At 63.3% G+C, this 176,600-nt stretch carries 201 protein-coding genes, 2 tRNA genes and 4 pseudogenes (1 of these 207 cut by a window edge); 87 read left to right on the forward strand and 120 right to left on the reverse strand.

Annotated elements, in window-relative coordinates:
* The 17 genes from infB to H6935_14585 form a co-directional block, all read right to left on the reverse strand.
* Positions 1-2,215: the 5' portion of a translation initiation factor IF-2 gene (gene infB, locus H6935_14505; protein MCP5279546.1), read on the reverse strand. 428 nt of this gene lie to the left of the window's left edge; the window shows 2,215 of its 2,643 coding nt (coding positions 1-2,215); its start codon is at positions 2,213-2,215; its stop codon lies beyond the left edge, outside the window.
* A gap of 13 nt (positions 2,216-2,228) precedes the next feature.
* Positions 2,229-3,713, reverse strand: coding sequence for a transcription termination/antitermination protein NusA (gene nusA, locus H6935_14510; GenBank protein MCP5279547.1), 1,485 nt, complete (start codon positions 3,711-3,713; stop codon positions 2,229-2,231).
* Positions 3,710-4,159 carry a ribosome maturation factor RimP gene (gene rimP, locus H6935_14515; GenBank protein MCP5279548.1) on the reverse strand — a complete coding sequence of 150 codons (450 nt, stop codon included), beginning with the start codon at positions 4,157-4,159 and terminating at the stop codon, positions 3,710-3,712. Before rimP ends, nusA begins: the two co-directional genes overlap by 4 nt.
* 88 nt (positions 4,160-4,247) lie before the next feature.
* Positions 4,248-5,024, reverse strand: coding sequence for a FixH family protein (locus H6935_14520; protein MCP5279549.1), 777 nt, complete (start codon positions 5,022-5,024; stop codon positions 4,248-4,250).
* Positions 5,025-5,032: 8 nt separating this feature from the next.
* The gene (gene ccoG / locus H6935_14525; GenBank protein ID MCP5279550.1) at positions 5,033-6,391 is read right to left on the reverse strand and encodes a cytochrome c oxidase accessory protein CcoG; all 1,359 of its coding nucleotides are present in this window, start codon (positions 6,389-6,391) and stop codon (positions 5,033-5,035) included.
* 134 nt (positions 6,392-6,525) lie between these two features.
* Positions 6,526-7,455 (reverse strand): cytochrome-c oxidase, cbb3-type subunit III, encoded by a 930-nt coding sequence (gene ccoP, locus H6935_14530; protein ID MCP5279551.1) that lies wholly within the window; start codon positions 7,453-7,455, stop codon positions 6,526-6,528.
* Positions 7,448-7,630, reverse strand: a complete 183-nt coding sequence (locus H6935_14535; GenBank protein MCP5279552.1) for a cbb3-type cytochrome c oxidase subunit 3 — start codon at positions 7,628-7,630, stop codon at positions 7,448-7,450. Before H6935_14535 ends, ccoP begins: the two co-directional genes overlap by 8 nt.
* On the reverse strand, positions 7,630-8,376 hold the full coding sequence (gene ccoO, locus H6935_14540; GenBank protein MCP5279553.1) for a cytochrome-c oxidase, cbb3-type subunit II: 747 nt from the start codon (positions 8,374-8,376) through the stop codon (positions 7,630-7,632). Before ccoO ends, H6935_14535 begins: the two co-directional genes overlap by 1 nt.
* A 20-nt stretch (positions 8,377-8,396) precedes the next feature.
* Complete coding sequence (ccoN, locus tag H6935_14545; protein MCP5279554.1) at positions 8,397-9,842, reverse strand: cytochrome-c oxidase, cbb3-type subunit I; 1,446 nt, start codon at positions 9,840-9,842, stop codon at positions 8,397-8,399.
* Between the two features lie 131 nt (positions 9,843-9,973).
* Positions 9,974-10,573, reverse strand: a complete 600-nt coding sequence (locus tag H6935_14550) for an SCO family protein (GenBank protein ID MCP5279555.1) — start codon at positions 10,571-10,573, stop codon at positions 9,974-9,976.
* Between the two features lie 3 nt (positions 10,574-10,576).
* Positions 10,577-11,035, reverse strand: coding sequence for an Rrf2 family transcriptional regulator (locus H6935_14555; protein MCP5279556.1), 459 nt, complete (start codon positions 11,033-11,035; stop codon positions 10,577-10,579).
* Between the two features lie 115 nt (positions 11,036-11,150).
* A complete protein-coding gene (bioD, locus tag H6935_14560; protein MCP5279557.1) occupies positions 11,151-11,843 on the reverse strand; it encodes a dethiobiotin synthase in 693 nt (230 codons plus the stop codon).
* A 69-nt stretch (positions 11,844-11,912) separates the two neighbouring features.
* Entirely contained in the window at positions 11,913-12,809 is an 897-nt protein-coding gene (gene bioC, locus H6935_14565) for a malonyl-ACP O-methyltransferase BioC (GenBank protein ID MCP5279558.1), read from the reverse strand.
* Entirely contained in the window at positions 12,802-13,548 is a 747-nt protein-coding gene (gene bioH / locus H6935_14570; GenBank protein MCP5279559.1) for a pimeloyl-ACP methyl ester esterase BioH, read from the reverse strand. Before bioH ends, bioC begins: the two co-directional genes overlap by 8 nt.
* The gene (bioF, locus tag H6935_14575) at positions 13,545-14,708 is read right to left on the reverse strand and encodes an 8-amino-7-oxononanoate synthase (protein MCP5279560.1); all 1,164 of its coding nucleotides are present in this window, start codon (positions 14,706-14,708) and stop codon (positions 13,545-13,547) included. The genes bioH and bioF overlap by 4 nt, the downstream gene beginning before the upstream one ends.
* Positions 14,709-14,803: 95 nt before the next feature.
* Positions 14,804-15,799, reverse strand: a complete 996-nt coding sequence (bioB, locus tag H6935_14580; protein ID MCP5279561.1) for a biotin synthase BioB — start codon at positions 15,797-15,799, stop codon at positions 14,804-14,806.
* Complete coding sequence (locus tag H6935_14585; GenBank protein MCP5279562.1) at positions 15,796-16,257, reverse strand: hypothetical protein; 462 nt, start codon at positions 16,255-16,257, stop codon at positions 15,796-15,798. Before H6935_14585 ends, bioB begins: the two co-directional genes overlap by 4 nt.
* Before the next feature lie 105 nt (positions 16,258-16,362).
* On the opposite strand from H6935_14585, the gene H6935_14590 reads away from it, so the two are divergent.
* On the forward strand, positions 16,363-17,046 hold the full coding sequence (locus tag H6935_14590) for a ComF family protein (GenBank protein MCP5279563.1): 684 nt from the start codon (positions 16,363-16,365) through the stop codon (positions 17,044-17,046).
* Positions 17,047-17,048: 2 nt separating this feature from the next.
* Here H6935_14590 and nudB read toward each other — a convergent pair whose 3' ends face one another.
* The 4 genes and pseudogenes from nudB to H6935_14610 all read right to left on the reverse strand — a co-directional run bounded on the left by nudB (position 17,049) and on the right by H6935_14610 (position 20,282).
* Positions 17,049-17,483: a dihydroneopterin triphosphate diphosphatase gene (gene nudB / locus H6935_14595; GenBank protein ID MCP5279564.1), complete on the reverse strand. Its 435-nt coding sequence runs from the start codon at positions 17,481-17,483 to the stop codon at positions 17,049-17,051.
* Positions 17,484-17,539: 56 nt separating this feature from the next.
* Positions 17,540-18,118, reverse strand: coding sequence for a hypothetical protein (locus H6935_14600; protein MCP5279565.1), 579 nt, complete (start codon positions 18,116-18,118; stop codon positions 17,540-17,542).
* Positions 18,119-18,171: 53 nt separating this feature from the next.
* Entirely contained in the window at positions 18,172-19,008 is an 837-nt protein-coding gene (locus tag H6935_14605) for a type IV pili methyl-accepting chemotaxis transducer N-terminal domain-containing protein (GenBank protein ID MCP5279566.1), read from the reverse strand.
* Between the two features lie 155 nt (positions 19,009-19,163).
* A pseudogene (locus H6935_14610) lies at positions 19,164-20,282 on the reverse strand (Fic family protein).
* A 276-nt stretch (positions 20,283-20,558) separates the two neighbouring features.
* Here H6935_14610 and mutS point away from each other — a divergent pair.
* Genes mutS through H6935_14625 form a run of 3 tightly spaced genes read left to right on the forward strand, consistent with a single transcriptional unit; the run spans position 20,559 to position 23,897 of the window.
* On the forward strand, positions 20,559-23,102 hold the full coding sequence (mutS, locus tag H6935_14615) for a DNA mismatch repair protein MutS (GenBank protein ID MCP5279567.1): 2,544 nt from the start codon (positions 20,559-20,561) through the stop codon (positions 23,100-23,102).
* A 43-nt stretch (positions 23,103-23,145) separates the two neighbouring features.
* On the forward strand, positions 23,146-23,490 hold the full coding sequence (locus tag H6935_14620) for an AF1514 family protein (protein MCP5279568.1): 345 nt from the start codon (positions 23,146-23,148) through the stop codon (positions 23,488-23,490).
* An 8-nt stretch (positions 23,491-23,498) separates the two neighbouring features.
* Positions 23,499-23,897 carry a hypothetical protein gene (locus H6935_14625; GenBank protein MCP5279569.1) on the forward strand — a complete coding sequence of 133 codons (399 nt, stop codon included), beginning with the start codon at positions 23,499-23,501 and terminating at the stop codon, positions 23,895-23,897.
* Positions 23,898-23,919: 22 nt separating this feature from the next.
* Here the strand turns inward: H6935_14625 and H6935_14630 are convergent, their stop codons facing one another.
* From H6935_14630 to H6935_14720, 19 genes are all read right to left on the reverse strand, one after another.
* Positions 23,920-24,246 (reverse strand): DUF3301 domain-containing protein, encoded by a 327-nt coding sequence (locus H6935_14630; protein MCP5279570.1) that lies wholly within the window; start codon positions 24,244-24,246, stop codon positions 23,920-23,922.
* Positions 24,243-25,586 (reverse strand): DEAD/DEAH box helicase, encoded by a 1,344-nt coding sequence (locus H6935_14635; GenBank protein ID MCP5279571.1) that lies wholly within the window; start codon positions 25,584-25,586, stop codon positions 24,243-24,245. The genes H6935_14630 and H6935_14635 overlap by 4 nt, the downstream gene beginning before the upstream one ends.
* 11 nt (positions 25,587-25,597) lie before the next feature.
* Positions 25,598-26,362: an MBL fold metallo-hydrolase gene (locus H6935_14640; protein ID MCP5279572.1), complete on the reverse strand. Its 765-nt coding sequence runs from the start codon at positions 26,360-26,362 to the stop codon at positions 25,598-25,600.
* Positions 26,362-27,486, reverse strand: a complete 1,125-nt coding sequence (bamC, locus tag H6935_14645; protein ID MCP5279573.1) for an outer membrane protein assembly factor BamC — start codon at positions 27,484-27,486, stop codon at positions 26,362-26,364. Before bamC ends, H6935_14640 begins: the two co-directional genes overlap by 1 nt.
* Positions 27,487-27,515: 29 nt before the next feature.
* The gene (locus H6935_14650) at positions 27,516-28,391 is read right to left on the reverse strand and encodes a 4-hydroxy-tetrahydrodipicolinate synthase (GenBank protein ID MCP5279574.1); all 876 of its coding nucleotides are present in this window, start codon (positions 28,389-28,391) and stop codon (positions 27,516-27,518) included.
* Positions 28,392-28,473: 82 nt separating this feature from the next.
* On the reverse strand, positions 28,474-28,977 hold the full coding sequence (locus H6935_14655; protein ID MCP5279575.1) for a class I SAM-dependent methyltransferase: 504 nt from the start codon (positions 28,975-28,977) through the stop codon (positions 28,474-28,476).
* A gap of 1 nt (position 28,978) precedes the next feature.
* Positions 28,979-29,764, reverse strand: coding sequence for a flagellar biosynthetic protein FliR (fliR, locus tag H6935_14660; GenBank protein ID MCP5279576.1), 786 nt, complete (start codon positions 29,762-29,764; stop codon positions 28,979-28,981).
* The gene (gene fliQ, locus H6935_14665; GenBank protein ID MCP5279577.1) at positions 29,764-30,033 is read right to left on the reverse strand and encodes a flagellar biosynthesis protein FliQ; all 270 of its coding nucleotides are present in this window, start codon (positions 30,031-30,033) and stop codon (positions 29,764-29,766) included. The genes fliR and fliQ overlap by 1 nt, the downstream gene beginning before the upstream one ends.
* Positions 30,030-30,773, reverse strand: coding sequence for a flagellar type III secretion system pore protein FliP (fliP, locus tag H6935_14670; GenBank protein MCP5279578.1), 744 nt, complete (start codon positions 30,771-30,773; stop codon positions 30,030-30,032). Before fliP ends, fliQ begins: the two co-directional genes overlap by 4 nt.
* A gap of 2 nt (positions 30,774-30,775) precedes the next feature.
* Positions 30,776-31,222: a flagellar biosynthetic protein FliO gene (gene fliO, locus H6935_14675; GenBank protein ID MCP5279579.1), complete on the reverse strand. Its 447-nt coding sequence runs from the start codon at positions 31,220-31,222 to the stop codon at positions 30,776-30,778.
* Complete coding sequence (fliN, locus tag H6935_14680) at positions 31,219-31,701, reverse strand: flagellar motor switch protein FliN (protein MCP5279580.1); 483 nt, start codon at positions 31,699-31,701, stop codon at positions 31,219-31,221. Before fliN ends, fliO begins: the two co-directional genes overlap by 4 nt.
* Positions 31,698-32,696 (reverse strand): flagellar motor switch protein FliM, encoded by a 999-nt coding sequence (fliM, locus tag H6935_14685; protein ID MCP5279581.1) that lies wholly within the window; start codon positions 32,694-32,696, stop codon positions 31,698-31,700. Before fliM ends, fliN begins: the two co-directional genes overlap by 4 nt.
* 21 nt (positions 32,697-32,717) lie before the next feature.
* Positions 32,718-33,239 carry a flagellar basal body-associated FliL family protein gene (locus H6935_14690; protein MCP5279582.1) on the reverse strand — a complete coding sequence of 174 codons (522 nt, stop codon included), beginning with the start codon at positions 33,237-33,239 and terminating at the stop codon, positions 32,718-32,720.
* Between the two features lie 166 nt (positions 33,240-33,405).
* Positions 33,406-34,620, reverse strand: coding sequence for a flagellar hook-length control protein FliK (locus tag H6935_14695; protein MCP5279583.1), 1,215 nt, complete (start codon positions 34,618-34,620; stop codon positions 33,406-33,408).
* A 53-nt stretch (positions 34,621-34,673) separates the two neighbouring features.
* Positions 34,674-35,129: a flagellar export protein FliJ gene (gene fliJ / locus H6935_14700; protein ID MCP5279584.1), complete on the reverse strand. Its 456-nt coding sequence runs from the start codon at positions 35,127-35,129 to the stop codon at positions 34,674-34,676.
* Between the two features lie 19 nt (positions 35,130-35,148).
* The gene (locus H6935_14705; GenBank protein MCP5279585.1) at positions 35,149-35,331 is read right to left on the reverse strand and encodes a Trm112 family protein; all 183 of its coding nucleotides are present in this window, start codon (positions 35,329-35,331) and stop codon (positions 35,149-35,151) included.
* Positions 35,312-36,313: a tetraacyldisaccharide 4'-kinase gene (locus H6935_14710; GenBank protein ID MCP5279586.1), complete on the reverse strand. Its 1,002-nt coding sequence runs from the start codon at positions 36,311-36,313 to the stop codon at positions 35,312-35,314. Before H6935_14710 ends, H6935_14705 begins: the two co-directional genes overlap by 20 nt.
* Positions 36,314-36,446: 133 nt before the next feature.
* Positions 36,447-36,869 carry a biopolymer transporter ExbD gene (locus tag H6935_14715; GenBank protein MCP5279587.1) on the reverse strand — a complete coding sequence of 141 codons (423 nt, stop codon included), beginning with the start codon at positions 36,867-36,869 and terminating at the stop codon, positions 36,447-36,449.
* A 12-nt stretch (positions 36,870-36,881) separates the two neighbouring features.
* Positions 36,882-37,487 carry a MotA/TolQ/ExbB proton channel family protein gene (locus H6935_14720; protein MCP5279588.1) on the reverse strand — a complete coding sequence of 202 codons (606 nt, stop codon included), beginning with the start codon at positions 37,485-37,487 and terminating at the stop codon, positions 36,882-36,884.
* A 124-nt stretch (positions 37,488-37,611) separates the two neighbouring features.
* On the opposite strand from H6935_14720, the gene pcnB reads away from it, so the two are divergent.
* The 6 genes from pcnB to H6935_14750 are packed head-to-tail and all read left to right on the forward strand — an operon-like array spanning position 37,612 to position 42,213.
* Entirely contained in the window at positions 37,612-38,991 is a 1,380-nt protein-coding gene (gene pcnB, locus H6935_14725; protein MCP5279589.1) for a polynucleotide adenylyltransferase PcnB, read from the forward strand.
* Complete coding sequence (gene folK / locus H6935_14730; GenBank protein ID MCP5279590.1) at positions 38,966-39,502, forward strand: 2-amino-4-hydroxy-6-hydroxymethyldihydropteridine diphosphokinase; 537 nt, start codon at positions 38,966-38,968, stop codon at positions 39,500-39,502. Before pcnB ends, folK begins: the two co-directional genes overlap by 26 nt.
* Positions 39,499-40,140, forward strand: a complete 642-nt coding sequence (locus H6935_14735; GenBank protein MCP5279591.1) for a deoxynucleoside kinase — start codon at positions 39,499-39,501, stop codon at positions 40,138-40,140. Before folK ends, H6935_14735 begins: the two co-directional genes overlap by 4 nt.
* Before the next feature lie 24 nt (positions 40,141-40,164).
* A complete protein-coding gene (gene panB / locus H6935_14740; GenBank protein ID MCP5279592.1) occupies positions 40,165-40,950 on the forward strand; it encodes a 3-methyl-2-oxobutanoate hydroxymethyltransferase in 786 nt (261 codons plus the stop codon).
* Positions 40,947-41,783, forward strand: a complete 837-nt coding sequence (locus H6935_14745; GenBank protein ID MCP5279593.1) for a pantoate--beta-alanine ligase — start codon at positions 40,947-40,949, stop codon at positions 41,781-41,783. The genes panB and H6935_14745 overlap by 4 nt, the downstream gene beginning before the upstream one ends.
* A 49-nt stretch (positions 41,784-41,832) precedes the next feature.
* Positions 41,833-42,213: an aspartate 1-decarboxylase gene (locus H6935_14750; GenBank protein MCP5279594.1), complete on the forward strand. Its 381-nt coding sequence runs from the start codon at positions 41,833-41,835 to the stop codon at positions 42,211-42,213.
* 27 nt (positions 42,214-42,240) lie between these two features.
* On the opposite strand, the gene ampD is transcribed toward H6935_14750, so the two are convergent.
* Together ampD and H6935_14760 are read right to left on the reverse strand one after the other, a co-directional pair.
* The gene (gene ampD / locus H6935_14755; protein ID MCP5279595.1) at positions 42,241-42,786 is read right to left on the reverse strand and encodes a 1,6-anhydro-N-acetylmuramyl-L-alanine amidase AmpD; all 546 of its coding nucleotides are present in this window, start codon (positions 42,784-42,786) and stop codon (positions 42,241-42,243) included.
* 3 nt (positions 42,787-42,789) lie between these two features.
* A complete protein-coding gene (locus tag H6935_14760) occupies positions 42,790-43,128 on the reverse strand; it encodes a thioredoxin family protein (GenBank protein MCP5279596.1) in 339 nt (112 codons plus the stop codon).
* 86 nt (positions 43,129-43,214) lie between these two features.
* Between H6935_14760 and H6935_14765 the strand changes: the two genes are divergently transcribed.
* The 3 genes from H6935_14765 (at position 43,215) to H6935_14775 (ending at position 46,434) form a co-directional block, all read left to right on the forward strand.
* Positions 43,215-44,216 carry a sodium:calcium antiporter gene (locus tag H6935_14765; GenBank protein ID MCP5279597.1) on the forward strand — a complete coding sequence of 334 codons (1,002 nt, stop codon included), beginning with the start codon at positions 43,215-43,217 and terminating at the stop codon, positions 44,214-44,216.
* A 100-nt stretch (positions 44,217-44,316) separates the two neighbouring features.
* Positions 44,317-44,838 carry a PAS domain-containing protein gene (locus H6935_14770; GenBank protein MCP5279598.1) on the forward strand — a complete coding sequence of 174 codons (522 nt, stop codon included), beginning with the start codon at positions 44,317-44,319 and terminating at the stop codon, positions 44,836-44,838.
* Between the two features lie 9 nt (positions 44,839-44,847).
* Positions 44,848-46,434, forward strand: a complete 1,587-nt coding sequence (locus tag H6935_14775) for a CZB domain-containing protein (GenBank protein MCP5279599.1) — start codon at positions 44,848-44,850, stop codon at positions 46,432-46,434.
* An 18-nt stretch (positions 46,435-46,452) separates the two neighbouring features.
* On the opposite strand, the gene H6935_14780 is transcribed toward H6935_14775, so the two are convergent.
* The 13 genes from H6935_14780 to H6935_14840 all read right to left on the reverse strand — a co-directional run bounded on the left by H6935_14780 (position 46,453) and on the right by H6935_14840 (position 61,142).
* Positions 46,453-47,799 (reverse strand): sigma-54-dependent Fis family transcriptional regulator, encoded by a 1,347-nt coding sequence (locus tag H6935_14780; protein MCP5279600.1) that lies wholly within the window; start codon positions 47,797-47,799, stop codon positions 46,453-46,455.
* On the reverse strand, positions 47,778-49,394 hold the full coding sequence (locus tag H6935_14785; protein ID MCP5279601.1) for a HAMP domain-containing histidine kinase: 1,617 nt from the start codon (positions 49,392-49,394) through the stop codon (positions 47,778-47,780). Before H6935_14785 ends, H6935_14780 begins: the two co-directional genes overlap by 22 nt.
* The gene (locus tag H6935_14790; GenBank protein MCP5279602.1) at positions 49,369-49,593 is read right to left on the reverse strand and encodes a hypothetical protein; all 225 of its coding nucleotides are present in this window, start codon (positions 49,591-49,593) and stop codon (positions 49,369-49,371) included. Before H6935_14790 ends, H6935_14785 begins: the two co-directional genes overlap by 26 nt.
* Positions 49,586-49,894: a hypothetical protein gene (locus H6935_14795; GenBank protein MCP5279603.1), complete on the reverse strand. Its 309-nt coding sequence runs from the start codon at positions 49,892-49,894 to the stop codon at positions 49,586-49,588. The genes H6935_14790 and H6935_14795 overlap by 8 nt, the downstream gene beginning before the upstream one ends.
* A gap of 83 nt (positions 49,895-49,977) precedes the next feature.
* Positions 49,978-50,874: a CoB--CoM heterodisulfide reductase iron-sulfur subunit B family protein gene (locus tag H6935_14800; protein MCP5279604.1), complete on the reverse strand. Its 897-nt coding sequence runs from the start codon at positions 50,872-50,874 to the stop codon at positions 49,978-49,980.
* A 24-nt stretch (positions 50,875-50,898) separates the two neighbouring features.
* Complete coding sequence (locus tag H6935_14805; GenBank protein MCP5279605.1) at positions 50,899-51,531, reverse strand: 4Fe-4S dicluster domain-containing protein; 633 nt, start codon at positions 51,529-51,531, stop codon at positions 50,899-50,901.
* Between the two features lie 10 nt (positions 51,532-51,541).
* The gene (locus H6935_14810) at positions 51,542-53,797 is read right to left on the reverse strand and encodes a hydrogenase iron-sulfur subunit (protein ID MCP5279606.1); all 2,256 of its coding nucleotides are present in this window, start codon (positions 53,795-53,797) and stop codon (positions 51,542-51,544) included.
* Between the two features lie 3 nt (positions 53,798-53,800).
* Positions 53,801-55,084: a CoB--CoM heterodisulfide reductase iron-sulfur subunit A family protein gene (locus tag H6935_14815; protein ID MCP5279607.1), complete on the reverse strand. Its 1,284-nt coding sequence runs from the start codon at positions 55,082-55,084 to the stop codon at positions 53,801-53,803.
* Between the two features lie 297 nt (positions 55,085-55,381).
* On the reverse strand, positions 55,382-55,723 hold the full coding sequence (locus H6935_14820) for a YegP family protein (protein ID MCP5279608.1): 342 nt from the start codon (positions 55,721-55,723) through the stop codon (positions 55,382-55,384).
* A gap of 290 nt (positions 55,724-56,013) precedes the next feature.
* Positions 56,014-57,039: an IS110 family transposase gene (locus H6935_14825; GenBank protein ID MCP5279609.1), complete on the reverse strand. Its 1,026-nt coding sequence runs from the start codon at positions 57,037-57,039 to the stop codon at positions 56,014-56,016.
* A 356-nt stretch (positions 57,040-57,395) separates the two neighbouring features.
* Entirely contained in the window at positions 57,396-60,134 is a 2,739-nt protein-coding gene (locus tag H6935_14830) for a valine--tRNA ligase (protein MCP5279610.1), read from the reverse strand.
* A gap of 70 nt (positions 60,135-60,204) precedes the next feature.
* Positions 60,205-60,705 (reverse strand): hypothetical protein, encoded by a 501-nt coding sequence (locus H6935_14835; GenBank protein ID MCP5279611.1) that lies wholly within the window; start codon positions 60,703-60,705, stop codon positions 60,205-60,207.
* Between the two features lie 8 nt (positions 60,706-60,713).
* Positions 60,714-61,142 (reverse strand): DNA polymerase III subunit chi, encoded by a 429-nt coding sequence (locus tag H6935_14840; protein MCP5279612.1) that lies wholly within the window; start codon positions 61,140-61,142, stop codon positions 60,714-60,716.
* 107 nt (positions 61,143-61,249) lie between these two features.
* Between H6935_14840 and H6935_14845 the strand changes: the two genes are divergently transcribed.
* A complete protein-coding gene (locus H6935_14845; protein MCP5279613.1) occupies positions 61,250-62,074 on the forward strand; it encodes a YceI family protein in 825 nt (274 codons plus the stop codon).
* 33 nt (positions 62,075-62,107) lie between these two features.
* On the opposite strand, the gene sucD is transcribed toward H6935_14845, so the two are convergent.
* Together sucD and sucC are read right to left on the reverse strand one after the other, a co-directional pair.
* Entirely contained in the window at positions 62,108-62,986 is an 879-nt protein-coding gene (sucD, locus tag H6935_14850; protein ID MCP5279614.1) for a succinate--CoA ligase subunit alpha, read from the reverse strand.
* Positions 62,983-64,143 (reverse strand): ADP-forming succinate--CoA ligase subunit beta, encoded by a 1,161-nt coding sequence (gene sucC, locus H6935_14855; protein MCP5279615.1) that lies wholly within the window; start codon positions 64,141-64,143, stop codon positions 62,983-62,985. Before sucC ends, sucD begins: the two co-directional genes overlap by 4 nt.
* A 119-nt stretch (positions 64,144-64,262) precedes the next feature.
* Between sucC and wrbA the strand changes: the two genes are divergently transcribed.
* From wrbA to H6935_14875, 4 genes are all read left to right on the forward strand, one after another.
* On the forward strand, positions 64,263-64,853 hold the full coding sequence (wrbA, locus tag H6935_14860; protein ID MCP5279616.1) for an NAD(P)H:quinone oxidoreductase: 591 nt from the start codon (positions 64,263-64,265) through the stop codon (positions 64,851-64,853).
* Entirely contained in the window at positions 64,850-65,578 is a 729-nt protein-coding gene (locus H6935_14865; protein ID MCP5279617.1) for a DUF2470 domain-containing protein, read from the forward strand. Before wrbA ends, H6935_14865 begins: the two co-directional genes overlap by 4 nt.
* Positions 65,575-65,916, forward strand: coding sequence for a DUF2069 domain-containing protein (locus H6935_14870; protein MCP5279618.1), 342 nt, complete (start codon positions 65,575-65,577; stop codon positions 65,914-65,916). Before H6935_14865 ends, H6935_14870 begins: the two co-directional genes overlap by 4 nt.
* A 108-nt stretch (positions 65,917-66,024) precedes the next feature.
* Positions 66,025-66,801, forward strand: coding sequence for a hypothetical protein (locus tag H6935_14875; GenBank protein MCP5279619.1), 777 nt, complete (start codon positions 66,025-66,027; stop codon positions 66,799-66,801).
* A gap of 66 nt (positions 66,802-66,867) precedes the next feature.
* Here H6935_14875 and H6935_14880 read toward each other — a convergent pair whose 3' ends face one another.
* From H6935_14880 to H6935_15010, 27 genes are all read right to left on the reverse strand, one after another.
* Positions 66,868-68,403 carry a 2-isopropylmalate synthase gene (locus tag H6935_14880; protein MCP5279620.1) on the reverse strand — a complete coding sequence of 512 codons (1,536 nt, stop codon included), beginning with the start codon at positions 68,401-68,403 and terminating at the stop codon, positions 66,868-66,870.
* Between the two features lie 240 nt (positions 68,404-68,643).
* Positions 68,644-69,447 (reverse strand): CDP-diacylglycerol--serine O-phosphatidyltransferase, encoded by an 804-nt coding sequence (gene pssA / locus H6935_14885; protein ID MCP5279621.1) that lies wholly within the window; start codon positions 69,445-69,447, stop codon positions 68,644-68,646.
* 3 nt (positions 69,448-69,450) lie between these two features.
* Entirely contained in the window at positions 69,451-70,119 is a 669-nt protein-coding gene (locus tag H6935_14890; protein ID MCP5279622.1) for a phosphatidylserine decarboxylase, read from the reverse strand.
* A gap of 78 nt (positions 70,120-70,197) precedes the next feature.
* The gene (gene ilvC / locus H6935_14895; GenBank protein MCP5279623.1) at positions 70,198-71,214 is read right to left on the reverse strand and encodes a ketol-acid reductoisomerase; all 1,017 of its coding nucleotides are present in this window, start codon (positions 71,212-71,214) and stop codon (positions 70,198-70,200) included.
* Between the two features lie 19 nt (positions 71,215-71,233).
* Complete coding sequence (gene ilvN, locus H6935_14900; protein MCP5279624.1) at positions 71,234-71,728, reverse strand: acetolactate synthase small subunit; 495 nt, start codon at positions 71,726-71,728, stop codon at positions 71,234-71,236.
* 87 nt (positions 71,729-71,815) lie between these two features.
* The gene (locus tag H6935_14905) at positions 71,816-73,525 is read right to left on the reverse strand and encodes an acetolactate synthase 3 catalytic subunit (GenBank protein ID MCP5279625.1); all 1,710 of its coding nucleotides are present in this window, start codon (positions 73,523-73,525) and stop codon (positions 71,816-71,818) included.
* A 134-nt stretch (positions 73,526-73,659) separates the two neighbouring features.
* Positions 73,660-73,735 (reverse strand) — tRNA-Lys (locus tag H6935_14910).
* Positions 73,736-73,782: 47 nt separating this feature from the next.
* Complete coding sequence (locus H6935_14915; GenBank protein MCP5279626.1) at positions 73,783-74,415, reverse strand: TlpA family protein disulfide reductase; 633 nt, start codon at positions 74,413-74,415, stop codon at positions 73,783-73,785.
* A gap of 154 nt (positions 74,416-74,569) precedes the next feature.
* Complete coding sequence (locus tag H6935_14920; GenBank protein MCP5279627.1) at positions 74,570-75,664, reverse strand: YeeE/YedE family protein; 1,095 nt, start codon at positions 75,662-75,664, stop codon at positions 74,570-74,572.
* Between the two features lie 70 nt (positions 75,665-75,734).
* Complete coding sequence (gene queC / locus H6935_14925) at positions 75,735-76,409, reverse strand: 7-cyano-7-deazaguanine synthase QueC (protein ID MCP5279628.1); 675 nt, start codon at positions 76,407-76,409, stop codon at positions 75,735-75,737.
* On the reverse strand, positions 76,406-77,065 hold the full coding sequence (gene queE / locus H6935_14930; GenBank protein ID MCP5279629.1) for a 7-carboxy-7-deazaguanine synthase QueE: 660 nt from the start codon (positions 77,063-77,065) through the stop codon (positions 76,406-76,408). Before queE ends, queC begins: the two co-directional genes overlap by 4 nt.
* Before the next feature lie 2 nt (positions 77,066-77,067).
* The gene (gene ybgF / locus H6935_14935; GenBank protein ID MCP5279630.1) at positions 77,068-77,868 is read right to left on the reverse strand and encodes a tol-pal system protein YbgF; all 801 of its coding nucleotides are present in this window, start codon (positions 77,866-77,868) and stop codon (positions 77,068-77,070) included.
* Complete coding sequence (gene pal, locus H6935_14940) at positions 77,865-78,440, reverse strand: peptidoglycan-associated lipoprotein Pal (GenBank protein MCP5279631.1); 576 nt, start codon at positions 78,438-78,440, stop codon at positions 77,865-77,867. Before pal ends, ybgF begins: the two co-directional genes overlap by 4 nt.
* Before the next feature lie 191 nt (positions 78,441-78,631).
* Positions 78,632-79,894 carry a Tol-Pal system protein TolB gene (gene tolB / locus H6935_14945; GenBank protein ID MCP5279632.1) on the reverse strand — a complete coding sequence of 421 codons (1,263 nt, stop codon included), beginning with the start codon at positions 79,892-79,894 and terminating at the stop codon, positions 78,632-78,634.
* 50 nt (positions 79,895-79,944) lie between these two features.
* Complete coding sequence (locus H6935_14950; GenBank protein MCP5279633.1) at positions 79,945-80,799, reverse strand: TonB family protein; 855 nt, start codon at positions 80,797-80,799, stop codon at positions 79,945-79,947.
* A complete protein-coding gene (gene tolR / locus H6935_14955; protein ID MCP5279634.1) occupies positions 80,796-81,215 on the reverse strand; it encodes a protein TolR in 420 nt (139 codons plus the stop codon). Before tolR ends, H6935_14950 begins: the two co-directional genes overlap by 4 nt.
* Positions 81,212-81,886, reverse strand: coding sequence for a protein TolQ (gene tolQ, locus H6935_14960; GenBank protein MCP5279635.1), 675 nt, complete (start codon positions 81,884-81,886; stop codon positions 81,212-81,214). Before tolQ ends, tolR begins: the two co-directional genes overlap by 4 nt.
* A gap of 15 nt (positions 81,887-81,901) precedes the next feature.
* Positions 81,902-82,309: a tol-pal system-associated acyl-CoA thioesterase gene (ybgC, locus tag H6935_14965; protein ID MCP5279636.1), complete on the reverse strand. Its 408-nt coding sequence runs from the start codon at positions 82,307-82,309 to the stop codon at positions 81,902-81,904.
* 63 nt (positions 82,310-82,372) lie between these two features.
* On the reverse strand, positions 82,373-83,416 hold the full coding sequence (gene ruvB / locus H6935_14970; protein ID MCP5279637.1) for a Holliday junction branch migration DNA helicase RuvB: 1,044 nt from the start codon (positions 83,414-83,416) through the stop codon (positions 82,373-82,375).
* Between the two features lie 9 nt (positions 83,417-83,425).
* Complete coding sequence (gene ruvA / locus H6935_14975) at positions 83,426-84,010, reverse strand: Holliday junction branch migration protein RuvA (GenBank protein MCP5279638.1); 585 nt, start codon at positions 84,008-84,010, stop codon at positions 83,426-83,428.
* On the reverse strand, positions 84,007-84,954 hold the full coding sequence (locus tag H6935_14980; GenBank protein ID MCP5279639.1) for a prenyltransferase: 948 nt from the start codon (positions 84,952-84,954) through the stop codon (positions 84,007-84,009). The genes ruvA and H6935_14980 overlap by 4 nt, the downstream gene beginning before the upstream one ends.
* A gap of 5 nt (positions 84,955-84,959) precedes the next feature.
* Positions 84,960-85,529, reverse strand: coding sequence for a crossover junction endodeoxyribonuclease RuvC (gene ruvC, locus H6935_14985; protein MCP5279640.1), 570 nt, complete (start codon positions 85,527-85,529; stop codon positions 84,960-84,962).
* Positions 85,486-86,214, reverse strand: coding sequence for a YebC/PmpR family DNA-binding transcriptional regulator (locus tag H6935_14990; protein ID MCP5279641.1), 729 nt, complete (start codon positions 86,212-86,214; stop codon positions 85,486-85,488). Before H6935_14990 ends, ruvC begins: the two co-directional genes overlap by 44 nt.
* A gap of 78 nt (positions 86,215-86,292) precedes the next feature.
* Positions 86,293-87,723, reverse strand: coding sequence for an RtcB family protein (locus H6935_14995; protein MCP5279642.1), 1,431 nt, complete (start codon positions 87,721-87,723; stop codon positions 86,293-86,295).
* Between the two features lie 12 nt (positions 87,724-87,735).
* Entirely contained in the window at positions 87,736-88,152 is a 417-nt protein-coding gene (locus H6935_15000) for an archease (protein ID MCP5279643.1), read from the reverse strand.
* A 12-nt stretch (positions 88,153-88,164) separates the two neighbouring features.
* Positions 88,165-88,542 (reverse strand): ribosome-associated translation inhibitor RaiA, encoded by a 378-nt coding sequence (locus H6935_15005; GenBank protein MCP5279644.1) that lies wholly within the window; start codon positions 88,540-88,542, stop codon positions 88,165-88,167.
* Between the two features lie 35 nt (positions 88,543-88,577).
* Complete coding sequence (locus H6935_15010; GenBank protein MCP5279645.1) at positions 88,578-89,252, reverse strand: protein-L-isoaspartate(D-aspartate) O-methyltransferase; 675 nt, start codon at positions 89,250-89,252, stop codon at positions 88,578-88,580.
* Positions 89,253-89,331: 79 nt separating this feature from the next.
* Between H6935_15010 and H6935_15015 the strand changes: the two genes are divergently transcribed.
* The 8 genes and pseudogenes from H6935_15015 to H6935_15050 all read left to right on the forward strand — a co-directional run bounded on the left by H6935_15015 (position 89,332) and on the right by H6935_15050 (position 97,011).
* Positions 89,332-90,858 (forward strand): DUF853 family protein, encoded by a 1,527-nt coding sequence (locus H6935_15015; GenBank protein ID MCP5279646.1) that lies wholly within the window; start codon positions 89,332-89,334, stop codon positions 90,856-90,858.
* Positions 90,855-91,499: a class I SAM-dependent methyltransferase gene (locus H6935_15020; GenBank protein MCP5279647.1), complete on the forward strand. Its 645-nt coding sequence runs from the start codon at positions 90,855-90,857 to the stop codon at positions 91,497-91,499. The genes H6935_15015 and H6935_15020 overlap by 4 nt, the downstream gene beginning before the upstream one ends.
* 88 nt (positions 91,500-91,587) lie before the next feature.
* On the forward strand, positions 91,588-92,766 hold the full coding sequence (locus H6935_15025; protein ID MCP5279648.1) for a hypothetical protein: 1,179 nt from the start codon (positions 91,588-91,590) through the stop codon (positions 92,764-92,766).
* Between the two features lie 138 nt (positions 92,767-92,904).
* Entirely contained in the window at positions 92,905-94,206 is a 1,302-nt protein-coding gene (locus H6935_15030; protein ID MCP5279649.1) for a DUF3466 family protein, read from the forward strand.
* Positions 94,207-94,784: 578 nt separating this feature from the next.
* A pseudogene (locus H6935_15035) lies at positions 94,785-94,886 on the forward strand (PEP-CTERM sorting domain-containing protein).
* Positions 94,887-95,474: 588 nt separating this feature from the next.
* Positions 95,475-95,561: pseudogene (locus H6935_15040) on the forward strand (PEPxxWA-CTERM sorting domain-containing protein).
* 230 nt (positions 95,562-95,791) lie between these two features.
* A complete protein-coding gene (locus H6935_15045; protein ID MCP5279650.1) occupies positions 95,792-96,295 on the forward strand; it encodes a PEP-CTERM sorting domain-containing protein in 504 nt (167 codons plus the stop codon).
* A 608-nt stretch (positions 96,296-96,903) separates the two neighbouring features.
* A pseudogene (locus tag H6935_15050) lies at positions 96,904-97,011 on the forward strand (PEP-CTERM sorting domain-containing protein).
* Between the two features lie 197 nt (positions 97,012-97,208).
* Here the strand turns inward: H6935_15050 and H6935_15055 are convergent.
* The 3 genes from H6935_15055 to H6935_15065 form a co-directional block, all read right to left on the reverse strand.
* The gene (locus H6935_15055) at positions 97,209-97,496 is read right to left on the reverse strand and encodes a type II toxin-antitoxin system RelE/ParE family toxin (protein MCP5279651.1); all 288 of its coding nucleotides are present in this window, start codon (positions 97,494-97,496) and stop codon (positions 97,209-97,211) included.
* Complete coding sequence (locus H6935_15060; protein ID MCP5279652.1) at positions 97,484-97,753, reverse strand: toxin-antitoxin system; 270 nt, start codon at positions 97,751-97,753, stop codon at positions 97,484-97,486. The genes H6935_15055 and H6935_15060 overlap by 13 nt, the downstream gene beginning before the upstream one ends.
* Positions 97,754-97,899: 146 nt before the next feature.
* Entirely contained in the window at positions 97,900-98,256 is a 357-nt protein-coding gene (locus H6935_15065) for a dihydroneopterin aldolase (protein MCP5279653.1), read from the reverse strand.
* Positions 98,257-98,299: 43 nt separating this feature from the next.
* Here H6935_15065 and plsY point away from each other — a divergent pair, with 43 nt between their 5' ends.
* A complete protein-coding gene (plsY, locus tag H6935_15070) occupies positions 98,300-98,926 on the forward strand; it encodes a glycerol-3-phosphate 1-O-acyltransferase PlsY (protein MCP5279654.1) in 627 nt (208 codons plus the stop codon).
* 83 nt (positions 98,927-99,009) lie between these two features.
* On the forward strand, positions 99,010-99,726 hold the full coding sequence (locus H6935_15075; GenBank protein ID MCP5279655.1) for a hypothetical protein: 717 nt from the start codon (positions 99,010-99,012) through the stop codon (positions 99,724-99,726).
* 16 nt (positions 99,727-99,742) lie between these two features.
* On the opposite strand, the gene tsaD is transcribed toward H6935_15075, so the two are convergent.
* Positions 99,743-100,750 carry a tRNA (adenosine(37)-N6)-threonylcarbamoyltransferase complex transferase subunit TsaD gene (gene tsaD, locus H6935_15080; GenBank protein MCP5279656.1) on the reverse strand — a complete coding sequence of 336 codons (1,008 nt, stop codon included), beginning with the start codon at positions 100,748-100,750 and terminating at the stop codon, positions 99,743-99,745.
* Between the two features lie 113 nt (positions 100,751-100,863).
* Between tsaD and H6935_15085 the strand changes: the two genes are divergently transcribed.
* From H6935_15085 to H6935_15110, 6 genes are all read left to right on the forward strand, one after another.
* The gene (locus H6935_15085; protein ID MCP5279657.1) at positions 100,864-101,076 is read left to right on the forward strand and encodes a 30S ribosomal protein S21; all 213 of its coding nucleotides are present in this window, start codon (positions 100,864-100,866) and stop codon (positions 101,074-101,076) included.
* 69 nt (positions 101,077-101,145) lie between these two features.
* On the forward strand, positions 101,146-101,589 hold the full coding sequence (locus H6935_15090) for a GatB/YqeY domain-containing protein (GenBank protein ID MCP5279658.1): 444 nt from the start codon (positions 101,146-101,148) through the stop codon (positions 101,587-101,589).
* Between the two features lie 18 nt (positions 101,590-101,607).
* Entirely contained in the window at positions 101,608-103,335 is a 1,728-nt protein-coding gene (locus H6935_15095; GenBank protein MCP5279659.1) for a DNA primase, read from the forward strand.
* Positions 103,336-103,440: 105 nt separating this feature from the next.
* Positions 103,441-105,426, forward strand: a complete 1,986-nt coding sequence (rpoD, locus tag H6935_15100) for an RNA polymerase sigma factor RpoD (protein ID MCP5279660.1) — start codon at positions 103,441-103,443, stop codon at positions 105,424-105,426.
* A 17-nt stretch (positions 105,427-105,443) separates the two neighbouring features.
* Positions 105,444-105,522, forward strand: a tRNA-Ile gene (locus H6935_15105).
* Positions 105,523-105,747: 225 nt separating this feature from the next.
* Positions 105,748-105,999: a DUF1640 domain-containing protein gene (locus H6935_15110; protein ID MCP5279661.1), complete on the forward strand. Its 252-nt coding sequence runs from the start codon at positions 105,748-105,750 to the stop codon at positions 105,997-105,999.
* Here H6935_15110 and H6935_15115 read toward each other — a convergent pair.
* The 3 genes from H6935_15115 to H6935_15125 are packed head-to-tail and all read right to left on the reverse strand — an operon-like array spanning position 105,986 to position 107,826.
* Positions 105,986-106,996 carry a tyrosine-type recombinase/integrase gene (locus H6935_15115; GenBank protein ID MCP5279662.1) on the reverse strand — a complete coding sequence of 337 codons (1,011 nt, stop codon included), beginning with the start codon at positions 106,994-106,996 and terminating at the stop codon, positions 105,986-105,988. The two genes, H6935_15110 and H6935_15115, sit on opposite strands and share 14 nt — an antisense overlap.
* Positions 106,993-107,511 (reverse strand): hypothetical protein, encoded by a 519-nt coding sequence (locus tag H6935_15120; GenBank protein ID MCP5279663.1) that lies wholly within the window; start codon positions 107,509-107,511, stop codon positions 106,993-106,995. The genes H6935_15115 and H6935_15120 overlap by 4 nt, the downstream gene beginning before the upstream one ends.
* Before the next feature lie 51 nt (positions 107,512-107,562).
* The gene (locus H6935_15125) at positions 107,563-107,826 is read right to left on the reverse strand and encodes a DNA-binding protein (protein MCP5279664.1); all 264 of its coding nucleotides are present in this window, start codon (positions 107,824-107,826) and stop codon (positions 107,563-107,565) included.
* A 91-nt stretch (positions 107,827-107,917) separates the two neighbouring features.
* On the opposite strand from H6935_15125, the gene H6935_15130 reads away from it, so the two are divergent.
* The 10 genes from H6935_15130 to H6935_15175 all read left to right on the forward strand — a co-directional run bounded on the left by H6935_15130 (position 107,918) and on the right by H6935_15175 (position 115,053).
* The gene (locus tag H6935_15130) at positions 107,918-108,142 is read left to right on the forward strand and encodes a hypothetical protein (protein ID MCP5279665.1); all 225 of its coding nucleotides are present in this window, start codon (positions 107,918-107,920) and stop codon (positions 108,140-108,142) included.
* Positions 108,139-108,351 (forward strand): hypothetical protein, encoded by a 213-nt coding sequence (locus H6935_15135; protein ID MCP5279666.1) that lies wholly within the window; start codon positions 108,139-108,141, stop codon positions 108,349-108,351. Before H6935_15130 ends, H6935_15135 begins: the two co-directional genes overlap by 4 nt.
* A 427-nt stretch (positions 108,352-108,778) precedes the next feature.
* A complete protein-coding gene (locus tag H6935_15140; GenBank protein ID MCP5279667.1) occupies positions 108,779-109,045 on the forward strand; it encodes a hypothetical protein in 267 nt (88 codons plus the stop codon).
* Position 109,046: 1 nt separating this feature from the next.
* Positions 109,047-110,270, forward strand: a complete 1,224-nt coding sequence (locus H6935_15145) for a replication protein (GenBank protein MCP5279668.1) — start codon at positions 109,047-109,049, stop codon at positions 110,268-110,270.
* 11 nt (positions 110,271-110,281) lie between these two features.
* Positions 110,282-110,665 carry a hypothetical protein gene (locus tag H6935_15150; protein ID MCP5279669.1) on the forward strand — a complete coding sequence of 128 codons (384 nt, stop codon included), beginning with the start codon at positions 110,282-110,284 and terminating at the stop codon, positions 110,663-110,665.
* Positions 110,666-111,526: 861 nt separating this feature from the next.
* Positions 111,527-111,718, forward strand: a complete 192-nt coding sequence (locus H6935_15155) for a hypothetical protein (protein MCP5279670.1) — start codon at positions 111,527-111,529, stop codon at positions 111,716-111,718.
* Positions 111,719-111,785: 67 nt separating this feature from the next.
* On the forward strand, positions 111,786-112,028 hold the full coding sequence (locus tag H6935_15160) for a hypothetical protein (GenBank protein ID MCP5279671.1): 243 nt from the start codon (positions 111,786-111,788) through the stop codon (positions 112,026-112,028).
* Between the two features lie 600 nt (positions 112,029-112,628).
* Positions 112,629-113,708, forward strand: a complete 1,080-nt coding sequence (locus H6935_15165; protein ID MCP5279672.1) for a hypothetical protein — start codon at positions 112,629-112,631, stop codon at positions 113,706-113,708.
* A complete protein-coding gene (locus tag H6935_15170) occupies positions 113,705-113,974 on the forward strand; it encodes a DUF2523 domain-containing protein (GenBank protein ID MCP5279673.1) in 270 nt (89 codons plus the stop codon). The genes H6935_15165 and H6935_15170 overlap by 4 nt, the downstream gene beginning before the upstream one ends.
* Positions 113,971-115,053 carry a zonular occludens toxin gene (locus H6935_15175; GenBank protein ID MCP5279674.1) on the forward strand — a complete coding sequence of 361 codons (1,083 nt, stop codon included), beginning with the start codon at positions 113,971-113,973 and terminating at the stop codon, positions 115,051-115,053. Before H6935_15170 ends, H6935_15175 begins: the two co-directional genes overlap by 4 nt.
* Positions 115,054-115,085: 32 nt before the next feature.
* Here H6935_15175 and H6935_15180 read toward each other — a convergent pair whose 3' ends face one another.
* The gene (locus H6935_15180) at positions 115,086-116,321 is read right to left on the reverse strand and encodes a ParB/RepB/Spo0J family partition protein (GenBank protein ID MCP5279675.1); all 1,236 of its coding nucleotides are present in this window, start codon (positions 116,319-116,321) and stop codon (positions 115,086-115,088) included.
* Positions 116,318-116,539 (reverse strand): hypothetical protein, encoded by a 222-nt coding sequence (locus tag H6935_15185; GenBank protein MCP5279676.1) that lies wholly within the window; start codon positions 116,537-116,539, stop codon positions 116,318-116,320. The genes H6935_15180 and H6935_15185 overlap by 4 nt, the downstream gene beginning before the upstream one ends.
* 511 nt (positions 116,540-117,050) lie before the next feature.
* Here H6935_15185 and H6935_15190 point away from each other — a divergent pair.
* From H6935_15190 to H6935_15260, 15 genes are all read left to right on the forward strand, one after another.
* A complete protein-coding gene (locus tag H6935_15190) occupies positions 117,051-117,305 on the forward strand; it encodes an exodeoxyribonuclease VII small subunit (GenBank protein ID MCP5279677.1) in 255 nt (84 codons plus the stop codon).
* Positions 117,298-118,188, forward strand: coding sequence for a polyprenyl synthetase family protein (locus tag H6935_15195; protein ID MCP5279678.1), 891 nt, complete (start codon positions 117,298-117,300; stop codon positions 118,186-118,188). The genes H6935_15190 and H6935_15195 overlap by 8 nt, the downstream gene beginning before the upstream one ends.
* Before the next feature lie 83 nt (positions 118,189-118,271).
* Positions 118,272-120,137 carry a 1-deoxy-D-xylulose-5-phosphate synthase gene (dxs, locus tag H6935_15200; GenBank protein MCP5279679.1) on the forward strand — a complete coding sequence of 622 codons (1,866 nt, stop codon included), beginning with the start codon at positions 118,272-118,274 and terminating at the stop codon, positions 120,135-120,137.
* A 68-nt stretch (positions 120,138-120,205) separates the two neighbouring features.
* Positions 120,206-121,054 carry a GTP cyclohydrolase I FolE2 gene (locus tag H6935_15205; GenBank protein ID MCP5279680.1) on the forward strand — a complete coding sequence of 283 codons (849 nt, stop codon included), beginning with the start codon at positions 120,206-120,208 and terminating at the stop codon, positions 121,052-121,054.
* Between the two features lie 175 nt (positions 121,055-121,229).
* Positions 121,230-121,934: a type 1 glutamine amidotransferase gene (locus H6935_15210; protein MCP5279681.1), complete on the forward strand. Its 705-nt coding sequence runs from the start codon at positions 121,230-121,232 to the stop codon at positions 121,932-121,934.
* Between the two features lie 6 nt (positions 121,935-121,940).
* The gene (locus H6935_15215) at positions 121,941-122,201 is read left to right on the forward strand and encodes a hypothetical protein (GenBank protein ID MCP5279682.1); all 261 of its coding nucleotides are present in this window, start codon (positions 121,941-121,943) and stop codon (positions 122,199-122,201) included.
* A gap of 58 nt (positions 122,202-122,259) precedes the next feature.
* The gene (locus tag H6935_15220) at positions 122,260-123,813 is read left to right on the forward strand and encodes a diguanylate cyclase (protein ID MCP5279683.1); all 1,554 of its coding nucleotides are present in this window, start codon (positions 122,260-122,262) and stop codon (positions 123,811-123,813) included.
* Positions 123,814-123,836: 23 nt separating this feature from the next.
* Complete coding sequence (locus H6935_15225) at positions 123,837-124,325, forward strand: DoxX family protein (GenBank protein MCP5279684.1); 489 nt, start codon at positions 123,837-123,839, stop codon at positions 124,323-124,325.
* Positions 124,322-125,314 carry a glucokinase gene (gene glk / locus H6935_15230; GenBank protein ID MCP5279685.1) on the forward strand — a complete coding sequence of 331 codons (993 nt, stop codon included), beginning with the start codon at positions 124,322-124,324 and terminating at the stop codon, positions 125,312-125,314. Before H6935_15225 ends, glk begins: the two co-directional genes overlap by 4 nt.
* Before the next feature lie 463 nt (positions 125,315-125,777).
* Positions 125,778-126,455 (forward strand): hypothetical protein, encoded by a 678-nt coding sequence (locus H6935_15235; protein MCP5279686.1) that lies wholly within the window; start codon positions 125,778-125,780, stop codon positions 126,453-126,455.
* Between the two features lie 182 nt (positions 126,456-126,637).
* The gene (locus tag H6935_15240; protein ID MCP5279687.1) at positions 126,638-128,848 is read left to right on the forward strand and encodes a hypothetical protein; all 2,211 of its coding nucleotides are present in this window, start codon (positions 126,638-126,640) and stop codon (positions 128,846-128,848) included.
* A gap of 82 nt (positions 128,849-128,930) precedes the next feature.
* Positions 128,931-129,251 (forward strand): hypothetical protein, encoded by a 321-nt coding sequence (locus H6935_15245; GenBank protein ID MCP5279688.1) that lies wholly within the window; start codon positions 128,931-128,933, stop codon positions 129,249-129,251.
* A gap of 86 nt (positions 129,252-129,337) precedes the next feature.
* On the forward strand, positions 129,338-129,670 hold the full coding sequence (locus tag H6935_15250) for a hypothetical protein (GenBank protein MCP5279689.1): 333 nt from the start codon (positions 129,338-129,340) through the stop codon (positions 129,668-129,670).
* Between the two features lie 22 nt (positions 129,671-129,692).
* Positions 129,693-130,538: a tetratricopeptide repeat protein gene (locus tag H6935_15255; GenBank protein ID MCP5279690.1), complete on the forward strand. Its 846-nt coding sequence runs from the start codon at positions 129,693-129,695 to the stop codon at positions 130,536-130,538.
* Positions 130,539-131,508: 970 nt separating this feature from the next.
* Positions 131,509-132,768 carry a site-specific integrase gene (locus H6935_15260; GenBank protein MCP5279691.1) on the forward strand — a complete coding sequence of 420 codons (1,260 nt, stop codon included), beginning with the start codon at positions 131,509-131,511 and terminating at the stop codon, positions 132,766-132,768.
* A 94-nt stretch (positions 132,769-132,862) separates the two neighbouring features.
* Here the strand turns inward: H6935_15260 and H6935_15265 are convergent, their stop codons facing one another.
* A complete protein-coding gene (locus H6935_15265) occupies positions 132,863-133,051 on the reverse strand; it encodes a hypothetical protein (protein MCP5279692.1) in 189 nt (62 codons plus the stop codon).
* A gap of 107 nt (positions 133,052-133,158) precedes the next feature.
* Here H6935_15265 and H6935_15270 point away from each other — a divergent pair, with 107 nt between their 5' ends.
* The 11 genes from H6935_15270 (at position 133,159) to H6935_15320 (ending at position 141,884) form a co-directional block, all read left to right on the forward strand.
* A complete protein-coding gene (locus H6935_15270; GenBank protein ID MCP5279693.1) occupies positions 133,159-133,458 on the forward strand; it encodes an HU family DNA-binding protein in 300 nt (99 codons plus the stop codon).
* A 147-nt stretch (positions 133,459-133,605) separates the two neighbouring features.
* Positions 133,606-134,181, forward strand: coding sequence for a hypothetical protein (locus tag H6935_15275; GenBank protein MCP5279694.1), 576 nt, complete (start codon positions 133,606-133,608; stop codon positions 134,179-134,181).
* Between the two features lie 375 nt (positions 134,182-134,556).
* Positions 134,557-134,748, forward strand: coding sequence for a helix-turn-helix domain-containing protein (locus H6935_15280; protein MCP5279695.1), 192 nt, complete (start codon positions 134,557-134,559; stop codon positions 134,746-134,748).
* Between the two features lie 84 nt (positions 134,749-134,832).
* Positions 134,833-135,720: a ParA family protein gene (locus H6935_15285; GenBank protein ID MCP5279696.1), complete on the forward strand. Its 888-nt coding sequence runs from the start codon at positions 134,833-134,835 to the stop codon at positions 135,718-135,720.
* Between the two features lie 31 nt (positions 135,721-135,751).
* Entirely contained in the window at positions 135,752-137,290 is a 1,539-nt protein-coding gene (locus tag H6935_15290; GenBank protein MCP5279697.1) for a ParB N-terminal domain-containing protein, read from the forward strand.
* Positions 137,287-137,838 carry a DUF2857 family protein gene (locus tag H6935_15295; GenBank protein MCP5279698.1) on the forward strand — a complete coding sequence of 184 codons (552 nt, stop codon included), beginning with the start codon at positions 137,287-137,289 and terminating at the stop codon, positions 137,836-137,838. The genes H6935_15290 and H6935_15295 overlap by 4 nt, the downstream gene beginning before the upstream one ends.
* Positions 137,839-137,846: 8 nt before the next feature.
* The gene (locus H6935_15300) at positions 137,847-138,242 is read left to right on the forward strand and encodes a hypothetical protein (GenBank protein MCP5279699.1); all 396 of its coding nucleotides are present in this window, start codon (positions 137,847-137,849) and stop codon (positions 138,240-138,242) included.
* Entirely contained in the window at positions 138,235-139,719 is a 1,485-nt protein-coding gene (locus H6935_15305) for a hypothetical protein (GenBank protein ID MCP5279700.1), read from the forward strand. Before H6935_15300 ends, H6935_15305 begins: the two co-directional genes overlap by 8 nt.
* A gap of 166 nt (positions 139,720-139,885) precedes the next feature.
* Positions 139,886-140,920 (forward strand): TIGR03761 family integrating conjugative element protein, encoded by a 1,035-nt coding sequence (locus H6935_15310; protein MCP5279701.1) that lies wholly within the window; start codon positions 139,886-139,888, stop codon positions 140,918-140,920.
* 131 nt (positions 140,921-141,051) lie between these two features.
* Positions 141,052-141,378 carry a hypothetical protein gene (locus H6935_15315; protein ID MCP5279702.1) on the forward strand — a complete coding sequence of 109 codons (327 nt, stop codon included), beginning with the start codon at positions 141,052-141,054 and terminating at the stop codon, positions 141,376-141,378.
* A 110-nt stretch (positions 141,379-141,488) separates the two neighbouring features.
* Positions 141,489-141,884 (forward strand): single-stranded DNA-binding protein, encoded by a 396-nt coding sequence (locus tag H6935_15320; protein MCP5279703.1) that lies wholly within the window; start codon positions 141,489-141,491, stop codon positions 141,882-141,884.
* A 295-nt stretch (positions 141,885-142,179) separates the two neighbouring features.
* Here H6935_15320 and H6935_15325 read toward each other — a convergent pair whose 3' ends face one another.
* The 5 genes from H6935_15325 to H6935_15345 all read right to left on the reverse strand — a co-directional run bounded on the left by H6935_15325 (position 142,180) and on the right by H6935_15345 (position 146,013).
* Positions 142,180-144,492, reverse strand: coding sequence for a heavy metal translocating P-type ATPase (locus tag H6935_15325; GenBank protein ID MCP5279704.1), 2,313 nt, complete (start codon positions 144,490-144,492; stop codon positions 142,180-142,182).
* A 6-nt stretch (positions 144,493-144,498) separates the two neighbouring features.
* Positions 144,499-144,645 (reverse strand): hypothetical protein, encoded by a 147-nt coding sequence (locus tag H6935_15330; protein ID MCP5279705.1) that lies wholly within the window; start codon positions 144,643-144,645, stop codon positions 144,499-144,501.
* 40 nt (positions 144,646-144,685) lie between these two features.
* Positions 144,686-145,081, reverse strand: coding sequence for a hypothetical protein (locus tag H6935_15335; GenBank protein MCP5279706.1), 396 nt, complete (start codon positions 145,079-145,081; stop codon positions 144,686-144,688).
* 289 nt (positions 145,082-145,370) lie between these two features.
* Positions 145,371-145,649 (reverse strand): hypothetical protein, encoded by a 279-nt coding sequence (locus tag H6935_15340; GenBank protein ID MCP5279707.1) that lies wholly within the window; start codon positions 145,647-145,649, stop codon positions 145,371-145,373.
* Positions 145,650-145,725: 76 nt separating this feature from the next.
* Positions 145,726-146,013 carry a hypothetical protein gene (locus H6935_15345; protein ID MCP5279708.1) on the reverse strand — a complete coding sequence of 96 codons (288 nt, stop codon included), beginning with the start codon at positions 146,011-146,013 and terminating at the stop codon, positions 145,726-145,728.
* A gap of 230 nt (positions 146,014-146,243) precedes the next feature.
* On the opposite strand from H6935_15345, the gene H6935_15350 reads away from it, so the two are divergent.
* Complete coding sequence (locus tag H6935_15350) at positions 146,244-147,173, forward strand: trypsin-like peptidase domain-containing protein (protein MCP5279709.1); 930 nt, start codon at positions 146,244-146,246, stop codon at positions 147,171-147,173.
* 6 nt (positions 147,174-147,179) lie between these two features.
* Here H6935_15350 and H6935_15355 read toward each other — a convergent pair whose 3' ends face one another.
* From H6935_15355 to H6935_15450, 20 genes are all read right to left on the reverse strand, one after another.
* Positions 147,180-147,686, reverse strand: a complete 507-nt coding sequence (locus H6935_15355; GenBank protein MCP5279710.1) for a c-type cytochrome — start codon at positions 147,684-147,686, stop codon at positions 147,180-147,182.
* 76 nt (positions 147,687-147,762) lie between these two features.
* Positions 147,763-148,728 carry a DUF1566 domain-containing protein gene (locus H6935_15360; protein MCP5279711.1) on the reverse strand — a complete coding sequence of 322 codons (966 nt, stop codon included), beginning with the start codon at positions 148,726-148,728 and terminating at the stop codon, positions 147,763-147,765.
* Positions 148,729-148,836: 108 nt separating this feature from the next.
* Entirely contained in the window at positions 148,837-149,313 is a 477-nt protein-coding gene (locus H6935_15365) for a hypothetical protein (GenBank protein ID MCP5279712.1), read from the reverse strand.
* Positions 149,314-149,349: 36 nt separating this feature from the next.
* On the reverse strand, positions 149,350-150,108 hold the full coding sequence (locus H6935_15370; GenBank protein ID MCP5279713.1) for an HD domain-containing protein: 759 nt from the start codon (positions 150,106-150,108) through the stop codon (positions 149,350-149,352).
* An 11-nt stretch (positions 150,109-150,119) separates the two neighbouring features.
* Positions 150,120-151,307 (reverse strand): MFS transporter, encoded by a 1,188-nt coding sequence (locus H6935_15375; protein ID MCP5279714.1) that lies wholly within the window; start codon positions 151,305-151,307, stop codon positions 150,120-150,122.
* A gap of 25 nt (positions 151,308-151,332) precedes the next feature.
* A complete protein-coding gene (gene nhaA, locus H6935_15380) occupies positions 151,333-152,484 on the reverse strand; it encodes a Na+/H+ antiporter NhaA (protein ID MCP5279715.1) in 1,152 nt (383 codons plus the stop codon).
* 74 nt (positions 152,485-152,558) lie between these two features.
* Positions 152,559-152,837, reverse strand: coding sequence for a hypothetical protein (locus tag H6935_15385; protein MCP5279716.1), 279 nt, complete (start codon positions 152,835-152,837; stop codon positions 152,559-152,561).
* Positions 152,834-153,163, reverse strand: a complete 330-nt coding sequence (locus tag H6935_15390) for a YHS domain-containing protein (GenBank protein ID MCP5279717.1) — start codon at positions 153,161-153,163, stop codon at positions 152,834-152,836. Before H6935_15390 ends, H6935_15385 begins: the two co-directional genes overlap by 4 nt.
* A gap of 65 nt (positions 153,164-153,228) precedes the next feature.
* Complete coding sequence (locus tag H6935_15395; protein MCP5279718.1) at positions 153,229-153,879, reverse strand: isoprenylcysteine carboxylmethyltransferase family protein; 651 nt, start codon at positions 153,877-153,879, stop codon at positions 153,229-153,231.
* On the reverse strand, positions 153,876-154,091 hold the full coding sequence (locus H6935_15400; protein MCP5279719.1) for a DUF2933 domain-containing protein: 216 nt from the start codon (positions 154,089-154,091) through the stop codon (positions 153,876-153,878). Before H6935_15400 ends, H6935_15395 begins: the two co-directional genes overlap by 4 nt.
* Before the next feature lie 30 nt (positions 154,092-154,121).
* Complete coding sequence (locus tag H6935_15405) at positions 154,122-154,508, reverse strand: DUF302 domain-containing protein (protein MCP5279720.1); 387 nt, start codon at positions 154,506-154,508, stop codon at positions 154,122-154,124.
* A 19-nt stretch (positions 154,509-154,527) separates the two neighbouring features.
* Positions 154,528-155,022 (reverse strand): YHS domain-containing protein, encoded by a 495-nt coding sequence (locus tag H6935_15410; protein MCP5279721.1) that lies wholly within the window; start codon positions 155,020-155,022, stop codon positions 154,528-154,530.
* A gap of 3 nt (positions 155,023-155,025) precedes the next feature.
* A complete protein-coding gene (locus H6935_15415) occupies positions 155,026-155,250 on the reverse strand; it encodes an SHOCT domain-containing protein (GenBank protein MCP5279722.1) in 225 nt (74 codons plus the stop codon).
* A 42-nt stretch (positions 155,251-155,292) separates the two neighbouring features.
* On the reverse strand, positions 155,293-155,961 hold the full coding sequence (locus tag H6935_15420; protein ID MCP5279723.1) for a hypothetical protein: 669 nt from the start codon (positions 155,959-155,961) through the stop codon (positions 155,293-155,295).
* Positions 155,962-155,990: 29 nt separating this feature from the next.
* Entirely contained in the window at positions 155,991-156,332 is a 342-nt protein-coding gene (locus tag H6935_15425; protein MCP5279724.1) for a copper-binding protein, read from the reverse strand.
* 33 nt (positions 156,333-156,365) lie between these two features.
* A complete protein-coding gene (locus tag H6935_15430; GenBank protein MCP5279725.1) occupies positions 156,366-156,794 on the reverse strand; it encodes a DUF411 domain-containing protein in 429 nt (142 codons plus the stop codon).
* A 107-nt stretch (positions 156,795-156,901) separates the two neighbouring features.
* Positions 156,902-157,519, reverse strand: a complete 618-nt coding sequence (locus H6935_15435) for a cytochrome c (protein ID MCP5279726.1) — start codon at positions 157,517-157,519, stop codon at positions 156,902-156,904.
* A gap of 10 nt (positions 157,520-157,529) precedes the next feature.
* Positions 157,530-158,894, reverse strand: coding sequence for a copper oxidase (locus H6935_15440; GenBank protein ID MCP5279727.1), 1,365 nt, complete (start codon positions 158,892-158,894; stop codon positions 157,530-157,532).
* Positions 158,895-158,914: 20 nt separating this feature from the next.
* Positions 158,915-160,318, reverse strand: coding sequence for a TolC family protein (locus tag H6935_15445; protein ID MCP5279728.1), 1,404 nt, complete (start codon positions 160,316-160,318; stop codon positions 158,915-158,917).
* 32 nt (positions 160,319-160,350) lie between these two features.
* Positions 160,351-160,644 carry a hypothetical protein gene (locus H6935_15450; GenBank protein ID MCP5279729.1) on the reverse strand — a complete coding sequence of 98 codons (294 nt, stop codon included), beginning with the start codon at positions 160,642-160,644 and terminating at the stop codon, positions 160,351-160,353.
* Positions 160,645-160,802: 158 nt separating this feature from the next.
* Between H6935_15450 and H6935_15455 the strand changes: the two genes are divergently transcribed.
* The 7 genes from H6935_15455 to H6935_15485 all read left to right on the forward strand — a co-directional run bounded on the left by H6935_15455 (position 160,803) and on the right by H6935_15485 (position 166,817).
* On the forward strand, positions 160,803-161,483 hold the full coding sequence (locus tag H6935_15455) for a heavy metal response regulator transcription factor (protein ID MCP5279730.1): 681 nt from the start codon (positions 160,803-160,805) through the stop codon (positions 161,481-161,483).
* A gap of 248 nt (positions 161,484-161,731) precedes the next feature.
* On the forward strand, positions 161,732-163,123 hold the full coding sequence (locus H6935_15460) for a heavy metal sensor histidine kinase (GenBank protein MCP5279731.1): 1,392 nt from the start codon (positions 161,732-161,734) through the stop codon (positions 163,121-163,123).
* 132 nt (positions 163,124-163,255) lie between these two features.
* Positions 163,256-163,924, forward strand: coding sequence for a metalloregulator ArsR/SmtB family transcription factor (locus H6935_15465; GenBank protein MCP5279732.1), 669 nt, complete (start codon positions 163,256-163,258; stop codon positions 163,922-163,924).
* Entirely contained in the window at positions 163,924-164,274 is a 351-nt protein-coding gene (locus H6935_15470; protein MCP5279733.1) for a DsrE family protein, read from the forward strand. Before H6935_15465 ends, H6935_15470 begins: the two co-directional genes overlap by 1 nt.
* Before the next feature lie 24 nt (positions 164,275-164,298).
* Positions 164,299-165,030 (forward strand): MBL fold metallo-hydrolase, encoded by a 732-nt coding sequence (locus H6935_15475; protein ID MCP5279734.1) that lies wholly within the window; start codon positions 164,299-164,301, stop codon positions 165,028-165,030.
* A 1-nt stretch (position 165,031) separates the two neighbouring features.
* A complete protein-coding gene (locus tag H6935_15480) occupies positions 165,032-166,339 on the forward strand; it encodes an MFS transporter (protein MCP5279735.1) in 1,308 nt (435 codons plus the stop codon).
* Between the two features lie 22 nt (positions 166,340-166,361).
* Positions 166,362-166,817 carry a rhodanese-like domain-containing protein gene (locus H6935_15485; GenBank protein MCP5279736.1) on the forward strand — a complete coding sequence of 152 codons (456 nt, stop codon included), beginning with the start codon at positions 166,362-166,364 and terminating at the stop codon, positions 166,815-166,817.
* Between the two features lie 201 nt (positions 166,818-167,018).
* Here the strand turns inward: H6935_15485 and cadR are convergent, their stop codons facing one another.
* Positions 167,019-167,444, reverse strand: coding sequence for a Cd(II)/Pb(II)-responsive transcriptional regulator (cadR, locus tag H6935_15490; GenBank protein ID MCP5279737.1), 426 nt, complete (start codon positions 167,442-167,444; stop codon positions 167,019-167,021).
* Positions 167,445-167,542: 98 nt separating this feature from the next.
* On the opposite strand from cadR, the gene H6935_15495 reads away from it, so the two are divergent.
* The 9 genes from H6935_15495 (at position 167,543) to H6935_15535 (ending at position 176,488) form a co-directional block, all read left to right on the forward strand.
* Positions 167,543-168,178 (forward strand): cation transporter, encoded by a 636-nt coding sequence (locus tag H6935_15495; protein MCP5279738.1) that lies wholly within the window; start codon positions 167,543-167,545, stop codon positions 168,176-168,178.
* A complete protein-coding gene (locus H6935_15500; GenBank protein MCP5279739.1) occupies positions 168,163-168,513 on the forward strand; it encodes a hypothetical protein in 351 nt (116 codons plus the stop codon). Before H6935_15495 ends, H6935_15500 begins: the two co-directional genes overlap by 16 nt.
* Positions 168,514-168,686: 173 nt before the next feature.
* On the forward strand, positions 168,687-169,892 hold the full coding sequence (locus tag H6935_15505) for a TolC family protein (protein ID MCP5279740.1): 1,206 nt from the start codon (positions 168,687-168,689) through the stop codon (positions 169,890-169,892).
* Positions 169,893-169,907: 15 nt separating this feature from the next.
* Positions 169,908-170,444 carry a hypothetical protein gene (locus tag H6935_15510; GenBank protein MCP5279741.1) on the forward strand — a complete coding sequence of 179 codons (537 nt, stop codon included), beginning with the start codon at positions 169,908-169,910 and terminating at the stop codon, positions 170,442-170,444.
* Positions 170,441-171,541 carry an HlyD family efflux transporter periplasmic adaptor subunit gene (locus tag H6935_15515; protein MCP5279742.1) on the forward strand — a complete coding sequence of 367 codons (1,101 nt, stop codon included), beginning with the start codon at positions 170,441-170,443 and terminating at the stop codon, positions 171,539-171,541. The genes H6935_15510 and H6935_15515 overlap by 4 nt, the downstream gene beginning before the upstream one ends.
* A gap of 10 nt (positions 171,542-171,551) precedes the next feature.
* Positions 171,552-174,671, forward strand: a complete 3,120-nt coding sequence (locus H6935_15520; protein MCP5279743.1) for an efflux RND transporter permease subunit — start codon at positions 171,552-171,554, stop codon at positions 174,669-174,671.
* Between the two features lie 41 nt (positions 174,672-174,712).
* Positions 174,713-175,108 carry a hypothetical protein gene (locus tag H6935_15525; protein MCP5279744.1) on the forward strand — a complete coding sequence of 132 codons (396 nt, stop codon included), beginning with the start codon at positions 174,713-174,715 and terminating at the stop codon, positions 175,106-175,108.
* 658 nt (positions 175,109-175,766) lie between these two features.
* On the forward strand, positions 175,767-176,231 hold the full coding sequence (locus tag H6935_15530; GenBank protein ID MCP5279745.1) for a DUF3577 domain-containing protein: 465 nt from the start codon (positions 175,767-175,769) through the stop codon (positions 176,229-176,231).
* Between the two features lie 92 nt (positions 176,232-176,323).
* Complete coding sequence (locus H6935_15535) at positions 176,324-176,488, forward strand: hypothetical protein (protein MCP5279746.1); 165 nt, start codon at positions 176,324-176,326, stop codon at positions 176,486-176,488.
* Positions 176,489-176,600: the final 112 nt, after the last annotated feature.

Here is a 176,600-nt window from a genome sequence, read left to right on the forward strand (position 1 = left end):
CGTTGAAGCCGATCAGGGCAGCACCGGAGGCCAGGGCCAGGTTGACGTCGGACTCGGAGATGGCACCCACGGCGGCGTGGATGATGTTGACCTTCACTTCGTTGGTGGACAACTTGGTAAGGGCATGGGACAGACCCTCGTAGGAACCCTGCACATCCGCCTTGAGGATCAGGGGCAGGCTCTGCACCTCGCCTTCGGCCATGTTCTCGAACATGTTCTCCAGCTTGGCGGCCTGCTGCTTGGCCAGTTTCACGTCGCGGAACTTGCCCTGGCGGAACAGGGCAATCTCCCGTGCCTTGCGCTCGTCCGGCAGCACCATGACGTCCTCGCCGGCGGCAGGAACTTCCGACAGGCCCTGGATCTCGACGGGGATCGACGGACCAGCCTCGTCCACAGGCTTGCCGTTCTCGTCCAGCATGGCGCGAACCTTGCCGAAGGCTGTGCCGGCCAGGAGCATGTCGCCCCGCTTCAGGGTGCCGGACTGGACCAGGATGGTAGCCACGGAACCGCGGCCCTTGTCCAGGCGGGACTCAATCACCACGCCCTTGGCCAGGGCATCCACGGGGGCCTGGAGTTCCAACACCTCGGCTTGAAGCAATAAGGCGTCCAGCAGGGCATCAATGCCCTGGCCAGTCTTGGCGGATACGTCCACGAACTGGGCATCGCCGCCCCACTCTTCCGGCACCACGCCCTCGTTGGACACTTCCTGGCGTATCTTTTCCGGGTTGCTGCCAGGCTTGTCCACCTTGGTCACCGCCACGACGATGGGCACGTTGCCGGCCTTGGCGTGGTGGATGGCTTCCCGGGTCTGGGGCATGACGCCGTCGTCCGCCGCCACCACCAGGATGACGATGTCCGTGGCCTTGGCGCCCCGGGCACGCATGGCGGTGAAGGCCTCGTGGCCGGGAGTATCGAGGAAGGTCACCATGCCCTTGGGGGTTTCCACATGGTAGGCGCCGATGTGCTGGGTGATGCCCCCGGCTTCGCCCGCCGCCACCTTGGCGCGACGGATGTAGTCCAGCAGGGATGTCTTGCCGTGGTCCACGTGGCCCATGACAGTAACCACGGGTGCGCGGGACTGGAGTTCCACCTCCTTGTGCTCACCGGCGTCTTCCAGATAGGCCTCCGGGTTATCCGTGGGCGCGGGCTTGCCCACATGGCCCATCTCTTCCACCACGATCATGGCGGTATCCTGGTCCAGGACCTGGTTGATGGTGACCATGGAGCCCATCTTCATCAGGGCCTTGATGACCTCGGCAGCCTTCACGGCCATCTTGTGGGCCAGATCGGCCACGGAGATGGTCTCGGGTATCAGCACCTCCCGCACCACCGGCTCGGCGGGAGGGGAGAAGGCAGCATCGTGCTCGGCCTTGTGGTGGCGTGCCTTCTTGGTGCGCCAGCCGTCTCCGCCGTCCACGGCGCCTCGTGTCTTGAGTCCGGGACGCTTTCCGCCACCTTCCATTTCCCGCTGGCCCTTCTTGGCGCCGGCCTTCTCCACACCTTTCTCGGTCTTGACCTTTACAGATGGCTTTACCGCAGGCTTCACCTCCGGCTTGGGCGCCTCGGCAGCCTTGAGCTTGGCGGCTTCCTCGGCGGCCCGGCGGGATGCCTCACGTTCCTGCTTGGCCTTGAGCTCGGCCTCCTGGATGGCGCGCAACTTGGCTTGGCGCTTCGCCTCCTGCTCCCGCTGCTTGCGCTCCTCCTCGGTAAGGATGGACACAGGAGCCGCTGCTTCGGCGGGGGCTTCCGTGACAACTTCCGCCAGAGAGGCTTCTTCCACGACGGCGGGTGCCTCCTCGGGCAAGATCTCTTCAACTGAGGGAGGCTCAACCACCCGGACTTCCTCCACCTCAGGTGTGACGACGGGTTCGGGGGTGGCCGCGGTCTCCTCGGCATGGGCTTCGGCGGCGGCCTCAGTGTGGGAACCCTCGCGCTTCACCAGCACCCGCTTCTTGCGCACCTCAACCTGTACGGTACGGGTACGGCCGCTGCTGTCGGCAGTCTTGATCTCGCCCGTCTGCTTGCGGGTCAGAGTGATCTTCTTCTTCGGTTCCGCAGAACCGTGCTTGCCGCGCAGATAGTCCAGCAGCATGGCCTTGTCCTGATCGGACAGGGCGTCACCGGCCCCCTTCACGGCCACGCCTGCCGCCTGCAATTGTTTCACCAGCAGGGCGGGCTCGACCTTGAGCTCGAGTGCAAATTGTTCAACGTTCATGCTTTCTCCCCGTTCAGCTTCCCGCCAGCAGCGGCGCACGCGCCGTCATGATGAGCTGCTTGGCGCGCTCCTCATCCATCCCGGTGAGTTCGACCAGTTCGTCCACGGCCAGGTCGGCCAGGTCCTCCGCGTTGTTCACCCCCTTGGAAGTGAGCAGGGCGGCGGTTTCATCGTCCATGCCTTCCACGCTCAGGAGATCGGCGGCAGCGCTCTCTACCGCTTCCTCCCGCACGATGGCATCGGTCAGCAGCGCATCCCTGGCACGGGAGCGCAACTCGTTGACCGTATCCTCGTCGAAAGCCTCGATCTCCAGCATCTCGGAGAGGGGCACATAGGCCACTTCCTCCAGACTGGTGAAGCCCTCCTCCACCAGCACCTGGGCCACGTCCTCGTCCACGTCCAGCTTGACCATGAACATCTTGATGAGACCCTCGGACTCCTGCTGATGCTTCTGCTCCGCCTCGTCCACGGACAGGATGTTGATGTCCCAACCGCTCAGTTCGGCAGCCAGACGCACGTTCTGGCCGTAGCGTCCAATGGCAACTTCCACCTGCTCCGGCTCCACCACTACGTCCATGGCGTGTTTCTCCTCATCCACCACGATGCTGGTGACTTCGGCGGGAGACAGGGCATTGATGACGAACTGGGCCGGATCGGGAGACCACAGCACGATGTCCACCCGCTCGCCGTTCAGTTCGTTGGTGACGGCGGTGACGCGGGTACCGCGTACGCCGATGCAGGTACCCTGGGGGTCGACCCTGGGATCGTTGGACTTCACCGCGATCTTGGCACGCATGCCCGGGTCCCGGGCCGCCGCCTTGATCTCCACGATGCCCTCTTCCACCTCGGGCACTTCCAGGCGGAACAGTTCCTTGATGAACTCCGGCGAGGTGCGGGAAAGCACCAGCTGGGGGCCGCGCCCGCCCCGTTCAGCCCGCACCAGATAGGCCCGCACCCGGTCACCCACGCGCAGGTTTTCCTTGGGGATCATCTGATCCTTTTCCAGGCGGCCTTCTATGCGGCCGGACTCGATGACGGCGCTGCCCCGCTCCATGCGCTTGACGGTACCGGACACCAGGCTCTCTTCCCGGGCCAGGAAGTCATTCAGTACCTGCTCCCGTTCGGCATCCCGGATCTTCTGCAGGATGACCTGCTTGGCGGCCTGGGCGCCGATGCGGCCGAAATCCACGGCCTCCACCGATTCCTCGATGAATTCGCCCACCTGGACCTCGGGATCGAGTTCCAGCGCCTCGAAATGGAGGTACTGGCGGTCGGGGAATTCCAGGCCGGCCTCGTCGGGCAGCACTTCCCAGCGGCGAAAGGCCTGGTACTCGCCGGTCTTGCGGTCGATCTCCACACGGATATCCACATCCTCGTCGAGGTAGCGTTTCTTGGTGGCATGGGCAAGAGCGGACTCGATCGCCCCAAACACCACTTCCGGTTCCACGTTCTTCTCGCGGGCCAACGCATCGGCCAACAACAAAATTTCCCGACTCATCGCTTCCTCCGGGTCATGCCCTCTATCTCCGGCGCCAGCCGGGCGGACTCCACCTCGATGAGGGGGATGTCCACCAGGACGCCATCCATTTCCAGTTTCAATACGTCGTTTTCCAGGGACCGCAGCAGGCCGATGAATCGCTTGCGCCCCTCCATGGGCGCATGCAGTTTCACCTGGGCCCGCTGGCCGGCAAAGCGGACGAAATCCGCAGGCTTCACCAAGGGACGGTCCAGCCCCGGGGACGAAACCTCCAGACGGTCGTAATCCACGTTTTCCACCATGAACAACCGCGTCAACTGATTGCTTACCCGGACACAGTCGTCCAGGGTAATGCCCGCCGGCTGGTCGATATACAGTCGCAGCAGGCCACGTCCAACCCGTTCCAGGGCCACCATTTCGTAGCCCATGCCGGTCAGCGTCGGTTCAATCAGTGCTTGCAGGTCCATCAGCCCCACTCGGAACGCCAGAAATAAAAAATGGGCTCAAGGCCCATCCAGAAAACTTTTGGATTATACCTGGCCGGGCGAGGTAGCGCTACTCTCCACCCACGATGCGCTGGAGCTCCACGCGCTCGCCCTGGCTTTCCAGGGTGATGGCCGCCAGCCACGCACCGTCCCCTGGCAGGCCGGCCAGACCACGGTAGCCTGCCCCAGCTGACGACTCCAATACGACCACTTCACGGGCCTTCTGTCCGGGACGCCCCAGGGACAATTGCACCGTTACGCCGGGCACCAGGGAACCCTTGCCGTTCCTGATCAACACCTGGACTTCGTTGGCGTGGTCGGGACGCAGGGTGTCCAGGCCGACCACTTCCACGCGCCAGCCCAGGCGGACCAATTTCTCCTCCATGTTGCGATGGTGGGCGATGCTCTTGGCCGCGTCCTCGCCATGGGCCACCACACCGGCAAATCCCGTATGAACCCGGTTTTGAGAGGCGTTGGGCAACAGCAGGGCAGCCACATCGGGCGGTAACCCCTGGCGGGCCACATAGACGAATCCACCATACAGGACAGTGATTGCCACGAAAAACCCGATCAGCAGCCTGGGCACCCAATGGGTACCATCGCTCCGGGATGCCTTTTCCCCATACAGCAGGTACAGCATCACCGCCACGGTGGGGTAGGCGACGACATGCATGGTGATGGTATCCAGGCCCGGGCCGGTAACCACGGCATAGGCCAGATAGGCAAAGGTGGGTATCCCCGTAGCCACCACGGCGGACCAGAAATTGGACAGGCGCAGGCCCCTACCCAGGGCATACAGGGCGACAGTGAGCATCATGCCGCCGAAGATGGTGATGAGCAGACTCATGGCCGACCTCAGTGTTGGGTGAAGAACCGGGCCGGATCCACCACCTCGCCTGCCTGGCCTGCGCGGATGACGAACTCGAAGTCCGTGGTATTGCGGGCCACCTGGGGAGGCAGGCTGACGCTGGCCTGGATGATGACGCTTTTACCGTTCTTGATCTTCACGCTCTGGAAGTTGCCCAGGTCCAGGGCACCTGCGGGGAGGCCCCGGGCGCTGATGGCGAAGGTTTCCTCCGCACCAGAAATGTTGGTGAGACGGATCTGGTAACGATTGCGGATGGTGCCGTCAGACAGGGTCACGAACAGGGGCTGCCGTATCTGCTGGATGCTGTGCTCGAAACTGGAGCGATGGCCCATGTCATAGACCAGATAGGCCAGCATGAGCACCAGGGTTACGCCATAGCCGATGACCTTCAGGCTCTTCCAGTGCAGCTTCACAGGTCCCGGCTGGGGCTTGGCCAGGTTGGTCTCGGAGTCATAGCGAACCAGGCCATGGGGCCAACCCATCTTGTCCATGATGGTGTCGCAGGCGTCCACGCACAGGCCACATGAAATGCAGGTGTACTGCAGGCCATTGCGGATATCGATGCCCACGGGGCAGACCTGGACGCACAGGCCACAGTCCACGCAGTCGCCATGGCCCGATGCCACCCTCTCCTCCCGGGTGCGCAGCCCGGTGCGGGCGGCCTTGCGGCCCGCCTTGCCTTCGCCCCGCTTATGGTCGTAATGGACCGTCAGGGTTTCCGGGTCATACATGGCGCTCTGGAAGCGGCCATAGGGGCAGATGAAGGTGCAGACGTGTTCACGCAGCATGCCCGCCGCCAGATAGGTGGTGATTGTCAGCACCAGGGTGGTGATGTAGGCCGCTGCCGGTGCCTGGCCTGTGGCCATGTCGGCCAGCAGCGTGGGGGCATGGCCGAAATAGAGCACGAAGGTCAGGGCGGTCCAGAAGGAAAACAGGCCCCAGGCCAGACGGGTGCCCCCCACCTTGAGCAACTTCTCGCGGCTGCTCCAGGGCTCCCGAAACAATCGCATGCGGGCGGGACGCTCCCCTTGAAACAGCTTCTCAAGCCAGATGAAGGCGTCGGTCCACAGGGTCTGGAAGCAGAAGTAGCCGCAGAAGGCGCGGCCCACCAGTGTCGTCATGAAGAAGAGGAACACCGCCGCGATGAACAGCAGCAGGGCCAGCCAGAATATGTCCTGGGGATAGACCGTCAGGTCGAATATCAGGTAGCGACGGCCCGGGATGTCAAACATGACAGCCTGGGATGGTGCATCGGCGCGATTCCAGGGCAGCCAGGGCAGCAGGAAATACACGGCGAAGCCAAGCCACAGCACAGCGGTCTTGAAGCGGCGAAACCCCCCCCGGATGGAACGGGGCACCACGGGGATGCGTTTGAAGTAAAGCTCTTTTGTTTCCACGCTTGGACCTGCTGCGATATCGAAAAGAAAAACCCCGGCAGGCCGGGGTTTTCGCGGACTGGCGCTAGTAAAACCTGGTCAGGTTACTTGCCGCCGCCCAACTCGTGGACATAGACGGTGAGCAACTTGATTTGTTCCGGCTTGAGGCGCCCTTCCCAGGCAGGCATCACGCCCTTGTTCAAACCGGCAGAGATCACACGCCTGACCGCGGCCAGCCTGGCGGCATCATCCGACGCACCGGGCACGTCGGCCCAGAGCCAGACCTTGTCGGTCAGGTTGGCGGAGCCGATATCCTGACGACCCTTGGCGTTGTCGCCATGGCAATAGAAGCAGGCGGCGGCATGGGAGTGGAACAACCTCTCCCCCGTGGCGGCCTTGGCGGCATCGGCCTGGTTGCCGGACAGGGACAGCACGTAGTTGGCCAGGGCATCGATCTGCTCAGCGTTCAGGGCCTCGGCGAAAGGAGGCATGTAGCCACGGCGACCATTGCTGATGGTCTCGTGGACCTTGTCGAAGGTGCCGCCATACAGCCAGTCATCATCGGACAGGTTGGGGAAGAAGCCCACCTTGCCGCCGCCGCCGCTCTGGTGGCAGCCCGCGCAGTTATCGGCGAAGGCGGTCTTGCCGGCGGAGATCACGAAGCTGGACAGCTCCGGGTCCTTGGTGATATCGCCATAGGACATGGACATGAGCTTGTCGTAGTAGGGCTTCTGGGCGGCATAGCCCTCCTGCATCTCCTTCAAGAGCTTGGCACGTGTGTTCCAGTGCCAAGACTCTTCCTGGCCCTCGGCGTTGACGTAGGTCACCTTGTTCATTCCAGGCAGGAAGCTCTTGCCCACGGGCCAGGAGGGATAGATCACCCAGTAGACCAGGGCGAAGACCATGGTCACGTAAAGGCCCCAGATCCACCACAGGGGCAAGGGGTTGTTGTATTCCTGAAGGTCGCCGTCCCAAACGTGGCCGGTGGTCTGCACACCTGAGGTAGAGGCTTGGCTATGGGTATTGTCAGCCATTGGACTTGTCCTTCACTTCGTCGTCGTCATCTAGAAAGGGGATGTGCTTGTGCTCTTCCAGCCGATTGCCTCGCTTCTTGCTGCCGTAGACCCAGAGCACGATGAGGCAGAAGGTCACGAAAAAGATCAAGAGCCCCAGGGGCTTGGTATTGGCCGGATCGGCAAACCACTCCATCAGCGATACTTCACCAGGTCTTCAGGTTTGATCTTGCTGAAGTCCACCATGGTGCCCAGCACCTGTAGATAGGCCACCAGGGCATCCATCTCGGAGACGCTGGATCGGTCGCCGTCAAAGTTTCCTTCCTGGGCCTGGGCCACCAGGTTCTTCTGGGCATCCGGAATATGCAGGGTCTTGGCCACCTGCTCGCCGAACTTTTCCACGTTGCGCTGGTACTCCTCCTGGTTGGCGGAATAGGGCACGCCGGTGGTGCGCTGGGCCCGAAGACGGGCAGCCACGTCGGAGGCGTCCAGCTGGGTGGTCATTAGCCAGGGGTAGTTGGGCATGACCGACTCGGGCACCACGGAGGTGGGCTTGATCAGGTGCTGCACATGCCACTCGTTGGAGTACTTGCCCCCCACCCGGGCCAGATCGGGGCCGGTACGCTTGGAGCCCCACTGGAAGGGGTGGTCATACTTGGACTCGGCGGCCAGGGAGTAATGGCCATAGCGCAGTTGCTCGTCCCGGAAGGGTCGGATCATCTGGGAATGGCAGGTGTAACAACCCTCGCGGATGTAGATGTCACGACCGCGGGACTCCAGGGGAGTGTAGGGACGCACGCCCGGCACATCCTCCATGGTGTCCTTGATGAAAAACAGGGGGGCGATCTCCACCAGGCCGCCCACGCTGACGGCGAGCATGGTCAGCACCAGCAACCAGCCGGCGTTGGTCTCGATTTTTTCATGCTTGAAGTTCTTGAACATTTTCTAACCTCGGGCTTGCATCAGGCGGCGACGGTGGCGGCACGGGTTCCAGCAGCCTCGGCGGCCACACCCTGGCGGATGGTCATGAAGACGTTGTAGGCCATCAGGCACATGCCGGTGAGATAGAACATGCCGCCGATGGCGCGCATGGCGTAGAAGGGATGCATGGCGGAAACCGACTCCACGAAGGAGTACTGCAGGTTGCCGAAGTCATCGAATGCACGCCACATCAGGCCCTGGGAGATGCCGGAGATCCACATGGCCGTGATGTACAGCAGGACGCCGATGGTGGCCAGCCAGAAGTGGGCATTGATCAGCTTGACGCTGTACATCTCGGTTTTCCACAGGCGGGGGATCATGTGGTACAGGGAGCCGAAGGCGATCATGGCCACCCAGCCCAGGGCGCCGGAGTGCACGTGGCCTACGGTCCAGTCGGTGTAATGGGACAGGGCGTTCACGTCCTTCAGGGACATGAGGGGACCTTCGAAGGTGGACATGCCGTAGAAGGACAGTGCCACGATCATGAAGCGCATGATGGGGTCGGTGCGCAACTTATCCCAGGCGCCGGAGAGGGTCATGATGCCGTTGATCATGCCGCCCCAGGACGGCAGCAGCAGCATGATGGAGAAGGTGGCGCCCAGGGTAGAAGCCCAATCGGGCAGCGCGGTCCAGTGCAGGTGGTGGGTGCCCACCCACATGTACATGAAGGACAGGGCCCAGAAGTGGACGATGGACAGGCGATAGGAATAGACGGGACGGCCGGCGTGCTTGGGCACGAAGTAATACATCATGCCCAGGAAAGCCGCGGTGAGGAAGAAGCCCACGGCGTTGTGGCCGTACCACCACTGGGTCATGGCGTCCTGGGCGCCGGAGAACAGGCTGTAGGACTTCATCGTGAACAGATCCACGGGCACGGCGATATTGTTGAAGGTGTGCAGCAGGGCGGTCACCAGGATGAAGGACAGGTAGAACCAGTTGGCCACGTAGATGTGGGGCTGCTTGCGCTGCATCAGGGTGCCGACGTAGACGGCCAGGTAGGCCACCCAGACCACCTCGATAAGCAGGTCGATGGGCCATTCCATCTCGGCGTATTCGCGACCCTGGCTGTAGCCAAGCACGTAGGAGGCAGCGGCGAGGACGATGATGGCCTGCCAGCCCCAGAAGGTGAAGGTGGCCAGGCCGGGGGCGAACAGGCGGGTCTGGCAGGTGCGCTGCACCACGTAGTAGGAAGTGGCGAACAGGGCGGAACCGCCGAAGCCGAAGATCACCGCGCCGGTGTGCACGGGACGGAAGCGGCCGAAGGAGAAGTACGGGCTGTCGAAGTTTAGAAAGGGCCATGCCAGCTCGGAGGCGATGTACACCCCCACGAACATGCCCACCACGGCCCACACGATGGCCATGACGGAAAACTTCTTGATGATGTCGTAGTCGTACTGCTCGTTGGCAGCCGCACCGCTTGCAGACATAACGCCTCCTAGATTACCGCCCGCCCTGATCATTCAATTCAGGGCACCTCAAAGATGCCGGATACCGGATGCCGGAAAACCGAATAAAAAAGCTTCGGGAGTATAGTTCCCCAACCGGGCCGCGGGCAAGTTCACCCTGAGTGCAAAAGGGTGTTCAAGTCCTGGGCAATATCCTGGGGGGGATGGGCAAATGGCAGGTACAGGCGGAGGCGTCCCTGGCCATCAAGAACGTAGCTTCCGGCGGAATGGTCCACCAGATAGCCAGTGGCCCCCGGTTCCACGTGCTTGCGGTACATGACCTTGAACTCGTTGGCCGCCGTGGCCACCTCCTCCGGTGTGCCGTAGAGGCCCAGGAACGACTCATGGAAATAGGGCACGTAGGCCTTGAGTATCTCCGGCGCATCCCGTTCAGGGTCCACCGATGCGAACAGCACCTGGACCTTGTCCGCCGCATCCGGCCCCATAAGCTGGAAGGCCTGGGCCATGTCGGACAAGGTGGTGGGACACACATCCGGGCAATGGGTGTAGCCGAAGAACAGCACCACCAGCTTGCCGCGGAAGGTTTCCAGGGTCACCCGGCGGCCGTTGTGGTCCGTCAGGCTCAGGCTACGGCCGAATTCCGCGCTTGTGATGTCAGTACCCTTGAAGCGGGGAGGTTCTACCTGGCCACCGCAGCCCACCATGAGCAGAGCGGACAGGACCAGACCAATGCAAGCGCGGCGCCCGTCCATGGGTCAGGTCGCGGGCATGGCTGCGGCGGGAAGATCGGCCAGCCTGTATTTGCCAGTCAGAACGGCCTTGGCAAGTTCTTCCAGATTCATCTCGTTCAACAGGGCCAGTATCTTCTTCTTCACCGGCAACCACTTGAAGTGCATGGGGCAGGCGGTGGCGTCGGAGCAATCCTTCAGGCCCAGGATGCAACTTTTGGTGAAGTCCGGCCCTTCTGTCAGAAGCAGCACCTGCATCAGGGAAGTACGGTGCATGCCCTCGCGCAGGCAGAACCCGCCAAGGCGACCCCGAAACGAATCCAGCAGACCATGCTTGCAAAGGTTCTGCAGGATCTTTGCCAGATAGGCGGCCGGAACGTTCAGGCGCTCGGCGATATCCCTGTTCAGCACCGGTTCCCCGGCGGGCTGGGTCGCGATGTAGATCAGGGCCTGGACCGCGTACTGGCTGGTGCGGGAGAGGACCATAAACTCACTCCTTAGGGATTTTTTTGTCCTGAATTATAGCGGGAGGGATTTTCCTGCATATAGGGATTTTGAGACAGGCAGGTATTGATACCATGCCCACAAAAGGGTCTTGGTTTCAGCCCTGGCTCAACAAAGCTTCCAGGCGCTTGGGCGCGAACAGGTCCGCCGCCAACCCCATGTCCCGCCCTGGCTGATAGGGCAATTCCGCCAGCAAGGGTGCGGCCAGCCGCTGGGCCAGGGTCGCCAGGTTTTCATCATGGGCCTGCATGGCAGGGTCTATGCGGTTGGCCACCCAGCCCGCCAGGTTCAGGCCCCGGGCGGCAATGGCCTCTCGTGTCAGCAGGGCATGGTTCAGGCACCCCAGTCGCATGCCCACCACCATGATCACCGGGAGGTTCAGGACAACGGCCAGGTCCGCCATGTCCCCATTTCGGGACAAGGGCACCAGGAAGCCCCCCGCTCCTTCCACCACCACCACGTCCGCCAGGCCGGTCAGCGCCTCATAGGCGACACGGATGCGGGGCAGCTGGATGATCACGCCCTTGTGGTCGGCGGCGATGTGGGGAGCGATGGCCTCGCGGAAGAGATAGGGGTTGACCTGGGCCAGGGGCCCTTCCACGTTGGACGCCGCCTGCAGCTGCAGCACGTCCTCGTTCACCCAGGCACCATTCTGCCACTCGGTTCCCGCCGCCACGGGCTTCATGCCCACGCAGCGGTAGCCCAGGCGACCATAGGCCCTCAGCAAGGCAGCCGCCACCCGGGTCTTGCCCACCCCCGTGTCGGTGCCGGTGATGAAAAAACCATTCATGGGGGATGGGGGATGGGGGATGGGGGATGGGGGATGGGGGATGGCACAGTGTAGCGGTTTTCCCACTTCCTACTCCCCACCTCTCCATCGCTTGTGGAATTCAATCACCCGCCGTCCATCAGCCAATTTGTCCTGTCGCCCGGCCCAGGCATGGCCATACACCACCTCGTAAGTGGCGGGCAGACTGCCGTCGCGGCGGAAGGCCTCGTAATTCCTCGTCAGGGCTGCCCAGGCCGCCTTGCCCATGAGACCGCCGCGCCGGCCTTCCAGCACTGTCTGGCCGCCGATACCCTTGATGTCCCCCAGCACCCCACGCAGATCAGCGTAGGTCAGGGTTATGCGTTCCATCTCCATGACCGGGTTGGCGAAACCCGCCTGCATCAGGGCGTCCCCCACGTCATGCATATCGGTGAAGCGATTCACGTGGGCGTGACGGTCCAGGCCCGCGCTGGAGGCCCGCAATTCCTGGAGGGTGTCCGGTCCCAGGGTGGCGAAGAGGAACAGCCCGCCCGGCTTCAGCACCCGGTTCACTTCCGCGAAGGCCCGGGGCAGGTCCACCCACTGCAGGGTCAGGCTGGACCACACCATGTCCAGGCTGTCCCGCCGCAAGGGCAACTGTTCAAGGTCGGCGCATAGGGGGGTGAGGGCAGAGCGGGAAGCGGTGAGGGGCGCAAGCAATTTGCGCCAGCCACTGGGCCTGCCATGGTGCCGCCGTGCCTGGTCGGCCATGCCGTGGGCCAGGTCCGCGGCCAGAATTCCAGCCTCGGGATACCGGGCCCGCAGGAGGGGCACGCCGAAGCCCGTGCCGCAGCCGGCATCCAGGATGAGGGATGGCCGGATCTTGATCTCCTCCAGGTGCTCAGCCAGGCGGCGGGCCACCTCCTGCTGCAGGAAGGCGGAACGGTCATAGGTGGCGGCGGCCCTTTCGAAGGCACGCCGCACGGATTGCTTGCTTCCCTCAGCCATGCAAAAACTCCGCCACGGCCTTGGCGAACCAGTCCGGATGGGAAATGAAGGGGGCATGGGAAGCGCCTTCATGTCGGGCCAGCCTGGCCTGGGGGAGGTGCTCCGCCAGCCACCGACCCGCATCCACCGGACACAGGTTGTCATGGGCGCCATGGACCACCAGGGTGGGACAGCTCACATCCCTGGCCACGGCGCGCAAGTCCACCGTGCGCAACAGTTCAAGCCCGGCCTCCAGCACAACAGGCAGGGGTTCCCCCCGGGCAAACACGGTCTCCCGCAGGCGGGCCACCACGTTCCGTGCCCCGTCCCCACCCCGTGCCTGGAGAGCCAGGAAGCGCAACAGCGTGGCACGGTAGTCCTGCGCCAGATCAGCGGCGAAACTGTCCAGCACTTCAGGCGCCAGGCCCAACGTCCAGCCGGGCCGGTTCAGGAAGGCGGGACTGGTGCCCACCAGTACCAGTTTCGCCACCTTGCCCGGATGCCGGACTGCCAGGGCCAGGGCCACCATGCCCCCCAGGGACCAGCCCACCAGATTGACGGGGGCTTCCAAGCCAGATGCCACGGCGTCCGCCAGGGACTCGGCGGAATAAGGAGATACCGGGGGCATTACGCCATATCCCGGGAGATCAGGCGCCCGCCCCGGCAAGACGGCCTGGGCCTCGGCCCAGATGCCGCCATGGAGGCCCCAGCCGTGAAGGTAAACCAAAGGATGGGGGATGGAGGATAGGGAATGGGTCATGGGGCCAATTCCCGGAGGGCGGCAACCAAGGTGTCCACGTCGGCCAATTCATGGGTGGCGGACAGGGAGATACGTAGGCGGGCCGTGCCCTGGGGCACGGTGGGGGGGCGTATGGCGGGGATGAGGATGCCCCGTTCCCTAAGCCCTTCCGCCAACCGCAAGGCCTCGGCATTGCCACCCACCACCAGGGGCTGGATGGGGGTCTCCGAGGCCATGAGCGGCCAGGGCAACCCAGACACGCCAGCCTTGAGGCGGGAGATGAGCCGCCCCAGACGTTCCCGCCGCCAGGTCTCGCCGGCAATGAGTTTCAGGCTGGCGGAAACGCCTGCCGCCAGCAGGGGCGGCTGGGCAGTAGTGTAGATGTAGGTGCGGGCCCGGTTCACCAGCCATTCGATGAGGTCGGCGCTGCCTGCCACGAAAGCCCCCGCCACGCCGGCAGCCTTGCCCAGGGTGGCCAGGTAGATCAAGCGTGAAGGGGGAACAGAAGAGGGGTAAGGGTGCGACAGCACACCCTGTCCGTCCTTGCCCAGCACACCGAAGCCGTGGGCATCGTCCAGGTAGAGCCAGGCGTCGTGGCGCTCCGCCAGGGCCAGCAACTCGGGCACGGGCGCCAGGTCGCCGTCCATGCTGAACACCGTATCGCTGGCGATGAGTTTCACCCTGGCCGTGCTGGAGGCAAGCTGCCGATCCAGGGTACCCAAATCCAGGTGGGGGTGGCGCGTGAGCTTGGCCCGGGAAAGCACCGCGGCGTCCACCAGGGAAGCATGGTTGAGCCGGTCCTCGAACACCTCGCCGTGGCGGTCCAGCAGCGCGGGCACCACCCCCAGGCTGGCCATGTAGCCGGTGGAAAACAGCAGGGCCCCGGGCAACCCCACGAAGTCGGCCAGCTCCGTTTCCAGTTCATGGTGCAGGCGATGGTGCCCCGTGAGCAGGTGGGCGGCACCCGCCCCCACCCCGGCGGATTCGACGGCCTCGCGCACGGCCGCCCCGATGGCCGGGTGATTGGCCAGGCCCAGATAGTCGTTGCTGGAGAAGGACAGGTAGTCCCGGCCATCCACCTGCACCCGGACCCCCTGGGGCGTATCCAGCACCCGACGGCGCCGACGCAAACCCTGGGCATCCAGGTCGACCAGGGCGGAGGGAAGTTGTTCCGGCAGCATGGGTCGGCTAAGTAACCGCTGTTGTATTAGTCACCCCGGCACACGCCGGGTTCCAGGAGCCCTGGATGCCGGCCTTCGCCGGCATGACCCTCTTCTCAATGGGCGCAGCGCCGCCCCTGGACCGGCTCCGTCTTCAGGCCCAGCCTGACGAACAGGGCCTCGTCGGCGCTCACGTCCGGGTTGCCCGTGGTGAGCAGCTTGTCGCCGTAGAAGATGGAATTGGCTCCGGCCTGGAAGCACAGGGCCTGGCCCAGGTCCCCCAGTTCCTGGCGGCCGGCGGACAGGCGTACGTGGGAGGCGGGCATGGTGATGCGGGCCACGGCGATGGTGCGCACGAATTCCAGGGGGTCCAGTTCCGCAGTCCTGCCTTCGTCGCACAAAGGCGTGCCGGGCACCTTCACCAGCATGTTGATGGGCACGGATTCAGGCTGGGGGTTGAGGTTGGCCAGCTCCATCACCAGGCCCGCGCGTACCCGGCGGGACTCCCCCATGCCGATGATGCCGCCGCAGCAGACGTGGATGCCCGCCTCCCGCACCCGGGCCAGGGTGTTCATGCGGTCATCGTGGGTGTGGGTGGTGATGACCTGGCCGTAGAACTCGCTGGCGGTGTCCAGGTTGTGGTTGTAGTAGTCCAGGCCTGCCGCCTTCAGGCGCTCCGCCTGGCCAGGTTTCAACATGCCCAGGGTGACGCAGGTCTCCAGGCCCAGGGCCTTCACCTCCCGCACCATGTCTTCCACCGGGCCCAGGTCCTGGTCCTTGGGCCCGCGCCAGGCGGCGCCCATGCAGAAACGGGTGGCCCCCGCCTGCCTGGCCGCCCGGGCGGCATCCACTACCTGGCCCACATCCATCAGTTTCTCCCGTTCCACGCCGGTGTCGTGGCGGGCGGACTGGGAACAATAGCCGCAGTCCTCGGAACAGCCCCCGGTCTTGATGGACAGCAGGGTGGAAAGCTGCACGGCATTGGGGTCGAAGTGCTGGCGGTGCACCGTTTGTGCCTGGAACAACAGGTCATTCAGGGGCAGGGCGAAAAGGGCCTCCACCTCCGCCAGGGTCCAGGTTTTCTTGCTAAGGGGGTTGGACAGGTCAGTCATGCGTGGGCTCCCACTTTCTTCACATCCTCCACTTCCAGGTCCTGCCAATCTTCCCTGCCCGCCCGCCAGACGTCATAAAGGGCCCAGGGCACCAGGACCAGCACCAGCACGATCGCCATGGCGGCCCAGCCGCCGGGAATGTAATCACCGAAGAGCGGAACGATGGGCACCGTGCCCACCACGCCGTAATAGCGATACCCCGCCCACTTGTTGAAATGCCGCACCAGGTGATGGGGATGGTGGGCAATGGAGGCATAGACGAAGATGGAGGCGGCCAGCCAGATCGCCAAGGGCGGCATGGACATGGCCAGCGGCAGGAAGGCCATCTTCTTGTCGGCCACGAACAGGCCCAGGGTGAACAGGCCTACAGCCAGCAGGGTGGTGCCCACTGCCAGCAGGTTGAACAGGCGGGCACTGCGCAGGCTGGAAGCCGCAGGGATCAGGTGCTTGTCGGACACGACGGGCGAATCTCCGGCAAAATCCGGGCAAACGACCGGATAAATACAAAAGGCACCGCATGGTGCGTGGGGGAGTGGCACTTGTCAAATCGCGCGATTCAGTTATTGAACGACTGTCTATTATTTGTTCAGTCCCGTCTTTCCCAACCCTGCCTGCTTTGCGGCGCCACGGTACAGGGCGACCACCTCTGCCCGGGCTGCCGCGACGATCTGCCCCGACTGCCCGAGGGCCGCTGCCCCCAATGCGCCCTGCCTTCCCACGGCGGCGCCGTATGCGGCAACTGCCTGCGCCATGCCCCCGACTTCGACCATACCGAGGCCGTGTATGCCTACGACTTCCCCCTGGATGCCCTCGTCAAGCATTGCAAGTACCAGGGAGCGCTGGAGGTGACGGCATTCTTTGCCCGGGAAATGGCCGCGCAAGTCGCAAAGCGGGACAGGGCCGACGTGATCATCCCCATGCCCCTGCATCCGGACCGGCTGGGGGAAAGGGGATTCAACCAGGCCGCGGAGATCGCCCGCCGCCTGTCAAGGCAGGTTCGGATACCCTGGCTTCCCCAATTTTGCCGAAGGGTGCGTGACACGCCATCCCAGGCAGGTCTGGACCTGAAGGCGCGGCGGCGCAACTTGCGAGGCGCCTTCCTGTGCGACGGGGACCTGACTGGCAAGCGCGTGGCCCTGGTGGACGATGTCATGACCAGCGGCACCAGCCTGAATGAACTGGCCGGATCGGTGAAGAAGGCTGGTGCCGCCAGCGTCACCGCCTGGGTGGTGGCCCGGACCCTGTAGCGTCAGAGCCTCTCTGGCAGGCGTCGGATGGCGTCGGCATTGGTCCAGGAAAAGCACTTGTCCGCCGCCTCCTGCCAGGGCAACCAGCAGTAGTCCAGGTGCTCACGGGGCGAGAGCCGGATCTCAAGAGGCTCCGGCACCACCAGACCAAACACGTGCTCCGTGTTGTGGGTCACCCCTGGGGCATAGCGATGACGCCAGCGCTCGAAGATCTCGAACTCGTACTGGCGCTGCCAGTCCATCAGTTCATGACGCGCTGCCTCCAGGCCCGTCTCCTCCCGCACCTCCCGCACGGCGGTCTGAGCCCAGGACTCGCCAGGTTCCTGGCTGCCGGTCACCGACTGCCAGTAGCCAGGGGCGTCGGCCCGCTCCAGCAACAGCACCCGCAGATCACGGGTATGGATTACCACCAGAACGGAGACAGGAAACTTGTACATGACAGGTACATGGGACGCATGGAATTCACCCTCGCCGCCTGCGCGTGCAAAGAAGGTCAGAACAGTTCCACGTCCGAAGCGTCGCTGCTCAGCTTGTCGGCTTGCTCCTGCTTGGAGTGGACGTACTGCTCCAGGGCGGCCTTCACGTCTCCTGTCTCCAGCAGCTTGTCGAACATGAGCTTTTCATCCTCCATGGAGTATTTGGCCCGAATCTTCTGCTGCAGGCCATGCCAGGCGAAGGGGTTGTACAACTTTGCGGGATCCCTCACCAAGGTGTTCAGGTCCTCCAGACTTCTGCAAACGTGGGACAGGCGCTGGCCCAAGCGGTCGTAGAACTGGAAGGCCACGATGGCCTGCTGCATCTGCCCCGTCACCCCGGCGCCATCCTCCAGCATGTCCTGCTTCACAGGAGAGTCCGGCAGGCTGTGCACCTTTTCCACCAGGGACATGAGATTGCCGTACATGCTGGTGAAGGTGTTGGTCAGCACCTCGACCGAACCGCTGGAATCCTTCATTGCCAACTCGATCTGGGCCACCGCCAGGTTGAGCATGAGGATGGTCTCCCGAACCTGGCTCCAGTCCAGGTCCGGCCTGGCGGAGGAGGAAGGAAATATGGGCGGGCTGTCGTCGTGCATGGTGGCTGGCTTCCTTTCCGATTTGGGTGCCATCTGGGCAACAGGGCAACAGGTCAGCGGCGCTTCCGCGAAGGCGCATCCGGGACCGAGGACTGCCGGGCATAAAGGTTGGTTACGCGGTCCATCACCTCGAGGATGCGTTCGCTGGTAGTGGCCACGTTGGCGGCATACTCGGGCCTGGCCGCCCCTGCCGCTTCCTGCCGCAGGGCCTGGTCGAAGAAAACCCACTGCATGCGGGCCATTTCCAGTTCGCGTTTGATCTGTTCAGTGTTCTCCGGCGCCCGCTCCAGGGCATCCATGGCGCTCAGGAACTCCCGCTTGGCGAGCTGGGCCTCGCTGTCCATGGCGGCACTGCCGATACGCCACTGACGGAACATGTAGAACTTGGCCAGCCGCTGGGACAACATGCGTTGCCGGCCGGCGATGTTCACCAGGCGTCCCAGGCTGGATGTGGACAGCAATTCGAGCTGCGTCGTGCCCAAGTGCGCCACCCGCAGCACTTCCTCGTTGACCTGGGCGATGAGCCGCGCGTTTTCGAGGCCTGGCGTACCAGCCAGCAGTTGGCGGTAGCGTCGCCAGATGCCCTCGAGTTCGGCATAGGTGGACTGGATGTCCGCGGAGGGTGCATAGGCCTTGAGTTCCGCCAGGTGTTCCTGGAAAAGCTTCATGGACGCGTCCAGAATGCGCTGCGACTGGCTGGGCAGGACACTCAGCCCCAACTGACAGTAGGCCTTGGCCATGCGCTGTGACAACATGCGCATGCGGCCGGCCTTGTTGATGGCCTCGTTGAGGGTGGTTATGGCAGCGATGGCAGGCTTGCTCTGCACGACGAGCGCCGCCAACAACCCCGCCCCCCAAGTAAGCCACTGCCTGCGTGTGATGGTCTGCATATTTATCTATTCCGTGTCCTGGTAGGCCCGCCGCGAAAAATACTCCATTTGCTACGTGCAGGACCAGTTGCACGCTGGGAGATATTGCTCCCCGGTCGAATTCACGGGTTTCAGGAAAAGCCTCCTGCCCTTGTCCACCCACCTCTCCCAGCACATCAGGCATAGAGGGGGAATTCGTTGCTGTCTCGGGTCAGCAACTGCATGAGTTTGGGGTGGATGAATAGCTTTTCCTTGCCTACCTTGATTTCCCTGAGCACGCCCAGGCCGACCAGATGCTTCAGGTAGCGGGAGGCGGCCTGGCGCTGGGCGATGTCCTTTTCCACCAGGTTGGCGATGCGGCAATAGGGCTGCTCGAAGATGACATCCACCAGTTCACGGCTGCAGATCTTGCTGGCGCGTTCCCGGACGAAGGTCGTGGTGTGATCCGCCAGCGCGCGGAGGGCGGCGATCTTGGCGGTGGTCCAGCGGGGAGGCTCCTCCACCGCTTCCAGCATGTAGAGCAGCCAGGGCTCCCAGCCCTCTTCACGGGTCACGCCCAGCAGCAGTCGATAGTAGTCGGGCTTGTGGGCGATGAGGTGGCGGCTCAGGTACAGAATGGGCAGGGTAAGCAGGTCTTCCTGGATCAGATAAAGGATATTGATGACCCGGCCGGTGCGGCCGTTGCCGTCGGTGAAAGGGTGAATGGCTTCGAACTGGTAATGGCAAACGGCCATGCGAACCAAGGGATCGATATCGGTCGCCTTGTGCAGGAAGCCTTGCCAGTTGGCGAGCAGGTCGCGCAACCGTCATTCGCCTTACGGCGGGGTATAGATGATTTCACCGGTGCGGTCGTTGGCCAGTTGCGTACCTGGCGTGCGGCGGATATCCATCTCCACGCCCTTGATGGTCCGGCAGATTTCCACGGCCGTGGCCGTGCACAGCGGGCGTTCGGCCAGGTGCGGATAGCCCCGGTGCAAGGCGGAGCGGTAACGCAGTACCTCCTTGGTAGCGGCATCGGCCTGGCCATCGCCATGGGCATGCTGGAACAGTTTGTCCGTGGTGGTGACAATGTTCTCGATCTCGGAACTGTCCTTGGCTTCCAGAAGGGGGATGAGGTTGATCAGTACCGCCTGGTTGGGGATCAGCTCCGCCGCCTGTTTGAGCTCCGCCAAGGGGGCGCGCGCCGTGATGCAGCGCTTCAACACCGTCTTGGTTTCCAGCTCCCGAGCCGGCGGCAAAGCCGGCAGATCGTTATTGGGTTTTTCGGCATGCCAGGGCCTATCGGCTGCGGTCATGATGACGAATTTCGCTTTTGTCGACAGGTAAGACGCTTATGTCGCCGGCAACGACAGCTCAACGGAACACGTCGATATATTTTGATCTCTGCGACACGTTTTGAACTTGTATCGCCCACGGCAACATGACAGATGAAAACGCTGAAACTTCCTGACATGTGGAGAGGCCAGCCAGCACCTTACTTTGCTACCCGCCCATCCTTCCCGGCACAGTAAAATGCCTCTCCCCACGCCAGACACTGCACTGTGACCGCCGATCTCGCCCAGCACACCCCCATGATGCAGCAATACCTGCGCATCAAGGCCGATCACCCGGACATGCTGGTGTTCTACCGCATGGGGGATTTCTACGAGCTGTTCCACGATGACGCGGAGAAGGCGGCCCGGTTGCTGGACATCACCCTCACCACCCGGGGGGCGTCGGCGGGGCAGCCCATCCGCATGGCCGGGGTGCCGTTCCACGCGGCGGAGCAATACCTGGCCCGTCTGGCCCGGCTGGGGGAGTCCGTGGCCATCTGCGAGCAGATCGGCGACCCGAAGACCAGCAAGGGGCCGGTGGAGCGGCAGGTGGTGCGCATCGTCACCCCGGGCACGGTAACCGACGAGGCCCTGCTGGAGGACAAGACCGATCCCCTCATGCTGGCCATCGCCCCCGGGCGGTTGGAGGGCAAGGCCATCCTGGGCCTGGCCTGGCTGACCCTGACCAGCGGCCGTTTCGCCGCCAAGACCGTGGCCCCGGACCGCCTGGGGGCCGAACTGGTGCGTCTGAACCCCAGCGAGATTCTCTTGCCGGAGGGGTTTGCCGACCTCGCCCTGGACGCCCTGAAAGCCGCCCTCACCCGCCGGGCGGACTGGCAGTTCGACGGAGAGCGGGGCCACCGCCTGCTGTGCGAGCACTTCGGCACGGCGGACCTGACCGCCTTCGGCCTGGAGGACTCCCCCCTGCTCCAGGCCGCCGCCGGGCTGCTGCTGGACTACGCCCGTCACACCCAGCGCACCGCCCTACCCCATGTGACCGGCTGCCAGGTGGAACAGGACAGCGAATACGTGCTGCTGGACGCCGCCGCCCGCCGCACCCTGGAAATCTCCGAAACCCTGCGGGGGGAAGCGGCCCCCACCCTGTTTTCCGAGCTGGATGCCTGCCGCACCGCCATGGGCAGCCGGCTCTTGCGCCACTGGCTGCATCACCCCCTGCGGGACCGGGCCCGGCTGGCCCGCCGCCAGGGGGTACTGGCGGCCCTCATGGACGCGCCCTCCTGCTGCGACGCCACCCGGGAAGTGCTTAAGGGCACGGCGGACCTGGAACGCATCGCCGCCCGGGTTGCCCTGAAAAGCGCCCGCCCCCGGGATCTGGCAGGCCTGCGGGACGGCCTTGCCCGGCTACCGGCCCTGGCTGCCGCCCTGGCTCCGGCGGGCCCGGCCCTGACCACACTGACGGACCGGTTCGCTTTTCCCGCCCTCCCCCTGGACCACCTCACCCGGGCCCTGAAGCCGGAACCGGGCCTGGTGCTGCGGGAAGGGGGCGTCATCGCCGATGGCTTCGATGCCGAACTGGACCAGTTGCGCCAGCTGCAATCCGGCTGCGGCGAATTCCTCATGCAAATGGAGCAGCGGGAGCGGGAACGCACGGGCATTGCCAACCTGCGGGTGGAATACAACAAGGTATCCGGCTTCTTCATCGAAGTGAGCCGGGCCCAGGCGGACAAGGTGCCGGCGGACTACCACCGGCGCCAGACCCTGAAGAACGTGGAACGCTATCTCACCCCGGAGCTGAAGGCCTTCGAGAACGACTACCTGTCTGCCGCCGAGCGGGCCCTGGCCCGGGAAAAGCTGCTCTATGAAGCCCTGCTGGAAGACCTGGCCGGCCACATGAACGCCTTGCAGCGGGTGGCCCGGGCGGTGGCGGAAGCCGACCTGCTCACCGGCCACGCCCAACTGGCACGGGAACGGCGCCACGTCATCCCGGCCTTCAGCGACACCTGGGGGATCAGTATCCAGCGGGGCCGCCATCCGGTGGTGGAACCCCGGGTGGAAGCCTTCATCCCCAACGACCTGGACCTCAACCCCACCCGCCGCATGCTGCTCATCACCGGCCCCAACATGGGCGGCAAGTCCACCTACATGCGCCAGGTGGCCCACATCGTCCTGCTGGCCTGCTGCGGGTTGTGCGTGCCGGCGGAGTCGGCGGTGATCGGCCCCGTGGACCAGATATTCACCCGGGTGGGCTCCTCCGACGACCTGGCCGGCGGCCGTTCCACCTTCATGGTGGAGATGACCGAGACCGCCGGCATCCTCCACGGCGCCACGGAACACAGCCTCATCCTCATGGACGAGATCGGCCGCGGCACCTCCACCTTCGACGGCATCAGCATCGCCTGGGCCGTGGCCCGCCACATGGCGGAAAAGACCCGGGCCTACACCCTGTTCGCCACCCATTATTTCGAGCTGACCCAGCTCACCCAGGAATTCCGCACCCTGGCCAACGTGCACCTGGACGCGGTGGAAACCCCCTCTGGCCTCACCTTCCTGCACGCGGTGGAGGAAGGCCCTGCCTCCCAGAGCTACGGCCTGCAGGTGGCCAGGCTGGCGGGCGTACCCGGCATCGTCATCACCGCCGCCCGGCGCAAGCTGGTGCTGCTGGAGAACATGCAGGTGAGCCAGGCAGGCCAGGGTGACCTGTTCGCCCCGCTGCCGGCCCCGGTACCCGTGGCCTCGCCCCTGGAGGACAGACTTGCAGGCATCAGCCCGGATGGCCTGTCCCCCCGGGAGGCCCTGGAAATCCTCTATGAACTCAAGGACATGGCTGATTCGTCGTCATGATCCCTGCTGGAACAGATCCAAAATAGAGCATTAGGAGCGAGACATGTCCGACAACGACACCTCAGGCGCCGCCTGCATCCCCCGGCGGCCACCGGATTACAGCCATGTCCAGGTCATCGACCTGCAACCGGACCCCATGCCGGACGATTACCGCGCCGCCATGAAGCTGGCCGCTGAAACCGCCGAGCAAACCATCGGCGAGCACATGCTGATTTCCTGGTACGACCGTGACCGGGACTTCGAATCCCCCCAGCACAGCAGCGAATGCCACCAGGACAGCGCCGTGCCGGGCTACGTGGACTATGGCCTGAACCACGGTGCCCGCCTCAAGGTGGACATCGGCGCAGGGCGCTTCGTGTTCTTCTTCATGCCCCTGGATATGGAGTAAACCCTGGAATGAGCCGAACCACCTACGAGGAACTGGTGTGGCAACTCTCCCGGCTGCCTGGCGGCATGGAGGCAGCGATACCCGATTTCTTCGGCCAATTGCTGGCCAAACCGCCCGAGTCCACAAAGGAAGGCGAAATATGGCACCTGCAGGACGGCGCGATGCTGGAATTGAGGCAAGGTGCTTTCGGCGTGCACTTGCCGGCCGGACACACCGCCATCGCCCCCCTGCCCCAGGCCTTGCTGGACGAGGCTGCCAAGGCCGGCGTATCGCCCCTGCTCCTGGGCCTTCTGGCGCTGGCCACCGGGGACGTGGACGGGGTCCGCCTGTTGAAGCGGCTGCTGCCCAGGGTGGATGGGGCGGCCAAGGATCTGATGCTGATGACGGTGTGCCGCCTGTGCGGCTGAAAGCCACCCGATAAGGGGATGTCTAGCGCCAGGGGAACACGTTGGCACCCGCCTGGATCAGGCTTGCGGACAATACCCGGGCGCCCAGCATGTAGACCCGTCCCACCTGACGGTCATCGCCGGAAGCGGAATACTCGAAGGCGAACTCCCTATAGAACCGGGCGCGCTGGTTCTCGTCGCGACGCAGGCTCATCTTTCGAAGGGAAACCGAGGCGTCCAGAAACTGGACCCCGGCCTGGGCGCAAGCCCTCTGGGCGGCCACCAGGGCCAATTCCCTTTTCTGCAGGCCATCCCACCAGTGCCAGGCCAATATGGCCAGCATGGCGAACAGACCCAGTTCCAGGGTCATGGCTGGGGCGGCAACTCGGAACGGACAGGGGGGCGCAGCAGGGCACACACGGGTTCCTGGCGGCGCCGACCGAACGGAGTGCCGACGGCCTTGGGACCCATGCTTGCCGGGGAACAGGCTGATGCAGCAGCCATCACGGGCGCCTTCGCCATGGGAGGCGGCGCGATCTCGGGCAGGGCGATGGCATTCAGGTCCCGCTTGATGAAGCGTTCGATGCCCGCCAGCAGCTTGTCCTCCTCCGGCGCAACCAGGGACACGGCCAGGCCGGAAGCACCGGCCCGGCCGGTACGGCCGATGCGGTGCACGTAGTCCTCGGGGGAATAGGGCAGCTCGAAATTGAACACGCAGGGCAGCTCGACGATGTCGATGCCCCGGGCGGCGATGTCCGTGGCCACCAGCAGTTGCACCTTGCCCTGCTTGAAGCCGTCCAGGGCCGCCAGGCGCTCCACCTGAGCCTTGTCGCCGTGGATGATGCCGGTGGACACGCCCCGCTTCTGCAGGCGCCGGCCCAGCTTGTCGGCGGCGATCTTGGTGCGGGTGAACACCAGGGCCTGGCTGATCTCCCGGGCCTTCACCACCCGCACCAGGGCCTCCAGCTTGTCGTCCTCCTTCACCTTGTGCACCACCTGCTCCACGGTCTCGGCGGCGGTGTTCTTGCGCGCCACCTCCACCTTGAGGGGGTTCTGCAGGAAGCTTTTGGCCAGGCCCACGATGCTGTCGTCGAAGGTGGCGGAGAAGAGCAGGGTCTGGCGCTGCTTGGGCAGCAGGTCCAGGATGCGCTTCAGGTCCGGCAGGAAGCCCATGTCGAGCATGCGGTCCGCCTCGTCCAGCACCAGGAACTGGACCTGGGAAAGCTGCACCGACTTGCTGCCTGCATGGTCCAGCAGGCGACCGGGGGTGGCCACCAAGACCTCCAGGCCAGCCTTCAGGGCAGCTTCCTGGGGTTTCATGTCCACGCCGCCGAACACCACGGTGCCGCGCAGGGGCAGGTGCTTGCTGTAGGCCACCACGGATTCATGCACCTGGAGGGCCAGTTCCCGGGTGGGGGCCAGCACCAGGGCCCGTACCGGGTGGCGGGCGGGGGAAGCGCTGTTGTTGGCGTGGGGCAGCATCTTCTGCAGCAGGGGCAAGGCGAAAGCGGCAGTCTTGCCGGTGCCCGTCTGGGCTTGAGCCATGAGGTCCCGCCCGGCCACCACCAACGGGATGGCCTGCTTCTGGATGGGCGTGGGAATCTTGTAGCCCATCTCGTCCAGGGCCTTCAGGATGGGAGGGGCCAGACCCAAATCGGCGAAAGTGGTGGCCACTTCCAGGGCTGGTGCGTTGTCCGCGTCTATCTCCATTGCTTGATCCGTCAAATTTCCCGCCAATCTAATCCGTCATCCTGGTCCGCCACGGCGATCCAGTCCGGGGTACATCCCATCACACCGGCCAAGGCGTTGCGCGCCAGGTCGGGACTATTGTTTTCCTGGGACAGGTGGGCTGCAACCACATGCCTCAGTCGCGCGCCCTGGACCTTGCCCAGCAGCGCGGCGGCGGCCTCGTTGTCCAGGTGCCCATAACGCCCCAGGATGCGGCGCTTCAAGCTTGTAGGATAGGACCCTGCCTCCAGCAAGGCCACATCATGGTTGCATTCCAGGGCCAGGGCGTCGCATTGCATCAGCACCGCCTCCATGTGGGGCGTGACATGTCCCGCGTCCGTCAGCAGCCCGAATTTCACAGCTCCGTCCGAAAACAGGAACTGCAGGGGTTCCCTGGCGTCATGGGGGACGGGATAGGGCGTGACCTCCAGGTCCCCCAGGGCAAAGGCCGAATGATCCAGGATGACTTCCACGTTATCCGGACCCTCGCCCATGGCATCCAGCATGACCTGGCTGCCATGGCTGAGCCACACCGGGCATGCCGCCTTGCCGGCCAGCTTGGCGGCACCCCGACCGTGGTCGCTGTGTTCGTGGGTCACCAGGATGGCATCCACCTCCTCCACGCCCACGCCCAGGCGGGCCAGCCGCTTGACCGCCTCCCGGGGTCCGAAGCCGCAGTCCACCATGAGGCGGGTCTGGCCCGCCTGGACCAGCCAGGCATTGCCCTTGCTGCCACTGCCCAGGCAGGCGAACCGCACTATTTCAACTGCTCATAGAGCAGGGTGGCGATGCGGGCGCCAGTTTCGTTCCTGGCCGGCTTGCCGTCATCCATGTACACCTCGGCCTGGGACCGGGCGTCGTCGCCCTTCACCCGAATCTGATAGCGCAGGGCCTGGGCCTTCTTGTCGTCGCTGCTCCAGAAGGCCAGCTTGGAAAGGAAGCCTTTCTCCTTCCTGGTGTTGGCCTCGGGATCGGCGTAGCGCACGTAATACACGCCGGCGGCCCGGTCCCGGTCCTCCACGGTGAAGCCGATGCGGTCGAGGGCCAGGCCTATGCGGCGCCAGGCACGATCGAAGGGCTCGGGCACCGTGATGCCAGGCACCGCATCCCCCCCCTTGACCAGGGAAGACTGGGGCGGCGATCCCTTCTCGGCCAGGAGCGTCTGGGCCCGGGCCTCTTCCACGCCGAAGCGCACCATGAGGCGGCGCAGCATTTCCGCCTCCAACTCCGGGTCTGCCGGGCGGGGCTGCCATACGGTGCGCCCCTGTCCCTGGTCACCGCCGGACTGGGTACCCTCAAATACCTCAATCATGCCCCGGTGGCTGATGTAGATCTCTGTGATGCCCTCTGACGTGGTCTCCAGGCGGGTGCGGAACTTGTCCCGCTCAGCGGTGGAATAGACGGAGTCCATCACCTTGCCCAGCCAGTTGCGGATCGTGTCCTGGGGGATGTTGGCCCGGTTCTCGGCCCAGTCTGTCTCCATGACACCAGCCTCGGGAGACTCCAGGGCAATGATGAAACCCAGTTCCTGCCAGAACTCCTTCACCAATGGCCAGACATCCCTGGCGGGCAGTTGCACCGTCATCCAGCGCTGGCTCCCGGCCCGCTGGATACTGACTTTATCCACCTGGGGCAGCAGGCCCTGGCTGCCCTGCTGGGGCTTGGCGCCCCGTTCCTTGTCGTAGGCCGAGAAGGTGGCGGAGCCCTTGGGATTGATGTCCGGGACGGCGAAGCGGTTGTCGCCGGCGGGCATCACCAGGTCGGGCGGCGCTTCAAGGGGAGGCAGGCTGCCGGCGGACTTGTAATCGATCTTCTTGCCCTCCAATACCGAGCAACCGGCCAGGGACAAGGACAGGACAACCAGCGGGGCAATGGAACGCATGACGGGGAACCTCACGGTGAATCAGTCTCCTAGAGTGAACCGGCTTCCCGGAGCGCGGCGCGCAGGGTGCCGTGATGGGCGGCGGAGAGCGGGACCAGGGGCAGACGGATGCCGCCCTCCATGCGTCCCATCTCGGACAGGGCCCATTTCACGGGAATGGGATTGGCTTCCACGAAGAGCTTCTGGTGCAGGCCCAACAGCCTGAAATTGATCTCCCGCGCGGTGGCCAGGTCGCCGGACAGGGCGGCGGCGCACATCCGGTGCATCAGGGCCGGCGCCACGTTGGCGGTGACGGAGATGACGCCCTTGCCCCCCAGCAGCATGAGCACCATGCCACTGGCGTCGTCACCGCTGTAGACCGCAAAGCTGGCCGGGGCCCGCTTGATCAGGTCCGAGCCCCGCTCGATGTTGCCCGTGGCGTCCTTGATGCCGATGATCCCCGGCACCTGGGCCAGGCGCAGGGCCGTATCGTTGCCGATATCGGCAACGGTGCGCCCCGGCACGTTGTAAAGCATGAGGGGCAGGTCCACAGCTTCGGCGATGGTCTTGAAGTGCTGGTAGAGCCCTTCCTGGGTGGGCTTGTTGTAGTAGGGCGCCACGGACAGTCCCGCCGCCGCACCGGCCTTCCTGGCGCAGCGGGTCAACTCGATGGCCTCGGCGGTGGAATTGGCGCCAGTGCCGGCAATGACGGGGACACGGCCAGCGGCCTGCTCCACCGCGGCGGCGATGAGGCGGCAGTGCTCTTCCATGTCCACTGTGGGGGATTCACCCGTGGTTCCAACGATAACCAGGCCATCGGTCCCCTGCTCCACGTGCCAATCGACGAGGGCCCGGAAGCGGGGCATGTCCAGGCTGCCATCCGGCTGCATGGGGGTTACAAGGGCGACGAGACTGCCAGTAAACATAGAGGACCACGTAATTCGCAAAGTGCTGATTTTAACCGAAAGTCCTTACGAAAACGGGGTACTGTCAGGGCGGGTACCAGATTCAGAGACGCCGGGCACAGATGCGCTGCACGCACCGGCGCTGATCGGGTTCCTCCACGTCCTCGTAGGCCAACACCCGCAGCCGCCCCCTCACCAGTTCCAGAAGCTCTCCCGGCAGGAGCAGATGGGACGGGTTACGGGGCCGTCCATACCTGGCCTGGCCCATGGAAAAGGTCTCATAGAGCAGCACGCCGCCTGGGGTAATGGCTTCCAGCAAGGGCCCGAAGAGGGGACGGTGCAGGTAATTGGTCACCACCACGGCCGCGAAGCACTCTCCCGGCAAGGGCCAGGCGGCGCCCTCCAGGTCGGCCCGTAGCCATGACACGCCCGGCTTGCCCTGGTGGGGCAGGGAAAGGGACAGGTCGATGTCCACGGCGGTCACGGCATGCCCCTGGTCCGCCAGATAGATGGCGTGGCGCCCCGTGCCGCAGGCAAGATCCAGCACGGCGCCACCGGGCTGGATCAGTCCGGCCCAGCGGGCCACCCAGGGGGAGACGTTCAGCATCTCACTGGCCCGCCACTCCACCCATGGCCTTGATGCCCGTGGACAGGGCGCGCCCCCAGAGCTGCTCCAGACTGGCGGGCAGGTAGACCATGGTGAAGTAGAGCACCAGGAAGCCCGCCCCCAGGGTGAGGGGGAAGCCCACGGCGAAGATGTTCAACTGGGGCGCGGCCCGGGTCATCATGCCGATGGTCAGGTTGGTGGCCAGCAGGGCGGCCGTCACCGGCAGGGCGATGTGCAAGCCGGTCATGAACAGGGTGCCGCCCCACTGGGCGATGCCGGCGAAGCCCGCGGCCCCCAGGGATGCGCCGATGGGCACGTCCACGAAGCTTTGGGCCAGGGCGCCGATCACCACGTGATGACCGTTGGAGGCGAACAGCATCAGGGCCGAGGTCAGGACCAGGAACTGGGAGACCACCGGGGTCTGGGCACCGTTGATGGGATCGAACAGGGTGGCGAAGGACAGGCCCATCTGCAGCCCCATGATCTGGCCAGCGAACTCCACCGCCGCGAACACGATGCGCAGGCAGAATCCCAGGGCCGCGCCGATGGCGATCTGCTGCAGGAGCACCAGCAGGCCGTCGCCGGACATGAGGGATATCTGCTGGGCATTGGGCAGAATGGGCGCCACCGCCACCGTCAGCACCAGGGCAGCGGCCAGGCGCGTGCTCATGGGGGCGGCCCGGTTGCCCAACAGGGGGTCGAAGAACAACCAGGCGGCGATGCGCGTGAAGGGAAACAGGAACAGCGCCAGCATCCCATCCAGATCCGCGCTGTTCAGGGTAAACATCAGCCGATCAGGGTGGGTATGCTGCCGATCAGCCGGACCACGTAATCCACCAGCAACTGCAAGGTCCAGGGGCCGATCAGCACCAGCACCACGAACATCACCACCAGCTTGGGGATGAAGGTCAGGGTCATTTCGTTGATCTGGGTGGCGGCCTGGAACACCGAGACCAGCAAGCCCATGAGGAGGGAGGCCAGCAGCAGGGGGCCGGCGGCAATCATGGCCAGTTCCAGGGCCTGGCGGACGATGGCGACGACGGTATCGGGCGTCATGCCTGGAAGGTCGCCACCAGGGAGGCGATGAGGAGGTTCCAGCCGTCCGCCAGCACGAACAGCATGATCTTGAAGGGCAGGGACACCAGCACGGGCGAGAGCATCATCATGCCCATGGACATGAGCACGCTGGCCACCACCATGTCGATGATGAGGAAGGGGATGAAGACGATGAAGCCGATGGTGAAGGCCGTCTTGATCTCGCTGATGACGTAGGCGGGCACCAGCACCTTCAGGGGTGTCTCTTCCGGGCTGTTCAGGGCGGGGATCTTGGCCAGGCGCACGAACAGGGCCAGGTCCTCCTGGCGGGTCTGCTTGAGCATGAAGTCCTTGAAAGGCTGGGCGCCCCGGTCCGCGGCCTCCACCAGGCTGATCTGATTGTCGGCATAGGGCCGCCAGGCGGTTTCGTAGACCTTGTCGAACACCGGGGCCATGATGAAGAAGGTGAGAAAAAGTGACAGGCCGACGATGACCTGGTTGGGAGGGGCAGTCATGGTGCCCATGGCCTGGCGCAGCAGGGAAAGCACGATGACGATGCGGGTGAAGGCGGTCATCATCAGCAGTGCCGCCGGCAGGAACGTCAGGGACGTCAGCAGCAGCAGGGCTTCCAGGCTGAAGGTGTAGTTGGTGGTGCCGCCCGGTCCGGGACTGCTGGAGAAGGCGGGTATGCCAGGGGCGGCCCAGGCAAGGGCTGGCAGGGCCATGCCCATCAACAGCGACAGCCAGCGCAACTTAGCCATGCTCAGCCCGGCCGTCGGGGCAGGAAGTCTTTGAGCTTGTCGGCGAATCCCTGCACACCCCCCGTCAGGTCGCCGGAGGCGGGGGGAACGTAGCCGGCAGGGCGGGGCATGTCGTGCAAACGGGTCACCTGGCCTCCGCCCACGCCCAGCAGCAGCCAGGTGTCTCCCACCTCCACCACCACCAGGCGTTCCCGGGGGCCCAGCATCACGCCCCCCACCACCTTGACCACCCCCTGGGCACCCGTCTGGCCGGGGGAGAAGCGGCGCAGGAACCAGAAGAACCCCACCAGGGTCGCCAGCACGATGGCCAGGCCCAGCAACCCCTGGAACAGGGCACCGAAGGTCGAGGTGGCAGCCACCGCCGGCAGTTCACCGGCAGCGTGGGCAACATGGCTGGCGCAGGCCAGCGCCGCGCAAAGGGCGGCGGCGGCACGGTAAAAGAAGGTCATTTGTTGATGCGGCGGAGTCGTTCGGCGGGGCTGATGATATCCGTTAACCGGATGCCGAATTTGTCGTTTACCACCACCACCTCACCCTGGGCGATCAGGCAGCCATTCACCAGCACGTCCATGGGTTCGCCCGCCAGACCGTCCAGCTCCACCACGGAGCCCTGGGCCAGTTGCAGCAGGTTGCGGATGGCGATCTTGGTGCGTCCCAGTTCCACCGTGAGCTGCACCGGAATATCCAGGATCAGGTCCAGGTTGTTGGCGGCGGGGGGAACGTTGTCGGAGGTGAGGTTCTGGAATATCTGGGCCTGCTGGGGGGCGGGCGAGGCCGCCTGGGCGTCATGAGACTCCTGCTCCGCCAAGGCGGCGGCCCAGTCATCAGCGCCGCCATCGGCGGACTGTTCGCTTGTTTCCTGTTCGGCCAGAGCGGCCGCCCAGTCGTCAGCGGAGACGTCGTCCTGTTTCTGCGCTTCCTCGCTCATACCTTGCTCCCGGCGCAGGCGATCCGGTCATCCCCCTCCAGCACCTTGGAGACCTTCAGGGCCAATTGACCATTCTTCTGCCCGTAATGGCAACGGAACAACGGGATGCCATCCACCTGGGCCACCACCGCCTCCGGCACATCCAGGGAAATCACGTCCCCCAGTTTGAGATCCATGATCTGGCGCAGGCTGACGGCGGTGTATCCCAGGTTTGCCACCAACTCCACTTCCGCGTCCTGGACCTGGAGCGTCATCTGGTGCACCCAGCGCTCGTCCGCCTCGGCCCTGTCCGCCTGCATGGTACTGGTCATCTGGTCCCGTATGGGTTCAATCATACTGTAGGGCATGCAGACGTGGAAATCGCCGCCGCCAGAGCCCAGCTCGATATTGAAGGTGGTGACCACCACCACTTCCGTGGGCGTGGCGATGTTGGCGAACTGGGTGTTCATCTCCGAACGCACGTATTCGAACTTCACCGGATAGATACTGGCCCAGGCCTTCTCCATTTCCTCGAAAACCACTTCCAGCAGTTTCTTGATGATGCGCTGCTCCGTGGCCGTGAAGTCTCGCCCTTCCACGCGCATGTGGTAACGGCCGTCACCGCCAAACAGGTTGTCCACCACCAGGAAGACGAAATTGGGGTCCATCACGAACAAGGCCGTGCCCCGCAGGGGCTGCACATGGACCATGTTGAGGTTCGTGGGGACGATGAGGTTGCGCACGAACTCGCTGTACTTGATGACCGTCACCGGTCCCACCGAGATTTCCGCCGTGCGCCGGATCAGGTTGAAAAGGCCGAGGCGGAAATTTCTGGCAAAACGCTCGTTGATGATCTCCAGCGTGGGCATGCGCCCCCGCACGATGCGTTCCTGCCTGCCGATATCGTAGGCACGAACCCCCGCTCCTCCCGCATCGGACTCGGCTTCCTCCGTCTCGCCGGTCACGCCCCTCAGGAGGGCATCAACTTCTTCTTGGGAGAGGATATCGTCCGCCACATGCCTCCAGCCCGTTCGGGCTTACTGGATGATCAAAGCCCCAAACAACACCTTCTTCACTCCCTGGGATTCCTTCTTGATACCCAGGAGATGATTCATTTGCTGTTGAATCTCGGCTGCCAGCTTGTCCTTGCCATCAGGCTGATTCAACTCTTCCGCGGTCTTGCTGGACAACAGGCGGATCATGGCATCCCGCACCTCGGGCATGCGCGCCTTGATTTTTTCCTGAACCTTGGCATCGGCCACCATCAACTGTATTTCAGTTTGCAGGTAGCTTTCCTGGTCAGCCAGGTTGACGGTGAACTGCTCCAGCTTTTCATAGACGGGGGGATGCTCGTCTTCATGGGCCTCTTCCTCGCCACCCTCTTCTTCCCCATGGGCGCCGGCCTGCTTGGACTTGTCCGGGGCGGTCATCAACAACCACGCGGCAATGCCACCACCCGCCAAAACGATGACGCCCACCACAATCAGGATGATGAGCAGCAGCTTGCCTTTCTTTTTTTGGGGCGCTTCGCCTTCCGCCGGGGTCTCTTCCTTGGCCATCTATCTCTCTGCGAAATACGTTTGTGCGGAAAATATCACACAAAAACAGGATGTTTCAGAAAACAGCTTAAGTTTTTTATTACGACATCAGAGGGCATTAAGCAAGTATTCACCCCCCATGCGGCAGCGAATACCCTGACATGCACATGGGAAAACGGGCAGATCGTCAGATATAAAGGTCCACCATGCCCAGGCCCATGCGGTTGACAGGAACGCCCTGGATGTTCCCTCCAGCAACCTGAAGCCCATCCTCCAACGTCTGGCCCGAATCCCGACGATCGCCACCCTGGGCCAGGGACTCCTGGCGGTGGAAGGACTCATCTCGTACCTGGGCCTGGCCCAGGGTCACACCCGCCTCCGCCAGCAGCTCGCGCAACTTGGGCAGGGCGGCTTCGATGGCGTCCCGCACCTGGGGATGGGGCGAGAAGAACTGGGCACCCGCCTCGCCCCCGGACAAAGTCAGCTTCACCTCCAGAGGGCCCAGGTGAGGTGGGTTCAGGGCAATATCCGCGACCTGGCCCTGGCGGGATGACAGCCAGACGATGCGTTCCCCCAGTTCCTGGCTGAACATGGGGCTGCGCAAAGGCGCTTCGATGGCCATGTTCACGGGAACACTCGCACCGGCACGGCCGAGGGGTTCGCCGAGGACGCCCATGCCGTGGGCCATCCCTGCAGCGCCCTGGGCCGGGCTTACCGATGTGCCCAGCAAGGTGTCCGGTGTCAAGGCCTGGGCCTGGCTCGCAAGACCCTGGGTCACCGTCAATGGCTGGTAAGGGCCGGTTACCTGGGCCAGGTCGGCCCGCTTTGCCCCGACCTCCACGCTTACCTCTCCACGCCCACGGTCTTGTGGCAACAATTGCCCCGAGGCGGCGGTTTTTGCCGCATTTTTCCTGGCACCTGACGTTGTAGTGGTGGCTACATCGGCAGGAGAAAGCCTGTCGGACAACGCCTGCTTGCCTGTCATGTCTCCCGCCAAGGCCAATCCCGGCTCCGTGCCGGCGCCGGGAACTGGGCGACCGCCCGCCGCCGGGTTGCCCGGGGACATCAGCTGCAAGCCCATGGCCACAAGGACAGCCCCATCCACGGATGGCTGCTGGGCCTGCAACAAAGCAATTTCAAGAGGCTTCAAAGGCAGGCTTGTGCCCGCTTCCGCCATGGCACCCACGTCCCCCGCCCCGGATGACACGGCTGCAGGGAGTTCGTCTCCGGCCTGTCCCTGGATGCCTTGCATACGCTCGACAAGCACCGCCATGAACAGGTCCTCGCTGCCCGCCTTGGAATGGACCTTCCTGCCGTCGCCGGAGCCTCCCTCAAGAGCCAGCATGGCCTGGGATTCCCCCTTGCCACCCACGCCGATCAGAACAGCCAGCATGTCGCTCATTCGTTGTCCCTCTATAGTGTTGGCAACGATAAGCAAACTACATGCCCATAAAATCAGGTCAGGTTTCGGCCTCCCAGGGGGTGGTACTTGTGGGCGGCCGCCTCATCGGTGGCGCGCTGATCCCGCTTCTCTTCCTGGCGCCTGGCTTCCTGGTGATGGCGCTGGGCCAGGACCTCGTAAGCCTTGACCTGGCGGCGCTGTTCCAGCCACTTTTCATGGGCCGCGGCCCAGTTCGCCCGGGCCTTGTCCACCTCGCCCTCCTGATGGGAGATGGCCTGGTCCACCTTCAGCAGAAAGGCGTAGTACTCCCTCAGCCGGTGAATCTCGAGCCCCTGCTGGCCAGCCCCCGTCATGCGTTGCTGGTACTCCTGCTTGTACCCCTGGATTTCTTCCAGGCGCTGGCGTGCCGCCTCTTCCTTGCGCCCCAGCATGCGCAACAACCGCTCTGCCGCCTCCATCCGGTGGATGGAATGCTCCAGCAGTATCTGCAGGGAAAAGGCGCGGGCCATGCCGGAATGACCGGAAGCCTCAGGCGATATCCTCGGCTTCCTCGAGACGCCGGGCCTCTTCCTCCAGCATCACGGGAATGCCATCGCGGATGGGGAAGGCAAGGCGATCCGCCTTGCAGACCAACTCCTGGCGGTCCTTGAGCAATGTCAGGGGGCCCTTGCATAGGGGGCAAACGAGAATTTCAAGCAGTTTGGGGTCCATGGTTCCTTACTCGGCACTGGCTCAGTCGATTCAACAAGAGTTCTTTTAGTCCCTGCCCCAGTTCGGCGTCAACCTCCAGGACCCAGCAATCTTCCAGTCCCATCTGGCGGGCCAGGGGAGCGATTTTCACCGCGTCCTTTTCCGTCATCACGAAGCGCCCCGCGGGCAAGTCTTCCGCCTTGAAGTCATGATGATCCGGAAAGGCATGGGGGATCACCGCCAGCCCCAGGCCGGCCAGGTGCTCGAAGAAACGCTGGGGGTGGCCGATACCGGCGATGGCATGCACCGGGGTATCGGCCATTTCGGCGGCTGCAGCCAGACGGGTGGGTTCCACCAGGTTGTAGAGGCGCTGCCCCGCCAGGCGCATGCCGAACACGGGGGCAGCCAGCGCCAGGCGCCCGCATGAGCCGCCGTTGCAAACCACGGCAGTCACCCTGTCCAGCCGCTTCTCAGGCTCACGCAAAGGACCGGCGGGCAGGAGCCAGCCGTTGCCGAAGCCCCGCTGCCCATCCACCACGGCCACCTCCATGTCCCGGTCCAAGGCGTAGTGCTGCAGGCCGTCGTCAGCCACCACCACGTCCACTTCGGGATGGAAATCCAGCAACCGGCTTCCCGCCTCGCCCCGCCGGGCGCCAATCCAGACGGGGCAGCCCCCGCGCCTGGCGAGCAGCACGGGCTCATCGCCCACCAGGCGGGGGTCACTGTCAGCCCTGACAGGCATGGCCAGCCTTGCACTGCCGCCGTAACCGCGGCTGACGATGCCCGGCTTGTAGCCAGCGTCCTTGAGCCAAGCCACCAAGGCCAGGGTCAATGGGGTTTTGCCGGCACCGCCGGCGGTGATGTTGCCCACCACCAGCACCGGCACCGGCAGGCGGGTGGACCGCTTCCACCCCCTGGCATAGGCCATGCTCCTGAGGGCCGCGAGGAAACGGAACAGTAGGCTGAATGGCCCCAGAAGCATGCGCATGACCAGGCAGCCCATACCCCGGCCGTACCAGCAGTTATTGAAGAAGGATTCGACCAGAGCCCCCCCTTTCAGGAAAACAATGGGCCGCCCAGAGTTGTCTTGCCCCCCGCAACTTCAGACTGGGCAGAGCCCAGGCCTGGAAAGCCTGTCAGGGCGAGGCCCCGCTCTGGGTAACAAAGGTGACGCGGGGAAACCCGGCGCGGCGGGCCGCGTCCATGACCCGCACCACAGACTGGTGGGTGGCGCGGGCATCAGCGGAGATCACCACCACAGGATCCTTCTCGGGGCCGGCGGCGGCCTGGAGGGCACGCACGATGCCTTCCACTCCCATATTCCCCAACACGGCCTGGTTGACCTCATAGCGCCCCTGTTCGCTGACGTTGACCGTGATCTGGACTGGCTCCTCCTTGGAGGTGTCCCCCTGGGCCTCGGGCAGGTTGATCTGGAGTTCGGAAAAGCGGGCATAGGTGGTGGTGACCATGAGGAAGATCAGGATCACCAACAGCACGTCGATGAGGGGGATCAGGTTGATCTCCGGGTCGTCCCGACGACTGCCGCGCTGGAAATTCATGGACAGGGGGCCTTACTTCCGCTCGCCGTGGACGATTTCCACCAACCGCAAGGCCTCCTGCTCCATCTCCACCAGGAAGGCGTCCACACGGCCCCGGAAGAAGCGGTGGAAAATGAGGCTGGGGATGGCGACGATGAGGCCGAAGGCAGTGTTGTAAAGGGCCACGGAAATGCCGTGGGCCAGAACTGCCGGGTTGCCGCCGCTGGGGGACTGGGAGCCGAAGATTTCCACCATGCCCACCACGGTGCCCAGCAGGCCCATGAGGGGCGCCACGGCGGCGATGGTGCCCAGGGTGGTGAGATAACGCTCCAGGTCGTGGGCAACGGCACGCCCAGCCTCCTCCAGGGATTCCTTCATCATTTCCCGGCTCATGTTCACGTTGCGAACGCCCACGGCGAACACGCGCCCCAAGGGAGAACCCTCGGCCAGGGCCCGCATGATGTCCGGATTGGCTCCGTGCTTGCGCAGGTTCTCCAGGGTCTGTTCCAGCAGCCCCGGGGGAACAACCTGGGGGCGACGCAGGGTGTAGAAGCGCTCGAAAATGATGGCCAGGGCCAGGATGGATGCGAGGATCAAGGGCCAGATTGGCCAGCCGGCGGCTTCGATGAGGGCTAACAATGCCGTATTCCAAGAGGGGACAAAACGCATGCAACTGTAGCCCGCACCCGGCTCTTGGGCAAGCCGACTGCTATACTGCCGCCGCCATGGCAAAGACACCTCCCACCCACCCCATTTCCCCCCGATGATCCGCCGCCTGATCAACAAGGTCTTCGGCAAGAAGGCTCCCGCCGGCCCCCTCATCCTGCCCCTGGAACAGCACGGCATCCGCCGCGAACAGTTGCACCATTGCGCCCTCAAGGTCACCCGCAGCCTGCGGGAGGCCGGCCATGACGCCTTCGTGGTGGGGGGCGCGGTGCGTGACCTGCTGCTGGGCCGCGACCCCAAGGATTTCGACGTGGCCACCAATGCCACGCCGGAAGAGGTGCGGCGGGTGTTCCGCCGCTCCCGCCTCATCGGCCGGCGCTTCCAGATCGTGCACGTCTATTGCGGCCCCGACGTCATCGAGGTCACCACCTTCCGCGCCGCCACGCCGCCACCGGAGGACTTGGACAACGAAGAGGGAGAAGGGAACGTCGTCCGGACCCGGGTCACCGCCGACGACGGCATGCTCCTGCGGGACAACGTGTTCGGCAACCAGGAAGAGGATGCCGCCCGCCGCGACTTCACCGTCAACGCCCTCTACTACGACCCAGACAAGCAGGAAGTCTGGGACTGGCACGGCGGCGTGGCCGATGCGAAAAAGAAGGTGCTGCGCATGATCGGCGACCCGGAGCAGCGATTCCGCGAGGACCCGGTGCGCATGCTCAGGGCCGCCCGCTTCGCCGCCAAGCTGGATTTCCACATCGACCCCACAACCCGGGCCCCCATCGCCCGGCTGGCACCCATGCTGGCCCGCATTCCGCCGTCCCGGCTGTTCGACGAGATGATGAAGCTGCTGCTCTCGGGCCATGCCGAGCGGGGCGTGCGCCAACTGCGGGCCGAAGGCCTGCACCACGGCATTCTGCCCATGCTGGACGCCATCCTGGACGACCCGGGCCGGCAGAAATTCCTCCACGCCGCCCTGCATGACACGGACGAGCGGGTGCGCAAGGGCCATTCCGCCTCACCCGCCTTCATGCTGGCCTGCCTGCTCTGGTACGACTACCAGGAGGAACTGGCTGCCAACAAGCAGGCGGGCAAGCACGACCAGCCTGCCCAGTTCGACGCCATGGACACGGTGCTGGAGCGCCAGCGCAGCGCCCTGGCCGTCCCCCGCCGCCTGGATGGCACGATCAAGGAGATCTGGGTGCTGCAGGGCCGCCTGACCCAGCGCAGCGGCGGCAAGCCCTTCCGCCTTCTGGCCCACCCCCGCTTCCGGGCCGGCTACGACTTCCTGCTGATCCGGGCCCGGGGGGACGACGCCGAGACTGAACTGGCGGACTGGTGGACTCGCTTCCAGGAAGCCGGCGAGGACGAACGCGCCGGCATGCTCATCACATCCTCAGGCGGCGAAGGCAAACGCAAGCGCCGCCACCGTCCCCGGCACAAGCCCGGCGATGCCGTGGAGGTCACCCTTGGCTGACATCGAGGCCTACGTGGCCCTGGGCGCCAACCTGGGGGACCCCGCCGCCCAGCTGCGCCGCGCCATGGCGGAACTGGCCCGCCTGCCGGAAAGCCGTCTGGCCGCCTGTTCCAGCCTGTACCTGTCCAAGCCCGTGGGCTTCCTGGATCAGCCGGACTACGTCAACGCCGTCGCCGCCCTGGGCACCAAGCTCACGCCCCGGGCCCTGCTGGATGCCCTGCTGGACATCGAGGCTCGCCACGGCCGCAGCCGGGCCTTCAAGAACGCCCCACGCACCCTGGACCTGGACCTACTGCTTTATGACGGCCTGGTCATGCATGAGCCCGGGCTGACCCTGCCCCATCCCCGCATGCTGGAACGGGCCTTCGTCCTGGCCCCCCTGGCGGAAATCGCCCCGGATTGCGTCATCCCCGGCCAGGGCACCGCCGCTTTCAACCTGGCGAAGCTGGACTGCACCGCCCTGGCCCGACTGCCCGACCCCGCACCCCAGGCCCGCTCGGCCCATCCCTGATGTTCGGCCGCTTTCGTCACATCGTCGTGGAGGGGCCCATCGGCGTGGGCAAGACCAGTCTGGCGCGCAAACTGGCCACCCTGCTGGAAGCGGAACTCATCCTGGAAAACGTGGATGAAAACCCCTTCCTCGGTCGCTTCTACGAGGACCGCCGCCGCTACGCCCTGCCCACCCAGCTGTTCTTCCTGGTCTCCCGGGTGGAACAGGCCCAGCGCCTCATCCAGGGGGAGCTCTTCACCCCCGCCACGGTGGCGGACTTCATGCTGGCCAAGGACATGCTCTTCGCCCGCCTGACCCTGGACGAGGCGGAGTTCAAGCTCTACCGCCAGCTCCACGAAGGCCTCAGGCCCCAGGCCGGCGCCCCGGACCTGGTGATCTACCTCCAGGCCAGGACCGCCACCCTGGCCGAGCGGGTACGCAAGCGGGGTCGCCAGGCGGAACGCAACCTGAACGAGGCCTACCTGGCCGACCTGTCCACCGCCTACAGCGAGTTCTTCTACCATTACGACGAAGCACCGCTGCTCACCGTCAACAGCGAGCACCTGAACTTCGTCGACAAGGACGAGGACTTCAACCTGCTGGTACAGCGCATCAAGGACATGCGTGGGCGGCGGGAGTTCTTCAACATGGGGGCATGATCCCTAACGAAACAGGCTCCATACATGTATCTACCTCAGTTGCTGAAACGAGCCGAGCAAGGCGAAAAACTGGTGGCCCTCACCTGCTATGACGCCGGCTTTGCCCGCGTCCTGGCCCACAGCGGCGTGGACATCCTGCTGGTGGGGGATTCCCTGGGCATGACCGTCCAGGGCCATGCCACCACCCTGCCCGTGACCCTGGAGCACATGGCCTACCACACCGAGGCGGTGGCCCGGGGTGCCGACGGCCGGGCCTTCGTCATGGCCGACCTGCCCTTCGGCAGCTACCAGGCCAGCCCCCAACAGGCTTTCTCCAGCGCCGCCCGGCTGATGGCGGCCGGTGCCAACATGGTGAAGCTGGAAGGCGGCGCCGTCATGGTGGACACGGTGGAATACCTGAGCCAGCGTGGCATCCCCGTGTGCGCCCACCTGGGCCTGCTGCCCCAGTCGGTGAACCAGACGGGGTATCGCGCCCAGGCCAAGGAACGCAAGGCCGCCGATCAGCTCATCAAGGACGCCACGTCCCTGGAGGCGGCCGGGGCCGGGATGCTGGTGCTGGAATCCATCCCCGCCATGCTGGCTGCGGAAGTGACCAACTGCCTGGCCCTGCCCACCATCGGCATCGGTGCCGGCACCGACTGCGACGGCCAGGTGCTGGTGCTCCAGGACCTGCTGGGCATGACCCCCCGGCCCCCCCGCTTCGCCAAGGACTTCATGGCCGGCGCCACCAGCATCGCGGATGCGGTGGGGCGCTATGTCCAGGCGGTGCGGGACGGTAGTTTCCCCGGGCCGGAACACCAGTTCCCATGAAGCTGGTCCACAGCGTGGCGGAACTGCGCCAGGCCCTGGCGGGCGCCGGGCAGTCGGCCTTCGTGCCCACCATGGGCAACCTCCATGCCGGCCACATCTCCCTCGTCGAACTCGCGAAACGGCATGGCCGGCCCGTGGTGGCCAGCATCTTCGTCAATCCCCTGCAATTCGGCGCCGGCGAGGATTTCGAACGCTATCCCCGTACCCTGGAGGCGGATTGCGCCCAACTTGAAGCCGCCGGATGCGACCTGGTGTTCGCCCCGGATGTGGGGGAGATGTACGCGGAACCCCAGAAATACACGGTCATTCCGCCCCTGGCGGAAGAACTCTGCGGCGCCTGCCGGCCCGGCCATTTCGCCGGCGTGTGTACCGTGGTGCTGAAGCTGTTCAACATGGTCCAGCCCCGCTTCGCCGCCTTCGGCAAGAAGGACTACCAGCAGTTGTTCATCCTCAAGGGCATGGTGCGCCAGTTCAATCTGCCAATCACCCTCCTGGAAGGGGAGACCGGCCGCGCCCAGGACGGCCTGGCCCTGTCCTCCCGCAACGGTTACCTCTCCATCGAGGAAAGGGCCGAGGCCCCCCGGCTTTTCATGACCCTCAATAACCTGGCGAACCGCATGCAGGCCGGTGAACGAGACGCCGCCCAGCTGGAGCGGGAAGCCGCCGACCACCTGGCCGACCATGGTTGGCGCGTGGACTACGTGGCCCTTCGCAGCCAGGAGACCCTGCTGACCCCCTCACCGGGCGAAGGTCGACTGGTCGCCCTGGCGGCAGCCCATCTGGGGCGTACCCGCCTCATCGACAACCTGGAAATCGACCTGTCTGTTTGGTAGGCAACCTAATCGGTATAATGGCTGCCCTTTTTCAGATTTCCTGCCCGCCATGCAACGCACCCTGCTGAAATCCAAGCTGCACCGCGTGCGCGTCACGGCCTCCGAACTGGAGTACGAAGGCTCCTGCGCCATCGACGAACTCCTGCTGGAGGCGGCGGACATCCGCGAGTACGAGCAGATCGACATCTACAACGTCAACAACGGCGAGCGTTTCACCACCTACGCCATCTGCGGCCAGCGGGGCTCGGGCATGATTTCGGTGAACGGCGCCGCCGCGCGCAAGGCAGCCGTGGGCGACGTGCTCATCATCGCCAGCTTCGCCGTCTACTCGGAGATGGAAGCGGCCCAGTTCGAGCCCAAGCTCATCTACGTGGACGAGAAGAACCGCATCAAGCGCGTCGGCGCCACCATTCCCGCCCAGGCGGCCTGAGTTGCCTTAGGGTGGCTTGAGGTTGGCCTAAACCCGCTTCACCCTGGCCCAGTCGAAGCAGGGCCCCGGGTCAGTTTTGCGACCCGGCGCGATGTCCGAGTGACCCGCCACCCCCTGGATGGGATAGACCGCCTGCAATAGCCGCAGCAACTCGTTGAGTACCTGATACTGGATTTCGGTGAAGGGCTGTTCATCCGTACCCTCCAGTTCGATGCCGATGGAATAGTCGTTGCATCGCTCCCGCCCCCGCCATGATGAAGTGCCCGCATGCCAGGCCCGCGCCCCGCAGGGCACGAACTGGACCAATTCCCCGTCGCGGCGGATGAAGAAATGGGCCGAGACTCGCAGGCCATGGATGCCCGCGTAATAGGGGTGCTCGGCGGCGTCCAGCCGGTTGGTAAAAAGCTGCTCCACCCCGGGGCCGCCGAACTTTCCTGGTGGCAGGCTGATGTTGTGGACCACCACCAGACTGATGGCCTCCCCGTCCGGCCGCGGGTCCTGGTTGGGTGACGGCGAACGCCGCGCGCCCGCCAGCCAGCCCTCGTCATCCAGCCGCCACGCCTCTTGCCTCATGTTCTAGGGCTCCTCCTGGGCCGGCGCCGCCAGGGCATCCGCCATGGCCGCCGCCAGGGCGGGTGGGCTGACCTCGCACTCCAGGCGGGCATGGAACTCGCCGTTCCTGTAAAGCAGCAGGGTGGGCAGATGAAAGACGTCGTGGGCCCGGGCCAGGGCCGGACTGAGCTGGACATCCACCTTGAAGAGCCGCGTCCCGGGACCCGCCGCCAGGGGCAGGCGTCCCTCCACCACCCGGCAGGTGCCGCAGGTGGTACTGCCGAACAGCACCAGGGCGATACCCCCTGCCTCGCGCAGACGGTGGTGGTAACGGAATTCGTCCAGAGGTTCCAGGGCAGCCATGGCGGGATGTTAGCGCAGCCACGGCCGCCCATCCTTTTCATGCCCCGGCCACATTACAATCCCGCGTCCTTTAAGCGGAGCTATTCATGCTTGCCCTTGAGTTGTTTTTCTTCCTCATCCTCATCCTCATCGCCGCCGAGGTGTTCGTAAACGCCCTGGAGCACCTGGGGGAAAGGCTGGGCATCTCGGAGGGAGTCACGGGTTCCATCTTTGCCGCCGTGGGCACGGCCCTGCCGGAAACCATCGTGCCCCTGCTGGCCATCTTCGCCGGCACCCAGAACCAGCAACTGAACGAGGAGATCGGTGTGGGCGCCATCCTGGGCGCCCCCCTCATGCTCTCTACCCTGTCCCTGTTCCTCATGGCCCTGGCCGTTTGGAAACACCGGGGGGCGCAAGGCCACCTGACCCCTGAACGGACCGGCCTGACCCGGGATCTGGATTTTTTCCTCGCGGCCTTCACCCTGGCGGCCGTGGCCCTGTTCGTGCCCCATGACAACCCGGCCATCCGCGCCATCCTGGGTGTGGTGATGGTGCTGATCTACTTCTTCTACGTCATGCTCACCATCAAGGCCTCCGCCGCCCTGGTGAAGGATGGCCATGCCACCGAGGCGGAAGACCCCATGTTCCTGGCCAGGTTGGGCCTGCCTACCAACTGGGCCACCATCCTCATCCAACTGGCGGCCGGCCTGGCCCTGCTGGTGACGGGGGCCAAGGGTTTCATCCATGGCATCGAGGCGGCCGCGCCCATGCTGGGCATCTCCGCCCTGATGCTGTCCCTGATGATCGTGCCCATCGCCACGGAACTTCCAGAGAAGGTGAATTCCATCCTCTGGATCCGCAAGCACAAGGACACCCTGGCCTTTGGCAACATCACCGGCGCCATGGTGTTCCAGGGCACGCTCCTGCCCGCCATCGGCATCCTGCTCACCCCCTGGGCACCCCAGAAGGAAGTGCTGGCCGGCGTGGTGGTCACCCTGGTGGCCGCCGGCTGGCTGCGCTTCATGCTGCGGCGGGGCCAGTTGCGGGTTTGGATGCTGGGGGTGAACGGCGCCCTCTATGCCACTTACCTGACCATTGCACTTACCTGAGCCGGGCCGCCGCGATATCCCTAAATATTTGTCGGGCATGGCCGATATCTATATCGTTCGGCATAAAGAACAGACAATTGTCTGAACGTATGGAGCGCCCATGAAGAACCCAAACATCACCCCCACCTCGGTGGAAAAAGTGATGCGGGAAGACGATTTCATCGTCTCCAAGACCGACCTGACGGGTCGCATTACCTACGGCAATCGCATCTTCGTGGAGTTTTCCGGTTACTCCGAAGAGGAACTCCTGGGCAGCCAGCACAACATCATCCGCCACCCGGACATGCCCCGGGGGGTGTTCAAGTTCCTATGGGACACCATTCAGGACAAGAACGAGTGCAATGCCTACGTAAAGAACATGGCCAAGGACGGCAGCTTCTACTGGGTGTTCGCCAACGTCGTCCCGGATTTCAGTTCCAATGGCGAAATCACCGGTTTCACCTCGGTACGCCGCAAGCCTCGCACGGAGGTCGTGAAGCTCATGAGTGGCGTCTACCAAACCATGCTCGAAATAGAACAGAAGGCGGGCCCCAAGGATGCCTGCGCCGCCTCCTTGAGATTCCTGACCGGCCTGCTGGCCGAGAAGCAGTTGAGCTACGGCGAGTTCATCCTCTCCCTCTAAGGTACTGCCATGACCGATCTATCGTTGCGTACCCGATGCATCCTGTTCGCCACGGCCTTCAGCGTGCTGCTGGCAGTCAACATCGTCGTGCACATCGTGATGCATGGTTTCGAATGGCTGCCCATCGGCCTCCTGGCCATCGGTTTCTTCATCGCGGGGCTCCTGCAGCACAAGTCGCGCAAGTGGCTCTCGCCCCTGGCCGACCTCAGCGAGGTACTGCAGGAAGTAAGCGCCGGCCGATTCAGGCGCCGCATCACCCACATCGACGGCAGCACGGAAATCGGTCGCCTGTGCTGGCACATGAACGACATGCTGGATCAACTGGAAACCTTCAACCGGGAACAGGCCACCACCTTCCGCCACCACGTGGACGGCAAGTTCTACCGCAAGGCCATGCCCGCCGGCCTGCACGGCGGCTTCGCCAAGGGTCTCGAAAACCAGAACACGCTGCTGGAAGGCATGGCCACGCACACCCTGGGCCAGATGAAGAACCTGCTGCTGTCCATGGTGCAAAGCCTGAACAGCGGCAACCTCTTGAAAAACCTGGCTTCCACCCAGCAGGACCTGACCCGCATCACCGAGCACATGAAGATCGTCGCCAGCGAGGCCACCCGCACCAACAGTGATGCCGAGGCCAGCCATGCCGTGGTCTCCTCCGTGGTGCAAAGTCTTTCGGAGATTTCCACCCTCATCGACCACGCCAGCGTAGCCATCACCCAACTCAACGCGCGGGGTGCGGAAATCCAGCAGGCGGTGAGCCTGATCAACGGTATCGCCGACCAGACCAACCTGCTGGCCCTGAACGCCGCCATCGAAGCTGCCCGGGCCGGAGAGGCGGGGCGCGGATTCGCTGTGGTGGCAGACGAGGTGCGCAAGCTGGCGGAAAACACCAAGAACGCCTCCATCTCCATCGGTCGGGTCATGGAAGACCTCATGCGGGAGGCGGAATCCATGCTCAAGGATTCCGTCACCATGCGCGAGATGGCCAACAGTTCCCGGGGCGTCGTCGGCGACGTGTCCGCCCGTTTCAACCAGTTCGCGACCTCCGCCAAGACCACCCTGGAAAAGACCTATCACGCGCTGGACATGAGCTTTGCATCCCTCATCAAGGTGGACCACATCATCTACAAGCAACGGGCCTACATGGCCCTGGGCACCGGCGGAGAGGAGCAATACGTCAGCGCGGTGAGCGTGGACTGCCATGGTTGCCGCCTGGGCAAGTGGTATTACGAGGGCGACGGCAAGGAGCGGTTCATCGATACACGCGCCTACAAGACCATGGAATCCCCCCATCACCAGGTGCACCACAGCGCCCATGAAATGATGTCCTACATCGACAAGGGCTGGGAACATGACGTGGAGATGCAAAACACCATCTACGGCCAGTTGGAGAAGATGGAGAGCGCGAGCCAGGCAGTCATGGAGACCATCGGCCACATGGTGGCGGAAAAACACAATGACACCTTCGCCGCACCCGCTGCGGGCAGCCCCTCCACCCCTACTCAGCCATCCCCCTCTGCTCCCATTCCGGTGGCCCGGAAAGCGGTCAAGGCCAGCCCCAAGAAGGAAGGATCCGGATCCATCGAGCTGTTTTGATCGGCCACCTGGCGCGTCCTAGTCGATGCCCAGCCGCTCCAGGCGATAACGCAGGCTGCGGAAGGTTACGCCCAGCAGCCGGGCCGCGGCGGTCTTGTTGTTTCCCGTCTTGAGCAGGGCGGCCTGGATGGCCTTCTTCTCCACGGCATCCAGATAGTCCTGCAGGCCCGTACCCACGCCCTCAGCCCCGGGGACATCCGCCCCCGCGTCCTCCCCATTCGGGGTGATATGCAGGTCGTCCGGTGTGATTTCCTCTCCCTCGGACAGGGCCAGGGCCCGCTCCAGCATATTTTCCAGTTCCCGCACATTGCCCGGAAAGTCATAACGCTGCAGCGCCTCCAGGGCTGCAGTGCTGAGCCGGGCACCGCGATGCCCCGTCAGGCGCTCCAGGATGAACCTGGCCAGGTCGGCCACGTCCTCCCGGCGCTCCCGCAGGGCAGGCATGTGGATGCCGATCACGTTGAGGCGATAGAACAGGTCATGGCGGAACCGTCCGGCGGAGACTGCCGCCTGCAGGTCCTGGTGGGAGGCGCTGATGAGGCGCACGTCCACGGGTTCCTCCGTCACCCCCCCCACCCGGCGCACCCGCTTCTCCTGGATGGCACGCAACAACTTAACCTGCATGTTGAGGGGCAGGTCCACCACCTCGTCCAGGAACAGGGTGCCGCCGTGGGCAGCCTGGAAAAACCCGTCCCGGTCCGCATCCGCCCCGGTGAAGGCCCCCTTGCGGTAGCCGAAGAACTCGCTCTCCATGAGATTTTCCGGGATGGCGCCGCAGTTCACTGCCACGAAGGGGGCTTCCGCCCGGGCGCCCTCGGCATGGATCAAACGAGCCGCCACTTCCTTGCCCGTGCCCGTGGCCCCGGAAATGAACACCGGCGCCTGGCTGCGGGCCACCTTATCGATGAGGGCACACACCTGGCGCATGGGGCCCGAGTCACCCACCAGGCGGTAGGTTCCGGGCGCCTTGGCAGGCATTTCCGGCAGTTTGAGTGCCGAGCGCACCAGGGCACGGATGTTCTCCGGGCTCACCGGCTTTTCCACGTAGTCGAAGGCCCCGGCCTTGAGGGCCACCACGGCATTTTCCGCTGAACCAAAGGCCGTTATGACCGCCACGGGCGTGCGGGGAGCATGTTCGGCGATGTGGCGCACCACCTCCAGCCCGTCCCCGTCGGGCAGGCGCATGTCGGTCAGGCAGAGATCAAACCCCTGCCTGTCCAGCAGGCTCCGGGCCTGGGCCACGCTGCCCGCCCGCTCGCTGTCCAGGCCCATGCGCACCATGTCCAGTTCCAGCAGGTCCAGGAGATCTGGTTCGTCATCCACCAACAGGACACGGGGTCGTTTCACTTTCCGCTCTCCTTGCATGGCGCCCATTGTCCGCTCAGCCGGAACAGGGTGCCATCGGCAATCTCCATATAACTCAGGCTGCCGCCGTTGGCCTCTGCCAGGTCCCGGGCAATGTACAAGCCCAGTCCGGTGCCTTGCTTCGACGTGGTGTAGAAGGGCTCGAAGAGGCGGGTCTTGGTCTCGGCGGGGATGGCCGGGCCATCGTTGATGATGTCGATGTCCACCCGGTCCGCCAGGCCGGACATGCGGATGCGGATGCTTCCGGGCTGCCGGGTGCAGTAGCGCCAGGCATTGCGCAGCAGGTTCCACAGGATCTGTTCCAGATGGTTGCCGTCCATGCACAGGCGCAGGTCGCCGCTCTGATGGATCTGGATCACGTTCTCTGGCACCTGTTCCCGCTGGGCGAAATTCGTGACGAAGCTGGGCACCACCTCGGAAAGCACCTGATCCTGCTTCTGCATCCGGTCCCGGCGGTTCAGGGCCAGGACATCCTCCACCAGCCCGTTCAGTCGTTCGGCATTGTCGCCGATGATGCGGGTCAGGCGGCCGGTGACCTCGGCGGTATTTTCTTCCCGCAGCAACCCGGCGGCATGGCGTATGGCCGAGAGCGGGTTCCTGATCTCGTGGGCGAGGTTGGCGGTGAGCATGCCCAGGGATGCCAGTTTCATGCGCTGGGCCTGGGCTTCCAGGTCCGTCATGTCCTCCAGCACCACCACGGCGCCCTGGCGCCGCGTGGGCTCCAGCTCGATGAACCGAGGAATCAGGCGGCGGCCATCCCGGCCCGCCTGGAAGGGATGGGGCGGGATGGCCTGGTTGTTGCGCCAGCGGGACCAGAGTTCCGCCAGCGGGGGGGAACACTGGCGCAGGTTGCAACGGGAGAAGAAGCGGGTGCCCAGCAAGTCCTCCACCCGGGCATTGAACTGCACCACGTCCCCCTCCCCGTCCACGGCCATGACCGCATAGGGCAGTTCCCGGATCATGCGCGCGTTGATGCGCGCCATATTTTCCGCCTGCTGCCCCTTCTCCCTGGCCATCTGGGATGCCATCAGCACACCCGTGGTCTGCACGTGGGCCAGCAAGGCCACGCCGAAGAAACTGGCGGCCAGGACCCCGCCCCGGGCCAGGGTATCCAGGCCCGATCCGCCGGTCAGCACCAGCCAGAATTGCTGGGACAGCACCACCAGGGAGGCCAGCGAGGCCCAGAAGAAGATGTTTCGCTTCTGGCGCAGCATACCCACCGCCGCCATGGACACGATGAGCAGCAGGCCGGGGCCTGCCGGCCCGCTTCCGCTCACATACAGGAGGCCGCCGATGCAGACTATGTCGACGATGACATGGCGTACCAGCTGGGTTTCAAAGGCCGGCATCCGGTGCTGCATGGGCAGCATGAACACCCAGGCCACCAGGAAGTAGACGGCGCAGATGCCGGCGAACCATTGGGGACTGCGCAAGTCCAGGAAGCTGGCCTCCATGGCCAGACCCACCACGGCCAGGCTGAAGGCCACGAACAGACGGAAATGATTGAGTTGGGTAAGGGCGCGCCAGAAACTGTCAGGCGCCTCCTCCCCGTTGGCTGTGGCTGGGTAGCTACTGGCCGGTTCGGCGGTGTTCATCGCAACAATAGAACTGGCCCTTACTCATGAGGGCCTCGGAGCGGGGCATGTTCACCCCGCACACCTTGCAGCGCACCATGTCCTCGGCCTGCTTCGGCGCCGGGGGCTTCCCTGCCCTGCCTCCCCGCTGTTTGCCCATGTGCTTGAACCAGAGCACCAGCAGCAGCGTGACCAGGATGATGAACAGGATCTTACCCACGGGACAGGCCGTTCTTGTGGGTTTCGTTTATCACGGCCAGCAGTTGCTTGAAGGGGATCTCCCGACCCCACCGGTTCACGAACTGCATGTAGGGCAGATCCCGTCCGGTTGGAAACTGGTAGGTATCCGCCACCATCTCGTCGTACATCTTGCGCAGCACACCGTCCAGGTGGTCCAGCATGGTGGACCACCGCTCGGCATTCTCCGGGTCATACTCGATGCCGGCGCGCATCTCGTCGATCTCGTACACCGCGTTGTGCACCAGGTCCACGTATTCGTCGTAGGTCTTTGGGCCTTTCATTTTTCCTCGCTCACTCCAAACAGAAACAGGGGCCGAAGCCCCTGTCATTGTGCCACTTAGACGCACCGATTACTTGCCGGCGCTCACTTGCCGGCAAACTCTTCCAGCTTGCGGGCCCGCACCACGTTGCCGTTCAGGCCGGCGTCCTTGGCGGAGCCGCCATAGGCCAGGGTCATCAACTGGGAGTAGTAAAGCACCGGGATGTCGAACTTGGTGCCGTAGCGCTTGTTGATCTGGCCCTGGTAGACCTCCACGTTGGCCTGGCACAGGGGGCAGGGGGTGACGATCATCTCGGCGCCGCCGTCATAGGCCGCCTCGATGATGTCCTTGATCTGGCCCTGGGCCTTTTCCGGCTCGGAGAAGGCCAGGGCGCCGCCGCAGCAGGTCACCTTCTGGTCGTACTTCACCGCTTCGCCGCCCACGGTCTCGATAAGCTTGTCCAGGTACATGGGGTTCTCGAAGGACTCGCCGGCGATGCCGAAGGGCCGGTTGGTCTGGCAGCCTACGTAGCCGGCGAACTTCATGCCGTCCAGGGGCTTCTTCACGGGCTTCTTCAGCTCGTCGTAGCCCAGGTCCTCGATGAGCACCTCCACCATGTGGCGCACCTCGGGGATGACCTTGATCCGCAGGCCGGCCTCTTTGAGGGCTTCCTGGGTGTCGGCCATGAGGCTGGAGCTGTGCTCCAGGCGCTCCTTGGACTCCCGGGAACCCAGCCAGCAGGCGGCGCAGGTGGCGACGATGTCCTGGCCCGGCAGGTTGGTCTCGGCCAGGGCGAAGTTGCGGGCGTTCATCACGTGCCGGGGCAGTTCCCCCGCCTCGGCGTAGCTCACGGACGCGCCGCAGCAGTTCCAGTCCGGAATCTCGGTCATCTTGATGTCCAGGGTCTTGCACATGGACTCCACGCTGACCAGGTAGTTGGAAGCCGACGCGCCCTTCTGGGACGAGCAGCCGGGGTAGAAAGCGTATTCCTTGCGTGCCATCTTCTTTCTCTCCTTAAGCCGCCGTTATTCCGAACGGCCCTTGCGCTTGGCTTCCAGCTCGTTGGCCTTGGCCAGCATCTTGTGGATGCCGTTCACATCCTTGCACTTGTGGCCTAGCCCCAAGGCTTCCAGGGGATTCAGGCGACCGGCCTTCACCAGGCCCAGGGCCACGTCCTTCATCTCCATGCCCTTCTTGATGCCGGCACCGACGCCATCCTTGAAGTACAGGCTCTGGGTGAGTTGCACCTCGTTGACGCGGCCATACTTGGTGGCGTTGTTCCAGAAGGTCTTGGACAGGTGCATGGTGGGCTGGTTCTTGGGGGCCCGGCCGATCTTGTAGGCATACTCGGCGATGCCGTGCATGACATGGGTGACGGGCACCTTGCGGGGGCAGCGCACGTAGCAGTTGTAGCAGGACGTGCACATGTACATGCCGTTGGCGTTCAGCACTTCCTCGCGCTTGCCGGCCCGGATCATCATGAAGATTTCCTGGGGCGGGTGGTCCCAGCCGGAGTGGAAGTTGGTGGGGCAGGAACCGGAACACAGGCCGCACTGCATGCACATCTTCACCCACTCGCCCATCTCCGCCTGCTCTTCAATCTCCTTGAGGAAATTGTTCTTGTAGCGGTCGGCCATTTGGCTGTTCAAATCGCTCATCTCACGCTCCTCACAGGTCCTTGAAGGGCGACATGCCCATTTCTTTAACCCTGGCCGCATAGTCGTTGATCTTCCGCGGCAGGGTGGCTATGTCGGTGATCGCCACTTCCAGGTCCATCAGGCGATCCTGTTCCAGGTTCATGCTCTTCAGGGTGTCGTACACCTTGGACATGCGGTAGCGGCCCAGCTCGGAACCCTTCACGAAATGGCACTGGTATTCCTCGCCGTGCTTGCAGCCCATGAGCATGACGCCGTCATAGCCGCCGTTGAGGGCGTCGGTGATCCACACCGTGTTCACGGAACCCAGGCAGCGCACCGGGATCACGCGCACGAAGGGGTCGTACTCGTGGCGGTTCAGGCCGGCCATGTCCAGGGCCGGGTAGGCGTCGTTCTCGCAGGCCAGCACCAGGATGCGGGGCTTCTCGGAGAACTCGTCCGGCACATCCACGGCCTTGATCTGGGCGCCCACGGTGTTGACGGAGTAGTTCTCGAAGGAGATCACGCGCACCGGGCAGGCGCCCATGCAGGTGCCGCAACGGCGGCAGCGGGACTCGTTGAACAGGGGGAAGCGCTTCTCGTCCTCGTCGATGGCGCCGAAGGGGCATTCCACCGTGCAGCGCTTGCACTGGGTGCAACCTTCCAGACGGGCCGTGGGGAAGGACAGGTCGCCTGCCCGGGGATGGGCGGCCTTGCCCAGGCCGGCGTTTTCCACCGCCTGGATGGCCTTCATGGCGGCGCCCGTGGCATCTTCCTGGGCTTGCAGGATGTCCATGGGACGGCGCACCGGGCCGGCGGCGTAGATGGCCGTGCGGCGGGTCTCGTAGGGGAAGCAGATGAAGTGGCTGTCGTTGAAGCCGTGCTTGAACTGGGGCATGTCCGGGCCTTGCCGGTAGTCCAGCTTCAGGATGGAGCTGTCCAGCATCTGCACCACCTTGGCCTTTTCCGCCTCGCCACCGCCCTCGGCGGCGCGGTTGGCCTCGGCCAGGGCATCCAGGTCGGGGCCGGAATTGGGCACCGCGCCCGTGGCCAGTACCACCAGATCCGCCTCTGCTGCGGTGTTCTCGTTCAGGATCAGGTCCTTGAACTTGACGGTGCAGCTGTTGCCGTTGGCCACCACCTCGGACACCACGCCCTTGGAGAAGATCACGCCCCGGTTCTGGGCGGAACGGTAGAAGTCCTCGCCGTTGCCGGGGGTGCGCAGGTCGGTGAACAGCACCACGGTGTCGATGTCCGGGTTACTGTCCTTGAAGTAGGTGGCCTGCTTGATGCTGGTGTTGCAGCAGTAGCCGGAGCAGTACTGCAGGTGCTCGCCGGTACTGTCGCGCTGGCCGGCGCACTGCACGAACACCACGGACTTCACTTCCTTGCCGTCGGAGGGGCGGCAGATGGGCTTGCCTGCGGCGGCTGCTTCCTTGGCCAGGGCTTCCAGGCCGGCCTGGTCCACCACGTTGGGGGACTTGCCGTAGCCCAGGTGGGGCAGCTTGTTGGCGTCATACAGGCTGAAACCGCTGGCCTGGATGATGGAACCCACGTCCTCGGCCACGACGGAACCGCTCTCGATGGCGATCTCGGCCTTGAAGCGGCCGGGGGCGCCGGAGGTCTTGGCCAGGGTGGCGTTCAGATAGACCTTGATGTTGGCATCCGCGTCGATGCGGGCCACCATGTCGGCCACGCCGTTGTCCTCGGGGGCCTTGAAGGGCTCCCGGGTGGGCACGCGCTTGTACAGCTTGGCGGCCCAGCCGCCCAGGGCACCGGTCTTCTCCACCAAGACGACCTTGTAGCCGGCCTTGGAGGCTTCCAGGGCGGAGGTCATGCCGGACACGCCGCCACCGACCACCAAAATAGTCTTGATGGTGCCGGTCTTCTGGTTGCCGCCGGGGACCTGCATGGCCTTCACTTCGGCGCAGGCCATGCGCACGTAGTCCTCGGCCATTTCCTGGGTGGTCTCCCGGGCCTCGTCGGTGTCGGGACGAATCCAGATCACGCCTTCACGCAGGTTGCCGCGGCTCATGGCCACGGTGGTGAAGTTGAAGGCCTCGGTCTTGGCCCGGCGGGAACAGGCGGCGATGGCCACGTGGGTCACGCCTTCGTTGTCGATGTCGTTCTGGATGGTGGCCACGCCGTCGGCGGAGCAGAGGAAGTCATGCTCGCGCACGACCGCCATCTTGCCGTCCTTGGTGGCAACCTTCACCAGGGCTGCGGTGTCCAGGCGGGCGCCCAGCTCGCAGCCCTTGCAGATGTATGCAGCGGTTTTCATCTCAGCCATTTCTCAAACCTCCGCGCGGGCGACTTTGTTGACCACCTGGATGGCGCGCAGGGCCGCCGCGGTGGCGCTCTGTACGGCGCGGTTCACGTCCAGGGCATTGGTGGCGCAACCGGCGCCGAAGATGCCGGCGTTGGCCGGGTCGGCCATGATGAAGCCGGAGGAATCGCTCATCACCTCGGCGGGGATGTTCACGCCCTTCACCGCCGGCTCCATGCCCACGGCCAGGACCACCAGGTCATGGGCGGTGGCGTAGCGCACGTAACCCTCGGTGTTCACGCCGTTGCAGACGGGGTTGCCGTCCTTGTCCTCGGTGATGCGTGCCACCTTGGATTTCACGAAGCTCACATTGGGGTTGGCCTGGACCTTGGCGTAGAAGTCCTCGAAGCGGTCGATGGCGCGGATGTCGATGTAGTAGATGGTCGACTTGCCCTCGTCGCCGTACTTCTCCTGCACGTAATGGGTCTGTTTCAGGGAGCCCATGCAGCAGAAGCGGGAACAGTGGCGCAGATGGTTCTCGTCCCGGGAGCCGGCGCACTGGATGAAGGCCACGTTCTTGGCCTCCTTGCCGTCGGACGGGCGCAGGATCTTGCCGCCGGTGGGGCCGTGGGGATCGGCCAGGCGCTCGAATTCCACGTTGGTGATGACGTTGGGGAAGCGGTCGTAGCCGTAGTACACGATCTTCTCGGCGTCGTAGGGCTTCCAGCCGGTAGCCCAGACGATGGCGCCGGCGTTCAGCGTCACTTCCTCTTCCTTCATGTCCAGGTCCACGGCGTTGTACTTGCACGCGGCCTTGGCGGCTTCGCCGTCGGCGGTGCCGACGATGGAAGGATCGATGACGAAACGCTGGGGATAGGCATAGTCCGTGGGCAGGTAGGCGGCCTTCACCTTGCCCAGGTTGTAGTTGTAGGCGTCATCCACCTCGGCCTTCACCGCCTTGCCGCATTCGCCGCAGGCCGTGCAGTTCGCATTCACGAAGCGGGGCTTCAGCTTCACGCTGACGCTGTAATTGCCCTTCTCGCCGGTGATGCCGGACACCTCGGCCATGGTCAGAACCTGGATGCGGGGGTTGGCCTTGAGGCGGCGCAGGTTGATTTCCAGGCCGCAGGTGGGATGGCACATCTTGGGAAAATACTTGTAGAGCTGAACGGTACGGCCGCCCAGGTACGGGTTTTTTTCCACCAAAACGACTTGCTTCCCGGTTTCAGCGGCCTCAAGTGCCGCGGTCATGCCCGAGATGCCGCCGCCCACGACCAGAATGGTCTGATTGGTTGCAACTACAGTCGCCACAACTGACGTCATGGTTCGCCTCCGATGGGTGAAGACAGAAAAATCCGGAAGTCCGGGCAGGTGGGGTCACCTAAGAAAAGACACAGGGTCACCCGGACAAAATAGGGCCGAATGGTACCCGTAAAGGACTACCCGCCGCGAGATGGGTTTAATCGAATGTACTTATGAACGAATAGACAGGCTAAATTGGACGGGCGCAAAGGGCCATTTCTGTGTCATTGACCGCCAACCTTCAGCGCCCACGCTCCAGACATGGAGGCCGGCTTGCCACCGGACCTCCACCTTGGGCACCAAAAATCAGGCGGCCGCCGTGAGATCCTTCACCGTGTCACTGGCGCAATTGGCCTTGCAGGAAGCGATGCCGTTCTCCATGGCGGCCGTGCTGGAATACATCTCGGAGGAACCGATGATCTGGCCGTTTGTGGCGGTCAGGGAGAAGTGGGGACTGCCATTGGAGGCCGTTTTCCTCTCATAGCGCCCATCCTCCAGACCGTTCTTGCGCACAGATTCGATGCCGGCCTGGGCGCTGCGCTTTTCCTTGTAGCCCTGGCTGGTGAGGATGACCTGATGGTTGCCCGCCTTGAGCACGAACATGAAATTGCCATTCGCCATCGTCTTGAGTTCGAAATAACCGGCCATGGAGTCTTATATGGACGCCTCCCGTTTGCCAAGGACGATTGGGGTGTTCTGGGACAGATAGGCTGCAGTTTTATATCCGGCCTGTGGTGCAGGCTGGATTGCCTGCTGGCCCTGATGGAATCCGCTGACCCGCGCCTCATTTCCTTGAAGGACTCGAAGTCCTTGACCCCATACAGGCTTGGCGGGTCACGGTCTGACCTGTTTGCCATCACACTTTATCGACCTTGCGCAACCTTTACGGCGTGCCGTTCCTTTCTCTCAAAGTGGTTGAGATACGTTGTGAGCCAGCCCTACGTGGGCTGGCTCACAAACCCTTTCTGGTACGTCCGCTCGTGGGCCAGCAAGGCCCAGATCGTGCGCGCCATCTTGTTGGCCAGCGCCACCACCGCGACATTCAGCGGCCGGCGTCGGCGCAGTTCCGTGATCCACGGCTGCGGCTCCTTGGCGTGCGTGAGCACCGACCTTGCGCCGTGGATCAACAGCGTGCGTAGGTAAGTGTCACCCCGCTTGCTGATGCCCAGGAGTCGTATGCGCCCGCCCGTGCCGGTCTGCCTGGGCACCAGCCCCAGCCAGGCGGCGAATTCGCGCCCCGACTTGAAGGCCTGGGCATCGCCCATCGTGGCCACCGCCGCCGTGGCGGTCAGCAAGCCCACGCCGGGGATGTCGGCAATACGCTGGCAGGCTTTGTCTTCCCTGTGCCAGACCTTCAACCGCCGCTCGATCTCGCCGATCTCATCGTCGAGCTTGCCGATCCGCGCCCACTGCTCGCGCAGGGTGTCGATGACCATCGCCGGCAGACGATCGGACAGCCGTTGCAGGGCTTCGGCGATGCCTTTCTTCACACCCGCCTTGCCTTGGGGCATGACCTCGCCGTACTCGGTCAGGAGACCCCGCAGGCCGTTGATCTGGGCGGTGCGGAACTTGACCAGCTGCTGACGCATGCGGTGCAGGGCCAGGATGGCCTGCTGTTCCTCGGTCTTGACGGCAACCGCCTTGAGGCCCGGTTGCCGCACCGCCGTCCAGATGGCGCGGGCGTCATGCGCGTCGCTCTTGTTGCCGCCGACGAAGGGACGGACGGCCTTGGCCGGCATGAGCTTGACCTGGTGGCCCATGGCCACAAGTTGCCTGGCCCAGTGCTGCGCGCCACCGCAGGCTTCCATGCCGATCAGGCAGGGCGACCGGTTGGCAAAGTGCTCCAGGAACTTCTCGCGCTTGAGCTGCAAACTCACGATCTCTCCGGTCTCCATGTCGATCCAGTGCAACTGGAACACCCGCTTGGCGATGTCAACGCCGACCACAGTCTTGCTATCCTTCATTTCGGACCCTCCGGTTTGCCTGTGAAGATCTTCGTATCTTCCACCTTGGGCACTTCGATGCCGTTGGCCCGTGAGGGTCCACCCCTCACTCACCCCACCACCGCAGAGTTATCCACCGCGCCGGGCGCCGGCGGTCCCTCTATCACCAAAGGTGACCGGCGCGGTGGGTAACTCGTGTTCAGCGCTCACGGGGTGGGAGGCGTCCATACCATTTCCTTTCAGTGGGGGGGGGTCAAAGTTGTCCTTCGGCAAGAGCCCAAGAGGCCTAATCCGTATTGGACAAAAACAATAATACGCTTCCAGCCCGGAGGAGAAAGTGCCATGGCTCACAGCAGGCATGGCACCGCCCTGCCCCATCAACCCAGTCGCTGGCGCTGGGCTTTGACCTTTTCAAGGGTGGCCGTGAAGTCCGCCAGGCGCTGCTGCTCCTGCTCCACCACCGCCGCGGGCGCCTTGTCCACGAAGCTGGCGTTGCCGAGCTTGCCCTGGGCCTTCCTGGTCTCCCCCTCCAGGCGGGCGATCTCCTTGTCCAGGCGGGCGATCTCGGCTTCCCGGTCGATTTCCACATGGAGCATCACCCTCCAGTCGCCCACCACGGCCACGGGGGCATCGCCTTCCGGCAACCTGGTGAAGGCCTGGACTTCGGACAGGCGGGCCAGGGCGGCCATGTACGGACCGTAGATCCCGACCCGCTCCATATCGCCTTCAACGTAGAGCGGCACTTTCTGGGCAGGCGACAGGCCCATCTCGCTTCTCAGGTTGCGGGTGGCGCCGATGAGGTCCTTGAGGCGCGCTATTTCCGCCTGGGCGGCCGCATCCGCCAAGCCACCAACCTTGGGATAGGCAGCCCGCATCAGGCTCTCGGTCTGCTTGGCACCCGCCAGGGGGGCCACGGCCTGCCACAGTTCCTCGGTGATATAGGGAATCACCGGGTGGGCCAGACGCAGCAGGGTCTCCAGAACCCGTACCAGGGTGCGGCGGGTGGCCCGCTGGGCCGCCTCGCCGCCGCCGTTGATCTGCACCTTGGCCAATTCCAGGTACCAGTCGCAATACTCGTCCCAGACGAACTCGTAGATGGCCCGGGCGACCATGTCGAAGCGGTACTGGTCGAAGCCGGCCCGCACCTCGGCCACGGCCTGGTCCAGGCGTCCCAGGATCCAGCGATCGGCGAAGCTGAATTCCAACGGCAGGGCCTCGTCCAGGCCCGTGTCCTGGCCCTCGCAGTTCATGAGCACGAAGCGGGTAGCGTTCCACAGCTTGTTGCAGAAATTGCGGTAGCCCTCGCAGCGGGCCAGGTCGAACTTGATGTCCCGGCCATGGGTGGCCAGGCTGGCGAAGGTGAAACGCAGGGCGTCGGTGCCGAAGCTGGCGATGCCCTCCGGGAATTCCTTGCGGGTGGCCTTCTCGATCTTCGGGGCGTCCTTGGGGTTCATCAGGCCCGTGGTGCGCTTGGCCACCAGGTCGTTAATCGTGATGCCGTCGATGAGGTCGATGGGGTCCAGCACGTTGCCCTTGGACTTGGACATCTTGTTGCCGTGGGCGTCCCGCACCAGGCCCGTCACATACACCTCCCTGAATGGCACCTTGCCGGTGAAGTGCAGGGTCATCATGACCATGCGGGCCACCCAGAAGAAGATGATGTCGAAACCCGTGACCAGCACACTGGTGGGCAGGTAATGCTTCAGTTCCCAGGTGTCATCGGGCCAGCCCAGGGTGGAGAAGGGCCACAGGGCGGAGGAGAACCAGGTGTCCAGCACGTCCTCGTCCCGGGTGAGCTCGGCCCCCTTGGCCAGCCTCGATGCCTCCGCCTCGTCCTTCGCCACATAGACGTTGCCGTCGGCGTCGTACCAGGCGGGAATGCGGTGGCCCCACCACAGTTGGCGGGAGATGCACCAGTCCTGGATGTTTTCCAGCCACTGGCGGTAGGTGGTGGTCCAGTTCTCCGGCACGAACCGCAACTCGCCGGAGTCCACCGCCCCCAGGGCCTGTTTGGCCAGGCCTTCCATGCTCATGAACCACTGGTCCGTGAGCATGGGCTCTATGACCGCGTGGGTCCGGTCGCCCCGGGGGATCATGAGCTTGTGGGGCTTGGCGGATACCAGCAAGCCCTTGGCCTGAAGCTCCTCCAGAATCTTCTTCCGGGCGTCGTAGCGATCCAGGCCCTGGTATTCCGCGGGGGCCATGTCGTTCATCTTCGCGTCCAGGGTAAGGATGTTGATGGCCTGGAGCTTGTGTCGGCTTCCCACCTGCCAGTCGTTGAAATCGTGGGCGGGGGTGATCTTCACCACGCCGGTGCCGAACGCCCGGTCCACGTAGTCGTCGGCGATGATGGGGATGGTGCGCTCCGCCACGGGCAGGCGCACGGACTTGCCGATGAGGTGAACATAACGCTCGTCGTCGGGGTTCACCGCCACGGCCGTGTCCCCCAGCAGGGTCTCGGGCCGGGTGGTGGCCACGGTCAGGGAACCAGAACCGTCTTCCAACGGGTAATTGATCTCCCAGATGAAGCCCTCTTCCTCGGTGTTCACCACCTCCAGGTCGGACACGGCGGTGCCCAGCACCGGGTCCCAGTTCACCAGGCGCTTGCCGCGGTAGATCAGGCCCTCGTTGTACAGGCGCACGAACACCTCGGTGACGGCGGTGGACAGGCCCTCGTCCATGGTGAAGCGCTCCCGGCTCCAGTCCGGGCTGGTGCCCAGGCGGCGCATCTGGCGGGTGATGGTGGAACCGGAGTGCTCCTTCCATTCCCACACCTTGGCCAGGAAGTTCTCCCGGCCCAGGTCATGGCGGCTGATCTTCTGGGCATCCAACTGGCGCTCCACCACGATCTGGGTGGCGATGCCGGCGTGGTCCGTGCCCGGCTGCCACAGGGTGTTGTCGCCGTCCATGCGGTGGTAGCGGGTGAGGGCGTCCATGAGGCCGTGCTGGAAGGCATGGCCCATGTGCAGGGTGCCCGTGACGTTGGGGGGGGGCAGCAGGATGCAGTAGAAGTGCTGCCCTTCCTCGCGCCCCATGTCAAACCAGCCGGACTGCTCCCAGGTCTGGTACCAGCGTTTCTCGATGTCGTGGGGTTCGAAGGATTTTGCGAGTTCCATGGTGGGGCAACGCCTGTTCAAGGCGAGGTCAAATCAATTTCGGAAGGGGCGGATTATAGCCGGCCCGCCTTCACCGCCGTGGCTCTCCCGCCCCCCCGCGCGAACCATGGCCGAACCGTTTGTCCAGTTCTTCCCGCACGGCCTTGCGGACGATTTCCTCCAGGCGCAGCTGCTGACGAATGAACAGATCCGCAAGACGTTCCTCCATGCCCCGCTCCTGGGCAGCGCCCTCTTCCCGGCAGTCCGCCGGGCCATGGGTTGACGGGGAAGGAGGCGGAACCATCGGCTTGTCCGCCGCGCGCCGCGCCTGTAAACGTCGCTCTTCTCCTGGCTTGTCCCCCGTGGCCGGCCCCAGGGCTCGCCGGTCCAACACCCGCCGCTCGGGATCGCCCCAGGTGGTCTGGGCCTCCGGGGCCTTGCCCACCACCTCGGTCAGCACGGGGAAATCCTCATACTCCAGGCCCTTGTCCACCAGGGCATCCGGCGCCCGCTTCTCGAACAGGGCATCGATCTTGCCGAACAGGTCCTTGCTGCCCTCGCTCATCTCCGTCCCCCCCGAAATCGCCGGCATGTCGTCACTCAGGCACCGCCCGTGGCCAGGTCATGGGTGTCAAGGGCATAGCCCCTTGCCTTGAAGAAGCGGAACCGGGCCCGAGCACGCTCCCGGTCCTCGGGGTCGGACGTCACGATTTCCAGGAGTCGTTCGAAGCGGCCGAAGAAGGCGGGCGGCTCCCCATCCAGGTTGATCAGCACATCCGCCCGCTGCAGGTGATCCGGGTTGTCCCCGATGAGGATGGGCGTTTCCGACGCCAGGGGATGGCCGCAGCGCACATGGGGCAGAAAGGAAAGTTGCTGGGCCGTCCAGAAACCCTGGTCCGCCTCCTGGGCCCTGACCGGATCAGCGGTATAGACCAAGGCCTGCTGTCCACTCTGAAAGACCTTCGTGGCCAGCTTGCGGGCAACGTCCAGCTTCTCGGGCGCGTTGAAATAGAAGGTGATTCGGGTCATGGAAGCCAATGCGGGAGGTCACCACCAGGGAACAAGGTTAGTGCTATAAACCTCTCACCGCTAGTCCATGGCTGAGTACCGCCATCCCATACCGTGAAAGGAAGACCATGCGAATCCGTATGCCCACACTTGCATTGCTCCTTGCCGGCGCTGTCGCCCTGCCCGCCCGGGCCGAGATCCACACCTACAAGATCGACAACACCCACAGCTTCGCCAATTGGGAAATCCGCCACGTGGTAGCCCGCACCAGCGGCACATTCCACGACGTTCAGGGCAGGATCGTCCTGGACACGGACAACATTGCCAAGTCCACCGTGGAAGCCAGCATCAGCGTCTACAGCCTCAACTCCTCCCACCTCAAGCGGGACATCCACGTCCTCACCGAGGACTACCTGAACGCCCGGGACCATCCGGAGCTGAAATTCGTTTCCACCAAGATGTCCCCCGTGACGCCCGAGAAAGGCAGCGTCACCGGCAACCTCACCCTCCACGGCGTCACCAAGCCCGTCACCCTGGAATACCAGATCCTGGGCCTGGGCAAGGACCCCTGGGGTGGCATGCGCATAGGTTTCAAGGCCACCACCCGGCTCAACCGGGGAGACTACGGCATCACCAAGGGCATTCCCTATGGCCCCGTGGGCAACGAGGTGGACGTCACCCTGCTCATCGAGGGCATCCGCTTGTCCGAAGACGGTCAGCCCTGGACCACGCAGAAGGCCCAGGAGCAGAACCCCAAGGTCATCTCCTTCCCGGCACCGGTCGAGGCCGCTCCCCAACCCGTGCCAGTCCCCACGCCTTCACCCGCAGCAACGCCTGCCGTGACGGCACCTCCGGCACCTGTCGTCCAGCCTGCCCAGGAAGTCGCCCCAGGCAAGCCGGAAAGCACGGAAGACCAACTGAAGAGAAAACTGATCAAGGAGCTGTTCAAGTAGACAGTCTGGGTATAACCACAGAAACAGCCTGGCCTAACCCTGGTGCCGGATAGCTGCCTGGCAGGCCTCACCCAGGCCGGCCGGGCTCCTGGCCACCACCACTCCCGCCGCCTCCAGGGCGGCGATCTTGCCTTCCGCCTTGCCTGAACCGCCGGCGATGATGGCGCCGGCGTGTCCCATGCGCTTCCCAGGGGGGGCGGTGACGCCGGCGATGTAGCCGGCCACAGGCTTCCTCACGTGGGCCTTGATGTACTCCGCCGCCACCTCTTCCGCCGTACCGCCGATTTCCCCCACCAGGACGATGACTTCGGTCTGGGGGTCGGCCTCGAACATCTCCAGGCAGTCGATGAAATCCAGCCCCTTGATGGGGTCGCCGCCGATGCCCACGCAGGTGGACTGGCCCAGGCCCAGGTTGGTGGTCTGCCACACCGCCTCGTAGGTCAGGGTGCCGGAGCGGGAGACGATGCCCACCTTGCCCGGCCTGTGGATGAAGCCGGGCATGATGCCGATCTTGCATTCCCCCGGCGTGATGAGGCCCGGGCAGTTGGGGCCGATGAGGCTCGCCCCGTTGGCGCGGATGGCCGCCTTCACGTTGATCATGTCCCGTACCGGAATGCCCTCGGTGATGCAGGCGATGACCCGGATACCCGCGTCCGCCGCTTCCAGGATGCCGTCGGCGGCAAAGGCGGCGGGCACGTAGATCATGGTGGCGTCGGCGCCGGTCTGCCGCACCGCATCCTTCACCGTGTTGAACACGGGCAGGTTCAGGTGGCTCTGGCCGCCCTTGCCGGGGGTGACGCCCCCCACCATCTTCGTGCCGTAGGCGATGGCCTGCTCGGAATGGAAGCTGCCCTGCTTGCCGGTGAAGCCCTGGCAGATGACCTGGGTGTCCTTGTTGATGAGGATGCTCATTGCGCTTTCTCCACAGCAAGCTTCGCCGCTTCAGTCAGATCGTTGGCGGCCAGGATGGCCAGGCCGGAGGCCGCCAGCAGTTCCCGGCCCTTCTCCGCGTTGGTGCCCTCCAGGCGCACGATGACCGGCACCTTCACCCCCACCTCCTTCACCGCCTGGATGATGCCCTCGGCGATGAGGTCGCAACGCACGATGCCGCCGAAGATGTTGATGAGCACGGACCGCACGTTGGGGTCCGCCAGGATGATGCGGAAGGCCTCGGATACCGAGTCGGCCGTGGCGCCGCCGCCCACATCCAGGAAGTTGGCGGGCTGGCCGCCGGACAGCTTGATCAGGTCCATGGTAGCCATGGCCAGGCCGGCGCCGTTGACCATGCAGCCGATGTTGCCGGATAGGGCGATGTAGTTGACGTTGTGGGCGTGGGCTTCCGCCTCCTTGGCATCGATCTGGCTCATGTCCGCCTGTTCCGCCAGGGGCTTCTGGCGGTAGAGGGCGTTGTCGTCCACGCTCATCTTGCAGTCCAGGGGCAGGATGGCGCCTTCCGTGGTCACCACCAGAGGGTTGATCTCCAGCAGGGACAGGTCCTTCTCCAGGAACACCCGGTACAGGGTCTTCACCAGCTTCACGAAGGCGCCGATCTGCTCGCCCGCCAAACCCAGGCCGAAGGCCAGGTTGCGGCCCTGGTAGTCCATGAGGCCGGTGACGGGGTTGACCCATTCCTTGAGAATCTTCTCAGGAGAGGTGCGGGCCACCTCCTCGATCTCCATGCCCCCGGCGGCGGAGGCCACCAGGCCAATGCGCTCGGCGGCCCGGTCCACGGTGATGGACAGGTACAGCTCCCGGGCGATGGGCAGGGTCTCCTCGATGAGCAGGGCGTTCACCGGCTGGCCGTCCGGGGCGTTCTGGTAGGTCACCAGGCGGCTGCCCAGCAGGCCTGAGGCGAATTGCTGGAGTTCGGCATCGGCGCGGCACACCTTCACGCCCCCTGCCTTGCCACGGCCGCCAGCATGGATCTGGGCCTTGGCCACCAGAGGCAGTCCGCCAAGTTCCGCCACGGCCGCGCCGCAGCCCTCGGCATTGTTGATGACCGTGCCCCGGGGCGTGGGCACGCCGTAGTCCCGCAGCACGGCCTTGGCCTGGTATTCGTGCAGATTCATGATGGTTATGTGGGTTTGAAGGAAAACATGCATTTTCCGGCAAACGCCCGTCCCTTGCCACGGGCATGCGTGGACACCTTGTGCCGGCTGCTATGATTTCAGCCTCTCTGGAGCAAGAAATGACTGAAATCCTGGTTCTCTATTACAGCATGCACGGCTCGGTGAAGCAGTTGGCCCAGCACCTGGCCCACGGCGTGGAATCCGTGGCCAATTGCAAGGCCCGGGTGCGCACCGTGCCCAAGGTGATGACCGAGCGGGACGAACCCGCCAAGCTGGTGCCGGACGCCGGTGCCCCCTTCGCCTCCCTGGACGACCTGCGGGCATGCGCGGGAGTGGCCCTGGGCTCCCCCACCCGTTTCGGCAACATGTCCTCCGCCATGAAGCACTTCTGGGACAGCACCTCCGGCCTGTGGCTGGAAGGCGCCCTGGCGGGCAAGCCGGCCTGCGTGTTCACCTCCACCGCCAGCCTCCACGGCGGCCAGGAAACCACCCTGATCTCCATGATGCTGCCCCTGCTGCACCACGGCATGGTGATCGCCGGCCTGCCCTACACCAATCCGGAACTGAACCAGACCCAGGCGGGCGGCACCCCCTACGGCGCCAGCCACTGGGCCGGCCCCGATGGCAAGCGCCCCATCACCGAGGAGGAACGCCGCCTGGCCTTCACCCAGGGCAAGCGCCTGGCAGAACTGGCCTTGAGGCTGAAATGAACGAAGTGTGGCAACAAAACGGTCGCGACAACGGCGGCGACGCCCGGCGCTTCGTTCGCGCCCAGCACTCGGGTGTCCTTTCCACCCTTTCAAAACGGGTGGAGGGTTTCCCCTTCGGCTCCGTGGCCCCGTTTGTCACGGACCACAGCGGCTGCCCGATCATTCTCATCTCCACCCTGGCGGAGCACACCAGGAACCTGGACGCCGACCCCCGCTGTTCCCTCATCGTGCAGCCCTACAGCCCGGACATGCAGGTCGTGGGCCGGATCACGGTCATCGGCAGGGCCTGCCGCCTGGCGGAAAAGGACGCCCTGGGGCCGCGCTACCTGCGCATCCATCCCCAGGCCGAGGCCTATTTCTCCATGCACGACTTCAGCTTCTACCGCATCGAGCCGGTACGGGTGCGCTGGATCGGCGGCTTCGGCAAGATACACTGGGTGGAACCGACGGACTATCTGCTTGCAGAGGGCCCCCTGGCCGACCAGGAGGCAGACATCCTGGCCCATATGAATGCAGACCACGGCCACAACCTGGTGGCCTATTGCAGGCACGTCCATGGTCTGGAGGCCGCAGCCGCCGAGATGATAGGCATCGACCCGGACGGCTTCGATGTACGGGCCGACGGCCAGGTGTTGCGCTTCGACTTTCCCTCGCCCATCGCCGACGCGCAGCAGGCCCGTGGGGCCCTGGTGGTACTGGCCAAGGCCAGCCAAGCCCAGGCATGAGCGCTGCCCAGTTGCGAAACATCGCCTCGGCCAGCCTGATCGGCCTGATCCTGCTGGGCCTGGCCTGGGAACTGTGGCTGGCGCCCCTGCGTCCCGGCGGTTCATGGCTGGTGCTGAAGATATTCCCCCTGCTGATTCCCCTGTTTGGCATCCTGCGCGGCAAGGTCTATACATACCGTTGGTCCACCTTGCTGATCTGGCTTTATTTCACCGAGGGCAGTGTGCGGGCCTGGACCGATGCGGCACCCAGTTCTTGGCTGGGCCTGATGGAAGTGGTCCTCTCGCTGGTCTTCTTCCTTTCTGCCGCGTGGTATGCCCGCAACGCGAAGAAACGCTAAGCAGCTGACTTGTTGACCGAGATCAATGTCGGATACGCGTATCCAGATAGGATGCATGCCTGTAAAATTAGCGTCTGCTTATAGAGATTTTCTTTCAGGAGTCGTCCCATGACCAATGTGAACTTCGTCCACTTCAAATTCCTGCCCATGTCCATGCGGGTGCTGTTCAGCATGGTGCTCCTGGTATTCGGCACCGGCTACCTCATGGCCATGATCCAGGTGTGGGAAAACCACGCGGGAAAGGACGGCGACCCCATGCTGTCCGCCAAGGACCTGATGATTTCATACAGTGGCAATCCCGAAGGCACCAAGCTGGAAACCGCCCTGCGGGCCTCCATGGCCGACATGCTGCCGGCTGAAAAGCGCCAGGTGATCTTCGATTGGCTCCACGCAGGCGCCGTCCAGGAGGAATTCGAGGCCAAGATCAATCCCATCCTGCAGGAACATTGCGTGATGTGCCACAACCCGGACGCCAACCCCCACCTGCCAAACTTCTCGAGCTACGAGGGCGTGGCCAAGGTTGCAGCCAAGGACGAGGGCATGAACATCCATACCCTGGTGCGGGTCTCCCACATCCACCTGTTCTCCATCACCTTCATCTTCTTCATCGTCGGCTACATCTTCACCCACGCCTATGTGCGTCCCACCTGGCTGAAGTGCCTGCTCATCGCGGCCCCCTTCGCGGTGCTGATCACCGACGTGGCCTCCTGGTACCTGACGAAGATCTGGAGCGGATTCGCCTGGATCGTGATCATCTCCGGCGCCATCATGGGCATGTCCTTCGCTACCATGTGGGTCATCTCCATGTGGCAGATGTGGCTGGGCAAGGTGCCCGCCGGTGTAAGCGATTCCGGCCAGGTGCCTTGTATCCACGGCGGCGACTGATACCCGCCCGCCAAGTAAAACGGGCAGCCCGCGGGCTGCCCGTTTTGCTTCCTGACCCTTACCTCCTCACACCTGGGGATGGGCCCGCTCCTCCGCGCCGAACAACTTGTTCAAGGCATTGAGATAAGCCTTGGCGGAGGCGATGACGATGTCCGTATCCGCCCCCAGGCCGTTGACGATGCGACCACCCTTGGACAGCCGAACCGTCACTTCGCCCTGGGCATCCGTGCCAGTGGTGATGTTGTTCACCGAATAGAGCAACAGGTCGGAACCGCTGCCCACCATTTTCTCGATGGCCTTGAAAGAAGCGTCCACCGGGCCGCCACCCAATGCATCCGCCCGCAGTTCCTCGCCATTGTCGGACAGCACCACATGGGCGTGGGGCGTCTCGCCGGTCTCTGAGCACACCCGGAGAGAGGCCAGCTTGAAGCGGTCGCAGGATTCGAAGGTGGCATCGTCGGACACCAGGGCATGGAGGTCCTCGTCGAATATCTCGTGCTTCTTGTCCGCCAGGTCCTTGAAGCGGGCAAAGGCAGCGTTCCAGTCCTCCTCCGTGGCCAGTTCGATGCCCAGTTCCTTCAGGCGCGTCTTGAAGGCATTGCGGCCTGAATGCTTGCCCAGGACCATCTTGTTGGCGGTCCAGCCCACGTCCTCCGCCCGCATGATCTCGTATGTCTCCCGATGCTTGAGCACGCCATCCTGGTGGATGCCGGACTCATGGGCGAAAGCGTTGGCGCCGACGATGGCCTTGTTGGGCTGCACGGCAAAGCCGGTGATGCCCGAAACCAGGCGGGAAGCCGGGACGATCTGGGTGGTATCGATGCGGGTTTCGCAGGGAAAAAGGTCCTGGCGGGTGCGCACCGCCATGACGATTTCCTCCAGGGCGGCGTTGCCCGCCCGCTCCCCCAGGCCGTTGACGGTGCATTCCACCTGGCGGGCGCCGTTCAACACAGCGGACAGGGAGTTGGCCACCGCCAGGCCCAGGTCATTGTGGCAGTGGACCGAGAAGATGGCCTTGTCGGAGTTGGGGATGCGCTCCCGCAGGGTACGGATCAAGTCGCCGAACTGGCCGGGCAGGGCATAGCCCACCGTGTCGGGGATGTTGAGGGTGCGGGCGCCCGCGTCGATGACCGCCTCCAGCACGCGACAAAGGAAGTCCGGCTCGGAACGGCCCGCATCCTCGGGAGAGAATTCCACGTTGTCGGTAAACTGCCGCGCCCATTGCACCGCCTTCACGGCCTGCTCCACCACCTGGTCCGGCGACATGCGCAGTTTTTTCTCCATGTGGATGGGGCTGGTGGCGATGAAGGTGTGGATGCGGCCGGAATTGGCGCCCTTGAGGGCCTCGCCGGCCCGGGCGATGTCTTTTTCCAGGGCCCGGGCCAAGCCGCAGACGGTACTGTCCTTGATGCTGTCGGCCACGGCCTTCACCGACTCGAAGTCGCCGTTGCTGGCGGCGGGGAAGCCCGCTTCGATGACGTCCACCCGCATGCGCTCCAGCTGCCTGGCAATGCGAACCTTTTCCTCCTTGGTCATGGACGCGCCGGGACTCTGCTCGCCATCGCGCAAGGTGGTGTCGAAAATGATCAATGAATCCTTCATGGTGTGCTCCATGCCTTCAAGTCGATTGCCGGTTTTCCCCAAGTCTGTTCCCCGGGAAGGAAAACAGTGGAGATACGGCTGTTCCACCCATACCTGGGGTGGTCAGGAACGCAATTCGGAAAACGGGGGGAAAGTAGATTATTGCCCGCGCAGGGGCAGCAGCAGCCGGGTGGCCAGCCGCATGAGGGTGCAGATTTGCACAGATGTGAATATGTCGCGCATGGCGCCGAATATAAATGCCTATTTCGCCGGGGGCAAGGTATTCGATGCTTCGGCCCCGGATTTGCGTCCAAGGCGTCGCTTCACCCACAGGGCATAACCTGACAGGCCATAACCCAGGAACAGCAGGAACAGGATGATGGGCGGGTCGATGGACACCAGGCTGAAGGCCAGGGCCACCAGCACGATGACGACGAAAGGCACGCTGCGCTTGAGGTTGATGTCCTTGCCGCTGTAGAAGCGGAAGTTGGAGATCATGGAAAGACCCGCGAACAGCGTGACGCCCCAGGCCAGCCACCGCACCTCCTGACCGGTCACGTGGTTGTCCACCATGACCCAGACGAAACTTGCTGCCAGGGCCGCCGCGGAGGGGCTGGGCAACCCCAGGAACCAGTGCTTGTCCTGCACAGCCAGCATGGTGTTGAAACGGGCCAGGCGCAGGGCCGCGCCAGCACAGTAGACGAAGGCGGCGATCCAGCCCAGCTTGCCCATGCCCTGCAGGGCGAAGCTGTACATCACCAGGGCCGGTGCCACGCCAAAGGACACCATGTCCGAAAGGGAGTCATATTCCGCGCCGAAGGCGCTCTGGGTGTTGGTGAGCCGGGCCACCCGTCCATCCAGGCCATCCAATACCATGGCCACGAAGATGGCCACCGCCGCAGACTCGTAGTGGCCGTTCATGGCCTGGACGATGGCGAAGAAGCCGGCGAATAGGGCGCCCGTGGTGAACAGGTTGGGCAGCAGGAAGATGCCGCGCCGGCGGGGCTTGCCTTCCTCCTCCACCAGATCCACTTCAGCCTTCTGGTCGTCCGGGGCGCCTGTCATGGATCAGAGTTGGGCCAGCACGTCATTGGACGCCTGCACCTTGTCTCCGATGGAAACCCGGGGCTTGGCATCCGTGGGCAGATAGACGTCCACCCGGGAACCGAAGCGGATGAAACCGTAGCGCTGCCCCCGGTTGAATTGGTCGCCGGGCTTGGCATAGCACAGGATGCGCCGGGCGATGAGGCCTGCCACCTGTACGCAGGTTACGTCCTTGCCGTCCCGGGTCTGGAACCACAGGGCATTGCGCTCGTTTTCGGTGGAGGCCTTGGCCAGGTCGGCATTGATGAACTTGCCCGGGTTGTACCAGTGACCTTTCACCTCGCCGTCCACCGGCGCACGGTTGGAATGCACGTTGAAGACATTCATGAACACGCTAATCTTCAGGGCACGACGCTTCAACCAGGGGTCGTCAGTCTCCTCTACGGCAACGATGCGTCCATCCGCGGGAGACAGCACCAAGCCTTCGCCCCCAGGCGCAAAGCGCGCCGGATCGCGGAAGAACTGCAATACGAAAAGGCTGATCACCCAGCAAGGCAATGCCCATCCCCAGCCGCTGGCGAAGGTGACGATGACGGAAGCCCCCAGCGCCAGCGCCAGGAAAGGCCAACCTTCACGGGCAATGATGGGATGGGGCCAGGGGGCCTTGGCGGGAGGGGCTACACCGATGCACATGGAGATATCTTTGGACAGTAGTCAGTCTGCAGCCGTCGCCTATAAGCCGGCGACGGCTGGGAACTGCCGGCTGCCGCCTTAGTTCCTGGACTTGTCCACCAGCTTGTTGGCCTTGATCCAGGGCATCATGTCGCGCAGTTTCTCGCCCACCACTTCGATTGGGTGTTCGGCGGTGAGGCGGCGACGGGCAGTCATGGCAGGGTAGTTGGTCTTGCCTTCCAGGATGAACTGCTTGGCGTACTCACCGGTCTGAATGCGCTTCAGGGCATTGCGCATGGCGGCGCGGGACTGCTCGTTGATGACCTCGGGGCCGGTCACGTACTCACCATACTCCGCGTTGTTGGAGATGGAGTAGTTCATGTTGGCGATGCCGCCTTCGTACATCAGGTCGACGATCAGCTTGAGTTCGTGCAGGCACTCGAAGTAGGCCATCTCGGGGGCGTAGCCCGCCTCGGTGAGGGTCTCGAAGCCCATCTTCACCAGTTCCACGGCACCGCCGCACAGTACGGCCTGCTCGCCGAACAGATCGGTCTCGGTCTCCTCGCGGAAGTTGGTCTCGATGACGCCGGCCCGGGCACCACCGTTGGCGGCGGCATAGGCCAGGGCGATGTCCTTGGCCTTGCCGGACTTGTCCTGATAGATGGCGATGAGGGAGGGCACGCCACCGCCTTGCAGGTAGGTGGAACGCACGGTGTGGCCGGGGCCCTTGGGGGCCACCATGATCACGTCCAGATCGGCGCGGGGCACGATCTGGTTGTAGTGCACGTTGAAACCGTGGGCGAAGGCCAGGGTGGCGCCCTTCTTGATGTTGGGCTCGATCTCGTTGCGGTAAACGTCAGGCTGTTGCTCGTCGGGCACCAGGATCATCACCACGTCGGCGTCCTTCACCGCCGCGCCCACTTCCTTCACCGCCAGGCCCGCCTTCTTGGCCTTGTCCCAGGAGGCGCCGCCCTTGCGCAGGCCCACGGTTACCTTCACGCCGGAGTCCTGCAGGTTGTTGGCGTGGGCATGTCCCTGGGAGCCATAACCGACGATGGTGACCTTCTTCTTCTTGATGAGGGAGAGGTCGCAGTCTTTCTCGTAATAAACCTTCATGGGACGTCCTTTCTGACAATCAAACTTTCATGATGCGGTCGCCCCGGCCAATGCCCGAGGCGCCGGTTCGAACGGTTTCCAAAATGGCGGTGGCATCCACGGCCTCCAGGAAGGCATCCAGCTTGGAGCCTGGACCGGTGAGCTCGATGGTGTAGGTCTTGTCAGCCACATCGATGATGCGGCCGCGGAAGATGTCCGTCATGCGTTTCATTTCTTCCCGCGACTCGTTGGTGTGGGTACGCACCTTCACCAGCATGAGTTCCCGCTCGATGTGGCTGCCATCGGTCAGGTCCTGGATCTTGACGATGTCCACCAGCTTGTTGAGCTGCTTGGTGATCTGCTCGATGACTTCATCCGAGCCCCGGGTGACGATGGTCATGCGGGACAGGGTGGCATCCTCGGTGGGGGCCACGGTAAGCGACTCGATGTTGTAGCCCCGGGCTGAGAAGAGTCCAGCCACCCGGGACAGGGCCCCGGCTTCGTTTTCCATCAGGAGGGAGATGATGTGCCGCATATTACCGTGCTCCCTCACTCGCTACTGCTCGTTGCCCCCCGAGGGGGCGTTCGCCTGACTTGAGGCGGCTCTGCGTCAGTCTCATGTTTACACCAAGATCATTTCAGACAATCCCTTGCCGGCCGGGATCATGGGATACACGTTTTCTCGGGGATCGGTGAGGAAGTTGATGAACACCAGGCGGTCCTTGTACTTGCCGAAGGCATCCCGCAGGGCTGGCTCCACGTCTTCAGGCTTCTCCACCTGGATGCCCACGTGGCCGTAGGCTTCGGCCAGCTTCACGAAATCCGGCAGGGAGCCCATGTAAGACTCGGCATAGCGTTCTTCGTAGAAAAACTCCTGCCACTGCCTCACCATGCCCAGGTATCCGTTGTTGAGCAGGATCACCTTGATGGGCAGCTTGTGCTCGAGGCAGGTGGACAGTTCCTGGATGTTCATCTGGATGCTGCCCTCGCCGGTGATGCAGGCCACCATGGCGTCAGGGTGGGCGAACTGCACGCCCATGGCGGCGGGCAGGCCGAAGCCCATGGTGCCCAGCCCACCGGAGTTGATCCAGCGACGGGGCTGATCGAACTTGTAGTACTGGGCCGCCCACATCTGGTGCTGGCCCACGTCGGAGGTGACGTAGGCCTGGCCGCTGGTCACCTCGTAGAGCTTTTCCACCACGAACTGGGGCTTGATCACCTTGTCGCTCTGCTCGTATTTCAGGCAGTCCTGGGCCCGCCACAGCTCGATCTGGGCCCACCAGGCCTTGAGGGACTGCTCGTCCGGCTTGTCCTTCTCCGCCTTCAGGAGCTTGATGATCTCCTCCAGCACGTGGGCCACGTCACCGACGATGGGCACATCCACCTTGACCCGTTTGGAGATGGAGGAAGGATCCACGTCGATGTGGATGATGCGGTGGTGCTCGCTGCCGAAATGCTTGGGGTTGCCGATGACCCGGTCGTCGAAACGGGCGCCCACGGCCAACAGCACGTCACAGTGCTGCATGGCCATGTTGGCTTCGTAGGTGCCGTGCATGCCCAGCATGCCCAGGAAAAGTGGATCGGGAGAGGGATAGCCGCCAAGGCCCATGAGGGTGTTGGTGGTGGGATAGCCGAGGAGCCGTGTCAACTCCGTCAACTGCTTGGCCCCATTGCCCAGCACCACGCCACCGCCGGTGTAGAGGACCGGGCGCTTGGCCTCCAGCAGCATCTGCACCGCCTTCTTGATCTGGCCGGTGTGGCCCTTCCAAGTGGGGTTGTAGGAGCGCATGGATATGGTCTTGGGATAGTGATAGGCACACAGGTGCTGGGTCACGTCCTTGGGAATGTCCACCACCACCGGGCCAGGCCGGCCGGTGGCTGCTATGTAAAAGGCCTTCTTGATGGTTTCCGCCAGCTGGTGCACGTCCTTCACCAGGAAGTTGTGCTTCACGCAGGGCCGGGTAATGCCAACGGTGTCCACTTCCTGGAAGGCATCCATGCCGATGGCGGCGGTGGGCACCTGGCCCGTCAGCACCACCATGGGGATCGAGTCCATGTAGGCCGTGGCGATGCCGGTGACGGCATTGGTGGCACCTGGGCCCGAAGTCACGATGGCCACCCCGACCTGGCCGGTGGAGCGGGCATAGGCATCGGCGGCATGCAGTGCAGCCTGCTCGTGACGCACCAGGATGTGCTGGAAGTCATCCTGCTTGTAGATCTCGTCGTAGATGTTCAGCACCGCGCCGCCGGGATACCCGAAAACGTGCTTCACACCTTCGTCGCGCAAACAGCGGACAACTATCTCCGCTCCGGTCAACTCCGTGTCGGCCATGGCAAGGAATTCTTAATATTCGGAAAAGCTTGAAACACTATCGATTGGCATGGGACCGGTCAAGCAAGGCCGATGTCCAAGCGACACACCTGGGCAAACAAAAAGGGGCTTGGCACTGGCCAAACCCCTGTATTTGGTGGGTGGTGGGGGATTCGAACCCACGACCAACGGATTAAAAGTCCGCTGCTCTACCAGCTGAGCTAACCACCCTAGAAAGACCGCGATTATTCAAAAAAACCGCAGCCAGGTCAACTCGTTCAGTAGGTCACAGTGCGATTATTCCTGCTGCGCCGCACTGCGGGCTTCTTGCTGGTGCGACTGCGGGTGATGGTTTTGCCGGTATTGGTGATGGCGTTCGCTTCCACCGCGTCGGGCTTGCTGTAGGTCACTTCCTGAATGGGGCTCTCGACGGCGGGCGCTTCCGATTGCTTTCCTTCCACCACTTGGGTCTGGGGGTTCTTGCCCTTGTAGGCCTCCATGAAGGCCAGCACCTTGTTCATGCGAACCTGTCCAGGAATGAACATCACGATCTCCCCGTTGGGATCGTAAATGTAAGAAGTGGGGTAGAAGTCCACCGGCCCCACCTGACGGAAAGGGCTATCCTGATTGCGGCGGGAACCCCCGGCAACGATGCTGTTGAAGTCCAGGTTGTGTCGACTGGCGGCTTCACGCACGGCGTTCTCATCGGGACCGTAATCCAGGCCGACGCCAATGACCACGAAATCCTTTCGCTTGTTCAACTCGTTGAGCGTGGGAACCTCCACCCAGCACAACGGGCACCAGGGCGCCCAGAAGTTCACCAGCACCCACTTGCCTTTGAAGTCCGAGAGCCTCAGGCTTTTTCCATTGATATCCGTGAACTGGAAATTGATTGCCTTGGTGCCTGCCAAGCTCGGATTCACCCACATCACGGTAGTCACCAAGCCCAGCAGCAATGCACCCAAAAATTTCCGCATCATCATCCTTTCAGGTAGCGCACAAACGTACACCCTATATGACCATTCTATCGACAGGAAAATGCCGTAATTGAATAAAACTTTTTGATCATGCAGACCGCATAATCAAATAGTACTGAACTTTCATGGTAATAGCGGCGCCAGCCACAATACCGAAGAAGGCGATGAACGAGCTGATAGCCAGGGTGGACACGCCCGTGACCGCCTGGCCGATGGTGCAGCCCATGGCAGCGATGCCCCCGAAGCCCATGAGTATGGCCCCCATGATATGGCGGAACATGTCCTGGGGCGAATTGAAATATTCCCAGCGAAAGCTGCGGTTGAACACGGAATAGATGAAGGAACCGATCACTACGCCAAACACGCTGGCCACTCCGAAGGTTACGTGCTTGTCCCGCCAGTAGGCCCACAGGTCCATGGTGTAGGCCAAGGGCCCCACAAACGTCATGGATTCCGCAAGCTTCGAATCCGTCCCCACATAGGTGCGTTCCATGAATTCGTTCTCGGAGAATCCCAGATGGCCCGTCACATACCAGCCGGCCGCCACCACCAGGCCCACCACGACGCCCGCCAGGATGTTATCCCGGTTTTCCCTGAATTCCTTGCTGGAAAACACGAAGGCCAGGATCACCAGGGAAAGTATGACGGCGAAGGAGATTTGTGAAACCGTGTCTGCCATGCCAAACAGGCTGGGCAGGGTCTGCATGCCGTCCAGATGCACCGTGAACATGTCCGCCCGGAGGATGCTATCCAGGGGAATGCGCAGGACGCCATTCATGGTCACCAGGGCGGAGTATCCCAGGAACATGAATACCACCACCGACTTAAGGTTGCCACCTCCCAGCCGCACCAGCGTGCGTTGGCCGCAACCACCGGCCAGGGTCATGCCCACGCCGAAGATCAAGCCCCCTGCCAAGGCACCGAACCAGTGCACCGTCCCCCGTGTGTAGAAGGTCTGGGCAATATCGAAAAAACCCAGGTAGACCAGCAGATTGGCGCCCAGGATGGCCAAGGCAATGGCCAGCAGCCAGGCTCTCATGCGCCCCCACTCGCCCATGTTCACCACATCGGAAACGGCCCCCATGGTACAGAAACTCGTCTTGTTAGCCACATAACCGAAAACAAGGGCCAGGAAGAAACCCAGCCAAGCAACCAAGGATGCAGGATTCTGAATTTGCTCCATTAAATATCTCCTCTCGGGCCTTCTTGTCGTTTAGTGGGTGGGATTATAGGGGCGCGCTTTACATCATGGGTCAATTGAAATACCGCGTTGGGTCAGGCATGCCCAGCGCTTCGAATCCCTGGCGCCGCAAGCGGCAGGAATCACAATGACCACAGGCACGCCCATCGGCGTCGGCCTGGTAGCAGGAAACCGTGAGGCTGTAGTCCACGCCCAGTTCCAGCCCCAGTTGGATGATCTCTGCCTTGGTAAGTTGGATAAGGGGCGCCTCCATACGTATGGAACGCCCTTCCACGGCACGCTTGGTGGCCAGATCGGCCATTTTCTGAAATGCGCTCACATACGCCGGGCGGCAATCGGGATAGCCGGAGTAATCCACCGCATTCACGCCGATGTAGATGGCTTCGGCATCCAGCGCCTCCGCCCATCCCAGGGCCAAGGCCAGCATGATGGTGTTCCGGGCCGGCACGTAGGTCACGGGAATCCCCTCGGCGGGGCCATCCTCAGGCACGGCGATGCTGGTATCGGTGAGGGCACTGCCGGCCATGGGCCCCATGTCGAGACGCATGACACGGTGCTCCGCCGCGCCCAAGTGCCTCGCCACGGCCCGGGCCGCTTCCAGTTCCACCCGATGGCGCTGGCCATAGTCCAGGCTGAGGGCGTGGCAACCGTGTCCCGCGTTGCGGGCCACCGCCAGGGCCGTGGCGGAATCCAGGCCGCCGGATAGCAGCACCACCGCCCCGCTCATCGTCCCCGGGCCTCTTGCCAGAGAATCTTGTGCAGTTGCAGCTGCAAGCGCACCGGCAAGCCGTCCCGCAGGACCCAGTCCGCCAGCAGGGCCGGCTCGACCTGCCCCCAGGCCGGAGAGAACAGGACCGGGCAACGGGCGGCAATGTCGTGTTCCCGCAGCAGGGACCTGGCCCAGAGGTAGTCCTCTTCGCCAGTCAGGACGAATTTCACCTCGTCACGGGGAGACAGGACGAAAAGATTGGCCCAGCGGTTTCGCTCCACCTCGCCCGATCCGGGTGTCTTCACATCCACGATGCGCGCAACGCGCGGATCCACACCGGAAACATCCAATGCCCCGCTGGTTTCCAGGGAAACATCCAGGCCTGCATCGCACAACCGTTCCAGGAGTTCCCCGCATCCCTTCTGAGCCAAGGGCTCGCCCCCCGTCACCGTGACATGGCGCGTGGGAAACCCCTGCACCCTGCCGATGATGGCCCCCACGTCCATCCATTCCCCTCCCTGGAAGGCGTAGTCGGTATCGCAGTATCCACAGCGCAGGGGACACCCGGTCAGGCGCACGAATACCGTGGGCAGGCCCACCCTGCTGGCCTCGCCCTGGAGGGAAAAGAATATTTCCGTGACCCGCAGGCGGGAGGGACTAGACGGGACCGGCAAGGTTACTTGAGGGTGGAAAGGAGTTTCTTGCCATTGTCCGCGGCCCGGCTGTAGGGGAAGCGTTCGATGAGTTGTTCCAGCGTGGCCGTGGCCGACGCCAGGTCCTTCATCTGCACCTGGGCCCTGGCCAGGGAAAGCATGGCATCCGGCGTCTTGGGACTGTTGGGATATTCCCCGATCAGGTGCTGGTAGCTGGCCGCAGCGCTCTCGAAGTCGGACATGCCCACGTAGGAGAAGCCGGTCCAATAATGAGCGTTGGGCACCAGGTTGCTATTGGGATAGGTCTTGGCAAAACCCTGGAAAGCGAGCACGGCATCCCTGTAGCGGCCGGACTTAACCAGTTGATGGGCCGCCTCATAGGCCCGGGTCTCGTTTTCCACGTCCCCGGCGGGTGCAGCGCCGGACGTTGGAGACATGGGTGTGCTCAAGGCCTGGGCCGGCTGCAGGCGCACGGCAGGGACCTGCGCAGCGGCGGCGGGACGGCTCTCCAGTTCCTTGATGCGATCGTCCAGATCGGCGAACAGTTCCTTGACGCGCTTGTCGGCGGTGGATTGCTGATAGGCCAGCTCCTCCTGGGAACCCCGCAGCCGGGCCACCTCGGCCTTCAGCGCCTCAACCTGGTTGAGGAGGTTCAACAGGCCCTGGTTCTGCAACTGGCTTTCCAGGCGCGACAGCCTGCCGTCCTGGGCCTGGACGCCTTTTTGCAAATCGCCCAGCTTCTGGGCCAGTTCATCCGTCGAGGCGGCCCAGCCGGACTGGGCCAGCAGTGCCAGGACTAGTAGGGGGTAACGGATAGTTTTCATTCGCCTTGATAGAGAATTTCGGTTCGACGGTTCTGTTGCCAGGCTTCTTCGTCATGCCCCTCGGCCACGGGCTTCTCCTCGCCCAGGGACACCGCCTCCATCTGGGGTTCGGACACGCCCAGCAGGGACAAGGCCTTGAATACGCTTTCGGAACGGCGCTGGCCCAGGGCCAGGTTGTATTCGCGGCTGCCACGTTCGTCCGCGTGGCCTTGCAGGATGACCTTGCTGGCGGGATTGCTCTTCAGGAACTCCGCATGGGCCTCCAGCAGACCGCGGTATTCGTCACGGATGGCGGAACTGTCGAAGTCGAACTGGATGATGCGCTTGGACAGGGGGCTGTTGGGATCCTTGAGGATGAGGGCTATGGCGGCCTGATCCCCGCCTGCCTGGGCAGCGGGACCTTCAACTGCGGCGGCGCCAGGCTGGCTGCCATCCAGGGGCTTCACTTCCGCGGAAGCTTCCGCGAGGGGACGGGTTTCCACTTTTTGCTCTGGCGCCTGGGCAGTGCCACCGGCCGGAGCCGTAGTTTCCTGGGCCGGGATGGGTTTGCCGTCAACCGGCGCCACCACCATGCCCTGGGTTTCGGCTGCTTTGGATTCTTCGGCCTTTGCCGCAGCCCTGATGCCACGATCCTCGATCACGGCGTCCTTGGGAGGCTGGTCGGCACAACCGGCCAGCAGTGCGGCCAGCGTCAAGGATATGGCTAAATACTTCATGAAAACTCCTCCAAAGATACCTAACTGTGACCCGGAAGTCGGTTGTCCTAGTGCCCCCAACTCGGCTCCCGCAGATCTCCTGACTGGGAGAGCCGCTGCTTCACCCGTCCGTCCACGCTCACCGTCGCCAGCACACCCCGCCCGTTGACCAGGGTCGCATAAAGGATCAGTCGGCCATTGGGCGCAAAACTGGGCGACTCATCGAAAGTCGTGTCCGTCAGCACCTCCATCTGGCGGTTACCCAGATCCATGATCGCCACGTGGAATCGAGCGTCGCGACGATGCACAAAGGCCAGGGTCTTGCCATCCGGAGATAATGCTGGGGATACATTGTACCCCCCCTCAAAGGTGATGCGACTCGTCTCCCCGCTTTCCAGGGAGGCACGGTAAATTTGGGGGGAGCCGCCCCGATCCGAGGTGAAGTACAGCCATTGCCCGTCAGGGCTGAAGACAGGCTCCGTATCCAGAGCCCCGCCCCGGGTGAAGCGCCGGGCCTCGCCCGATTCCAGATCCAGCAGATAGATCTGAGAGGTCTCGTCCTTGGAAAGGGTCACGGCCAGGCGGCGTCCGTCCGGCGACCAGGCCGGGGCCGAGTTGGAACCGCGGAACTTGGCCACAGCGCGGCGCTTGCCGTCCACCAGGTTCTGCACGTAGACCACCGGCTTCTTGTCCTCGAAGGAGACATAGGCCAGCTTCATGCCGTCCGGGGACCAGACGGGGGAAATGATGGGCTCCGGCGAGGCTGTTACGGTGATGGCGTTCTGGCTGTCGGCGTCCGCCACCTGGAGCTCGTAGCGGCTGCCCCGCTTGAGGATGTAGGCAATGCGACCGGAATAGGGACCCGGCTCGCCCAGCAACTTCTCGTGCACCATGTCGGCGATCTTGTGGGCCACGGAACGCACCCCCGCAAGGGTGGTGGTGTAGGACAGGGCCGTGATCTGGGTCTTGCGCACGGCGTCGAACAACCAGAAGCGGACTTCCACCCGGCCGCCCTGGGCGGGAATGACATGCCCCATGACCACGGCATCAGCGCCCTTGTTCTTCCAGTCCGGCAGGGGCAGGGCCTGGGGGTCGGACGGCGACATCACACCCTTGGGGTCCAGCATGCGGAAATAGCCGCTGCGCCCCAGGTCGTTGGTGATCACATCGCCCGGGTTCAGCCCGTCGTCCCGGGACAGGCTGAATGGCAGCACCGCCACGGGTATCTTGTTGCTGGCCCCACCGACGATCTCTATGGTCATCAATGCGTGGGCCTGCAAGGCGGACAGCAGCAAGCCAAGGGCGATTAGCAGTCGAACGGGTAAGCACATGTTTCTGATCAGCAATTCAATCCTCACAACTTCCAGGCCGGGGTCACCGGTCATCTCAATCCTGCGCCGGGGCTGCCGTCGAAGGGCCGGAACTTCAGCACCAGGCCGCCGCGAAAGACCGACGCCGCTTCCTTCTCGTTGGGCAGAGGCAGGGGCGAGGCCTTCAGGATGGCCCGCTCCACTTCCACGTCATAGGCGGCATGGCCGCTGGACTTGACCAGGGTCACATTACGGATTTCACCGTTGGCGAACAAGCTCACCTGGAACACGGCCTCCGGATTGCCGGCGATCCGCTGGGGCAGGCGCACGTAGGACTGTACCTTGGACTGGATGCGGCGCTTGAAGTCCTCCACCAGCCTGTCCCGGCGCTCCGCCCGCACGGCCTGCTCCTGCAGGACACGCATCTGGGTTTCCTCCCGCTCCAGATCCGCCTGGGCCTGGCGAACCAGTTCCTCCTCCATCTGCCTCCGCCTCTGTTCCTTCTGCCTGATCTGCTCGATGCGCTCCATTTCGGCGAATTCTTCCTGTTCCCTGCGGGTCTTTTCCTCTGCCTGGCGTTTTTCTTCCAGTTTACGAGACTCTTCCTGCTTGCGGAGTTCCTCTTCCGCCTGGCGTTTTTTTTCCTGTTCGGCCTTTTTCAGGGCGATATCCGCCTCGCGGGGCTGGGGCTCCGCCACAGGCGGCGATGCGGGCTCCGGCCGGGGAAGAGACTCCGAATCCAGGGGCACCGGTTCAGGCTCCGCGGTCAGAGGCTCCGGCAGGGTGGACCACAGGTCCGCCTCCACAGGCAGGTGGGGCAGGTTCTTCCAGGACATGCTCACCACCAGGGCCAGCGCGAACAGGCCGTGGACCACCAGGGCCAGGCTGCCCGAGGAAAAATGCTGATGGCGGGGCGCAGCAATCACGGGGCAGCGGGCTTCACCAACAGGCCGACCCTGGCCACCCCCTGGGTTTGCAGGATGTCCATGACACGCATGACGGATTCATAACGCACGTTCTTGTCGGCGGAGATGACCACCGGCTGCTTGGGGTTGAGCCGCTGCCGTGCCTGGATGGCGGCGGGCAGTCTGTCCTCGCCGACGGCCTCCCCCTCCTCCCCCGCGCCCCGGTCCCGCAGCAGCAGCGTGCCGTCTTCCCGCACCAGCACTTCCAGGGGGGCTGTTGGCGCCGTGGCGCTCTTGCTGATGCTGGGCAGCTCCACCTGGGCGGGATTGATGAAGGGGGCCGTGACCATGAAGATCACCAGCAGCACCAGCATCACGTCGATGTAGGGCACCACGTTGATCTGGTTCATGGCCTTGCGGGGACGGCGGTGGATCATGCCCGTACGGCCTCCTGCTCCAGGATGTTGGAGAACTCCTCCATGAACACGTCGTAGCGGTTGGCCAGGCGGTCGATGTCATGGGTGAAGCGGTTGTAGGCGATGACCGCCGGGATGGCGGCGAACAGGCCGATGGCCGTGGCGATGAGGGCCTCGGCGATGCCCGGCGCCACCTGGGCCAGGGTGGCCTGGGACACGTTGGACAGGCCGATGAAGGCATTCATGATGCCCCACACCGTACCGAACAGGCCCACGTAGGGCGAAACGGACCCTACCGTGGCCAGGAAGGGCAGGTAGGACTCCAGCAGGTCCATCTCCCGCTGGTAGGCGGCCCGCATGGCCCGCCGGGCGCTTTCCAGCACGGCCTGGGAGGCCACGCTGTGCTTGCGCTTCATGCGGAACTCCCGCCAGCCGGCGCGGAACACTTCCTCCATGCTGGAGCCCCGGGTCTCGCCGTCGGCCCGCTCCACGATGGCGTTGTGGCCGCCCCCCCAGAAGTCTCGCTCAAAGGACTCCGATGCTCGCAGTTCCCGCTTCAGGGTGAACAGTTTCTCGAAGATCAGCCACCAGGACAGCACCGAGGCGAACAGCAGCAGCAGCAGCACCCCTTTCACCACCCAGCTGGCCTGGGCGACGAGGGTCAGAAAGGACATGTCCTGGGCGAGGGAAATTTCCATGGGAATGAATCAGCCTGTGAAGGCCTTGGTGACGATGGACGGGATTTTAGCCGGGCGGAAGTCCGGATGCGCCACGCAGGCCACCTTGACCATGGCCTCCAGCAGCACTTCATCCCCCCGCAGGATGCGCTGGCCCATGACCAGGCTGGCCCGGTTCAGGCTCTCCAGGCGGCTCTCCACCGCCAGGCGGTCATTGAAGCGGGCCGGCCTGAGGTAGTCCGCTTCCACCCGCCGCACGACGAATACCACGCCCTCCTCCCGTGCCAGGCGGTCCTGTTCCAGGCCCAGTGTGGATAACCACTCGGTGCGGGCCCGCTCCAGGAATTTCAGGTAGTTGGCGTAATACACCACCCCACCGGCGTCGGTGTCTTCCCAGTAGACCCGCACGGGCCAGGTGAATTGCGGGTGTTCGCTCATGCTTGTAATGGATAGCGCTTGGAAACGGGCCTTGCCACCAACCGGGTTGGACCGGCGGGCGCGTCATTCGAACAACTGATCTTCCCTGCCCGGCTGGATCAGGCCGAAATGACGCCAGGCCAGGGGCTGGGCGACCCGCCCCCGGGGGGTGCGGGCCAGGAAACCCTGCTGGATGAGATAAGGCTCCAGCACGTCCTCTATGGTATCCGCCGCCTCGCCGATGGCCGCCGCCACGTTCTCCAGGCCCACGGGGCCGCCGGCGAATTTTTCCAGCATGGCGGACAGGAGCTTGCGGTCCATCACGTCCAGGCCGGCACTGTCCACCTCCAACATCTTCAAGGCAGCATCGGCCACGGCGTCGTCCACCCGTCCTCCGGCCTTCACCTCGGCATAGTCCCGCACCCGGCGCAGCAGGCGGTTGGCGATGCGGGGCGTGCCCCGGGAGCGACGGGCGATCTCGAAGGCCCCTTCCGGGGTGATGTCCACGTTCATCAGCCTGGCGGAGCGGGCGACGATGAAGCCCAGTTCCTCCGGCGTGTAGAACTCCAGCCGGGCGACGATGCCGAAACGATCCCGCAGGGGGTTGGTGAGCATGCCGGCGCGGGTGGTGGCCCCCACCAGGGTGAAAGGGGGCAGGTCCAGCTTCACCGAACGTGCCGCCGGCCCCTCGCCGATCATGATGTCCAGCTGGAAATCCTCCAGGGCCGGGTAGAGGATCTCCTCCACCACGGGAGACAGGCGGTGGATCTCGTCGATGAACAGGACGTCGTGGGGCTCCAGGTTGGTGAGCAGGGCCGCCAGGTCCCCCGCCCGCTCCAGCACGGGGCCGGAGGTCTGACGCATGTTGACGCCCATCTCCTTGGCGATGATGTGGGCCAGGGTGGTCTTGCCCAGGCCAGGGGGACCGAACAGCAGCACATGGTCCAGGGCCTCGCCCCTTTGCCGGGCCGCCTGGATGAAGATCTCCAGTTGCTCCCGGGCCCGTGCCTGGCCCACGTACTCGGCCAGGCGCTGGGGCCGCAGGGCACGCTCGAAGACCTCCTCCTCCCTGGAGGAGGGGGACGGCGCGATGACGCGCTCGGTGGGGAAGCGATCGGGCTCCAGCATTTGCTCAGTTTACTTTTTCACCAGCAGCTTCAGAGCCTGGCGGATGGATTCCTCCAGCCCCAGCCCCTCCGGCAGCAGCTTCAGGGTAGGCAGGGCCTCCTTCTCGGAATAGCCCAGGGCCAGCAAGGCATTCAGGGCATCGCTGGCCACGCCGGCGGCGGAGGCGCCCCCCCCACCCGCCTGGGGCAGGGCGTCCGCCAGCTTGCCCTTCAGTTCCAGCAGCAGGCGTTCCGCCGTCTTCTTGCCGACGCCCGGCACCTTGGTCAGGCGCCCCGTTTCCTGCAGGGCCACGCACTGGGCCAGTTCGTCCACGGACAGGCCCGAGAGCACCGCCAGGGCCATCTTGGGCCCCACGCCGGAAATGCGTATGAGCTCCCGGAAAGCCCCCCGCTCCTTCTGGGTGAGGAAACCATACAGCAGCTGGGCATCCTCCCGCACCACGAAGTGGGTCAGCAGGACCACCCGCTCCCCTATGGCCGGCAGGCTGAAGAAGGTGCTCATGGGCACATCCACCTCGTAGCCCACGCCGGCAGCCTCCACCAGCACCTGGGGCGGATGCTTTTCCAGCAGGGTTCCCGTGATGCGTCCGATCATCGTCCACTCCAAAACAGTACGCCGGCCAGGATAACCGGTTGCAGGTGGGCGGCGAGAATGGTCATCTGGATGGGTGGCACCAAGCGGGCAGGCTCGGCGGCGTGGGCCGTCAGCAGGCGCCCCGCCCTGAGGGCCGGCAGGACGCCTGCCAGGGAAACCAGGGCCAAGGCCGGCAACATGCCGGCAACCACAGCCGCCACCAGGCCCGCCACCGCCATGAGCAGGATGAGCCAGTAGCCCCGGGCGGCAATGCTGGGTTCCAGACGCACCACCCAATGCCATTTCCCCGCCAGCCGATCCGCCTCCCGGTCCGGGAACTGGTTGATGTAGAGGACATTGGTCACCAGCAGGGCATAGGGCAGACCCGCGATCCAGGGCATGCGGTCGAATGCGCCCTGCTGCACGAAATCGCTGCCGGCGACGATGAGCAGGAAACCCGCCGCCACGCATACCTCCCCCAGGCCCCGGCTGTTGAGCCTGAGGGGCGGGGCGGAGTAGGCCCAGCCGATCATGAGGCCTGCCAGACCGATCCAGAACAGACCCAGGCCCGATTGCCCGATGAGCCACAAGCCGCCGGCGATGACCACGGCAAAAAGGGCCAGGCCGTAGGCCAGAGTCTGGCCAGGGGTGAGCACCCGGTTCTGGATGAAGCGGGAACCGCCGGTGAAGGGAAAAAGCCGCCCGGTGTTGGCGGCATCCGTACCGTTCAGGTGGTCGTAGTAGTCATTGAGCACATTGACCCCGGCATGGGCCAGCAGGGCCAGCAGCAGGGTCAGGGCGGCCAGGCCCCAGTGGAGCACCGGCGCCAGGGCAAAGCCCAGCAGGCAGCCCGCCAGGGTGATGGTGAGGAAGGCCGGCCGGGTGGCAAGCAGGTAGCGCTGCACCGGATTGCGCAGGGCTTCCGGGGTGGGCTCGCCGGGTGCCGAGGCGGGAACGGCAGCCATCCCGCTCATGACATCCTCCCGGCCCGGCGGCGACGGCCGACGCCAGTGAGGCCGCCCAGGCCCATGCCGCCGTGGGCATGGCAGATGGCGCAGGCCAGGGCATCCGCCGAATCGGGCCGGGGCTCCGACGGCAGGTTCAGCAGCCGCTTCACCATGTGCTGCACCTGGGTCTTGTCCGCGTGGCCGTTGCCCACCACCGCCTGCTTCACCTGCAGGGCCGTGTACTCGAACACCGGCTGGCTGGCCTGGGTGAGGGCGGCCAGGGCGGCTCCCCGGGCCTGGCCCAGGAGCAGGGTGGACTGGGGGTTCACGTTGACGAAGACCTTCTCGATGGCAGCGGCATCCGGCTTGAAGTGTTCCATGATCTCCACCACCCCGTCGAAGATGATCTTGATGCGCTCGGGCAATTCCCCCGTCTGGGTGCGCACCACGCCGCTGGCCACGTAGGTCAATTTCTGGCCCACCTTCTCGATGACGCCGTAACCCGTCACGCGCAACCCCGGGTCCAGGCCGAGAATTCTCACCCGGCCATTACTCGGGCAGGATGGCCGACGTGTAGACCTCCTGCACGTCATCCAGGTCGTCCAGCATGTCCAGCATCTTCTGGAATTTCACCGCGTCGTCGCCGGTAACGTCCGTCTCGTTCAGGGCCTTCATGGTGATCTCCGCCATGACGGGCTTGAAGCCGGCCTTTTCCAGGGCCTCCTTCACCGTGGCCAGGTCGCCGGTGGGGGCGGTAAGGATTTCGATGGAGCCGTCGTCATTGGTGATCACGTCCTCGGCCCCGGCTTCCAGGGCGACTTCCATCACCGCATCCTCGTCGGCACCCGGCTCCAGGATGATCTGGCCGCAGTGCTTGAACTGGAAGACCACGGAACCGTCGGTGCCCATGTTGCCGCCGTGCTTGGACATGGCATGGCGCACGTCCGCCACGGTGCGCACCCGGTTGTCCGTGAGGCAGTCCACGATCACCGCCGCGCCGCCGGGGCCGTAGCCCTCGTAGCGGATTTCCTCGTAGTTCACGCCCTCGAGTTCGCCGGTGCCCTTCTTGACCGCCCGGTCGATATTGTCGTTGGGCATGTTCTCGCCCTTGGCCTTGTCGATGGCCAGGCGCAGGCGGGGGTTGAAGTTGGGATCGCCGCCGCCCATCTTGGCCGCCACGGTGATCTCCTTGGCGTAGCGCGAAAAGATCCGGCCCCGCTTTTCGTCCTGACGACCCTTGCGGTGCTGAATGTTTGCCCATTTGGAATGACCGGCCATGCTGAAGAACCTCTTAACGTGCGATTGATTGAATCGCGCGATTTTAGCCGATGCCAAGGGGGGTGACTCGCCCGGCTTTCACCCTTTGATGCAGATCATGGGTTCCAGCCGGGCCACTTTTTTGGCCAACCCGGCGGCCTCGGCGACATCCACCACGGCGGCCACGTCCTTGTAGGCCCCCGGGGCCTCCTCGGCCACGCCCCGCAGGGACGGGCTGCGGACCAGGATGCCTCGACCGGCCAATTCATCCACCACGGCCCGCCCCTGCCAGGTCCTGGTGGCCTGGTTGCGGCTCATGCGCCGGCCGGCCCCGTGACAGGCGGAAGCAAAGGCCAGGTCCTGGCTGGCATCACTGCCGGCCAGGATGTAGGAGCCGGTGCCCATGCTGCCGCCTATGATCACGGGCTGGCCCGCGTCCCGAAACTCCCGGGGCAGGGAGCCATGGCCGGGACCGAAGGCCCGGGTGGCCCCCTTGCGGTGCACGAACAGGCGGCGTCGCTGGCCGTCCACCACGTGTTCCTCTTCCTTGCAGGTGTTGTGGGACACGTCGTAGAGCAAGCCCATCCGGGCTTCGGGCAATACCTCGGCAAAGACCTGGCGGGTCAGGTGGGTCAGGATCTGGCGGTTGGCCAGGGCGCAGTTGATGCCGGCCCGCATGGCGCCCAGGTAGTCCCGTCCCAGGTCGGAATTGATGGGGGCGCAGGCCAGTTCCCGGTCGGGCAGGACCAGGCCGTGGCCCGGTGCCGCCAGCACCATGGACTTGAGGAATTCCGTGCCGATCTGGTGCCCCAGGCCCCGGGAACCGCAGTGCAGGCTCACCACCACGTCTCCTTCCTCCAGGCCGTAGGCCCGGGCGATGGCCTGGTCATAGACCCTGCTGACATGCTGGACTTCAAGATAATGGTTGCCGGAGCCCAGGGTGCCCATCTCATGTTTCTGGCGTTCCTTGGCATGGACGGACACCCGGCCCGGCTCGGCCCCGGCCATGCAGCCGTGTTCCTCGGTACGTTCCAGGTCCGCGCCTGTGCCGTAGCCCTGCTCCACCGCCCAGCGTGCCCCTTCCCGCAGCATGGTGTTCATCTCCCGGGCGTTCAGCCTCAGGTAGCCGGTACTACCCAGGCCGGCGGGGATGGTATTGAACAGGTGCTCCGCCAGGCGCACCTTCACCGCCTCGATATCCGGCTTCCTCAAGCCGGTATACAGGGTGCGCACGCCGCAGGAGATGTCGAAGCCCACGCCGCCGGCGGAGATGACGCCTTCTTCGCTGGGATCGAAGGCCGCCACGCCGCCGATGGGGAAGCCGTACCCCCAGTGGGCATCGGGCATGGCATAGGCCGCACCGACGATGCCCGGCAGGCTTGCCACGTTTTGCAACTGCTCGGCCACCTTGTCGTCCATGTCCCGCAGCAGGGCCTCGTCAGTGAACAAGACTGCCGGCACCCGCATGGATCCCCGGGGCTCCAGCCGCCATACATAGTCTGAAACCTTGTGCAGGCCGGCCAGGTTCATGCCGCCACCGGATCAGACGTCCACCACGCAGCGGGCATGCCAGAGGCCATCCGCTTCCTGCCCAACCTTCAGGGCGGTGTAGGTGGCCCCTTTCACCTCCACCGCAGGGTGATGGCGTGGCGGTTCCAGGGCCTCGCCCCAGCCCTGGCCCCGGAGACATAAGTCATCGAGACTGACGGTGAAGCGGGAAAAAAGCATCTTGCGGGTACTCATCTCGTAAACCCAGGCATTGAGCCAGTCCACCAGCAACAACTCCGCGTCGGGCGCGGCACAGGCCACCTCCACTGCCGTTTCCTGACGAACCGAGTCAGGATCTGCCACCACCGCCGTCATGGCCAGGGCAGCCTGCTCGAAGGACTCGGCCAGGCTGGCACCCCAGCCATGGACGCCAATGTCGGCCATGTGCTGGAAGTGGGCCCAGCCCGCCATGACGCGACCTGGTTATTCTTCGACGGCGGCCGGCGCCTGGGGCTTGCTGTGGGACTTCACATCGCCCCGCTGCTGCCGGCTGTACTCCTCCAGACGACGCTTGGCCACGTCGAAGGCATCCCGCAAGGCCACGTAGACATCCTCATGGGCCTGGCTTTGATGGTGGTGACCCTTGGTGACCACCAACTCGCCCCCCGGAACCGTCATGTCTATGCGTACCTGGAACAGCTTGCCCTGGGTCTTGTGCTCATGGGGCGCCTCCACGGCCACCTTCAACGCCATCACGTTCTCGTGGAAACGGTCGAGTTTCTCGGCCTTTTCGCGAATACGGGCCTCCAGGGCTGGCGAAGCATCCATGTGCCGGAATGTGATTTCCAAGGGGATACGCATGATCAGTTCTCCATTCTGTTGTGATCGTGCTGCTGCTATTGGGTGGTAGCGTCCACCAGGGGCACAAACACCACTGGCAGGACATTGTGGTCCTCGATGCTGCCGTCCAAATGCTTGTGGATCAACTTCAATTGCTGGGCAAAGTGGGACAGGCCTACCGGGATGGCCATGTAGCCCCCGGGTCGGAGCTGCTCCAGGAGCGCCGCCGGCACGTCTTCGGCGGCGGCCGTGACCAGGATGCCGTCATAGGGGGCATGTTCCGGCCAGCCCAGATGGCCGTTGCCCACCCGCACCTCCACGTTGCCGTAGCCCAGCCGTCCCAGCCGTGCCCTGGCCTGTTCCGCCAGGGCCTGGATGATTTCCACTGAATACACCCGGTGTACCAGGCCGGACAGCACGGCGGCCTGGTAGCCGGACCCGGTGCCCACCTCCAGCACCACATGCTCGGGCCGCGGACAGATCAGGTCGGTCATCAAGGCCACGATGTAGGGCTGGGAGATGGTCTGCCCATGACCGATGGGCAGGGGATGGTTGTCGTAGGCGCTGGCTCCCATCCCGTCGGGCACGAAGGCATGACGAGACACCCGGCTGAACGCATCCACCACGCGTGGATCCAACGTTGTCCGACCGGTGAGATACGCTGTTTCGCGAACGTCCGTCCGGATTTCCTCCAGCAGGCGTTCCATGGGGAGGTCTCGGATATTGTTCATGGTGTCACTTCCAGCATAGCCCTCACAGCGCAAGTGGCCTGCATATAATGCCCCGCATTCCCACCCAGCTAGCCACGCCATGACCGACAGCCTGCTCATCGCCAAGAACGCCGCCACGGAACTCTCCCTCCTGCCCCGCATGGCCAACCGGCACGGCCTCGTCACCGGCGCCACCGGCACGGGCAAGACCGTGACCCTGCAGACTCTGGCCGAGGGCTTCTCCCGCCTGGGGGTCCCAGTCTTCCTGTCCGACATCAAGGGTGACCTGTCGGGAATCAGCAAGCCCGGCGGGGGCAATGCCAAAGTGGAGGAGCGGATCAAGCTGCTCGAACTGGACCATGCCTACCAAGGCTATCCCGTCACCTTCTGGGACGTATGGGGAGATCAGGGCCACCCGGTGCGGGCCACCATCTCCGACATGGGGCCCCTGCTCCTGAGCCGCATGCTGAACCTGAACGAGGTGCAGGAGGGCGTGCTCAACCTGGTGTTCAAGATCGCCGACGAGGCGGGCCTGCTGCTGCTGGACCTGAAGGACCTGCGTTCCATGCTGCAATTCGTGGCCGAAAACGCGAAATCCTTCACCACCGAATACGGCAACATCTCCGCCGCCAGCGTGGGTGCCATCCAGCGGGGCCTGCTCACCCTGGAAAACCAGGGGGGCGAGGCCCTGTTCGGCGAGCCCATGCTGAACATCGCCGACCTGATGCAGACGGATGGCGGCAAGGGGGTGATCAACATCCTGGCCGCCGACAAGCTCATGCAGTCTCCCAAGGCCTACGCCGCCCTGCTGCTGTGGCTCCTGGCGGAACTGTTCGAGAACCTCCCCGAGGCGGGGGACCTGGACAAGCCCAAGATGGTGTTCTTCTTCGACGAGGCCCACCTGCTGTTCGACGAAGCCCCCAAGGTGCTCATCGACAAGGTGGAACAGGTGGTGCGCCTCATCCGCTCCAAGGGCGTGGGCGTGTACTTCGTCACCCAGAACCCGGCGGACGTGCCGGACGAAGTGCTGGGCCAGTTGGGCAACCGGGTGCAGCACGCCCTGCGGGCCTTCTCCCCCAAGGACCAGAAGGCCGTGCGGGCCGCCGCCGAAACCATGCGGGACAACCCGGACCTGAACGAAGCCGAGGCCATCACCGAACTGGGGGTGGGCGAGGCCCTGGTGTCCCTGCTGGACGAGAAGGGCCGGCCCGGCATCGTGCAGCGGGCATTCATCGTCCCCCCGGGCGGCCAGATCGGCCCCATCACCGACGCGGAACGGCGCCAAGCCATGCAGGCCTCCCTGGTGGCCGGGGTATATGAGAAGTCGGTGGACCGGGAATCCGCCTACGAGATCATCAAGGCCCGCACCGAAGCCGTCGCCGCGGAGAAAGCCGCCGAAGAACAGGCCGCCGCCCAGGCCAAAGCCCAAGCCCAGGCCCCCGCCGGAGGCGGTGGGCTGGGGGGTATCCTGGGCGACCTGCTGGGGGGCGCGCCCTCCGCGGGAGGACGCCGCCGGGAAGGCGTGGTGGAAGCCCTGGCCAAGAGCGCGGCCCGCTCCGTGGGCAGCCAGGTGGGCAGGGCCATCATCCGGGGCGTGCTGGGCAGCCTGCTGGGGGGCAAGCGGTGAGCAAGCCCGACAAGGTCGTCCTGGATGACAAGCACTTCGACAGCAAGGCCCGCCAATGGGACGAAAACCCGGTGTTCGTGGAACGGGCCCGCAAGATCGCCGACGGCCTGCGGGCCCGGGTACCCCTGTCCCCCACCATGACCGCCCTGGATTACGGCAGCGGCTCAGGCCTGCTTAGCTTTCCCCTCAAGGATGAACTGGGGCACATCACCCTGTCCGATACCTCTGCCGGCATGCTGGAAGTGGCCCGGGAAAAAATCGACGCCCAGGGGGTGAAGAACATGGCCACCCTGCAAGCCGACCTGTCGGTTGCGAGCCTGCCCGACACCCGCTTCGACCTGATCTATTCCAGCATGACCCTGCACCACATCCCGGACACGGCGGCCATCCTGGCCGCCTTCCACGCCCACCTGAACCCGGGCGGCTGGCTGGGCATTGCCGACCTGGACCAGGAGGACGGCAGCTTCCACGGCATCGAAGTGGACGTGCACCACGGCTTTGACCGGGACAGCCTGGCAGCCCGCCTCGGTCAGGCCGGCTTCACCCAGATCAGCTTTGACACCGTGTTCGAGATCGAGAAAGACCAGCCGGAAGGCAAGAGGGCCTACCCGGTGTTTCTGATGGTGGCGCGGAAACCTTGAACCGACATCCAGCCATAATTTTTGTTTGCTACGCTGAGGACATATAAGAAACACCTAATACAACAACACTCGCGCTCGGGAGAGAGCCGTGAAGGGAAAAAAGACATACTTCGCCGATGGGATTCACTCGGCGGAAGTCTTGGGGCTGGTGGGCGACATCTACCAGGCAGGCCTGGAACCCGAACGCTGGCCGGCGACCATCGCCCGCATGAGCCAGATTTTCGACGCCGACCTGGCCTGCATCTACACCCCCTTCCCCAGCCGGCCGGAGCGGGCCCTCTACCTGACCCACAATTTCAACCAGCCGATGGAGCAGGCCTACAGTGCCTACTACCACCGCCTGGACGAATGGACCCTCCATGCCCTGCGCCAGAAACGCTATATCCAGGGCACCGTGGCCTTGGGCGAAGAGATCGTCCCCCAGCCGACACTGCGCAGCACCGAGTTCTACCAAGACTTCCTGAAGCCCCACGACATGGAGTGGATGGTCACCACGGCCTTGTTCGACGGGCACACCGAAGGCACCGCCACCCATATGACCTTCACCCGGCACCGGAGCCGGGGCGGCTACGACGAAGAAGGCAAGCGCCTCATCGAACTGCTCGCCCCCCACGTCCGCCGCGCCCTGCTCACCCACTGGCGGCTGACGGAAGCCAGGCTGGGCACCCAGGCCCAGCAATCCGCCCTGGAGCATATCGGCTACGGCGTCATCCTGCTGGACGGCACCGGCACGGTGCAATGGCTGAACCCGGTAGCGGAAACCCTGCTGCGTCGGGAGGACAGCCTGGCCCTGCGCGACGGTCGGCTGCGCGCCTTACACAACGGCGACGACGACGAACTCGCGCGCCTGGTGCGCCAGGCAGGGCTGGGCGTCGGGGGCGGAATCCGCACCCGGCGGACCGCCGCCGAAGGGGGCCAGGCGAGCTTCTACGCCATCTCCGCCACCCCGGTGCGGGCCGAAAGCGCCACCCTCGTGCCGGACCGCTCCGCCTCCCCCCACGTCCTGCTGCTGGTGCGCGACCCCGACCGTCCGGGCGACGGGGACGCCCTACGCCGCTTCGCCACCGCCCATCGCATCAGCGCCGCCGAACAGCGGGTGCTCGAACTCCTGCTGCAAGACCTCGCCCCCAAGGACATCGCCGAGCGCCTTAACCTGGGCGTACGCACCGTGCGCAGCCAGCTCTCCAGCCTCTACGCCAAGACCAGCACCCGCAACCAGCGGCAACTGGTGGCCCTGGCGCTGCGCCAGGGATGGGCAAGGAATTGAAAACGGCCGATTTGTTACAAGGACATTAATGTCCGCTTTTCCGTCATTTGACGGATGCGACCGGCCCCGGGCTTCTTTTACAGTTTTCCCGACAAGACAAGCCGGTGAGCCCACGCCCGCGCCGCACGAAGAACCGCCATGGCGGCGACGGTCGGGGAAAAAATGCAGAAACGCGGCGGCAGGCGCGGCTCACCGGCGGAATGCGTTCCGATTGACAACCACAGGAGTCTGAACATGCTCAAACCGCTCGTCGTCGCCGTCGCTGTAGCGATCACTTTCCCAGCATTCGCCCAAACAGTTCGCTACCAGGTCACCGACATTGGCGTAGGCCCCCAATCGGGTACTGATCTGGGCTACTTCGCGGAAAAAATCAACAATCAGGGTCATGTCCTGGCCAGCATCTTGACGCCACCGGCCTCAGGCAGCCATCCCTACACAGCGAGGCCCGCAATCTGGAACGGCGGTAGCTGGCTGCCAATGCCCGAGATATCGGGTCGGGAGGGTACCGAGTGGATCTACTGGGCCAACGGCATCAACGACAACGGCCTGGTGGTCGGCGATTCCAGCCGCATCGCCGCCGAGTTCGATGAAAACGAGAACGGTCAATACCAGGGGTTTGTCTGGGACACCAATACGAACCAGGTGACGACTTTCGGCGCCCCGACCTACGGTCAGGAATCCGGCGCCTCGGCCATCAACAACCAAGGCCTGGTAGCCGGCGCCATGGGAACCAGTGGCGCCGCGGGGACGTATCGCGCCATGGTTTGGAACAACGGCGTGTTCAGCGATGCGATCAACCCCGCGAATCCGGCAATCACATCCGCGGATGAAATCAATTCCCAGGGGTATATCGCCGGACAGTACCACGACGCACAAGGATCAAAGGTTTTCTACAAGAACCATGTCCTTGGCTCAATGGTGTACACGTACAGCTATGCCAACTACTCGGAGCTAGATGTCGAAGACCTGAACGACCAGGGTCTGGTCGCCCTTGCCGCGGACAATGATTGTGACCAGAACGGTTGCGACCGGGTCGGCCTGATCTGGGATCCCGTAAACGGTCAGGCGGTCGTGATCGAGAGCACCCCCGGCTGGGCCTGGGGCTCCTCCGCAAGTGGCCTCAACAACCTGGGCCAAGTGGTGGGCCAAGGAATGAACAGCCACGACGTCGGTTGGGATGGCGCCATCATCTGGGATGCCGCTAACGGGGTTCAGTCTCTCAACCAGATGCTGGAACCCGGTACCGAGTACGTCATCTGGGAAGGCATCGACATCAACGACGACGGGGTCATCCTGGCCCTCGGCGCCCATTACTCCAGCAACATGGAAGGAAAACTCCTTCTCCTCACCCCGGTGCCCGTCCCCGAACCCGAAACCTACGCCCTGCTGCTGGCCGGGCTGGGGCTGGTGGGCTTCACGGCGCGGCGGCGTAAGGCATGACTATTCTCTTGCTCAAACATTGAGGAAGTAAATCCATGAAAGCTACAGTTGTTTTTTATGCGGTGGCCGGCCTGTTGGCATGCCTCCCCCTTGTCACTCGTGCCAATACGTTGGTCGCGCCATTTGCTTATTCGTTCGATCAGGCAACGGATTGCGGGGCATATTGCTATTACGACGATACGGGTTCGCAACTGACGGACGGCGTCATCGGCGTGGCCGGCTGGGGTATCAACAGTGATCGGTGGGTCGGTTGGGCATTAAAGCCGACCATCAACATCGACTTCGACTTCGGGTGGCAAAATAGCTTTACCGCCGTAAGCGTTGGCTCGACGCAGGACTCCACCTACGGCTCGCTGCGCCTGCCGGATGTGGTGGTTTCCTCGTGGGACGGTTCGAACTGGGTCCAGCAAGGCAGTCTCGACATCACATTCAGCACCTCCGATGACAAGGACTGGAAAGATGGGAGCCCCCACACTTGGTTGACGGTCAGTGACCTGAATTTCAACGCCGACAAAGTGCGCGTCACGCTCAGCTCGAATGGGGGGAATTGGGTGTTCGCCGATGAAGTGCAGTTCACAGCTACCCCCGTCCCCGAACCCGAAATCTACGCGCTGATGCTGGCCGGGCTGGGGCTGGTGGGCTTCGCGGCGCGGCGGCGTAAAGCACAACTTTTATATTGATCAATCTACGGAAATTGAACCATGTCAAAGGCACTCTTTCTAGCCACCACCCTCGCCCTCTTTGCAAACTCCGCTGCCGCCGACACTGTTTCCGACGGTGATTTCACGCACTGGACCTTCGACGCCACAGGTACCGCTACCGCTTCCCGAGAAGCCACCGGCGGCAATCCTGATGGCCGGCTCAATGTCACCACCATCTCCGGGTCTCTGGTCTATGGCACTGCCATTCTCACGAGCACCGCGACTCTCAATGCCCTCCAGGGAGCAGCTTTCGACTTTTCTGTGGACGTGCTCGCAGGCACGGGTTCCTATGGTGCTGGTCAGGCAATCCAGTTACTGGTGGAGCAGAACGGGACTGTCTATGGAACATTTCTCGGCACGACCGGCAGCCACGCCACATGGAAAACTTTTAGCAGCAGCAAAGGTACCTTTGAGCAGACAGCGTTTTCCCGATTGATCGGCGCTGGCCCCGTCAACCCGGACTTCAGCGGCGGCGCCCTCACCCGTTTCGGCTTCGCGGCCGGAAATGAAAGCAGCGGAACCCTGACCCAGTATTACGACAATTTCTCGCTGACCAGCCCAGCCATCGCGCCGGTGCCCGAACCTGAAACTTACGCTCTGCTCCTCGCCGGGCTGGGGCTGGTGGGGTTCGCGGCGCGGCGTCACCAAGCATGACCATTCATATGCTCAAACCATGAGGGAGTAATTCCATGCAAGTTACAGTTGTTTCTTACGCGGTGGCCGGCCTGTTGGCGGGCATGACCTTGGCCGTCAACGCTTCGGCCGCGACCTTCTCGGATCGCGTCAGTTTCGAATCGGCCGTGACCAACATGACTACCCTGGATTTAGAGGGTTTGGTCGGCACGCTGGAATTCCCGGCCAATTACCCACACGGCTCGGGGTACATGGCCGGCAGCGTTACGTTGCAAGGAGTGGTGTTTTCCGACGCGTATTCAGGCAGCCCGGACTTCGTCTATATCCTAGCGAATGACGGTGCCGGTGCCAGTGGTTCCCTCAACGGGACCACCGCCATCTGGCTTGGCCGCTCCAGTTCCCGCATTACCCTGCCGGCTGGATTGACGGCCTTTGGCACGGATTACGCTGTTCCGATTGGAGGGCCGGGCGGCTTGCCTGTTGGACAGACATCCACCATCGAAGCCACCTTCCACTTCCGGGATGCCACCGCACCGGAGATGTTTGCGTTGTCCGTGACGGGGAAGAGCCAGTTCTTCGGCTACATCGGGCCTGAAATCGACTACATCGACCTTGCTTATGCGAACAACCACTACATGGTCTTCGACAACATGAGCATCGCCCAGGCCGTCCCCGAACCCGAAACCTACGCCCTGATGCTGACCGGATTGGGGCTGGTTGGATTTGTTGCCCGTCAGGGCCGTAGACAGAATTGATACCGGAGCGTCCCATGCGAAATACAAGATCGTTTTTCCTGGCCTGTGCGTGTTCACTGGCCTTCCCAGTGCAGGCAGGCGTGCTTGGCCCTCTTGGAGGCGCCGGTCTCCATGGCGAGTACGCTCAATTCACGGACAGCCCGTTCAATGGCCTGAACCTCTCGTACTTCTACCTGGAAGATTTCGAGGATCTGGCCCTCAACACGCCGGGCGTCACTGCCGACAACGGCAGCGTGATCAGCCTGGCAAACAGTTTCGCCATCGACTCCGTAGACGCGGACGACGGCACCGTTGATGGAAGCGGCGAAAACGGCGCCTCCTTTGTCGCCGGGAACAGCATCACCTTCAGCTTCAATGATGCGGTTCTGGGCAAACTCCCGACGCATGCGGGCATTGTCTTTACCGACAACACGGAAGGCGCGCTGATTACCTTTGAGGCCTTCGACCAGAACGGTGTCTCCCTGGGGTCGGTGTCCGCCACGCTTGGCGATAGCACCTTCGAGTCCACGACGAAGGATAATCGCTTTTTTGGCGCGGAAAACGCCGGCGGCATTTCGCGCATCGTGATTTCCGACAATTCGAGCCCGAACAACCTGGAGGTGGACCATCTCCAATATGGCCTATCCGCCCCCGTCCCCGAACCCGAAACCTACGCCCTGATGCTGGCCGGATTGGGGCTGGTGGGCTTCGCGGCGCGGCGGCGCAAGTCGGCCTGATCGCCAGCCTTACCAAACCCAAAAGGGCCGCTTCCGGCCCAGGCTGTTCGCGCGTGTTGTGCGGCGGTCCTTCCGGGAGGCTGAGGTTGTTTCATGGAGGGCGGGTATTACCGTTCCGGTCCGGCTGGGATCAAATCGGCACGGCACCATTTACCTGGTAGCCCAGGCCCTTCGTCCTGCCGGAGGGCTGTAAAACATCAGCCTTCCCGTAACTCCCGCGTATGCCAAACCCGGATGACCACCGGCTGTCCGCTTTCATTCAACCGATAGCGCAGCACATAGGCTCCTGCCCCGAAGGCGGCGAACAATTCCCTTCGGCCATCGCCCATGGGCTTGCCGATCTCCGGAAAGGTCTCGAGCTGGCGCGCGGCGGCCTGGATGCAGAGCACAGCGTTGCGCGCCGCCTGGGGGCTCTTGCCGGCGAGGAAATCGTTGAGACGCAGGATGTCCCCCAGCGCCTCGGGCAGCCAGACTACTCGGGGCACGGTTCCCGGCGTCCATCGGCCAGGGCGTCGAGCCATTGCATAACGCGCTCCTGAGAGATGGCCTGTCCGGATTCCTGATAGCGCGCCCAGCGGGCCTCGTCTTCCTGTTGTTCCCTGAGGGCGTTTTCTTGCCGGTCCAGGAACTCGATCAGCGCGGTCTTGATGACCCAATGGGGCGCGCGGTCAAGACCCGAGGCAACGCTCTTCAACCGCTCCCGGGTGGCGTCATCCAGTTTGATTCCCAAGGTTGAAGACATGAAAGCCCCCGTGGTTGCGATGAGTGCAACCGATTATTCCCCCCCTGAATGGGGTAGGTCAAAGGCGATGGCGTGCGCTACCCCAAATCCGGCCATACCCTGCCCCCATGGCATGGGGCAATCTATGGCATGGCCCTGGCGACCGTTTATATCCGCGAGCCCCGCTCGACGATGATGCCCAGCTCCTTCACCCCCCGCAGGATGGCAAGCTTGCGCACCGCCACCCGCACCCAGGGGGCGCCGAATTCCCGGCGCACGATGTCGGCGATGAGCTCCCCCAGGGTTTCCACCAGGCGGATGTCCCGCTCCCCCACCACTTCCTGGATGCGGGCGGCCACCTTGCCGTAGTCGATGGTGTCGGCCACGTCGTCGGTGTGGCCGGCCTTGTGGTCGTAGAGGCCGATCTCCAGGTCCAGCATGACGGGCTGGGGCGCTTTGCGCTCCCATTCGTACAGCCCGATAATCAGTTCGAGACGAAAGTCCCGCAGAAACAAGATATCCATATTCCGCCAACCGGCCCGTGCAAAGGCTCGGGATTTTACGCAAATGACTGAATCTACGCCCCTTTTGATCATTGCCTGTGTGCTGGCCTACCTGCTGGGCTCCATTTCCTTCGCCATCCTGGTAGCCAAGGCCTACGGTCTGCCGGACCCCCGCAGCCACGGCTCCGGCAACCCGGGTGCCACGAACATGCTGCGCACGGGGAGGAAATCCGCCGCCGCCCTCACCCTCATCGGCGACGCCTTCAAGGGCGCCGTGGCGGTCTGGCTGGCCCAGTGGGCCACGGCACAGTACGGCCTTCCGGTCTACACGCCCTACCTGGCGGCCCTGGCCGCCTTCCTGGGCCACCTGTTTCCGGTGTTCTTCGGCTTCAAGGGCGGAAAAGGGGTGGCCACGGCCCTGGGAGTGCTCATCGCCCTGGACCTGCGCCTGGGGGGACTGTGCATCCTGACCTGGGTGGCGGTGTTCGCCATCACCCGGGTTTCTTCCCTCTCCGCCCTGGTGGCCGCAACGCTGGCGCCAGTCTATGGCTATTATTTATTAGGGCATGGTCCGGAGACGCGGTTCCTGGCCGGCATTCTGGCCACTCTGTCCCTGCTGGTATTGGCAAGGCACCACAGCAATATCCGGAAACTGATCTCCGGCGAGGAAAAGGCCTTCAAGAAGCGCTGAAATGAAACAGCCTCCCAGTTCACCTTGTTCGCGCCCCCCGCGATGGGGCAATTCCCCACCGGGGCGGCCCAGCGGAGAAACTGATGTTCGAAAAAACCATCGACTACGCCCGTGACAGTCTCATCGCCGCCTCCGAAGCGGCGGTGGACAAGGCGGGAGATCGCCTGGGCCAGGTGGTGGAAAACGCCAGCCAGGCCATCGACCAGAAACTGGAACGGATTTCCGAGGAGCTCCATAGCCAGCGCAGCCTGACCAAGGACGACGTGCGGGAGCTGGTGGACTATGCCGCCGACAAGCTGTCCGTGGTGCTGGACCAGCGCATCGCTGTCATGCGCCAGGAAATCACGGAGCTGGTGCAGGAGAAGACCGAGTACTTCAAGGCGGAAATCGACGCCTTTTTCATCCAGCGCCAGCAGGATCTGGCCCGTGAACGCCGCCGACTGGTCATGAACATCGTCCTGGCCGCCGGCGCGGCCCTGGCAGTGGGAGCCATCTCCCTGTTCTACAAGGGTATCCCCGAATGGGACCTGCTCACCGTGTTCCGCGTGGTGCTGGCGGCCCTGGCGGGAGGCTACGGCGTATGGCTGGCGGTGAGCATGCTGCGTCGCTGGACCATGATGTCCGAACACCGCAAGGACATGTTCTTCGTGGCTGCCCGCTATTGGGGCTGGCTGCAGCCCACCAGCGTGTTCTCGGCCCTGCTGGTGCTGGCCATGCTGGTCGTGCTGAGCCTGGCCCTGGCCTTCCCCAACGAGGTCATGCGCCTCATCGGCCAGCCCATCCTCCGACCCGGGGGCTGACCGGCCCCACGCAGCATCAGGCAGCCTCCAGACTGGCAAGCTCCCAGCGGGGGCGCACACCGAAGCGGCCGTCCGACGGCCTGTCGACCCCCAGGCGCAGGGCCCCGGCGTAGGCGATCATGGCGCCGTTGTCCGTGCACAGTTCCAGGGGCGGATAGAACACGGCAAAGCCCTTGCGGGCGGCTTCTGCATTCAACCGCTCCCGCAGGGCCCGGTTTGCCCCCACCCCACCGGCGATGACCAGGCGTTCCAGCCTGCTCTTTTCCAGGGCAGCCAGGCACTTGCCCGCCAGCACGTCCACCACGGCGGCCTGGAAGCCGGCGGCGATGTCCGCCCGGGCCGCCTCCCCTTCCCGCTTGCTCAGGGTCAGCACGGCGGTCTTGAGGCCGGAGAAGCTGAAGTCCAGGTCCCCCGAGTGCAGCATGGGCCTGGGCAGCTTGAAGCGGCGGGCATCGCCCGTGTCCGCCAACTTCGAGAGGGCCGGCCCGCCGGGGTAACCCAGGCCCAGCAGTTGGGCGGTCTTGTCGAAGGCCTCGCCGGCAGCATCGTCCACCGTCTCCCCCAGCAATTCGTAGCGACCCACACCGTCCACCCGCATGAGTTGGGTATGACCACCGGACACCAGCAGGGCGATGAAGGGGAAGTCCGGCCGGGGCTCCGCCAGGAGAGGGGAAAGCAGGTGACCTTCCAGGTGGTGCACGCCCACGGCCGGGATGCCCAGGGCAGCCGCCAGGGCGCAGGCAAAGCCGGCCCCCACCAGCAGGGCCCCCGCCAGGCCGGGGCCCTGGGTATAGGCCACGGCGTCCAGGCCGGACAGTTCCAGATGCGCATCCGCCATGACCCGCCGTGTCAGGGGGATCACCCGGCGGATGTGGTCCCGGGACGCCAGCTCCGGCACCACGCCGCCATATTCGGCGTGCATGGCCACCTGGGAATGGACGGCATGGGCCAGCAGGCCCCGCTCCGTGTCGAACAGGGCCAGGCCGGTTTCATCGCAGGAGGATTCGACACCGAGAACGATCATGGCTACAAATCAGTGGAAAGAATGGCGATTGTATTGAAAGCCATGGAAAGGCTGATATAGAATCCGCCTTCTTTAATTTGCTTTTCCAACAGGAAACACGTCAGGAAGCCGATATGCCCAGTGTTCGCGTCAAAGAAAACGAGCCCTTCGAAGTTGCCATGCGCCGCTTCAAGCGCACCATCGAAAAGACTGGTCTGTTGACCGAACTGCGTGCACGTGAGTTCTACGAAAAGCCCACCCAGGAGCGCAAGCGCAAGCTGGCCGCCGCCGTGAAGCGCCAGCACAAGCGCCTGCGCAGCCAGCAACTGCCCCCCAAGATGTACTGATATCCTCACCGGATTTCGCCATCGGGCCTGCCAGTCAGGCCCGTTTTCATTTCTGCCCAAGGATCAAACATGTCGCTGATAACCCAGGTCACCGAGGACATGAAAGCCGCCATGCGCGCCAAGGAAGCCGAGCGTCTTGGCACCATCCGCCTGCTGCTGGCCGCCATCAAGCAGAAAGAGATCGACGAACGGGTGGAACTGGACGACGCCGGCATCACCGCCGTCATCGAGAAGATGATCAAGCAGCGCAAGGACGCCATCAGCCAGTACCAGGCTGCCAGCCGCCAGGACCTGGCGGACAAGGAACAGGCCGAAATCAGCGTGCTCACCGGCTACATGCCCCAGCCCTTCAGCGCCGAGGAAATCGCCGCCCTGGTCCAGCAGGCCAAGGCAGAGACCGGCGCCGCCGGGGCCAAGGACATGGGCAGGATGATGGCCTGGCTCAAGCCCCGTCTGGCCGGCCGGGCGGATATGACCGCCGTTTCCGGCCTGGTCAAGGCAGCTCTCGGTTAATTCACTAGAATCCTGGGCATGGCCCGGATTCCGGAAGACTTCATCCAGCAGGTGCTCGACCGCACCGACATCGTCGCGGTCATTGAGCGCTACGTCCCCCTGAAGAAGGCGGGCATCAACTACCAGGCCCGCTGTCCTTTCCACAGCGAGAAGTCCCCCTCCTTCACGGTGAGCCCCACCAAGCAGTTCTACCACTGCTTCGGCTGCGGCGCCCACGGCACGGCCATCAGCTTCCTCATGGAGCATGCCGGCTACGGCTTCATCGACGCGGTGAAGGAACTGGCCGGCCAGGCGGGCCTGCAGGTGCCCGACGACGGCCACAGTTACGAGGAAGACGGCCAGCGCAGCCGCATCCTGGCCCACCTGGACGCCGCCGGCCGCTTCTACCGCCAGGCCCTCAAGAACCACGGCCCGGCGGTGGACTACCTGAAGGGCCGAGGGCTCACCGGCGAGACGGCTGCCCGGTTCGGTCTGGGCTACGCGCCGGACGACTGGCACGGCCTGAAGCCTGCCGTGGGCGACTACCAGGACGCCACCCTGGAGGAAGCCGGCCTTGTCATCGCCCAGGAAGGCAAGCGCTACGACCGCTTCCGGGACCGGGTCATGTTCCCCATCCGCAACGAGCGTGGCCAGGTCATCGGCTTCGGCGGCCGGGTCATGGGCAAGGGGGAACCCAAGTACCTGAACTCGCCGGAAACCCCCGTGTTCCACAAGGGCCGTGAGCTCTACGGCCTGCACGAGCACCGCCGGTCCATACAGCAGGCGGACCGGGTCATCGTGGTGGAGGGCTACATGGACGTGGTGATGCTGGACCAGCACGGCGTGGACAACGCCGTGGCCACCCTGGGGACCGCCGTCACCGCCGACCAGGCCGCCCGCCTGTTGCGCCTTGCGGATGAGGTCATCTTCGCCTTCGACGGCGACAACGCAGGGCGCAAGGCCGCCTGGCGTGCCCTGGAAAACAGCCTGCCCCAGGCCCAGGACGGCAAGCGCCTCAGCTTTCTCTTTCTGCCAGAAGGGGAAGACCCGGACAGCTTCGTGCGGGAGCAGGGTCAGGACGCCTTCCGCCGGCTATGCGACTCGGCCATGCCCCTGTCCGACTTCCTGTTCAGCGAACTCACCGCCCAGACCGACCTGACCTCCGAGGAAGGCAAGGTTCGCCTGGCCAAACTGGCAGAGCCCTATCTGGCCAAGCTGGCCCAGGCTCCCTTGTTGGGACGTGCCCTGCGCCAGCGCCTTGGTGAATTGACCGGGCTTAAGCCGCGAGAGGAGCGTTTCCAGACCCGTTCGCCAAGGCAGACGGCCCCGGTTGCCTCCCGTTCCCAGGGCAGGAGCCAGGTCCAGGTCTCCCCCTGGCGCCTCCTGCTGCAAATCTTGCTCCACGACACCAGCCGTGCAGGCCGGGTAGGGGAATTGCCCGAACACCTGGGGGCGGAAGCCCGGGCCCTGGCCAACGTGCTGGCAGTCATGAAGGAACACCCGGAATTTTCCACCCGGGACGTGGTGGCCCACTTCAAGGGGCGCCCGGAACAGGCCATCCTGGAAGCGGCTGCAGCAGGGTTGCTTTCCTGGGGCAATGACTATGATGTGGAGGCGGACTTCCTTGGTGCATTGACGGCGGTCAACCGTGAAGGGGACCGGGCCTTTCTGGGCACCTTCTCCGGCAAGCGTCCCAGCGACCTGAGCCCGGAGGAAAAGGCCCAGCTGCTGGCCAGCCTGAAAACCCGGAAACCTGGCGGGGACTGACTTGTCCAACGCGCCCCGGGCCCCATATAAGGGGCGTTAAGTTCATGTATAATTGCGCGTTTTACACAGCGCGGCTGCGTACCCACCTGCGGAGAGTCCCAGAGAATGGCAACTGAGAAAAAGACCCCCAAACAAGCAACCGGCGCCCGCAAAGGCCCGGTTAAGGGTGCGGCCAAACCGATCTCCAAACGCAAGGAAGCCGCCAACAAGGCCGCCATCCTCGCACAAGTCCTGGAAAAGGACAGCAAGATGGACGTGGAGGAGCGTCGCACCCGCCTGCGCGCCCTCATCATGCTGGGCAAGGAACGCGGCTATCTGACTTACGCCGAGATCAACGACCACCTGCCTGACGAGATGCTGGATGCCGAGCAGATCGAGGGTGTGGTCAGCATGATCAACGACATGGGCATCCAGGTGTTCGACCAGGCCCCCACGGCGGAAGACCTGCTCATGTCCGAGGCCCCGGCGCCGGTGGCCGACGAAGATGCCGCCGAGGAGGCGGAAGCCGCCCTGTCCAGCGTGGACGCCGAATTCGGCCGTACTACGGACCCCGTGCGCATGTACATGCGGGAAATGGGCACCAAGGACCTGCTCACCCGGGAAGGTGAGATCGAGATCGCCAAGCGCATCGAGGAAGGCCTTAAGCACATGGTGCAGGCCATTTCCGCCTGCCCCCTCACGATCCAGCAGATCCTCGATCTGGCCGCCAAGGTGGAGTCGGAAGAACTGAAGATCGACGACCTGGTGGACGGCCTCATGGACAGTTCCGGCGAGGACATCCCCATGGAGATGGCCGCCGAGGAGTCCGAGGAAAGCAGTGACGACGACGAGGACGATGACAGCGACGACAGCAGTGGCGGCGGTGCCGGCGCAGTGAACCTGGCCCAGCTCAAGGCCGATGCCCTGGAGCGGTTCTCCGCCATCCGCAAGTGCCACGACAAGATGAAGTCCGCCCTGGTCAAGTATGGCTACGCCAGCAAGCAATACCAGAAACTCCTGGAAGAGATCGCCGGCCATCTCCTGGGCATCCGCTTCACCGCCCGCCAGGTGGACAGCCTGTGCGACTCCGTGCGCGCCATCGTCGAGGAAGTGCGCGTCCACGAACGGGTCATCATGGACATCGCCGTGAACAAGTGCGGCATGCCCCGTACCCACTTCATCAAGACCTTCCCCGGCCTGGAAGGCGACCCCGCCTGGATCGCCAACGAACTCACCGGCAAGCACGCCTATAACGAACTGCTGGAGCGCAGCCAGTACGACATTTCCGAGCACCAGGAAAAGCTCAAGGCGCTCCAGGAACGGGCCGGCATCTCCGTGAAGAACCTGAAGGACATCAACAAGAAGATGTCCACCGGCGAGGCCAAGGCCCGCCGCGCCAAGCGCGAGATGATCGAGGCCAACCTGCGCCTGGTGATCTCCATTGCCAAGAAATACACCAACCGGGGCCTGCAATTCCTGGACCTGATCCAGGAAGGCAACATCGGTCTCATGAAGGCCGTGGACAAGTTCGAATACCGGCGCGGCTACAAGTTCTCCACCTACGCGACCTGGTGGATCCGTCAGGCCATCACCCGGTCCATCGCCGACCAGGCCCGCACCATCCGCATCCCGGTGCACATGATCGAGACCATCAACAAGATGAACCGCATCAGCCGCCAGATCTTGCAGGAAACGGGCATGGAGCCGGATCCGGCCACCCTGGCGGAAAAGATGGAAATGCCCGAGGACAAGATCCGCAAGATCATGAAGATCTCCAAGGAGCCGATCTCCATGGAGACCCCCATCGGCGACGACGAGGATTCCCATCTGGGCGACTTCATCGAGGACCAATCCACCCTGGCCCCGGCGGACGCGGCCCTGTACTCCAGCCTCCAGTTCGTCACCCAGGAAATCCTGGACAGCCTCACCCCCAGGGAGGCCAAGGTGCTGCGCATGCGCTTCGGCATCGAGATGAACACGGACCACACCCTGGAAGAAGTGGGCAAGCAGTTCGACGTGACCCGGGAACGCATCCGCCAGATAGAGGCCAAGGCCCTGCGCAAGCTGCGCCATCCGTCCCGCTCCGAGCGGCTGCGCAGTTTCCTGGATTGACCTGATAGGGAGTTTTCGGGCCTCTAGCTCATGCCTGGTTAGAGCAGCGGACTCATAATCCGTTGGTGCCGAGTTCGACTCTCGGGGGGCCCACCAACCACGCGGGTTTCCGGCCTATCCGGTAACCCGGAAAATCCAAGTGTCAACGGATCGTCAACGCCGTGAGCTTTTGGGTTTTAAGTGCCCACCGCCTGCTGGCGAATGTTGCCGAAGGCAATCCCCGTAGGGGACAAGTCCATCAGCTTCACCGATGGACGCAGCACAGCCACTCGCAGGCGGTGGGCACGTTTTTCGGCTGTGCCTGATGCTAGAATCCGTTCCATGAGCACCGTCACCTTTGACACCCTCAAATTCGTCAAGCGTCTAGAAGCCGCCGGCATGGCCGCTCCACAAGCCGAAGCATTCGCCGAAGCATTCGCCGAAGCATTCCGGGACGCCACGGGCGAAGAACTCGTAACGAAAGATTTCCTCAAGGCGGAAATCGAATCCGCCAAAACCGACTTGGTAAAGTGGATCGCCGGCATGCTCATTGCTCAGGCTGCCCTGATCGCCGCTCTGGTCAAGCTTCTTTGATCCCCGCCAGGGGATTCAACCTTACCGCCTCCTGCAGGTGATCCGGCGCCAGGTGTGCATATCGCATCGTCATGGCCAGGGATGCATGCCCGAGGATTTTCTGTAACACCAGGATATTTCCCCCGTTCATCATGAAGTGACTGGCGAAGGTATGCCGTAACACATGGGTTAGCTGCCCCTCCGGCAATTCGATCCCAGCCGCCTTCACCCCATAGCGGAAGGCCGAATAGCAGCCGTAGAAGAAGCGCTCCGCCCTCGGTGCTTCATCTCCATAGCGTTCCACCAGGTGTGCCCATAAACCCTCGGTCAACTCCACCCCAATGGGCACTGACCGATTCTTTCCGCTCTTCGTCTGTGTGAAGTGAATCGCCCCGCCTTTCACCTGGCCAGGTCGCAATTCTTCCGCTTCGCTCCACCTGGCGCCGGTGGCCAGACAAACCCGGGCCACCAGGTGAACATCCCCTTTCAGCACGTTCAACAGCGTCCCGATCTGCTCCAGGCTCAGAAACGAAAGCTCTCGCTCCGGTGACTTGATACGCCTCATCCCCGCCAAGGGGTTTTCCCCTTTGAACATCCCCAAGCGCTTCACTTCGTTGAACATGGCGCGCATGTAGGCATGTTCCCGGTTCATCGTCTCCGCCTTGATTCCAATGGCCATTCGATTCGCTCGATAGATTGCGAACATGTCGGGACCAAACTCTGAGATTGATGGCTCCCCCATTGCCTGGCACATGGCCAGCATTCGGGCCTTCGCATCCTCCCCCGCCTCCAGGTTCATCCCATGATGGTTGAACCAGGTGAACACCAGCTCGGACACCTTGCGCCTGTCCTTCTGAGCTGGAGCCCACCCCGGGGCCTCCCTCACCTTGTTCTTCAGCCAGGCCTCATAGGCCAGGGCCTCGGCCTTGGTTGATAGGGTCTTCCTGAACCGTTTCCCGCTGCGCCCCCCGGGCTGGAGATCAACAAGCCAGCCCGCTCGGTTCTTCTTGATGCTCATTTCAAGGCTATTTTGCCTTCTTTGTACAATGTCTCGAACCGTGATCTTTCTCGAATTCGATGATTGGTGCACATCATTATGTTGATTTCCTTGATGTCCTTGCAGGATTCCAGTGGTTGGTACCAGCGTTCAAATAGCTCGTCGGAATTGATCCTATTCTGGTACTGCACTAGGTGTTGCTGATGGGTCTTTTCTCGGGCTGCTCTTTCCATGGCAGCTTGGCGCTGCATTTCTTCATGGACACCTTTCATTAGCTCCCTTTCCTTTTGTATTTTTGCTGTTTCCGCCATTTTTCTAATTTCTTGTTGTTGGCGTGCTCTCTCTGCTGGTTTCATGGCTATTTCAGTAATTATTTTCATAAAAGCCGGGACAACGATTGCGAACATCATCCCGAGAAATACCAATGTCATTACAAGCTGCGCTATCGGTTTGTTCTTTGTCAATTTATGGATGGCTAGTCCTGTGACTGTGGCCACCGCAACACTTAACACTAAGCTGATAATCAGTTGTTCCATGTGCTCACCTCCCCTTTTGAGTTAAAAACCAGCGTTTGAGCACGGCCGCGGCTATGCGGCGTCCCTCCCCGCTTTCCGTAAGTCTCGCTGAATCCGTTCCAGGACCGGCGATGTATGGCCTTCCTTCTCGAAAGTCAGGCCGGACCCAAGCCAAACCCTGTACTGCGGGAAGGCCTTAATCACGGCATCGATGTGCTCTTCGTTGGCTTTTTGCTTTCCGTGATAGATGTTGTTCCAGGTTGTTGCACTGAACCCACACAGCTCCTCCATCTCCTTGAATCGCTTCAAGGGGTTCCTGGTTTCAATGATCTCCAAGAGACGTTTTCTGATTGTTTCCACTTGACAGCCGTATTTTGCTAGGTAATATATGACTTGCTAGGTTATTAATGACGTGTAAAGGCGTGCAATGTTAGACAACATGGACTTTACCCCCCCCGAATCGGGCGCTCAACAGCCCCCGATTCCGGTCATGCACCGCGATAGGTTCGCGGAGCTGGTGGGTGTATCCGTGGATGTCGTCAATGGCTGGATCAATCGCGGCTACCTCCCCACCTACGAGGTCGGCAAATACCGCCTCATCAATCTCGCCCTCCTGAACAAGCTCGCCCTGGACAAGGAATTCCGCCTGTGAGCCTCGTCCTCACTGACTCCCAGTTCGATGCCTGGATCGAATCAAACGGTCTGGTCCCCCAGGGCTATGGCCAATTCGTCGCCTTCCTCCACCAGTGCGACAAAGAGCACCAGGCCGTGGAAGAAGCCCTGAAACACAAGCTCGCTTCCCCTGACGCCCCCAAGCTCTACTTCGTCCCGGGCCGTGGTCTCCAGGATTGCCCCTTCTGACCATGTACGCCCACCCCCGCCACCTTCCCCCCCACTGGCCTGCCCTCCTCCAGCAAACGGAGTGCGCAGGCGTTAGGGATTTGGAAGGCTGCGCAGCAGTCCCCGCAGGGGATGAGCGACAAGCGAAACCTGGAGGAAGCCCGGCCCCGAAGGGGAAACGCGCATTACGGAAAGCCCAACCCCAATCCAGGAAGCAATTCCTGACCCGGCAATACCCCCTGATTGAACCTCCCTTGGCTCCTGAAACTGGAGCCTTTATGCATCCCCACGGCCAGGAAGAGACCGGCGCGCAAGCGACGGGCGCGTCTGGCCGTGGGGACTTTTTTGGCGGTGTCTCGAAGGGGCCAAAAAATTTTCGCGGGCGTAGTAGCACCGCGTATCAGTCCACGCCTGTGGATTCTGCACAAAAAATAGTCAAGGAAATCGAATGCCACTGACACGCGGATTAGAACCTCGCCTTAATGGCCACAAGTTGGGTGAATTCCTGACATTTGAACAGGTTCGTTCAGTCATTCAATCCGCAGTCGAATCCTTGCCTGCCGATACTAACAGCTTCACTTTGGAAATCGTTGATCACAGTAAGGGTGAGTTCATCCGCGTGACAACCTTGCAAGAATGCCACTTGCCTACATCCTGGGATGACCGGCAGTTTTACCACTGGCTCTCTGTTAGTGGCTGGGATTCGGAAGCCTGACATGGCCATTGACACCATCCGTCTCCGCTCCTGCCCCATCCCTGAAAGCCTGGCTCGTCAAATCGAAGCCAGTGCCATCAAACGCATGGGCATCAACATGGGCACCGGAGAAGTTCTCTACGAACTCACCACCGGAGACCTGAGGGGCTCCTGGGACGCCCGCATCTCCATCCGCATTCGTCGCGAAGAATGGGTCACCGTTGACGGCCGCCCCGTCCTTCAGGACTGCGAGCCCTACATCATCCTGGAGTGCAGCGCCCACAAAGCCCTCATGGGCCATAACATCTATGGCGGCCCCACCAACTTCCGGGAAACATCGGTTCAGATCATTGAACTGGTGGAAACCCTCCTTGGCGTTCACCTCCCCGCCGTCACCCAATGGCAAGTCCAAAGGGTGGACTGGGCCGAGGTCTATCGTCTCCCCTTCGTAGCCATCCAGGAATTCTTCGAAGGCATCTACACCGTCCAATTCCCCCGTCGTAACAAATCCGTCTCGAAACACGGCTCCCACTCCCTCCACATCCCAGGCACCACTACCACGGTCAAGCTCTACCACAAAGGCCCCGAGTTCCATGCCCATGACTCCAAACGCCTCAAGAGCTACTTCCGCGCCCTACGCCTGAACCAGACCACCAGCCGCAACCCAGACGGAACGCTCCACTACGGCGAATCCGACGACAAGACCACCCAATGGGTCAACCGCAAGATCGCCGCCCTCCAGCGACTCGCAAACAGCCGCCTACGTGTCGAAGTAGGCATCAATGCTGAAAAACTCGACTACGACTTTGGCCACCGGCCATATGTGCATGAAGTCACGGACGACTACCTAAAGGGTGTCCACGACAAGGAAATCATGCGACTTTTCAAGGAAGGGAAAAGCGACATGGAAACTGTCCGCCAAAACCGGGAAGTCTCCCGGCGCCTGAACGATGTTTACGGCGACACACTCGGAAACCGCCTGTACGGCTTCTGGCTCCAGATGGCCACCAACGAAGAAGAGGTTATGAAAGGGCGCATGAAACGCTCCCTCTTCTACAAGTACCGCAAGGCCCTGGTAGACGCCGGCTGTTCCTGGCACAGAACTGACGTGGTCGTCGTTCACAACGACTCCGCCCTACCCGCCGACTTCATCCCCCTGCGTACTGATCCCCGGGTTTGCCAAAGGCCGGCCCGAAACGCTGCGGTTTTCCTAGACCGTGATCTCCTCCTGAAACTTGCTGCCTGAAAGGAAACACCATGTCTGAACTTGCTTTTGTGATCTCTGCCGACAAAGGCGTCATGACCGATGAACGTACCGGTAAACCCATTAGCTGGTCGAACATCCACTACCTCACCGACTACCGGGAAGACAGCCCGGATGCAGCCGGCTACAAGCCTATCAAGATCAGCTGTGCCCCTGAGGCCTTCGACGTCATCCACAAGAACGGCATCGGCCTTTACAAATTGGATTTCCGTACACGACCTGGTGCTGGAGGAAAACCCTCACTCATGCTCGTCAAAGCGGAAATCGTGGGCCAGCTGGACGTGTTCGAGCTCAGCCACTACCGCAAGCCTGACCCCTTCCCCAGTGGCAAGCCTGCTCAGCCCAAACCCGCCCAGCCTGAAACCAAGGCAGCCTAAAAGTTTCGCATGTGAAACAAAGGAGAACGTCATGAAAGGCTATCTGAACTACCTGGTCATTAAGGTCATGTTCCTGGTCCTCGAACCTGGTGCACGGGTCATCTATGACCGCAAGACGGACTTTATCCGTGCTGAAGTCTGAGCAAAAAAAAGGCCCGGGAGTCCCGGGCCTCAACTCCTTCCGTGAGGGGCCTAGCCCGTCACTGAAAGGTCATCGTATGAAAACTTTAACACTGTTTGGTTTCAAGTTCACCGTAGAGCACCACTACCGGTATGAGGTTCATCTTCATGCCAGGGAATGGCCCATCGAGTTTGAGGAATTGCACCGCTGCAAAACACTCCCTGGAGCGGTTTCGAAAGCTTTCTTGCTTTCCAGGAACCGCAATCAAGGATGGTGTGATCGCATGGTTGCTGTTGTCTTCGACCGGGACCAATACCGGGAAAGATTCGCCTTTCTGGTATCCGAGAAAGTTCGTTACGTAACACGTTTTGTCCGTCTGTAATCGTTCATTAACCGTATAGGGCCAAGGCCCCTCACGAAAGGAAAAACGATGCAATGCCAAGTTCTTGCAGTTCGGCCAACCCCTGGTGGGATGCTCATAGCACACATCCAGGTCGGCCCTTACTTCGGTGATGTACCTGCCGAAGAGGGGACCAAGGTGGGCCAGGCTGATCTTCGTAATCGGCTTCGAGTTCGCCAGGGGCGTCTTGAGTCGGTTCTTCGTGTTTATCCGGAAGAAGCCAAGTGACCTTGGCACCTGCCTTCTTCCTGCTCGGATTTTCGACCGCACTGGTCGTAATCGGCTCTTGGCAACTGGTCCAAGCCTTGAGACGACAAACCCGGACCACTGGAGCAAATCCATGAAACGCAAACTGCAACTCCTGGCCGCCCTGGCTGCTGCCAACTCCGTCAATGCCTTCGCCGCTGTTCCCGCGAACGTCTCCACCGCCCTGGGTGATGCCCTGACCGATGCCACCACCGTGGCCGGCCTGGCGCTGATCATCGTGGTGGGTGTGGCTGCCTTCAAGTACATGAAGAGCGCCGTTCGCTAATCGCCTTCGTCGGCATTTCCGTAATGCTCCAAACTCGGGGCATTACGGAATTTCAAAGGAAAACATCATGAAAAATACGCTTCTCGCAATTGCCCTTTTGACTCTTGCTTCCTCTTCATATGCGGATGTCTGCGATGTGAATAATGATGAAGTTGTGGATAAGAGGGACATTTCATTCATCAGTAAATCGAGAGGTCAATACGTCACTTTGCCTGATCCACGTGATTTCAACCAGGATGGTGTTATCAACGTAAATGATGCAAGGGGATGTGTTTTGTTGTGCACGTTTCCTTCCTGTGCCGTGTATTGATGTTGTACTCGCTCGCTTTCCTGGCGATTTTCCCCGTCTGTGATATTGATCTGGACGGGGATATCGATTTTGACGACATCAATCTAATTGCCCAGGCGAGAAATACGTACACGTATATCGGGGACCCTCGTGATTTTAACCAGGATGGTCTTATCGCTGGCACTGAAGCGAATTCATGCGTTAGTCTTTGTACACGCCCATCTTGTAGGATTTGAGTTATGCCATATGCGGCTGGTGGATACTGTTATTCTTCTGGAGAGGATGCAACATTGGTTCTTTCCTCATTTCGTTCTGGGCTTGGTGGCAATCCTTGTCCATATGTCTGGGATGGTTCTAAAGCCGTAGCCTATACGTATAGCACTTCGACGGGCGCATGTACTGCCTCCACCACGAAAGTGACCTTTCCCACATGCCTGGAAGAGGGTCCGATCGGGGGTCCTAACCCATCGGGAATGGTTGTTGATGGAATGGCCTTGGGCTGGCTTGTTGTTGCGGTATGGGCAGCGGCTTATGCGGTCACTGTTCTCAGAAAGGCCTTGCTATGACCCAGCTCATGGACCCTTATTTTCTGGCTGCTTTCATTTCCATAATAGGTGCCGCATGGATCGTATTTTCGCGTTGGTAATTCTTCTCCTGGTGCATGGTTATTCAAATGCATCAGAATGGACGAATTGCACTGCACTTCCTACAGGTGAAACAGGGCTGACACCGATTGATGCGTGCAATGCAAAAAAAGGCACTTGTACTGGTTGTGTTATGTCCTCTGATGGACAATATAATTGTTCATTCGATTACTTTGGGACCATTTATTCCGGACAAATGGTAAGTTGCAGTACTGCACCACCATCTCAACCTACACCACAGGAAGTCTGTCAAGGTCTTCAGGGGCAATCTAAATCGACTGGGTATTATGATATCGGTACGAATCCTTCAGAGAAGTGGCGTGGAAATGTGGCCTGTGAATCCAACGGTTGTATGACCATTTTCCAAGGGTTCTATCCCGTCAAACAAGCCTTGGTCAATGGCGATATGCACTACTATGCGTATGGTTCATTTAATTATTATGGCGGAGAGGTATGTGTACCTGGTGGCACGAATCCAGAAAGTGCTCCATCAATGATGTATCCGCCACCAGCGACGTGTTCAGAGTCTCAGTGGCCGGGCATTGTTAATGACATTGCTGTTTGTTTGGACAAGTCCACTGGGGAGCCTGTAACGCCCGTTACTTCATCGGTAAAACAAAGCACCACACAGATCATAAATACGGATGGTTCAGTCACGACACAAACGACGGTCGTTAACAAGGACGCGAGTGTTACCAAGATTAGTAATACTGTGTTCCCGGATGGATCATCTACCAGGGAGGTTACGGGTGATCCTAAGGGAGACCCGGAAGCTAGTGAATGTGAAAAATACCCGAATACGGCTGGATGTTCCCAGCTTGGGGACCTGGACGGAGAACCCCCGGTTCCAACCCAGTTGAATGTCAGCCTGAACCCCATGGCCGGATGGGATTCACCCGGCGCATGCCCTGCTGATGTCGTCATCGATGCAATGGGTCAGCAGATACCCTTCAAGTTCAAGGGTGCATGTGACTTCTTCACCATGATGAGGCCCGTAATCCTGGCTGGCGCCTGGATCGTTGCCACATTGATCTTTGTCGGGGGGGTTCGCACATGAATCTTGCAACCTGGCTCGCTGCAATAGCTGGTCCCATCGCCTGGAGGGTAATGGCTGCCCTGGGCCTGGGCGTCGTCTCCATGGTCGGCATTTCGGAGGCCCTTGAGCTGGGCCTATCTACAGCACAAACCTATTGGGGCCAATTCGGTGGAACGGCTGCGGAGCTGGTCGCCCTCTCCGGCGTCGGCGGTGCCATCGGTATCATGGCAGGGGCCATAACCGCCAGGGCCAGCCTCATTATGCTCAAGCGCTTCGTCATTAAATGATCACGCTGATTACGGGAACCCCTGGGGCTGGCAAGACGCTGTATTGCGTTCATGCCATCCTCCAGAAGGAAGGCCAGGGAACCAGGCCTATCTTCGTGGATGGAATCCCCGATCTCAAGACCAGGCATGAACCCGCGCAAGATATCGAACGTTGGCATGAATGGGCTCCTGATGGGGCTCTCATCGTCATTGATGAGGTGCAGCGTATTTGGAGGCCCACCAACTCATCAGCCCGGGTACCTCCATCCATTGCAGAGCTGGAGACCCATCGCCACAGGGGTATCGACTTCGTACTCATTACCCAGCATCCCAATCTCATACATTCCAATGTCCGCCGCCTGGTTGGACGTTATATTCATCTGAGGCGGACTGCACTAGGCACCTATCTTTTCGAATGGCCGGAAGCCACCAACCCCGAAGCACGCGGCAATGCCACAAAGATCAGGTGGACCCATCCGAAGCAGTCATTCGGACTGTACAAGAGTGCCAGCGAGCACACCAAGGTATCCCATCGGATGCCCACCAGTGTCTATGTCTTCGGCTTCGCGGTCCTTGCCTTCCTGGTGGGGCTCGCATTTGCCATCAATTCCATCGGATCGAAAATGACGGGTGAACACTATGCTGACCAGCAACCGGCCCACCTACAAAAGCCTCATCAGGCGCTTCCTTCTCCGGGTCTCCCTGATGTTTATTCGCCAGCTCTACAAAACCCGATAATTGCATTCTCACCCGTTTATCCGGACATTCCCCACTCCGCCCCAGCCTATGAAGGTATGGTTCCCGTCAAGTCAGCACCACTCATTCAAGGCTGTGTCGCCTCCCCCACCAGGTGCATTTGCTACACCCAGCAGCAAACGCGCCTGGCCATCTCGGAGGACCTCTGCCGGCGTCATGCTGCCGGCCTGGAGTTCGATCCTTACCGTCAGGATCAGGCCCCCCAACAGCTGGCCATGCCACAGATCAACACTCAGGCCCCACAAGGCCCAGGCCAAGACCAGGCCCTCCAGGATGGACCGGATAGGGTTCTTACTCCTCCGGTGGATGATTTTAAAAACCCGTTTGCCAGGTCCAGTACCTGAATGAACAAGGGGCCTTTCGGCCCCTTTGTCCTTCAAGCGTTCTCCTGGAAATACTCCTCGGTAACGATATTCCCCCCCCAATCCGCATAGGCCTCCACCAGGTCGCGCCAAGCCTTCATAATGTCCTCGTCTGTGACTCCATCGCCGGCATATCCTCTACGGCTGAACTCGGTCACGATCTCGTAATGCTTGCCCTGGTGTTCCCTGGGTAGCGTGGTGACATAGAACCGCAGCAGGTTGTGCACTGCCTGATTAGGATGGAGATACTCTCGCTTTGGCGGTCTAGCTGCTTCCTCGGCTAGTTGTTTCTCCCGCTCAGCCTTGCGCTTTGCTTCCTCTGCATCCCGCCTGGCCTTTGCTTCTTTCCGCCTGGCTTCTTCCTCTTTGATGTGCTTCTGGCGTTTCTCCGTTTTGCTCCGCAGGAACTCCCTGGCCTGTTCCCTGGTTAATTCCCCGGCCACCAGCTTTTCATAGGCCACATTGGCATCGGCCAAGTCACAGGTATTCTCGATCCTGTTCATGATGCCAAGGATCTCCAGATCCTCGACCTTCCCCTCTTCCAGAAGTCGCCTGGTCCGGTAACTTAGATCCGGTTCTGACAAGGCCACCAGCTTGGAAACCCAGGACTTGGACTTCTTCACCTGGTCGGCCACAGCCTGCATGGTCCCCAGCTGTTCATAGAGCTCCCTTACTGCATTGGCCTTATCCTCAAGACTCAGATCCTCACGGTGGATGTTTTCGGCCAATTGGATCCTTCTGGTCAGTACGTTGTCCGCCTCGATGACGTTGGCCATGATCGGCACACCGGCAATCTGGCATGCCCGCATGCGTCTTTCACCTGCCACCAGGACGTAATGGCCATTGTTCGTTCGCACGGTGATGGGGTTGATCAGGCCATGGGCCTTGATGTCTTCCGCCAACTCCTCGATGGATGCCTGGTCGAAAACGGTTCTTACATTGTCTCCGGTGCTGATCTGGCTGGCTTCCAACATAACCAGTCCGGTCACATGTTTCGCATGCGAAACTTCCTCATCTCTTATTTCCCTCGACCTTTCCACCTGGTTGGCCAGGTTCCGGTAAGCCATGGCCATTTTTGGATTACTGGTCTTCGCCATCTTCTCGGCATCTAGCCGCACCAGGTGGGCCATGTCTTCATCCACCTCCACCATGCCAACTTGTCCTGGCCAGGCCTTCGGGAAGGTCAAGGGGTCTGAGCTCAAACGCTCCACGTAGTCATTGAATATGGCTTCGGTAATCTTGATTTTCATGGTCTTACTCCTTCATTGATGAATGGCAGCCATAAGGCCAGGTTCACGGGCTTCTTCCAAGCAACACGCCATAGGGTTTTCTTCCACCCTTTGAACCACGTCCATGCCCTGGCCTTGACTTCCGACACGGCTTGCAAAGCCATGCCCACGGCGTCCTCAAAGGGCAGCCACATCTGCCTTTCGAGGAACTCGGGCTTGGACATATAGAGGCGGTTCATTTGGACTCCTGAGGGTTCGGCGCGCGCTTACTTCCTGCAAGGAAATCAAAACAACCCACGGTTAACGGCCACTCAAGGGCGCCCGAAGGGCGGGACCGTGGAATAAATGGAGGGGACCCACGCAGTGGGGAGGCAGCCGTTTATGCCGCGAAAGCCGAACCCTTGAATGGCCAGTGAAGAGCAGTAGGGCAAGCGGAGTGTTGAGCAGCCGCCAGGGAGCGGCTGCGGACGGAGCATCCCCCTACGGTAACGAGCCGGTCGCCGGCGTAGGCGGCCGTGTCGAGGGAACCACGCGCCCCTGTATAATGGTGGCTTTTCCAAGGGGGGCCGCCGCCTGATTTCCAGCTGTCAACCAAGCGTCAACGGCGTTGAATTCCAAAGGCGTCCAAAGACGCCCGACACTGCCAAAACCCGCATAAAGTGGGGCTTTGTCGTCTATAGTGATGGGTTTCAACCGACTCATAATCCGTTGGTGCCGAGTTCGACTCTCGGGGGGCCCACCAAATTGACCATGCCGAAGATCGAAAAACCCGCCAAGCCCAAGGATTTCGAGGCCGCCATCCAGGAACTGGAACAGGTGGTGGCGGACATGGAATCCGGCAAGCTGAGCCTGGAGGCTTCCCTGGCCGCCTACAAGCGGGGCATGGAACTCTCCGCCTTCTGCCAGAAGACCCTGGAAGAGGCCGAGCAACAGGTCAAGATCCTGGAAAAGGGCCTGCTCAAGGACTTCGACCCCGGCATGGAGCGCGGCGACCCAAATGACTGATTTCGCCGCCTGGTCCCGGGTCGTCCAGACCCGCATGGAAACAGCCCTGGTGCGTTTGCTGCCAGCCGAGGCCATCGCCCCCGGCAAGTTGCACAGCGCCATGCGCTACGTCTCCCTGGGGGGCGGCAAGCGGGTGCGGCCCATGCTGGCCTTTGCCGCCGGCGAGGCTGTCGGTGCCGACGCCGCCAAGGTGGAGGCCGCCGGTTGCGCCGTGGAACTGATCCACGTCTATTCCCTGACCCACGACGACCTGCCCTGCATGGACGATGACGACCTGCGCCGGGGCAAGCCCACCTGCCACAGGCAGTTCGACGAGGCCACCGCCCTGCTGGTGGGGGACGCCCTCCAGAGCCAGGCCTTCGAGGTACTGGCCGACCCCGGCCTGGGCCTGGACCCTGCCACCCAGGTGGCCATGCTAGGCATTCTGGCCCGGGCCGCCGGATCCCGGGGCATGTGCGGTGGCCAGGCCGTGGACCTGGACAGCACCGGCAAGCGCCTGGAACTGGCGGAACTGGAATTCATGCACATCCACAAGACCGGCGCCCTCATTCAGGCTGCCGTACTACTAGGTGCCCTGGCAGGCGGCCCTCTGGCGCAGGATCGGCGCTCCCGCCTCGAGCACTACGCCCGTTGCGTGGGCCTGGCCTTCCAGGTCATGGACGACGTGCTGGATGCCGAGACCGACACCGCCACCCTGGGCAAGACCGCCGGCAAGGACGCCGCCCAGGGCAAGGCCACCTATCTCACGCTCATGTCCGCCAAGGAGGCCCGGGCCTACGCCCAGGAACTGATTGACGAGGCACTGGACGCCCTCACACCATTTGGCACCCAGGCTGCACGCCTTGGCGACATCGCCCGCTTCATCGTGGACCGGCGCTACTGAAATGAAAAATTCCCAACGCTCTCTGCGTCCACAGCCGCCCGAAGCTGTTCGGGTTTGCTGGGTACGGCCCGGTGCAAACTGACATGCCCTTGCTTGAAACGATCAACACCCCCGGGGACCTGAAGCAGCTCGGCCGCTCCGATCTCAAGGATCTTGCCGACGAATTGCGGGAATTCATCATCCAGTCCGTATCCCGCACTGGCGGCCACCTGGCCTCCAACCTGGGGGTGATCGAACTCACCGTGGCCCTGCACCACGTGTTCAACACCCCGGAGGACCGCATCATCTGGGACGTGGGCCACCAGACCTATGCCCACAAGGTCCTCACCGGCCGGCGGGAGCGTATGCATACCCTGCGCCAGACCGATGGCCTGTCCGGCTTCACCAAGCGGGAGGAAAGCCCCTTCGATGCCTTCGTCGCCGGCCATTCCAGCACCTCCATTTCCGCTGCCCTGGGCATGGCGGAGGCGGCCAAGCTGGCCGGGGATCCCCGCCGCGTGATCGCCGTCATAGGCGACGGCGCCATGACTGCCGGCATGGCCTTCGAAGCCCTCAACAACGCCGGGGCCTCGGACGCCAACCTGCTGGTGATTCTCAACGACAACGAAATGTCCATCTCCCCCAACGTGGGAGCGCTGAACACCTATCTCACCAAGCTGCTTTCCGGCCGTTTCTACAACAACCTGCGCAGCACCGGCGAACGCCTGCTCTCCAACCTCCCCCCCATCCACGAACTGGCCAAGCGGGCGGAAGAGCACATCAAGGGCATGGTCACGCCGGGCACCCTGTTCGAGGAATTCGGCTTCAACTACCTGGGGCCCATCGACGGGCACGACCTGGACGCCCTGATCCCGACCCTGGCCAACATCCGCCAGTTGAAGGGGCCCCAGTTCCTGCACATCGTCACCCAGAAAGGCCATGGCTATGCCCAGGCCGAAGCGGACCCCTGCCTTTACCACGGCGTGGGCAAGTTCAAGATCGAGGTGGGCGTGGAGGCAAAATCCTGCGCCCTGCCCAGTGCACGTCCCACCTACACGGAGGTGTTCGGCCAGTGGCTGCTGGACATGGCCAAGGCAGACGAACGCCTGGTGGCCATCACCCCAGCCATGTGCGAGGGCTCGGGCCTGACCGAATTCGCACGACAGTTTCCCAAGCGCCATTTCGACGTGGGCATTGCCGAGCAACACGCCCTCACCTTCGCCGCGGGCATGGCCTGCGAAGGCAGCAAGCCCGTGGTGGCCATTTATTCGACTTTCCTGCAGCGTGCCTACGACCAGCTCATCCACGACATTGCGCTCCAGGACCTGCCGGTGATGCTGGCCATCGACCGGGCCGGCCTGGTGGGCGCGGACGGCCCTACCCACGCGGGGGCCTTCGACCTGTCTTTCCTGCGCTGCGTACCCAACATGCTCATCGCCGCGCCCTCCAACGAGGAGGAGTGCCGGCGACTGCTCACCACAGCCTACCGCCACAACGGACCCAGCGCGGTACGCTACCCCCGGGGATGCGGACCGGGCGCCACGCTTCCCGAGGACCTGGAGCCCCTGGAAGTGGGCAGGGGCATCGTGCGCCGGGAAAGCACTCGACAGGACCGGCGTGTCGCGTTCCTGTCCTTTGGCGCCACGGTCAATGCCGCCCTGGTGGCCGCGGACAGCCTGGATGCCACCGTGGCAGACATGCGCTTCGTCAAACCCCTGGACCGGGACCTGATACGGCAACTGGCAGAAACCCACGACCTGCTGGTCACCACAGAGGAAAACGTGGTCATGGGCGGTGCCGGTTCGGCCGTGGCCGAGTGCCTGGCTGAACTGTCCCTCGCCAGGCTCCTGCTCCACCTGGGCCTGCCGGACCGCTTCGTGGAACACGGCGACCCCGCCACCCTCCTCGCCCGATGCGGCCTGGATGCCGCCGGCATCGAGTCTGCCGTAAGGAATAAATTACCCGAGTAGTTTACTCGGGTATTGGACTGCCCTATACTGGGCTCCGTCTGAAACATCAGTAATTTGGAATATTGACCATGATCACCTGCGACACGGTTTGCGACACCCCCGCCGCCTGCCCCCCAGGCCAGGCCACCATCGCCGACGTCCAGAACTACCCGGACTCCCGCAAGATCGCCATCGACAAGGTGGGCATCAAGGCCATTCGCCATCCCGTCAAGGTGCTGGACAAGACCGGTGGCGCCCAGCACACCATCGCCACCTTCGGCATGTACGTATACCTGCCCCACCACTTCAAGGGCACCCACATGTCCCGCTTCATCGAGATCCTCAACGGATACGAGCGGGAGATCTCCGTGGAGTCCTTCGAGCGCATGCTGCGCCAGATGGTGGTGAAGCTGGAGGCGGAATCCGGCCACGTGGAAATGAACTTCCCCTACTTCGTCAACAAGAAGGCCCCCGTGTCCGGCGTCGAAAGCCTGATGGACTATGACGTGACCTTCATCGGCGAGATACGCAACGGCGAATACATCCAGACCATGAAAGTGCTGGTGCCCTGCACCAGCCTGTGCCCCTGCTCCAAGAAGATTTCCGCCTACGGCGCTCACAACCAGCGCTCCCACGTCACCATCACCGTGCGCACCAACGCCTTCGTGTGGATCGAGGACATCATCCAGGTCGCCGAGGAAAACGCATCCAGCCAGCTTTACGGCCTGCTCAAGCGGCCGGACGAGAAATTCGTTACCGAGAAGGCCTACGAGAACCCAAAGTTTGTGGAAGACCTGGTAAGGGACGTGGCCGCTGCCCTGAACAAGGACCAGCGAATAGACGCCTATGTGGTGGAAGCGGAGAACTTCGAGAGCATCCACAACCACTCCGCCTACGCGCTGATCGAGCACGAGAAACAGGCCACAGCAGGTAGCTGAACCCCGAACTGCTTTCCCTGCTCCGGGATGTCATTCCGGCGAGCAGGGGCCCCTGGTTGCGAAGATTTACTTGGCGTGCATCCACAGCCACTGAGCCCAAACGATTTTCGAGCACAGAAAACTGGTAAAAGGGCAGGAGCCGATATTGGCAGCGTTGTGATCAACTGAGGCCACCATGAAACCTGTCGCCATCTTCCGCCACGCGCCCACCGAGGGAGCTGGACATTTCGTCACCTTCCTGGAAGCCAGGGGCATACCCTGGCAACTCATTGCCATCGATGGAGGCGAACCTGTCCCATCCACGCCGGAACAATTCGGCGGACTGGTGTTCATGGGGGGGCCCATGAGCGTCAACGACGACCTGCCCTGGATACCCCCCGAAATGTCCCTGATTCGTCATGCCGTGGACCTGGACATCCCCGTGCTGGGACATTGCCTTGGGGGGCAGCTCATGGCCAAGGCCCTGGGCGGCCAGGTCTCGCGCAACCCCATCAAGGAGATCGGCTGGGGCCGGGTGGCACGGTCGGATACCCCCGAAGCCAGCCGGTGGCTGGGCGACCTGGAAGCGTTCGACGCCTTCCACTGGCACGGCGAGACCTTTTCGATTCCCCCTGGAGCCACCCGCATCCTGGGCAACGCCAACTGCACCAACCAGGCCTTCGTGCTGGGCCCCCACCTGGCCATGCAATGCCACGTGGAAATGACCGAAGCCATGATCCACTCCTGGTGCGAGGTGGGCGCGGAGGAGATCGCGGCATCCGACAGCCCCGCCGTGCAGACCCCAACCCAGATCCTGGCCCTCAGCGCCGGCCGCCTGCCCCAACTCCATGCCGCCGCTGAAACCCTCTATGCCCACTGGCTGGCCGGCCTGCGCAGCTGAAGCCCCATGCCCCACGTCATCGCCCTGCCCCACCTGCGCACACTGGTGGGGCTGCGTGTAAGGCACCTGGGACAGGCTTGCGTGATCGTGGAAGTCCTGGATGAGCCGCCGTCCCTGGTCCTGCAGCCCGAGGTTCGGCCCAGCCTGATGGCGGACCATCTGGGACGTCCCTTCGAATACGGCTTTGCAACCTACACCCTGCCTGTGCTCACCGATGACCGCATCGACCTGAACGCCGCCCTTCTGGACCTGGAAATCCTGGATTGAGGAGATACCCAGGCAGCCAAATTGACTCCCCCGCCGGGGGCGAGCAGAGTAGCGGCCCATGAAGCGACCCTCCGCCCTGGTCCCCGTCATCGCAGGCTTCAGCATCATGCTGATCCTCATGGCGGGCGTAACAGCCATCGGCGTCACTTATATCCGCATTCTCAGCAACCAGCTGACGGCCATTGTCGCGGAGAGGAACCAGAAAGCCGAACTGGCCACGACCATGCGCGCCGTGCATGAAGCCCGCTATCAGTCCCTCATGCTGGCCAGCAACATGGCTGATCCCTTCCTGCGGGACGAGGAAATCCTGCGTTTCTCCCGCATGGCCATGGAATTCATCCAGGCCAGGGACCAATTCCTCTCCCTGCCCCTGGACGAATCCGAATTCTCCTTGTGGACCCGTATCCGCCAAGAGGTGCGGGCCGTCGAGGCCATCGCCGAGCAGATCATAGCCCTGTCACAGGAAGACAGGCTCAACGAGGCCAGGAATCTCGTCCGTCGAAACATGCTGCCGACCCAGGAATCCATGATGCGGGAATGGACTGGACTGGTGGCCATGCAGCGGGCCAAGAACCAGGCCGCCATGGACGAGGCCCGCCAGGCCAGCGCCAGGGCCCGCCACCTCACCGTGGCCCTCTCGGCGGGCGCCTTCGCTGTAGGCCTGGTCATCGCGGTATTCGTCATCCGCCTCAGCCGCCGGCTAGGGCAGGACTTGTACGAGGAAAAGGAGAGGGCCCAGGTAACCCTCCATGCCATCGGCGACGCGGTGGTGCGGTTCGACGCCGACCAGCGTGTCCGTTATCTCAATCCCGTCGCCGAGCAGTTGCTGGGCTTCAGCGCGCCCACTGCCCTGGACCAGCCCGTGGGTGACGTATTGCGGCTGCACGGCAAGGGGAACAGCGACGATCTGAGCAAAGTTTTGGTGGAGGACACCCTGGCGGGCAACCGCGCCAGCCTGCCCGATTCCACATGCCTGCTGTCCGCGCCGGGCCTGGAGTATGAAGTGGAAGGCAGCTGCGCCCCCATCCACACCACTGAAGGGGAAATCATGGGCGGGGTGCTGGTGCTGCGGGACGTGACCGAGGCCAGGGAGATGCATCGCAGGCTGCTGTGGCAGGCGGACCACGACAGCCTCACCAGCCTCATGAATCGCCGCGCCTTCGAGGAAAGGCTGGCCCGCATCCTGGGAAGCAAGCGTTCCGGCGATTTCCCCCTGTCCATCCTTTATATCGACCTGGATCATTTCAAGCCGGTGAACGACACGGGGGGCCATGCAGCGGGCGACGAACTGTTGCGACAACTGGCCAACCTCATGCAGTCCCGCATTCGTGACTCGGACTTCCTGGCGCGCATGGGTGGTGACGAGTTCGCCATCGTGCTCAACGCCTGCCCGGACACCAAGGCCGAGCAGATTGCCGAGGACATCCGGGACAGCATCGCCAAGCACAGGTTCGAGTGGCAGGGCAGGACTTTCCCGGCAGGCGCCAGCATGGGCGTGGTGCATGTCCCCCCCCACTGGTCCACCCTGGACGAATGTTTGGCGGCTGCAGATGCAGCATGCTACAAAGCCAAGCAGCAAGGCCGCGACAACATCGTTGTGCATCAGCACTGATCAAAGGGGGCGCCATGAGTCGGATGCAGCTCCAGCAGTTGAAAGCCCAGGCCCGGAGCGTCCTGGCCGGGCTGGATTTCCTGGGTGGCTGGCTCCCCCCCCTGGCCCTGCGCCTGCTGCTGGCATTTGAGTTCTGGACCTCCGGCGTGGAGAAACTCCAGGGCAGCAACTGGTTCAGTGAAATCCAGGACCGCTTTCCCTTTCCCCTCAACCTCGTCCCCACGGAAATAAGCTGGCACCTGGCCACCTGGTTCGAGCTCATCGGCCCCTTGGCCCTGGTGCTGGGCCTGGCCACCCGTTTCTTTGCCGTGTCCCTGTCCATCCTGACGGTCGTTGCCATCATTTCGGTGCATGCCGGATTGGGCTACAACGTCTGCGACTCCGGATGGAAGCTGCCTGTCATCTACATGGTCATGTTCCTGCCCCTCATTTTTTCCGGGCCGGGCAAACTTAGCCTGGACCACTGGATCCGGCTCAAGCACATGGGCGGCGAACGCCGACTCTGGTCATGAACATCCTGGTGGGAGACGTGGGCGGCACCCATTGCCGCCTTGCCATGGCCCGCGTCAGCGGTACAAAGGTGACCCTTTCCGATATACGGCATTTCAGGAATGAGGAGTTCACCGGCCTCGCGGTCATTCTTGCGCAGTACCTGGGGCAAGCATCACCACTGGAAGTCGCCTGTCTGGCCGTGGCGGGCCCCACCGACGGGCGCCATGTCCAATTCACCAACCTGTCCTGGCATATCGATGCAGCGTCCCTGGAAAAGGGCCTGGGATTGAAGCACGTGGGCCTCGTCAATGATTTCAGTGCCGTAGGCTGGGGCCTGAATGCCCTGGGGAGCCAAGACCTGACCACGCTGCAGGAAGGCATCCCTGGCACGGAAGGCGTGAAGGCCGCCGTGGGCGCCGGCACGGGTCTTGGCGTCAGCATCGGCATCCCCCGCGACGGCCTTCATCACCCCATTCCCACGGAAGGCGGGCACATCGGCTTTGCCCCCTTGAACCCAGAGCAGGACCGCCTGCTGGATTTCCTCCGCAGCCACTATGGCAGGGTGTCCGTGGAACGGCTCCTCTCAGGTCCGGGCATCATCGATCTTTATCGCTTCTGTGCAGGGGAGGCTGGCCAAAACGGATTTGGTGTCCTGGATGAACCCATTCCCGCCCAGGCCATCAGCGTGTCGGCCCAGTCCGGACAGGATGCTGCCGCCGTCCATGCCATGAAGCTATTCGCAGCCATCTATGGACAGGTGGCGGGTGACATCGCCCTGTTGACCCAGGCAAGGGGCGGCATCTACCTGGCTGGCGGCATTCCCCCCAAGATCCTGCCCCTGTTGCGTGGACCCGAGTTTCTCGCGGGGTTTCATGCCAAGGGGCGCTTCAGCGATTGGATGCACACGGTGCCCGTGGCCGTGGTGCTGGATGACGCGATCGGTCTGCGTGGCGCGGCGGTGGCGGCAATCCAGCCCCGGTCAGAGGGCCAGGCAAACACGCAGGGCTAGTTCCCGGCGCCCAGGCCACAGAAGCGAGCGGCGTACCGGAAGCCGGCACCACTGCCCACACGGTAATTCCCTGGCCCCCCCACGGCGGCGCCAGCAGCACACGGAAGCACTCCTTCCCCAGAACCAGGTTCGCCCGACGCGACGTACCAATCATGTCTTGGCTTCCAAGACCATGGTGTCTATATTGTTTTGTAGAAAACCTGTCCGTAGAGGGCCTGGCCATCGACGGGGACCGCACAGGTAATGGGCTCCCAATGGCAAATACATGAACCCGCTCGCGAAACCCGTCACGACGATGTCAGGCCGACATTCATTTTTGTACCCCCTTCACAAGTACAAGCGATTGCATGCCAGGGCAGGCCGGAAACCAGAAATGTCATTTGCAACCAGAGTCACGAAATAAATGAGAAAGCGGCACCACTTCAATCATCGAATTCGAGCAATCATTCATAAGGAATGCATCATGCCCCAGCAGTCAAAAACAAACACCTGGCTATTACCATCGAAATCCATTGGGCATGTGCGTACATTTACGAGCCGTATTGCACTAATACTTCTATTCGCCACGACTTCCGCGATGGCGGCCGATTATCTTTGTCATTATCAGGACAAGCCATTCAGGCTGGCGGAAGGGCATTTTTCATTAGGCATCGACGGTACGGGCGTTGAAGTGGGCAACAGGGGCGGTTATTACAAACCCAAAGGTCATTACTACAACAGATTCCAGGCGCAGGTTCCCAAAGGCAACAAGTTGTCAGTCAAGGCAAAGTCCAGGAATTTCCCCCCCCTTATCTGGATCATCGACGATAAGGATAGACGCCACTACAGCAAAGACCTTGGCAGAACTTCATCCGGGTGGGTTTCGGAAGTCACCTTCGATTACAGCGCCCACGACTCGGGAGGCCAGACCAAAGCCGTTGATGTCTTTGTTTCGCCCAACCAGGATCATCAGCCACAACAATGGCGCGGTACGACCGTATACATCTCGGCCAATCTGCATAAGGAACAATGCCATTACTTCGACAAACCGAAACCGCGGCCCCCAATCAATCCCCCCATGCCTGATTTCAACCCTTGCCCGCCGGGGCAGAGACCAGTACCGGGCACTGGAATGCTGGGCAGCGAATTGCAATGTATGTAGTTAATTGTGTAGGCACTTGGAAAATGTTTTCCGCATTGGGAATAGGTTAAACCCAGCGTGATTTACAAGATATCTGCGGAAGGTTGCGTGCATCGAACAGAACCATCGGCACAACCCTGAAAATTCCAGCCATTATCTTCGTTCTGTTTTGCCAGTATTATAGATTTTATTCAGGATACGGAATGAACATTGACGGATTTTTTCAACGAAAGCCGGGTGGCTTGTATTTTGGAAGCCGTCTTTCCATATTGGCTGCGATATTTGTCGCATTGGCTGCAATAATTTCCTCAGGAAATGCCTCGGCCCAACAGGAGGTCGAAATTTCTTGCGGCTACCAAGACCCCAGAAGTTCGTCTCTATGGCACAACTTCGAAGCCTTCGTTAATCGGGAATATTTGTCAGGCCCGGTACCAGACGACTTTGGTCTCGATGACTATGCTCATGATGCATGGTTTCTGAAGCGCCGGGCATTGGCCTATGGACATGGCTTGCATCGCGCCGAACTCGCCGCCGCCGACGATTTTGGATATATGGAAGCGGTAGCTTGTCTGCACCTCGGCGTCGACCAGATCTTTGGGTTGGAAATGGCCAGAAACCCGTGGCAAGAGCACGACCGTGTCCACAAACTCCGTAAGGCCGCGGCCAGGGGCAAAGAGAACGCTTTGGTCGAGCAATACACGGGCGTCAAGACCGTCAGACCGGCCTACGAGGTGCTTGGCATCACGCCTTCCAAACCGTCTTCGCGGCACAGCCTGCCTGCCAAATCACCCGCCCAGCAAGTCCAGGACGGCCAGTACTGCGCCACCATCAAGGCCGACACCGACTGGCAGGCCGTGGCCATCCCCAAAGGGTTCAACGGCGTCATCCAGGTAGAAGGCAGTTGGAACGTGCACGACACCCACGCAACCGTGGGCCCCGAGGGCTATAGCGGCAGCCTGGGCGACCGCATGGATCGCCAATACCCCCATGCAAAGCACCACCGGGGCCTACCGTTCGCTGCGCTGCTGATGCGAAACGGGAGCCATGGCCCGGTCTCCTGGGTCAGGGTCAGGAAACACATGGGCATCGCCACCGGCCCCGATTTCCAGTTCCGCATCAACGAACAGGATGACGCGCTGGCGGACAACAAAGGCGCCCTGACCGTCTGCATGAGTGTGGGGCAGCACGGAATAGGAGGCAACGCCAAACCCAATCCGACGCCGGTCCCGGTTAGTGCGGCAAGCTGCTTTCTTTCCTACGAAGATTGGAGCATTTCCGAGGCAGACCGCCTGACCACCCGTGCCGAGCGCATGGAAAGAGGCGTGGAAACTTGCTACAGCACCGAGGACCACCGGAAATGCAGGCAGGCCGCCGATCTCGCCCACTCAGCCTTGGTGCATATCACGCAATGGTTCGCGCGCACCCGTGATATCGATGGCCATTGCCTGCTTTGCGATCTGACTGAAGTCAGTCCCAAGCCCTCCGCAATTGGCGCCAGGCTTGACGAGTTGTCCTACAAACTGTTCCGCAAAGGCTTGGGTTCTAACATCGGCAGCGGTTGGGGTGGCCAGTATGCCGATTTCGAAAAGGAAGACTTGTGCGTACTGAACAAGCCCAGAAAGGGAGGCTTGTCCATCAGCCCCGTGGCCAAGGACGATTGCCCGAAGCACTGTGCCGATGCCGCACCCAACTGCAAATACGCCTACTACAACGATAAGACCCGCACCTGCAGCTGGGACGATGACCAGTCCACGCCGAACCTGACCGCACTTAAGAGCGGTGATATCTGGGACGGGGCCAAGAGACGCTGGCTAGGCCATGCCGGCAACGCATCGTTATCAGGGAATCGGGTTTTCGTCCTGGACAAAGTCGTGTTCAGCAAGTACCAGACGCCTACCGATATCTGTGGGGCAACGATGACCTGCAAACATGAGAAACGCGCCCTTCCCGGCAACAGAACCTTAGGCGGTACGGAAACCGAGGACTACTACTCCATTTCCGAGGGCTCGGCGTCCTTCAGGTTCAAGGAGAGTTTCCGAACCGGTGGCCAGTCACTGTCCAATTATTCCGCCCAGTTCACCTTCGAGGCGCCGCCGCCCAGAATCCGCCCGGGAGAAACCCTGCGACTGAGAACCCAGGGAAATATCATCGGGTTCATCGACGGAAGAGGTTACACACGGAGTTTCGCCTATTACATCAAGCGGGGCGGACAAAACAGCTATTTCGACAAGACGCAGGTCGCTCTCGGGACGGGTGAACTGCCCCTCCAGGGAAACAGACGAAATGGCCAGTTGAGCAAGTCCTCCACGACAGCGATCACCATCCCCGCCAGTGCCCGCAAGGAGTTGATCATCGGCGGCAAGTTCGGCCCTGACCCCGGGTTGTATGTCGATTGGATCTACAAGGAACAATGAGCGCCAGCGCATGATCCCTGCTTCTCCTACCTTTTCACCCGCGCCAGGCCAAGTCGGCACTCCCCCGGATCGCAGTCATGCCGTGCTGGCCGCAATCTGGCTGCTGGTGACGCTGCCCTTGGCATGGCTGGCGGCCTGGGAGATGGAAGTAACGGTCAATTCCCTCAGCGTCGCAGGCAAGGGCAGCTCCCTGCCCATGCTGACAAACTGGTATCGGGACCTGGGCACCATCGGCATCTACCTGACAGCGGCAGCACCCGGCGCGCTGATGCTGGCCCTGCACCCGCTGCGCTCCCGGCGCATCGTGACGGTGACGCTGACCCTCGCCGTCGCCGCAAGCATCCACTTCGTGTTTCTGGGCCTGCTGGCCGCTTTGCTCGCCTTCGTGAAGGTGTATTTCTGATTCCTGCCCTTGTCCCCATGGCCATGCTCCCGCACAAACGCCTTACCACTCTAGTCGTCTGCCTTTGGTATGCGCTGCTGGGCATCTTGTTCTTCATCGTGCGCCCGGAACTGGCCTACAGCTACGGGCACTGGCTCGGCGAGTTCGCGGGGAACCTGCCCCGTCTTACAGAGCTGCTGAGCCTGCCGGTGCTCGGCCCCGCCTTCAGCACCCCCAGTCAGGATTACGGATTGGTGTTCTGGCTGGCCTGGGGCTTTCTATTCCTGCCCCCCGCCTTGACACTCCGCCGATTGTGGCGGGCGGGGGACAAAATCGACATGACCACAGGCCTGCTTTGGTCGGCCATCTACCTGCTGCTCGCCCTCCTGCTGGGCACCATGGTCGCGTTCGGGCTATGGCTCCCATTCTCGGCGGCCTAGCGCCCTCGCTGGCGAGCGCATCGTGAGTTCAGATACTCAATTCGGACAGCCCGGTGAAGCAGACCCGGATGCCGCGCAAGGGAGCTACGTCGCCCAGTTGCTGAAAGGCTTCAATCTCGTCATCGCCGATGCTTCCTGCGCGGCGATCAGGCAAGCCTTGGAGACATTCTCCACAGCCGCGCTGCTGGACGACTCCCGGCCGGAGGCTTACCTGGGCCTGGCCCTGTGCCATACGAATCTGGGCGATCACGGCCGGGGGCTGCGATATTTCGATCTCTGCCTCAGACACGGCTTCGGTCAGGGAACCTACGCAACTCTCCGCCACGAACGGGACGCTGAAGAGGGAAGCACCCAGACCTATGAAATCGGCATGGACGCGGTGCTGGGCTGGCGGGCCACCTGCCATCTGGAACTAGGCTCGCCAGAAGCTGCGAAGCGCGAATTGGCAAGCCTGTCGCCCAACCCGCCCCACGAACTGCGCTCGGGCCTGGCGGTGCTGCGCGGCAGGATCATGCTGGCCGAGGGCGACCTCGCTGGCGCCCAACGCCAGTTGGGCGAAGCTTTGGCCTGGGAGCCCGGGGAACCGGATGCCCATTTCCTGCGCGGTCAGCTCCATGAGTCCCGGGGCGCTCCCCAGGCAGCATTGCGTGCTTACACCAGGGCCATCAGCCTAGATCCGGAGGAGCCTGACTTCCGCATCGCTCGCGCAGGACTCCTGATGGCTGCCGGAAGGACCGTGCAGGCTTTGGAAGATCTGGACATCGCCGAATGCCTGCTGCAAGAACAACATCACCAACCCGCGCAACTCGCACGCATTGCCCGCATGCGCGATGAATTGGCTGCAAGCCCGCCACACCAGACTCCATGAAGACGGCTTGGGATTCTTCAAGCCTGGGAACCATTTGGCACGTCGGCTGGATTCAAACCCGCGATACTTCGTTCCAACGTGTTTACGCATGCACAGAATAGGATGCCACGGCCATGCCCACTGAACCCCCCTTCAATCTCATAGACTGGTATGCCAGACAGCCCAGGTGCACAAAGGTATCGATCGGGTGTTCCATGTTGGCATCTTCGATCGTGTTGTTTACCTGGGGCAGGTACTTCCTGATGCCCACTGGCGCCGTGATTGGGTTCGTGGACAGTGGCGCAGTGACCTTGTTGTCCTTCCTGTCAGTGGGGCTCTGCAGTGGGTTATCGTTCTTGCTTGGAGTGGTTCAGCTCATCTTCATACCACCACGTCGCGCGGGATGGGTTTGCATAGGGTTCGGATTCGTTCCCATTGGACTCCTCCTCGCAATGATCTGGCTCGTTGAACGTGTGCTGGAAGTTGCCCTTGAGTAATCTCTTATCGGACGCCGCAATAAATGGTTTTTGGAATCACGCTCAAGGTGGATTCACTCAGTGAAGTCCCCTCCCGCCGGGGGGGACCGGCCGAAAAAATCAGCCGTTTGAGGAACTGGCTGCACGTGACCCTGCCATGGATCAAGGGGAAGCGTTCGGAAATCGGCTACCAAACGGCGACAAGAAAGGCCCCGCTGACAAGCGACAGAAACAATAAGGGCCTGCATTTCTGCAAGCCCTTGAATTACTTGGCGCGCCCGGCAGGATTCGAACCCACGACCCCCTGGTTCGTAGCCGGGCCGGCGGGGATTTTCTCGATTATCACCTACCTTAACGCACCTCAATAAACCCCATAAAAACACCGAGTTATGCTATATCTAACGCAACCGGCTTTTACGGACTTTGCCGTACTTCCTTAGCCCGGTCTTAGCCCGGCATTAGCCCGGGTAGACATCACGGCATGTGGGATACGGCGTGTTAAATAAGGGGAGATTGTGTCAGAGAGCAAGATTCACTTCAACAAATCGGCCATCGACCGCCTCCCGCTGCCCGCCCCGGGCAAGCGGGCAACCTGGTTCGATGATGAGGCCAAGGGACTGGCCCTGCGCGTGACCAGCACGGGCGCCAGGTCTTTCTATCTGGTGCGCTGGATCGAAACACGTGCTGAGTGGGTGCGCTTAGGTGGCTACCCGGAAATGACCGTCGAACAAGCACGACGAGCGGCGGCGAGGCTGAACGGCGAGATTGCCGAGGGCCGGAACCCAGCCGACGTCAAGCGCGAGAAGCGCGCCGAGATGACCCTGAAGGAGGCGTTCGATACCTACCTGAACCGATACGCCATTCCCCACGGCCTGAAAACGGTCCCCGCCATGCGCGAAATGTTCGATCTCTATCTTGGCAAGCTTCCGGACGGAACGCGCAAACGGCATGGTCGAGAACGGACGAAGCCTGAAGGTGCCGTGGACTGGACCAGCCGCAAGCTATCGTCCATCAGACGCGAGGATGTCTCGAAGTGGCACGCCAACCTGGGAGCCGCTTGCGGACCCTACTCCGCGAACCGGGCGCTGGAGTTGCTGCGCGCCATCTACAACCGGCTGATCAAGTTGGGGTTGATCGCCCTGGACAATCCCGCGGCAGGTATCGAGAAATTCCGCGAACTCAAGCGGGACCGATTCCTTCAGGCAGACGAGATACCCCGCTTCTTTGCGGCACTTGGAGAGGTCGAGGGTGAGGCAACCCGTGACGCCCTCCTCCTGCTGCTGCTGACGGGGGCAAGGCGTAGCAACGTACTGGCAATGCGCTGGGAAGACCTCGACCTGATGCACGGACGTTGGCGCATCCCCAGCGAGCACTCCAAGAACGGTGATGCCCTCGTCGTTCCCCTCACCACGGCAACGCTGGAGATTCTCAAGCGGCGCCAGGAAAGCGCATCGGGAGAGTACGTCTTCCCCTCCGACAGCAAGACCGGCTATATCACACCTCCGAAGGGAGCGTGGCAGCGACTCCTGAAACGAGCTGGGCTCAACGGCATCCGCCTGCACGACCTGCGCCGTTCGCTGGCAAGCTGGATGGTAATCGAGGGAGCGAGTCTCGTGGTCGCCGGAGGCGCGCTGGGTCATAAGGATCCGCAATCCACCGCGATCTATGCCAGGTTGTCCGTCGATCCGGTCAAGCATGCAATGGAAAAGGCTCAGTCAGCCATCTTCGGTCTGGTGCAGGAAGGGACCAAGCAAGTTGCAACCAGCACGAAATAGCCGAGGTGATCCGCACTCAATGCCAGCATCTGATCCGGATCATTCAGGCGGGAGTTGGATGAGCAAACTCCTGACTGATCAACGTCTCTCAACCTCACTCCAGGAAACCGCCTCCCAATTCAATTTCATCAACCGTTGCACTTGGGGGTTGAAACCGCCCACCCAAAAAAGAAGGCGCCCGCTGGGGCGCCTTGAAGAAGATCGCCATTGCGGCGATCAGGGAGGTGCCGGAATTATGAAGATCGGCACGCAACGTGACCAGCGAGAAAGCAAATCCGGTCATCACGCTTTTCCCGGCCTTGCTGGAACCTCAATGCGCATACACTCGTCCGCAGCCGGACTGCTATGATTTCTCGATCCGACAACAACCCGCAGCATGGAGGCTCCTACATGAACAAATCCGAACTCATCGAAGCCGTCGCCAGCAAGACCGAGATGACCAAGGTGGCGGCCGGGCGGGCCGTGGAGGTGGTGCTGGACACCATCGCTGAGGCCGTAGCCAAGGGCGACTCGGTTTCCGTGATCGGCTTCGGCTCTTTCGAGTCCCGCAAGCGCGCCGCCCGCTCTGTCAAGAATCCGCGCACCGGCGAGGTCCTCAAGATCGCCGCAACCACCGTGCCTGCTTTCAAGCCCAGCAAGGCTTTCAAGGACCGGGTGGCCGCCGGCAAGAAAGGCGGCAAGAAAAAGTAATTCCCAGGTGTCCGGGTGTGGACACCACCACAAGGAATTGACAACACCGGGGCGGCGAATCCGGCGCAACCCTGGTAGAACAGTGATCGCGCCAGGCAGACCGATTCCGAGCTCCAGCCGGCGCGCCAGAACCAGGGAGAGCAGCCGATGGACTCGTCAATCGGACCAGATTACGTCTTCTGGTCCAAGCTCGATGCGTGGAGCCATCGCGACGCCGCCTTACTGCTGTGCGGGTTGGATCCGGATCGTGTCCGGGGTTCTGGCATCCGTCTGGATGGCCGGGAGTTGCCGCCCGAATTCATCGAGGCGGCCAAGATCTACCGCATCCTCAAGAGTGCCACCGATGCGGGTCCGCATGGCGTCCACCCCTTCACCGTCATCGAGCACGCCCTGGGCAAGGGGTTGCCCCTGCCCGGTCCCTTGCTGGAAGCAGTACGCGAACGTTTCCGTCTGGAACGCAAGCGCGCCGGGCGGGATCTCGAGGACACCCTGGGCGAAGCGGACGAGGCCGCCCCCCACCCACGCAGCAAGCAGTTCCTGCTTCGCCTGATCTATGTCCTGGCCACCCAGGGATATGGCCTCAAACTGGATATGCCCTACAACGATGCCAGCGACATCGCTGACGACGCCGAGCGGCTGGGCCTGGCGCTGGACCGGGGCACCATCGCGAATTACCTGAGTGAGGCGCGGCAACAGGCGGAAGTCCTGGGCCTGGTTGCATAGCGACCAATCCTCACGCCATGGCCTGCGTTCAGGCCGCCAGGTGGTTTGATCCCACCCCACCCCGTACTACCGTGCCGCACGCCGCCCAACGGCGATTACTCCCGACGCACGTCCCCTGTCGCAGTTCTCCGTAGCTGCACGACGTGCAATGACCGTCACCGGTCGTGCCGAAATTTCCCTTATTTATCAATGATGACCATCCGTTGAACTGACTGTTCGCCTTGACCGGATGCCTGCCATCCGCAGCGGACACAGCAAGGAAGTTCTTCCTTATCGTCTCTCCCATGCGTGGATGCGCTGGGCAATAACCGGAGGTCAAACATGTCTCAATCGGCAGCAAATCAACCCGAACCCCACCCGATCCTGGCGAGCCTAATGCGTTCGGATCTGCTCACCACCGAACAGGCGGCCGCCTACCTGGGCCTCAACCCTCGCACCCTGGAGGTGTGGCGGTGTACCAAGCGGCATGAGATCCCCTACATCAAGGTCGGCCGTTTGGTGAAATATCGCCGCGCCGAGCTGGAGCTCTGGCTGAAGCGCCAGACTGTCGGCGAAACCACGGCCTGATGGGATGCAACATCCCATGACGCCGGTCCTGGGAACCGTCGGTGGCATCTGCCCCGACGGCCTCATCCGGATTGGGGCGAAGACATGATCAAGCTCGCACTTGTGAGCACCAAGGGCGGGGTGGGCAAGACTACCCTGGCCGCAAACCTCGGCGCCCTGCTGGCGGACATGGGGTTGCGGGTATTGCTCATCGACGCGGACGAGAAACCCTCGCTTTCCAAGTATTTCCCCCTGCGTTCTCTGGCCCCCCATGGCCTCACCCAGGTCATCACCCGGGGTGTCGTGACTCGTGAAGCAATCTCCGAGATCGACCTGCCGCACCTCTCCGGCGCTCTGGACATCGTGGTCTCCGACAGCCCCGAGATCAACCTCTCCGACTGGCTCTATGCCCGCATCGACCGGGCGGTGCGCCTGAAGCTTGCCCTGCGCTCCCCCGAGGTGCTGGCCCGCTACGACTGCGTCATTCTGGACGCCCACGGCGGCGCCGGCGCCGTGGAGGACGCGGTGGCCCTGGCTGCCGATCTCCTCATCTCCCCGGTGCGGCCCGATGTGCTGAGCGGCTCGGAGTTCATGGACGGTACCTTGCGCATGCTGGAGCGCCTGGATGCCTCTAGTGCCATCGGCGCGGGGTTGGGGCCCATGAAGGCAGTGATCAACTGCCTGCGCCGCACCAATAACTCCCGCCTGGTGGCCGACACCATCCGTGCCAACTTCCTCCGCGCCCAGGGCCGGGTCACCGTGCTGGACACGGTGATCCCGGACGCCAACGCCTACCAGGCGGCGGCCACCGCCCAGGTGCCGGTGCATCGCTTCGATCGCCAGCGAGTTGGGGCCAGCGCCTGCCCGTATGAACTCATGCATCGGCTTGCCTGGGAGCTGATCCCCTCGCTGCAAGGGGTGTACGCCGGAGGGAACGGACACGCGAGGGCACAGGCCGCCTTCCCCCCGCACGAGGCCGCCCATGTCAGATGAGCGGGAGCACAATACTGGCCCGGTCCCTGCCATGGGTCTCCCCACGTCAGCCACGGACGAGCTCCGCCAGCGCCTGCACACCCGCCTGACCCTGCCCGGCCCGGCGGACGCCGCCGCCAGTCTCCAACGCGGCGACGACCTGGACGGCGCCCGCATCCTGGTACCGGTGTTGGACATCCGCCCATACGACCGCAACCCCCGCCGCGCCCTCAACCCCCGCTTCGACGAGATCAAGGCCTCCATCCGCGCGGTGGGGCTCCTGACCCCCTTCAATGTCACCCGCCGCCCCGCCGAGACGCACTACATGGTCTCTGGCGGCGGCAACACCCGCCTGGCTATCCTTCAAGAACTGGTCCGGGAAGGCGAGACCCGTTTCGAGCGGGTGGAGCTCACCTTCAAGGCCTGGCGCGGCGACGCGGAGGCCATCGCTGGCCACATCGGCGAGAACGACCAGAGAGGTGAGATGAGCTTCTGGGATAGGGCCGCCGGCATCATGGACATCAAAGCCGCCTTGGAGGTCCAGACTGGCAGCCCCCTATCCTTGCGCCAGATGGAAGCCGAGCTCAAGCGCCTGGGCCTGCCCGTGGCCCTGGCCAACCTCAGCCTGATGAAATTCGCCCTGGAGCGCCTCGCCCCCCTGGGCCAGCGACTCACAGGGCTGGACGTCAAGCGCATCCAGCCACGCATGAACCTGCTGAGGCGACTGGCGGGTCTTTGCGAGATCGAAGAGGCAACGTTCCAGGGACGCATTATCGACCCGGCATTGCATGAACACGTCCTCGCCCTGGGGCCGGACGTCGGGGCCGCGGCAGAACACCTTCTGCGGCGCTGGGAGGCCGCCCTGGCCATGCATCTCGGGATCGAGGGCAAGCGGCTCACCCAGATGCTCGCCGCCCTGGAGAAGACCCCGGGGGCGCAACGGCAGGACCTGGAACTGTGTGGCACCCAATCCACTTCCCCCTCCATGCCCCAGGCTGGGACGGGCTCTAACGCCATCCCTGGCCCCATCACCCAAGCCACCGAACCGGGCCCCCAGCCCACCCCGGAACCTCCACCCATCATCCCGGAGCAGCTTTCTCCCCAAGACTTGGGCCACCTGCTGCGCAAAACGGCCGAACGCCTGGCCCGGGCCGGTGGCGTGGCGGGCTGGTTTGCCCCCCTGGACGGGCTGCCCCTGGGCTACTACATGGAGGCCGCCCCGCTGCCCCAGGACGAGGAACAGGACCTGCGTGGCACCCTCTGGTGGCTGCTGGCGGCCGCCTCCGGGCAGATGGACCCCAACCTGGCCCTGAGCCTGCCCGAGGCCTCCCGCTGGCGGCGGGTGTATCTGCGGGAGGCGGGTATGGACGAGTCCGCCTATCCCTTCCTGGTGGAGGACGACCTCCTCGCCCATGCCACCCGGGACGGCCTGGCCGCTATCGATCCCTGGTCGCTGCTCAACCTGCTCCAGCACGAATCCCTGGTGGCGCAATGCCTGGAACTGGCGCGGCTGGCCGCCCGGGCGCGGACCGCCGATCCCATTGCCTACCGGCACCTGCTGGAGCCCATCCACCGGCGGGGCAGTGGATGATCGCCCTGGAAGATCCGCACCAGCGCCTGCTGGCCTTGTCCGTGCTGCTGGCCCGACTAGAGCAGGGCGAGCTGGCTGAAGCCGCCGAGACGGGACTGAACGTCCGGATGGTGGAACGGCTGCGGGGCCTGCGCGCCACCGAGCTCATCCGCCTCGCCGCCATCAAGCACCTCAAGATCGGCATCCGGCTGGACCCCGTCAGCCTCGACTACGCCCTGCGTATCCTGGACCGGCTGAACTCGGAATCCAGCCTCCTGGAGCGCTGCATCGCCCACCAAGCGCCGCGCGCCCTGCTGGCCGAGCTCTTTGGTCCCCACGCGGTGACTCTGGCCATCCGCCACCGCCTACGTCAGGGTGAACCGGCGCCACGTGGCCGGCCGCCCTTGCCCGACCCGGAGACCCGGGACCGTATCCATGCCCGCTGGCATGCCCTGCGAGATGCCGCCCTGCATCCGGCCGAGCGTTACCTGGCCCTGGCGGAGGACTACCCGGGATTCACCCTGGCCAGCCTGCACGCCGTGGTGCACGAGTTCGAGGCGCGGCCATGAGCGGCGGCATGCGTCCACCGTCCGGCGCCGCCCTCCGGCCCATGGACACGGCCCTGATGCTGGACCTCCTGGACGAGCCCATCGTCTTCCACCGGGCCTACGTGCCTGTGGCCGGCGGCATCACCGCAGCCCTGTTCCTGTCCTACGCCGGTTATGCTTACGAGTCTCTCCCGGAGGACAGTGACGGCTGGTTCCTCCGCACCCAGGCCGAGTGGGAGCGGGACACCGGCCTCACCCGCCGGGAACAGGAGACCGCCCGGCGCCAGCTCCGGGAACGGGGCCTGCTGGAGGAACGCCGGGTGGGCATGCCGGCGGTGCTCTGGTTCCGGGTCAACTGGCGACGGCTGGGCGAGGCCCTGGAACAAAAGGCAGCCGAGAACTGGTCGGAGCGTCTCGGTGGCTGACGATCCGCGCTCACGCCTGCAGGAGCTGAACCGCCTCAAGGCGCTGCTGGACGGCGACTACATCACCTACTTCCCGTCCCTCACCCCCCTCTGTGGCAGCCACAAGGCCGCGGCCCTGCTGTCCGTGGCCCTCACCTGGACCCGCAACTGGCTGCGACATCACCCCGAGCGCGACGGCTGGTTCTGGAAGAACCGGGCCGAGTGGCAGCGGGAGACCGGTTTGTCCCGGCACGAACAGGCGGGCGCCCGGCGTGTCCTGCAGGCGGCGGGGCTCCTCCTTGAAAAGCGGCGCGGCATGCCTGCACGCCTGCACTTCCGGGTCGATCTGGACCTGCTGGCCACGCGGCTCGCCGAAGCAGCCCAGGCCAGCCTTGCCGCCTGGGACTGGGACGATCCCTTGCTGCGCCGGCTCCTGGGCCGGCCGGCGGCCCTGTACCGGCGCCTTGCCCTGGTGGCGGGATCGCTGTCCGGCGGCCTCCTGCTCTCCCATCTGTTGCTTGCCTGCCGCAAGGACCTGGCCCTGGGCGGATCGACCACGGGCTGGCTCAACTACTACCCCGACCTCATCGGCCGTCACTGCCGGCTCACTCGCCATGAAGTGGACAGTGCGCGGACCCGGCTCGCCGGCCAGAGTCTGCTGGAGGCGCGCTGGGCCAGCGGCCTGCCCGCCCGGCGGGTGGTGCGTCCGCGTCTTGACCGGCTGCTCGCCGCCCTGGAGGACGATCATGACGGGATTGACGCAAATGGGTATGACAGTCTGGCGCCCTGCGCCATCCAGGGGAAGGAGAAAGCGGCCCTCCTGTCCGGCGCTTCCCGCCATCCTGGCAGCGGACAAAGCGGCCAACAGGGAGGCGATGAATCGGCCGACAGGGAATCCGGAAAGCGGCCAACCGGTCGGCCGGTTTCCGGAAACTTACCATCTGGCGCCAACCCGCAGCAGGAGGCGCCTGGCGGCCCGCCCTCGCGAGCGGGCGAAACACTTCAAGAAGTTAACACCAACCCACCCCCAGCCCCCTCCCCAGGGTTGCCCATCGCAGCACCGCTCACCACGGACAACGGCTGTTGTGGGAGTAGGCGCGAAGAGAGTGCCGAAGCGGAACCCCCCCTGGTCTTCTCCGGCAGACTGCTGCCCGCCGAACAGGCGGTGGCCCGAACCTGGCTCGCTGAGCTCGCCCCCGAACTGCGCCAGCTGGTTCTGGACGAGCATGCCGGCATGGTGCGGGGGCGGGAGATCCGTAATCCCCTGGGCTATCTGCACACCCTGATCCGAATCGCCCGGGCAGGACGCTTCCTGCCTACCATCGCCTACCGGGTCGCCCAATCCCGCCAGGAGGCCGAAGCACGGGCCACCGCCCGGCGCCAGGACCGGGAAGCGCTGCGCCGGGGCCTTGACCCCGCCGCCCGCCTGGCCGCCCGAGAGCACTTGGTGCGTATGCGGACGCAGCTGGGCATGGGCGTGCAAGGGGTCGGGCGATGAGGAAGCTTCCGCGCGGAAGAAGTGTTCGCACTGCGAACACCCGGACTACCGCAACCCCCGTCCAACGATTGCTGTTCGCACTGCGAACACCCTGCAAGTCCCCAAGCTGGCGCAGCCGACCCCGACCGGCATGGCCCTGGCGCAACCTGAACACGAAAGGACCGCGATGAACCCAACCTCCACCCCGACCCCACCCCTGTCGCATCCCTTCCCCGACGGCTACGATCTGGAAGCGGAGCGCATGGCGCTGGCCGACCTGCTCGACGCGGAGCAGCCTGACGAGTCCGACCCCCGCTGGCCGAGGGTGATCGAATACACCGAGCGCCTGCGCCAGTTCGAGGGGATGCAGTCGGCCTGGCGGCTGCGCCAGGGGGCGGACGCAGTAGTGCCGGACACCGAGGCCGCCGTCCAAGCGGGCGGGCTCATCGACGAGGCGCCGGACGCCATGGTGCTGCATACCCAGGAGGCCCATCGGCTGTTCATGGGCCGGTCACGGGATCCCCAGGGCCAGCTGCAGCCCATCGTCGGTGGCAAGCGGGTGGCTGCGGCCCTGCGCTCCATCTGGTACCTGTCCGGCAACGACAACCCCTACGCCGACTGGGCGCTCATCGACACCGGCGAGCGCATCCAGAGCCTCAAGGTCGCCCTGGACGAACTGGGGCGGGAGTGCGAGCAGCACCTCGAGGCCGCGGCCCGGAAGGGACTGATCTTCTCCATCCTCAAGTCCCGGGAGCCGGTCTCCCTTGAGCTGGGTTTCCGTTCCCCCTACGGCTACACGGTGGCGGGACTGATTGTGGAGTACGACTACCGGGTGCGGCAGGTGAAGACCCTGGTGCGCAAGGACCTGATGACTGACGACGAGGGCCGCAAGCTGATCCGGGAGGTGACCCGACGCATCCGGGGGGTGTTCGAGACCCCGGTGCGCTTCGAGCGCTACCTGATCCGGCAGGAATTGCGCGATCTGTCCCGCAGCGACTGGCTGCCCGGCGCGGATACGGAGGCGGCCAAGCGGGTCAAGGCGGTGAATGGCATCTTCGGTGAGGTACCCAAGCCGGTCTTCACCGGCAGCGTGGCCCCGAGGCACACCCGCCGGCGGGTGAACCTCTCCGAGCAGGAGCTCGCCCTGTTGCAGAAGGTGGCGGAGGGCGCCCTGGATCGGGAGTTCGCCGGTAATCCGGATAGGGAAGGTGCCTTGCTGTGAGTCCCGCCAAGTCTCATGGAGAGGTTGTCAGCACCTGGGGAGTGGACATAAAGGGCTTTAAGGGTAAGGGGGGCCAAGCGGAAGCCTGGGCCAGGCAAGCCCGCGCCCGGCTGGATGGCATCCATGCCGCTATGCGGGCCCTGTCCCGGGAGACCAGGGCGGTGGGGGGACATGACTTCACCCTGGCGGTGCATGCCCGGGGCAGGAACAGCCAGCTCGCCCTGCGCTGGCGGCTGGCGGGCCGGCCTGCCCGGCACGTCACCTGGCAGGCCATCGCGAGCCGGGTCGATGGCCTGCCGCCCGCCCTGGCCCAGTGGTATCGGCGGGCCCATGGGGCAGCGCTGCTCCTCAACCTTCAGGAGCAGGCCGCGCGCCATGAGCTGCGGCTGGCCAAACGTTGCCAGGAGGAGGCGAGCTTGGCGAACCTGGGCCATGAACCGGCCCGGCACAAGTCATGAACCCCCGCGATCCACTTGGTGTTCGCACTGCGAACACCCAGATGCTGAAGTCAACCGCCGGACCCAGACACGGGTTCGGCCTCATCCAAAGGCATTTGAAAGGAGCAAACATGCCGAACATCTATCAAGGCACGGGCAACCTGGGCGACAGCCCCGCCATCAAGACCGTCCAGGTCAATGGCGAGGACCGCAAAGTGGCGGAACTGCGGGTCTTTTTTGATATTTACCGGCCCGACGGCCAGGGTGGTGTAGAGCAGACCGGTGGCCACTGGTTGGATGTCTCCCTCTGGGACTACAAGGCCGAGCAGGCGGCCAGGCTGCTGCGCAAGGGGTCGCGGGTGCACGTGATCGGCCGTCTCGAACTGGACACCTGGGCCGACCGGGAGACCGGGGAGCCCCGGGAGAAGCTGCGTCTGGTGGCTGATGACGTGCTGTTATCGCTCACGCGGGTTAAGGGCGTGGAGTTCGAGGCCAGGCGGGGAGAGGATGAATGCAACGCAACCTGAGCGAGCAGATATGACAGCTACCTTGGAGAGAGCTGTCACATCGGGGTGCTATGCTGTCCGGCGGGCCATCGGCCAATCCGGACCGTCGTTGGTCAGTCCGCTCAGGGCCGCAATGCTTTGGTTAACCGCCGCTCGGGCGGTATCTGGGGTAAACGGCAGCTTCCTTATCCGGCGATCTCACACTCACGCTTCAGACACACCGGACAATTCTCGAATGCTCCAAAGGCGGCCCTCTGAGTACAGCGGTCACCTCTGAAGCCTGGTGACTAAGTGCTCGTTGGCAAAAGAAAGCACTTCAGCCAGTTGAAATATTCGAGGTCCTTAGTCGTAGAGCGTTACTCACTACCGATACAGAACTGAAGCTCATGGCAAGGGCTGCGATCAGGGGTGAGAGCAGCAGACCGAACACGGGATACAGCACCCCGGCGGCAATGGGTACCCCCAGGGCGTTGTAGAGAAACGCGAACATCAGGTTCTGCCGCATGTTGCGCACGCTGGCCATGGAGAGTTTCCGGGCGCTGACGATGCCGCGCAGGTCGCCCTTGACCAGGGTGACTTGGGCGCTGGTCATGGCCACGTCGGTGCCGGTGCCCATGGCGATACCCACGTTGGCTCGAGCAAGTGCCGGGGCGTCGTTGATGCCGTCGCCCACCATGGCGACGATGCGGCCCTGGGCCTGGAGTTTAGCTACCAGGGCATCCTTGTCCTCCGGCTTGACCTCGCCGTGCACCTCCTCGATGCCGAGCTTCTGACCGACGGCACGAGCGGTGGTGAGACCGTCGCCCGTGGCCATGATGATGTTGAGTCCACTGGTGCGTAGGCTATGCAGGGCCTCTGGTGTGGAGTCCTTGATCGGATCGGAGACGGCGAGCAGGCCAGCCGCATTGCCATCCACGGCCAGAAACATGACGCTGGCCCCCTCCAGCCGCAGGGCCTCGGCCTGCTCGCCCAGAAGCCTCCAGTCGACACCGACCTCCTCCATCATCTTGGTGTTGCCGATGGCGACATGCTTTCCATCCACCATACCTCGGACACCGATGCCCGATGAGGACTCGAAACCTTCCGGTGTGCTGAGGTGGTATTCGCGGCGGCGGGCTTCTTCCACCAAGGCATGGGCCAGGGGATGCTCGCTACCCTGGTCCAGGCTCGCGGCAACGCGCAGGACTTCCGCCTCATCCCAGCCCTCCGCAGCCACCAAGCCATGGAAGCGGGGCTTGCCCTCGGTGAGGGTGCCGGTCTTGTCGACGATGAGGGTGTCCACCTTGCGCATTGACTCGATGGCGGCGGCGTCGCGGAACAGCACGCCGTGACTGGCGGCCTTGCCGGTGGCCACCATCACGGTCATCGGCGTGGCCAGGCCCAGGGCGCAGGGGCAGGCGATGATCAGTACGGCCACGGCGTTGACGAGGCCGTAGACCCACGATGGTTGCGGCCCGAACAGGCCCCAGACAACGAAAGTCACAAGCGCGATGACGACCACGCCCACCACGAAATACCCAGCCACCACGTCCGCTAGGCGCTGCATGGGGGCACGGGAGCGCTGGGCCTCACTGACCATCTGCACAATCCGGGCCAGCACCGTTTCCGTTCCGACCTTGTCGGCGCGCATGACCAGGGCGCCGCTGGTGTTGAGGGTGGCACCGATGAGGGCGTCGCCAGCCGCCTTGGAGACGGGGATGGGCTCACCGGTGAGCATGGACTCGTCCACCGCACTGGAGCCCTCCAGCACCACGCCGTCCACCGGCACCTTCTCCCCGGGTCGTACCCGTAGTCGGTCTCCGGGGTGGACCTGGGCCAGGGGGATGTCCGCTTCGCTGCCGTCGTCATTCAGGCGGCGCGCGGTCTTGGGCGCCAGGCCCAGCAGGGCGCGGATGGCGGCACCCGTTTCGGAGCGCGCCTTGAGTTCCATGACCTGGCCGAACAGGGTGAGGGAGATGATGACGGCGGCGGCCTCGAAATAGACCGCCACATGGCCATCGACCTGGAATGAGGCGGGGAACACGCCCGGCGCCACCGTGGCGACGACGCTGTAGGCATAGGCGGCGGCGGTGCCCAGGCCGATGAGGGTCCACATGTTGGGACTGCGGTGCGCGATCGACTGCACGCCGCGCACGAAGAACGGCCAGCCGGACCACAGCACCACCGGCGTGGCCAGGACCAGTTCCACCCAGGGGCGGGCGGCGCCGAGGAGGGGGTCGAACAGGCCGCCGGACATGGCGATGGCCGTGACGACGACCGTCATCGGCAGGGTCCACCAGAAGCGGCGCCGGAAATCGGCCAGTTCGGGGTTCTCCTCCGCCTCGGCCGAGGGCGCCACGGGCTCCAGGGCCATGCCGCATTTTGGGCAGGTGCCGGGGCCGATCTGGCGCACTTCGGGGTGCATGGGGCAGGTGTATTCCGCGCCAGCCGAGGAAGCCTCCGAAACTGCTTGCTCCGATTTGTCCGGGGCCAGGTAGTGTCCGGGCTCGGCCTGGAACTTCTTCAGACATCCCGAACTGCAGAAGCGATAGGTTTGCCCCGCATGATCAGTATGGTGAGGCGAATCCGGCTTGACGGTCATGCCGCAGACCGGATCCTTGTCGAGGATGTGGGCGTGGGCCGGTGCCATACCAACTCACCGCCCGTATTGGGTGTCGTGGCGGCCTGCTCCGGGCGGCGGAGCGGAACAGCAGGAATGAGGGGTGGAACGGGCGTGGGCTTCGGCATTGGCCTGTTGCCAAGCCTTGAAGTCGGCCCAGATTCGTTTCAGCCAGTTCAGCATATCAATCTCCTCATGTGTGTCAGCGGTGGGACCGAAAGGCTCATCCCACGGGTTTGGTTCTCTCCAGTTTGAACAATCTTCCATCCTGCGCCCGGCACGTTCCCCGCAAATCGGGAAGATGGCTGACCCATTCACACTCCAGACGGTCACCTTCCCTTGAGGTCAGTGTTGCTTGTCCCTGACTGATATGGCGCCGATGGATTTTCGGGACATTGCGATACGGGCCACGGCATTCGGAATCTGACAGCAGACATCGGTTCATTGTCCAATCCCCCTCATAGCGTTTCCCATCCAGGGTCACCTCGATGGCATTGGGTTGCAGCCAACGGAGGTATAGGGTGCCGACGGCCTGTGTCGTGTCATCCGCATCCTTTAGCGCTACGTTTGACGCGCAACCGGTTAGTAACAGAACGGAGAGAATGGTCAGTAATTTCATGGCGATGTCATTTCTCTCTCAAGAGGCATGCCGGGTCGTCCCAAGGGCTTGCTGCTCCCTGTCGGGAGGTTCGCTTGGCTCAGCCTGGCCTTGGGGGCGCGCATGGGGCTCGGTGAAAAGGTGAATAAGCAATGCTGCCAGGATGATGGGAACAAGCCAGGCCAGGCCCATCCCCAGCCAGCCCCAGGTCATGCCGATAGGTTCGTATCCGATCATGGTTGACTCCACTCGCTTTTCACCGCGCATCCTGGCTAGCGTGGGCCAGGATGCCGTGGCGCTTCCCGGTCGATCATAGGTCGTTGAGGATGGAGCCATAGGTGTCGCCACTGCCCTTTTCACGCCCGGCGGAGACGTGGATGTCGCCGGCCTGGACGTCCAGCACGGCCCAGCCGTAGGTGTCGCCGCTGCCGCGTTCGAACTTGGCGGACGAGAAGCTGGTACCGACGAAGCCGCTGGCATGATCGTTGAGGATGCTTTGTTGCATGTCGGGGTTGCTGTCCCAGTCGTGGGCCAGGGCGGATGAAGAGGCGATGGTCAGAATGGCGAGAGGGATGAAGAAGGTTTTCATGGTGTACTCCTTGTTTATGGGGTGGGCTGAAGCATCATTGAATGAAGCGTCGGCGTTTTCTATGAGCCGGGGGCGCTTAGAGATCATTGAGGATGGAACCATAGGTGTCGCCACTACCCTTCTCGCGACCGGCGGAGGCGCGGACATCGCCGGCCTGGGCGTCCAGTACGACCCAACCATACACGTCGCCGCTGCCACGCTCGGGCTTGGCGGCCGAGAAGCTGGTGCCGACGAAGCCAGCGGAGGTGATGTCGTTCAGAATGGACTGTTTCAGATCCGGGTTGTCGTCCCACTGCCCGGCGAAAACGGAAGTGGTGGCCAGGGCCAGGATGGCGGTACCGAGGATAGTGTGGGTGCGTTTCATGATCGACTCCTATGTGGTTTCAGAAGGACATCACTGCTTGTGATGTTGGAGTCAGTATGGGCAAGGGATACCCACAGGAACCTGATGGCGGGATTACAAATGTGTCATCGTCCGTTGATGAAAATAACCAGGAAATCCGCCCCTGTTAGAAGTTCCGTACCTTGAACGCCGCGTCCGAACCTGGGAAATTCTGCCCTGTCACACTCGAAACCACGATCGAAGGGTGCCAGATGTCGCATGGACTGATCACGATTGGATTCCTTGCCGTCCTGCTATTGGGGCCTGCCGCACAGGCCGGCGAGCCGGACTGGACGGCTCGGGTGTATCAGCTGGTGGTCACGCGCACGGATGGCGGCAAGGAGTTCGGTTCCGCCGTACCGCTGGCCGGTGACCGCCTGGTGACCAATTGCCATGTGTTGCGGGATGCGGCGCGGATCGACGCGTTGGTTGGCGGCACCGCTCAGGCCGTGCAGGCCGACTTGCGCGATGCCTATCGTGACCTGTGCTTTCTTACCCTTCCCGGGCATCGGGCAGCATCCATGCCCATGGTCGACGTGGGGGAAACCCGTGTCGGCATGGAGGTCGTGGCGGTGGGCTATCCGGAAGGCAAGTTCGCCGTCAGTCACGGCCGCATCGTCGGCTTGCACCATTGCGAGTGCGATGGCGGCCGCGTCATCCAGACTTCGGCGGCTTTCGAGCGGGGCGCCAGTGGCGGCGGCCTGTTCGACCGGGAGGGCCAGTTGGTGGGCATCCTCACCTTCAAGGCGAAGTCCGGCGGCAACTTCCACTTTGCCCTGCCCGTGGGCTGGTTGCGGCATGTCGCCGCAGAAGGCCTGGAGCCGATTGCCGGCAGATCGAGTTTCTGGGAGCAGCCGGGACACGAGAGCGGTTACTTCCTTGCGGCCTGCGATCTGGGTGCCCAGAAGAAATGGCATGCCCTTGACCGTCTGGCCACGGAATGGACCCAGCAGGAGCCCAATAACCCCGAGGCCTGGATGGCTTTGGGGCGTGCCTGCAAGGGTTTGTCCAAAAAAGATTGGGCCGCCAAGGCCTTTCAGCGTGTACTGATGCTGGAGTCCACCCATGCCGAGGCACAGTGGGCGCTGCAACAACTGGAGTTTGAATTGGGACGCAGCCTGTTGGCGCCGGACCAGTTGTGATGTGCCTCAGGGTTCCAGGGAACGCTGCTCGATGTCGTGCCAGACGGCATACACATCGTCCGACCAGAGTGATTTGATGTAGACGACCACGTCGTCGACCTGGGCGTCCGATAGGACATCCTTCCAGGCCGGCATGTTGCCGCTGCCACCCGGGCTGCCGTGCTTGATGACCCTATGCAGGATTTTCGTGGGGTGGTGCCAGGCGTGGGCGGAATCGTCAAGGGGCGGTGGCGGGTATTTGCCGTCCGGCCCCCGCTCCCGCCAGTCGCCCGGCTGTCCCTTGCCCCCGGGGCCATGGCAGGACTGGCAGTACTGCTCATAAACGGCCTTTCCGCGCGTCACCCGCTCCGGATCGAAATTCCGGGCCACCTTCGGCGGTGGCCAGTTGCCTTTCACAGCCTGCGGGGTGGCCGGCGCGGCGGTTGTGAGTGCTTTCTGTTCCGTAGGGGTTTCCTGTCCGCAAGCGGTCAGCGATGCCAGCAGCAGGGCGGTCCATGTTAGATGCTTCAGCATGTCTTTACTTCCTCCTTTCCATTCACGATCGACAATAAATCATTCCGGTTCCCGCCACCCCTTGAAGGGCTTTCCATCACGGAGTGGCGGCACAGGTGCCCGCGTCCGCCACGGGCCATACATGGAAGTGGCGCCCTGCCTTCTGCCCCACGCCGACCGCCCCCTTGTCCAGATACAACGCCCAGGCCCAATCAGGCTCGTACAGGCTGGTGGTGGAGGACCAGTAGGCATCGCGCACGTCGCGGAAAGGGTGCCCCCGCGACAGAGCTGGGGTGTGGGCTTCGCAGTCCACGAGAGATTCCAGTTCGTTGATGTTGGGCAGCCGCCAGCCGTAGGCGCCGAGGGAGGTGGCGTTCAGGGCCCGTACCGCGCCCAGCGCCTCCATCCAGGCGACCGGGCCGCCGGCCAGGTCAGCCCCGCGCAGCCAGCGCAGGCCGGTGAGGGCATCGACGACACTCTCTCCCTCGTCCGCAAAACGTGGCCAGGGCCAGGGCTGGCCCGATCGTGTCTCGCCATCCTGCCCGCTGCCCCCGCAAGGGCACGGGCTGCCATGGGCGTCGTGGCAAAGCGTCTGGCCAGAGGCGGCAAGCACGGTGCAGCGGCCCCGCGCGGGCCAGACCAGGAAGGACTGGTCCTTGCCGCCGAAGAACATGCGGCCGCCGTCCATGTCCACATACCACGCATGGGCGGGACTGATGGCTGCGGTAGTGGAGGTCCAATACCAGCCTGGAAACACGTTGATGAAGGGATGCGCATCGGGCAGCACGGGACGGCCGGTCTGGTGGCTGACCAGGCTTCTCAGTTCCCGGCGGTTTGGCAGACGCCAATCGGCATGGCCCAGCAGGCGCGCCTCGTTCATCCGCGCCATAAAACCCAGCGCCTCCATCCAGGTGAGGGGGTATTCGGGCAGATTGGCGTCCCGCGTCCACTCCAGCCCGGTCAGCCGGTCCAGAACCCGGCCGCCTTTTTCCTGGAAACGCGGCGCGGGCCACGCCAGGCCTGCCCGGAATTCCCCATCCTGGCCGCTGCCCGCACAGGGCATGGGACGGCCATCCGTGCCGTGGCATCCGTCCTGGCCTGTTTGCAGGCACGAGAGCACGTGTCGCAATGAAAATATCGGCACAAGCCTGATGATGTTCGCCTTGGCCTGTTACCGGCCGGCCGGATGGGCATGATCCTCGATGCGCGTCATGCCTTTCATGTGCTGCTGGGAGAGTGCGGTCAGCCCATCATGACGGCCCTCCTCGTTGTAGAGCACATCGATGACCAGTCCCCGGCTATCGAAGACCAGGGTGTAGCCGCGCGCCCCGTGACGTGCCTCGGTTTCGCGGACACGCTGCTTGTCTCCCGCCGGGGTGCCATAGGCCACCGCCTTGGGTTGCCCACCCACATCGTAGACCCAGCCGACCATGCCATTGGGCAGTTTGACCTCGCGGTGGGACTTACCGTGGTGGCTGAAAGCCGCCTGCCGGGTGATGACGCCCAGCGGATAGGCGCGCAGGGTTTGCTCGATGTCCGCCTGGGGCGTGAAAGCCGGGGGCATAGGCAGCTTGTCGGCCAGGCCGAGGCCGGCCGTGGCACTGAGCAGGGTGGCCAGGATCATTGAGTGGATTGTTCGGGAGGTCATGTCTGTTCTCCTTTGCTGAAGGTTGGGGTTCCCCCGCTAGAGGGGGAGTGAATTGCCCGTTGCAATCATGCTGACGCATTTCTGGGCCACCATCGCGCGCAGGGTCGTTTCCTCGGCTTGAAAGGCTTCCACGGCAAGCGGGTCGAACTGGCGGCCCCGCATGCGCTGGATTTCTGTTCTGGCCGCGTCGAAGGGCAGCCCCCGGCGGTAGGGTCGATCGGACGTGATGGCGTCCAGGGTATCGATGACCGCGAACAGCCGTGCCCACAGTGGGATGGCCTCGCCCTTGAGCCCCCTGGGGTAGCCGCTGCCGTCGAAGCGCTCCTCATGGCAAAGCACGATCTCGGCGGCTTCGGACATGAATGGGGCGCTGGACAGGATGCGATGGCCGATGTCGGGGTGCTGGCGCATGGTGGCCCACTCTTCCGCATCGAGTGGGCCATGCTTGAGCAGGATGGCATCGGGGATGCCGATCTTGCCGATGTCGTGCAGCAGCGCTCCCCAATAAACCTGACGCAGTGTGTCCGCCTCGCTGGTGAAGCGCTTGGCCAATACCAGGGTATGGCAAGCCACCCGCCTGGAGTGCAGACCGGTTTCGTGTTCCCGCGCATCCAAGGCCTCGGCCAGGGATTCGGCCAAGGCTAGATAAGGATCGGCGGCTGCGGCCTGGGTTTGTCCTGGCCTCTCTTTCAGGTAGCAGGGCTCACAGCGGCAATCCTCCCCGAGGGCGGAATCCGGAGGAAGGTGGATTCTCGTGCCGCACGCCGCACAGGTTCCGTTGAAGGCAGCGTTCATCTGTTCTGAAATCATGATCTGCCTCTGCTTTCCATGCCCGTAATGACATAGGCCGAAACTGATCCGAAAAAGAGTAGTCCGGCCATGGCCCAGAACAACGCGCCACCAAGCAGTGTGAACAACCAGCCGGCAGTCGCCGAACCAACGGCTTGCCCGAGGCTCGCAGTCGCGGTCTGTTGACCAAGCGCGGCCCCCTGCGCAGCACCAGCCGCGAGCGACACCAGATAGGCAAGTGCCGGGATCAGAAGGCCCGAGGCCGATGCAAACAAACCAACGGCCAGCAGCGACAACGAGAATGTGGATGCATACGGCAACAGTCCAACACCCGCCGCCATGGCCAGGAAACCCGGCGCCAAAAGCCGGTCTCCTCCTTGCCGGCGGATCAGATGGGGTAGCGCCCATGTTTGCACCAGAATCATGATCAGGCTGCATTCGGCGAACAACCAGCCGATCTCGCGCGGACCGAGATCCAGAATCAGCCGCCCATGCAGGGCGATGCCCACTTCGAAACTGCCCAGACCGAGCATCACCAGCAGTGTCAAAGCCTGCAGCCAGAGGAAGGGTGATTCCTTGACTTCCGGCGCAACAGAAAGTGAGCGGCTTCGGCTCCCCTCAGGGATTCGCCGATATGCGAGGAACCATAACAGGCCACTTAGCGCCGCCACGGTATAGAACGGCCCATTCTGGTAGCCGGCATGAGTCATCCAGCCGCTCATCGCCGGACCGAAAAGGAATCCAAGCGCACTGGCTGCATACAGCCATGCGAAGCTGCGCGCCCGTATGTCCGGGACCTGCTCATCGCCAATCCAGGCGAACATGACCGGCACGATGGCTGCGGCGAACAATCCCGCGAGCCCTCGCATGGTGTAGGCCAGCGCCAGATTTGATGAAACCGAGAACACCAGTATGGCCACGCTGAAGCCGGCGAATCCGAGCAGGATTACGGCGCGGCGGCCGATACGATCAGATACACGTCCCCAGAACGGCGCAAACAGGAACAGCGAGAACATGTACGCGGCGGTCAGTAGGCCGGTATGCCAAGCAATCGATTCGTTTTCTCCGGCGCCCAGAACACGCGCCAAGAAGAATGGCAGTACGGGCAGCACAATGCCGAAGCCCATGGCCACCACGAACACTGAAGCGAGCGGCAGAGCGAGTCCGCTCGGGGCGACAAGGCCGGCGCCTGAAGACATGCTCATACGGCCCTCATGGGCGCGATCCTGCTCAGTTGCCGTTCGACTCCGCGCGGCCAAGCCTCGCGTTCCTGAACACGGCAATTCCCGCCACCGCGGATAGCAGCGAACCGATCACGACACTCAGCCGCGCACTGCGAAATGCCTCCGGGGCAGAGAATGCGAGGCCGGCGATGAACAGACTCATGGTGAAGCCAATTCCAGCCAGCAGCGCCACGCCATGCATCTGCCGCCAGTTGGCCCCCTCCGGCAGCTTCGCGGCGCCGGATCGCACGGCGAGCCACACGGCGCCCAATATGCCGAGTTGCTTGCCAACGAGGAGACCCAGCACGATGCCCAGCGAAGTTGGTGAGAACAGCGCGGCCAGGGTGGATGCCGAGAACGCGATACCCGAATTGAAAAACGCGAACACAGGCACCACGCCGAACTCGACCCAGGGGCGCAGGTGCTGTTCGATTTCCAGCGATGGCGAAAGGGACTGGCCCTGTTGCGCCTGCGACGAATTCAAGGGGATCGCCAAGCCGATAGCCACTCCGGCCAGGGTCGCGTGGATGCCGGATTTCAATACGGCGACCCAGAGGAACGCACCGACGACCACATAGGCCGCGGTGCGGGTGACATTGAAAAAATTGAGGCCGATGAGGGCGGCTATCCCGAAAGCCGCCATCACCAGCGACGGCGTGGCCAGTCGCTCCGTGTAGAACAGGGCGATGATCAGGATCGCCCCCAGGTCGTCGAAGATCGCCAGTGCGGTGAGAAACACCTTGAGTGAGGCCGGCGCTCGAGTACCCAGGAATGCGAGCACTGTCAGGGCCAGCACCGTGTCGGTGGCGGTAGGGATCGCCCAGCCGCGCATGGCTGCCGGGTCGCCGGCGTTGAACGCGGCATAGACCAGCGCCGGCGCCGCCATGCCGCCCATGGCCGCGAAGGCAGGCGCCGCGATCGCCCTGGGGCTGGACAAGCGGCCCTGCGTTATTTCGCGTTTGAGTTCCAGGGCGATGAGCAGAAAAAAGAACACCATCAGGCCGTCGTTGATCCAGAGGATGAGCGGTTTGTCGATGGCCAGGGTTCCCACCCTCACCATGACCGGGAGGTGGTGCACCAGTTGATAGGCATCGCGCAGGGGTGAGTTGGCCAGGACGAGCGCAAGCAGCATGGCGGCCAGGGTGAGCAGGCCGGCCATCACATGCGGACGAGATGGCAATGTCACACGCACGATCGGTTCCCACGATGCCGGTTTTCCTGTCCGCACCTACGCTAACGCGAGTGTTGCCCGTCAGTGCCGCGTCCGGCGAAGGCGTTGTAGATCGGCACCCAGACCAGGGCGAAATACCAGCCATAGCCGTAACTCTCCACCAGTCCCAGGAAATAGCTCTGCCAGCTGATCCACTCGAAACCGGGCAGCAGCTTCTGCCAGGATTCGTACATGGCATGGGCGGGGAACAACAGATCGAAAGCCACGCACAGGGTGAAGGTGATGGCCAGGAACAGGCTGGTGGCGTGCCCGACCGCGGTTAAAGAGATGCCTGATTTCATGCTGTCCCTCCTTTCTCGCCGCTCGTGGCCTGCAGGTACTTGTCCGGTTCGGCTTCGAACTTGTCCAGGCAATCGCGGCTGCAGAAGCGGTAGGGCTTGCCCTGGTGCCCCTTACTGTAGCCCTGGTCCGGTGAAACCGTCATGCCGCACACGGGGTCCTTTTGTTCCTCCTGCGCGATCCCGTCGTCGCCTTCGTGGCCGGCGTGGCTCCCATGTCCACCACCACAACCGTGGCTATGCCCGTGGCCCTTATGTCCTCCGCAGCCGACGCGCATCATGAAATAGAACAGGGCGCCGATAATCAGAAACCACAACAGTCCTTCCATATTTGCCTCCTTTCCCGCCGCGCCAACACGCGCGGCGCATCACCAAACCCGTGTGACCGGACGTGTCAGGCCTTTTTCGCCGTCATGCCGGCCAGGTGCGGGATAAACGCGGGCGTACGGCCGGCATACTCCCGCCAGGCCGCGCCGAAATCCTGCTGTGCCATGCGGTCCTCCCCGCGGGCCAGCCGCACGTACATGAACAGCAGGACAGGGAACATCAGCAGGGTGAGCAGGGTCGGCCACTGCACCAGGAAACCCAGCATGACCAGGATGAAAGCCACGTACTGGGGGTGGCGGATGTGGGCATAGGGGCCGGTGGTGGCCAGTTGATGGCCGCGCTGCGCCGCGTAGAGCGGCCCCCAGGCCTTGGCGAGCAGGATGAAGCCCGCGCCGATCAGGAGCATGCTGAGCACGTGGAAGGGGCCGAAGTGCGGATTGGCGCGCCAGCCGAATAGCATCTCCAGCAGGTGCCCCGCGTCGTGCGAGAGCCAGTCCACTTCGGGATAACGGCTCTGCAGCCAGCCGGAGAGGAAATAGATGGTGAGGGGATAGCCGTACATCTCCGTGAACAGGGCCACCAGGAATGCCGAAAAGGCGCCGAACGACCGCCAGTCGCGCGTGGTGCGCGGTTTGAAGAAACTGAAGGCGAACAGGATGAAGACCGCCGCGTTGACGATCACCAGCGACCACAGGCCGTAGTCGGGGGAGGCGTTCATCTCGTGCCGCCCGCATCGGGATCTTTCCCGCCATGGCCACTGTGCCCGCCATGGAAGAGGTGCAGCAACGGGCAGGCCGCCAGCAGCAAGAAAGGCAGAAAGCCGAGCAAGTGCGCGCGGTGCTCGGTGAACAGGAAAAAGCCGGCGATCACCAAGAACCCCGCCAGTACCCAGCCGCTGCGTGAAAAGCTTTTCTTCGGTTGCGGGTTCATGATGGCGTGTCCCATGGCCTGACGGCAGCCTTACTCGATGAGACTGTCCCGCACGCGTTGCAGGCGCGAACGGACTTCCTGGCCCAAGGCGTGGATTTCCGGCCTGTCGACGAGTTGGAGCACCGCCGCCGGGTCCATGAAGGCGACGGTGGTACCGTCGTCCCCCTCGCGCACCACCACGTTGCAGGGCAGGAGCAGCCCGATGTCCGGCTCGGCGCTGATGGCCTGGTGCGCTAGCGGGGGATTGCAGGCGCCCAGGATGCGGTAAGGCCGGCCATCGACGCCCAGCTTGGCCTTCATGGTGGCCTGTACGTCGATGTCGGTGAGGACGCCGAAGCCTTCTGTCTTGAGTGCCTCCGTCACTCGCCCAACAGTGGCACCGAAGGGCGTGTGCAAGGTGATCGAAAATCCGTACATCGTGTGCTCCTGTTGTGGGTTACTTGCCGTGCATGGCGTGGCCGCGTGGCGGACGGCATTCCAGGCTGTCCGCCTCGCATTGCTCGAGGTAATGGACGAAGGCACGCCGCAGTCTTTCCGGCCAGCCTTCGCCCAGGGCAAGGCCGGTTTCGCCCAGACGAGCCCCAATCTGCTGTTCCGTTGCCTGCAGGAGGTCATAGACGATTTCCAGCCGCTCACCGCTTACGCTTGCCGACTCCACCCCCATCATTTCCATCAGCGATGCCACAAGCCTGTCGGCCTGCTCGGCTGACAAGGGCACGCCAAGCAGGAGTGAGCGCCGCTTGAGCACCACGCGCCCCTCCTGCTTGGGCGCGGCTTGCCCGGGATGGCCGATGTAGAGATGCGGATTGGCCACGAACCGCTCCTGGCACTGCGTTGAGCAGAAGGCGTAATGGATGCCCTGGTAGACCGTATCCAGTTGCCTGGCGTCCACCTCCATGCCGCATACGGGGTCCTTGACCAGGGAACTCATCGCTCAGCCTCCCAAGTCGGCGCGGCGCTTCAGGTATTCCTCGCGATCAACCTCGCCACGGGCATAGCGCTCCTCGAGGATTTCCAGGGCGCTCCTGCTGCGGCCTTCTCCCTTGTCGCCAAGGAAATAGCGGATCACCAGGAAAAGGAGGATGAGCGGCACGACCCAGACCAGGATCATGCCGAGTCCGCCACCCCATCCCATGCCGTAATGGTCGAATCCGTACATGTCATGTCCTCCAATCTGAAAGTCTTGCCGCCTGGGAGTGGGTTACTTGGCCGGCATGCCCATGCCGCCCTGCATGCCAGGCCCCATTCCACCTTGCATGCCCATGCCCTTCTGCATCATGTCCAGGCGCTGCTCCATCATCTGCATGCGCCGGGCCATCATGTCATCCTGCCCGGCCATGCCCATGCCGCCTTGCATGCCTGGGCCCGAGCGCTGCTGCATCATCATCTGCATCATGTCCATGCGCTTTTCCATCATCTCCATGCGCTTGCCCATCATGTCGTCCATTCCGGCCATGCCACCCCCCTGCATGCCCTGGCCCATCATGCCCATACCGCCTTGGCCACCCATCATTCCCATGCCACCCTTGCCGCCCATCATGCCCATTCCCATTCCCATGCCGCCGCCCTTGGCATCCGCCATGGGACAGGGGCGGTCTTTCATCAAGGCCTCCATGTCCTTCATCTGTTCTTCCATCATGGCCATGCGCTTGCTGGGGTCACGCATCTGGCGCATGTCCATCATGCGCTTGCGCATCATCTGCATGCGGTCTGTGGCCTCCGGCGTGGCGGCCTGAGTGGCCGTCTGGGCCTGGTCGGGATGGTGGCCGCTGTGTTCATCCTTGGCCGCGTCGGCGGCCATGGACAGGGCAGGCATGGAGAGGGCGCCGGCCATGGCCAGCATCAGGGTGGTGCGTTGCATCGATTTCATGGTGAGCTCCTTGCGTGGGAAAAGTGATTTCATTTGACGGTTTCGATCCGGGTCACGGTCAACATGCCGTTCATGCGGTCAGCGCGGAAATGGACGTTATCGCCTGGCTTGACCTGATCCAGCATGGCGGGGTCCTTCACGCGGAAGATCATGGTCATGGGGGGCATGTCCAGGTTCGCCAGTTGGCCGTGCTTGATGGTGAGCTTGCCCTGGGCCTTGTCCACCTTCTTCACGGTGCCTTCGGACATCATGTCGCCCATGGCGGCATGAGCGGAGCCGCTGCCATGGCTCATGTGGTTCATGTCGGCCAGGGCGGGCAGCCCGAGGGGGAGGGTCATGACCAGGATTAAGGTGGAGAGCGAACGTTTCATGGTGTTCCTTTCAGTGAGGGAAGTTAGGGAATTTCAATAGCGGGCGTAGGTCCGGGTGCCGCCTTGCTTGTCCACCAGCAGGACGTCGTAGCGGTCCTTGTGGCCACCCATCTCCATGCCGGGCGAGCCGGTGGGCATGGCCGGCACGACCAGGCCGCGGGCATGCGGTTTTTCTTTCAGCAGGCGCTTGATCTCCCGAGCCGGTACATGGCCCTCCACCACGTAGCCCGCCACCTCGGCGGTGTGGCAGGAGCCGTGGCCGGGGGGGACACCCAGGCGGTACTTGTGGCTCACCACGTCGTCGGTGTTGTGAGCCCGTACTTGGACGCCGTTGGCCTCCAGATGGTCTATCCACTTGCTGCAGCAACCGCACGACGGGCTCTTGTAGACATCGACCACGGGCAGGGATTGGGCCGCCCAGACGGAAGTAGAAAGACCTGCCAGGAACAGCAGCGGGAGCATTTTGGTCTTCACGCAAAACTCCTTTGTTGAAAGTGGTTCCAGTATGGAAGGGGTCGGGCTACGCCAGCCTGACGGGGGGATGACAAATCCGTCATGTTGGTTTGGCGTCAGTGAACGTGATCGCCATGGTCATGGTCGTGGCCTTTGTCGGCCGGCTCCGGCTCGGCATGCGGCGCACCGGCGTGGGAATGACCGTCGCTGGCCTCGACCAGGGACTGGTATTGCTCTGGGGAAAGGCCGGGCAGTTTTTTCAGGAAGGCCACCAGATCCCAGATGGCCGCGTCCTCCATGCCACCCTTGGACCAGGCTGGCATGCCGGAGGCCTTGATGCCATGCTTGATGATCCAGAACTGGCGAGCCGCCCCTTGCGAGCCTTCCGTCGCATTGGCACGGGTAAGGTCAGGCGGGATGGGGTAAAGACCCCGGCGGATTTCAGAGTTCTCCTCGCCGGGGACTAGGTGGCAGTCCGCGCACATGGCGGCGTAGTTGCCCGCCCCCTGGCGTTGCCGCTCGGCAGCGTCCAGGTCCATGGGCGGCGTGATGTCCGTGCTCCTCCTGGCGATGGCGCGTTCCCGGGCAGTCTCCAGCAAGCGGTACACGATCGGGCCATGCGGCGTATCAGCGGATACGTCCGCCAGGCCCGAGTACACCACTGCGCCACCCGTCAGGCCGAGGACGCCCAGGGTGGCCACGGCGCCGATCCAGGCTTGGTTGAGGTTCGACATGGCGGTCACCTCAATGGTTGTGGCCGGTGGGTTTCACCGCCTTCAGGGTTTGATCATCCGCAGTGGGGCCTTCACGGCGTTCCGTTGCCAGGGGCTCGCCGGTCCATTCGTAAGCCACCGTGCCCTCGGGGTGCTTGTACCAGCCCGGGTCGGAGTAGTCGCCCGGCTTCTGGTCCTCGCGCACCTTCACCACGGTGAACATGCCGCCCATCTCGATGGGGCCGTACTGGCCCCAGCCGGTCATCATGGGCAGGGTGTTGTCGGGCAGGGGCATCTCCATCTCGCCCATCTCCGCCATACCAGCGGACCCCATTTCCATATAGTCTGGCACCAGCTTGCTGATGGTCTTCGTCACCTCTCGCTGGTCCACGCCGATCATGGTGGGCACGTCGTGCCCCATGGCGTTCATGGTGTGATGGGACTTGTGGCAGTGGAAGGCCCAGTCGCCGGCCAGCTTGGCGTCGAACTCGATGGCGCGCATCTGGCCCACGGCCACGTCGGTGGTCACTTCGGGCCAGCGGGCCGTCTCACGTACCCAGCCACCATCGGTACAGGTCACCTCGAAGTCCACGCCATGGACGTGCAGGGGATGGTTGGTCATGGTGAGATTGCCTGACCGCACTCGCACCCGGTCCCCCTGGCGCACCACCAGAGGGTCGATGCCCGGGAAAACCCTGCTGTTCCAGCACCACAGGTTGAAGTCCAGCATAGTGTTGATCTTGGGTGTGGCAGCTCCGGGCTCGATGTCGAAGGCGTTGAGCAGGAACACGAAATCCCGGTCCACCCGCATGAACTCAGGGTCCTTGGGGTGCACCACCAGGAAGCCCATCATGCCCATGGCCATCTGCACCATCTCGTCGGCGTGGGGGTGGTACATGAAGGTGCCCGATTTCTTCATCTCGAATTCGTAGACGAAGGTCTTGCCCGGCTTGATCTGGGGCTGGTTCAGGCCGCCGACGCCGTCCATGCCGTTGGGCAGGAGGATGCCGTGCCAGTGGATGGTGGTGTGCTCGGGCAGCTTGTTGGTGACGAAGATGCGGATGCGGTCGCCTTCCACGCACTCGATGGTGGGGCCGGGGCTGGAGCCGTTGTAGCCCCACAGGTGGGCCTTCATGCCCGGGGCCAGTTCCCTCACCACGGGCTCGGCCACGAGGTGGAATTCCTTGACCCCGTCCTTCATGCGCCAGGGCAGGGTCCAGCCGTTCAGGGTCACCACCGGGTTGTAGGGGCGGCCAGTGGCGGGATGCAGGGGCGGCTGGGTGGCCGGGTCGGTGAAGATGGGGGCCTCGGGCAGGCTCGCGGCCCCGGCCCGGGATACAAGACCCGCGCCCAATAAAGCGGCACCGGAATTTCTCAGAAATGCTCGGCGATCCATTCGTTGTTCTCCTTGTCGATTCAGTGTCCGCCGCCGGCATCGGCGGTCATGGCGGCACCACCGGACAGGCTGACGCTACCCGCGCCGCTGCCAGTCATGGCCATTTGAAGGTTGCTCTCGGCTAGCCAGAAGTCCCGCTTTGCCTGGATGGCAGCGTTGACGTTGGCTACCTGGCGTCGGCTGTCGGCAAGCAAGTCCCAGACGCCGATGAGCATGCCGTTGTAGCGCAGCAGGTTCTCCTCGGAGATGCGCCTGGCCAACGGCACGATTTCGTCCTGGTAATGGCGGGCCAGGTCATGGGCCGTGCGGTAGGCGCCATAGGCATCGCGCACCTCCGACTCGGCGTTGACGGCCATCTCGGCCACCCGGTGCATGGCCTGGGTGTATAGGGCCTCGGCCTTGGCGGTGCGGGCCTGGCCCCAGTCAAAGATGGGCAGCGAGACCTCGATCTCGTAGCCGCGCAGGTGGGGGCTGCCTTTGCTGTTGTTGTTCAGGTAACTCGCCTCCAGCACGTTGACGAAGCGCGTGGACCGGGTCAGGCCCAGGCTTTTCGCCAGGCCCGTGATCTCTGTCTTGGCCATGCGCAAGTCCAGGCGGCTGTCCATGGCCTGCTGGACCAGGTCTTTTTCAGCCAACGGCTCGGCGGGCAGGTCGGGCAGCCGGTCAGGCAGGTTGAAATGCCGCGCCTGGCCGGACAGGCCCAGCACCCGGGTCAGGCGTTCGCGTGCTGATGTTGCGTTCTGACGGGCCCGGGCCAGCTCGGCCGTGGCCTCGGCATACATCAGCTGTTCTTTCTGCTGGCGCAGGCGGCTGAAGTTGCCCACGTCGGCCATGCGCCGTGCCAGTTCCGAGCCAGCCTGGGTGGCGGACAGGACCTGTTCCTGGTACTTGGCACTTTCCTGGGCCGCCACCGCGTCGAAAAAGGCCTGTCGGGTCGTTTGCGCCAGATCGAGGGTTGCGTTGGCGACGCGCAATTGGGTGACTTCGAATCGGCGACGCTCGATATCACTGCGGGTGGACAAGGTCATCAGGCCCAGTAGATCGAACAGAAACTTACGTCCGTAGTCCACATCCCCGCCGCCTGACGTGCGTTCGAAGCTGAATACGGGATTGCGTAGCCGACCGGCCTGCACCAGGTCTGCTTCGGCAATGCCAAGACTCGCCATGTCCGCTTGCAGGCCGCGGTTGTTGAGCACGGCGATCTTGACCGCGGATTCAGCGGTGAGCGACTCGGCCAACAGGCGTTTCACCTCTTCCGCGACATGGGAGGAGTCCTGTTCGGTGCGGATCGGCTGGGCCGTCACCGCCATGCGTTCCTGGGTGATCGAGGTGACCTTGTCCAGGCCACCATCCGGGCTGAAGGAGGCGCAACCGCCCAGCACGCCCAGGCTCAGCAGCAAGGTGGGCAGTTTGGCCCTGCGCATCAGGGAAGCTCCGGCGATTGGGTACAAAGGATTCATGGCTGGCCTCCCTTGTGATGGTGGTGGCCACCCGTCTCCATCGATCCGGATTGGGGCGCTGAACTGTCTGCCCCTTTCCCGCCAACGGCACTGGCGGGCGCGACCATCATGTGGCCCATGTGGCCGTGCATAGGCCCCATAGCCTCGTTGGCCATGCGCCAGTCGGCTATGGGTGCCTCGCGGTAGGGGGTGTAATCGGCGGTGCTGGAACGGTATCCATCCTCGGGCGGTGAGGCCGCAGCCGCTGGCATGGCCACCGTCAGGATGAGGATGGCAAACATTGTTTTCATGGGGGCTTCCTCCTTGCAGGTCACGATGTTGTGAACGTGAGGCCATCCTGAATGTGTGACGCCAACGCGAACATGACGCGCGGATTACAAACCTGTCATGTCCATCAATGGGGCCACGGGCTGTGGCAGGATGTAGCCATCTGAAAGTCATCTGCCACATGAAAATCCTGATCGTTGAAGACGAACCCAAGACGGGCGACTACTTGAAACAGGGGCTCACCGAGGCCGGTTTCGTAGTTGATTTGGCACGGGACGGTTGGGATGGGCTGGAGTTGGCCCGAGCCGGCCAATACGATGTGGCCGTCCTGGACGTGATGCTGCCCGGGCTGGACGGCTGGCAGGTATTGGACGGCATACGTCGGGCCGGCCTGGAGACACCAGTGCTGTTCCTGACGGCACGGGATCAGGTCGAGGACCGGGTCAAGGGCCTCGAACTGGGTGCCGACGACTATCTGGTGAAGCCCTTCGCCTTTGCCGAACTACTCGCCCGGGTGAGGAGCCTGAGTCGGCGCGGGCGTGCCGGCCTGGAGCCGACGCTGCTCAAGGTGGCTGACCTGGAACTGGACCTGCTGCGCCGGCGTGCCAGCCGGGGCGGGCGGCGCATCGACCTCACCGCCAAGGAGTTCGCGCTGCTGGAACTGTTCATGCGCAGGCAGGGAGAAGTGCTGCCCCGATCCCTCATCGCCTCCCAAGTATGGGACATGAACTTCGACTCCGACACCAACGTCATCGACGTGGCGGTGCGCCGCCTGCGGGTGAAGATCGACGAGGGGCACGAACTCAAGCTCATCCACACCGTGCGCGGCATGGGCTACGTATTGGATGACAGTGAGCGTTGATTACGAATTCGAACATCGACAAGGAGCCCCCCTCTTATGACGACTACAACGGATGAGGTAAACGCATTGTGCTTCGGCTGCGTGTACTACCCGCCCAATCTACCCCACCACGCCTATGCTCAGGCCGACTGGGACATGCTCCAGGCCAAGTCATGTTCTTTTGAACTTGAACCAGCCAGCCCGCATTGTTTGGCCAATCGAAAAACGAGTTGCTCCCTCGTGGATCTGACGCCTAAGACCACCTCGCCATGAAGTCCCTATCGCTGACAGCTCGTATCAGCCTCTTGTTTGCCATTGCGGCAAGTGCGGTCCTGCTGGCAACGGGTTTATTTCTGTCACGCGCCGTCGAAATGCATTTTATCGAATCCGACCGGCATGAACTGGATGGCAAGCTGGAGCTGATTCGCCACCTGATCGAACGCGCTGACAGTCAAGAGGCCATGGCGCAGTTGCCGAAACAGCTGGATGATGCGCTGGTCGGACATCATGGCCTGTTCGTTGCGGTGACGGACGCCGATGGGGCCGTCTGGTTTGCCACGCCAGGCGCACCCTTCCCGGCCACCTTGTTGAATGCCAGCACCTGCTCCACCCAGCAGGCTGAGTGCTTGGCTGGTGGGCTCCGACAATGGCGTCTGGGGGAACATAACTACCGGGGCAAGGTCGTGCCTGTCGTCGCAGGCACCTCCGAAACCCAGTACGTCGCGGTGGCCCAGGATATCGGACATCACGAACTGTTCATGGCACGTTTCCACCTTACCCTGGGGCTGGCCATGACCCTGGCCGCCCTGGCGACCGCAGGGCTGGGGTGGTATGCCACCCATCGTGGTCTGGCTTCACTACGACGCTTCAGTGACCTTGCGACAGAGATATCGGCAGAACAACTCATGACCCGTTTGCCGGAGGAAGGCAGTCCTTCCGAGTTGAGAAAACTGGCGCAGTCGTTCAATGCCATGCTGGCCCGACTGGACGATTCCTTCCGGCGCTTGTCGGAGTTCTCGTCAGACATTGCCCATGAACTGCGGACGCCCATTTCCAACCTGATGACCCAGACACAAGTAGCCCTGAGCCGCGCCCGCGGCGTCGATGAATATCGTGGCGTGTTGCAATCCAACGTCGAAGAATATGAGCGCTTGGCCAGGATGACGGACGAAATGCTGTTCCTCGCCAAGGCCGACAACCGGCTCATCGTGCCGAACCGGGAGACGGTCGACCTTACGCGAGAGGCCCAGGACTTGATCGAGTTCCACGGCATCGTTGCCGAGGAGCATGGCATCCAGATACTTCTTGAAGGCGAGGCAAGCGTACCCGGGGATCGCCTGATGCTGCGCCGGGGCCTGTCCAACCTGCTGGCCAACGCCATCCGCCACACCTCAACTGGCGGCAGCGTGACGATTCGACTCACCTTAGAGTCGGATCACGCGGTCATCGCCGTGGAGAACCCCGGAACGATCTCCCCGGAGAAGCTTCCTCACCTGTTCGATCGTTTCTATACGGGCGACCCCGCGCGCAGTTCTGGAGGCACGGGTCTCGGGCTCGCCATTGTCCGTTCAATAGTTGACGTTCACGGAGGCAGAATCTCAGCTTCCACCACGGCGGGCCGAACGGTTTTCGAGATGTGGCTACCGATGAAGGTGATTTGAGAACATAGCCAATAATCTGCCCGATGGGGCCGGTGGCAAAACGTCTCGAGCTCGGCCATTACAGACAGATAACACGATTGAATCTTGCATTTGCACCTGCTACATTCTAAACATCGTTAGATTGTTAGACATATGAACAAGCGCCAACTCAAGGACCTGCTCTACGAACAGGTCGCCCGCATCGGCAAGGCCACTTCCAGTCCCAAGCGGCTGGAACTTCTGGAGATACTCGCTCAAGGTGAGAAGACCGTCGAAGTCCTGGCCGCAGAGGCCAACATCGACATCAAACTTGCCAGCGCCCACCTGCGGGTCTTAAAGGAGGCGCGCCTGGTCGAGACTCGGCGCGAGGGTCGCTTCATCGCCTATCGCTTGACTGGCAGCGATGTCAGCGACCTCTGGGTCAATCTGCGTACCGTCGCCGAGGAACACCTGGTGGAACTGAAGGTGGCCATGGACCAGATCTTCTCGACTCCGGAGAAACTGGACGCCGAGACCCGGCGCGGCCTGCTGGAAAAAGCCCGGCGTGGTGATGTGGTGGTGCTGGACGTGCGTCCCTCAGATGAATACGCCAATGGGCACCTGCCTTACGCCCGCTCCATGCCGCTGGAGGAAATCAAGAGACGCCTGGCCGAGTTGCCTGCGGACAAGGAGATCGTCGCCTACTGCCGTGGCCCCTTCTGCATGCTGTCCGCCGAGGCGGTGCAACTGCTGCGGGAGCATGGCTACGACGCCCACAAGATCACCGACGGTTTGCCGGAGTGGCTGGCGGCAGGACTCCCCATCGAATCCGGAGAAACCTGATGGCCAGGTATCTCTTCATCCTCAACGATGCGCCCTATGGCAACGAACGCCCCTACAACGCCTTGCGCCTGGCCGGGACGCTGGCCAAGCAGGAAGGAGAGCAGGTGCGGCTCTTTCTCATGGGGGACGCCGCCCTCTGCGCCAAGCGGGGACAGCAGGTGCCCCAAGGGTTCTACAACATCAATCTGATGTTGGGCCGGGTCGTCCGCCACGGAGAGGTGGCGGTGTGCGGCACCTGCATGGATGCCCGCGGCATGACAGATGCGGAACTGCTGGAGGGCGCGCGGCGCTCCACTCTGGAAGAGCTTGTCCATTGGACCCAGCAGTCCGACAAGGTTCTGGTTTTCTGAATCACACCCAACGAGGAGACAACGATGTTTTTCCGCCAACTTCTGGCCAAGGAGGCCACGCTTTCCTACCTGTTCGGCTGCGCTTCCTGCCATGTGGCCGTAGTCGTTGATCCGGTTCTGGGCGACGAGGATTGGTTCCTGGCCGAGGCGGCCAAGCAGGACGTGAAGATCACCCACGTCATCGACACCCATGTTCATGCCGACCACTATTCCGGGGGCCGAGCCTTGGCCGAAAAGGCGGGCGCGAAGTATTGTCTGCACGAATCCAATGCGGGACGGGTGAAGTATCCCTTCGAGCCCCTCAAGGACAACCAGCGCATCGACGTCGGCAACGTCTACATCGACGTCCTGCATACCCCCGGCCACACGCCGGATTCCATCTGCGTGCTGGTGACGGATAAGCGTCGTGCCGAGGCACCCTGGTTCGTGCTCACCGGGGACACCCTGTTCATCGGTGCCGTGGGACGGCCCGACCTGGCCGGCAAGGAGACGGTGATGGCCGTGCAGATCCACGAATCGATCCACCAGCGCCTCCTATCTCTGGCGCCCGAGGTCGAAATCTATCCCGGCCATACTTCCGGCAGCGTTTGTGGTGCTGGCATGTCCGGCAAGCCCGGCTCCACCCTGGGCTTTGAAAAACGCTGGAATCCCATCCTGGCGCTAGAGAAGGATGACTTCGTCGCCTCCCTGACCAAGGAAATCCCGCCCCGGCCAGCCGAAATGGATCGCATGGTGGCCTTCAACCTGGGCGCTTGAGATGACCGTTGCCCAGGAAGTGGCGGACTACCGCTACGGCATCCGTCACAACATCGCCCAGTTCGGCCATCAGTTGATTCAGGTCTTCCTGGTGGGGCTCACCATCGGCATGACCCGCACGGTGGTGCCGGCCTTGGCTGAATCCGAGTTCGGCGTCGCCAAGGGTTCCTTCATGATGTTGATGGCCTTCGTGGTGGCCTTCGGCTTCGTCAAAGGCACTCTCAACTTCGTTGCAGGTCGATTGTCCGAGCGTATTGGCCGTAAGCAAGTGCTGTTCTGGGGCTGGGTCGCAGCGGTGCCAATCCCCTTCATCATCCTCTACGCCCCGTCCTGGGACTGGATCGTGTTCGCCACCGTGCTGCTCGGTATCAACCAGGGATTCACCTGGTCCATGACCCAGACCGCCAAGCTGGACCTCACCCGGCCTGAACAGCGGGGCCTGACCATCGGTCTGAACGAGTTCTCGGGCTACTTCGGCGTGGCGGTGGCCGGCATCGTCACAGGCTACATGGCTGCCGGCCTTGGGCCACGCTTGGGACTGTTCGTGTTCGGTCTGGCAGCGATACTTGTCGCAGGACTGCTGACCCTGCTCTGGGTGAAGGACACCCTGCCTTGGGCCCACGCCGAGGGCAAGAAACACGCCGCCGGCCAGGTCACCGGGCCAAAGCCCCGTTATCCCACCAACATCGACGACCAGCCCACGACCTGGGAGGTGTTCACGCTGATGAGCTGGCGGGATCGGCGCATGTTCGCCCTCAGCCAGGCTGGCCTCGTGGAGAAGTTTGTCGACGCTCTGGTCTGGGTCTTTTATCCCGTGTTGCTCTATGAGCGCGGTCTGTCTCTGGCTGGCATCGGCTGGGTGGTGGGGGTGTACGGTTTCGTCTGGGGCATGTCCCAGTTCTTCACCGGACACCTTTCGGACAAGATCGGTCGCCAGAAGCCCATCATCTGGGGTATGTGGCTGTGCGGTGCTGGCGTGGCCCTCACCCTGCTGGGCGAGGGCGAAATCTGGTGGTCCTTCGCCGCCGCCGTCACTGGCTTCGGCATGGCCCTGCTGTACCCCAACCTGTCGGCAGCCGTCGCCGACATCGCTCATCCCAACTGGCGGGGCAGTGCCATCGGCATCTACCGCTTCTGGCGCGACCTTGGCTATGGCATCGGCGCCCTATTGCTGGGGGCAGTAGCCAGCCTAGTCGGCAACATCGAGGCCGGATTCTGGTTCACGGCTGCGGCCATGCTCGTATCCGGCGTCATCGTCTGGTGGGTGGGCGAAGAGACCCACCCACGTCTTAACCCTGCCCGGCATTAACCCGCAAACCATGGAGAACTTCATGTCCAAGACCCTGCTTGCCCTCGTTGCCAGCATCGCCCTACTGGCACTGCCCGTCCATGCCGCAGACAAGGCCGCCGCAGCCGAAACCATCGAGGAGTACATGGACTTCACTGAGTACGGCAGCAGTCTGATCTGGCCAGAGCAAATCCCAGAGGAGGACTGGAAACGTATCTTGGTCATCGACGCCCGTGATGCTGTGCAGTTCGCCAAGGACCATATCCCGGGCGCGCGAAACATTGACTGGCGTCGGATTCCGGCTAAACGTTACGATATCCCCAAGGACGGACTGGTGGTGATCTACTGCAACTCCGGCTCCCTCTCCGCCCAGGCTGTGTTCGCGCTCCGTCTGCTCGGGTGGGATAACGTCAAGGTGCTGCAGGATGGCTTCGAAGGCTGGAAGGCTAAAGGTGGCTTCGAGGCAAACAAACGGGCAAGTCATCCTGCAGGGCACTAGGGCGTGAGTGTGAGTACGCGCAAGGGTACCCGGACCTCCATGTTCCTCTCAGGCCAACGCTAGCAATCAGGCGATGCACTTAGGGGCAAGTTGGAACCTGCTGCGATCCCTCGTCATCCAGGAAAATCGGTCATTCGAGAGGCCGGACTGCATCTGAGGCCTGCCTGACACCGTAGGCGCGCTGTTCGGCCAAATCAGGCATCAAATCGGATGACAGGCGCAAGCCTCCCCATGCGCCGCAGCAACCAGTTCATGCAGAATCCCACACTCGCTGGCCCTGTGATTCTCCCCGCACTGAGCCCGCAGTGAGATAAGTTGTCTCTCCAGCGCGTGCAAGCTGGTGAGCCGAGCCTGTACTCGTGCCAATTGCTCGTCGATCAACCGGTTGATGTCGCCACATTGCTCCTCTGGATGGGCGACGAAATCCAGCAATCGCCGGATAGACTCCAGCGGCATGTCCAATGCCCGGCAATGACGGATGAAGGCCAGCCGTTCCAGATGCTGCTGCTGGTAGGCCCGGTAGCCGTTGGCCTCGCGTCCGGGCTCCGGTAGCAGCCCGGCCTTCTCGTAATAGCGGATGGTCTCGATTTCTACACCTGTGGCTTGCGCCAGCTCGCCTATGCGCATGGGTGACTCCCATCATCAACGGCATGACTTTACCCTCTTGACCCTGGAGTGGCTCCAAGGTTTCCAATGTGGCCATCCCCTCACTGCAAGATGTGGCCATGCCAGGTTGCTCGTGTTCTGGAAGCTGTGACGCTTCAACTACCGCCATTTCGCCGCGATATCGCCGGGCACTGTGGATAGCGCTTGTCCTCAATGCTGTGATGTTCGTGGTGGAGATCGGCGGCGGCCTGAAATCCGGCTCGGTTTCGCTGTTGGCCGACGCGGTCGATTTCGCGGGGGACGCCGCCAACTACGGTCTCTCCCTGGCGGTGCTGTCCATGGGCCTGGCCTGGCGTGCACGGGCGGCCTGGATCAAAGGCGTCACCATGGGCGCCTATGGCGTTCTGGTGCTGGCCAAGACCGTCTGGGCTGCCGCGCTGGGCATCCCACCCGAGCCGCTGACCATGGGTTTGGTGGCCCTGCTGGCCCTGGCGGTGAACGTCGGCGTGGCGATCATGCTGTATGCCTGGCGCAACGGGGACGCCAACATGCGCTCCGTCTGGCTATGCAGCCGCAATGACGCCATCGGCAACGTAGCGGTGGCGCTGGCCGCCCTGGGTGTGTTCGGCACCGGCACGGCCTGGCCCGACCTGCTGGTAGCCGGCGTGATGGCGACACTGGCGCTGACCGCCTCGGTCTCGGTTGTACGCCACGCGCGCGCTGAGTTAGCATCCCCGGCATGCGCAAGCTCGTAGCCATCCTTTTTATGCTCCTCCTGCCGTTGCAGTGGTCCACTGCGGCAGTGGCGGCTTATTGCCAGCATGAACAGGATGGCAAGGCCCAGCAGCACTTCGGTCACCACGCGCATGAGCATCAGGCCAGCGCTGCCCAAGCCGATAGCGATCCCGGCAACAGCGATTTCGATGCCGACTGCCCGAGTTGCCACGCGCATTTCACGCAGGCCGTCATCGACGCAAACCCGCCCCTGCTACCGGCGTCGCAAGGCCGCGATGCCATGACCTATCGGGTCTTCCTGCCCACCCCGCCGCCAGGCTCCCTGTTCCGCCCCCCTCTAGCCGACCTCGCCTGAAACTCCGGCAGGTTGGCGCGTTCCTCGATCCCCTCGTTGTCGCGTGTGCCTCGCCGGGTTTGACGTAAGCATTTACGCGCATTCCGGCTGCCCTCCACTTGGGTGGCTGCAACAGGACGAGGCTTCAAATGAACATTGCGTGCTGCTTGGGAGGCCGTGTTTCCCTCTTGCTGATGGCATGGGGCATCCCGCTTGCCGCCCTGGTTTCCGCTGCCTGGGCAGTGGAAACCCCGCCATATCTCAACCAGGCCTTCGAGGCCGCCTGGGCACGCCAGCCGGAGGCGCGTGCCGCCGGGGCACGGCGCGATGCCGTCGGGGCACGCCGGCAAACCGCCGACAGTTGGCTGGCGGAGCCGCCCAGCCTGGAGGTTTCCTATAAGACGGACCAGCTCAATCGTGACCACGGTAGCCGGGAATTCGAAGCTGGGCTTGCCATGCCACTCTGGTTGCCGGGCGAGCGGGCTGGCCAACGCGCCCTGGCCGAAGTCGAAGGTGCCGCGCTGGAGGGTCAGTTGGAGGCTGCACGACTGCGCACGGCTGGCGAAGTGCGCGAGGCCTGGTGGTCCCTGGCCCTGGCGCGCATCGATCTGGAGGCCGCCGAAGGACGCAGGAAGAACGCCGAGCGGCTGGCAGCCGACGTGGCCCGGCGGGTCAAGGCGGGTGACCTGTCACGGGCCGATGGGCACCAGGCCGATGCCTCTGTGGCAGGGGCAATCGCCGAAGTCGCGCGAGCGCGCGGGCTGTTGGCCGAAGCTGCCAAACGGCTGCGCGCCCTCACGGGCGAAGTGGTGCGGGACGCTGTATCCACCACCGCCGAGCCCACGCCCGCCCACGTCGTTGCAGGAGATGCCCATCCGCTCCTGAAGGAATGGTCAGCCCAGGTTGAAACGGCCCGCGCCGCCCGGAAGCTGGCCGGCGTGCAAAGCCGTGCCAACCCGGAACTGCGGCTGGCGACCACGCGCGACCGGGCCAATGCCGGGGATGCCTGGTCCCAGACCCTCACCCTGGGTGTGCGCATTCCCTTCGGCTCAGACAGCCGGCAGCGGGCCCGCGTCGCCACGGCCGCCGCCGAGGAAACCGAGGCGGAGTCCCGGTTGGCCGTCGAACGGGAGCGCGTCGCCGCCGGGATCGACGCCGCCCGTCAACGTGAAGAGTCGGCCCGCGCCTGGCTGGCCGCCGCTGAACAGCGGGCGCGGCTGGCCAACGAGACACGGGGCTTCTTCGAGAAATCCTTCCGCCTGGGTGAAACCGACCTGCCCACCCGTATGCGCATCGAGGGTGAGGCGGCCGAGGCCGAGCGCGATGCCGCCCGTGCCCGCGTCGAACTGGCCGCCTCGGTGTCCGCCTTGCGCCAGGCCATGGGCCTGCTACCCGAATAACCAGGAGAACAATCCATGAAACCCACACACCTGCTGGCGGCCCTGGTCCTGACCGCGTCCATGGCGGCCTGGGCCGGAGAGGATCACGACCACGGCGACGCCCCTGCCGCTACGTCTGGCCCCGCCTTGCCGCGCTTCGCCGCTGCGTCCGATCTCTTCGAACTGGTTGGCGTGCTCGAAGGTACCCATTTGACCCTCTGGCTCGACCACGCTGCCGATAACAGCCCGGTCAAGGACGCCAAGCTCGAACTGACGCTGGGTGGTGTCAAAGTACCGGTGGAGGCCCATGGCGAAGGGGAATTCGAGGCCACCCTGGCCAAGTCCCTCGCACCGGGGGAAATACCGGTGGCCGCCACCATCAGGGCCGGCGAGGAGACCGACCACCTGGCTGGTGATCTCGACATCCACGAAGAAACCGGGACAACCGAGACTGACCATGTCCACGGCTGGCAGGAATATGCTCTCTGGGCCGCTATCGCCGGCACGGTCCTGGTCGGCCTGGCCTGGCTCATCCGCCGCCTGCGTAGCCGCCGTCCGGGAGGTGCCGCATGAAGCCCATTGCCATTCTGGCCATGCTCTGCCTGGCCCTGGTGTCTGGCGCCCATGCCGGCGAAGGCCACGACCACGGCGACGCCCCCGCCGCCATTAACAGCAACGGTCCCAAGCGCTTGCCGGACGGCGGCGTGTTCCTGCCCAAGCCGGCGCAACGGCAGATCGGCGTACGCACACTGCCGGTCGAGGAAGCTGTGTTGCCCCGCGCCTTCGAACTCTCCGGCAAGGTGGTCATGGATTCCAATACTGGCGGCCGAGTGCAGGCCCTCATCGCCGGCCGGCTGGAGCCCGGACCGCGCGGCTTTCCCAACATCGGACAACGGGTCAGGAAAGGCCAGGTGCTGGCCTGGGTGGTGCCTTCCGCCGGTATGATCGAGCGCTCCAACCAGGCCGCCCAGTTGGCGGAGTTGCGTGCCGCCAAGGGCTTGGCCGAAAAGCGTCTGGCCCGCTTGAAGGAACTGGCCGACACCGTCCCGCGCAAGGACATCGAGGCTGCCGAAAGCGAGATCGACAGCCTCACTGGTCGCATCGCTGCCCTGGGCGCGGGACTTTCCAACCGAGACGCCCTGGTGGCTCCCGTGTCAGGGGTCATCGCCATGAGCAACGCCGTGGCCGGCCAGGTAGTCGAGGCGCGCGAGGTGGTGTTCGAGGTGGTCGATCCCAACCGCCTGCGCATCGAGGCGCTGGCCTACGACACCAGCCAGGCCCAGGACGTGGAGTCAGGCAGTCTGGCGGTGGGCGAGGTTCGGGTGCCTTTGACCTTCGTCGGTGCCGCCCGCAGCCTGCGCGAGCAGGCCTTGCCGCTGTTGTTCCGGGGCGAGGGCAATGCCTTGGCCAACTTGGCGGTGGGCCAGCCGGTGAAGGTCTATGCCCTATCCAGAAGCACGGTGCAGGGCTACCGCGTGCCGGCGGCGGCACTGGTGAAGAATCCGGCCAACCAGGCCATCGTCTGGGTCAAGATCGCACCGGAACATTTCGAGCCCCGCACGGTGACCGTGGAGCCCCTGGACGGCGCCAACGTGGCGGTGACCGCCGGACTGAAAGCGGGTGACCGGGTGGTGGTGCGCGCCGCGACCCTGGTCAATCAGGTCAGGTAGGGGCGCTGTCATGTTCAAGTGGCTACTCAACAACAGCCTGAGCAACCGGCTGCTGGTGATCATCGCCAGCCTGGTGGTGATGGCCTACGGCGCGTTCACCCTGACCCGCACCCCTGTGGATGTATTTCCCGACCTCAACAAGCCCACCGTCACCCTAATGTCTGAGGCCGGTGGCATGGCCCCGGAGGAGGTAGAGCAACTCATTACCTTCCCGCTGGAGACCACCATGAACGGGCTGCCGGGGGTGGAGAGCGTGCGCTCGGTATCCAGCGCCGGGCTGTCCTTCATCTACGTCACCTTCGACTGGCGCACCGACATCTTCCGCGCACGGCAGATGGTTTCGGAGCGTCTCACCTCCATGGAAGAAGGCCTGCCCGATGGCGTGACCCCGCGCATGGGGCCGATCAGTTCGATCATGGGCGAGATCATGCAGATCGCCATCCCCATCGACACGGAAAAGATCACACCCATGGAGGTGCGGGAATACGCCGACTGGGTGCTTCGGCCCCGCCTCATGGCGATCCCCGGCGTGGCGCAGGTCATCCCCATCGGCGGCGAGGTGCGCCAATTCCAGGTGCAGCCGGACACCGTGCGCATGGCGGAGCTGGGCATCGCCCACGACCAGCTCGACGACGCCCTGCGCGGTTTCTCGTCCAACACCTCGGGCGGCTTTCTGGAACTCAACGGCCGCGAATACCTGATCCGCAACTTGGGCCGCACCTCCCGCCTGGAGGACCTAAAGAACCTGGCGCTGACCAGCCGTAACAGGCAACCCATCCTGCTGCGCCAGATTGCCGGGGTGACTTTCGCCCCGGCCATAAAACGTGGCGATGCCGGTTTCGAGGGCAGGCCGGCGGTGATCCTGGGCATCCAGAAACAACCCACGGCGGACACTATCGGGTTGACCCGGTCCATCGAGGACGCCCTGGGCACGCTGAAACAGGGCCTGCCGGCGGGTATGGCCGAGCCCCGCGTCACCTTCCGACAGGCCAGCTTCATCGAGGCCTCCATCGATACCCTGCAAGGCAAGCTGATCGGCGCCTCGGTGTTCGTCGCGGTGATCCTGTTCTTCTTCCTGGGCACCCTGCGCCCGACCGTGATCGCGCTCACCGCCATCCCGGTATCGATCTTCATGACCGCGCTGGTGTTCAAGCAGTTCGGCATGTCCATCAACACCATGACCCTGGGCGGCCTTGCCATCGCCATCGGCGGTTTGGTGGATGACGCGGTGGTGGGCATCGAGAACGTCCTGCGGCGGCTCAAGGAAGAACGAATCAAACATCATGAGCACCGCCTGCACCCCATCGAACTGGTAGCCCACGCCACCCTGGAGGTGCGTTCGGCCATCCTCTATGCCACCCTCATCATCGTGCTGGTGTTTCTGCCGCTGTTCGCCCTGCCAGGCATGGAGGGGCGGCTGTTCGTACCGCTGGGCGTGGCCTTCATCGTCTCGACTCTAGCTTCCCTGGTGGTTTCGGTGACGATCACCCCGGTGCTGGCGTTCTATCTGCTGCCGCGCATGAAGTCCCTCGACCACGGCGACACGAAACTGCTGGCTTGGCTCAAGGTGCGTTATCGCGGCAGCCTGCAATCCGTGCTGAACCGACCCCGTGCGGCCTTGGCGGCGGGGGCCACGGCAGTGCTGGTGGCGGCGGTGGCGGTGCCGTTCTTCCCCACCACCTTCCTGCCGCCGTTCAACGAAGGCACCCTGCTCATCGGCCTGCGCCTCAATCCTGGCGTGACCCTGGCCGAATCGTCCGCCCTGGCCCGACAGGCCGAGGTGCTGGTGCGCCAAGTACCCGAGGTGGTCCACGTCGGACGGCGCAGCGGTCGCGCCGAACTGGACGAACATGCCGAGGGGGTGCACGTCAGCGAACTGGATGTGGGCTTGAAGCCCGCGACCGAACTGACCCGGCCGATGGACGATATCCTGGCCGATATCCGCGGGCGCTTGGTCAACCTGCCGGCAGCCATTGGCATCGGCCAGCCCATTTCACACCGTATCGACCACATGCTGTCGGGCGTGCGCGCCCAGATCGCCGTGAAGCTCTTCGGCGATGACCTGGACACCCTGCGCGCCCAGGCGGAGGGGCTACGGGAGAAACTCGCCGGCATCCCAGGCCTGGCTGACCTGGAAGTCGAAAAGCAGGTGCTCGCACCCCAAATCAAGGTGCGCATCGACTACGCGGCGGCAGCCCAATACGGCGTACCTACGCCGCAGATCCTGGCCATGCTGCAAGGGTTGGTGGAAGGTGAGCGGGCCACCCAGATCATCGAGGGTGGGCGGCGCTTCGCCCTGGTCATGCGCCTGCCGGAGTCGGCGCGCACGGTGGAGGGTCTGGGCCGCATCCAGTTCAGCACCCCGAACGGCAGCGTGCCCCTGTCACGCATCGCCACCATCGAGGACAGCGACGGCCCCAACCAGATCAGCCGCGACGACGGCAAGCGCCGCATCGTCATTTCCGCCAACGCCCAAGGCCGGGCACTGTCCGAAGTTGTGGCGGACATCCGCCGGGTGGTTGGAGACACGAAGCTGCCGGAGGGCTATTTCATCACCCTGGGCGGCCAGTTCCAGGCCCAGGAGGAGGCCTCGAAGCTGGTCGGATTGTTGTCCGTGGTCTCGCTGACGCTGATGTTCGTGGTGCTCTACAGCCGCTACAAATCGGCGCGGCTGTCGCTGCTGATTATGGCCAACATCCCGTTGGCCCTGGTGGGGGCCGTGATCGGGTTGTGGTTGTCCGGCCAGCCGCTCTCCGTGGCGGCGCTGATCGGCTTCATCACCCTGGCCGGCATCTCGGTACGCAATGGCATCCTGAAGGTAAGCCACTACATCAACCTCATGCGCCGCGAGGGAGAGGGCTTCGACCACAAGATGATCGTGCGCGGCTCCCTGGAGCGTCTGGCGCCGGTGCTGATGACCGCCCTGGTGACCGCCTTTGCCCTCGCCCCGTTGCTGTTCGAGGCCGAGCGACCTGGCACGGAAATCCTGCACCCCGTGGCCGTGGTCATCTTCTCCGGCCTCATCAGCTCCACCTTGTTGGATACCTATCTCACCCCCGCGCTGTTCTGGCTGTTCGGACGCCGGGACGCCGAACGCCTGATGGCCGACCGCGAGGCCGAGGCGCTTTGATAAACAAGCCCAATCGATTCAACTCGAAGAAAGGACACACCATGAAACTTAGTCATCTCCTCACCATCCTGGCCTTCGCCCTGACCGGTTGTGCCTCCAATGTGGCCCTCAAAGATGCCAACGATGCCACACAAGCCGTGGGCACGCTGACATTGACTTGGCTTGTTCACAATTCCATGGAAGTGACGCTCGATGGCAAGCGTTACGTGGGCGAATGGGAGAGTGAGCGTTGTTTGAACCTGGAATGCCGAGGGGTCTACCGCAATGTGTCTCGCATTCATCGTCGGCATATCCGGGAAGGGCAAGCCGTATTGAAAACCAAGGACGGGGAGCGTTTGGACTGCGAGTGGGTGAGCCATCTACCCGATGTTCAGGGCACATGTCGGGCTCAGGACGGCAGAGTCTTCAAGTTGGTGGATGACACGCTGGCCAAGTAAAGGGAAGGGTAGGCGGGAGTGGTGCCCCCCATTGCTCCCCCAGGACCGGATGGTGGTTTGACGGCCATGCAGCAGCGCGATGCAAAGCACAGCGGCTCCATTACTCTGCCATGCTGGAGCGTCGGCTGTGCATCAGATAGCAGCCATTGAATCAGCGTTGCCCAGATTGAGGCGGGTGCTGCCTAATTGAGGCTTCGGAGGCAGAAATTCACGGACGTACAGTCATGGGAACTGGCTATGGCCGTTCTGGCCGAGGACTTGCCCGATAAGGGGGCTCGGCACAATGATGGAAGAAGCGCATATAGCTGCCGTTTGCCGGATGCAGCTCTCCCATCCACCGAACCAGGCCTGCTCTAGCTTTCCCTGATATTCCCTATCCCCATGCCCGCGAAGCCCCGCTTGACAAGGCTTTCAGCCTTGGTAGCCTGAGAGTGTATTTCGTTGGCGGAGAACCGCTCGCTTGCACCGCACTGCACCCGTCGGGATCAGGGAATGATCCCGCCATTTGCCGCAAGGCGCCTTCGAGCCCGGTCAGTCCCTGAAACCGGAACGGTCGCAAGACCGGGGATTCCGTATCCATCCGTAGCATCCACCCAGCGGGGAACCCCTTCCCCGTCCGGGGCATGGTTCCCCTTTCTTTCTTCCGAAGGAGAGTTCCATGTCCCAAGCACAGTCTCTATCCCAATCCACCACCGGCACGCCCGCCGGCGAGAAGGCCTTCTTCGACCTGCATGTGAACGGGGTCGGCTATCTCAATCGCATCCGCGAGGTGAAACCCCGCAAGGGCCAGCCTTTCATGGCCTGTTCCATCTCGGCCATGCGGGGCGATCCGAACGACGTGGAGTACACGAAGTTCGATCTCCGGGTCACCGGGGGTGAGGCCAGGCGCATCGTCGCCATGCTGAAGCCCGAAGTCGACGGGAAGAAGCCCGTGGTCATCGGCTTCCGGATCGGCGACATATATCCGGAGCTTTTCACCTACGAACGGGGCGAGAAGGTCGGTCAGCAAGGCGTCGCCATCAAGGGGCGTCTGCTGAAGATCGGCTTCGCCAAGGTGGACGGCCAGGCGGTGACGCTGCCTGTCGAACCACCCCAATCCCATTCGGACAGCACCGCGCAGTAGGGCTGTGTTTTTCCCTTCCATCCACCCTGCCGGGGAACCGTCCGTTCCCTGACGGGATGCGGTCTTCCCGGCCATTCCTTGGGGAGACCACCATGGAAGTTCATGAACAGATCGTCATGGAATGTCTGGGCTGGGGGTTCTTCATCGCTGCCTTCGATGAGGAGAGCGGCGACTTTGCGCGGGTGTCCGAGGAGTTCTACCTGGCGTTCGAGGCAGCGCAAGCAGCCTTGATGTCGGGGGACTGGACACCTGCCTAACGCGGACCCTCCATCTCAAGCCATCGCATCGATCGCATTCGTCTTATCACCCTTGGCGGGCCGTTGCTTCCCGCCGGGGAGCGTGATGCCCGCCAGTTCATTCTCGAAAGGA

This window comes from Thiobacillus sp., from assembly GCA_024235835.1.
In the GTDB taxonomy this organism is placed as follows: domain Bacteria; phylum Pseudomonadota; class Gammaproteobacteria; order Burkholderiales; family Thiobacillaceae; genus PFJX01.

Coding starts and splice junctions, on each gene's coding strand:
- H6935_15345 (MCP5279708.1), bottom strand. CDS start 146,013: ATGAAACGCACCCACACTATCCTCGGTACCGCCATCCTGGCCCTGGCC.
- H6935_14625 (MCP5279569.1), top strand. CDS start 23,499: ATGAGCCGAACCACCTACGAGGAACTGGTGTGGCAACTCTCCCGGCTG.
- H6935_15000 (MCP5279643.1), bottom strand. CDS start 88,152: ATGGCGGGCTGGGCCCACTTCCAGCACATGGCCGACATTGGCGTCCAT.
- plsY (MCP5279654.1), top strand. CDS start 98,300: ATGACTGAATCTACGCCCCTTTTGATCATTGCCTGTGTGCTGGCCTAC.
- H6935_15115 (MCP5279662.1), bottom strand. CDS start 106,996: ATGAGCATCAAGAAGAACCGAGCGGGCTGGCTTGTTGATCTCCAGCCC.
- ybgC (MCP5279636.1), bottom strand. CDS start 82,309: ATGAGCGAACACCCGCAATTCACCTGGCCCGTGCGGGTCTACTGGGAA.
- H6935_15005 (MCP5279644.1), bottom strand. CDS start 88,542: ATGCGTATCCCCTTGGAAATCACATTCCGGCACATGGATGCTTCGCCA.
- H6935_15350 (MCP5279709.1), top strand. CDS start 146,244: ATGTCGCATGGACTGATCACGATTGGATTCCTTGCCGTCCTGCTATTG.
- tsaD (MCP5279656.1), bottom strand. CDS start 100,750: ATGATCGTTCTCGGTGTCGAATCCTCCTGCGATGAAACCGGCCTGGCC.
- H6935_14750 (MCP5279594.1), top strand. CDS start 41,833: ATGCAACGCACCCTGCTGAAATCCAAGCTGCACCGCGTGCGCGTCACG.
- H6935_15495 (MCP5279738.1), top strand. CDS start 167,543: ATGCCAGGTTGCTCGTGTTCTGGAAGCTGTGACGCTTCAACTACCGCC.
- bioB (MCP5279561.1), bottom strand. CDS start 15,799: ATGACTGACCTGTCCAACCCCCTTAGCAAGAAAACCTGGACCCTGGCG.
- bioC (MCP5279558.1), bottom strand. CDS start 12,809: ATGGCTGAGGGAAGCAAGCAATCCGTGCGGCGTGCCTTCGAAAGGGCC.
- queC (MCP5279628.1), bottom strand. CDS start 76,409: ATGAGCGGGGCGGTGGTGCTGCTATCCGGCGGCCTGGATTCCGCCACG.
- H6935_15370 (MCP5279713.1), bottom strand. CDS start 150,108: ATGAACGCTGCCTTCAACGGAACCTGTGCGGCGTGCGGCACGAGAATC.
- fliR (MCP5279576.1), bottom strand. CDS start 29,764: ATGTTTACCCTGAACAGCGCGGATCTGGATGGGATGCTGGCGCTGTTC.
- fliO (MCP5279579.1), bottom strand. CDS start 31,222: ATGACCTTCTTTTACCGTGCCGCCGCCGCCCTTTGCGCGGCGCTGGCC.
- H6935_14775 (MCP5279599.1), top strand. CDS start 44,848: ATGACCGATCTATCGTTGCGTACCCGATGCATCCTGTTCGCCACGGCC.
- H6935_14905 (MCP5279625.1), bottom strand. CDS start 73,525: ATGGCCGACACGGAGTTGACCGGAGCGGAGATAGTTGTCCGCTGTTTG.
- pcnB (MCP5279589.1), top strand. CDS start 37,612: ATGATCCGCCGCCTGATCAACAAGGTCTTCGGCAAGAAGGCTCCCGCC.
- H6935_15390 (MCP5279717.1), bottom strand. CDS start 153,163: ATGGAAGGACTGTTGTGGTTTCTGATTATCGGCGCCCTGTTCTATTTC.
- rpoD (MCP5279660.1), top strand. CDS start 103,441: ATGGCAACTGAGAAAAAGACCCCCAAACAAGCAACCGGCGCCCGCAAA.
- H6935_14690 (MCP5279582.1), bottom strand. CDS start 33,239: ATGGCCAAGGAAGAGACCCCGGCGGAAGGCGAAGCGCCCCAAAAAAAG.
- H6935_14535 (MCP5279552.1), bottom strand. CDS start 7,630: ATGGAGTGGTTTGCCGATCCGGCCAATACCAAGCCCCTGGGGCTCTTG.
- H6935_15145 (MCP5279668.1), top strand. CDS start 109,047: ATGGCCATTGACACCATCCGTCTCCGCTCCTGCCCCATCCCTGAAAGC.
- ruvA (MCP5279638.1), bottom strand. CDS start 84,010: ATGATCGGACGCATCACGGGAACCCTGCTGGAAAAGCATCCGCCCCAG.
- H6935_15420 (MCP5279723.1), bottom strand. CDS start 155,961: ATGAAATCGATGCAACGCACCACCCTGATGCTGGCCATGGCCGGCGCC.
- fliQ (MCP5279577.1), bottom strand. CDS start 30,033: ATGACGCCCGATACCGTCGTCGCCATCGTCCGCCAGGCCCTGGAACTG.
- fliN (MCP5279580.1), bottom strand. CDS start 31,701: ATGAGCGAGGAAGCGCAGAAACAGGACGACGTCTCCGCTGACGACTGG.
- H6935_15315 (MCP5279702.1), top strand. CDS start 141,052: ATGCGGGCCCTGTCCCGGGAGACCAGGGCGGTGGGGGGACATGACTTC.
- H6935_15120 (MCP5279663.1), bottom strand. CDS start 107,511: ATGGAACAACTGATTATCAGCTTAGTGTTAAGTGTTGCGGTGGCCACA.
- ampD (MCP5279595.1), bottom strand. CDS start 42,786: ATGAGGCAAGAGGCGTGGCGGCTGGATGACGAGGGCTGGCTGGCGGGC.
- H6935_15185 (MCP5279676.1), bottom strand. CDS start 116,539: ATGAACCGCCTCTATATGTCCAAGCCCGAGTTCCTCGAAAGGCAGATG.
- H6935_15475 (MCP5279734.1), top strand. CDS start 164,299: ATGTTTTTCCGCCAACTTCTGGCCAAGGAGGCCACGCTTTCCTACCTG.
- H6935_15030 (MCP5279649.1), top strand. CDS start 92,905: ATGGCGGCGACGGTCGGGGAAAAAATGCAGAAACGCGGCGGCAGGCGC.
- H6935_14845 (MCP5279613.1), top strand. CDS start 61,250: ATGCGAATCCGTATGCCCACACTTGCATTGCTCCTTGCCGGCGCTGTC.
- H6935_15010 (MCP5279645.1), bottom strand. CDS start 89,252: ATGAACAATATCCGAGACCTCCCCATGGAACGCCTGCTGGAGGAAATC.
- H6935_14770 (MCP5279598.1), top strand. CDS start 44,317: ATGAAGAACCCAAACATCACCCCCACCTCGGTGGAAAAAGTGATGCGG.
- H6935_15225 (MCP5279684.1), top strand. CDS start 123,837: ATGCAGCTCCAGCAGTTGAAAGCCCAGGCCCGGAGCGTCCTGGCCGGG.
- H6935_15015 (MCP5279646.1), top strand. CDS start 89,332: ATGACCGACAGCCTGCTCATCGCCAAGAACGCCGCCACGGAACTCTCC.
- bioH (MCP5279559.1), bottom strand. CDS start 13,548: ATGACCCATTCCCTATCCTCCATCCCCCATCCTTTGGTTTACCTTCAC.
- ruvC (MCP5279640.1), bottom strand. CDS start 85,529: ATGACGTGCAGGAGGTCTACACGTCGGCCATCCTGCCCGAGTAATGGC.
- H6935_15075 (MCP5279655.1), top strand. CDS start 99,010: ATGTTCGAAAAAACCATCGACTACGCCCGTGACAGTCTCATCGCCGCC.
- H6935_15290 (MCP5279697.1), top strand. CDS start 135,752: ATGGGTCTCCCCACGTCAGCCACGGACGAGCTCCGCCAGCGCCTGCAC.
- H6935_15140 (MCP5279667.1), top strand. CDS start 108,779: ATGCCACTGACACGCGGATTAGAACCTCGCCTTAATGGCCACAAGTTG.
- H6935_14785 (MCP5279601.1), bottom strand. CDS start 49,394: ATGAACACCGCCGAACCGGCCAGTAGCTACCCAGCCACAGCCAACGGG.
- H6935_15085 (MCP5279657.1), top strand. CDS start 100,864: ATGCCCAGTGTTCGCGTCAAAGAAAACGAGCCCTTCGAAGTTGCCATG.
- ruvB (MCP5279637.1), bottom strand. CDS start 83,416: ATGCTGGAGCCCGATCGCTTCCCCACCGAGCGCGTCATCGCGCCGTCC.
- H6935_15285 (MCP5279696.1), top strand. CDS start 134,833: ATGATCAAGCTCGCACTTGTGAGCACCAAGGGCGGGGTGGGCAAGACT.
- H6935_15295 (MCP5279698.1), top strand. CDS start 137,287: ATGATCGCCCTGGAAGATCCGCACCAGCGCCTGCTGGCCTTGTCCGTG.
- H6935_15510 (MCP5279741.1), top strand. CDS start 169,908: ATGAAACCCACACACCTGCTGGCGGCCCTGGTCCTGACCGCGTCCATG.
- H6935_15235 (MCP5279686.1), top strand. CDS start 125,778: ATGCCCCAGCAGTCAAAAACAAACACCTGGCTATTACCATCGAAATCC.
- H6935_15425 (MCP5279724.1), bottom strand. CDS start 156,332: ATGAAACGTTCGCTCTCCACCTTAATCCTGGTCATGACCCTCCCCCTC.
- H6935_15505 (MCP5279740.1), top strand. CDS start 168,687: ATGGCATGGGGCATCCCGCTTGCCGCCCTGGTTTCCGCTGCCTGGGCA.
- H6935_14870 (MCP5279618.1), top strand. CDS start 65,575: ATGAGCGCTGCCCAGTTGCGAAACATCGCCTCGGCCAGCCTGATCGGC.
- H6935_15470 (MCP5279733.1), top strand. CDS start 163,924: ATGGCCAGGTATCTCTTCATCCTCAACGATGCGCCCTATGGCAACGAA.
- H6935_15340 (MCP5279707.1), bottom strand. CDS start 145,649: ATGAAAACCTTCTTCATCCCTCTCGCCATTCTGACCATCGCCTCTTCA.
- H6935_14825 (MCP5279609.1), bottom strand. CDS start 57,039: ATGAAGGATAGCAAGACTGTGGTCGGCGTTGACATCGCCAAGCGGGTG.
- H6935_15400 (MCP5279719.1), bottom strand. CDS start 154,091: ATGAACCCGCAACCGAAGAAAAGCTTTTCACGCAGCGGCTGGGTACTG.
- H6935_15265 (MCP5279692.1), bottom strand. CDS start 133,051: ATGACCGGATTTGCTTTCTCGCTGGTCACGTTGCGTGCCGATCTTCAT.
- H6935_14805 (MCP5279605.1), bottom strand. CDS start 51,531: ATGAGCGATTTGAACAGCCAAATGGCCGACCGCTACAAGAACAATTTC.
- H6935_14820 (MCP5279608.1), bottom strand. CDS start 55,723: ATGGCCGGTTATTTCGAACTCAAGACGATGGCGAATGGCAATTTCATG.
- panB (MCP5279592.1), top strand. CDS start 40,165: ATGTATCTACCTCAGTTGCTGAAACGAGCCGAGCAAGGCGAAAAACTG.
- H6935_15320 (MCP5279703.1), top strand. CDS start 141,489: ATGCCGAACATCTATCAAGGCACGGGCAACCTGGGCGACAGCCCCGCC.
- H6935_15365 (MCP5279712.1), bottom strand. CDS start 149,313: ATGACCTCCCGAACAATCCACTCAATGATCCTGGCCACCCTGCTCAGT.
- H6935_14765 (MCP5279597.1), top strand. CDS start 43,215: ATGCTTGCCCTTGAGTTGTTTTTCTTCCTCATCCTCATCCTCATCGCC.
- H6935_15435 (MCP5279726.1), bottom strand. CDS start 157,519: ATGTCGAACCTCAACCAAGCCTGGATCGGCGCCGTGGCCACCCTGGGC.
- H6935_14705 (MCP5279585.1), bottom strand. CDS start 35,331: ATGGACCCCAAACTGCTTGAAATTCTCGTTTGCCCCCTATGCAAGGGC.
- H6935_15195 (MCP5279678.1), top strand. CDS start 117,298: ATGACTGATTTCGCCGCCTGGTCCCGGGTCGTCCAGACCCGCATGGAA.
- H6935_15095 (MCP5279659.1), top strand. CDS start 101,608: ATGGCCCGGATTCCGGAAGACTTCATCCAGCAGGTGCTCGACCGCACC.
- ccoN (MCP5279554.1), bottom strand. CDS start 9,842: ATGTCTGCAAGCGGTGCGGCTGCCAACGAGCAGTACGACTACGACATC.
- ilvN (MCP5279624.1), bottom strand. CDS start 71,728: ATGCGGCACATCATCTCCCTCCTGATGGAAAACGAAGCCGGGGCCCTG.
- H6935_15515 (MCP5279742.1), top strand. CDS start 170,441: ATGAAGCCCATTGCCATTCTGGCCATGCTCTGCCTGGCCCTGGTGTCT.
- bioD (MCP5279557.1), bottom strand. CDS start 11,843: ATGAATGGTTTTTTCATCACCGGCACCGACACGGGGGTGGGCAAGACC.
- H6935_15530 (MCP5279745.1), top strand. CDS start 175,767: ATGTCCCAAGCACAGTCTCTATCCCAATCCACCACCGGCACGCCCGCC.
- H6935_15480 (MCP5279735.1), top strand. CDS start 165,032: ATGACCGTTGCCCAGGAAGTGGCGGACTACCGCTACGGCATCCGTCAC.
- H6935_15360 (MCP5279711.1), bottom strand. CDS start 148,728: ATGCCCTGTGCGGGCAGCGGCCAGGATGGGGAATTCCGGGCAGGCCTG.
- H6935_14695 (MCP5279583.1), bottom strand. CDS start 34,620: ATGAGCGACATGCTGGCTGTTCTGATCGGCGTGGGTGGCAAGGGGGAA.
- H6935_15520 (MCP5279743.1), top strand. CDS start 171,552: ATGTTCAAGTGGCTACTCAACAACAGCCTGAGCAACCGGCTGCTGGTG.
- H6935_15430 (MCP5279725.1), bottom strand. CDS start 156,794: ATGCTCCCGCTGCTGTTCCTGGCAGGTCTTTCTACTTCCGTCTGGGCG.
- wrbA (MCP5279616.1), top strand. CDS start 64,263: ATGACTGAAATCCTGGTTCTCTATTACAGCATGCACGGCTCGGTGAAG.
- H6935_14780 (MCP5279600.1), bottom strand. CDS start 47,799: ATGCAAGGAGAGCGGAAAGTGAAACGACCCCGTGTCCTGTTGGTGGAT.
- H6935_15240 (MCP5279687.1), top strand. CDS start 126,638: ATGAACATTGACGGATTTTTTCAACGAAAGCCGGGTGGCTTGTATTTT.
- H6935_14630 (MCP5279570.1), bottom strand. CDS start 24,246: ATGACCCTGGAACTGGGTCTGTTCGCCATGCTGGCCATATTGGCCTGG.
- H6935_15280 (MCP5279695.1), top strand. CDS start 134,557: ATGCGTTCGGATCTGCTCACCACCGAACAGGCGGCCGCCTACCTGGGC.
- H6935_14865 (MCP5279617.1), top strand. CDS start 64,850: ATGAACGAAGTGTGGCAACAAAACGGTCGCGACAACGGCGGCGACGCC.
- H6935_14990 (MCP5279641.1), bottom strand. CDS start 86,214: ATGGCCGGTCATTCCAAATGGGCAAACATTCAGCACCGCAAGGGTCGT.
- H6935_15330 (MCP5279705.1), bottom strand. CDS start 144,645: ATGCTGAACTGGCTGAAACGAATCTGGGCCGACTTCAAGGCTTGGCAA.
- H6935_14650 (MCP5279574.1), bottom strand. CDS start 28,391: ATGTTTACTGGCAGTCTCGTCGCCCTTGTAACCCCCATGCAGCCGGAT.
- H6935_14890 (MCP5279622.1), bottom strand. CDS start 70,119: ATGTGCATCGGTGTAGCCCCTCCCGCCAAGGCCCCCTGGCCCCATCCC.
- H6935_15190 (MCP5279677.1), top strand. CDS start 117,051: ATGCCGAAGATCGAAAAACCCGCCAAGCCCAAGGATTTCGAGGCCGCC.
- nusA (MCP5279547.1), bottom strand. CDS start 3,713: ATGAGTCGGGAAATTTTGTTGTTGGCCGATGCGTTGGCCCGCGAGAAG.
- H6935_14620 (MCP5279568.1), top strand. CDS start 23,146: ATGTCCGACAACGACACCTCAGGCGCCGCCTGCATCCCCCGGCGGCCA.
- H6935_14710 (MCP5279586.1), bottom strand. CDS start 36,313: ATGGGCTGCCTGGTCATGCGCATGCTTCTGGGGCCATTCAGCCTACTG.
- H6935_14600 (MCP5279565.1), bottom strand. CDS start 18,118: ATGCACGACGACAGCCCGCCCATATTTCCTTCCTCCTCCGCCAGGCCG.
- sucD (MCP5279614.1), bottom strand. CDS start 62,986: ATGAGCATCCTCATCAACAAGGACACCCAGGTCATCTGCCAGGGCTTC.
- H6935_14995 (MCP5279642.1), bottom strand. CDS start 87,723: ATGAACCTGGCCGGCCTGCACAAGGTTTCAGACTATGTATGGCGGCTG.
- nudB (MCP5279564.1), bottom strand. CDS start 17,483: ATGTACAAGTTTCCTGTCTCCGTTCTGGTGGTAATCCATACCCGTGAT.
- H6935_14800 (MCP5279604.1), bottom strand. CDS start 50,874: ATGGCACGCAAGGAATACGCTTTCTACCCCGGCTGCTCGTCCCAGAAG.
- H6935_14830 (MCP5279610.1), bottom strand. CDS start 60,134: ATGGAACTCGCAAAATCCTTCGAACCCCACGACATCGAGAAACGCTGG.
- rimP (MCP5279548.1), bottom strand. CDS start 4,159: ATGGACCTGCAAGCACTGATTGAACCGACGCTGACCGGCATGGGCTAC.
- fliP (MCP5279578.1), bottom strand. CDS start 30,773: ATGGCTAAGTTGCGCTGGCTGTCGCTGTTGATGGGCATGGCCCTGCCA.
- H6935_14810 (MCP5279606.1), bottom strand. CDS start 53,797: ATGGCTGAGATGAAAACCGCTGCATACATCTGCAAGGGCTGCGAGCTG.
- H6935_15165 (MCP5279672.1), top strand. CDS start 112,629: ATGGATCGTATTTTCGCGTTGGTAATTCTTCTCCTGGTGCATGGTTAT.
- H6935_15215 (MCP5279682.1), top strand. CDS start 121,941: ATGCCCCACGTCATCGCCCTGCCCCACCTGCGCACACTGGTGGGGCTG.
- H6935_14520 (MCP5279549.1), bottom strand. CDS start 5,024: ATGAGTCTGCTCATCACCATCTTCGGCGGCATGATGCTCACTGTCGCC.
- H6935_15045 (MCP5279650.1), top strand. CDS start 95,792: ATGGCCGGCAGCGTTACGTTGCAAGGAGTGGTGTTTTCCGACGCGTAT.
- H6935_15060 (MCP5279652.1), bottom strand. CDS start 97,753: ATGTCTTCAACCTTGGGAATCAAACTGGATGACGCCACCCGGGAGCGG.
- H6935_15405 (MCP5279720.1), bottom strand. CDS start 154,508: ATGTACGGATTTTCGATCACCTTGCACACGCCCTTCGGTGCCACTGTT.
- H6935_15335 (MCP5279706.1), bottom strand. CDS start 145,081: ATGAAATTACTGACCATTCTCTCCGTTCTGTTACTAACCGGTTGCGCG.
- H6935_14840 (MCP5279612.1), bottom strand. CDS start 61,142: ATGACCCGAATCACCTTCTATTTCAACGCGCCCGAGAAGCTGGACGTT.
- H6935_14605 (MCP5279566.1), bottom strand. CDS start 19,008: ATGCAGACCATCACACGCAGGCAGTGGCTTACTTGGGGGGCGGGGTTG.
- H6935_15210 (MCP5279681.1), top strand. CDS start 121,230: ATGAAACCTGTCGCCATCTTCCGCCACGCGCCCACCGAGGGAGCTGGA.
- tolR (MCP5279634.1), bottom strand. CDS start 81,215: ATGATCCACCGCCGTCCCCGCAAGGCCATGAACCAGATCAACGTGGTG.
- H6935_15180 (MCP5279675.1), bottom strand. CDS start 116,321: ATGAAAATCAAGATTACCGAAGCCATATTCAATGACTACGTGGAGCGT.
- ccoO (MCP5279553.1), bottom strand. CDS start 8,376: ATGTTCAAGAACTTCAAGCATGAAAAAATCGAGACCAACGCCGGCTGG.
- H6935_14550 (MCP5279555.1), bottom strand. CDS start 10,573: ATGGACGGGCGCCGCGCTTGCATTGGTCTGGTCCTGTCCGCTCTGCTC.
- H6935_15170 (MCP5279673.1), top strand. CDS start 113,705: ATGAATCTTGCAACCTGGCTCGCTGCAATAGCTGGTCCCATCGCCTGG.
- H6935_15160 (MCP5279671.1), top strand. CDS start 111,786: ATGAAAAATACGCTTCTCGCAATTGCCCTTTTGACTCTTGCTTCCTCT.
- H6935_15460 (MCP5279731.1), top strand. CDS start 161,732: ATGAAGTCCCTATCGCTGACAGCTCGTATCAGCCTCTTGTTTGCCATT.
- ccoP (MCP5279551.1), bottom strand. CDS start 7,455: ATGGCTGACAATACCCATAGCCAAGCCTCTACCTCAGGTGTGCAGACC.
- H6935_15065 (MCP5279653.1), bottom strand. CDS start 98,256: ATGGATATCTTGTTTCTGCGGGACTTTCGTCTCGAACTGATTATCGGG.
- H6935_15455 (MCP5279730.1), top strand. CDS start 160,803: ATGAAAATCCTGATCGTTGAAGACGAACCCAAGACGGGCGACTACTTG.
- H6935_15150 (MCP5279669.1), top strand. CDS start 110,282: ATGTCTGAACTTGCTTTTGTGATCTCTGCCGACAAAGGCGTCATGACC.
- fliJ (MCP5279584.1), bottom strand. CDS start 35,129: ATGGCCCGCGCCTTTTCCCTGCAGATACTGCTGGAGCATTCCATCCAC.
- H6935_15375 (MCP5279714.1), bottom strand. CDS start 151,307: ATGAGCATGTCTTCAGGCGCCGGCCTTGTCGCCCCGAGCGGACTCGCT.
- dxs (MCP5279679.1), top strand. CDS start 118,272: ATGCCCTTGCTTGAAACGATCAACACCCCCGGGGACCTGAAGCAGCTC.
- H6935_15205 (MCP5279680.1), top strand. CDS start 120,206: ATGATCACCTGCGACACGGTTTGCGACACCCCCGCCGCCTGCCCCCCA.
- H6935_15175 (MCP5279674.1), top strand. CDS start 113,971: ATGATCACGCTGATTACGGGAACCCCTGGGGCTGGCAAGACGCTGTAT.
- H6935_15130 (MCP5279665.1), top strand. CDS start 107,918: ATGTTAGACAACATGGACTTTACCCCCCCCGAATCGGGCGCTCAACAG.
- H6935_15500 (MCP5279739.1), top strand. CDS start 168,163: ATGCGCAAGCTCGTAGCCATCCTTTTTATGCTCCTCCTGCCGTTGCAG.
- H6935_15385 (MCP5279716.1), bottom strand. CDS start 152,837: ATGAAATCAGGCATCTCTTTAACCGCGGTCGGGCACGCCACCAGCCTG.
- H6935_14880 (MCP5279620.1), bottom strand. CDS start 68,403: ATGAAGGATTCATTGATCATTTTCGACACCACCTTGCGCGATGGCGAG.
- H6935_15325 (MCP5279704.1), bottom strand. CDS start 144,492: ATGGCACCGGCCCACGCCCACATCCTCGACAAGGATCCGGTCTGCGGC.
- bioF (MCP5279560.1), bottom strand. CDS start 14,708: ATGCTGCCGGAACAACTTCCCTCCGCCCTGGTCGACCTGGATGCCCAG.
- ilvC (MCP5279623.1), bottom strand. CDS start 71,214: ATGAAGGTTTATTACGAGAAAGACTGCGACCTCTCCCTCATCAAGAAG.
- nhaA (MCP5279715.1), bottom strand. CDS start 152,484: ATGGCCGGCCTGCTCACCCTGGCCGCCATGCTGCTTGCGCTCGTCCTG.
- H6935_15110 (MCP5279661.1), top strand. CDS start 105,748: ATGAGCACCGTCACCTTTGACACCCTCAAATTCGTCAAGCGTCTAGAA.
- glk (MCP5279685.1), top strand. CDS start 124,322: ATGAACATCCTGGTGGGAGACGTGGGCGGCACCCATTGCCGCCTTGCC.
- H6935_14635 (MCP5279571.1), bottom strand. CDS start 25,586: ATGGAGATAGACGCGGACAACGCACCAGCCCTGGAAGTGGCCACCACT.
- tolB (MCP5279632.1), bottom strand. CDS start 79,894: ATGTGCTTACCCGTTCGACTGCTAATCGCCCTTGGCTTGCTGCTGTCC.
- H6935_15220 (MCP5279683.1), top strand. CDS start 122,260: ATGAAGCGACCCTCCGCCCTGGTCCCCGTCATCGCAGGCTTCAGCATC.
- H6935_14655 (MCP5279575.1), bottom strand. CDS start 28,977: ATGCTGAACGTCTCCCCCTGGGTGGCCCGCTGGGCCGGACTGATCCAG.
- H6935_14555 (MCP5279556.1), bottom strand. CDS start 11,035: ATGGTCCTCTCCCGCACCAGCCAGTACGCGGTCCAGGCCCTGATCTAC.
- H6935_14835 (MCP5279611.1), bottom strand. CDS start 60,705: ATGCCGGCGATTTCGGGGGGGACGGAGATGAGCGAGGGCAGCAAGGAC.
- pssA (MCP5279621.1), bottom strand. CDS start 69,447: ATGACAGGCGCCCCGGACGACCAGAAGGCTGAAGTGGATCTGGTGGAG.
- ybgF (MCP5279630.1), bottom strand. CDS start 77,868: ATGAAAACTATCCGTTACCCCCTACTAGTCCTGGCACTGCTGGCCCAG.
- bamC (MCP5279573.1), bottom strand. CDS start 27,486: ATGCGTTCCATTGCCCCGCTGGTTGTCCTGTCCTTGTCCCTGGCCGGT.
- H6935_15275 (MCP5279694.1), top strand. CDS start 133,606: ATGGACTCGTCAATCGGACCAGATTACGTCTTCTGGTCCAAGCTCGAT.
- H6935_15395 (MCP5279718.1), bottom strand. CDS start 153,879: ATGAACGCCTCCCCCGACTACGGCCTGTGGTCGCTGGTGATCGTCAAC.
- sucC (MCP5279615.1), bottom strand. CDS start 64,143: ATGAATCTGCACGAATACCAGGCCAAGGCCGTGCTGCGGGACTACGGC.
- H6935_15440 (MCP5279727.1), bottom strand. CDS start 158,894: ATGGATCGCCGAGCATTTCTGAGAAATTCCGGTGCCGCTTTATTGGGC.
- H6935_15485 (MCP5279736.1), top strand. CDS start 166,362: ATGTCCAAGACCCTGCTTGCCCTCGTTGCCAGCATCGCCCTACTGGCA.
- H6935_14795 (MCP5279603.1), bottom strand. CDS start 49,894: ATGAAAGGCCCAAAGACCTACGACGAATACGTGGACCTGGTGCACAAC.
- mutS (MCP5279567.1), top strand. CDS start 20,559: ATGATGCAGCAATACCTGCGCATCAAGGCCGATCACCCGGACATGCTG.
- H6935_15410 (MCP5279721.1), bottom strand. CDS start 155,022: ATGAGTTCCCTGGTCAAGGACCCCGTATGCGGCATGGAGGTGGACGCC.
- H6935_14760 (MCP5279596.1), bottom strand. CDS start 43,128: ATGGCTGCCCTGGAACCTCTGGACGAATTCCGTTACCACCACCGTCTG.
- H6935_14745 (MCP5279593.1), top strand. CDS start 40,947: ATGAAGCTGGTCCACAGCGTGGCGGAACTGCGCCAGGCCCTGGCGGGC.
- H6935_14920 (MCP5279627.1), bottom strand. CDS start 75,664: ATGGAGCAAATTCAGAATCCTGCATCCTTGGTTGCTTGGCTGGGTTTC.
- H6935_14715 (MCP5279587.1), bottom strand. CDS start 36,869: ATGAATTTCCAGCGCGGCAGTCGTCGGGACGACCCGGAGATCAACCTG.
- H6935_15445 (MCP5279728.1), bottom strand. CDS start 160,318: ATGCGCAGGGCCAAACTGCCCACCTTGCTGCTGAGCCTGGGCGTGCTG.
- H6935_14875 (MCP5279619.1), top strand. CDS start 66,025: ATGACCAATGTGAACTTCGTCCACTTCAAATTCCTGCCCATGTCCATG.
- H6935_15300 (MCP5279699.1), top strand. CDS start 137,847: ATGCGTCCACCGTCCGGCGCCGCCCTCCGGCCCATGGACACGGCCCTG.
- H6935_15355 (MCP5279710.1), bottom strand. CDS start 147,686: ATGCTGAAGCATCTAACATGGACCGCCCTGCTGCTGGCATCGCTGACC.
- pal (MCP5279631.1), bottom strand. CDS start 78,440: ATGGTGGTGGCGCCGGTTGACGGCAAACCCATCCCGGCCCAGGAAACT.
- H6935_15535 (MCP5279746.1), top strand. CDS start 176,324: ATGGAAGTTCATGAACAGATCGTCATGGAATGTCTGGGCTGGGGGTTC.
- cadR (MCP5279737.1), bottom strand. CDS start 167,444: ATGCGCATAGGCGAGCTGGCGCAAGCCACAGGTGTAGAAATCGAGACC.
- H6935_15270 (MCP5279693.1), top strand. CDS start 133,159: ATGAACAAATCCGAACTCATCGAAGCCGTCGCCAGCAAGACCGAGATG.
- folK (MCP5279590.1), top strand. CDS start 38,966: ATGCCGTGGAGGTCACCCTTGGCTGACATCGAGGCCTACGTGGCCCTG.
- H6935_15465 (MCP5279732.1), top strand. CDS start 163,256: ATGAACAAGCGCCAACTCAAGGACCTGCTCTACGAACAGGTCGCCCGC.
- H6935_15415 (MCP5279722.1), bottom strand. CDS start 155,250: ATGTACGGATTCGACCATTACGGCATGGGATGGGGTGGCGGACTCGGC.
- H6935_15525 (MCP5279744.1), top strand. CDS start 174,713: ATGAAACTTAGTCATCTCCTCACCATCCTGGCCTTCGCCCTGACCGGT.
- H6935_15310 (MCP5279701.1), top strand. CDS start 139,886: ATGAACCCAACCTCCACCCCGACCCCACCCCTGTCGCATCCCTTCCCC.
- H6935_15450 (MCP5279729.1), bottom strand. CDS start 160,644: ATGAAAACAATGTTTGCCATCCTCATCCTGACGGTGGCCATGCCAGCG.
- H6935_15155 (MCP5279670.1), top strand. CDS start 111,527: ATGAAACGCAAACTGCAACTCCTGGCCGCCCTGGCTGCTGCCAACTCC.
- H6935_15090 (MCP5279658.1), top strand. CDS start 101,146: ATGTCGCTGATAACCCAGGTCACCGAGGACATGAAAGCCGCCATGCGC.
- H6935_14980 (MCP5279639.1), bottom strand. CDS start 84,954: ATGGCTGCCGTTCCCGCCTCGGCACCCGGCGAGCCCACCCCGGAAGCC.